General features: G+C 72.2%; 227 protein-coding genes (2 of these 227 cut by a window edge). 117 read left to right on the plus strand and 110 right to left on the minus strand.

Annotated elements, in window-relative coordinates; genetic code table 11:
• On the minus strand, positions 1–1,102 hold the 5' portion of the coding sequence (locus tag FBY23_RS05705) for an FAD-dependent oxidoreductase (RefSeq protein ID WP_141797261.1). The gene continues 386 nt to the left of window position 1, outside the view; the window shows 1,102 of its 1,488 coding nt (coding positions 1–1,102); its start codon is at positions 1,100–1,102; its stop codon lies beyond the left edge, outside the window.
• The gene (locus tag FBY23_RS05710; RefSeq protein ID WP_141797262.1) at positions 1,102–1,728 is read right to left on the minus strand and encodes a MarR family transcriptional regulator; all 627 of its coding nucleotides are present in this window, start codon (positions 1,726–1,728) and stop codon (positions 1,102–1,104) included. Before FBY23_RS05710 ends, FBY23_RS05705 begins: the two co-directional genes overlap by 1 nt.
• A 152-nt stretch (positions 1,729–1,880) precedes the next feature.
• Here FBY23_RS05710 and FBY23_RS05715 point away from each other — a divergent pair, with 152 nt between their 5' ends.
• Positions 1,881–2,651 (plus strand): tyrosine-protein phosphatase, encoded by a 771-nt coding sequence (locus tag FBY23_RS05715; protein ID WP_160158169.1) that lies wholly within the window; start codon positions 1,881–1,883, stop codon positions 2,649–2,651.
• A gap of 230 nt (positions 2,652–2,881) precedes the next feature.
• On the opposite strand, the gene FBY23_RS05720 is transcribed toward FBY23_RS05715, so the two are convergent.
• Entirely contained in the window at positions 2,882–3,931 is a 1,050-nt protein-coding gene (locus FBY23_RS05720; RefSeq protein ID WP_141797264.1) for a hypothetical protein, read from the minus strand.
• A gap of 49 nt (positions 3,932–3,980) precedes the next feature.
• On the opposite strand from FBY23_RS05720, the gene FBY23_RS05725 reads away from it, so the two are divergent.
• Positions 3,981–5,114: an acyl-CoA dehydrogenase family protein gene (locus FBY23_RS05725; RefSeq protein WP_141797265.1), complete on the plus strand. Its 1,134-nt coding sequence runs from the start codon at positions 3,981–3,983 to the stop codon at positions 5,112–5,114.
• Between the two features lie 201 nt (positions 5,115–5,315).
• On the opposite strand, the gene FBY23_RS05730 is transcribed toward FBY23_RS05725, so the two are convergent.
• Positions 5,316–6,197 (minus strand): IclR family transcriptional regulator, encoded by an 882-nt coding sequence (locus tag FBY23_RS05730; RefSeq protein ID WP_222117738.1) that lies wholly within the window; start codon positions 6,195–6,197, stop codon positions 5,316–5,318.
• A gap of 43 nt (positions 6,198–6,240) precedes the next feature.
• On the minus strand, positions 6,241–6,798 hold the full coding sequence (locus FBY23_RS05735; protein ID WP_141797266.1) for a flavin reductase family protein: 558 nt from the start codon (positions 6,796–6,798) through the stop codon (positions 6,241–6,243).
• A 98-nt stretch (positions 6,799–6,896) separates the two neighbouring features.
• Here FBY23_RS05735 and FBY23_RS05740 point away from each other — a divergent pair, with 98 nt between their 5' ends.
• The 8 genes from FBY23_RS05740 (at position 6,897) to FBY23_RS26150 (ending at position 14,857) form a co-directional block, all read left to right on the plus strand.
• Positions 6,897–7,841: an alpha/beta hydrolase gene (locus FBY23_RS05740; RefSeq protein WP_141797267.1), complete on the plus strand. Its 945-nt coding sequence runs from the start codon at positions 6,897–6,899 to the stop codon at positions 7,839–7,841.
• Entirely contained in the window at positions 7,838–9,463 is a 1,626-nt protein-coding gene (locus FBY23_RS05745) for an NAD(P)/FAD-dependent oxidoreductase (RefSeq protein ID WP_141797268.1), read from the plus strand. Before FBY23_RS05740 ends, FBY23_RS05745 begins: the two co-directional genes overlap by 4 nt.
• Positions 9,460–10,317, plus strand: a complete 858-nt coding sequence (locus tag FBY23_RS05750; RefSeq protein WP_141797269.1) for an alpha/beta fold hydrolase — start codon at positions 9,460–9,462, stop codon at positions 10,315–10,317. The genes FBY23_RS05745 and FBY23_RS05750 overlap by 4 nt, the downstream gene beginning before the upstream one ends.
• Before the next feature lie 194 nt (positions 10,318–10,511).
• The gene (locus tag FBY23_RS05755) at positions 10,512–11,708 is read left to right on the plus strand and encodes a hydroxylase (protein WP_141797270.1); all 1,197 of its coding nucleotides are present in this window, start codon (positions 10,512–10,514) and stop codon (positions 11,706–11,708) included.
• A 10-nt stretch (positions 11,709–11,718) separates the two neighbouring features.
• The gene (locus tag FBY23_RS05760) at positions 11,719–12,618 is read left to right on the plus strand and encodes a VOC family protein (protein WP_141797271.1); all 900 of its coding nucleotides are present in this window, start codon (positions 11,719–11,721) and stop codon (positions 12,616–12,618) included.
• Positions 12,615–14,057 (plus strand): FAD-dependent oxidoreductase, encoded by a 1,443-nt coding sequence (locus tag FBY23_RS05765; protein WP_222117739.1) that lies wholly within the window; start codon positions 12,615–12,617, stop codon positions 14,055–14,057. The genes FBY23_RS05760 and FBY23_RS05765 overlap by 4 nt, the downstream gene beginning before the upstream one ends.
• Positions 14,058–14,361: 304 nt before the next feature.
• Positions 14,362–14,565 (plus strand): cold-shock protein, encoded by a 204-nt coding sequence (locus FBY23_RS05770; RefSeq protein WP_036550836.1) that lies wholly within the window; start codon positions 14,362–14,364, stop codon positions 14,563–14,565.
• A 145-nt stretch (positions 14,566–14,710) separates the two neighbouring features.
• A complete protein-coding gene (locus FBY23_RS26150; RefSeq protein ID WP_174245183.1) occupies positions 14,711–14,857 on the plus strand; it encodes a hypothetical protein in 147 nt (48 codons plus the stop codon).
• 258 nt (positions 14,858–15,115) lie between these two features.
• Here the strand turns inward: FBY23_RS26150 and FBY23_RS05775 are convergent, their stop codons facing one another.
• A complete protein-coding gene (locus FBY23_RS05775; protein WP_141797272.1) occupies positions 15,116–16,165 on the minus strand; it encodes a hypothetical protein in 1,050 nt (349 codons plus the stop codon).
• Positions 16,166–16,182: 17 nt separating this feature from the next.
• On the opposite strand from FBY23_RS05775, the gene FBY23_RS05780 reads away from it, so the two are divergent.
• From FBY23_RS05780 to FBY23_RS05805, 6 genes are all read left to right on the plus strand, one after another.
• The gene (locus tag FBY23_RS05780; protein WP_141797273.1) at positions 16,183–17,043 is read left to right on the plus strand and encodes an NUDIX domain-containing protein; all 861 of its coding nucleotides are present in this window, start codon (positions 16,183–16,185) and stop codon (positions 17,041–17,043) included.
• A gap of 183 nt (positions 17,044–17,226) precedes the next feature.
• Positions 17,227–18,324: a phosphate ABC transporter substrate-binding protein PstS gene (locus tag FBY23_RS05785; protein ID WP_222117740.1), complete on the plus strand. Its 1,098-nt coding sequence runs from the start codon at positions 17,227–17,229 to the stop codon at positions 18,322–18,324.
• A gap of 98 nt (positions 18,325–18,422) precedes the next feature.
• Positions 18,423–19,391 carry a phosphate ABC transporter permease subunit PstC gene (gene pstC / locus FBY23_RS05790; RefSeq protein ID WP_141797274.1) on the plus strand — a complete coding sequence of 323 codons (969 nt, stop codon included), beginning with the start codon at positions 18,423–18,425 and terminating at the stop codon, positions 19,389–19,391.
• Positions 19,388–20,443, plus strand: a complete 1,056-nt coding sequence (gene pstA / locus FBY23_RS05795; protein ID WP_141797275.1) for a phosphate ABC transporter permease PstA — start codon at positions 19,388–19,390, stop codon at positions 20,441–20,443. Before pstC ends, pstA begins: the two co-directional genes overlap by 4 nt.
• 28 nt (positions 20,444–20,471) lie before the next feature.
• Positions 20,472–21,251: a phosphate ABC transporter ATP-binding protein PstB gene (gene pstB / locus FBY23_RS05800; RefSeq protein ID WP_141797276.1), complete on the plus strand. Its 780-nt coding sequence runs from the start codon at positions 20,472–20,474 to the stop codon at positions 21,249–21,251.
• A gap of 20 nt (positions 21,252–21,271) precedes the next feature.
• A complete protein-coding gene (locus FBY23_RS05805) occupies positions 21,272–22,021 on the plus strand; it encodes a response regulator transcription factor (RefSeq protein WP_141797277.1) in 750 nt (249 codons plus the stop codon).
• Here FBY23_RS05805 and FBY23_RS05810 read toward each other — a convergent pair.
• The 3 genes from FBY23_RS05810 to FBY23_RS05820 form a co-directional block, all read right to left on the minus strand.
• A complete protein-coding gene (locus tag FBY23_RS05810; protein ID WP_141797278.1) occupies positions 22,008–23,036 on the minus strand; it encodes an inorganic phosphate transporter in 1,029 nt (342 codons plus the stop codon). The genes FBY23_RS05805 and FBY23_RS05810 overlap by 14 nt on opposite strands.
• A gap of 11 nt (positions 23,037–23,047) precedes the next feature.
• The gene (locus FBY23_RS05815) at positions 23,048–23,668 is read right to left on the minus strand and encodes a DUF47 domain-containing protein (RefSeq protein ID WP_141797279.1); all 621 of its coding nucleotides are present in this window, start codon (positions 23,666–23,668) and stop codon (positions 23,048–23,050) included.
• Positions 23,669–23,809: 141 nt separating this feature from the next.
• Positions 23,810–25,984 (minus strand): RNA degradosome polyphosphate kinase, encoded by a 2,175-nt coding sequence (locus tag FBY23_RS05820; RefSeq protein ID WP_141797280.1) that lies wholly within the window; start codon positions 25,982–25,984, stop codon positions 23,810–23,812.
• An 87-nt stretch (positions 25,985–26,071) separates the two neighbouring features.
• Here FBY23_RS05820 and FBY23_RS05825 point away from each other — a divergent pair, with 87 nt between their 5' ends.
• Positions 26,072–27,091: an alpha/beta hydrolase gene (locus tag FBY23_RS05825; protein WP_260805777.1), complete on the plus strand. Its 1,020-nt coding sequence runs from the start codon at positions 26,072–26,074 to the stop codon at positions 27,089–27,091.
• A 150-nt stretch (positions 27,092–27,241) separates the two neighbouring features.
• Here the strand turns inward: FBY23_RS05825 and FBY23_RS05830 are convergent, their stop codons facing one another.
• The 3 genes from FBY23_RS05830 to mshD are packed head-to-tail and all read right to left on the minus strand — an operon-like array spanning position 27,242 to position 32,345.
• Positions 27,242–27,850 carry a hypothetical protein gene (locus tag FBY23_RS05830; protein ID WP_141797282.1) on the minus strand — a complete coding sequence of 203 codons (609 nt, stop codon included), beginning with the start codon at positions 27,848–27,850 and terminating at the stop codon, positions 27,242–27,244.
• Positions 27,847–31,452 (minus strand): hypothetical protein, encoded by a 3,606-nt coding sequence (locus tag FBY23_RS05835; RefSeq protein ID WP_141797283.1) that lies wholly within the window; start codon positions 31,450–31,452, stop codon positions 27,847–27,849. The genes FBY23_RS05830 and FBY23_RS05835 overlap by 4 nt, the downstream gene beginning before the upstream one ends.
• Positions 31,453–31,463: 11 nt before the next feature.
• Positions 31,464–32,345, minus strand: coding sequence for a mycothiol synthase (gene mshD, locus FBY23_RS05840; protein WP_260805778.1), 882 nt, complete (start codon positions 32,343–32,345; stop codon positions 31,464–31,466).
• Between the two features lie 69 nt (positions 32,346–32,414).
• Between mshD and FBY23_RS05845 the strand changes: the two genes are divergently transcribed.
• Positions 32,415–33,962, plus strand: coding sequence for an FMN-binding glutamate synthase family protein (locus FBY23_RS05845; RefSeq protein ID WP_141797284.1), 1,548 nt, complete (start codon positions 32,415–32,417; stop codon positions 33,960–33,962).
• Positions 33,963–34,084: 122 nt separating this feature from the next.
• Here the strand turns inward: FBY23_RS05845 and FBY23_RS05850 are convergent, their stop codons facing one another.
• Complete coding sequence (locus FBY23_RS05850; RefSeq protein ID WP_141797285.1) at positions 34,085–34,825, minus strand: response regulator transcription factor; 741 nt, start codon at positions 34,823–34,825, stop codon at positions 34,085–34,087.
• Between the two features lie 131 nt (positions 34,826–34,956).
• On the opposite strand from FBY23_RS05850, the gene FBY23_RS05855 reads away from it, so the two are divergent.
• The 3 genes from FBY23_RS05855 (at position 34,957) to FBY23_RS05865 (ending at position 37,446) form a co-directional block, all read left to right on the plus strand.
• Entirely contained in the window at positions 34,957–35,232 is a 276-nt protein-coding gene (locus FBY23_RS05855; protein WP_141797286.1) for a MoaD/ThiS family protein, read from the plus strand.
• 94 nt (positions 35,233–35,326) lie between these two features.
• Positions 35,327–36,652 carry an O-antigen ligase gene (locus tag FBY23_RS05860; protein ID WP_141797287.1) on the plus strand — a complete coding sequence of 442 codons (1,326 nt, stop codon included), beginning with the start codon at positions 35,327–35,329 and terminating at the stop codon, positions 36,650–36,652.
• Positions 36,653–36,732: 80 nt separating this feature from the next.
• Complete coding sequence (locus FBY23_RS05865) at positions 36,733–37,446, plus strand: TylF/MycF/NovP-related O-methyltransferase (protein WP_141797288.1); 714 nt, start codon at positions 36,733–36,735, stop codon at positions 37,444–37,446.
• Between the two features lie 26 nt (positions 37,447–37,472).
• Here the strand turns inward: FBY23_RS05865 and FBY23_RS05870 are convergent, their stop codons facing one another.
• From FBY23_RS05870 to FBY23_RS05880, 3 genes are all read right to left on the minus strand, one after another.
• Positions 37,473–38,177, minus strand: a complete 705-nt coding sequence (locus FBY23_RS05870) for a sugar transferase (RefSeq protein WP_160158170.1) — start codon at positions 38,175–38,177, stop codon at positions 37,473–37,475.
• A 95-nt stretch (positions 38,178–38,272) separates the two neighbouring features.
• On the minus strand, positions 38,273–39,499 hold the full coding sequence (locus FBY23_RS05875) for a glycosyltransferase family 4 protein (protein ID WP_141797290.1): 1,227 nt from the start codon (positions 39,497–39,499) through the stop codon (positions 38,273–38,275).
• Positions 39,500–39,514: 15 nt separating this feature from the next.
• Complete coding sequence (locus tag FBY23_RS05880) at positions 39,515–40,498, minus strand: NAD-dependent epimerase/dehydratase family protein (protein WP_141797291.1); 984 nt, start codon at positions 40,496–40,498, stop codon at positions 39,515–39,517.
• A gap of 154 nt (positions 40,499–40,652) precedes the next feature.
• Here FBY23_RS05880 and FBY23_RS05885 point away from each other — a divergent pair, with 154 nt between their 5' ends.
• Complete coding sequence (locus FBY23_RS05885) at positions 40,653–41,624, plus strand: GDP-mannose 4,6-dehydratase (RefSeq protein WP_141797292.1); 972 nt, start codon at positions 40,653–40,655, stop codon at positions 41,622–41,624.
• 6 nt (positions 41,625–41,630) lie between these two features.
• Here the strand turns inward: FBY23_RS05885 and FBY23_RS05890 are convergent, their stop codons facing one another.
• Positions 41,631–42,728 carry an NAD(P)-dependent oxidoreductase gene (locus FBY23_RS05890; protein WP_141797293.1) on the minus strand — a complete coding sequence of 366 codons (1,098 nt, stop codon included), beginning with the start codon at positions 42,726–42,728 and terminating at the stop codon, positions 41,631–41,633.
• 123 nt (positions 42,729–42,851) lie between these two features.
• Here FBY23_RS05890 and FBY23_RS05895 point away from each other — a divergent pair, with 123 nt between their 5' ends.
• Positions 42,852–43,859, plus strand: a complete 1,008-nt coding sequence (locus FBY23_RS05895) for a glycosyltransferase (protein ID WP_160158171.1) — start codon at positions 42,852–42,854, stop codon at positions 43,857–43,859.
• Positions 43,860–43,870: 11 nt separating this feature from the next.
• Here the strand turns inward: FBY23_RS05895 and FBY23_RS05900 are convergent, their stop codons facing one another.
• The gene (locus FBY23_RS05900) at positions 43,871–44,764 is read right to left on the minus strand and encodes a bifunctional 2-polyprenyl-6-hydroxyphenol methylase/3-demethylubiquinol 3-O-methyltransferase UbiG (protein ID WP_141797295.1); all 894 of its coding nucleotides are present in this window, start codon (positions 44,762–44,764) and stop codon (positions 43,871–43,873) included.
• 67 nt (positions 44,765–44,831) lie between these two features.
• Positions 44,832–45,875 (minus strand): glycosyltransferase, encoded by a 1,044-nt coding sequence (locus FBY23_RS05905; RefSeq protein ID WP_141797296.1) that lies wholly within the window; start codon positions 45,873–45,875, stop codon positions 44,832–44,834.
• A gap of 36 nt (positions 45,876–45,911) precedes the next feature.
• Here FBY23_RS05905 and gmd point away from each other — a divergent pair, with 36 nt between their 5' ends.
• Positions 45,912–46,907: a GDP-mannose 4,6-dehydratase gene (gene gmd / locus FBY23_RS05910; RefSeq protein WP_260805779.1), complete on the plus strand. Its 996-nt coding sequence runs from the start codon at positions 45,912–45,914 to the stop codon at positions 46,905–46,907.
• Positions 46,908–46,918: 11 nt separating this feature from the next.
• Complete coding sequence (locus tag FBY23_RS05915) at positions 46,919–47,794, plus strand: FkbM family methyltransferase (protein ID WP_160158172.1); 876 nt, start codon at positions 46,919–46,921, stop codon at positions 47,792–47,794.
• Positions 47,795–47,958: 164 nt separating this feature from the next.
• On the opposite strand, the gene FBY23_RS05920 is transcribed toward FBY23_RS05915, so the two are convergent.
• From FBY23_RS05920 to FBY23_RS05935, 4 genes are all read right to left on the minus strand, one after another.
• A complete protein-coding gene (locus FBY23_RS05920) occupies positions 47,959–48,612 on the minus strand; it encodes a DapH/DapD/GlmU-related protein (protein WP_141797299.1) in 654 nt (217 codons plus the stop codon).
• The gene (locus tag FBY23_RS05925) at positions 48,609–49,343 is read right to left on the minus strand and encodes a hypothetical protein (RefSeq protein WP_141797300.1); all 735 of its coding nucleotides are present in this window, start codon (positions 49,341–49,343) and stop codon (positions 48,609–48,611) included. Before FBY23_RS05925 ends, FBY23_RS05920 begins: the two co-directional genes overlap by 4 nt.
• Positions 49,340–50,299 carry a hypothetical protein gene (locus FBY23_RS05930; protein ID WP_141797301.1) on the minus strand — a complete coding sequence of 320 codons (960 nt, stop codon included), beginning with the start codon at positions 50,297–50,299 and terminating at the stop codon, positions 49,340–49,342. Before FBY23_RS05930 ends, FBY23_RS05925 begins: the two co-directional genes overlap by 4 nt.
• Before the next feature lie 103 nt (positions 50,300–50,402).
• Positions 50,403–51,797, minus strand: coding sequence for a class I adenylate-forming enzyme family protein (locus FBY23_RS05935; protein WP_141797302.1), 1,395 nt, complete (start codon positions 51,795–51,797; stop codon positions 50,403–50,405).
• Between the two features lie 139 nt (positions 51,798–51,936).
• On the opposite strand from FBY23_RS05935, the gene FBY23_RS05940 reads away from it, so the two are divergent.
• Entirely contained in the window at positions 51,937–53,202 is a 1,266-nt protein-coding gene (locus FBY23_RS05940; RefSeq protein ID WP_141797303.1) for a phthiocerol/phthiodiolone dimycocerosyl transferase family protein, read from the plus strand.
• A complete protein-coding gene (locus FBY23_RS05945; RefSeq protein WP_141797304.1) occupies positions 53,199–54,503 on the plus strand; it encodes an oligosaccharide flippase family protein in 1,305 nt (434 codons plus the stop codon). Before FBY23_RS05940 ends, FBY23_RS05945 begins: the two co-directional genes overlap by 4 nt.
• Positions 54,504–54,536: 33 nt before the next feature.
• On the opposite strand, the gene FBY23_RS05950 is transcribed toward FBY23_RS05945, so the two are convergent.
• The 3 genes from FBY23_RS05950 to FBY23_RS05960 are packed head-to-tail and all read right to left on the minus strand — an operon-like array spanning position 54,537 to position 56,238.
• A complete protein-coding gene (locus tag FBY23_RS05950; protein ID WP_141797305.1) occupies positions 54,537–55,274 on the minus strand; it encodes an SDR family NAD(P)-dependent oxidoreductase in 738 nt (245 codons plus the stop codon).
• Entirely contained in the window at positions 55,271–55,528 is a 258-nt protein-coding gene (locus tag FBY23_RS05955; protein ID WP_141797306.1) for a phosphopantetheine-binding protein, read from the minus strand. Before FBY23_RS05955 ends, FBY23_RS05950 begins: the two co-directional genes overlap by 4 nt.
• An 8-nt stretch (positions 55,529–55,536) precedes the next feature.
• Entirely contained in the window at positions 55,537–56,238 is a 702-nt protein-coding gene (locus tag FBY23_RS05960) for a hypothetical protein (protein ID WP_186348221.1), read from the minus strand.
• An 81-nt stretch (positions 56,239–56,319) separates the two neighbouring features.
• Here FBY23_RS05960 and FBY23_RS05965 point away from each other — a divergent pair, with 81 nt between their 5' ends.
• Positions 56,320–57,381 carry a sulfotransferase gene (locus FBY23_RS05965; RefSeq protein WP_141797307.1) on the plus strand — a complete coding sequence of 354 codons (1,062 nt, stop codon included), beginning with the start codon at positions 56,320–56,322 and terminating at the stop codon, positions 57,379–57,381.
• 16 nt (positions 57,382–57,397) lie between these two features.
• Here the strand turns inward: FBY23_RS05965 and FBY23_RS05970 are convergent, their stop codons facing one another.
• The gene (locus FBY23_RS05970; RefSeq protein WP_141797308.1) at positions 57,398–58,447 is read right to left on the minus strand and encodes a hypothetical protein; all 1,050 of its coding nucleotides are present in this window, start codon (positions 58,445–58,447) and stop codon (positions 57,398–57,400) included.
• An 82-nt stretch (positions 58,448–58,529) separates the two neighbouring features.
• Between FBY23_RS05970 and FBY23_RS05975 the strand changes: the two genes are divergently transcribed.
• The 3 genes from FBY23_RS05975 to FBY23_RS05985 are packed head-to-tail and all read left to right on the plus strand — an operon-like array spanning position 58,530 to position 61,578.
• Positions 58,530–59,546, plus strand: coding sequence for a glycosyltransferase family 2 protein (locus FBY23_RS05975; protein ID WP_141797309.1), 1,017 nt, complete (start codon positions 58,530–58,532; stop codon positions 59,544–59,546).
• A complete protein-coding gene (locus FBY23_RS05980; protein WP_141797310.1) occupies positions 59,543–60,787 on the plus strand; it encodes a DUF563 domain-containing protein in 1,245 nt (414 codons plus the stop codon). Before FBY23_RS05975 ends, FBY23_RS05980 begins: the two co-directional genes overlap by 4 nt.
• 23 nt (positions 60,788–60,810) lie before the next feature.
• Positions 60,811–61,578, plus strand: coding sequence for a bifunctional 2-polyprenyl-6-hydroxyphenol methylase/3-demethylubiquinol 3-O-methyltransferase UbiG (locus tag FBY23_RS05985; protein WP_141797311.1), 768 nt, complete (start codon positions 60,811–60,813; stop codon positions 61,576–61,578).
• A 71-nt stretch (positions 61,579–61,649) separates the two neighbouring features.
• Here the strand turns inward: FBY23_RS05985 and FBY23_RS05990 are convergent, their stop codons facing one another.
• Positions 61,650–63,086, minus strand: coding sequence for a polysaccharide biosynthesis tyrosine autokinase (locus FBY23_RS05990; RefSeq protein ID WP_141797312.1), 1,437 nt, complete (start codon positions 63,084–63,086; stop codon positions 61,650–61,652).
• 150 nt (positions 63,087–63,236) lie between these two features.
• Between FBY23_RS05990 and FBY23_RS05995 the strand changes: the two genes are divergently transcribed.
• The 8 genes from FBY23_RS05995 to FBY23_RS06035 all read left to right on the plus strand — a co-directional run bounded on the left by FBY23_RS05995 (position 63,237) and on the right by FBY23_RS06035 (position 73,681).
• Positions 63,237–65,078, plus strand: coding sequence for a DUF4012 domain-containing protein (locus FBY23_RS05995; protein ID WP_141797313.1), 1,842 nt, complete (start codon positions 63,237–63,239; stop codon positions 65,076–65,078).
• 116 nt (positions 65,079–65,194) lie between these two features.
• Entirely contained in the window at positions 65,195–65,971 is a 777-nt protein-coding gene (locus FBY23_RS06000; protein WP_141797314.1) for a cobalt transporter, read from the plus strand.
• Positions 65,968–66,627, plus strand: a complete 660-nt coding sequence (locus FBY23_RS06005) for a hypothetical protein (protein WP_141797315.1) — start codon at positions 65,968–65,970, stop codon at positions 66,625–66,627. Before FBY23_RS06000 ends, FBY23_RS06005 begins: the two co-directional genes overlap by 4 nt.
• An 11-nt stretch (positions 66,628–66,638) precedes the next feature.
• Positions 66,639–71,123, plus strand: a complete 4,485-nt coding sequence (locus FBY23_RS06015) for a LamG-like jellyroll fold domain-containing protein (RefSeq protein WP_160158173.1) — start codon at positions 66,639–66,641, stop codon at positions 71,121–71,123.
• Between the two features lie 382 nt (positions 71,124–71,505).
• Complete coding sequence (locus FBY23_RS06020) at positions 71,506–72,354, plus strand: sulfurtransferase (RefSeq protein ID WP_141797318.1); 849 nt, start codon at positions 71,506–71,508, stop codon at positions 72,352–72,354.
• The gene (locus FBY23_RS06025; RefSeq protein WP_141797319.1) at positions 72,354–72,662 is read left to right on the plus strand and encodes a DUF1416 domain-containing protein; all 309 of its coding nucleotides are present in this window, start codon (positions 72,354–72,356) and stop codon (positions 72,660–72,662) included. Before FBY23_RS06020 ends, FBY23_RS06025 begins: the two co-directional genes overlap by 1 nt.
• A gap of 102 nt (positions 72,663–72,764) precedes the next feature.
• Complete coding sequence (locus tag FBY23_RS06030) at positions 72,765–73,226, plus strand: thioredoxin family protein (protein WP_141797320.1); 462 nt, start codon at positions 72,765–72,767, stop codon at positions 73,224–73,226.
• Positions 73,226–73,681 carry a DUF4395 domain-containing protein gene (locus tag FBY23_RS06035; protein WP_141797321.1) on the plus strand — a complete coding sequence of 152 codons (456 nt, stop codon included), beginning with the start codon at positions 73,226–73,228 and terminating at the stop codon, positions 73,679–73,681. The genes FBY23_RS06030 and FBY23_RS06035 overlap by 1 nt, the downstream gene beginning before the upstream one ends.
• 39 nt (positions 73,682–73,720) lie before the next feature.
• Here FBY23_RS06035 and FBY23_RS06040 read toward each other — a convergent pair whose 3' ends face one another.
• The 4 genes from FBY23_RS06040 to FBY23_RS06055 all read right to left on the minus strand — a co-directional run bounded on the left by FBY23_RS06040 (position 73,721) and on the right by FBY23_RS06055 (position 76,550).
• Positions 73,721–74,830: a hypothetical protein gene (locus tag FBY23_RS06040; RefSeq protein WP_141797322.1), complete on the minus strand. Its 1,110-nt coding sequence runs from the start codon at positions 74,828–74,830 to the stop codon at positions 73,721–73,723.
• A 68-nt stretch (positions 74,831–74,898) separates the two neighbouring features.
• Positions 74,899–75,327: a D-aminoacyl-tRNA deacylase gene (gene dtd / locus FBY23_RS06045; protein WP_141797323.1), complete on the minus strand. Its 429-nt coding sequence runs from the start codon at positions 75,325–75,327 to the stop codon at positions 74,899–74,901.
• Positions 75,327–76,175 (minus strand): SGNH/GDSL hydrolase family protein, encoded by an 849-nt coding sequence (locus tag FBY23_RS06050; RefSeq protein WP_141797324.1) that lies wholly within the window; start codon positions 76,173–76,175, stop codon positions 75,327–75,329. Before FBY23_RS06050 ends, dtd begins: the two co-directional genes overlap by 1 nt.
• 12 nt (positions 76,176–76,187) lie before the next feature.
• A complete protein-coding gene (locus FBY23_RS06055; protein ID WP_141797325.1) occupies positions 76,188–76,550 on the minus strand; it encodes a DsrE family protein in 363 nt (120 codons plus the stop codon).
• Between the two features lie 196 nt (positions 76,551–76,746).
• Here FBY23_RS06055 and FBY23_RS06060 point away from each other — a divergent pair, with 196 nt between their 5' ends.
• Genes FBY23_RS06060 through FBY23_RS06075 form a run of 4 tightly spaced genes read left to right on the plus strand, consistent with a single transcriptional unit; the run spans position 76,747 to position 79,205 of the window.
• The gene (locus FBY23_RS06060; protein WP_141797326.1) at positions 76,747–77,241 is read left to right on the plus strand and encodes an FABP family protein; all 495 of its coding nucleotides are present in this window, start codon (positions 76,747–76,749) and stop codon (positions 77,239–77,241) included.
• Positions 77,234–77,761: a Fur family transcriptional regulator gene (locus tag FBY23_RS06065; protein ID WP_260805780.1), complete on the plus strand. Its 528-nt coding sequence runs from the start codon at positions 77,234–77,236 to the stop codon at positions 77,759–77,761. Before FBY23_RS06060 ends, FBY23_RS06065 begins: the two co-directional genes overlap by 8 nt.
• Entirely contained in the window at positions 77,758–78,225 is a 468-nt protein-coding gene (locus tag FBY23_RS06070; protein WP_141797328.1) for an adenylyltransferase/cytidyltransferase family protein, read from the plus strand. Before FBY23_RS06065 ends, FBY23_RS06070 begins: the two co-directional genes overlap by 4 nt.
• Positions 78,222–79,205, plus strand: a complete 984-nt coding sequence (locus FBY23_RS06075) for a folate-binding protein YgfZ (protein WP_141797329.1) — start codon at positions 78,222–78,224, stop codon at positions 79,203–79,205. Before FBY23_RS06070 ends, FBY23_RS06075 begins: the two co-directional genes overlap by 4 nt.
• Positions 79,206–79,319: 114 nt before the next feature.
• On the opposite strand, the gene FBY23_RS06080 is transcribed toward FBY23_RS06075, so the two are convergent.
• Both FBY23_RS06080 and cysD read right to left on the minus strand, forming a co-directional pair.
• Entirely contained in the window at positions 79,320–80,579 is a 1,260-nt protein-coding gene (locus FBY23_RS06080) for a sulfate adenylyltransferase subunit 1 (RefSeq protein ID WP_141797330.1), read from the minus strand.
• Positions 80,579–81,493, minus strand: coding sequence for a sulfate adenylyltransferase subunit CysD (gene cysD, locus FBY23_RS06085; protein ID WP_141797331.1), 915 nt, complete (start codon positions 81,491–81,493; stop codon positions 80,579–80,581). The genes FBY23_RS06080 and cysD overlap by 1 nt, the downstream gene beginning before the upstream one ends.
• Positions 81,494–81,593: 100 nt before the next feature.
• On the opposite strand from cysD, the gene FBY23_RS06090 reads away from it, so the two are divergent.
• The 3 genes from FBY23_RS06090 (at position 81,594) to FBY23_RS25885 (ending at position 83,863) form a co-directional block, all read left to right on the plus strand.
• The gene (locus tag FBY23_RS06090; RefSeq protein WP_141797332.1) at positions 81,594–82,370 is read left to right on the plus strand and encodes a DUF4143 domain-containing protein; all 777 of its coding nucleotides are present in this window, start codon (positions 81,594–81,596) and stop codon (positions 82,368–82,370) included.
• A gap of 85 nt (positions 82,371–82,455) precedes the next feature.
• Complete coding sequence (locus FBY23_RS06095; RefSeq protein ID WP_141797333.1) at positions 82,456–83,622, plus strand: nucleotide sugar dehydrogenase; 1,167 nt, start codon at positions 82,456–82,458, stop codon at positions 83,620–83,622.
• Between the two features lie 103 nt (positions 83,623–83,725).
• On the plus strand, positions 83,726–83,863 hold the full coding sequence (locus FBY23_RS25885) for a hypothetical protein (RefSeq protein WP_160158174.1): 138 nt from the start codon (positions 83,726–83,728) through the stop codon (positions 83,861–83,863).
• Between the two features lie 54 nt (positions 83,864–83,917).
• Here the strand turns inward: FBY23_RS25885 and FBY23_RS06100 are convergent, their stop codons facing one another.
• The gene (locus FBY23_RS06100; protein ID WP_141797334.1) at positions 83,918–84,922 is read right to left on the minus strand and encodes a sulfite exporter TauE/SafE family protein; all 1,005 of its coding nucleotides are present in this window, start codon (positions 84,920–84,922) and stop codon (positions 83,918–83,920) included.
• Positions 84,923–86,836, minus strand: coding sequence for an adenylyl-sulfate kinase (gene cysC, locus FBY23_RS06105; protein WP_141797335.1), 1,914 nt, complete (start codon positions 86,834–86,836; stop codon positions 84,923–84,925).
• A gap of 149 nt (positions 86,837–86,985) precedes the next feature.
• On the opposite strand from cysC, the gene FBY23_RS06110 reads away from it, so the two are divergent.
• Complete coding sequence (locus FBY23_RS06110) at positions 86,986–87,435, plus strand: helix-turn-helix domain-containing protein (RefSeq protein WP_141797336.1); 450 nt, start codon at positions 86,986–86,988, stop codon at positions 87,433–87,435.
• Positions 87,436–87,443: 8 nt separating this feature from the next.
• On the plus strand, positions 87,444–88,088 hold the full coding sequence (locus tag FBY23_RS26310) for a hypothetical protein (RefSeq protein WP_186348222.1): 645 nt from the start codon (positions 87,444–87,446) through the stop codon (positions 88,086–88,088).
• Between the two features lie 54 nt (positions 88,089–88,142).
• Here FBY23_RS26310 and FBY23_RS06120 read toward each other — a convergent pair whose 3' ends face one another.
• Positions 88,143–88,583 (minus strand): hypothetical protein, encoded by a 441-nt coding sequence (locus FBY23_RS06120; protein WP_141797337.1) that lies wholly within the window; start codon positions 88,581–88,583, stop codon positions 88,143–88,145.
• Positions 88,584–88,789: 206 nt separating this feature from the next.
• Between FBY23_RS06120 and FBY23_RS06125 the strand changes: the two genes are divergently transcribed.
• On the plus strand, positions 88,790–89,110 hold the full coding sequence (locus FBY23_RS06125; RefSeq protein WP_141797338.1) for a DUF2516 family protein: 321 nt from the start codon (positions 88,790–88,792) through the stop codon (positions 89,108–89,110).
• A 4-nt stretch (positions 89,111–89,114) separates the two neighbouring features.
• Here the strand turns inward: FBY23_RS06125 and manA are convergent, their stop codons facing one another.
• Positions 89,115–90,296: a mannose-6-phosphate isomerase, class I gene (manA, locus tag FBY23_RS06130; RefSeq protein WP_160158175.1), complete on the minus strand. Its 1,182-nt coding sequence runs from the start codon at positions 90,294–90,296 to the stop codon at positions 89,115–89,117.
• A 119-nt stretch (positions 90,297–90,415) separates the two neighbouring features.
• Between manA and galE the strand changes: the two genes are divergently transcribed.
• Both galE and FBY23_RS06140 read left to right on the plus strand, forming a co-directional pair.
• Complete coding sequence (galE, locus tag FBY23_RS06135) at positions 90,416–91,420, plus strand: UDP-glucose 4-epimerase GalE (RefSeq protein WP_141797340.1); 1,005 nt, start codon at positions 90,416–90,418, stop codon at positions 91,418–91,420.
• Complete coding sequence (locus FBY23_RS06140; protein ID WP_141797341.1) at positions 91,417–92,262, plus strand: N-acetylmuramoyl-L-alanine amidase; 846 nt, start codon at positions 91,417–91,419, stop codon at positions 92,260–92,262. The genes galE and FBY23_RS06140 overlap by 4 nt, the downstream gene beginning before the upstream one ends.
• Positions 92,263–92,301: 39 nt before the next feature.
• Here the strand turns inward: FBY23_RS06140 and FBY23_RS06145 are convergent, their stop codons facing one another.
• On the minus strand, positions 92,302–92,490 hold the full coding sequence (locus tag FBY23_RS06145; protein ID WP_141797342.1) for a hypothetical protein: 189 nt from the start codon (positions 92,488–92,490) through the stop codon (positions 92,302–92,304).
• Between the two features lie 117 nt (positions 92,491–92,607).
• Here FBY23_RS06145 and FBY23_RS06150 point away from each other — a divergent pair, with 117 nt between their 5' ends.
• The 7 genes from FBY23_RS06150 (at position 92,608) to FBY23_RS06180 (ending at position 97,751) form a co-directional block, all read left to right on the plus strand.
• A complete protein-coding gene (locus FBY23_RS06150) occupies positions 92,608–93,555 on the plus strand; it encodes a glucosyl-3-phosphoglycerate synthase (RefSeq protein WP_141797343.1) in 948 nt (315 codons plus the stop codon).
• Entirely contained in the window at positions 93,555–94,412 is an 858-nt protein-coding gene (folP, locus tag FBY23_RS06155; RefSeq protein WP_222117742.1) for a dihydropteroate synthase, read from the plus strand. Before FBY23_RS06150 ends, folP begins: the two co-directional genes overlap by 1 nt.
• Complete coding sequence (locus FBY23_RS06160; protein ID WP_141797345.1) at positions 94,409–94,870, plus strand: hypothetical protein; 462 nt, start codon at positions 94,409–94,411, stop codon at positions 94,868–94,870. Before folP ends, FBY23_RS06160 begins: the two co-directional genes overlap by 4 nt.
• Positions 94,867–95,436: a rhomboid family intramembrane serine protease gene (locus tag FBY23_RS06165; protein WP_222117743.1), complete on the plus strand. Its 570-nt coding sequence runs from the start codon at positions 94,867–94,869 to the stop codon at positions 95,434–95,436. The genes FBY23_RS06160 and FBY23_RS06165 overlap by 4 nt, the downstream gene beginning before the upstream one ends.
• On the plus strand, positions 95,433–95,813 hold the full coding sequence (locus FBY23_RS06170) for a VanZ family protein (protein ID WP_141797346.1): 381 nt from the start codon (positions 95,433–95,435) through the stop codon (positions 95,811–95,813). The genes FBY23_RS06165 and FBY23_RS06170 overlap by 4 nt, the downstream gene beginning before the upstream one ends.
• Positions 95,810–96,586, plus strand: coding sequence for an enoyl-CoA hydratase-related protein (locus FBY23_RS06175; protein ID WP_141797347.1), 777 nt, complete (start codon positions 95,810–95,812; stop codon positions 96,584–96,586). The genes FBY23_RS06170 and FBY23_RS06175 overlap by 4 nt, the downstream gene beginning before the upstream one ends.
• A 136-nt stretch (positions 96,587–96,722) precedes the next feature.
• Positions 96,723–97,751 carry a hypothetical protein gene (locus FBY23_RS06180; RefSeq protein WP_141797348.1) on the plus strand — a complete coding sequence of 343 codons (1,029 nt, stop codon included), beginning with the start codon at positions 96,723–96,725 and terminating at the stop codon, positions 97,749–97,751.
• A 64-nt stretch (positions 97,752–97,815) separates the two neighbouring features.
• On the opposite strand, the gene FBY23_RS06185 is transcribed toward FBY23_RS06180, so the two are convergent.
• Genes FBY23_RS06185 through FBY23_RS06200 form a run of 4 tightly spaced genes read right to left on the minus strand, consistent with a single transcriptional unit; the run spans position 97,816 to position 102,162 of the window.
• Positions 97,816–98,826 (minus strand): TIGR03617 family F420-dependent LLM class oxidoreductase, encoded by a 1,011-nt coding sequence (locus FBY23_RS06185; protein ID WP_141797349.1) that lies wholly within the window; start codon positions 98,824–98,826, stop codon positions 97,816–97,818.
• Between the two features lie 32 nt (positions 98,827–98,858).
• On the minus strand, positions 98,859–99,281 hold the full coding sequence (locus FBY23_RS06190) for a universal stress protein (protein WP_141797350.1): 423 nt from the start codon (positions 99,279–99,281) through the stop codon (positions 98,859–98,861).
• Complete coding sequence (locus tag FBY23_RS06195) at positions 99,269–100,276, minus strand: 2-oxoacid:ferredoxin oxidoreductase subunit beta (RefSeq protein ID WP_141797351.1); 1,008 nt, start codon at positions 100,274–100,276, stop codon at positions 99,269–99,271. Before FBY23_RS06195 ends, FBY23_RS06190 begins: the two co-directional genes overlap by 13 nt.
• Entirely contained in the window at positions 100,273–102,162 is a 1,890-nt protein-coding gene (locus tag FBY23_RS06200; RefSeq protein WP_260805784.1) for a 2-oxoacid:acceptor oxidoreductase subunit alpha, read from the minus strand. Before FBY23_RS06200 ends, FBY23_RS06195 begins: the two co-directional genes overlap by 4 nt.
• A gap of 73 nt (positions 102,163–102,235) precedes the next feature.
• On the opposite strand from FBY23_RS06200, the gene FBY23_RS06205 reads away from it, so the two are divergent.
• Positions 102,236–103,009: an SDR family oxidoreductase gene (locus FBY23_RS06205; RefSeq protein WP_141797353.1), complete on the plus strand. Its 774-nt coding sequence runs from the start codon at positions 102,236–102,238 to the stop codon at positions 103,007–103,009.
• Positions 103,010–103,020: 11 nt separating this feature from the next.
• On the opposite strand, the gene FBY23_RS06210 is transcribed toward FBY23_RS06205, so the two are convergent.
• Positions 103,021–104,970 (minus strand): FAD-dependent oxidoreductase, encoded by a 1,950-nt coding sequence (locus FBY23_RS06210; protein WP_222117744.1) that lies wholly within the window; start codon positions 104,968–104,970, stop codon positions 103,021–103,023.
• A gap of 94 nt (positions 104,971–105,064) precedes the next feature.
• On the opposite strand from FBY23_RS06210, the gene FBY23_RS06215 reads away from it, so the two are divergent.
• Together FBY23_RS06215 and FBY23_RS06220 are read left to right on the plus strand one after the other, a co-directional pair.
• Positions 105,065–107,131, plus strand: a complete 2,067-nt coding sequence (locus FBY23_RS06215; RefSeq protein ID WP_222117745.1) for an acyl-CoA dehydrogenase family protein — start codon at positions 105,065–105,067, stop codon at positions 107,129–107,131.
• A 23-nt stretch (positions 107,132–107,154) separates the two neighbouring features.
• Entirely contained in the window at positions 107,155–107,976 is an 822-nt protein-coding gene (locus FBY23_RS06220; protein ID WP_141797355.1) for an SDR family NAD(P)-dependent oxidoreductase, read from the plus strand.
• Here FBY23_RS06220 and FBY23_RS06225 read toward each other — a convergent pair whose 3' ends face one another.
• Genes FBY23_RS06225 through FBY23_RS06240 form a run of 4 tightly spaced genes read right to left on the minus strand, consistent with a single transcriptional unit; the run spans position 107,977 to position 111,839 of the window.
• Positions 107,977–108,414 (minus strand): nuclear transport factor 2 family protein, encoded by a 438-nt coding sequence (locus tag FBY23_RS06225; RefSeq protein ID WP_141797356.1) that lies wholly within the window; start codon positions 108,412–108,414, stop codon positions 107,977–107,979.
• Complete coding sequence (locus tag FBY23_RS06230) at positions 108,411–109,175, minus strand: enoyl-CoA hydratase/isomerase family protein (RefSeq protein ID WP_141797357.1); 765 nt, start codon at positions 109,173–109,175, stop codon at positions 108,411–108,413. Before FBY23_RS06230 ends, FBY23_RS06225 begins: the two co-directional genes overlap by 4 nt.
• Complete coding sequence (locus tag FBY23_RS06235) at positions 109,168–110,190, minus strand: NADPH:quinone oxidoreductase family protein (protein WP_141797358.1); 1,023 nt, start codon at positions 110,188–110,190, stop codon at positions 109,168–109,170. Before FBY23_RS06235 ends, FBY23_RS06230 begins: the two co-directional genes overlap by 8 nt.
• Positions 110,187–111,839 carry an AMP-binding protein gene (locus FBY23_RS06240; protein ID WP_141797359.1) on the minus strand — a complete coding sequence of 551 codons (1,653 nt, stop codon included), beginning with the start codon at positions 111,837–111,839 and terminating at the stop codon, positions 110,187–110,189. The genes FBY23_RS06235 and FBY23_RS06240 overlap by 4 nt, the downstream gene beginning before the upstream one ends.
• 113 nt (positions 111,840–111,952) lie before the next feature.
• On the opposite strand from FBY23_RS06240, the gene FBY23_RS06245 reads away from it, so the two are divergent.
• Positions 111,953–112,966: an LLM class flavin-dependent oxidoreductase gene (locus tag FBY23_RS06245; RefSeq protein WP_141797360.1), complete on the plus strand. Its 1,014-nt coding sequence runs from the start codon at positions 111,953–111,955 to the stop codon at positions 112,964–112,966.
• Here FBY23_RS06245 and FBY23_RS06250 read toward each other — a convergent pair.
• Both FBY23_RS06250 and FBY23_RS06255 read right to left on the minus strand, forming a co-directional pair.
• Positions 112,935–113,411, minus strand: coding sequence for a nuclear transport factor 2 family protein (locus tag FBY23_RS06250; RefSeq protein WP_141797361.1), 477 nt, complete (start codon positions 113,409–113,411; stop codon positions 112,935–112,937). The two genes, FBY23_RS06245 and FBY23_RS06250, sit on opposite strands and share 32 nt — an antisense overlap.
• Positions 113,408–114,643 carry an NAD(P)/FAD-dependent oxidoreductase gene (locus FBY23_RS06255; protein ID WP_141797362.1) on the minus strand — a complete coding sequence of 412 codons (1,236 nt, stop codon included), beginning with the start codon at positions 114,641–114,643 and terminating at the stop codon, positions 113,408–113,410. The genes FBY23_RS06250 and FBY23_RS06255 overlap by 4 nt, the downstream gene beginning before the upstream one ends.
• 111 nt (positions 114,644–114,754) lie before the next feature.
• Here FBY23_RS06255 and FBY23_RS06260 point away from each other — a divergent pair, with 111 nt between their 5' ends.
• The 16 genes from FBY23_RS06260 to FBY23_RS06335 all read left to right on the plus strand — a co-directional run bounded on the left by FBY23_RS06260 (position 114,755) and on the right by FBY23_RS06335 (position 132,475).
• On the plus strand, positions 114,755–116,206 hold the full coding sequence (locus FBY23_RS06260) for an aldehyde dehydrogenase (RefSeq protein ID WP_141797363.1): 1,452 nt from the start codon (positions 114,755–114,757) through the stop codon (positions 116,204–116,206).
• Positions 116,203–117,072, plus strand: coding sequence for an SDR family oxidoreductase (locus FBY23_RS06265; protein ID WP_141797364.1), 870 nt, complete (start codon positions 116,203–116,205; stop codon positions 117,070–117,072). The genes FBY23_RS06260 and FBY23_RS06265 overlap by 4 nt, the downstream gene beginning before the upstream one ends.
• Positions 117,073–117,076: 4 nt before the next feature.
• Positions 117,077–119,218, plus strand: coding sequence for an acetate--CoA ligase family protein (locus FBY23_RS06270; protein ID WP_141797365.1), 2,142 nt, complete (start codon positions 117,077–117,079; stop codon positions 119,216–119,218).
• A gap of 24 nt (positions 119,219–119,242) precedes the next feature.
• The gene (locus FBY23_RS06275) at positions 119,243–120,028 is read left to right on the plus strand and encodes an SDR family NAD(P)-dependent oxidoreductase (protein WP_141797366.1); all 786 of its coding nucleotides are present in this window, start codon (positions 119,243–119,245) and stop codon (positions 120,026–120,028) included.
• The gene (locus FBY23_RS06280) at positions 120,025–122,364 is read left to right on the plus strand and encodes an arylsulfatase (RefSeq protein WP_141797367.1); all 2,340 of its coding nucleotides are present in this window, start codon (positions 120,025–120,027) and stop codon (positions 122,362–122,364) included. The genes FBY23_RS06275 and FBY23_RS06280 overlap by 4 nt, the downstream gene beginning before the upstream one ends.
• A 179-nt stretch (positions 122,365–122,543) precedes the next feature.
• Positions 122,544–123,827, plus strand: coding sequence for a TRAP transporter substrate-binding protein DctP (dctP, locus tag FBY23_RS06285; RefSeq protein ID WP_141797368.1), 1,284 nt, complete (start codon positions 122,544–122,546; stop codon positions 123,825–123,827).
• Positions 123,828–123,890: 63 nt separating this feature from the next.
• Positions 123,891–124,463, plus strand: a complete 573-nt coding sequence (locus FBY23_RS06290) for a TRAP transporter small permease (protein WP_141797369.1) — start codon at positions 123,891–123,893, stop codon at positions 124,461–124,463.
• Positions 124,460–125,968 carry a TRAP transporter large permease gene (locus FBY23_RS06295; protein WP_141797370.1) on the plus strand — a complete coding sequence of 503 codons (1,509 nt, stop codon included), beginning with the start codon at positions 124,460–124,462 and terminating at the stop codon, positions 125,966–125,968. Before FBY23_RS06290 ends, FBY23_RS06295 begins: the two co-directional genes overlap by 4 nt.
• A 29-nt stretch (positions 125,969–125,997) precedes the next feature.
• Positions 125,998–127,197 (plus strand): cytochrome P450, encoded by a 1,200-nt coding sequence (locus FBY23_RS06300; protein ID WP_141797371.1) that lies wholly within the window; start codon positions 125,998–126,000, stop codon positions 127,195–127,197.
• Positions 127,197–127,412 carry a ferredoxin gene (locus tag FBY23_RS06305; protein ID WP_141797372.1) on the plus strand — a complete coding sequence of 72 codons (216 nt, stop codon included), beginning with the start codon at positions 127,197–127,199 and terminating at the stop codon, positions 127,410–127,412. Before FBY23_RS06300 ends, FBY23_RS06305 begins: the two co-directional genes overlap by 1 nt.
• Complete coding sequence (locus FBY23_RS06310; protein WP_141797373.1) at positions 127,405–128,631, plus strand: CoA transferase; 1,227 nt, start codon at positions 127,405–127,407, stop codon at positions 128,629–128,631. The genes FBY23_RS06305 and FBY23_RS06310 overlap by 8 nt, the downstream gene beginning before the upstream one ends.
• Entirely contained in the window at positions 128,628–129,860 is a 1,233-nt protein-coding gene (locus FBY23_RS06315; RefSeq protein ID WP_222117746.1) for a CaiB/BaiF CoA-transferase family protein, read from the plus strand. Before FBY23_RS06310 ends, FBY23_RS06315 begins: the two co-directional genes overlap by 4 nt.
• Positions 129,857–130,450 (plus strand): MaoC family dehydratase N-terminal domain-containing protein, encoded by a 594-nt coding sequence (locus FBY23_RS06320; RefSeq protein WP_141797375.1) that lies wholly within the window; start codon positions 129,857–129,859, stop codon positions 130,448–130,450. Before FBY23_RS06315 ends, FBY23_RS06320 begins: the two co-directional genes overlap by 4 nt.
• Complete coding sequence (locus tag FBY23_RS06325; protein WP_141797376.1) at positions 130,447–130,914, plus strand: acyl dehydratase; 468 nt, start codon at positions 130,447–130,449, stop codon at positions 130,912–130,914. The genes FBY23_RS06320 and FBY23_RS06325 overlap by 4 nt, the downstream gene beginning before the upstream one ends.
• On the plus strand, positions 130,911–132,071 hold the full coding sequence (locus tag FBY23_RS06330) for a thiolase family protein (protein ID WP_222117747.1): 1,161 nt from the start codon (positions 130,911–130,913) through the stop codon (positions 132,069–132,071). Before FBY23_RS06325 ends, FBY23_RS06330 begins: the two co-directional genes overlap by 4 nt.
• Before the next feature lie 5 nt (positions 132,072–132,076).
• Complete coding sequence (locus FBY23_RS06335; RefSeq protein ID WP_141797377.1) at positions 132,077–132,475, plus strand: Zn-ribbon domain-containing OB-fold protein; 399 nt, start codon at positions 132,077–132,079, stop codon at positions 132,473–132,475.
• Here the strand turns inward: FBY23_RS06335 and FBY23_RS06340 are convergent.
• Positions 132,465–133,544: a zinc-binding dehydrogenase gene (locus tag FBY23_RS06340; protein WP_222117748.1), complete on the minus strand. Its 1,080-nt coding sequence runs from the start codon at positions 133,542–133,544 to the stop codon at positions 132,465–132,467. The genes FBY23_RS06335 and FBY23_RS06340 overlap by 11 nt on opposite strands.
• 124 nt (positions 133,545–133,668) lie before the next feature.
• On the opposite strand from FBY23_RS06340, the gene FBY23_RS06345 reads away from it, so the two are divergent.
• The 9 genes from FBY23_RS06345 to FBY23_RS06375 all read left to right on the plus strand — a co-directional run bounded on the left by FBY23_RS06345 (position 133,669) and on the right by FBY23_RS06375 (position 143,736).
• Entirely contained in the window at positions 133,669–134,469 is an 801-nt protein-coding gene (locus FBY23_RS06345) for an enoyl-CoA hydratase/isomerase family protein (protein WP_222117749.1), read from the plus strand.
• Positions 134,466–136,133: an AMP-binding protein gene (locus FBY23_RS26380; RefSeq protein WP_222117750.1), complete on the plus strand. Its 1,668-nt coding sequence runs from the start codon at positions 134,466–134,468 to the stop codon at positions 136,131–136,133. Before FBY23_RS06345 ends, FBY23_RS26380 begins: the two co-directional genes overlap by 4 nt.
• Before the next feature lie 3 nt (positions 136,134–136,136).
• Positions 136,137–137,030, plus strand: a complete 894-nt coding sequence (locus FBY23_RS26385) for a CoA ester lyase (protein WP_222117751.1) — start codon at positions 136,137–136,139, stop codon at positions 137,028–137,030.
• On the plus strand, positions 137,027–138,061 hold the full coding sequence (locus FBY23_RS26390) for a zinc-binding dehydrogenase (RefSeq protein WP_222117752.1): 1,035 nt from the start codon (positions 137,027–137,029) through the stop codon (positions 138,059–138,061). The genes FBY23_RS26385 and FBY23_RS26390 overlap by 4 nt, the downstream gene beginning before the upstream one ends.
• Positions 138,062–138,124: 63 nt before the next feature.
• A complete protein-coding gene (locus FBY23_RS06355) occupies positions 138,125–139,369 on the plus strand; it encodes a TRAP transporter substrate-binding protein (RefSeq protein WP_141797379.1) in 1,245 nt (414 codons plus the stop codon).
• Positions 139,366–140,532: an acyl-CoA dehydrogenase family protein gene (locus FBY23_RS06360; protein WP_141797380.1), complete on the plus strand. Its 1,167-nt coding sequence runs from the start codon at positions 139,366–139,368 to the stop codon at positions 140,530–140,532. Before FBY23_RS06355 ends, FBY23_RS06360 begins: the two co-directional genes overlap by 4 nt.
• A complete protein-coding gene (locus FBY23_RS06365; protein WP_141797381.1) occupies positions 140,532–140,999 on the plus strand; it encodes a MaoC family dehydratase in 468 nt (155 codons plus the stop codon). The genes FBY23_RS06360 and FBY23_RS06365 overlap by 1 nt, the downstream gene beginning before the upstream one ends.
• The gene (locus FBY23_RS06370) at positions 140,996–142,978 is read left to right on the plus strand and encodes an NAD(P)-binding protein (protein ID WP_222117753.1); all 1,983 of its coding nucleotides are present in this window, start codon (positions 140,996–140,998) and stop codon (positions 142,976–142,978) included. Before FBY23_RS06365 ends, FBY23_RS06370 begins: the two co-directional genes overlap by 4 nt.
• A complete protein-coding gene (locus FBY23_RS06375) occupies positions 142,975–143,736 on the plus strand; it encodes an SDR family NAD(P)-dependent oxidoreductase (protein WP_141797382.1) in 762 nt (253 codons plus the stop codon). The genes FBY23_RS06370 and FBY23_RS06375 overlap by 4 nt, the downstream gene beginning before the upstream one ends.
• Here FBY23_RS06375 and FBY23_RS06380 read toward each other — a convergent pair.
• The 4 genes from FBY23_RS06380 to FBY23_RS06395 are packed head-to-tail and all read right to left on the minus strand — an operon-like array spanning position 143,679 to position 147,438.
• Positions 143,679–144,656 (minus strand): zinc-binding dehydrogenase, encoded by a 978-nt coding sequence (locus FBY23_RS06380; protein ID WP_222117754.1) that lies wholly within the window; start codon positions 144,654–144,656, stop codon positions 143,679–143,681. The two genes, FBY23_RS06375 and FBY23_RS06380, sit on opposite strands and share 58 nt — an antisense overlap.
• 18 nt (positions 144,657–144,674) lie before the next feature.
• A complete protein-coding gene (locus FBY23_RS06385) occupies positions 144,675–145,463 on the minus strand; it encodes a crotonase/enoyl-CoA hydratase family protein (protein WP_260805785.1) in 789 nt (262 codons plus the stop codon).
• A complete protein-coding gene (locus tag FBY23_RS06390) occupies positions 145,460–146,218 on the minus strand; it encodes an SDR family NAD(P)-dependent oxidoreductase (RefSeq protein ID WP_141797384.1) in 759 nt (252 codons plus the stop codon). The genes FBY23_RS06385 and FBY23_RS06390 overlap by 4 nt, the downstream gene beginning before the upstream one ends.
• Before the next feature lie 23 nt (positions 146,219–146,241).
• A complete protein-coding gene (locus tag FBY23_RS06395) occupies positions 146,242–147,438 on the minus strand; it encodes a thiolase family protein (protein ID WP_222117755.1) in 1,197 nt (398 codons plus the stop codon).
• A gap of 99 nt (positions 147,439–147,537) precedes the next feature.
• On the opposite strand from FBY23_RS06395, the gene FBY23_RS06400 reads away from it, so the two are divergent.
• From FBY23_RS06400 to FBY23_RS06415, 4 genes are read left to right on the plus strand one after another with little or no spacing between them, the layout of a single operon-like run.
• A complete protein-coding gene (locus FBY23_RS06400; RefSeq protein WP_222117756.1) occupies positions 147,538–148,692 on the plus strand; it encodes an acyl-CoA dehydrogenase family protein in 1,155 nt (384 codons plus the stop codon).
• Positions 148,693–148,730: 38 nt separating this feature from the next.
• Positions 148,731–149,858 carry an acyl-CoA dehydrogenase family protein gene (locus tag FBY23_RS06405; RefSeq protein WP_141797385.1) on the plus strand — a complete coding sequence of 376 codons (1,128 nt, stop codon included), beginning with the start codon at positions 148,731–148,733 and terminating at the stop codon, positions 149,856–149,858.
• On the plus strand, positions 149,858–150,607 hold the full coding sequence (locus FBY23_RS06410; protein ID WP_141797386.1) for an SDR family NAD(P)-dependent oxidoreductase: 750 nt from the start codon (positions 149,858–149,860) through the stop codon (positions 150,605–150,607). The genes FBY23_RS06405 and FBY23_RS06410 overlap by 1 nt, the downstream gene beginning before the upstream one ends.
• Positions 150,608–150,632: 25 nt before the next feature.
• Positions 150,633–151,433 carry an amidohydrolase family protein gene (locus FBY23_RS06415; RefSeq protein ID WP_141797387.1) on the plus strand — a complete coding sequence of 267 codons (801 nt, stop codon included), beginning with the start codon at positions 150,633–150,635 and terminating at the stop codon, positions 151,431–151,433.
• 21 nt (positions 151,434–151,454) lie between these two features.
• On the opposite strand, the gene FBY23_RS06420 is transcribed toward FBY23_RS06415, so the two are convergent.
• The 4 genes from FBY23_RS06420 to FBY23_RS06435 are packed head-to-tail and all read right to left on the minus strand — an operon-like array spanning position 151,455 to position 155,937.
• Complete coding sequence (locus tag FBY23_RS06420; RefSeq protein ID WP_222117757.1) at positions 151,455–152,195, minus strand: FadR/GntR family transcriptional regulator; 741 nt, start codon at positions 152,193–152,195, stop codon at positions 151,455–151,457.
• Positions 152,192–153,106, minus strand: a complete 915-nt coding sequence (locus tag FBY23_RS06425) for an alpha/beta hydrolase (protein ID WP_141797388.1) — start codon at positions 153,104–153,106, stop codon at positions 152,192–152,194. Before FBY23_RS06425 ends, FBY23_RS06420 begins: the two co-directional genes overlap by 4 nt.
• Entirely contained in the window at positions 153,099–154,310 is a 1,212-nt protein-coding gene (locus FBY23_RS06430) for a CaiB/BaiF CoA-transferase family protein (protein WP_141797389.1), read from the minus strand. Before FBY23_RS06430 ends, FBY23_RS06425 begins: the two co-directional genes overlap by 8 nt.
• Positions 154,311–154,329: 19 nt before the next feature.
• Positions 154,330–155,937: an NAD(P)/FAD-dependent oxidoreductase gene (locus tag FBY23_RS06435; protein ID WP_141797390.1), complete on the minus strand. Its 1,608-nt coding sequence runs from the start codon at positions 155,935–155,937 to the stop codon at positions 154,330–154,332.
• Between the two features lie 137 nt (positions 155,938–156,074).
• Here FBY23_RS06435 and FBY23_RS06440 point away from each other — a divergent pair, with 137 nt between their 5' ends.
• The gene (locus FBY23_RS06440; RefSeq protein WP_141797391.1) at positions 156,075–157,664 is read left to right on the plus strand and encodes a tannase/feruloyl esterase family alpha/beta hydrolase; all 1,590 of its coding nucleotides are present in this window, start codon (positions 156,075–156,077) and stop codon (positions 157,662–157,664) included.
• Between the two features lie 8 nt (positions 157,665–157,672).
• On the opposite strand, the gene FBY23_RS06445 is transcribed toward FBY23_RS06440, so the two are convergent.
• The 3 genes from FBY23_RS06445 to FBY23_RS06455 form a co-directional block, all read right to left on the minus strand.
• Positions 157,673–158,434, minus strand: coding sequence for a FadR/GntR family transcriptional regulator (locus FBY23_RS06445; protein WP_160158176.1), 762 nt, complete (start codon positions 158,432–158,434; stop codon positions 157,673–157,675).
• A 105-nt stretch (positions 158,435–158,539) separates the two neighbouring features.
• Entirely contained in the window at positions 158,540–160,120 is a 1,581-nt protein-coding gene (locus FBY23_RS06450; protein ID WP_141797393.1) for a fatty acyl-CoA synthetase, read from the minus strand.
• 110 nt (positions 160,121–160,230) lie between these two features.
• Positions 160,231–162,198 carry an MFS transporter gene (locus FBY23_RS06455; protein ID WP_141797394.1) on the minus strand — a complete coding sequence of 656 codons (1,968 nt, stop codon included), beginning with the start codon at positions 162,196–162,198 and terminating at the stop codon, positions 160,231–160,233.
• 36 nt (positions 162,199–162,234) lie between these two features.
• On the opposite strand from FBY23_RS06455, the gene FBY23_RS06460 reads away from it, so the two are divergent.
• Positions 162,235–162,576 carry a DUF2200 domain-containing protein gene (locus FBY23_RS06460; RefSeq protein WP_141797395.1) on the plus strand — a complete coding sequence of 114 codons (342 nt, stop codon included), beginning with the start codon at positions 162,235–162,237 and terminating at the stop codon, positions 162,574–162,576.
• A 146-nt stretch (positions 162,577–162,722) separates the two neighbouring features.
• Complete coding sequence (locus FBY23_RS06465; protein WP_141797396.1) at positions 162,723–163,535, plus strand: alpha/beta fold hydrolase; 813 nt, start codon at positions 162,723–162,725, stop codon at positions 163,533–163,535.
• 15 nt (positions 163,536–163,550) lie between these two features.
• On the opposite strand, the gene FBY23_RS06470 is transcribed toward FBY23_RS06465, so the two are convergent.
• Together FBY23_RS06470 and FBY23_RS06475 are read right to left on the minus strand one after the other, a co-directional pair.
• On the minus strand, positions 163,551–165,011 hold the full coding sequence (locus tag FBY23_RS06470) for a DUF1254 domain-containing protein (RefSeq protein ID WP_141797397.1): 1,461 nt from the start codon (positions 165,009–165,011) through the stop codon (positions 163,551–163,553).
• Positions 165,012–165,067: 56 nt separating this feature from the next.
• Positions 165,068–166,111, minus strand: a complete 1,044-nt coding sequence (locus tag FBY23_RS06475) for an AraC family transcriptional regulator (protein WP_174245185.1) — start codon at positions 166,109–166,111, stop codon at positions 165,068–165,070.
• 70 nt (positions 166,112–166,181) lie between these two features.
• Here FBY23_RS06475 and FBY23_RS06480 point away from each other — a divergent pair, with 70 nt between their 5' ends.
• Together FBY23_RS06480 and FBY23_RS06485 are read left to right on the plus strand one after the other, a co-directional pair.
• Entirely contained in the window at positions 166,182–166,772 is a 591-nt protein-coding gene (locus FBY23_RS06480; RefSeq protein ID WP_141797398.1) for a hypothetical protein, read from the plus strand.
• A gap of 17 nt (positions 166,773–166,789) precedes the next feature.
• Entirely contained in the window at positions 166,790–167,230 is a 441-nt protein-coding gene (locus FBY23_RS06485) for a YiiD C-terminal domain-containing protein (RefSeq protein WP_222117758.1), read from the plus strand.
• Between the two features lie 17 nt (positions 167,231–167,247).
• Here the strand turns inward: FBY23_RS06485 and FBY23_RS06490 are convergent, their stop codons facing one another.
• Positions 167,248–169,272 carry a FlgD immunoglobulin-like domain containing protein gene (locus FBY23_RS06490; protein ID WP_141797399.1) on the minus strand — a complete coding sequence of 675 codons (2,025 nt, stop codon included), beginning with the start codon at positions 169,270–169,272 and terminating at the stop codon, positions 167,248–167,250.
• 114 nt (positions 169,273–169,386) lie between these two features.
• Positions 169,387–171,384: a FlgD immunoglobulin-like domain containing protein gene (locus FBY23_RS06495; RefSeq protein ID WP_160158177.1), complete on the minus strand. Its 1,998-nt coding sequence runs from the start codon at positions 171,382–171,384 to the stop codon at positions 169,387–169,389.
• A 205-nt stretch (positions 171,385–171,589) separates the two neighbouring features.
• Here FBY23_RS06495 and FBY23_RS06500 point away from each other — a divergent pair, with 205 nt between their 5' ends.
• Entirely contained in the window at positions 171,590–173,170 is a 1,581-nt protein-coding gene (locus tag FBY23_RS06500) for a GAF domain-containing sensor histidine kinase (RefSeq protein WP_141797401.1), read from the plus strand.
• On the opposite strand, the gene FBY23_RS25890 is transcribed toward FBY23_RS06500, so the two are convergent.
• From FBY23_RS25890 to FBY23_RS06655, 32 genes are all read right to left on the minus strand, one after another.
• The gene (locus tag FBY23_RS25890; protein ID WP_160158178.1) at positions 173,151–173,483 is read right to left on the minus strand and encodes a hypothetical protein; all 333 of its coding nucleotides are present in this window, start codon (positions 173,481–173,483) and stop codon (positions 173,151–173,153) included. The two genes, FBY23_RS06500 and FBY23_RS25890, sit on opposite strands and share 20 nt — an antisense overlap.
• A gap of 14 nt (positions 173,484–173,497) precedes the next feature.
• A complete protein-coding gene (gene flhA / locus FBY23_RS06505) occupies positions 173,498–175,567 on the minus strand; it encodes a flagellar biosynthesis protein FlhA (RefSeq protein ID WP_141797402.1) in 2,070 nt (689 codons plus the stop codon).
• Positions 175,568–175,709: 142 nt separating this feature from the next.
• Positions 175,710–176,846, minus strand: coding sequence for a flagellar biosynthesis protein FlhB (locus FBY23_RS06510; RefSeq protein WP_141797403.1), 1,137 nt, complete (start codon positions 176,844–176,846; stop codon positions 175,710–175,712).
• A 6-nt stretch (positions 176,847–176,852) separates the two neighbouring features.
• Positions 176,853–177,620, minus strand: a complete 768-nt coding sequence (locus FBY23_RS06515; protein WP_141797404.1) for a flagellar biosynthetic protein FliR — start codon at positions 177,618–177,620, stop codon at positions 176,853–176,855.
• A 7-nt stretch (positions 177,621–177,627) separates the two neighbouring features.
• Entirely contained in the window at positions 177,628–177,897 is a 270-nt protein-coding gene (gene fliQ, locus FBY23_RS06520; RefSeq protein ID WP_141797405.1) for a flagellar biosynthesis protein FliQ, read from the minus strand.
• 5 nt (positions 177,898–177,902) lie between these two features.
• Complete coding sequence (gene fliP / locus FBY23_RS06525) at positions 177,903–178,664, minus strand: flagellar type III secretion system pore protein FliP (protein WP_260805786.1); 762 nt, start codon at positions 178,662–178,664, stop codon at positions 177,903–177,905.
• Complete coding sequence (locus FBY23_RS06530; RefSeq protein WP_141797406.1) at positions 178,661–179,077, minus strand: flagellar biosynthetic protein FliO; 417 nt, start codon at positions 179,075–179,077, stop codon at positions 178,661–178,663. The genes fliP and FBY23_RS06530 overlap by 4 nt, the downstream gene beginning before the upstream one ends.
• Before the next feature lie 5 nt (positions 179,078–179,082).
• Positions 179,083–179,886, minus strand: coding sequence for a flagellar motor switch protein FliN (gene fliN, locus FBY23_RS06535; protein WP_141797407.1), 804 nt, complete (start codon positions 179,884–179,886; stop codon positions 179,083–179,085).
• 5 nt (positions 179,887–179,891) lie between these two features.
• On the minus strand, positions 179,892–180,809 hold the full coding sequence (locus tag FBY23_RS06540; RefSeq protein ID WP_260805787.1) for a flagellar motor switch protein FliM: 918 nt from the start codon (positions 180,807–180,809) through the stop codon (positions 179,892–179,894).
• A gap of 219 nt (positions 180,810–181,028) precedes the next feature.
• Complete coding sequence (gene fliL / locus FBY23_RS06545) at positions 181,029–181,466, minus strand: flagellar basal body-associated protein FliL (protein WP_260805788.1); 438 nt, start codon at positions 181,464–181,466, stop codon at positions 181,029–181,031.
• Positions 181,463–182,512 (minus strand): flagellar motor protein MotB, encoded by a 1,050-nt coding sequence (locus FBY23_RS06550; protein ID WP_141797409.1) that lies wholly within the window; start codon positions 182,510–182,512, stop codon positions 181,463–181,465. Before FBY23_RS06550 ends, fliL begins: the two co-directional genes overlap by 4 nt.
• Positions 182,512–183,282: a motility protein A gene (locus tag FBY23_RS06555; protein WP_260805789.1), complete on the minus strand. Its 771-nt coding sequence runs from the start codon at positions 183,280–183,282 to the stop codon at positions 182,512–182,514. The genes FBY23_RS06550 and FBY23_RS06555 overlap by 1 nt, the downstream gene beginning before the upstream one ends.
• Positions 183,279–183,551 (minus strand): flagellar FlbD family protein, encoded by a 273-nt coding sequence (locus FBY23_RS06560; protein WP_141797410.1) that lies wholly within the window; start codon positions 183,549–183,551, stop codon positions 183,279–183,281. The genes FBY23_RS06555 and FBY23_RS06560 overlap by 4 nt, the downstream gene beginning before the upstream one ends.
• A 161-nt stretch (positions 183,552–183,712) precedes the next feature.
• Positions 183,713–184,561 carry a flagellar hook protein FlgE gene (locus FBY23_RS06565; protein WP_141797411.1) on the minus strand — a complete coding sequence of 283 codons (849 nt, stop codon included), beginning with the start codon at positions 184,559–184,561 and terminating at the stop codon, positions 183,713–183,715.
• A gap of 20 nt (positions 184,562–184,581) precedes the next feature.
• Complete coding sequence (locus tag FBY23_RS06570) at positions 184,582–185,097, minus strand: flagellar hook capping FlgD N-terminal domain-containing protein (RefSeq protein ID WP_141797412.1); 516 nt, start codon at positions 185,095–185,097, stop codon at positions 184,582–184,584.
• 10 nt (positions 185,098–185,107) lie between these two features.
• The gene (locus tag FBY23_RS06575; protein WP_141797413.1) at positions 185,108–186,187 is read right to left on the minus strand and encodes a flagellar hook-length control protein FliK; all 1,080 of its coding nucleotides are present in this window, start codon (positions 186,185–186,187) and stop codon (positions 185,108–185,110) included.
• Complete coding sequence (locus tag FBY23_RS26815; RefSeq protein WP_141797414.1) at positions 186,187–187,128, minus strand: transglycosylase SLT domain-containing protein; 942 nt, start codon at positions 187,126–187,128, stop codon at positions 186,187–186,189. Before FBY23_RS26815 ends, FBY23_RS06575 begins: the two co-directional genes overlap by 1 nt.
• Positions 187,125–187,565, minus strand: a complete 441-nt coding sequence (locus FBY23_RS06585; protein WP_141797415.1) for a flagellar FliJ family protein — start codon at positions 187,563–187,565, stop codon at positions 187,125–187,127. The genes FBY23_RS26815 and FBY23_RS06585 overlap by 4 nt, the downstream gene beginning before the upstream one ends.
• On the minus strand, positions 187,562–188,866 hold the full coding sequence (locus FBY23_RS06590) for a FliI/YscN family ATPase (protein WP_141797416.1): 1,305 nt from the start codon (positions 188,864–188,866) through the stop codon (positions 187,562–187,564). The genes FBY23_RS06585 and FBY23_RS06590 overlap by 4 nt, the downstream gene beginning before the upstream one ends.
• Positions 188,863–189,627, minus strand: a complete 765-nt coding sequence (locus FBY23_RS06595; RefSeq protein ID WP_141797417.1) for a hypothetical protein — start codon at positions 189,625–189,627, stop codon at positions 188,863–188,865. Before FBY23_RS06595 ends, FBY23_RS06590 begins: the two co-directional genes overlap by 4 nt.
• Complete coding sequence (gene fliG, locus FBY23_RS06600) at positions 189,611–190,642, minus strand: flagellar motor switch protein FliG (protein ID WP_260805791.1); 1,032 nt, start codon at positions 190,640–190,642, stop codon at positions 189,611–189,613. Before fliG ends, FBY23_RS06595 begins: the two co-directional genes overlap by 17 nt.
• Positions 190,639–192,231 carry a flagellar basal-body MS-ring/collar protein FliF gene (gene fliF, locus FBY23_RS06605; protein ID WP_141797418.1) on the minus strand — a complete coding sequence of 531 codons (1,593 nt, stop codon included), beginning with the start codon at positions 192,229–192,231 and terminating at the stop codon, positions 190,639–190,641. Before fliF ends, fliG begins: the two co-directional genes overlap by 4 nt.
• Positions 192,232–192,238: 7 nt before the next feature.
• Positions 192,239–192,565 (minus strand): flagellar hook-basal body complex protein FliE, encoded by a 327-nt coding sequence (locus FBY23_RS06610; RefSeq protein WP_141797419.1) that lies wholly within the window; start codon positions 192,563–192,565, stop codon positions 192,239–192,241.
• Complete coding sequence (locus tag FBY23_RS06615) at positions 192,565–192,957, minus strand: flagellar basal body rod protein FlgC (RefSeq protein ID WP_141797420.1); 393 nt, start codon at positions 192,955–192,957, stop codon at positions 192,565–192,567. Before FBY23_RS06615 ends, FBY23_RS06610 begins: the two co-directional genes overlap by 1 nt.
• On the minus strand, positions 192,957–193,319 hold the full coding sequence (gene flgB / locus FBY23_RS06620) for a flagellar basal body rod protein FlgB (protein ID WP_141797421.1): 363 nt from the start codon (positions 193,317–193,319) through the stop codon (positions 192,957–192,959). The genes FBY23_RS06615 and flgB overlap by 1 nt, the downstream gene beginning before the upstream one ends.
• Before the next feature lie 153 nt (positions 193,320–193,472).
• A complete protein-coding gene (locus FBY23_RS06625; RefSeq protein ID WP_222117759.1) occupies positions 193,473–194,399 on the minus strand; it encodes an oxygenase MpaB family protein in 927 nt (308 codons plus the stop codon).
• Between the two features lie 115 nt (positions 194,400–194,514).
• Positions 194,515–195,537: an Ig-like domain-containing protein gene (locus FBY23_RS06630; RefSeq protein WP_141797422.1), complete on the minus strand. Its 1,023-nt coding sequence runs from the start codon at positions 195,535–195,537 to the stop codon at positions 194,515–194,517.
• An 86-nt stretch (positions 195,538–195,623) separates the two neighbouring features.
• Positions 195,624–196,103, minus strand: a complete 480-nt coding sequence (locus FBY23_RS06635) for a hypothetical protein (protein WP_141797423.1) — start codon at positions 196,101–196,103, stop codon at positions 195,624–195,626.
• A gap of 11 nt (positions 196,104–196,114) precedes the next feature.
• Positions 196,115–196,474: a response regulator gene (locus FBY23_RS06640; RefSeq protein WP_141797424.1), complete on the minus strand. Its 360-nt coding sequence runs from the start codon at positions 196,472–196,474 to the stop codon at positions 196,115–196,117.
• On the minus strand, positions 196,471–196,959 hold the full coding sequence (locus FBY23_RS06645; RefSeq protein ID WP_141797425.1) for a chemotaxis protein CheX: 489 nt from the start codon (positions 196,957–196,959) through the stop codon (positions 196,471–196,473). The genes FBY23_RS06640 and FBY23_RS06645 overlap by 4 nt, the downstream gene beginning before the upstream one ends.
• Complete coding sequence (locus FBY23_RS06650) at positions 196,956–197,318, minus strand: response regulator (protein WP_203043953.1); 363 nt, start codon at positions 197,316–197,318, stop codon at positions 196,956–196,958. The genes FBY23_RS06645 and FBY23_RS06650 overlap by 4 nt, the downstream gene beginning before the upstream one ends.
• Before the next feature lie 11 nt (positions 197,319–197,329).
• Complete coding sequence (locus FBY23_RS06655) at positions 197,330–198,187, minus strand: protein-glutamate O-methyltransferase CheR (protein WP_141797427.1); 858 nt, start codon at positions 198,185–198,187, stop codon at positions 197,330–197,332.
• A 72-nt stretch (positions 198,188–198,259) separates the two neighbouring features.
• Here FBY23_RS06655 and FBY23_RS06660 point away from each other — a divergent pair, with 72 nt between their 5' ends.
• Together FBY23_RS06660 and FBY23_RS06665 are read left to right on the plus strand one after the other, a co-directional pair.
• Positions 198,260–199,318 carry a chemotaxis response regulator protein-glutamate methylesterase gene (locus FBY23_RS06660; protein ID WP_141797428.1) on the plus strand — a complete coding sequence of 353 codons (1,059 nt, stop codon included), beginning with the start codon at positions 198,260–198,262 and terminating at the stop codon, positions 199,316–199,318.
• Positions 199,319–199,488: 170 nt separating this feature from the next.
• Positions 199,489–200,856, plus strand: a complete 1,368-nt coding sequence (locus FBY23_RS06665) for an HNH endonuclease signature motif containing protein (RefSeq protein ID WP_141797429.1) — start codon at positions 199,489–199,491, stop codon at positions 200,854–200,856.
• A gap of 23 nt (positions 200,857–200,879) precedes the next feature.
• Here FBY23_RS06665 and FBY23_RS06670 read toward each other — a convergent pair whose 3' ends face one another.
• The 5 genes from FBY23_RS06670 to FBY23_RS06690 form a co-directional block, all read right to left on the minus strand.
• Entirely contained in the window at positions 200,880–201,215 is a 336-nt protein-coding gene (locus tag FBY23_RS06670; protein WP_141797430.1) for a hypothetical protein, read from the minus strand.
• On the minus strand, positions 201,212–202,285 hold the full coding sequence (locus FBY23_RS06675; RefSeq protein WP_141797431.1) for a glycosyltransferase: 1,074 nt from the start codon (positions 202,283–202,285) through the stop codon (positions 201,212–201,214). The genes FBY23_RS06670 and FBY23_RS06675 overlap by 4 nt, the downstream gene beginning before the upstream one ends.
• A 2-nt stretch (positions 202,286–202,287) precedes the next feature.
• Positions 202,288–202,680: a flagellar export chaperone FliS gene (fliS, locus tag FBY23_RS06680; protein ID WP_141797432.1), complete on the minus strand. Its 393-nt coding sequence runs from the start codon at positions 202,678–202,680 to the stop codon at positions 202,288–202,290.
• 232 nt (positions 202,681–202,912) lie between these two features.
• Positions 202,913–204,223, minus strand: a complete 1,311-nt coding sequence (gene fliD / locus FBY23_RS06685; protein WP_141797433.1) for a flagellar filament capping protein FliD — start codon at positions 204,221–204,223, stop codon at positions 202,913–202,915.
• A gap of 87 nt (positions 204,224–204,310) precedes the next feature.
• Entirely contained in the window at positions 204,311–205,144 is an 834-nt protein-coding gene (locus tag FBY23_RS06690) for a flagellin (protein ID WP_141797434.1), read from the minus strand.
• Positions 205,145–205,277: 133 nt separating this feature from the next.
• On the opposite strand from FBY23_RS06690, the gene FBY23_RS06695 reads away from it, so the two are divergent.
• Positions 205,278–205,805, plus strand: coding sequence for a DinB family protein (locus FBY23_RS06695; RefSeq protein WP_141797435.1), 528 nt, complete (start codon positions 205,278–205,280; stop codon positions 205,803–205,805).
• 6 nt (positions 205,806–205,811) lie between these two features.
• On the opposite strand, the gene FBY23_RS06700 is transcribed toward FBY23_RS06695, so the two are convergent.
• Together FBY23_RS06700 and FBY23_RS06705 are read right to left on the minus strand one after the other, a co-directional pair.
• A complete protein-coding gene (locus FBY23_RS06700; RefSeq protein ID WP_141797436.1) occupies positions 205,812–206,822 on the minus strand; it encodes a hypothetical protein in 1,011 nt (336 codons plus the stop codon).
• A gap of 5 nt (positions 206,823–206,827) precedes the next feature.
• Positions 206,828–207,673, minus strand: a complete 846-nt coding sequence (locus FBY23_RS06705; RefSeq protein ID WP_260805793.1) for a sigma-70 family RNA polymerase sigma factor — start codon at positions 207,671–207,673, stop codon at positions 206,828–206,830.
• A gap of 215 nt (positions 207,674–207,888) precedes the next feature.
• On the opposite strand from FBY23_RS06705, the gene FBY23_RS06710 reads away from it, so the two are divergent.
• From FBY23_RS06710 to FBY23_RS06745, 8 genes are all read left to right on the plus strand, one after another.
• On the plus strand, positions 207,889–208,386 hold the full coding sequence (locus tag FBY23_RS06710) for a flagellar protein FlgN (RefSeq protein WP_260805794.1): 498 nt from the start codon (positions 207,889–207,891) through the stop codon (positions 208,384–208,386).
• Positions 208,386–209,789 (plus strand): flagellar hook-associated protein FlgK, encoded by a 1,404-nt coding sequence (gene flgK, locus FBY23_RS06715; RefSeq protein ID WP_141797438.1) that lies wholly within the window; start codon positions 208,386–208,388, stop codon positions 209,787–209,789. The genes FBY23_RS06710 and flgK overlap by 1 nt, the downstream gene beginning before the upstream one ends.
• 11 nt (positions 209,790–209,800) lie before the next feature.
• Complete coding sequence (locus FBY23_RS06720; RefSeq protein ID WP_222117760.1) at positions 209,801–210,691, plus strand: flagellin; 891 nt, start codon at positions 209,801–209,803, stop codon at positions 210,689–210,691.
• Positions 210,692–210,699: 8 nt separating this feature from the next.
• A complete protein-coding gene (gene fliW / locus FBY23_RS06725) occupies positions 210,700–211,089 on the plus strand; it encodes a flagellar assembly protein FliW (RefSeq protein ID WP_260805795.1) in 390 nt (129 codons plus the stop codon).
• A gap of 29 nt (positions 211,090–211,118) precedes the next feature.
• Positions 211,119–211,364, plus strand: a complete 246-nt coding sequence (locus FBY23_RS26900) for a carbon storage regulator (RefSeq protein ID WP_141797440.1) — start codon at positions 211,119–211,121, stop codon at positions 211,362–211,364.
• A gap of 109 nt (positions 211,365–211,473) precedes the next feature.
• Positions 211,474–213,654, plus strand: a complete 2,181-nt coding sequence (locus tag FBY23_RS06735) for a chemotaxis protein CheA (RefSeq protein ID WP_141797441.1) — start codon at positions 211,474–211,476, stop codon at positions 213,652–213,654.
• Entirely contained in the window at positions 213,651–214,127 is a 477-nt protein-coding gene (locus FBY23_RS06740; RefSeq protein WP_141797442.1) for a chemotaxis protein CheW, read from the plus strand. Before FBY23_RS06735 ends, FBY23_RS06740 begins: the two co-directional genes overlap by 4 nt.
• Positions 214,124–216,376, plus strand: coding sequence for a methyl-accepting chemotaxis protein (locus tag FBY23_RS06745; RefSeq protein WP_222117761.1), 2,253 nt, complete (start codon positions 214,124–214,126; stop codon positions 216,374–216,376). Before FBY23_RS06740 ends, FBY23_RS06745 begins: the two co-directional genes overlap by 4 nt.
• A 76-nt stretch (positions 216,377–216,452) precedes the next feature.
• Here FBY23_RS06745 and FBY23_RS06750 read toward each other — a convergent pair whose 3' ends face one another.
• Positions 216,453–217,169 (minus strand): response regulator transcription factor, encoded by a 717-nt coding sequence (locus FBY23_RS06750; protein WP_174245186.1) that lies wholly within the window; start codon positions 217,167–217,169, stop codon positions 216,453–216,455.
• 124 nt (positions 217,170–217,293) lie between these two features.
• The gene (locus tag FBY23_RS25895) at positions 217,294–217,653 is read right to left on the minus strand and encodes a hypothetical protein (protein ID WP_160158179.1); all 360 of its coding nucleotides are present in this window, start codon (positions 217,651–217,653) and stop codon (positions 217,294–217,296) included.
• A 229-nt stretch (positions 217,654–217,882) separates the two neighbouring features.
• On the opposite strand from FBY23_RS25895, the gene FBY23_RS25900 reads away from it, so the two are divergent.
• Positions 217,883–218,713 (plus strand): sigma-70 family RNA polymerase sigma factor, encoded by an 831-nt coding sequence (locus tag FBY23_RS25900; RefSeq protein WP_260805796.1) that lies wholly within the window; start codon positions 217,883–217,885, stop codon positions 218,711–218,713.
• A gap of 89 nt (positions 218,714–218,802) precedes the next feature.
• On the opposite strand, the gene FBY23_RS06760 is transcribed toward FBY23_RS25900, so the two are convergent.
• Genes FBY23_RS06760 through FBY23_RS06770 form a run of 3 tightly spaced genes read right to left on the minus strand, consistent with a single transcriptional unit; the run spans position 218,803 to position 221,217 of the window.
• Positions 218,803–219,984: an alcohol dehydrogenase catalytic domain-containing protein gene (locus FBY23_RS06760; RefSeq protein ID WP_141797444.1), complete on the minus strand. Its 1,182-nt coding sequence runs from the start codon at positions 219,982–219,984 to the stop codon at positions 218,803–218,805.
• Positions 219,981–220,181: a CDGSH iron-sulfur domain-containing protein gene (locus FBY23_RS06765; RefSeq protein WP_141797445.1), complete on the minus strand. Its 201-nt coding sequence runs from the start codon at positions 220,179–220,181 to the stop codon at positions 219,981–219,983. The genes FBY23_RS06760 and FBY23_RS06765 overlap by 4 nt, the downstream gene beginning before the upstream one ends.
• 7 nt (positions 220,182–220,188) lie before the next feature.
• Positions 220,189–221,217, minus strand: a complete 1,029-nt coding sequence (locus FBY23_RS06770) for an iron-containing redox enzyme family protein (RefSeq protein WP_141797446.1) — start codon at positions 221,215–221,217, stop codon at positions 220,189–220,191.
• A gap of 233 nt (positions 221,218–221,450) precedes the next feature.
• On the opposite strand from FBY23_RS06770, the gene FBY23_RS06775 reads away from it, so the two are divergent.
• The 8 genes from FBY23_RS06775 to FBY23_RS06800 all read left to right on the plus strand — a co-directional run.
• A complete protein-coding gene (locus FBY23_RS06775) occupies positions 221,451–222,149 on the plus strand; it encodes a PAS and ANTAR domain-containing protein (protein WP_141797447.1) in 699 nt (232 codons plus the stop codon).
• 81 nt (positions 222,150–222,230) lie between these two features.
• Entirely contained in the window at positions 222,231–223,091 is an 861-nt protein-coding gene (locus FBY23_RS06780) for an SDR family oxidoreductase (RefSeq protein ID WP_141797448.1), read from the plus strand.
• An 88-nt stretch (positions 223,092–223,179) separates the two neighbouring features.
• Positions 223,180–223,320 carry a hypothetical protein gene (locus FBY23_RS25905; protein WP_160158181.1) on the plus strand — a complete coding sequence of 47 codons (141 nt, stop codon included), beginning with the start codon at positions 223,180–223,182 and terminating at the stop codon, positions 223,318–223,320.
• Positions 223,317–223,484, plus strand: a complete 168-nt coding sequence (locus FBY23_RS25910; RefSeq protein WP_160158182.1) for a hypothetical protein — start codon at positions 223,317–223,319, stop codon at positions 223,482–223,484. The genes FBY23_RS25905 and FBY23_RS25910 overlap by 4 nt, the downstream gene beginning before the upstream one ends.
• Positions 223,481–223,954, plus strand: a complete 474-nt coding sequence (locus FBY23_RS06785) for a DUF6328 family protein (RefSeq protein ID WP_141797449.1) — start codon at positions 223,481–223,483, stop codon at positions 223,952–223,954. Before FBY23_RS25910 ends, FBY23_RS06785 begins: the two co-directional genes overlap by 4 nt.
• 5 nt (positions 223,955–223,959) lie before the next feature.
• Entirely contained in the window at positions 223,960–224,385 is a 426-nt protein-coding gene (locus tag FBY23_RS06790) for a hypothetical protein (protein WP_141797450.1), read from the plus strand.
• Positions 224,382–225,614, plus strand: coding sequence for an NRAMP family divalent metal transporter (locus FBY23_RS06795; protein WP_141797451.1), 1,233 nt, complete (start codon positions 224,382–224,384; stop codon positions 225,612–225,614). Before FBY23_RS06790 ends, FBY23_RS06795 begins: the two co-directional genes overlap by 4 nt.
• A gap of 13 nt (positions 225,615–225,627) precedes the next feature.
• Positions 225,628–226,230, plus strand: partial view of a hypothetical protein gene (locus tag FBY23_RS06800; RefSeq protein WP_141797452.1) — the 5' portion only. Its footprint extends 96 nt past the window's final position; the window shows 603 of its 699 coding nt (coding positions 1–603); it begins with the start codon at positions 225,628–225,630; the stop codon falls past the right edge of the window.

Below are 226,230 nucleotides of genomic sequence, written 5' to 3' on the forward strand. Positions count from 1 at the left end.
CCTTGTGCAGCCATCCCTTCTCGACCTCGACGCTGTTGTCCCAGCTCCACTCGTAGCCCTCGACCAGCACGTTCCAGCCGACCGGCAGCATCGCCGCGGTGGGCGAGACGGGCCCGGCCAGGCGGGTCTCCTCGTCGAAGACGGCGTGCAGGCTGCGGACGGGGACGTGCTCGTAGGCCCCGTGCACCAGGCCCTGGCCGTGCCCGGTCCGGGGCAGCTCGTCGACGCAGCGCCGACCGTCGCCATCGACGTACAGGAAGCCCTTGCGGAAGGAGAACCGCGTGTAGAAGCCGCTCTCGAAGCCCGGGACGCGGAAGCCCTCGATGCTGGTCATGTTGTCCATGTGCCACAGGTCGGCGCCCGCCTTCTGGGCCATCCGGTGCCCGTCGCCGGTGTTGTACGGCGAGCCCCAGGTCAGCGTGTCCGGGAAGCGGAGGTAGTCGCGGACCATGCCGGCGTCGCCCTCGAAGCCACCGGTCGCGAGCACGACGCCGCCCGCCGCAGGGAGGGTGCGGCGGGTGCCGTCGGCGTCGGTGACCTGGACCCCGACGACCGTGCCGTCGGCGTCCTGGACGAGGCGCTCGGCACGGGTTCCGAGGAGCACCGTGATGTCGCGGCGGGCGAGTGCCTCGGTGAGTGCGGTCAGCAGCCGGGAGCGGCCGAGCGCGCCGCCGACGGCACGCCAGCCGGTGACCGCGTCGCTGCCCTCGAGCTCGGGGAACTCCGGCGGGATCTCGACGACCGTGCCGGCGATGCCGCGGTCCAGGGTGCCCGGGACGGCGCCGACCTCGGCGCCGACGGTGTCCCGCATCCACGCGGTGGTGCGGGTGCACTCCTCGGCCCATGCCGCGATGACCGGCTCGGGGACGCGGCGCTCGCCGCACAGGCTGCGCAGGTAGACCGCGGCCCGCTCGGCGCTCGACGGCTCCCACCACGCGCCACCGGACACGCGGGTGCTGCCACCCTCGAGGCCGGCGGCCATCTTGTCGACGAGCACCACGCGGGCGCCCGCGTCGTGGGCCTCGATCGCCGCGGCGCAGCCGGCCGCGCCGTGGCCGAGGACGACGACATCGGCCACGAGGTCGGCCGCGAGGTCGCCCATCAGTGCGCCCGGCCCGCGACCGCCTCTTCGAGCCGGGTACGGCCGCTGAGCTGGATCAGGTCCTCGTGGAGCTCGAACCACACCGTGTGGTAGCTGTCGAGGATCGGGCGCGCCACCCAGGTGGTGTCGCCCTCGGCCAGTCGGTCCTGCGCGTGCTGCAGGCGCTGGGGATAGCGGGCCAGGCGCGGCGCGACCTGCGCGAGCCGCTCGACGAGCGGGAGAACCCGGGCGTGCAGGTCGGCGAGGCGCGCGAGCACCTCGGCGTCGTACGCCGCGTCGGTGTGGTCGTTCGGCGTGCCGTCGGCCCTGAGCTGCCACGCGGTCACGATGGTCTTGAGGTCGGAGTTGACGACGCAGAAGTCGTCGTACGCCGAGGCGAGGGAGGGCTGGTCGACACTCGCCGCGTCGGCGGCGAGCAGCTCGGCCAGGCGGTCGCGGCCGGGGTCGGCGAGCCGGAAGCCGGCGCCGGCCTTGACCAGCTCGCCCGCGGCCGCGAGATCCGTCAGCAGGGCGCCAGCCGCCTCGGGGGTGATCCCCAGGGGCGTGGCCACGTCGGCCTCGCGGACCCGGCCCTTCAGCTCGACGACGCGCAGCACGCTGAGCAGGGTGGGCTCGGCAACGGACATCTCGATCTCCTCGTCTCGTTCGGTTCACCCGAGGTTCACCTGATCGCGCGGTGTGAGGGCCGTCGCTCCCGATCAGCGGGACGAGTACGCGCCGAGCCGGTCGCTGCCGGGATCGTGACAACGTCGTCATCCCGATCAAGACGGAGGCAGTTGTGGGCACGGTGAGCGAGGCCACCCGGTGGCTCGACCTGGCAGAGGTCGACAACATCCGCGACCTCGGCGGCCTCCCCGTCGCGGGCGGCGGCTGCACGCGCTCGGGCGTGGCGTTCCGGGCCAGCACCCTGCAGGAGATCTGTGCCGCCGACGTGACCGAGCTGGTCGACGTACGCCGGCTGCGGACGATCATCGACCTGCGCCTGCCCGACGAGGCCGCCCGCGAGGGCCACGGGCTCCTCGGCAACGCGGGCGTGCGCGTGGTGAACCTCCCGGTGAAGAAGGCCGACGCGACCCTGCTCGACGTGGTCGTCCCGTCCGGCACCAGCGCCGATCTCGGCGCGCTCTACTGGCAGCTGCTCGCCGGCAGCACCGAGTCCTTCGTCGAGGCCGCCCGGATCATCGGCGACCCCGAGCAGCACGCCGTGGTCTTCCACTGCGCCGCCGGCAAGGACCGCACCGGCGTCATCGCCGCCGTGCTGCTCGACGCCGTGGGCGTCTCCTCCCACGACATCGCCGCCGACTACGCGCTCACCTCCGAGCGCGCGGGCCAGGTGCGTGCGCGGTTGATCCGCATCCCCGCCTACAAGAACCTCCCCAACGTCGGCCAGGGCGTCTTCGCCGTCGACGGCACCGCCATCGGGTCCTTCGTGGACGCGCTGCGCGCGACGTACGGCGGCGGCGCGGAGTTCCTGCTCCGCCACGGCCTCACCGAGACCGAGCTGGCGGCGCTGCGGCTCGCGCTGGTGGGCGGCACCGGTTCTCGTTGAGTTGCCCCATCCTCACCGTTGAGTTGCCCCGTCCACACCGTTGAGTTGCCCCGTCCACACCGTTGAGTTGCCCCGTCCACACCGTTGAGTTGCCGCGTTCACACCGTTGAGTTGCCGCGTCCTGACCGTTGAGTTGCCGCCTTCTCACCGTTGAGATCGGCAACTCAACGGTGAGAAGGCGGCAACTCGACCACGAGGATGGGGCAACTCAACGGTGTGAACGCGGCAACTCAACCCCCGAGCGCGCGCAGCCGGCCGATCAGCGCGCGCGCGTGGTAGCCGCCGACCCTCACGTCGCGCCACAACCGCGCGACCGGGTCGCCGTTGTCGAGCGCGTGGGCGCGCAGGCTGGCGAAGACCAGGGCGGTCGCCTCGACGGCCCGGTCGACGGCGTACAGCTGGTCCTCGAAGGGATCGCGCGGCTGGTCGTCGGGGTCGTGGTGGCCGGTGGCCTGCTCGCGCAGCACGAGCGCGGCGCCGTCGACGAGCGAGGCGGCGCGGGCGATCCGGGCGGGGGAGAGGTCGAGCGCCGTGACGTCCTCGCCGCCGTGGGACAGCGCGAGCCTCCGCCGGGACTGGTCGAGGTGGGTGACGAGCGCACCCGCGGCCGAGCCGACCAGCGCCATCGCGGCGATGGTGCCGATCGCCCGCAGGTCGGCACCGCGGTGCTCGGCGTCGGCCCACGAGCCGACCGGGATCACCGCCCCGCGGACCCGCACGTCCTGGGCGCCCGACGCCGTCAGGCCGACGGTGTCGACCGGGTCGGAGAGCTCGCAGTCCTCGATGGGGACCAGGGCAAGGCCGGCGCGCCCGGGCTCGCCGGGCACCTCGTGGCGTCGTACGCCGAGCAGCAGCCAGGAGGCATTGGCCGCACCGGTCACCGCGGTCCACCGGCCGTTGAGGACCAGCTCGTCCTCGGGCCCCACCAGGCGGCCCGCGGGCTCGGGACTGAACGCGACCAGTGGGTCGCCGGCCTCGTCCCGCAGCCGGTCCCACGCGGCCTGCGGGAAGAGGTCGAGCAGCCACGGCACCGCGCCCCCGGCGGCGGTCACCCAGCCCGTCGAGCCGCACGCCGCGGACACCGTCCGGACCAGCTCGACCAGCTCCGCCTCGCGGTCGCCGCGCTCGCCGGCCGGCACCAGCGCGAACGCCCCCGCGTCGAGCAGCGCGGCCAGCACCTCGGTCGGGATCCGGCGCTCCGCCTCGGTGCGGGCGGCCTCCTCGCGGATGCGGGGGACCAGGTCCTCGACACGGTCGCGGAGCGCGGTGTGGGTGTGCAAGGGTCCTCCTAGTGTTCAGGTCGACACTAGTCGTGACGGAAGGGGAACGGTGAGCGAGGCGACCGACGCGGTCATCGCCGGGGTGCGGGCCATGCTTCCCGACCTGGCCCGCGACGCAGCGGCCGTCGAGATCAACGGCGCGGTCGACAGTGCGGTCGTCGAGAGGCTCACCGGGATCGGCCTGTTCCGGATGCTCCGGCCCGCGGCCTATGGCGGCCTCGAGGCCGACCCGGTCAGCTTCTTCCGCGCTGTCCGCCTGCTCTCGCGCTCCTGCCCCTCGACCGGCTTCGTCGCCTCCATCCTGGGCGCCCACGAGTGGCACCTCGCGCTCTTCGACGACCGCGCCCAGGCCGAGGTCTGGGGTGCCGACCCGCGCGCCCGGCTCGCGTCGTCGTACACCCCCGACGGGCAGCTCACCCCCACCGACGGCGGGTTCCGGCTCACCGGACGATGGCGTACGTCGACCGGCATCCACCACGCGTCATGGGCGGTGCTCGGTGCGCTGCTGCTCGACGAGAAGGGCGAGCCGGTCGACTTCGTCGGCACCCTGGTCCCGGCTACCGACTTCCGCATCGAGGAGCGCTGGGACCCGACCGGCCTGCGCGCCGTCGGCGCTGATGGGGTGGTCGTCGAGAACGCGTTCGTGCCGTCCTACCGCACCTTCGGGTCGCGCGAGCGGATCCTCCAGGAGGACCCGGCCTGGGCGGGCAACCTGGCGCCGCTGTTCCGGATGCCCTACAGCGTCATCCACACCCACGCCGTCGCCGTCCCCGTGATCGGTGCCGCAGAAGGTGCCTACGAGGCCCTGCTCGCCGACCGCCCCGAGGCCGCCGCCTCCCCGAGCGTCGCCCGCGCCGCCACCGACCTCCACGTCGCCTGGCGCCAGCTCACCGGCCACCTCGAGCGCCTGCTCCAACGCGCCGAACGCAACGAGCCGCCCGACACCGAGAGCGCCGTCCGCGCCCGCCGCGACCAGTCCCTCGCCGCCGAGCGCGCCGTCCGCGCCATCGGCGCCTTCCTCGACGCCGCCGGCCCCGAGGCCTGGGAGCGCCGCCACCCGCTCCAGCGCGCCTGGCGCGACGCCCAGGTCGCCGCCACCAACGCCGCCAACTCCGTCGACCAGACGCTGTCGATCTTCGGTCGCTGGGCCTACGGGCTCGACGTCGGCGACCGGTGGTGGTGAGGGCGGGGCGTCGGTCCCCGGCATGCGCAGCCGCCGCGGGCCGGGTGCATTGTCTGCGCCCGGTCGGGTTGTAACACGTTGTCCACCTCACTGGTCGCCGCTTGTCAGCACGACACGCCGCCGACACGCGGCGGTACCTGCTGACAACTGCCAGGTAGTCGGGTGGACGGCGTGTTACAGCGAAGGACCCGCCGCGCTCGGCTACACCCAGCCGTCGGCCGGCAGCGTCCGCAGCAACCGTCCGAGCACCCCGTCCGACTGTGGCCGCACCGGCTCGGCGTCCTCGTCCTGTCCGGAGAGCCGCTGGGTGACGTGGGCGGCGGCGCGGAGCATGAGCGGACCGAGACGCTCCAGCTTCTCCAGGGGTACGGCGCCGCCGACCGAGATCGCGGCGAGCAGGCCGTCGGCGCGGATGGCGGCGCCGAGGGCGGAGGTGCCGAGGACCAGCTCCTGGTTCTCGTAGGCGAGGCCGCGGCGGGCGCGGATCCGGCCGAGCTCCTGGTGGAGGGTGGGCAGGTCGTCGATGGTGCGGGGGCTGCGCTTGGGCAGGCCGGGCCGGAACAGCGTGTCGATCTCCTCGCCGGGGAGCTGGGCGAGGATCGCCTTGCCGAGGGCGGTGGCGTGGGCGGGGACCCGGCCGCCGACGCGGGACGCCGTACCGACGTTGCCGGAGGCGGCCGTCGCGGCGCGACCGGCGATCCGGTCGAGCACCAGCACGTCGGTGCCGATCAGGACGCCGAGGTGCACGACCAGGCCGGTGTCGAGGTGCAGCCGGTTGAGGACCGGCGCGGCGACGGAGCGCAGCTCGGGATGCTCGGACGGCGAGTGCCGGGCGGTCGAGGCGCCGGCGGACAGCGAGTAGCCGTCGGGGCGGCGCTGGATCCAGCCGGTGACGAGCAGCTGGTCGAGGATCCGGTGGACCGTCGAGCGCGGTAGGCCGGTGCGGGTGGCGATGTCGTCGAGCCGGAACCGCGCGCCGGGCTCGTCGAAGACCCGCATGATCAGGGCGATCCGCGCGACCATCGACACCGGCGGGTCGGAGCTCTCCCCGTCCGCCTTCTTCTTCGCCGCGGCACTCGCCATGCGGCTCATGATAGGCCCGCCGTACGACGGCCCGAGGCCACGATCAGCTCCAGAAGTCCTGCTCGCCCCAGTGCGCGAAGCCCGCCTTGGGTGCGTCCAGACCGAACCGGCCGCGATGGAAGACCAGCGGCGGAGCGGCGTCGAGCTCGAGGCCCTGGACCCGCCCGATCGCGATGTCGTGGTCCCCGGCGACGTGCACGGTCTCGAGCGTCGCGTGCACCCGGAGCACGGCACCGGGCAGCGCCGGGGCGCCGTGCGGCGCGGTCCAGTCGAGCCCCTCGAAGCGCAGCCCGGTGCGCGAGCCGAAGCGCTGGCACAGGTCGACCTGCTCCTCGGCGAGCACGTTGACGCAGAAGGCCTCGGCCGACCGGATCCGGGCCCATGCGCGCCCCTCGCGGGTCGCGCAGAACAGCACCAGCGGCGGCTCCAGCGAGAGGGACGCGAACGACTGGCAGGTGAAGCCGACCGGCTCGTCGTCGTGGACGGCGGTGACCACGGTGACCCCGCTCGGGAAGGCGCCCATCGCGCGCCGCATCACGTCAGGAGTCGGCTCCAGCACCTCGGCGGGCCGCGGGGTCGGGGAGAAGGCGAGGGCGCTCATGACATCGGACGGTAAGGAATGTTCCGATTCGTAACACTCCGGTCCCGTCCAACGGGACCTGAGCCACTCCGGGGGAGAGCGCTGCCTACGTTCGCCGCATGCTCGACACCGAGGCCGCCGGGTTCCTGGCGCTGCTCAACGAGAACTTCCCGCTGGTCGCCACGATGAGCGGCGCCGAGGCGCGCGCCGCGACCAAGGCCCGCCAGGTCCCGCCCACCAACCTGGACGACGTGCGCTCGGCCGAGGACGTCACCATCGAGGTCGTCGGCGGCACCATCGGTGCCCGCGTCTACCGACCCCACGGCCCCGACGACGTACGACGCCCGCTGGTCGTCTTCATGCACGGCGGCGGCTTCGTGTTCTGCGACCTCGAGAGCCACGACAGCTTCTGCCGTCAGCTGGCCCGCGAGGTCGACGCGGTCGTCGTGTCCGTCGACTACCGCCTCGCCCCCGAGCACCGCGCGCCGACCGCCGCCGAGGACGCGTACGCCGCGCTGCTCTGGGCCTGCGCGCGCCACGACGAGCTGGGCACCGACCCGGACCGCGTGGTCGTCGCCGGCGACAGCGCCGGCGGGGCGCTCGCCGCCGTCGTCGCGCTGATGGCCCGCGACCGCGGCGGCCCGGCGCTGGCCGGCCAGGCGCTGCTCGGCCCGGTCATCGACCCCGCCTGCGACACCCCCAGCTACGACACGTACGCCGACGGCTGGTTCAACACCCGCGCCAACATGGAGTGGTACTGGGACCAGTACCTCGGCGCCGACCGCGCCCTCCCCGAGCCGCCCGAGCTGGCCGCCCCCGCCCGCGCGGCGAGCCACGCCGGCCTGCCGCCGGCCGTCGTGGTCGTCACCGGCGCTGACCCGCTCGCCGACGAGGGGGAGCGGTATGCCGCCCAGCTCGCCGCGGCCGGCGTACCCGTCCTCACCCGGATTCACCCGATGCTCTTCCACGGCCTGCTCACCTTCATGACCCTGCGCGCCGGGGCCTCGGCCCGCGAGCTGCTGTACGCCGACCTGCGCGCCCTACTGAACCAGGAGAACCGATGACCACCGACACCCGCGACCTCGTCATCGTCGGCGCCGGCCTCGCCGGCATCTACGCGATGTACCGAGCCCTCGAGAACGGCCTCGACGTCGTCGGCGTCGAGGCCGGCGACAGCGTGGGCGGCACCTGGTACTGGAACCGCTACCCGGGCGCCCGCTGCGACGTCGAGAGCGTCGACTACTCCTACTCCTTCGACCGCCAGCTGGAGAAGGACTGGAAGTGGACCGAGCGGTTCGCCACCCAGCCCGAGATCCGCTCGTACCTCGACCACGTCGCCGACCGCTACGACCTGCGCCGGCACTTCACCTTCGGCCGCCGGGTCACCGCCGCGCACTTCGACGAGCGGGCCTCGACCTGGACCGTCACCCTCGACGACGGCACCCAGCACCGCAGCCGCTTCGTGATGATGGCGACCGGCTGCCTGTCCCAGCCGAACCGCCCCGACCTGCCGGGCATCGACGAGTACGCCGGCACCCAGCTGTTCACCGCGCAGTGGCCCGACGAGCCGGTCGACCTGACCGGCAAGCGGGTCGGCCTGATCGGTACCGGCTCCTCCGGCATCCAGGCCGCGCCGCTGCTGGCCGAGCAGGCCCAGTCGCTGACCGTCTTCCAGCGCAGCGCCAACTACACGGTCCCCGCCCGCAACCGGCCGCTCACCGAGGAGGAGTGGGAGAAGGTCCAGGAGACCTACCCCGAGCGCCGCAAGGCCTCGCTCTACGCCCCGGCCGGCTCGCTCAGCACCACCCACGCGCAGAAGGCGACCGAGGTCGACGCCGCCGAGCGCGAGCGCGCGTTCGAGGCTCGCTGGCAGGAGGGTGGCGTGCTGTTCGCCAAGACCTTCCCCGACCAGGGCATCGACATCGTGGCCAACGACTACGCCCGCGAGTTCGCCGAGGCCAAGATCCGCGAGATCGTGAAGGACCCGCGGGTCGCCGAGGACCTGATCCCCACCGACCACCCGATCGGCACCAAGCGGATCGTCACCGACACCGGCTACTACGAGATGTACAACCGCGACAACGTCGAGCTGGTCAACCTGCGCAAGCACCCGATCGAGCAGGTCACCTCGTGGGGCATCAAGACCGACGACGCGTCGTACGAGCTCGACGTGATCGTGTTCGCGACGGGCTTCGACGCGCTCACCGGCGCGCTCACCTCGATCGACCTGCGCGGCGCGCGCGGCGCGGTGCTCGCCGACGAGTGGGCGCACGGTCCCGAGACCTACCTGGGCCTCGGCGTCGCCGGCTTCCCGAACCTGATCACCCTCAACGGCCCCGGCAGCCCGTCGGTCCTCGCCAACATGTCCACGCACACCGAGCAGCAGGTCGACTGGGGCATGGAGCTCATCGAGTTCTGCCGGGCCAACGACATCGACCAGGCCGAGCCGCGCAAGGACGCCGCCGAGAAGTGGACCGCCCACCTCGGCGAGGTCGCCGAGGGCACGCTCTTCACCCGCGCCGCATCCTGGTACATGGGCGCCAACATCGAGGGCAAGACCCGCACCTTCATGCCCTACATCGGCGGCTTCGGCAACTACCGCCGAGCGTGCGACGAGGCCCGCGACAACGGGTTCGAGGGCTACGTCCTCACCCGCGTCTCGGCCCCGGCGGAGGCGACCGCGTGAGCCTCCCGTCGTACGACGACACGCGCCGCGAGCTCGCCACCGACGCGGGCACCCTCGTCTACCACGAGTACGGCGACGGCCCGCCGCTGCTGCTGCTCCACGGCTCCGGTCCCGGCGTGACCGGATGGCGCAACTTCCACCAGAACCTGCCCGCCCTCGGCGCGCACTTCCGGTGCCTGGTGCTCGAGCTGCCCGGCTTCGGCGTCAGCCACGACATCGACGAGTCGCCGTTCGTGGCGGCCGGTCCCGCGGTCATCCGGTTCGTCGAGGGCCTCGGCCTCGGCCCGGTGCCGGTGATCGGCAACTCGATGGGCGGCGTCGTCGCGGCCCAGCTCGCGATCGCCCGCACCGACCTGTTCACCCGGATCGTCACGGTCGGCGGCGTCGGGACCAACATCCTCGGCGCCGGCCCCGGCGAGGGCATCGTCCGGCTCACCGACTTCGTCGAGAACCCGACCCGCGAGGGCCTGGTCCAGTGGCTGCGGTCGATGGTCTTCGACCAGGGCATGGTCACCGAGGAGCTGATCCAGCAGCGCTGGGACCTGGCCACCGAGCCCGAGACGCTCGCCTCCGCGCGACGCATGTACGGCCGGGAGGCGAACGCCGCGCGGGCCGCGATGGCCGCGGCGAGCGACCGGCCGCCGTACTGGGCGATGCTCCACAAGATCACCGCACCCGTGCTCCTGACCTGGGGCCGCGACGACCGGGTCAGCCCGGTCGACATGGCGCTGCTGCCGATGCGGGCGATCCCGAACGCCGAGCTGCACGTCCTGCCGCGCTGCGGCCACTGGGCGATGATCGAGCAGCAGGCGGCGTGGGAGGCGGCCGTGCTCGCCTTCCTCACCCGCGCCTGACGACCGCACCCCCTACGTTCTGGTCGCGAATCGCCGCATTCGACCGCCAGAACGTAGGGGGTGCGGTCCACATCTCGCACGCAGAGCCGGTCCCGATCAGCGGGAGACGACGTCCACTGACCCCGGACCGCTGCGAGCGTGAGGTCGTCCCCGACACCCCCGTCTCCACACCGTCCGCTCCGGAAGGAACCCCCATGACCGACCAGACCCGCGGCACCGTGCTCGCCGCCATCGAGGAGCACTCCGACGAGCTGGCGGCGCTCGGCCCGGCCAACGAGCAGCTCGGCCAGCTCGACGACCAGGCCGCCAAGGTGCTGAAGGACTCCGGCGTGATCCGGCTGCTGCAGCCCAAGGAGTTCGGCGGCTACGAGGCCCACCCGGCCGAGTTCGCCGAGACGGTCATGCGCATCGCCCAGCTCGACGGCGCGACGGGCTGGGTCGCGGGCATCGTCGGCGTCCACCCGTGGGAGATGGCGATGGCCGACAAGCGGGTCCAGGAGGAGGTCTGGGGTGCCGACCCCGACACCTGGATCGCGTCGCCGTACGCCCCGATGGGTGTGCTCACCCCGGTCGACGGCGGCTGGACCCTGCGTGGGCGCTGGCAGTTCTCGTCGGGCACCGACCACTGCGACTGGATCTTCCTGGGCGCGATGATGGGCGACGCGAACGGCGCCCCGGTCATGCCGCCGCAGATGATGCACGTCATCCTGCCGCGCGCCGACTACACGATCGTCCCCGACAGCTGGGACGTCGTCGGCCTGCGCGGCACCGGGTCCAAGGACATCCTCGTGGAGGACGCGTTCATCCCGTCCTACCGCGCGCTCGTCTACACCGACGTCGCCGAGGGCGAGGCGGCCAAGAACGCCGGCCTCACCGAGACCGGCTACCACGTGCCGTTCTCCTGCGTCTTCCCGCTCGGCATCACCTCCGCGGTCATCGGCATCTGCGAGGGTGCGGTCGCGCACCACGCCGCCTGGCAGGCCTCGCGTACGACGGTCTCCGGCGCCGCGAGCAAGGACGACCCCTACGCCCTCTACGCCCTGAGCGAGGCCGCCGCCGACATCGCCGCGTCCCGCGCGGTGCTGATCGACAACGTCACCCGGATGTACGACGCGGTCGCCCGCGGCCACGTGCCGACCTTCGCCGAGCGGGCCGCCGGCCGTCGTACCCAGGTCCAGGCGGCCTGGCGCGCGGTCCGGGCCCTCGACGAGGTCGTCGCCCGCTCCGGCGGCAACGCGATGCGGATGGACAACCCGATCCAGCGCTTCTGGCGCGACGCGCACACCGGCCTGGCGCACGCGATCCACGTGCCCGGCCCGACCTTCCACGCAGCTGGCCTCGGCGACCTCGGCCTCGAGCCGCCGGCCGGCCCGCTCCGCTCGATGATCTGAGGAGACCCCCATGACCCACCTGCGCGGACTCGGCTACCTGCGGGTCCAGGCCACGGACCTGCCCCGCTGGCGCGAGCTGGCCATCGACTCGCTCGGCTTCGCCGAGGGCACCGGCCCCGACCCCGACGGGCTCTACCTGCGGATGGACGAGCGCCAGGCGCGCCTCATCGTCCTGCCGGGCGACACCGACCGGGTCCAGGCGGTGGGCTGGGAGGTCCGCGACACCGCGGACCTCGCCAAGGTCGCCGCCGACGTCGAGGCCTCGGGCCGCGGCGTGAAGGAGCTGGCCGTCGAGGAGTGCGCCGAGCGCGGCGTCGAGAGGGCGATCTCGTTCGAGGACCCGGCCGGCACCGTGGTCGAGGTCTTCTGCGGACCCGTCCTCGACCACAGCCCGGTCGTCACCAAGTGGGCGCAGAAGTTCCACACCGGCGCCGAGGGCATGGGCCACGTCGTCCTCCCGACGACCTCCCCTGCGGAGACCACCGCGTTCTACACCGAGGTGCTCGGGTTCCTCACCCGCGGCTCGATGAAGGTCCCCGGCGACCGGCGGATCCAGTTCCTCGGCATCAACCGCCGCCACCACAGCCTCGCCGTCTGCCCCGCCCCGCACGACGAGGCGCCCGGCATGGTGCACCTGATGGTCGAGGTCGACGAGCTCGACGCCGTCGGCCGCGCGCTCGACGAGGTCAACAAGCGGGAGTTCTCGATCTCCTCGACCCTGGGCCGGCACACCAACGACAAGATGATCTCGTTCTACGTCCGGGCGCCCGGCGGCTGGGACATCGAGTACGGCTGGGACGGCATGCTCGTCGACGAGTCGTCGTACACCGCCGAGGAGATCACCGCCGACAGCTACTGGGGCCACGACTGGTCCGGCTCCGAGCCGCTGGCCGCCTTCGTCCCCCGGTGACCTCGGTGGATGTCGAGGTCGACGTCCTCGCTGATGTCGTCGTCGTCGGCATGGGCTGTGCCGGCGCGGCGGCCGCCCTCGAGGCGGCCCGCGCGGGCGCGTCCGTCGTCGCCCTCGACCGGGCCGCTCCCGGGGGCTCGTCGGCGGTGTCCGGCGGCGAGCTCTACCTCGGCGGCGGTACGGCGCTCCAGCGGGCCTGCGGCGTCGACGACGACCCGGACCTGATGTACGCCTACCTCCACGAGGCGCTCGGCCCCCACCCCGACGAGGAGAAGCTGCGGCTCTACTGCGACGGCAGCGTCGAGCACTTCGACTGGTTCCTCGGGCTCGGGATCACCTTCAACCCGAGCCTGTACGACGGCGTCTCCTGGCTCCCGCCGACCGCCGACGGCCTGATGTGGCTCGGCGAGAACGCCTGGCCGTTCACCGAGCTGGCCCGTCCGGTCCCGCGCGGACACCGCCCCGCGACCGACGGGTACGGCGGCTGGCTGCTCATGGACAAGCTGGCCACCGCCGCCCGCGAGGCCGGCGTCGACGTCCACCCGGACACCCGGGTCACCGGACTGGTGCAGGACGAGGCCGGCCGCGTCGTCGGCGTACGCGCCCGCCGCTTCGGCGAGGACCTCACCTACGGCGCCCGCCGCGGCGTCGTGATCGCCACGGGCGGCTTCGCCGACAACGCCGAGATGGTCGCCGACCACGCTCCCGTGCTCGTCGGGCACTCCGCGGTGAGCGACGGCCTCGACGACGGCAGCGGGATCCGCCTCGGCGTCGCCGCCGGCGGCAGCCTGCGCCGGATGGCCAACACCCAGATCGCGCTGTCCGTCGTACCCGCCCTCGCCGTGCGCGGCATGCTCGTCGACGGTCTCGGGCAGCGCTTCGTCAACGAGGACGTCTACCCGGGACGGTTCAGCCAGGCCGCCGTCCGGCACCGCCCCGGCCCCTGGTTCACGCTCGTTGACGAGAAGGGCTGGGAGGACGTCCCCGAACGCGAGCGCTGGGGCGTGCAGCCCGCCGTCGTCGCCGAGACCCTCGCCGAGGTCGAGGCCGAGCTCGGCCTGCCGCCCGGCTCGTTGGAGGACACCGTCGCCCGCTACAACCGCGACGCGGCCGCCGGCGAGGACACCCGCTTCCACAAGGACCCGCGCTGGCTGCGGCCCCTCGAGCCGCCGTACGCCGTCGTCGACGCCGGCCGCGGCTTCGACCCCGAGGGCACCGGCCCGCGTGGCGGCACCGGCGTCTCCGGGTTCACCCTCGGCGGCCTGCGTACCTGCGTGGACGGCGAGGTCCTCGACGACTCCGGCACCCCCGTGCCCGGCCTGTACGCCGCCGGGCGGGCCACCTCCGGCATCCACGGAGAGGGCTACGTCAGCGGCACCTCGCTCGGCGACGGCACCTTCTTCGGCCGCCGCGCCGGTCGCGCCGCCGCCCGCGCCTGACCCGTCCCGGACAGGCCCGGAACCCCCACCGGGACTGGTTTTCCGCCCTGTCACATGTGTGTTGCAGAACCTTCATGGCCGCACCGAAGTTCGTGGCGGCAGGGAGGTTCCGCTGTCGCCGCTGGTTGGTAGTGTCGACTTCGCAGCGACTGCAGTTCTCGAAGGTGAACGCCTGCGGAGTCTGTGGCCGACGGCGTTCTGGTTTGTGGTGTCGTCATCACGCATCGGAGCGACGTGTCATCGCAGTCGCTGCCGGGCCGTCGAGGTGGCGGCTCTCGCCCCGATACGAGGAGTAACGAGCAACATGGCTCAGGGCACCGTGAAGTGGTTCAGCGCCGAGAAGGGCTTCGGCTTCATCGAGCAGGAGGGTGGCGGCGACGACGTCTTCGTCCACTACTCGGCGATCCAGACCAACGGCTACAAGTCGCTGGAGGACAACCAGAAGGTCGAGTTCGACGTCACTCAGGGCCCCAAGGGCCCGCAGGCGGAGAACGTCCGTCCCCTCTGATTCACCTCCGAGGAGACCTCGTCTTCCGTGGAGCCTCGCCGGCCGGCGGGGCTCCACGAATTTTTCCGGAACTTTTGGGTTTGGCGGGGACCGCGCGGGGGATCATGGAGTCGGAAGTGCGTTGGTCCGGCTCTAGGAGGGAAGCATGGCCGATCAGTTCGACGTGACCCTCGAGGACGGCGACCTCCTCACCGAGGTCGAGCTGACCACCAACCTGATCATCGCGGCCAGCAACTCCGACGAGCGCCTCTCGGTCGAGGAGATCGACCGCATCCTCGGCGTCCTGCACTGAGCTGGATGGCGCGAGCGCGTCGTCGCTTCGCTCCGCCGCGCTGCCGCGCGCGCCGTTGGCTTGCGTAGGAAGTCGGTTGGTCTGGTGGCCACACCGTCGGCTCGCGGAAAGGCTCGCCTCCTCCGCTCCGGTCGCTCCTTCGTCGCTCTCTACGCTCCGTCGCTGTCGCTGTCGCTTCCCGCGACGACCGACCGCGATGGGGAGGGTGGCGCGAGCGCGTCCTTGAGCTCGTCGACTAGCCGCGTAGCGAGACGTCGCTCAGCAGGTCGCGAACAGCACCGGCCCGCTGCTGAGGTCGGAGAGCACGAACGTTCCCTCCACCGGCTTCATCGCCATGGTCAGCACCCGCCCGGTCGCGACCACCTTGCCGAGCTCGAACCGCTCGGGGAAGCTGCCGCCCTGCCCGGGTGCGGGCCCGGCGGCGAGCTTCGAGCGGCTGTCGGCGTCCTCGCGGGCCTGGTCGTCGGTCTCGAACGCCATCGCCACCCGTACGTCGCCGCCCGGCTGCGCCGCGATCGCGAACCCGGTCAGTGGGTGGACGCCGCCGGCCTGGGCCACCAGCTCGCTGGCCCGCGTCCGGTCGGCCGGGTCCGCGTCGGTCATCGCCAGCGCCGAGCAGGCCTGGTCGCCGGTGGCCACCGACGCGCTCAGCGCCGGACCCTCGGCGTCGACGACGTCGCTCACACCGTCCTCGTGATCGCCGCGGGCCAGGTCGGCACGCTGCTCCAGGAAGGCGGGGTCGTCGCTCCCGACGAGCAGGCCGTCCTCCTCGTCGATCTGGAGCGCGGCGAGCTCGGGGGTGACCGGGCCGTCGAGCCCCTCGAGCAGGTCGACGCCACCACTCCACACGCCGTCGGCCTCGTCGGGCTCCTCGAACCCGACCGTGCGCAGCCGCTCGCGCAGCCCGGCCACGTCGAAGTCGTCGGGCAGCCCCATGATCACCAGCGCGCCGTCCTTGCCCTGGGTGAACAGCTCCCAGTCGATCGTCGCGGGGGAGAAGCCGAGCTGCTCCTGGATGGTCGGGGCGGACGCGTCGAGCGCGGTCGTCGAGGCCAGGTCCCGGTCGAACGCGTCCTGGAGGAAGTCGTCGACCTCGGACCCCGAGGAGGACGCCGACAGGTCGGCGCCCAGCTCGGAGCGCACCCCCGCCCAGTCGGTCCAGCTGAACCGGGCCGCGGACGTCGGGGCCCAGGCGAGCGCGGCGGAGAACCGGCTGCGGTCCTCGGACCGCAGCCGCCAGCCCACCACGACGGCTGCCGACACGACGAGTGCCGCGAGGACGAGGAGCAGGATCCAGCGGCGACGCATGCCCGTACCCTAGGCCCGTGCCCGACATCCTCGCTGCTGGCGTGGTCGTGTTCCGTCCCGGACGGGAGGTGCTTCTCGTACACCGCCCGAAGTACGACGACTGGTCCTTCCCCAAGGGCAAGCTCGACCGCGGGGAGCACCCGACGGCCGCCGCCGTACGCGAGGTGGCCGAGGAGACCGGCGTCCACGTCCGCCTCGGGCCCCCGCTGCCCTCGCAGCGCTACCCGGTCGCGCGGCGGATGAAGACCGTCCACTACTGGACCGGTCGGGTCGTGGGTGACGACGACGTGGCGGCGTACCGGCCCAACGACGAGATCGACGCCGTGGCCTGGGTGCCGGTGGACGACGCGCCCGCGCGACTGAGCTACGACCACGACCGCGAGACGCTGACCGCGGCGCTGGGCGTACGTCGCAAGACGCACGCCGTCGTCGTGCTCCGCCATGCCCAGGCCCGCTCGCGCAGCGCGTGGCACGGCGCGGACGCCGGCCGCACCCTGCTGAAGGTGGGCGAGCTGGAGGCCGACCGGCTGGTACCCCTCCTGGCGGCGTACGACGTCACCCGGATCGCCACCTCGACCAGCACCCGCTGCGTGCAGACGGTGCGGCCGTACGCCGAGACGGCCGGCTACGCCCTCGACCTGCGCCCGCGGCTGAGCGAGGAGAACGCCACGGCGAAGGCCGTCGAGAAGATCGTCGAGGAGCTGCTCGCCGGCGACGCGGGGGCGGTGCTGTGCACCCACCGGCCGGTCCTGTGCCACGTGTACGACGCCCTCGGGATCGAGCTCGCCCCCGACGAGGGACTGGCTCCCGCCGAGCTCCTCGTCCTGCACGTGCGCAAGGGCCGGGTCGTCGCCGTGGAGCGGCACCGACCCCGGTGAGGATGCGGCGACTCAACCCGCCGGGTGACGCCTGCCACGCCACCTCCCCACCCCGACCGCCACTGTTCACCGTTCGTTCAGATCGGCCGGGCAGTTGCGTTACCGACGCTGCCTAACTTCGGGGTCGTCCAGTACGCAACGAGGGGCAGGAACGAGAGCCCCTCACCTCCGAGAGGCAGTTCCTTGAACCTCAAGTCCATCCGCAACGCTGCGGTGCCCGGTATCGCTGCTCTGGCCCTGCTGATGAGCGCCTGCGGCGCGTCCAACGAGGACGGCGGCAGCGACGGCGGCGACTCCGGCAGCAGCCTCAGCGGCAACCTGAAGGGTGGCGGCGCGACGTCGCAGGAGAAGGCCCAGGAGGCGTGGAAGACCGCGTTCCAGGGCCAGAACAGCGGCCTCACGATCGACTACGCCCTGCTCGGCTCGACCGACGGCCGCGGCCAGTTCACCAGCGGCGCCCTGTCCTTCGCCGGTTCCGACTCCTACATCTCCGACGAGGAGCTCGCGGCCGCCAAGGAGCGCTGCGGCGGCAACGTCGTCGAGGTCCCGGCGTACATCTCCTCGATCGCCGTGGCGTTCAACATCCCGGACGTCGACACCCTCAACCTCGACGCCGCGACCATCGCGAAGATCTTCGACAACAAGATCACCAACTGGAACGACAAGGCGATCGCGGACCAGAACCCCGACGTCAAGCTCCCCGACCTGAAGATCGCGCCGGTCCACCGCGCGGACGACTCGGGCACGACCAAGAACTTCACCGACTACCTCAGCAAGGTCGCCCCGGACGCGTGGGGCTACGAGCCCGCCGACCCGTTCCCGGTCTCCGGTGGCCTCTCCGCCGAGGGCACCTCGGGTGTCGTCAAGCAGATCGGTGACACCGAGGGCGCCATCGGGTACGCCGACGCCAGCCAGACCGGCGACCTCAGCCACGTCTCGGTGAAGGTCGGCGAGGACTACGTCGCCCCGTCGCCCGAGGGTGCCGCCAAGACCGTCGAGGTCTCGCCGGTCGTCGAGGGCCGCGACGCCACCGACATCGCCGTCGACGTGGACCGCAAGACCACCGAGGCCGGTGCCTACCCGGTCATCCTGCTGTCCTACCTCATCGCCTGCGAGACCTACGAGGACCAGGCCGAGGCCGACAACGTCAAGGGCTACCTGAGCTACATCGTCTCCGACGAGGGCCAGGCCGAGGCGGCCGACTTCGCCGGCTCCGCGAAGCTCGCGCCCGAGACCGCCAGCAAGGCGCAGGAGATCGTGGCGGGCATCTCCGCCAAGTGACCTCAGGAGGGGGTGAGGACGGCGAACCCGTCCTCACCCCCTCCGGCCCGTACCACCCGAGCAGCACCCGAGCAGCACCCGAGCATGAGGTGACAGCAGTGACAGCACCCACCGCCGAGGTCGAGGACGCCTCCGCGAACTGGGCGAAGGCCCGCGCCGGTGTCGGCGACAAGATCTTCGCCGGTACCGCTCTCGCGGCCGGCCTCACGATCCTGGCCGCCCTGGCCGGCGTCTTCATCTTCCTCGCCATCAAGGGCGCGTCCGGCTTCACCAAGCCGGCCGAGGTCTACGGCCCGCACGCCGAGAGCTTCCTCGGGTACGTCGTCCCGCTGCTCGTCGGCACGTTCACCGCCTCGATCATCGCGCTGATCATCGCGGTGCCGCTGGCCTTCGGGATCGCGCTGGTGATCAGCCACTACGCGCCCAGGTGGGTCGCGGCACCGGTGGCCTACGTGATCGACCTGCTGGCCGCCGTACCGTCGGTCGTCTACGGCCTGTGGGGCGCGTTCTTCCTCGCGAAGAAGCTGGTCCCGATGCACGTGTGGCTGCACGAGAACCTCGGCCCGATCCCGGTCATCGGCAACCTGTTCGGCGAGCCGAACCCGGCCGGTCGCTCCGTGCTGACCGCCGGCATCGTGCTCGCGATCATGATCCTGCCGATCATCACCGCCATCAGCCGCGAGGTCTTCTCGCGCACGCCGCGCCTGCACGAGGAGGCCGCCCTGGCCCTCGGTGCCACGCGGTGGGAGATGGTGCGGATGACGGTCTTCCCGTACTCCCGCTCCGGCATGGTCTCGGCCGTGATGCTCGGCCTGGGCCGCGCGCTCGGCGAGACGATGGCCGTGACGATGGTGCTCTCGGTCGGCTTCGACCTGTCCTGGAACATCATCGCCACCTCGAGCCCGACGTCGATCGCGGCCAACATCGCGCTCAAGTACAAGGAGCGCAGCGCCGACCTGCTCAACGTCCTCGTCGCGACCGGTCTGGTGCTCTTCCTGATGACCTTCCTGGTCAACTTCCTCGCCCGCTGGATCGTGGGCCGCAGCGAGAGGCGGATGGCGCGATGACCACCCTCGAAGAGGTCCAGACCCGGGTCCACGTCCCGCTCGTCCAGCCGCGGCTGCCGCGCCAGGCCGGTCCCATCGTCGGCGTCATCGCCGCGGCCTTCGGCAGCCTGCTGCTCGTGCTCGGCATGGGCCTGGTCAGCGCCGTCCTGCTCGGCGCGCTCGCCTTCCTCGTCGCGCTGCCGGTCTGGTCGCTGGTGATCGAAGGCCGCCGGGGCGCCACCGACCGCCTGATGACCGGGCTGATCTGGACGTCCTTCGCGGTCGCCGTGGTCCCGCTGGTGTCGCTGATCTGGCGGGTCATCAGCAAGGGCGTGGGCCGGATCGACGGCACCTTCCTCAGCTACTCGTTCTTCAAGACCCAGATCGACCAGCCGGTCGGCGTCTACCACGCGATCATCGGCACGCTGCTGATCACACTCGGCGCCGCGATCATCTCGGTCCCCGTCGGCGTGATGGCGGCCGTCTACCTGGTCGAGTACGGCAAGGGCAACAAGCTGGCCAAGGCGATCACCTTCCTGGTCGACGTCATGACCGGCATCCCCTCGATCGTCGCCGGCCTGTTCGCCTTCGCGCTGTTCACGCTGCTCTTCGGCCCGGCCTACGTGTCCGGCCTCGGCGGATCGGTCGCGCTGTCGCTGCTGATGATCCCCATCGTGGTCCGGGCCACGGAGGAGATGTTGATGCTGGTGCCCGACGACCTGCGCGAGGCGTCCTACGCGCTCGGCACGCCCAAGTGGAAGACGATCGTGCGGATCGTGCTCCCCACCGCGATCGGCGGCATCCTCACCGGCGTCACGCTCGCGATCTCCCGCGTCATCGGCGAGACCGCGCCGCTGCTGCTCATCGCCGGCGCCACCGACCGGACCAACATGAACCTGTTCGACGGTGCGATGACGACCCTCCCGGTCCTCATCTACGGGCAGAACCTGCGGGGCGACGCCCCGGCCGAGGCGATCGCCTGGGGCGCCGCCTTCATCCTCATCGTCATCGTGATGGTGCTCAACCTCGCAGCACGCATCGTCGGCAAGATCTTCGCGCCCCGAAACAAGTGACCCGCAGGGTTTGAGAGGCAAAACAGCCATGGCCAAGAGCATCGACGTCTCCGACGTCAACATCTACTACGGCGACTTCCTCGCCGTGCAGGGCGTCAACATGACGATCCGTGCCGGCGCGGTGACCGCGTTCATCGGTCCCTCGGGCTGCGGCAAGTCGACCTTCCTGCGCTCGCTCAACCGGATGCACGAGGTGATCCCGGGTGCGCGGGTCGAGGGCAAGATCGTCGTCGACGGGCAGGACCTGTATGAGCCCGGCGTCGACCCGGTCGCCGTACGCCGCCAGGTCGGGATGGTCTTCCAGCGGCCCAACCCGTTCCCGACGATGTCGATCTACGACAACGTCCTCGCGGGCCTCAAGCTCAACGCGGGCAAGATGAAGAAGTCCGCGGCCGACGACATCGTCGAGAAGTCGCTGCGCGGCGCCAACTTGTGGAACGAGGTCAAGGACCGGCTCAACAAGCCCGGCATGGGCCTGTCCGGCGGTCAGCAGCAGCGCCTGTGCATCGCCCGCGCGATCGCGGTCGAGCCGCAGGTCCTGCTCATGGACGAGCCGTGCTCCGCGCTCGACCCGATCTCGACCTCGGCGATCGAGGACCTGATCCACGAGCTCAAGAACGAGTTCACGATCGTCATCGTCACCCACAACATGCAGCAGGCGGCGCGCGTCTCCGACGACACCGGCTTCTTCAACCTCAAGGCCACCGGTGAGCCGGGCCACCTGGTCGAGTTCAACCCGACCAAGAAGATGTTCGCCAACCCGGACGACCCGGCGACCGAGGCCTACATCTCCGGCCGCTTCGGCTGAGCCGGACGGTCTCGGACGAGATGGGAACACGGGACGACGGGCACCGCGATGCCCGTCGCCGGTCCGTGCGCGCCTACCTCCACCGGTGGGTCGAGTCCGCGGGAGCGCAGCTCCTGGTGGTCGACCCCAGCGACGACGGGGGTGTGCTCGCGGAGGCGATGGCGGGCCGCGGCGTGCACGTGACCTGGGTCGGGTCGACCCTCGACGGGCTGGTGGAGTTCGGGCGCACCGACCCGCATGCGGTCGTGGTGACGCCCGGAGCGCCGGGCATCCCCGCGGCGGAGTTCGTCGGGGTGATCCGCCAGCACGGCTCGCCGTACGTCATCGCGGGGACGTGCGACGTCGAGGACACCGGCTCCGACGGCGTCGGGCCGCTCATGCTGGCGGGGGCGTCCGCGGTCGCGGTGCGGCCCTACGCGCCCCAGCACCTGTGGGACCTGCTCACCCATGCACCCCGCTCGCTGGCCGAGCACGCGCGCCTCGAGTTCGGGCGGATCACGCTGGACGCGACGGCCTACAGCGTCCGGGTCGACGGCGAGCGGATCGGCGACCTGCCGCTCAAGGAGTTCGAGCTGCTGCGCGCGCTGCTGCTGGCCGCGCCGGGCGTGGTGACCGACGACGAGCTCAGGGACGCCCTGTGGGGCACCGACGGCAAGCGACCCGGTGGCAACACGATCGCCATGCATGTCACCCGGCTCCGGGCCCGCCTCGGCGGTGCGGCCGACGTACGCCGGATCCGCGGACGGGGCTACAGCCTCACAGCAGAATGAGCCGCAGCAGCTCGTAGCAGCCCCACGAGGCGAGTGCGGCCGCGGGGAAGGTCGAGACCCAGGCGACCAGGATGGTGCGGGCCATGCCCCAGCGCACCGCGGAGAACCGCTTGGTCGCGCCGGCGCCCATCACCGCGGAGGTGATGGTGTGGGTCGTCGAGATCGGGGCGTGGAAGACGAACGCCGTCGTGTAGAGCACGCCCGCGCCCACCGACTCGGCGGCGAAGCCGCGCGGCGGGTCGAGGTGGATGATCTTGCGGCCCAGGGTGCGCATGATCCGCCAGCCGCCGGCGTACGTGCCGGCCGAGATGGCACCGGCCGCGGCGAGGACGACCCAGATCGGCAGCGTCTCGATGTCGTACGTCGACGGGTAGGCCACGACGAGGGCGAGCAGGATGACGCCCATCGTCTTCTGCGCGTCCTGCAGGCCGTGGCCGAGCGCCAGGGCGGCGGCCGAGATCGTCTGCATGCCGCGGAAGCCCCGGTTGATCCGGTGCGGGTTGCCCTTGCGGAAGATCCACAGGATCGCGGTCATCACCACGAACGCCGCGCAGAAGCCGAACAGCGGCGAGATCACCATCGGGATGAGCACCTTCTGCACGATGGTGTCCCACTTGACGCTGACCCCGCCCGCGACCGCCGCACCCACCAGGCCGCCGATGAGGGCGTGCGAGGAGGACGACGGCAGGCCGAAGTACCAGGTGATCAGGTTCCAGATGATCGCGCCGAGCAGGCCCGCCATCACGATGACCAGGCCGTGGTGCACCCCGACCTGGAGGTTGCCATTGGCGTCCTCGATGGTGATCACGTCCGCGACCGTCTTCGCGACCTCCTGCCCGAGCAGGGCGCCGATGAAGTTCATCAACGCGGCCAGGGTGAGCGCGATCCGCGGCGTGAGCGCGCGGGTCGAGACCGACGTCGCGATCGCGTTGGCCGCGTCGTGGAAGCCGTTGGTGTAGTCGAACGCCAGGGCGATGACGACCACGGCGATGACGATCGCCAGGGTGAGGGTCATGGGAGGACCGGTCAGCCTTCCTTGACGGCGATCTGCTCCACCGTGTTCGCGACCCGCTCGAACGCGTCGATGGCGCCCTCGAGGGACTCGACGATGTCCTTGAGCTTGAGCACCTCGAGGGTCGGGTACTCGCCGGAGAACAGCTTGGCGAGCGTGCGCCGGTGGTTGCGGTCACCGGCGTTCTCGAGCCGGTTGATCTCGATCCAGTAGTCGTCGAGGGACTGCATCGACTGCAGGCGCGGCATCGCGGCAGCGGTCAGCTCGGCGCAGCGCTGGAGGACCTCGACCTGCTCGGACAGCTCAGCGGGCAGCGCGACCTGGACCTCGTAGAGCAGGATCAGGTCGACCGCCTCGTCCATCATGTCCATGACGTCATCGAGGCCCGAGCCGAGGGCGTAGATGTCCTCGCGGTCGAACGGCGTCACGAAGGTGCTGTTGACCTTCTTGACGATCGCGTGGGTGGTCTCGTCGGCGGCGTGCTCGGCGGCACGCATCCGCTCGGCGACACCGGCCTTGTCCGACGACTCGGACAGCATCTCGGCGAGAAGCTCGGCGCCGCCCACGAGGTGCTGGGCGGACTGGGTGAAGAGGTCGTAGAAGGAGGTATCGACCGGACGCAGACGCAGACCCACATGGACTCCCGTTGAGGCGGAGGCGAACGCGCTCATGCTAGGGGACCACTTCCCCGTGAACGCAACTGCGGGCCCTCCGGCGCGCTGTGGTGCGGCGCACGGGAACGTGTTGTCGCAGGTCAGAGGCGGGTCGGGCCCCGATCAGTCGTCGGTACGACGCCTCCGCTGCTGCTCGATCAGCGTCTCCTGCAGGTGGACCGTGCCGGCGTTGCGCTTCCACTCGCCGTCGGCGCCGAGCTCCCACGCCTGGGTGGTCGGGGCGAACGCGAGGTCCAGCAGGCGTCGTACGTCGTCGCGGCTGGCCTCCGGGAGGCGCACCAACACCTCGACCCGGCGGTCCAGGTTGCGGTGCATCAGGTCGGCCGAGCCGATCCAGGTCGCCGGCTCGCCGCCGCCCTCGAAGGAGAAGACCCGGCTGTGCTCGAGGAAGCGGCCCAGGATCGAGCGGACCTTGACGTTCTCGCTGAGCCCGGCGACGCCGGGGCGCAGCGCGCAGATGCCGCGCACGAGGAGCTCGACGGGGACGCCCTCGCAGGAGGCGAGATAGAGCGCGTCGATCGTCTCCTCGTCGACGACGGAGTTGGCCTTGAGCCGGATGCCGGCAGGTCGGCCGGCCTTGACGTGCTCGATCTCGCGGTAGATCTGGTCGACCAGGCCGGTGCGCACCGAGTCGGGCGCGACCAGGAGCTCCTCGTAGGTCGCCTTGCGCGACCAGCCGGACAGGTTGTTGAACAGGTGGGCGACGTCCTCGCCGATCGTCTCGTTGGTGGTGAGGAGGCCGAGGTCCTCGTACATCCGCGACGTCTTCGGGTTGTAGTTGCCCGTGCCGATGTGGGTGTAGCGGCGGATGCCCTCCGGCTCGTCGCGGACCACCATCGCCAGCTTGCAGTGGGTCTTGAGGCCGACCAGGCCGTAGACGACGTGACAGCCGGCCTGCTCCAGCTTGCGCGCCCAGCGGATGTTGGCCTGCTCGTCGAAGCGAGCCTTGATCTCGACCAGCACCAGGACCTGCTTGCCGGCCTCGGCCGCGTCGATGAGGGCGTCGATGATGGGGGAGTCGCCGGAGGTGCGGTAGAGCGTCTGCTTGATCGCCAGCACGTGCGGGTCGGCCGCGGCCTGCTCGATGAAGCGCTGCACCGAGGTCGCGAACGAGTCGTAGGGGTGGTGCAGCAGCACGTCGCGGCGGCGCAGCGCCTTGAAGACGTCGACCGGCGCGGCCGACTCGAACTCCGCCAGCCGGGTGTGGGTGCTCGGCACGAAGGAGGGGTACTTGAGGTCCTCGCGCGGCAGGTCGGCGATCGAGTGCAGGCCGCGCAGGTCGAGCGGCCCGGGCAGCCGGAACACCTCGTTCTCGCTGATCCCGAGCTCGGAGACGAGCAGCTCGAGCACCGAGGGAGCGATCGACTCCTCGACCTCGAGCCGGACCGGCGGGCCGAACTTGCGGCGCAGCAGCTCCTTCTCGAGCGCGGCGAGCAGGTTCTCGGCGTCGTCCTCCTCGACCTCGAGGTCCTCGTTGCGGGTCACGCGGAAGGTGTGCGCCTCGAGGACCTCCATGCCGGGGAACAGGCGGCGCAGATGGGCGCCGATGACGTCCTCGAGAGGTACGAACCGGGCGTTGCCGAGCGAGACGAAGCGGTCGAAGTTCGACGGCACCTTCACCCGGGCGAACAGCTCCTTGCCCGACTTCGGGTTGCGCAGCACCACCGCGAGGTTGAGCGAGAGCCCCGAGATGTAGGGGAACGGGTGCGCCGGGTCGACGGCCAGCGGGGTCAGGACCGGGAAGATCCGGTCCTTGAACAGCCGCTTGCACTCCTTCTGCTCGTCGCGGTCCAGGTCGCCCCAGCGCACGATCTCGATGCCCTGTGCGCCGAGCGCCGGGATCACCTCGTCGTGGAAGACCCGGGCGTGGCGCTGGCTCAGCTCGGCCGATCGGCGCCAGATCGCCTCCAGCACCTCCAGCGGCATCAGGCCGCTCGCGGCCCGCACCGCCAGCCCGGTGGCGATCCGGCGCTTGAGGCCGGCCACGCGCACCATGAAGAACTCGTCGAGGTTGCTGGTGAAGATCGCCAGGAATCGGGCCCGCTCGAGCAGCGGCAGCGCCTCGTCCTCGGCCAGCTCCAGCACCCGCTCGTTGAACCGCAGCCAGGACAGCTCGCGGTCGACGAACCGGTTGTCGACCGACTCGATCGCCTCGACCAGCGCGGGATCGGGGACGTAGCCGGACTCCTCGGCCGCCGTCGGGTCGCCGGACACCGCGACCAGGGTGCCGGTCTCGGCGTCGGGGAGGAGGGACGTCGGCTGCTGCTCGGTCGACATGTTCGCGAGTGTCGCACCTCCGGGTGAACGCGAGGTGACGTCGGACGGGACGTCACGCGTCGCCGTACTCGCAGTATGTTGTGCCGCGTGAGCCTCAGGAACGCGGTCGAGTCCCGTGCCCTCTCGACGTTGATGGGACTGCCCGTGAGGGCGCAGCGTCTGGTGACCGGGCGGGCCCTCGTGCTCGACGGGCAGACCCTCGCCCCGGACATCCAGGTGATGCTGACCCTTCAGCGGATCGCCCGCAAGGGGGACCTCGCCGGCGAGTCCATCGCCCAGGGCCGCGCCGCGATGCGGGCCAATGCCGCCCTCGTGGGCGGGCGCCAGCCGATCGGGAGCGTGCGCGACCTCGCGGTCGCCGATCTCCCGGGCCGGCTCTACGAGCCCACGCGCCGGGTCGGGAACGGGCTGCTGGTCTTCTTCCACGGCGGTGGCTTCCTGTACGGCGACCTCGCCTCGCACGACGTGCCCTGCCGCCTGCTCGCGGAGGAGTCCGGCGTGCGGGTGCTGGCCGTCGAGTACCGGGTCGGGCCCGAGGCCGCCTTCCCCGCCGCCTTCGACGACGCCGAGGCCACGCTGCGCTGGGTGCACGAGAACGCCGGCTCGCTCGACGTCGACCCCGAGCGGATCGGCGTCGCCGGCGACTCGGCCGGCGGCAACCTGGCCGCCTGGACCGCGATCGCCGCCGCCCGCGCGGGCATCCCACTGGCCTTCCAGCTGCTCGTCTACCCGTGCACCGACGCCGACCGGTCGACCGAGAGCCTGCGGCTGTTCGGCGAGGGGCTGTACCTCACCGCCGAGTCGATCGCGTCCTTCAACGACACCTACCTGCCCCGCCCGCAGGACCGGGTCGACGAGCGGGTGAACCTGCTCGACATCGACCTCCCGGCCGGCCTCGCGCCGGCGTACGTCGTCACCGCGGGCTTCGACCCGCTGCGCGACGAGGGTGAGGACTACGCGCGGCGGATGGTGGACGCCGGTGTCGAGGTCGAGCTCAAGCGGTATGTCGACCAGATCCACGGGTTCTTGAACATCCTCGGCGTCGGACGCACGAGCCGCGCCGCCGTACGCGAGATCGCTGGGCGGGTGGCCGCCGCTCTCGGCTGACCCGGCCCGAACTGCCGTCTGATCTGCGTCGACCCGGCAGAAAGTGGCCTCAGAATCACGTCGACCCGGCAGAAAGTGGCTCGAGCTCGAGACACTTTCTGCCGGGTCGACGCCTGATGAGGGACCCGTTTGTGCCGGGTCGGCGAGAAGTCAGAGCTCGGGGCGGTGCTCGCGCAGCTGGCGGAGGAACTCGTCGGCGTCGACCATCGAGCCGTCGATCACGAACGGCTCCATCGCCTTGCGCGGGAAGCGGACCTGCCAGCCCGGCTCGCCCGGACGACCGACCACCTCGACCTGTGTCTCGGGCTTGCGGATGTCGAAGCGATGCGTGGACTCGCCCTGCTCGACGTACACGACACCGCGGCTGACGCTCACCTCGACCGGCACCACCCGGGTGCGGGCCGCGGCCCAGCCGAGGCCGATCGCGACGAGGACGATGGCCACGCCGAAGGGGGTGACCAGCTTGCCGTTGAGGAGGGTCAGCAGCGCCACCATCCCGGCCACGATCGCGGTGGCGCCGAGCACCATCGAGAGCACCCGCGGGTCGCTGCCGTCGCCGGTCAGCCGGTCGCCGGGCTGAGGTCCGCCGTCGAACAGTGACAGCGACTCGCCTGCCTCCAGCGAGGCGATCTCGGCACGAGAGCTCTCCAGCGCGGCCCTCAGGCGCGCCACCTCGTCCTGGCTGGCCGCCAGGCGACGGGCCAGGTCGTCGCGCTCGAGCCGGAGCGCGACCATCGGGTCGACGTCGTGCTCGCTCACAGGTCCGGTTGCCACTGCCGCAGCGCTTCCAGGAAGGTGTGGGCGTCGACCATGCGGGAGTCGATGACCACCGGCGCCATGCTGCGCCGCAGGATGAGGACCCGCCAGGCCCGGGAGCCCGGCGTACCCGTCTGCTCGATCTTGGTGTTCGGGCTGGTCAGGTCGAAGGTGCTGTTGGTGTCGCCCTGGGTGACCTTGAGGACGCCGGTCTCGTCGATGCTGACGCTGCGCGAGGAGTTGCTCGCCTTGAGCGCGTAGCCGAGCAGGATCGCCGCCACCACCGTGAGGGTCGCGCTGAACGCGATGTCGTCGGACAGCGTGCCCTTGATCGCCCGCATGCCGACCACCGCGGCCAGGCCGAGCGCGACCAGGATGGCGAGCGGGGCCAGGCTGTCCGAGCCGCGCTTGGCGTGGAACGGGACGCGCTTGACGGCCGGCTGGGGGGCCTCGACCGCCGCGGCGACCGGGACGGGCTCGGGCTCCACGACGGGCTCAGGCTCGGGCTCAGCCTCGACGACGGGCTCCGGCTCGGGCTCGGGCTCCGGCTCGGGCTCCGGCTCGACGAGGAGCTCGGGCTCGGGCTCGGGGTCGACGAGGAGCTCGGGCTCGGGGTCGACGAGGAGCTCGGGCTCGGGCTCGGGGTCGACGAGGAGCTCGGGCTCGGCGTCCTCGGCGGCCACGTCGAGAGTCTCGACGTCGTCGAGGAACTCCTCGGTCTCGTCGGTCTCGTCCGGCGTGCTCGCGGTCGCACGCCACTGGTCCATCAGGGACGGACCGCGGTCGGCGTGCCGACCCAGCCCCCCGGTGACAGCGGGAGTCTCGGGCTCGGCCTCGTCCTCGAGGTCCTCGGTGAGCACCGGCTCGTCGGACGAGCCGTCCTCCTCGGCCAGGCGGGCGCGTATCTGCGCCATCTGGGCGGCGAGGTCGCTGACGGCGGGTACGTCGGTCGCGGGCTCGGCCTCCACCAGTGCCGCGACGTCGGGTTCGGGCTCTGGCTCGGGCTCGATGAGCAGCTCGGGTTCCGGCTCGGGCTCCGGCTCGACAAGCAGCTCGGGCTCGGGTTCCGGCTCGGGCTCGATGAGCAGCTCGGGTTCCGGCTCGGGCTCCGGCTCCAAGATCAGTGCCGGCTCGGGCTCCGGCTCGGGCTCGGGCTCGATGATCAGCTCGGGCTCGGGCTCGACCACCGGCTCGGCCAGCGGTACGACGACCGCCTCACTCCGGGGAGCCTCCGGCACCTCCGGCACCTCCGGCACCTCCGGCACCTCCGGCACCTCCGCGCCGAGACCGGCGCGGATCCGGGCGACCTGCTGGGCGAGGGCGGCGGCGTCGGCGAGGGCGCGCTCGCGTTCCCGGGCGAGCTCGGCGGCGCGGGCCTCGGCCTCGGCGCGGGCGCGGGCGTGCTCGAGGGCGCGTTCCTCGGCCTCGACCAGCTCGGAGCGCAGGGTCTCGACGGCGGTGGTGTGGGCGGCGGCGGACTGCTCGAGCTCGGCGAGAGCGGCGGCGGCGCGCTCCTCGGCCTCGGCGCGGGCGCGGGTCGCCTCGGTAGCGACCTCGGAGGCGAGGGCGAGGGCCTCGGTCGCGGCCTTCTTCTCCTCGGCGAGGGCGGCGGCCGAGGTATGAGCGGCCGCGGCGGCGGCCTGGGCCTCGGTCGCGAGCTCCAGCTGCTGGCGGGCGGCCTGCTCGGCGAGCAGGCGGGCCTGGTGGGCCTCCTCGGCGCGGCGGGCCTGCTGGGTGGCGGACTCGTCGGCGGCGACGCGGGCGGCGGACTGCGCCTCGGCCCGGGCGGCGGCGTCGCCGGCGCGCCGTTCGGCGGCCTCGGCGGTCTCGAGCGCGAGGCGGGCCAGCTCGGCCTGCTCCAGCGCGGCCTCCTCGGCGAGGCGCCGGGAGGCCTGGGCCTCCTGGGCGAGGCGGGCGTGCTCGGCGGCGGCGTGCTCGGCGACCGCGCGCTCCTCGACCGCCTGGCGGGCGAGCGCACCGTGCTCCTCGGCGCTGGCCGCGGCCTGGTCGGCCAGGATCCGGGCCCGCTCCTCGGCGGCCTCAGCGGCGCGGTGGGCGTCCTGGGCGAGGGCGGCCTGCTGGCGGGCGGCCTCCTCGGCCAGCGAGCGGGCCTGGGCGATCTCTGCGGAGGTCCGCTCGGCGGCCTCGCGCTCCTCGAGCATCCGGCGCGCGAACTCGGCGTGCTCGGCGGCACTCACCGCGGCCGCCTCGGCCATCACTCGGGCGCGGGCCTCGGCGGCTTCGCGGGCCTCGTGCGCCTCGGCGGCGAGCCGGGCCTGCTCGACCGCCCGCAGCTCGGCCTCCTCGCGCTGCGCGGACGCGGCGTTGGCCAGGCGGTCGGCCTCGGCCCGGGCCTCGTTGGCCAGCCGGGCGGCCTCCTCGGCGGCGAGCCGCTCGGCGGCCTGCTCGGCTGCGGCCAGCTCGGCGTCGCGCCGCAGCCGGGCGGCGAGGGCGGCGACCACCTCGGCGTTGTCCGGTACGGCGCTCTCGGCGGCCTGGACCCCGTCCGTCGTCTCGACCGGTGCGACCAGCTCGGCCTCGATCTCGGCCCGCGCGTGGGCGAGGACCTCCTCCGGGCGCCGGGGTACGTCGTCGATCCGGTCGATGTTGGGGATGGGCTCGTCGAGCAGCGGCGGCTCGACGACGTCCTGCAGGGGACGGGCCTGGGGCCGCGGCGCGGCTCCGGGGCCCTGCCGGCGGCGCAGGCGTGCCAGGCCCTTGGGCTGGGGCGCGGGCGTCGGCTCGGCGAAGCCACCGTCGACGGCGGCCGCGATCACGCGCTGGCCGGCCTCCTCGTCGCTCAGCCGGCGATCGGGGATCGCCTGCTCGGCCACGGGCGCGCTCTCGGCCTCGACCTCCGGCTCCTCGACCTCCGGCTCCTCGACCTCGACCACCGGCTCGTCGGTCTCCGCCTCGGCGTCCTCGTCGAACCACACCTCCGCGGTCAACGGGTCCACCGGCTCGGCCTCGGCGGCCGGCTCCGGAGCGCTGACGCCGTGCGCGTCGCCGAACGGACGCTCGGTGGCACGGGCGATGATCGCCGACCAGTCGCCCGCCGTGGTCTCTTCCTCCCCGACGTTCTCCGCCGCGTCCTCGGGAGTGAGCTCCTCCGGAGCAGCGTCCTCGTCGGCAGCCTCGTCGCCCGCCCCCGAGCGCATCCGCTCCAGCCGGTCGGTGAGCGTGCCGCGGAGGGTCGGGTCCTCGGAGGCGGCGGTGGAGCCTGCCTCGAACTCGTGCGGCTCGATCTCGGTCAGCGGCCGGCCCAGGGAGCGGTCGATGACGCTGCCCCAGTCGAGGTCCTCGGCGTCACCGGGGTCGGGGAGCGCGCCGGAGCGGTTCCCGACGCGCGTCGCAATGTCGTCGCCCGGCCGCGCGGTCGCGGTGTCCTCGGAGGTCGGCTCCGCGGCGTCGGCCTCGGGCGGCACCGAGGTGTTGCTGCGGCGCAGCAGCTCCTGGACGTCGTCCGCGTCGAGCTCGCCGACGGCAGGGACGTCCTCGTCGTGACGCCGCCACAGCATGCCTCTCCGCCCCCGGCCGCGCCCAGGGCGCGACTCAGCGAGCCGGGAGTCCTCGGGACCCGGCTCGCCGTCGGTGACAGAGCTCATGGTGGGTAAATCTACTCAGGGGCGGGGGAGTTACGGGCGACTTCCGCCCGCTGGTACTGGACATGGGTGTCAGCAGCCGTGTGGTGGAAGCCCAGATCCTCGTACAACCGCCGCGCGGGGGTGTTGTCGGATTCGACATAGAGGAGCACCTCGGCCACGCCGCGGGCCGCGAGGTGCTGCAGGCCGGCCACGGTGAGAACCCGCCCGAGGCCGCGGCCCTGGGCGGCGGGGGAGACGCCGACGACGTACACCTCGCCGAGCCCGGCGTCGTGCTGCTTGGTCCAGTGGAAGCCCAGCAGCGCACCGTCGTCGTCGACCGCCAGTAGCAGGCCGGCCGGGTCGAACCACGGCTCGGCCATCCGCTCGGCCAGGCCCGCGGCGTCCAGCGCGCCCTGCTCGGGATGGTGGGCGAACGCGGCTGCGTTGACCGCGAGCACCGCGTCGGCGTCGGAGGCGCCGAAGTCGCGGATGCGTACGCCGGCGGGCGGCTCCACCGCCGGCAGCGGTACGGCGGCCGGCCGGCGCATCACCCACAGCTCGCGCGTCCGGGCGAACCCCCACCGGCGGGCGAGCGCGGCGGCCGCTGGGTGGTCACCGTGGGACCAGGCGGTCAGCGGGCCGGGCTCGGCGACAGCCAGCGCGCCCAGGGCGCCGCCCACCCCCTTCCCCCGGGACGACGGATCCACCGCGAGGTCGAGGGCGCCCTCGTGCCGCAGCGCGAAGCCCTCGCCGCTCACCCAGGCACCCGCGCCTGCCAGCCCGTGGTGCTTGAGACGGAGGGCCACCGCCTCGTCGACGGGGTCGGTCCCGTCGTGCTCACGGCTGGCGTCGCGCACCCGCCCGATCGCATCGAGAGCGGCAGTGTCGGTCAGCAGGGAGGGCTCCGAGGTCACCCCTCCCACGCTATCGGCCGGGCCCGAGACCGTTTACATGTGACACCGCGACGCGGTAGGACTGCCTCCATGAAGCTGAGCCACGCCGTGGGTGGGGCGGCCGCGGCGCTCGGGGCCCTCGCCGCACGCGACCTCGTCCAGAAGAGGCACGCGCTGCAGCGCAACTTCCCGGTGATCGGCCACTTCCGGTACTGGCTCGAGACGATCGGGCCCGAGCTGCGGCAGTACATCGTGACCAGCAACGAGGAGGAGCGGCCGTTCAGCCGTGACCAGCGGACCTGGATCTATGCCTCCAGCAAGGAGGAGAACAGCTACTTCGGGTTCGGCACCGACGTCGACGTCGAGCACGTCCAGGGCCACGCCTACATCAAGCAGCGCACCTTCGCCGACCGGCTGCCGAGCGACCAGGACAGCAACTGGACCCTGCCGGCGGCCAAGGTCCTCGGCGGGCCGCGTGGGCGGGCGAAGGCGTTCCGGCCGGGCTCGGTCGTCAACGTCTCCGCGATGAGCTTCGGGTCGCTGTCCTCCAACGCGATCACCGCGATCAACAAGGGCGCCGCCGCGGCCGGCTGCCTGCACAACACGGGCGAGGGCGCGATCTCGCCGTACCACCGCAACGGTGCCGAGCTCGTCCTCCAGATCGGTACGGCGTACTTCGGCTGCCGTGACGAGAAGGGCGACTTCTCGCTGCCGCGGCTCCTGGAGCTGGTCGACTCCGCGCCGGTCAGGGCGCTGGAGATCAAGCTGAGCCAGGGCGCGAAGCCGGGCCTGGGAGGCCTGCTGCCGGCGGCGAAGGTGACCGCCGAGATCGCGAAGATCCGCGGCATCCCCGAGGGCAAGGACTGCGCGTCCCCGTCGCGGCACAGCGCGTTCCACGACGTCGACTCGATGCTCGACTTCGTCGAGATGCTCGCGGCCGAGACGGGCCTGCCGGTCGGCATCAAGTCGGCCGTCGGGGCGATGGGCTTCTGGGAGGAGCTGGCCCGGCTGATGTCGCCGCGTGATCGCGGCGTCGACTTCATCACCGTCGACGGCGGTGAGGGCGGGACCGGCGCGGCCCCGCTGATCTTCGCCGACTCGGTCGCGCTGCCGTACCGGATGGGCTTCTCCCGGGTCTACGGCAGCTTCGCCGAGATGGGCCTGACCGACGACGTCGCGTTCATCGGCTCCGCCAAGCTCGGCCTGCCCGACAACGCGATCGTCGCGTTCGCGCTCGGCGCCGACATGATCAACGTCGCCCGCGAGGCGATGCTCTCGATCGGCTGCATCCAGGCGCAGAAGTGCCATACCGACCACTGCCCGACCGGCATCGCCACCCAGAACCCGTGGCTGGTCCACGGCCTGGACCCGGTCTCGAAGGCGGAGCGGTGCGCGGTCTACCTGCGCACCCTGCGCAAGGAGCTCACCCGGGTCTCGGCCGCCGTCGGCGTCGCACACCCGTCGCTGATCACCTGCGCCGACGTCGACATCTTCAACGGCGACTACGACGCGCGCTCACTGGCGTCGGTCTACGGCTACAAGGACGGCTGGGGCGAGCTCGGGCCCGAGCTGCGTGAGCAGGTGCTGCGCCTGATGCACACCGCCGACCACTTCGACGAGCAGGGACGCACGTCCTGATTGACGTTCGGAACCGACTGGGTTTCGAGACGCCTCGCTCGGTCCTCGCAGGCTCGGCCCGAGCCGACGCTCCTCAACCTTCGGCCGTCACCCGCGGGTTCGCAGGCTCACCCGCGGTGGCCTCAGGCGTCCTGCTGGTCCCGCTCCGCCACGGCGGCGGCGTCGGCCTCCGCCGCCGACTCCTTCGACGGCAGCACGAACCGGTAGCCGACGTTGCGCACGGTCCCGATCAGGGTCTCGTTCTCGGGGCCGAGCTTGGCGCGCAGGCGGCGGACGTGGACGTCGACAGTGCGGGTGCCGCCGAAGTAGTCGTAGCCCCAGACCTCCTGCAGCAGCTGCTGGCGGCTGAACACCCGTCCGGGGTGCTGGGCGAGGAACTTGAGGAGCTCGAACTCCTTGAAGGTCAGGTCGAGCGCGCGGCCACCGACCTTGGCGGTGTAGGTCGCCTCGTCGACCACGACCTCGCCGGAGCGGATCAGGTGGGCGTCGGGGTCGGCGGCGTCGCGGGCCGCGGTGAGCCGGCCGATCGCCATCCGGATCCGCGCCTCGAGCTCGGCGGGCCCGCAGGTGTGCAGGACGACGTCGTCCATGCCCCAGTCGTGGTTGACGACGGCCAGGCCGCCCTCGGTGACGATCAGCAGGACAGGTACGTCGGTCCCGGTCGTGCGGATCAGCCGGCACAGGTCGCGGGCACCCGCGAGGTCCTGGCGGCCGTCGACGAGGAGCAGGTCCGCGTCGGGGGCGTCGAGCAGGGCACTGCCCTCGGCGGGCAGGATCTTCACCTGGTGACCGAGCAGCGCAAGACCGGGCAACACCTCGGCGGAGGGTTGCAGGGCGCTGGTCAGCAGAAGGAGAGTGCTCACTCTGGCCTCCTCACCGGCACCGGCCGTCGCGGCGGCACCGAGTCGAGACCGAAACGCAACGTTGGGCAACGGCCAGTTTTCTGGTGAGGCACGATACCGAAATACGCAGGCAACGGGGAAGGGTCGAGCACGTGAGTGAGACGCAGGTCATCCGGGTGCGCTACTGGGCAGCCGCCCGCGCGGCCGCCGGCATCGCCGAGGAGGAGGTGGCCGTCGCCGGCCCCGTGAGCCTCGCCGAGCTGCGCGCCGAGGTGGTCGGCCGGCACCCCGGCACCCGGCTCCCCGAGGTGGTCGGCGTCTGCTCGGTGCTCGTCGGCGAGCGCCCGGTGTCGTCCACGGACCCGGCCGCGGTCGTCGTACGGCCGGGGGAGACGGTCGAGTTCCTCCCGCCCTTCGCGGGCGGCTGAGCGCCCGCGGATCGGCCGCGGGCGAGAAAGGCCGTCGCCTAGACTCCCTTCCGCCGTTGTCGGTACGACGACAGCGGAGCCGACGAGGAGACCAGTGCCGAACCAGACCACCGTGCGACCGCCGACGGCGATCCGGAGCGACGGCAGCAACGGCGTGGTCCAGCGCCGTGTGGTCACCGTCTTCCTGGTGCTGCTGGCGGCACTGCTTGCGGCGGCCTCGGCGCGGGGGCCGATCGCGGCGATCCTCGCGATCTTCCTGGCCGTCCTGATCAGCATGTTGGCCGTGCTCGGCCGGGAGCGGGTCGCGTTCTTGGCCATGATGGCCGCGTTCGCCACGGCGCCGATGAACCGCGGCCTGTCGCCCGGGGGACCGTCCAACCCGATCACGCCGACGGACCTGCTCTTCGGGCTCGCGGTGATGCTGCTGCTCCCGACGCTGCTGCGCCGTCAGCTGCGGCTGCCGCTCACCTACGTCATCGGCATCACGCTGATCCTGGTGACCGGCACGATCGCGACGGCCGCAGCGGCCGCCCCGCTGCTGAGCGCCCTCCAGTTCGCCCAGTGGCTGGTCGTCATCCTCGGGCTGCTCGTCCTGTTCGCGGTGTGGGCCCCCAGCTGGCGGATGGTCGACATCCTGCTGTGGAGCTATGTCGCCGGACAGATGCTGAGCATCCTCTACGCACCGCTCGGGGGAGCGGTGGGCAACCGCTACCAGGGCCTCTCGCACCACCCCAACGAGTTCGGCGGCGCCGGCGTGATGGCGTTCGCGGCGCTGATGTACCTGTGGCGGCGCAACGACGCCGTCTGGTACCGCGTCGCGGTCGCGCTGGCCGCGAGCGCGTGCGGCGTCTCGGTCGTGATCAGCGGCAGCCGGGCCGCGACCGCGGTCATGGCCGGCCTGATCCTGCTGATCCCGATCGTCGAGCGCTCGGCGGTCAAGGGCTTCGTGCTGGCGATCCTCGGCGCGCTCTTCGTCTTCGCGCTGCCCCTCGTCGTCGGTGAGTCGGGCGAGGGCTCGGCGATCTCCCGCCTCGCCGGGTCCGCCGACGCCCTGGGCGCCGACAAGGCCCGCAGCGAGGCCCAGGACTTCGGCATCGACATGTTCTTCCAGCATCCGCTGTTGGGCAACGGATTCGCCGACGCGCTCTACGTCCACAACGTGGTCCTGGGCGTCGCCACCAGCATCGGCATCTTCGGCCTGATCGGCTACCTGCTGGTGCTGTTCACGCTCGCCCGTCCTGTCCTCGGGAACCATCCCAACCGCCGCCTCTGCTACGTCGTGGCGGCCTTCGTGGCGATCACCCCGACCTTCCCCGGACTCGAGGACCGCACCCTGTGGGCCCCCATGGCGCCGGCGATCCTGCTGGCCATCCAGTCCCGGCTGCCCGCCTCCGACGCGGAGCGGGACGCACGTCGATAGGGTTCACCAAATCGCGGTGAGCAAGCGTATGCTTGCCCCGCGGCGCCCCCACCCCCACCGCCGCGTGGAGTGACTTCCCGATGCCCACTGCAGTTCAGCGCGCCATGGCGCACGCCCGGATCAAGTCGAAGGTCGCGATCGCCCGGGTCGGCCGGGACAGCCGTCGGCTCGACACGATCGTCAACCTGCCGAAGATCGAGACCTGGCGCCGCGAGCACGTCCCGGCGGGCACCCCGGCGTTCCCCGACCGCGAGGACATGTACGACCACGTCCACGCCGAGCTGATCGGCGACCAGCCGATCGACTACCTCGAGTTCGGCGTCTTCGAGGGCAGCTCGCTGCGTCACTGGGCGCGGCTGAACACCCACCCCGACTCGCGCTTCTACGGCTTCGACTCGTTCGAGGGACTCCCCGAAGAGTGGAAGCGGTTCGACCGCAAGATCGACAAGGCCCACTTCGACGTCCAGGGCGCGCTGCCCGACATCGACGACGACCGCGTCACCTTCGTCCCCGGCTGGTTCCAGGACAGTGTCGACCCCTTCCTGGAGACCTTCACTCCCGAGCGCCAGCTGGTCGTGCACATCGACGCCGACCTCTACTCATCGACGCTCTACGTGCTGACCCGGCTCAACGCGCTCCTGGTCCCCGGGACGATCGTCGTCTTCGACGAGTTCTCCTCGGTGCTCAACGAGTTCGCGGCCCTGGAGCACTACTGCTCGGCCTACGTGCGTGAGTACGACGTGCTCGCCTCGGCCTGGCACTACTTCTGCCAGATCGCGATCCGGATGCGCTGAGCCCCGCTCGCGCGCCTCGGCCAGGCTCAGGCGACGTCGGCCTCGGCCGGGCCGACGTACCGCTGGTGCGCCAGCTCGGGGGCGTGCAGCCGGTGGTGGCGCGGCTGGGCCATCCGCAGCGCCTTCTCGTAGCTCATCGGCTTGCGCAGGCCGAAGGTGATCAGCACCGTGTGGAGCAGGATCATGAAGTCCAGCCGGAGGCTGGGGGCGGTCGCCGAGCGCAGTGAGTACGCCGACTCGAGGGCCAGCCGCTGCTGGTCGTCGACGCCGTGGCGGCCGATCAGCTGGGGGAGACCCGTGAGACCGGCCGGGGTCACCCAGCGCGAGTCGATGTCGCCGTGGAGCTCGCTGAGCGCGTCGCGGACGACGTCGGTGAGCGGCCGGGCGCCGACGATGCTCATGTCGCCGCGCAGCACGTGGATGAACTGCGGGATCTCGTTGAGCCCGAGCCGGTCGAGCAGCCGCCCGATCGGCGTGTAGAGCGGCGAGTCAGGCGGCGTGTTCAGGAAGCGGCCGGCCTCGACGGGCGCCGTCACCTTGTTGGCGTTGGGCACCATGACCCGCAGCTTCACCATCTCGATGGCGGTGCCGGGTCCGACCCAGCGCCGCGACCTGTAGAAGATCGGTCGACCAGACAGCACCAGCACGGCGACCGCGGAGAGTGCCACGACAGGCACCCACACCACGGCAGCCAGGCAGATGACGACGATGTCGAACGCCCGCTTCTTCACCAGTGACCTCCACCAGAAATGTGTCCCCGAATTGGCGGGTGAGGCGGTCCCGCGAACCTCTCAACGACCAAGTGCCCGATGAGATACGTGTCTCGTCACAACTTTGCGAGGGATCGCCGATCACCCGTCGTCGCGCCCACCTGCGCGGCGAGCAGGTGCTCGAACCTCGTGGCGCAGCCCTGGAGCGCGAACTCCAGCTCGGCCAGGTCCCGGGAGGCCTCGCCGAGCTCGCTGCGAAGCTCGGAGTCGGCCAGCACCCCACTGACCCAGCTCGCGGCCTCGGCCAGCGAGTCGTCGGCCGGGGGCAGGACCAGGCCGCCGGCCCTCGTGACCAGCGACGAGGCGAGGTTCTCGCCCGGCATCAGGCCCAGCACCGGCCGGCCGGCGCACAGGTAGGACAGCGTCTTGGACGGCACCGAGAAGGCACCGGCCTCCTGCTCGAGCAGCACCACGAGCACGTCACCGCTGCCGAGCACCTCGGGCAGTCGCTCGTAGGGCTGGAAGGGCAGCAGCGTGACGGGTACGTCGAGCCGGCGCGCCTCGTCCTGCAGCACGTCGACCGCGGGGCCCTCGTTGACCACCACCAGCCGCACCGGCTTCCCGGCGTCGTGCACGGCTCGCGCGAGCCGGACCAGCAGGGCGGGGTTGTGCTTGAGGCCGAGGGTGCCCGAGTAGAGGAGGGTCGCGACGTCGTCGAGCTGGTGCTCGGTCGCCCAGTCGTTCTTGCGCTCGGTCGGGACGATCTCGTCGAGCGGGGCCCAGTTCGGGATGACGGTGACCTTGTCGGCCGTCCCCCACGCCTCGTGGACCGGTACGAAGGACGGGGCGATGACGACGATCGCCGCGGCGCGCCGCGAGCACCACCGCTCGGCCACCTCGAAGGCCCACGCGACGAGCGCGAACCGCTTCGGCAGCTTGCTGCCGGTGAACGACTTCACCGCCACGGCGTAGACGTCCTGGTGCCACAGCACCCACGGACGCCGGAGCACCGCCATCACGAACGAGAAGATCACCAGGGTAGGGATCTGCACGTTGGACAGCATCACGATGTCCGGGTCGACCTTGCGGACGTGCTGCACCAGCTCGACGCCGCGGCGGACCTCGCGCAGCAGCCGCTGCGCCATCCGCTGGTTGTCGACCTTCTTGGCGCCGCCGATCGCCTCGAAGGTGATCGACTCGCCGGGGATCGCCTCGAGGCGACCCTTCCCGGAGACGTAGCCCTCGACGTACGAGTGCGTGACGTCGTGGCCGCGCCGGGCCAGCTCACGGCTGAGCTCGGCCTGGAAGGGGTGCCCGCTGTGGTCGTGGACGAGGATGCGCACCGTGCCGCTGTCCGCTCAGCCCTGGGCGCGCTTGACCTGGTCGTAGACCCAGGCGTAGGTCTGCGCGAGGCCGTCGGCGAGACTGATCGACGGCTCCCAGCCGAAGACCTCGTTGATCATCGTGTTGTCGGAGTTGCGGCCGCGCACGCCCTGCGGGGCGGACAGGTCGTACTTCCGCTCGCACTTGATGCCGGCGATCTCCTCGACGATCGTGTAGAGCTGGTTGATCGAAACCAGCTCGGCCGAGCCCAGGTTGATCGGGTCCTCGAGGTCGCTGGCCAGGATCATCTGCGAGCCCTTGACGCAGTCGTCGATGTACATGAACGACCTCGTCTGCTCGCCGTCGCCCCAGATCTCGAGCTCGTGCCGGCCAGAGATGACCGCCTCGGCGATCTTGCGGCACACGGCGGCGGGAGCCTTCTCGCGGCCACCGGTCCACGTGCCCTCGGGGCCGTAGACGTTGTGGTAGCGCGCCATCCGGGTGGTGAGGCCGAAGTCCTCGCGGAAGTGGCGGGCCATCCGCTCGGTGAAGAGCTTCTCCCAGCCGTAGCCGTCCTCGGGCATGGCGGGGTAGGCGTCGGACTCCTTGAGCGCGGTGACGCCCGGGTCGGTCTGCTTGTCGGCGGCGTAGACGCAGGCCGACGAGGAGTAGAAGTAGCGCTCTACGTCGTACTTCTTGGCAGCCTGGAGCATGTGGGTGCTGGTCAGCACCGTCAGCATGCACAGGGCCTTGTTGTTCTCGATGAAGCCCATGCCGCCCATGTCGGCGGCGAGCATGTAGACCTCGCGCGCGCCCTTCGTGGCGGCCTCGGCCTGGTCGAGCAGCGACAGGTCGCCGACGGCGTTCTGCGCGTCCGGGTGCACCTGGTACCACTCGTCGATCGGCTTCACGTCGACCGAACGAACCGTCTTGCCCTGGGCGAGGAGGTCAGCGACCAGGTGACCTCCGATGAAGCCGCCGCCACCGGCGACGAGCACATCTACTGGGCCCGAGTTCATGCGCACTCCTCAATGTCGATTGGATCCGCCCCCCCAGCGTCGTGTGACCAACGAGAGGCCGCCGGGTGCGTCACGGCCTCCGTCCGCGAATCCGGGGACTGGTGTGAAGTCGGGACCAAGTACCCGCTTGGTCCCGGCCTACTAGGGTGAGGCCGTGCGTACCGCCCTCGTCACCGGCGTCGCGGGGCAGGACGGTGTCTACCTCGCGCGCTCCCTCCGTGCCGCCGGCACCGCCGTCGTCGGGACCGTCGCGCCCGGGTTCGCCGCGACCGATCCGCGGCGGGTCCACCTCGACGGGGTCGACCTGCGCGAGCTCGACGTCCGCGACGGTGCGGCGCTCGAGGCGCTGGTCGCCGAGGTCGTGCCCGACGAGGTCTACAACCTGGCCGCGCTGAGCTCGGTCGGCCGCAGCTGGGAGGAGCCGGAGCTCACGGCGGCGACCAACGCCGCGCCGGTCGAGCACCTCGTCGCCGCGCTGCTGCGGCTGCGTGCCGCCCGCGGCCACGACGCCCGGCTCTTCCAGGCCTCCTCCGCGGAGGTGCACGGCAGCGCTGCCGACAGCCCGTACGCCAAGGCCAAGGCCGCGGCCGACGAGGTGGTCCGGCGGGCGCGTGCCGACCACGACCTGTTCGCGGTCTGCGGCGTGCTCCACAACCACGAGAGCCCCCTGCGACCGCCCCGCTTCGTGACCCGCAAGATCACCCTGGGTGCGGCCGGCATCGCGCTCGGCCGCTGCGCCACGATCAGCCTCGGCAACCTCGACGTGCACCGCGACTGGGGGTTCGCCGGGGAGTACGTCGAGGCGATGCGGCTCCAGCTCGCCCACGACGAGCCGCTCGACCTCCCGATCGGCACCGGGACCGCGCACTCCCTGCAGGACCTGCTCGAGGTGGCGTTCGCGGCTGCCGGACTCGGCGAGCCGGGGGACCGTGTGGTGCAGGACCCGGCGCTGCTGCGGCCCGCGGACACCTCGGTGTTCGTCGCCGACCCCGAGCCGGCCGCGGCCGCGATCGGCTGGCGGGCTCGGGTCGGCTTCGACGCGCTGGTCGAGCACATGGTCGCCGTCGACCTGGAGCGGCTGCGCTCCGGTGTCGAGGAGTCGCCGGGCTACCTGGCGCTCCCCTAGCGTCGCTCAGTCCGCGAGGACGTTGCGGGCGCCGGCCCGGGTGAACGCCTCCTGGTTCTTGGCGTACCACTCGACGGTCCGGTTCAGGCCCTCCTCGAAGCTGACCCGCGGCGTGAAGCCGAACTCGTGGAGCTTGCTCGAGTCGAGGAACTGGTCGGGGATCTCGATGAAGTTCGCGGGCTTCGGGATCGTGACGGGCTCGAGCGCGCCGCCGAGGATGCCGCCGATCTGCTCGATCACCTGGCGCACGCTGCGGATGTTGCTGTAGTCGCCCGGCGCCTTGCCCGACGCGCTGGAGAAGCTCCCGACGTTGAACGCCGGCCAGCCGTACGTCGCGCGGCCGGTGCGGGGCATCGCGGTGCTGAAGTGGCGCTCGACGTTCTCGGCGAGGTAGAGGTAGGAGTCGACGAGGTCGTCGATGTAGACGTACTCGCGCAGCACGTCGGCGTTGCCGAGGTTGATCACCGGCGCCTTGTTGTTGAGCATCCGCAGGCTGGTGCGGGGGATCAGCCGGGTGAAGTTGAGGTCGCCCGCGCCGTAGATGTTGCAGCTGCGCACGATCAGGGCCGGCACGTTGAACTGGAAGCCGTAGGTCTGCGCGATCAGGTCGGCGCACGCCTTCGAGGCGCTGTAGACGTCCATGCCGCGCAGCGCGTGACCCTCGCGGTACGGCAGCGGCTCCGGGTCGTCGGCGTCGGCGTGGTCGCCGTACGACTTGTCGGTCGAGGCGATCAACACCCGCGGGATGTCGTTGATCCGCGCGGCCTCGAGCAGGTTGAGGGTCGGCAGGATGTTGTTGTGCAGCGTGCTCATCGGCGCGTTGGCCGCGTCGGCGACGATCGCCGACGCCGCGAGGTGGAAGATCGTGTCGATCTGGTGGCGGTTGCACAGGCGCTGAACCTGGGTGAAGTCGTCCATCTCGCAGACCTCGACGTCCGGCCGGGCGTCGAAGCCGAGCAGCGCCGCGGTGGGGACCGGCCGGTTGTGCCGCACCGTGATCGTGACCATGGCGCCGCGGCGCAGCAGTGCCTCGGTCAGGTTGCTGGCGACGAAGCCGTCGCCGCCCGTGATCAGCACGCGCTTGCCGTACCAGAAGTCGTTCATGGTGGGGGTCCCCTCTAGCGGAACTCGATGACGGTGGTCGAGCGGGTGCGACCGTATCAACCGCAACAACGGCCTGGGCTCGATATGGTCACCCCCGAATCGCCGATCACAGAGGAGTACTCGGTGCAGACACCAGTCGTCATGTTCGTGTTCAACCGCCCGGACCTGACCCGACGCACCCTCGCCTCGATCAGGGCAGCCAAGCCGGAGCGGCTGTTCGTGATCGCGGACGGACCCCGGTCGGGCAACGAGAACGACGCGCGGCTGTGCGCCGAGGTGCGGGACCTCTTCAGCGAGCTCGACTGGGACTGCGAGGTGCTGCCACGCTTCGCCGAGACCAACCGCGGCCTCGACCCCAACATCGAGGCCGGGATCGACTGGGTCTTCTCCCAGGTCGACGAGGCGATCTTCCTCGAGGACGACTGCATCGCTGACCCGACCTTCTTCGTCTACTGCGAGGAGCTCCTCGAGCGCTACCGCGACGACAAGCGGGTCTGGCTGATCTCGGGCGACACCCACGAGGTGCCCGAGTCCTACTTCGGCGACCTGAGCTACGACTTCGCGACCTGGGCCAGCATCTGGGGCTGGGCGAGCTGGGCCGACCGGTGGCAGGCCCACCGCAAGCTGTTCGACCGCGTGCACGTCCCGGTCGACCAGCCCGGCCAGCTCGTCCCGCCGAAGCGCGCGGTGCCGGCGCCGCCCCACCCCGATGCGCTGGTCTCCGAGGCCGGCAAGCGGCACTTCACCAAGGTGTCCACCGATGTCGACCCCTCGTCGTACTTCTGGGACCACCACTGGTGGGTCACGATCATCAACCAGAACGGCCTGTCCGCCGTCCCGCGACACAACCTGATCGAGAACGACGGGTACGGCGAGGGCGCGACCAACGTGCGCGCACAGAAGGAGTCGATCCCCGCGCGGGCGCTGGACCTCCCGCTGCGTCACCCGGCCGTCGTCGAGCGCAACCGGAAGGTCGAGGAGGAGCTCGAGCTGATCATGGTGCGCACGGACAGCTGGATCTCGCGGGTCGCCCGCGCGATCATCCGTCCGCTGTGGCTGCGTGCGATCGTGCGGAAGATCATCACGCAGCCGGTCATCTGGCGCGTGGTGCGCAAGCTCCTGAACCGCTAGGCGCCGGCCGGTCAGCCCTTGCGCGCCCGTACGTCGAGCACGATCCGCGGCGCGATCGGGCTGGAGACCAGCCGGTCCAGCAGCTTCGCGGCGGGTCGGACCGACCAGGACGGCGGGTTCATCGAGGCGATGTAGGCCTCGGACGTGAGCGTGTAGCGCAGCCGCGGCTCGGCGACCACGTCGACGAAGCCGAGCCGGGTCAGCTGGGCGGTGATGCTGCGCCGGGTGTGCAGGATCCAGTGGTGCTGGGCGATCCGGCGGTCCGGGACCTGGCTGGTCCGCCCGCGGGTGGCCCGCTTGACGAGGTGGGCGGCCTGGTCGGCCGCCGTCCAGTGCGGGGTCTGCAGGAACAGCACCCCGTCGGGGCGCAGCATCGTGTGGATGTCGGCCAGCAGGCCGTCGCCCTCCGTCACGTGGGCCAGCACGCACCACAGCGTCACCGCGTCGGCGGTCTCGACGTGACCGAGGGTCTCGAGGTCGCCGAGGTCGAGCGTGACGCCGTGCCGCTCCCGGGCGAGCTCGACCGCGCCGGCGACGATCTCGTTGCCGGTGACGTCGTAGCCGAACTCGTCGCGAGCCACGCTGAGGAACTCGCCGTCGCCGGCGCCGATGTCGTAGATCAGCGGCCGCCGCTCGCCGCGCTCGCCCAGCGCCTCGCCGATCCAGCCGAGCGCCTCGCGCCAGGCGTCGGGCCCGGCGCCCTCCCGCTTGATGTCGACCCAGTCGCCGTAGTCGTCGGCCGACCACTCCTTCTGGACCACGATCGCGTCCATCCGCTCCTCCGCCAGGTGGTCGGACCAGTAGCGCGCACCGCAGTCACGGCAGGTGCTGATCCTGCGGCCGGTGGCGCGCGAGGCGACGGCGGTGTGGATGCGGGCGCCTGCGCAGGCAGGGCAGTGGGTCATGCACGACTCCGGTGGGGGCGAGGGGCGAGCTGGGTGATGGACGGACGGTAGTACAGCAGGTCGACGCTCACCGCAGGCCGGAACGGACCACTTCCGCCGTACGACGCCACGTGAACGCCTCGGCGAAGGCCCGGCCCTCCGCGAGCCGGTCGGCGGAGAGCTCACTGGCGCGGCCCATGGCGACCGCGAGGTCGGCCGGCCTCGTCGAGGCGGTCACGACGGCGTACCCGCCGGTGACCTCGGCCAGCGCGGGGTCGTCGGACACGACGGTGGGGATGCCGAGCCGCAGCGCCTCGGCCGCGGGCAGGCCGAAGCCCTCGAAGTCGGACGGGAACACGACCATGCCGGCGCCGGCGAAGCACGCGCCGAAGGCGTCGTCGTCCAGCCATGGCATCAGCTCGACGCTGTCGGTGCTGCCGAGCCGGTCGACCTGCGCCTGCGCCGCCTCGCGGTCGGCGCGACCCATGCCGACCAGGCGCAGGACCCACCCGGGGTGGGCGGCGACGAACTCGGCCCAGCCGGCGATGACGGCGTCGGCGTTCTTGTTGCCGAAGTGGCCGAAGGCCAGTGCATAGGGCCGCTCGCCCGGCTCGGGCCGGGGCCAGGCGAGGGCGTGGTCCGAGCCGAGGGCGGCCGTGACGGCCGCACGGCCCAGGCGCGGGTGGCGGCGGCGCAGGTCGTCGCGGCTGCGGTCGGAGATGCAGAAGATGCCGTCGGCCAGGTGCATGCTCCACGCCCACGAGAGGCGGCGCGCGACCCGGGTCCGGAGGGAGAACTGCTCGGGTCGCAGCTCGTGGCGCAGGTCGTAGAAGATCAGGCCGCGGGGCTGCCGGGTGCCCAGCAGGCTGCTCGCCGGGGCCGAGCTGAGCACCGCGTCGACATCCAGCGCCCGGGCCGCACGTCGTACGGCGCCCGAGCGGGACCAGAGCTTGCCGAGCGGGCCCGACGCGGGCAGCTCGGTGACCCGGACCCCCGCAGGAGTGGCGAATCGCTCGCTGTCGGGACCGAGCAGGACAGTGAGCTCGTCGTCGGGGAAGGCCTCGGTCCACCCGCGAACCAGGTGCTGAACGACGATCGAGACACTTCCGGGGCGGGCAAGGATCGCATCCACCAGCACATGCACGGTCAGCGACGATACTGTGCCCCCGTGACCAAGCGTGCTCTCATCACCGGAATCACCGGTCAGGACGGTTCTTATCTCGCGGAGCTGCTGCTCTCGAAGGGATACGAGGTGCACGGACTGGTCCGTCGGTCGTCGACCCTGAACCGCAGCCGGATCGATCACCTGCACGGAACCGCGGACCTCCACCTGCACTACGGCGACCTGACCGACGGTGTCAGCCTCAGCAACCAGCTGCGCGAGATCGAGCCCCACGAGGTCTACAACCTGGGGGCGCAGAGCCACGTCAAGGTGTCCTTCGAGCTCCCGGAGTACACCGCCTCGACCGACGCCGTCGGCACGCTGCGGCTGCTCGAGGCGATCCGCGCCGCCGGGCTGGACTGCCGGTTCTACCAGGCCTCCACCTCCGAGATGTTCGGCGCGACCCCGCCGCCGCAGAACGAGTCGACGGTCTTCTACCCGCGTTCGCCGTACGGCGCCGCGAAGCTCTACTCGCACTGGGTGACTGTCAACTACCGCGAGGCCTACGACCTGTTCGCGGTGTCCGGGATCCTGTTCAACCACGAGTCGCCGCGCCGCGGCGAGAGCTTCGTGACCCGCAAGATCACGCTCGGCGTCGCCTCGGTCAAGCTCGGCATCGCCGACCACCTCGACCTCGGCAACCTCGAGGCGATCCGCGACTGGGGCTACGCACCCGAGTACGTCGAGGGCATGTGGCGGATGCTGCAGCAGGACGAGCCGCAGGACTACGTCCTCGCCACCGGCACCGGCACGACGGTGCGCGAGTTCTGCCAGTACGCCTTCGCGCACGCGGGCCTGAACTGGGAGGACCACGTCCGCTACGACAAGAGCTTCGAGCGCCCCACCGAGGTCGACGCCCTCATCGGCGACGCGTCGAAGGCCGAGGAGGTCCTCGGCTGGCGCGCGCAGACGCACGCCAAGGGCCTGGCCGAGCTGATGGTGGACGCCGACATCGAGCACCTCGGCCGCCTGGTCCAGCACCGCAAGGAGATCGACGGATGATGGGCCCCGGCATGGCGGTCTCGACCGCGAAGCGTCGCCTGGGCTGGTTGATCCGCGACCGGTTCCCGTTCCGCCCGGTCGTGCGTGACGTCCAGGGCGTCACGCTGGTCCTGCCCTGGTCGCACCGGCTGCCCGACTACGCGCGGTGGGGCCCGACGTACGGCCAGAACCTGGTGGAGCTGGCGCGCCTGGTCGCCGAGTCCTCGCCGCTGACCGTCCTCGACGTCGGTGCCAACGTCGGCGACTCGACCGTGCAGATCCTCAACGCCGCCGACGGCCGGGTGCTCTGCATCGAGGCGGACCCGGCGTACCTGGAGTTCCTGCACCGCAACGTCGACGGCGACAAGCGGGTCTCGGTCGTCGAGGCGCTGCTGTCGGTCGACGACGAGCAGACCGCCCGCACCGCTGTCCGCACCGGCGGCACGACCCGGTTCGCCGAGGGCGGCGACGCCGACGCGATGCCGATGGTCTCGCCGAGCCGGCTGCGCGCCGAGCACCCGGACTTCGACCGGCTGCGGCTGGTCAAGTCCGACACCGACGGGTACGACGTCGTGCTGGTGCCCGCAGTCGCCGAGGCCTGGGCCGACGCGCACCCGATCCTGTTCTTCGAGTACGACCCCTACCTGACCCGGATCGCCGGCCACGACCCGGCCGCGGTCTGGGCGCGGCTGGCGGAGCTGGGCTACCGCGACGTCGCGGTCTGGGACAACGGCGCGACGCCGGTCGGCCGCACCACGACCGCCGAGGCGGGCCGCCACGGTGCGGTCCTCGACGTGGCGAGCAACCAGCGCAACCGGGGCCGCACGTACTGGGACGTCGCCGTCGTGCACGCCGACGACCTCGCCGGACAGGCCGCGATCGAGCAGCTGGTGCCGGGCCTGATCTGAGCGCCTCGGCGGTCGGGCCCGGGTCGGCTCATCCCGATGCCCCGTTGAGTTGCCCCATCCTCGTCGTTGAGTTGCCCCATCCTCGTCGTTGAGTTGCCGGGAACTCACCGTTGAGATCGGCAACTCAACGGTGCGAAAGCGGCAACTCAACGGCCGGGGGGCGCTCAGCGCCAGGTCACGTCGCGGCGGATGATCTTGGCGGGCACCCCGCCGACCAGGCAGCCCGGCTCGGTGATCGACGAGGTGACCACGGACCCGCCGGCGACGATGCAGCCGTCGGCGATCCGCACGCCCTTGTAGATCTGGGCGTGGCTGCCGATCCAGACCCGGTCGCCGATCGTGATGTCGGGGGCGGTGCCGCGCTCCTCGGACTCGCCGGCGGCGAGGTGGCGGTGGAAGTCGTCGTCGAGCAGCTGCACCCGCCAGCCGATCGCGCAGCCCGCGCCGATCGTGATGCCGCTGTTGCTGACCAGCAGGCCGTCGGGCGAGAAGTAGGTGCGCGCGCCCACCGAGACGGTGGAGTCCGGCCCGATGTCCCAGCGGTTGCCGGTCGCCACGGTCACGTTGCCGCCGAGCCGGAGGCGGCCCCGGACCCGGATGATCGACCACTCGTGGCCGGTGAGGAAGCCGTAGTAGTTGACGCCGAGGCGCAGCCGGGCGCCCTCGGCGACCTCGATCCGGCGGCGGCCGACGATCCGGAACCGGCGGCCGACCAGCACCGTGCCGTGCATGCTCAGCCTCGCGAGGAGGGTGCGGACGTACGAGACGCGGAACGGGCCGACGGCCAGCCCGCGCACGGCGTCGACGCGCTCGCTCATGGCGTGTGCTCGAGGAGCCGGCGCAGGGCTGCCTGGGCGACCTCGCGACCGGCGTCGTTGGGATGGACGCCGTCGGTGTGGAGCTCGGCGCGGAACCAGCCGTCGTCGTCCGACAGGTCGTCGGTGGCGTCGAGCAGGACGAGCCGCGGCGTCGCCGACGAGGAGGCGGCGAGCTCCTCGACCAGCTGCTTGCGCAGGACCCCGTGAGTGGCGAGCCGCTCCTCGTTGGTGCCGCGCACGGGGAACGACTCGTGGACGAACTGCTGGGTGGCCGGCGGGACCGGGACCATCACCACGCCGAGCGGCGAGCCGAGGTCGCGCAGCAGGCCACGGAGCCGGTCGACGTACGCCGCCACGAAGTCCACGTCGCCACCGGCCATCACGCGAGGGGCCAGGTGGCAGCGGATGTCGATCTCGCCAAGGCTGAAGATCCACACGACGTCGCGGTTGCCCGGCAGCCGGCCGAGCAGCCGGGCGGCGCGGTGCAGGGCAGGGGTGAAGTCGTCGCGCGCGACGGAGTACATCAGCCGCGGCCCGAGGTGCCAGACCCAGCACCGCTCGACGGTGCTCCCCACGCCGAGCGCGGGGAACCGGTCGCCGCCGAAGAAGGCGGCGTTGGACTCGCCCAGCCACACCTGGTCGACCTGGCCCCGGGAGATCGCCCGGGCCATCCGCGCGAGCCCGATCCAGGCCAGCAGGTGGGCCCGGACGACCCGGAGCCGGTGCTTCACGCCCTGCCTCTGGCGCCGACGGCGGTCGCGACCGTGGTCTCGGTGCCGGTGGTCACGTCGATGACCGGGAGGTCGCCAATGAGTGCGAGGCGCTCGGCGACGCTCCGGTTGCGCGACAGGGTGCCGTCGGGGTTGCGACCGGTGAGGAACCGGCTCTCGCGGTAGCCGCTCGCGGCGGTCTGCGCGGGCAGGTCGCCGGCGACGTCCTCACGAACGAAGAAGGCGTTGGCGCCGTTGCTGGCGCACCCGACGAAACGGTAGCCGCGCTGGCTCCCGAGGTGGACCAGGGCGCCCAGCGAGGCACCGAAGTAGAGCTGGGAGAAGTGGGCATCGGAGTTCACGAACGCCGGGTCGTAGGGCACGGTGATCGCGGCCTCGGGCCCGAGGAGGGCGTTGTACTCCGCCACGACGATGGCGGGATCGACCACGTCGATCGCGTTCCACAGCCAGTAGTCGATGCCGTCGACGTCGACGGACAGCAGCCCGATCCGCCCGTTCAGGCCGGCGTCGCCGATCAGCTGGTTGACGTTCTCGCGGGTCACGAAGGCCGACACCGGCTCGACGTCGTAGCGCCAGCTGAGCCCGGAGCCCAGGACGAAGCGGACGTGGTCCTCGCCGCCGTCGATCACGACGCCGCGCCAGTTGTCGTTCTGCAGCAGGAACCGGGTGTTGGACTCGCGGTAGTCGCCGGTCCCGATCTCCACGAAGGTCGTCTCCGCGGGATCGACGGCACGCACCAGGTGCTGGATGATCCCGTCCTCGCCGAACTGGGAGAACACCTTGAACTCGGCGTCCTGCAGCCGCTGCGGGCGGCGCAGGTCGAGCAGGTGGCTCTCCAGCCGGCCGATGGCCAGCCGGATCTCGTCCTGCTCGCCGCGCACCCGCTGGATGAGGTGCCGGGCGCCGGGTGCGGAGGCCAGACGTCGCAGGGAGCTGTAGGCGAAGTCAGACGGCAACGGACCTCCAGGCCTTGGGTGCCGGCCTCGGTCGGCCAGCGATCGTGCGGAGAATAACGGACGGCGGTGGGCGCCGGTGGACGAACGGACCGGTCGGCCGTGGTCAGGACTCGGGTCCGGCCATGCCGCGCAGGGTCTTGGTGCCCTTGGTCGCCAGCTCCTCCACCAGGGCGATGCTGCGCGGTCGCCAGGCCGGCGGCAGGTCGGCCACGGCGGCGCGCACCTCCCGCTTGAGCGCCTCGGCGTCGGCTGCCGCGAGCTCGCCGACGGGCACCACCTCGGTCGCGACGATCGCGCCGGTCAGCCGGTTGGGCCGGCCGAAGACGCGGGCCATCGAGACCCCCGGCAGGGCGGCGATCCGCTCCTCGACAGGCAACGGGTGGACCTTGACCCCGCCGACGTTGATCACGTCGGAGTTGCGGCCGCGGAAGAGCACCCGGTCCTCGACCACCTCGGCCAGGTCGCCGGTGGCGACCCAGCCGTCCTCCTCCGCGGGCGTGTCGGAGCGGTCGCCGGCGTACCCGCTCATCCCGGTGCCCGCGCGCACCCACAGCTGTCCCTCGACCACCCGCAGCAGGCCGTCGGGGTTCTCCGGACTCCACAGGCTCGCGACCGAGAGCCCCGGGCGTCCGTCGCCGACGGAGGCGATCGAGCCGAACTCGGTGGACGCGTAGACCTGCGAGATCCGGGTGTCCGGGAACGCGGCCCGGAGCTCGGCCAGCAGGTCCGGCGAGCTCGCCTCGCCGCCGAGCGTGATCTGCGTCAACGGGGGGAGCGCGACGCCCCGGCCGCGGGCCTCGGCGAGCAGGAAGCGCCAGTACGTCGGCGTCGCGCTCACGCAGTCGAGCCGCTGGCCGAGCAGGGCGTCGAGGCCGTCGCGCGGCTGGCGCGGGAAGGGGGCGACCAGGGTGCCCTGGATCGCCATGACGTGCTGGAGCACCTGGATCCCCGCGAACTGCTGGGGGCCGTAGGCCAGCAGCCAGTGCTGCCCGGGACGAGGCGTGGCGTCGCGCGTGGTGCGGGCGAGCACCGACCAGTCGTGACGGGCGGCCTTCGGCAGGCCGGTGGTGCCGGTGGTGCGGATCAGGATCGGCTGATCAGCGGCCTCGGCGGCCTCGGCGGCCTCGGTGACCGGGCCCTCCGCGACCAGCTCGTCGGGCCCGACCACCCGGAGGCCGTCGCCGGCCAGCTCCTCGCGTCGCGACACGACGACCGTGTGACCCAACGCCTCGGCCTGCTCCCGGAACTGCGCGGCGTCGATGTCGGGCTGGTACTGGCACGGCTCGGCGCCGACGAGCGCGGCCCCGGCCAGCAGCGTGAGCACCCGGCCGGCGTCCGGCTCGACGACCGCGAACCGGTCGATGCCGCGGGACCGGAGGGCGGCGCCCACGGACCGGGCGGCGGCCAGCAGGTCGGCGTACGACGTGGTGGCCTCGGTGGTGATCACCGCCGGCTGGTCCGGCACTGCGGCGGCGGCTCGTTCGAGCAGGCGGATCATGGCGCCAGTATGGCCGAGCACCGGCGGACGGGTGCGCCGGATGGGAGGATCGTGACGCTTGTCCCGTGCGAGCGTTGGGCAGGAAGCCGGTGCTGACCGCACCGGGCGACGAACCGGGCGACGAAGAGGAGTGGCAGGCGTGGGCGTGCACCGTCCGATGACGACCGCGGAGAAGTACTACACCTTCCTCGACCACCAGTGGCCGAGCAACGTGATGATCTCCGCGGACCTCGCGCGCTGCTTCGAGCCCGCCGCCGTCGCTGCCGTGTGGGACACGTTCCGCGAGCGCCGGATCCTCGGTCGCGCGGTCGCCACCGAGGACCTCACGCTCGCCGATCCCGGCGTCCGGCCCGGCCACTTCACCGCCCGTGACCTCCCCGTCGCCGCGTGGGACGCGGTCTTCGACGAGGAGGCCACGGTGCGCCACGAGCTCGGCCTGGCCCCGCGTCTGCTCTACCTGCGCAGCCCCGCCGAGGGCCGCTCCCGGCTGATCCTGCTCGGCCACCACGCCCTGCTCGACGGACGGATCGGGCTGGGCGAGGTGCAGTGGCTGGTCCGCCTCCTCGACGGCCAGGACGTGCCCGAGCAGCAGGAGCTGTCGAGCCCGCCGCCGGTGGCCGGGCCGACGTACCCCTGGCAGCAGGACCGTACGGCGATGCTCGACCTGCTCCGCTCCATCCGGGCCCGCAACGTCGAGCTCGGCGCGCCCGGCCCGGAGTGGTGGCCGGAGACGTCGGTGCCGTGCCGGCCGCGGCTCCGGCAGCTCGTCCTCGACGCCGAGCCGGCCGCCGAGCTCCTGGCCACCGGACGCCGGCACGGCTCCAGCGTCTTCGCCACGGTCGCCGCCGCGTGGATGGGAATCGTGGCCCGCGAGCTGTGCGGGGCCGATCGCGCGACCGTCCAGCTCGCGGTGCCGGCCGACCTGTCGACGCCGAGCCCGACCCCGAACGCACCGACCGCCATGTCGGTCGCCGTCGTCTCGCGCCCCTTCCGCGTCGACGCCGCCGAGCCGTGGGGACTCGCGGGGGAGATGGTCGCGACCGTCCGCGAGGCGCTGGCCCGTGGCGAGGGTGAGCTCTTCTTCCAGCTCACCCGGACCGAGAAGGTCTCCGACCTCGACACCGGCCGTGACCTGGTGGCCGCCGCGCTGAGCGCGGGCCCGCCCTGCCTGGTCGTCAGCAACATGGGCGTGATCGACCCGGGCACCGACCCGGAATGGCTCACCTTCGTGCAGGGGCAGCTCGCGCCGGCGCCCAACCAGGTGGTGTTCGTGGCGACGCTCAGCTATCGCGGCCGGCTGATCCACACCATCGCGACCGACGACAACCGCATCGGTGAGGAGCGCACCGCTCGCCTCGTCGACTCCTACCTCGCCTTCCTCGGCGACGTCGCGGCGGGCCGGTGAGCGAGCCGGCAACCGACTCGGGTGACGCGGCCGCGCCTGCGGGGACGGCGCGCGGGGCCGGAAGCCGGCTCAGCCTGATCACCGTCGACCAGGCGCTGTCGAGCCTGTCGAACATCGCTGCGCTGATCTGGGTCGCGCACGCCTTCGACCCGGTCGACTTCGGGCGGTTCAGCCTGATCGTGATGGTCTACACGGTGGCGCAGGTGGCCGTGCGCAGCCTGATCTCGACCACGGTGGTCGTGCACCCCGAGGAGGCCGACCAGCGGCCGCGGACGATCCTGGCCTCCGCGAGCGTGACCGGCCTGGTCGCCGGCGTCCTCACCGGCCTGGCCGGTGCCGTGCTGCTGGCGTTCGGCAGTGCCCTGGCGTGGCCGGTGCTGGCGCTCGCCGTACCCATGCCGTTGCTGGTCGTCCAGGACGTCGGCCGCTACCTCGGCATCGCGCGCCGCCAGCCCGGGCGCGCCGTGGCGATCGACGCGCTCTGGCTGGTGCTCATGATCGCCGGCTTCGGTACGGCGCTCGCCGCCGACCTCGACGGACTCGTCTGGCCGATCCTGATGTGGAGCTGGTCGGGCGGCGTCTCGGGGCTGTGGGTCTTCGCCCAGTACGGCCTGCCCGGCCGCGACGGCGTCGCCTGGGTCCGCGAGCACTGGTCGTTCTCGTGGCGCTCGCTGGTCAGCGGGGTCGCCAGCAGCGGCATCACCCTGCTCTTCGCCTCGCTGATGACGCTGTTCAGCTCGGCGCTCGCCGTGGCGGCCTACCGCGCGGCGACCCTGTTGGCCGCGCCCAGCACCGCGGTCCAGCTGGCCGTCTCCACGGCGGCGGCCACCGACATCGCCCGTGACCGGGCCGACGAGGGCGCCTGGTGGGGCCACGTCCGCAAGGCGATCGCGATCTGCCTGGCCGTCGGCGTCGTCAACCTCGTGGTCCTGGTGTTCCTCCCGGACCCGATCGGGTGGGCGGTCCTCGGCGAGTCGTGGGACATCGTCCAGCCGCTGATGCTGGCCATCAGCTGCAAGGTGCTCCTCATGGCCGGACAGAGCGGCCTGCGGGCGGCCCTGATCGGCCGGCACCGGATCCAGACCGCCATGGTCACCGACATCGTGGCGCTGGTGCTGATCGGCGTGTGCATGGTCGCCGGCGCCGTGCTCGGCGACGCGGAGGGCGCACTGTGGGCGATGGCGGTCGGCACCGCCGTGTCCACCGCCTGCTGGTGGATCGCGATCGCCTGGGACGGGCGGGCGCCCCGCGGGCGCCACGTCGCCCGCCGGGGTGACGTGGTCGCCGCGCGGCAGGGCTGACGACCCGGCGGCCGTCGCGTCCGCCGCCCCGGATCAGGCGGTCAGGCCACCGTCGACCACCAGCACCTGGCCGGTGATCCAGTCGTTGCGCTCGTCGACGAGGAACTCCACCGCGCGAGCGATGTCCTCGGGCTCGCCGAGGCGACCGGCCGGCGTACGGCGGACGATCTGGTTGAGCTGGCCGTCGTCGAGGCCGTGGCTCATCTCGGTCTTCAGGTAGCCCGAGGCGATGCTGTTGACGGTGATCCTGCGTGAGCCGACCTCGCGGGCCAGGCCGCGGGTGAAGCCGTCGAGCGCGGCCTTGGTGGCGCCGTAGACGCTCAGGCCGCGGTAGCCGGTCAGGCCCGTGATCGAGGAGATGTTGACGATCCGGCCGCCGCCGTGGGCGAGCATGTTGCGCACCACCTGCTTGGTGAGGTGGATGGTCGCCTTCAGGTTGAGGTCGATCACCGTGTCGGAGTCGTCGTCGCTGAACAGCGCCAGGATGCCGTCGCGTGCGACGCCGGCGTTGTTGACGAGCACGTCGACCGAGGCCCACTCGGCCACGACGTCCTTGAAGAAGCGCGTGCAGTCCTCGCGGTCGGCGAGGTCGGCCTTGCGGAACAGGAACCGGCCGTCGTACGCCGGATCGGCCTGCCACGCGCGGACCGCGTCGGTCTCGCTGCGGGCACAGGTCGCGACCCGGTCACCGGCGTCGAGGAAGTGCTGGACGATGCCCTCGCCCAGGCCTCGACTGCCGCCGGTGATGACGACCGTGCGGGGTGCGGTCATGCGGACGCGGCGGTCGCGTCGGCGTAGAACGCCACGATGTCCGCGACGGTCTCCGGCAGCAGGCCGGCGCCGAACGGGTCGGTGCCGAACTCGTCCTCGAGGATCGCGGACAGCTCCGCGGTCTCGAGCGAGTCCAGGCCGAGCCCGTCGTCGCCGTGCAGCGCGGCGTCCAGCGCCACGGTCTGCTGCTCGCGGTCCGAGCGCTCCAGCAGCTCGGTGACGATGGTGACGATCCTGGGCTCAATGTCGTTCATGGTGACCTCTACTCAGATGGGGGGTTCGCAGGGCCAACGACGTCACGGGGTCCTTGGTAACGGGCGCGGTTGTAGACGTGCCTCGGAATGTCGATCGGAGCGAGCCGTCGAGCCGGTACGCCGCCGTGCAGGTGGGCGCCCTTGGCCTCCTGCCCGGTCCACGTCGTGGAGCCGGCCGCGATCAGCGCGCCCTCGCCGATGACGGTGCCCGGCAGCATGGTGCAGGAGGTCGCCACCACCGCCCGGTCGCCGATGGTGACCGGGTCGAGGATGACGCCGCCGTTGGTCGGGTCGAACGCGTGGGAGAGCAGGGTCGAGCGGATGCCGGTGACCCAGGTGTTGTCGCCCAGCACGATCCCGCCGCCGCAGTCGAGGTAGTGCTGGCTGATGATGTGCGAGTCGTCGCCCATCCGCAGGGTGCGCAGGTTCTCGGTCTGGGTGGCGCCGGGCTCGTAGCCGGAGTCGCCCACGACCTGGTTGAACAGCATGATCCGGCAGCCGACACCCAGCTTCACCAGCCGCAGGTCGCGGAACAGGTTGAAGTGGTGGATGAGCGAGCCCGCGCCGAGCTCGAAGCGGTCGACCCGCCGCACCAGGCAGATGCCGACGACCGCCGTCGGGTGCACCTGGTGGCCGAGCCGGTTGAGCAGGCGGATCTTGAGGCCACTCGGCGGGAGGAGGAACACCAATGTCGTGAGAGCCTGACGCACGCGGGCGACCCTATCCCGGATCCGCCGACGGAATGGGGCATCCCGCGGCGCGCACTCGGCGGGCGCCGTATCCTCACGCCCGTGGTCGTTCTTGCCAAGGCGTCCGGAGACCAGGTCTCCCTCCAGTGCGACGTCTGTGTCCCCCCGGTCCTCACCGTCGGACCGCCCGATCGGCTCAAGCGCCTGGGCTGGACGCTGCGCTCGGCCGGGCAGCCGGTCGACGCCTGCCTCAACTGCACCGCGCACCTCGCGCCGCGCCAGCGGGTGGCGCGCGCCGACGCCGTACCGACGACCCCGGACCCCGCGCGGATGCCGAACGTCATCGTGATCGGTGCGATGAAGGGCGGGACGACGAGCATGCACAACTACCTCGACGTCCACCCCGACATCGCGGTGTCCACGGAGAAGGAGATGCGCTTCTTCTCCGACCCCGGCGCTGCGGACTGGGTGGGCCGCTACCAGCAGCACTTCCCCGAGGGCACCCGGTTCCGGGTGGAGTCCTCGCCGCACTACACGAAGTTCCCCGTCGTACCGGGCGTGGTCGACCGGATGGCCGACCTGGTGCCCGACGCGCGGCTGATCTACCTGGTGCGGGACCCGGTGGAGCGCCTCGTCGCCGAGTACGTCGAGCAGGTGCAGTGGCATGCCGCCCACCGCAGCCTCGACGAGGAGGTGGCCGACGCCGACGACCCGGCCCACGCGCTGATGGCCTCGAGCCGCTACGCCACACAGCTGGCGGAGTTCCTGCGCCGCTTCCCCGCCGAGCAGGTCCTGGTGCTCGACCTCGCCGACCTCGGGGCGGACGTGGTCGGCACGATGGCCCGCGTCTTCGCCTTCCTCGGCCTCGATGCACCCGCCGCGAGCGCCGAGGACTACGGCCGGCACAACACCCGCGACGAGAAGTACCAGGTGCCCGGCTGGCTGCTGCGGCTGCGGAAGGGGCCGCTGCTGCGGGCCTTCCGCAAGCTGCCCGCCGGGCCGCGCCGGATGATCAGCATGGCGGCGTGGCGCCGCTCCGGGAACCTGGTCGAGCGGCCCACGCTGACGCCGGCGACCGAGGCCCGGCTCCGCGAGCTGCTGGCGCCCGAGGCGCAGCGGCTGCGGGAGCTGACGGGGGAGCCGTTCGCGAGCTGGAGCGTGTGAGCGGAACCGCGGGTGTTCAGGCGTCCCTGCGCTTGAACAGGTAGAACCGGTCGTGCAGGTCGATCAGCTCGCGCAGCTCGTCGGACTGGTGGATCGGCCGGTCGTCGACCAGCTCGTAGCCACGGTCGAGGACGTCCTGGCGGAAGGGCTCCATCGACCCGTCGGCCTCGGTGCTGCGCAGCTCGTCGGGGGTGTTCGGGACGATGAGCAGCCACGGGATGTCCCGCTCGGCGATCCGGTCCAGCCACCAGCGGATCGCGTCGTGCGAGCACTCCGAGAAGCTGTGGATGTTGACCGCGACGTCGTAGCGCTCGCCGAGCTTCTCGTGCTCGTCGAGCCGGACCACCCGCACCGCGTCGGGCAGCTCGCGGAAGCGGGTGTAGTAGGAGCACAGGAAGGTCGAGGTGGCCACCCCGTCGATGCAGTCGTACGCCGCCAGGTTGGGCAGCGCGGTCGACATCCGGTGGGCCAGGCGGCCGTAGCCGGCGCCGATGTCGAGGACCCGCAACCCCTCGATGGACGCGAGCCCCATCTGGTCGTCGAGGTAGTTGATCTCGTTGATGCTGTCGAGCAGGTCGCGGCTGATCGGCGGGCGCTGGCCGAAGGTGAACGTGAACGCGCCGAACAGGCCGTCCTCGTCCAGCTTGGCGAACAGGCCGAGGCGGTCGCGCTCGAGGACGTCGAGCATCGCCAGGTACATCCGGATCCGTGCCGAGCTGCCGAGCTGGCGGAACTGCCACACGTAGGCGTTGTCGCCGCGGAACCAGGCGAGCGAGAGGTTCTTCTTGAGGAAGCTCTGGCGCCACTGCGTGTGGGCGGCCGCAGCGACTCCCAGGGCGTCGTACGCCGCCTCGAGCTCGTCGAGCGCCGGGTTGTCCGGCCGCAGCTCGTGCTCGGCGCCCGCGGGGAGCGGGACGTCGTCGTTGTGGGTGATCTCGACGTAGCGCCGGCTCTCGTCGTTCATCCGGGTGATGAGGAACCCGGCGCGCGCCGCGGCGACCTTGGTGCGCTGGGTGGCCCAGCGGCGGACCATGGACGGGTAGGACGAGGGGGAGTTCGGGGGCACGGTCGGCAACTGTAATGGCGGTCGAGCCGATCTGGTCGAATGTCTGCGGAACTCGGAGGAGGCACCTGCGTTGTCCACATCGATGAGTCAATCCACCCCCGTGGCCCTGGTGGTCTTCAACCGACCCCACCTCACCGAGCAGACGCTCGCCGCGATCCGTGCCGCCGCGCCCCAGCAGCTCTTCGTGATCGCCGACGGGCCGCGCGAGGGCCGGCCCGACGACGAGGAGCTGTGCGCGCGGACGCGGGCGCTGATCGACACCGTCGACTGGCCGTGCGAGGTGCACCGCCGCTTCGCGCCGCGCAACCTGGGGCTCGAGGCCAATGTCGAGCTCGGGCTGGACTGGGTCTTCGCGCAGACCGACGCCGCCATCGTGCTGGAGGACGACTGCCACCCCGACCCGTCGTTCTTCCCGTACGTCGAGGAGCTGCTCGAGCGCTACCGCGACGACCCGCGGATCTGGCAGGTGTCGGGCAGCGGCATGGGCGTGCCGGAGCGGCTCTTCGCCGGTGACAGCTATGCGTTCACGGCGTGGGCGAGCGTGTGGGGCTGGGCGACCTGGGCGGACCGCTGGCAGCGGCACCGCGCGATCTTCACCCGCGACCACGCGCCGAGCGACGCCCCGGTGCGCACCCTCGCCGCGACCCAGCAGCCGGGACACCTGGTCACCCGGTCCGGCCAGCAGCACTTCGCCGACGCGGCGCAGTCCGGCGACACGGTGATCCATGGCTGGGACAAGCACTGGTGGCTCACCATGCTCACCCTCGGTGGGCTGGCGCTCTCCCCGTCGCGCAACCTCGTCGAGAACGTCGGCTGGGGCGAGGACGCGACCCATGGCGCCGCGGCCGGCAAGCGTGACCACGGCGCCGGCGCGATGGACTTCCCACTGCGGCACCCGGCCGAGGTCGCCGTCAACGTCGAGGTGGAGCGCGAGCTCGAGCTGGTCCTGAGCCGGGTCGGCGGTCGCGCGGCGATGTTCGCCCGGCGGTTCGTGAAGTCGCCGCAGGTACGACGCGTGGCGCGGGTCGCGGTCAACAGCCGCCCGGCGCAGGCGGTGCAGCGCTTCGTCAGCCGCTCGCGGGACCGGGTGGCGTCGTGAGCCTGCCCGCCTGGCTCAGGCCGTGGTGGCCGCTGTTCAAGCGGCTGCACCGCGCGGCGACCTTCGTCCTCGGCTGCCTGTTCCGGGTGCTCTCGCGGCTGCTCGGCAGCCGCGGCGTGCCGGTTCGGGCCACGGAGCGCTCGAGCGACACCGCAGACCGGGAGCCGGGAGTCGTCGTCCTGCACCCGGGCCGCGCGGAGCAGCCGCTGCCCCGCCCGGCCACCGCGGGCGTGCCCGCCGGGCACTGGCTCTTCGCGGCCGTGCACACGACCACCGAGCCCACGGCCGTGGTGCCCGCGGTCGACCTCCCGGCGACCTTCGTGCTCGAGGTCGCCGGCGGCCGGCTGAGCGGTGACTACGCCGCGACGACCACGCCGGGCAAGGTCCTCGACCACGAGACGAGCACGTACTTCGGCGTCGAGGACTGGCGCGAGCACCCGATCTTCCTGCGGCCCACCCTGGGGCCGACCGAGCACGTCCCGGGCACGGTGCTGAGCCTGACCACCCGCGGCACGTCGGTGAACTACTACCACTTCCTGTACGACGCGATCGGCCGGCTCGCGGTCCTCGAGGACGCCCTGCCGCACGCCCTCGCGCAGGCGGACGCGGTCGTCGTACCGCACCGGACGAGGTACCAGAAGCAGCTGCTCGAGCTGGCCGGCGTGACGGCCCGCCTGATCGAGCCCGAGCGCGGCCGGACCGTGTCGGCCGACCGGCTGCTCGTGCCCAGCAACCCGAACTGGGCGCTCCAGGCGCCGCCCGCGACCGTGCGCTGGCTGCGCGAGCACCTGCCGCCCACGCCCGGCGCCGACGGACCGCGCCGGCTCTACGTCACCCGCGGCGACACGCCCCGGACCCGGCGCTACGTGCAGGAGGCCGAGCTGTGGCCCGAGCTCGAGCGCCGCGGCTTCGTCCGGATCGACCCGGGCAGCCACACCGTTCAGGAGCAGATCGACCTGTTCCACGGCGCGGAGGTGGTCGTCTCGCCGCACGGCGCCGGGCTGTCCAACCTCACCTTCTCCCGGCCCGGAGTGCGGGTGCTCGAGATGTTCGCGTCGACGTACGTCCACCTCGGGCTGTGGTCGATCTGCCAGGCCGTCGACGCCGACTACCGCTACCTTGTTGGGGACGGCCCGAGCGGGGGACCGGGGCGCAACTCCGGGGTGCTCGACGACGTCTCCGTGCCACCGCGGACGGTGCTCGACCTCGTCGACGACATGCTGAGGGGGCTCCACCAGTGACCATCCGACATGAGGGCGACCAGATGAGTGATGCGGGACAGGGATTCCAGCCGGGCGAGACGCTGTCGCGGCTCTATCCGGAGGTCCGCGCCGGTGGCTACACCCGCTACGACGGGTTCATCGAGTTCTACACCCGGGTCAACGCGCTCCTGGGCCCGGACAGCCGCGTGCTCGACTTCGGCGCCGGTCGCGGCCTGTGGGCGATCGAGCCGTTCCCCGAGCTGCACCGCCGGCTGCGCTCCTTCCACGAGCGGGTCGCCGAGGTCCACGGCGTCGACGTCGACCCGGTCGTCCTCGACAACGCCACCCTCACCTCGGCCCAGGTGATCGAGCCCGGCGCCCGGCTGCCCTTCGCCGACGCCTCCTTCGACCTGGTCCTCGCCGACCACGTGCTCGAGCACGTCGGCGAGGAGGACGCGCCGACCGTCTCCGCCGAGATCCTGCGGGTCCTCAAGCCAGGTGGCTGGCTCGCGGCCCGCACCCCCAACAAGTGGGGGATGATCGGCATCGGCGCGCGCGCCGTGCCCAACGACCTGCACACCCGGGTGCTCCGTCGCCTCCAGCCGCACCGCAAGGCCGAGGACGTGTTCCCGGTCCGCTACAGCATGAACACCCGCCGCTCCCTGACGGCACTGTTCCCCCCGCCCCACGAGCTGGTGGTCTACGGGCACTCCTCGGAGCCGACGTACTTCGGCTCGAACGCGCCCGCCTGGCGGGTCGCCCAGCTCGTCGACCGGCTCACGCCGCCCGCGCTGGCGCCGACGCTGATGGTGTTCGTCCGCAAGGGCTGAGCGCCACGACGACGAACGAGCCGCCGGGGACCAAGTCCCCGGCGGCTCGTGCTGTTGATGCGTGGTGGAGGTCAGGCCTTGCGGCGCCCGGAGGACTCGGCCTTGGCGTCGCCCTTGCCCGAGCGACCGGCGGCGCTGGTCTCCTCGTAGTAGTAGTAGTAATACGAGCCGATGGCGCGCTTGGCGACCATGTTGACCACGACGCCGTAGAGCCGGGCGCCGACCTGGTTGAGGCGGTTGATCGCCTCGTTGACCTGTTCGCGGGTCGTCTTGGCGTGCCGCACGACGATGATGACGCCGTCGGCGAGCTTGGCCAGCACCGATGCGTCCGCGACGGGGAGCAGCGGCGGGGCGTCGATGATCACCATGTCGTACGACGACCGCAGCCGCCGGATCAGGTCGTGGGTGATCTTCGACTGCAGGATCTCGGTCGGGTTCGGCGGCTTGGCGCCGGACGCGAGCACGTGCAGGCCGCTGGCCTCGTGGACCTGGATCGCGTCGTGGATCTCGGTCTTGCCGACCAGGGCGGTGGTGAGCCCGATCGCCGGGTCCAGGCCGAGGGTGCTGGCGACGCGCGGGCGGCGCAGGTCGGCGTCGATGATCAGCGTGTTGCGGCCGGTCTGGGCGAGCGCGACCGCGAGGTTCGTCGAGGTCATCGTCTTGCCCTCGCCGGGCACGGCGCTGCTGATCACCAGGCAGCGCGGCTGGTGATCGAGGTCGATGAACTGCAGGTTCGTGCGCAGCAGGCGGAACGCCTCGGTGCGCGCCGCGAAGCCGCCGAGGTCGGTGAGCAACGGGGCGGACCGGATGTCGCCGTCGAAGCCGATGCTCGCGAGCACGGGCGACTCGGTGAGCTCGGCGACGTGGTCGGCCGTGCGGATGGTGCGGTCCAGGAGCTCACGGGCCACGGCCAGGCCGATGCCGAGCAGGGTGCCGATCAGGATGGCCGCGACCAGGTTGAGCACCACGTTGGGGCTGACCTGGGTGGCGGCCGAGGCCTTGTCGGTGACCTGGGCCCGGATCTGCGAGTCCTCGGGATTGCCCGTGGTCGTGCCGCCGTCGGTGGTCGCACCGGGCGTCTCGAGGCCGGCGACGTACTCGGTGAACTTGTCGGTCGCGTAGTCGGCGATCTTCGTCGCGTCGTAGGGGTTCTCGTCCTTGTAGCTGATCTGGATGAGCGAGGTGCTCTCCACGACCTCGGCGTCGAACCGGGAGGCGAGCTCCTCGGCCGACATCTTCAGCTTGAGGTCCTTCTTGACGACCTCGGCGAGCCCGGTGCTCTTCACGACGGTGGCGTACGACGCCGCGCGGTTCGACGCGAACAGCAGCGCCGCATAGGCGTCGGTCGTGTCGCGGACGTCGACGGTGAGGAAGATCTGCGTCTTCGACTCGTACATCGGCGTACGCGTGAACGTGATCGCGGCGCTGACCCCGAGTGCGAGCAGGATGATCGACACGATGCTCATCCAACGGCGACCCAGCACCGTCAGGAATTGCTTGAACTCCAAGTCCCGTCCCTTGCTTGTGACATGCGTCCCGACCCGACCGACTGCCGATCCTAGGCCCCCGCCCCCGTACCCAACGCGGCAGACGGTCGATGGTCACTGTCCCATGGCCACCAATTGTCCGCTGCTAGGACATGGCCTAGTCTCCCGGGCATGTCGCCCGAGATTCGGCGTCGGCGCCGGTCTCGCGGCTTCCGGCGGCTGCTGCGGCAGGTACGCCGGTTCCGCCGGGAGCACCCTCGCTGGACCGTGGCGATCGGTCTCGGTGCGGTGCTGGTGTTGCTCGGGGGCTGGGCCCTGTGGGTGGCGCTCGGGGCTAGCCGCGACCTGGGGGAGGTCGACGAGCAGGCCCGCGCGATGCGCGACGCCCTGGTGCAGGGCGACGCCGCGGGTGCCCGCTCCGCCCTCGCCGCCTACCAGGAGGCCGCCGACTCCGCGGACGACACCACCCACGGCGCGACCTGGTCGGTGTTCGGGGCGCTCCCGCTCGTCGGTGACGACGCGAAGGGCGTGGCGACCGTGGCCGAGGTGCTCGCCGACGTCGGCCGGGACGGGCTGACGCCGGTGGTCGACGCGGCCGACCTGGTGACCGCGGAGAGCTTCCAGCCGGTCGAGCACCGCTTCCCGCTCGACCGGATCGCGGCCCTCGAGGAGCCCGCGGCCCGCAGCGAGAAGGCGTTCGACACGGCCAGCCGCAGGTTGGCCGCGGTGGACCCGACCGGGTTCGCCGGCCCGATCCGCACCGCGTTCGACGGGCTGCGGGGCCTGGTCGACGACGCGCGCGGAACCCTGCAGTCGACGTACCGCGCCTCCCGGCTGATCCCCCGGATGCTCGGCGAGGGCGGTGACCGCAACTACCTGCTGGTCTTCCAGAACAACGCCGAGTCGCGCAGCAGCGGCGGGCTGCCGGGCTCGCTGTCGCTCATCCAGGCCCGCGACGGCAAGGTCGACATCGTCCGGCAGGTCGACATGGCCGAGCTCGGCGCGACACCCGGCCACCCGGTCCTGCCGCTGAGCACCGAGGAGCGCGACCTGTTCGGCGAGATCCTCGGCACCATCGGCGTCGACGCCACCCTCACGCCCGACATCCCGCGCTCCTCCGACCTGATCCGGGCGCGCTGGCAGCAGGTCGAGGGGCAGCGCCTCGACGGTGTCCTGTACGTCGACCCGGTGGTCGTGTCGTACCTCCTCACCGCGATCGGCGAGGTCCCCGTGCCCGGCTACGCACCGATCACGGCCGGCAACGTGGTGCGCCGCGTCGAGAACGAGATCTATGCGCTCACCCCGGGCACGCAGGCGCAGAGCGACTACCAGGAGGCGGTCGCCAAGGCGGTCTTCGACGTCTTCTCCGACGGCTACGGCAACTCGGCCGACCTGATCCGCGGGCTGGTGACCGGTGTCGAGGAGGGCCGGGTACGCATGCACTTCTTCGCCGACGAGGCCCAGCGCGAGATCGCCGGCACCCGGATCGCGGGCGAGTTCGTCGACCGCACCGACGGCCCTCCGGTCGTCGGCGTCTACGTCAACGACGCCGGCCCGACCAAGATGCAGTACTACCTGCGGCAGAAGGCCGAGCTGTACTCCCGCTCCTGCTCCGGCGGCCGCCAGGAGCTCGGTGCCACCCTCACCTTCACCAACGCGACCCCGGGCCTGGCCGACCAGCTGCCCGACGCGATCACCGGCGAGTTCTTCCCCGGCAACCGCACCGACCCGGGCCAGCAGTTGCTCGTCGTCTACGTCAGCGCACCCGTCGGCGGCAGTGTGGACGAGGTGCGGATCGACGGCCAGTCCACGGGAGACCCCACCGTGTCGACGTACGCCGGCCGACAGGTCGCCACGATCGGCGTGCTCCTCGACCCGGGCCAGACCCAGACGGTCGACGTCGTGCTGCACACCGCCAAGGGCCAGCCGGACGACGCCCGCCTCGAGATGTCGCCGGGTGCGGCGCCCGGCAGCTCCAACGCCACGGCACCCTCGGCCTGCCGGGTGCGCTGACCCCGCGCTGCCCCGACCTCTTGGTGAGGGGTTTCGGCTTCTCTTCACCCCCGGGTCACCCGCGGGCCACCGGGCACCGGCGCCGACGTCACCGGGCCCGTCGACCATGACTGCCCGTGCCCTCCCTCGACGACCGCCTGGTCGACCTCGTCGGCTCGCCCGGATTCGTGCCCGTGGCGTTCCTGCTCGCCTTCACCGCCGGTGCCGCGCACGCCGTCGGTCCCGGTCACGGCAAGAGCCTGGCGGCGGCGTACCTCGTCGGGGCGGACGGCAAGGTCCGTGACGCCGCGTGGCTGGGGGCCTCCGTCGCGGTCATGCACACCGTCTCGGTGCTCGTGATCGCGCTCGCCTGGACCTTCCTGTCGCTCTCGGACGTGGTCTCGATGCAGCGGCTGACCAGCGGGCTGCAGCTGGCAGCGGGGCTGATGGTGGTCGGCGTCGGGATCTGGCTGTTCCGGCGCCACCTCCGCGCGGGCCACGGTCATGGGCACGGGCACGGCCACGGGCACGGTCATGGGCACGGGCACGGCCACGGTCACGGTCAGCGGCACGGTCATGAGCCGAGCCGTCCCGGTCTGGTCCTGCTCGGCATGTCGGGTGGCCTGACGCCGTCCCCGGCGGCCTTCCTGGTGCTGGTGACCGGCATCTTCACCGGTCGCTCCGGGTTCGCGCTGCTGCTCGTCATCACCTTCGGGCTGGGCCTGGCCACGGTCCTGTTCGGCGTCGGCCTGCTCGCCCTGGCCGGGCGCAGCATCGTGGTCCGCGCCGCGGAGTCCCGGGCCCTGGTCACGGCCGCGTCCCGGGTCGCGCCGGTGCTCGCCGCCGCGAGCATCACCGTCATCGGCGGCGTGGTCACCACGGCTGCCGTCGGGCAGCTGGTGTCGGCGACATGAGCCTGGCCGCGCACCCGTTCGGCGACCCGCAGACCGTCTCGGTCGCCGGCGACGCGCACGATCCCGCCGTCGTCCACGTGACCTGGAAGGTCGGTGCCGCCGACGACCTCACCCTGCTCGGCATCCACCTCGGCGTGCTGCCCGAGGACCGGGTGATGCTCGACGGCGCCATCGACTACGACGACGGCGACGCCAAGCTCGTGCAGCAGGCGCCCGAGGTGCACACCTACCTGCTCGAGCACGTCACGGTGGCCAGCGGCGGCCGGGCCTGTCCCGGTCGCGTGGAGGCGTCGGGCGACCTGATCGCCGACGGCGCCGACCTGGTGTTCACCTGTCCGCGGCCGGCGGCGAGCGCCACCGTCACGGTGAGCACGCTGACCGACCTGCACCCGGCGTACCGCACCCTCGCGACGGGTCCGGACGGGCAGCACCAGGTGTACGGCGCCGACGCGCCCACCCACGACTGGTCCCTCGGCGAGCGCACCTCCATGACGACCAGCACGACCATCGCGACCAGCAGCACCGGCAGCACCGGCAGCAGCGCTGCCCTCCAGATCGGCGGTGTTCTCGGCGCCGTGCTCCTCGTCGCCGTCGCCGGGACCCTCGTGGCCCGGCAGCGGCGACGGGCAACTCCCACCCCCACCCCCAACCCCTGAGGAGACCCGTCGTGCCCGCACGACCGATGCGCAGGCTCCGGCTGCTCGCGACCTCCGTGGTCGCCGTGGCCCTCGCCTCGAGTGGCCTGCTGGCCACCTCGAGCCAGGCCGCGCCGCCCACCGCCGCGCCGCCCACCGCCGCGACGCTGCTGCCGGACGCCCCGGCGGCGGCGACCGCCGTACCGGCGCCGACCCCCGACGTCCTCGACGTCGCCTTCCCCGGCGGCGTCCCGACGGACGCTGCCCAGTCACTGGCGCCGATCACGTACGGCACCCCGACCTACGGGACCGACGCCAAGCAGGGCCCCGTCATGACGGTGGACGGCGTCGACGACGCCGTCGGGTTCCCGTTCGAGGACCAGTGGAGCAAGCTCACGACGGGCGTCAGCGTCGAGTGCGTGTTCCGCGTCGACACCACGATGCCGGTGTCCAACGAGAAGGACATGTGCTCCGACAAGGAGGCCGGCGGCATCTCGATGTACGTCACCGGCGGCAACCTCGGCTTCATGGCCCACATCGGCGGCGGCTACAAGAGCGCCCTGACGCCCATCGACGGCAACCGCTGGTACCACGCCGTCGCGACCTGGGACGGCAGCCAGATCCGGCTCTACGTCAACGGCCAGCTCGCCCAGACCACCGCCGCCTCGGGGGCGCTGACCTTCCCGGCAGCCACCGCCCGGCGCTTCGTCGTCGGCGCGGACGCCAGCCCCACCGGCGTCGGCCAGCCCGCCCCGCCCAGCACCTTCGCCGCCTCCGGCGTCTTCTCCCGCGCGGTCAGCGACGACGAGGTGAAGGCCCTCGCGGCGCAGTGGGACACCGCCGTCGAGACGCCGCAGGCCGACGTCCTCGACGTCGACTTCGCCGACGGCACCGCCAAGGACCGGGTCCGCGACCTCGCGGTCAAGACCTTCGGCAGCCCGACGATCGGCCACGACAACGCGCTCGACCGCGACGTGGTGACCCTCACCGGTGACGACGCCTACGGCTACGCGCTCACGCCGCACTGGGACCAGATCACCTCGGCGGTCAGCATCGAGTGCACCTTCCGGTACGACGGCCCGCTGCCCGCCGGCACCGAGGCGTCGGTCTGCTCCGGCAAGGAGGCCGGCGGCTACTCGATCTACGTCAACGAGGACAAGGTCGGCCTGATGGCCCACATCGGCGGCGGCTACAAGACCGCGCGCGCCGTGATCAGCGCCGGCCGCTGGTACCACGTCGTCGGCGTGTGGACCGGCACCGAGATCAAGCTGTACGTCGACGGCGTGCTCGCCGCGACCACGCCGGCCACCGGCGCGCTGACCCTGCCCAACGCCACGGCCCGTGCGTGGACCGTCGGCGCGGACTCCTCGCCCAACGCAGGCGCGCAGTTCTACACCAGGGGCAAGCTGGCCAACGCCCGCATCTACGGCCGCGCGCTCAACGACACCGAGGTCAGGGCGCTCGACATCGCCGCCTTCGGCGAGCACCCGGACGCCGGCGTCCGCCTCGACGCCTCCGTGCCGGCGGCGGGCGACCACCTCTCCTCGCCCGTCGAGCTCGACCTCGACATCGCGCACGAGGACAACGCCACGGGCTGGGTCTTCCTGCTCGACGGCGAGCCGGTCGCCGAGGGCGACCCCGTCGGCGCGGGCCTGCAGGCCGGCTCGCACAGGATCACCGCGACCGCCGTCGACGTGTTCGGCAAGCCGGTCTCCTTCGAGGTTCCGTTCGAGACCGACACCATCCCCTCGGGCGGCGGCACCGGGTCCGGCGAGGGCAAGGGCGTCGTCCAGCTCTCCGCGATCGCGACCAGCCCCGACGGCGGGGACGTCACGACGACCTTCCGCGAGGCCACCGCGACCGTCGCCGACGGCGGCGTCCAGGGTGTGGTGAAGAAGGTCCCGACCACGCTCGAGTTCGACCACGAGCAGGAGCAGCCGATCACCGGGCGCCTCGCGCCCGACGACGGCGACGCGACGGCCAGCGCCACCAGCGGCGACCTGCCGTTCCAGCGCTTCGACGTCGAGGTCGGCCCGGCCGTCACCGGCCAGCAGGTCGTGTGGAAGGGCGTCGTCGACCCGGAGCGGTCGGTGACCCTGCGGGCCTGGAACGCCCAGACCTCCGCGTGGGTCGAGCTCGCCACCGCGCGCGGTGTACGCGACGGCGACACCGTCCTCAACGCCGTGCTCCGCCCGGCGCTCGTCGACGGCGGCACCGTGCACCTGCTGGTGCTCGGCACCGACCCGTTCGCCGACGACCTCGCCCCGCGCGACGAGAAGGCCGCCGAGGACAAGGACGACTTCGAGAACCCCGACGACTACGACTTCTCGCTGGCCCACTTCACCGACACGCAGTACCTCGCCGAGGGCGCGGCCGGTGGCACCTACGACGACTGGGACGGCGTCGCCGAGCCGGCCGACCAGATGAAGGCCGAGGAGCAGGCGATCTGGGCGAAGGCCTACCGCGCCACCACCGACTGGATCGCCCAGCAGGCCGGGCCGCGCAAGATCGCCTGGGCCGGGCACACCGGTGACGTCATCGAGAACGACTACAACGACCCGCTCGCGACCAACGGCTCCGGCCAGCTCCTCTACCCGGGGCTGGACGACCAGGTCACCCGCGAATTCGAGTTCACCTCCGGCGCCCAGGCCACGCTCGACGGCTCGGGCATCCCCAACCAGGTGATCGCCGGCAACCACGACAACCAGCTCGGCAACGAGACCGGTCCGACCTCGCGGTTCAACCGGTACTACGGTCCGGACCGCTACTACGCGGCCGCGCAGAGCTGGCCGAGCGGTGCGTCGTACCACGCCTGGGACGAGGCGACCGACAGCCAGGGCGCGGTCAGCACCCCCGGCCAGGACAACCAGAACAACTACGTCCTGTTCTCCGCAGGTGGCCTCGACTTCGTCGCGGTCGGCCTGTCGTACGGCGTCACGCAGGCCGAGGCGGACTGGGCCAGCTCGGTGTTCCAGCGCTACCCCGACCGCAACGGCATCCTGCTCACGCACGCCTACCTCGCGCCGTCGACGGCCAAGGACGGCCGCGGGGCGAGCTTCTCCGGCGACGGCTCGAAGCTGTACGACGAGGTGGTCAGCGCCAACCCGAACGTCTTCTTGATCCTGGCCGGCCACGAGCACGGCGTCGGGACCAACCTCAAGACGGGCGTCGGCGCGACGGTGCAGCACAACGTGGTCGAGCTGCTGGCGGACTACCAGTTCTACAAGGTGTCCGCGCGCGAGCTGTGGCCCGACAAGGTCGACGGGTCCGGCAACATCGACCTCGACGGCGACGGCGACACCGACCACAAGGCGAGCGACCTGCTCCAGTTCGGCGCCAGCTGGCTGCGGCTGCTGCAGTTCGACGTCGACCGTTCCGAGGTCAGCATCGACACCTACTCGCCGCACTTCGACAACTTCGGGGCGACCGAGTACGACGACCGCAAGCGCTACAACAGCGCCGAGGACAACCTGACCCTGCCGGTCGACCTCTCCAGCCGGAGCACGACCTTCTCGACCGACGGGCTGACCGTGGTGACCCCGACCGAGCGGGTCATCGGCGTACAGACGGCGAGGTCGGGCTGGCCGGCGACGGTCTCGTGGACCGGGCTCGCCGAGGGGGAGGTCTACGCGTGGACGGCCGAGAGCCGGACCGAGGACGGTGAGCGGGTCGGCGCGATCCGCCAGTTCGGCACGGTGTTCCGGGCGAGCGCCGCCGGCACCGACACGAAGGCACCGACGCTCCAGGTGCCGGCCACGACGACGGTCCCGGTCGGTGGCGAGTTCGCCCCACTCGACGGGGTGAGCGCGACCGACGACACCGACAGCGACGTCCTGATCCGGGTCGTCGGGGACGTCGACACGGGCACGGCGGGCACCTACGTGCTCACCTACGTGGCGGAGGACGACAACGGCAACCAGGTGATCGCGTCCCGCGTGGTCACGGTCGTCGAGCCGGTCGACTCCCGTGCGGTCACGACGGTCACGGTGGCCAACACGTCGGCCACCTTCGGCACCGACCTCGCGCTGACCGCGAAGGTCGGCCCGGCCGGCGCCACCGGCCAGGTCCGCTTCCTCAACGGAGAGGACGTGCTGTGCGAGGCGAGTGTCTCGGGCGGCGTCGCGACCTGCGTCGTACGGATGCTGCCGCCTCCGGGCGACCACGCGATCCTGGCGGTCTACGACGGCGACGACACCCACCGCGAGTCGCAGCGGTCCTTCGTGCTCGAGGTGGTCGACCCGGCCGCCAAGGCGGACCCGGGCCTGAGGGCCAAGGCGAAGAAGGCCTCGCTGGCGAAGGGGAAGCGGGTCGTGCTGAGGGCGAAGGTCGCTGTCGGCGTCAGCGGCCGGGTCGCGTTCAGGAGCGGTGGGCGCACCCTGTGCGTCGCGACGATCGACGACGGGGTCGCCACGTGCCGGGTGCGGCTCAAGCCCGGCCGTTGGAAGATCAGGGCGACGTACGCCGGAAGCGCGGCGTACGCGGCCGACAAGGCGGTGTTCACGGTGCGCAAGCGCTGAGTCCGCCCTGCTCCGATGACCGCCGCCCGGCGGGACCGACAGGTCCCGCCGGGCGGCGGTCTCATTATCTGGATGTCTGTCTCATATTTCGAGAAGCGGAGTTCGTGGATCCGGGAAAGCCGCCTAGGCTCTTCTCCATGTCGACGACCCTGCTGCTGACCAAGCGGCGCGCGGTGGACAACTGCCGCGTCAGCTCGGCGCTGTGTCGACCCTGCTGACGGGTCTCTGAGCCTCCGGCACTCTGCCGCCTCTCCCGTCGTCTCCGTGGCGCTGTCGCGCGCCCAGGCGCCGTCCTGTGCGTTCGTCGTGCTGCTCTTCAGGGAGCAGGCGCCGCAGCACTGTCCGTCGTACCGCACCATCGCAACCACCAGAAGGAATCACCATGAGCCGCGAGAATTCGCTCGTCTCCACCCAGTGGGTCGAGGACAACCTCGGCACCGACAAGGTCGTCGTCATCGAGGTCGACGAGGACACCACGGCCTACGACAAGGGTCACATCAAGGGCGCCATCAAGCTCGACTGGACCACCGACCTCCAGGACCAGGTCCGTCGCGACTTCGTCAACAAGGAGCAGTTCGAGGCGCTCCTGTCCTCGCGTGGCGTCGCCAACGACGACACCGTGATCCTCTACGGCGGCAACAACAACTGGTTCGCCGCCTACGCCTACTGGTACTTCAAGCTCTACGGCCACCAGGACGTCAAGCTCATGGACGGCGGCCGCAAGAAGTGGGAGCTCGACAGCCGCGAGCTGACCGACGAGCTGCCCCAGCGCGCCGCGACCTCCTACACCGCCCAGGAGCAGGACCGCTCCATCCGCGCCTTCCGTGACGACGTCGTCGCCGCGATCGGTGCCCAGAACCTGGTCGACGTGCGCAGCCCCGACGAGTACGCCGGTCGCCTCCTCGCGCCGGCCCACCTCCCGCAGGAGCAGTCGCAGCGCGCCGGCCACATCCCGACCTCGGTCAACGTCCCGTGGAGCAAGAACGCCAACGACGACGGCACCTTCAAGTCCGACGCGGACCTGCAGGCGCTGTACGCCGAGGTCGGCTTCGACGAGGACAAGGACACCATCGCGCTGTGCCGCATCGGTGAGCGCTCCTCGCTGACCTGGTTCGTGCTGCAGGAGCTGCTCGGCAAGAAGAACGTCAAGAACTACGACGGCTCGTGGACCGAGTACGGCTCCCTCGTCGGCGTCCCGATCGCGCTCGGCGACGAGCCCGGTGACGCCTGATGTGCGGCGCGAAGGTCGGCGGCCTGTCGCTTGACGGCGTCAACGTCGCCAAGGAGGCCGTGATCCAGGGCCAGGTCGTGCGCGGCACCGGCGACGACGCCACCCCCGTGGCGAGCGCCTACGTCCGCCTGCTCGACAAGTCCGGCGAGTTCACCGCGGAGGTCCCGACCTCCGCCACGGGCCACTTCCGGTTCTTCGCCGGCGACGGCCAGTGGACGCTGCGGACCCTGGCCCCCAAGGCCGACCCGGTCGACCGCGTCGTCCAGGCGCAGACCGGCTCGGTCGCCGAGGTCCTCATCTCGCTCTGAGGACCTGAACGGAGGTCGAGGAGGTCGCGCAGCGACCGTCTCGAGACCAGTCGGCGGCGGTTCCCGGAATCCGGGGGCCGCCGCCGCGGTTGAAGGAGGATTGTGAACCCCGGACTCGTGTTGCTCCTGGCCGCCGTCGTCGTGGCGGTCGGCTTCGGGCTGTACCGCCGTCGTACCGACGGGACCTTCGCGACCCCGGCGGTCGAGGAGGCCGCGCAGCGACCGTCTCGAGACCCCGAGCCGACCGCGTGGTCGGCCGTCGCCGCCTCGGTGCCCGCGGCCGAGCTGGGGGAGCGGGCCACCCTGCTCCAGTTCTCCAGCGCGTTCTGCGCGCCCTGCCGCACCACCCGCGTGGTGCTGTCCGACGTCGCCGGCAAGCTCGACGGCGTCGCGCACGTCGAGATCGACGCCGAGGAGCATCTCGACCTGGTCCGCGCCCTCGACGTCCGTCGTACGCCCACGACGCTGGTCCTCGACCGCTTCGGGCACGAGATCACCCGTGCCGCCGGCGCCCCACGCCGCGAGCAGGTCCTCGCCGCCCTCCCGACGCTCCAGGGGGCCTGATGTCCGCGACTGCTCCCACCGTCGCCGGCATCGACCCCCGCGGCCCCCGCTTCACCGCCGCGATCACCCTCGTCGTCTTCGCCGTCGCGTTGGTGCTGTCGGACGCGGCGCCCGGGGTGGCCGCCGTGATCACCGGCGTCCAGGCCGTCCTCTTCGCGATCGGTGCCGGACTCGGCGTCCAGAGGACCCCGACGGGAGTGCTCTTCCGCCGGCTGGTCCGGCCGAGGCTCGCCGCTCCCGACCACCTCGAGGACCCCGCCCCGCCCCGCTTCGCCCAGGCCGTCGGACTGGTCTTCGCCGTCGTCGCCACCCTCGGCTTCGCCACCGGCGCCGTCCTCCTCGGCCAGGTCTTCGCCGCGCTCGCCTTCGTCGCGGCCTTCCTCAACGCTGTGTTCGCGTTCTGCCTCGGGTGCGAGCTCTACCTGCTGGGGTTGCGTTCTTTGCGTCGCATCTGACGAATGGGCTGTGTCTGAGGCTATTTCACAGCCCATTCGTCAGATGCGACGGCGGTGACGCAACCACTGTTCGCGCTGGTACGGCGTCAGGGCGAGTCGCGCGGCGACCGTGGAGGTGTCGACCCACCAGCCGGGCAGCTCGAGCGTCCATGAGCGGCTATCGGTGTTCGGGGCTGCCCGCTCGTAGGCGCCACGCAGCCGCTGCACGAAGAGCTCCCGCTCGCCGGCGCCGGCAAGGGTGCTGACCACCTCGATCCCGTGACGGCGCGCCAGGTCGTCGCGGGTGAGGTCGCGACTGCGCGTCCTGCGGCTGGCGTGGTCGTCGCCGTTGTACTCCCCGGCGATTGCAGCCTCCACGTCGAGCAGGTCGGGTGTGAAGAGATGGTTGCCTGCCCGGTCGAAGATCGGTGCATTGCACACCAGGTGACGTCGTGGGAACGCACCCTTCCACAGGAGGCGCGTGGTGACCTCTGTCGGCGACCAAGCGTTCTCGTCGCCGTGCTCGATGGCACGCTTGAGCCGCCGGGTTCCTGGGCGTGGGCCGAGGCGTGCCGCGTATCTCGTCAGTCCTGCCAGCGTGACCAGATCGTCGTACGCCGCCATGTCGACGTACCTCGTGGCCTCGAGGTCGTTCCGCGCGGTGCGCGCGAGGTGGGTCACCGAGCGGTTGGGCACGGTCACCGGTATGCCGTCGACCCAGGTCACGTCGTCGTCGAAGAGCCACTCCTCCATCAGGTGCGCTCCGCTCCGCGGCCGCGCAGTCTGTTGGTGACCGAGCGCTACCTGGACGTCCAGCGGGCGTCCGTCGGCGCCGTAGCCGTCGAACCAGTGCGCTCCCATCAGGTGAAGGCCGGCCCAACCGGTGACGGCAGAACCCTCCGGAAAGGGCACGAGAGCCTCGACGATGCGCTGGTCGGTCCGGTTCCGGTCGGTGCAGGACGGCACGTAGTACCACGGCGCGACCCTGGTCCATCGAGGCCCGCGGGCTTGCCCGCGCGTCGGTCCGCGCAGCCCGGTCGGGTCCACCCGCACGGGGGCCACGATCCCGTCCCGGGAGAGATGAGGCAGATCCATGCAACCGAGCATGATCAGGTTCGTGAGTCCGTGGGTTCGTCCTCCACAAGGGAGGGGTGCCGTGGAAGCGCGCATCTGACGAATGGGCTGTGAATCCTGCCGAATCGCAGCCCATTCGTCAGATGCGAGCCGAAAACGGAACCTCAGGGGGTCTCGAGGAGCACCGTGAACGGGCCGTCGTTGACCGAGCTCACCTTCATGTCCGCGCCGAACACTCCACGCTGGACGGGGGTTCCGGCCGCCTCCAACGCCGCGCACACCGCGTCGTAGACCGGCTCGCTGACGGCCGCCGGCGCGGCGGCGATCCAGGTGGGGCGGCGGCCCTTGCGGGCCTCGCCGTACAGCGTGAACTGGGAGACCACCAGCGCGGGTCCGCCCGTGTCACCGAGCGACTGCTCGTCCGCGAGGATGCGCAGGTCGCGGATCTTGCGGGCCATCCAGGCGACCTCGGCGGCGCCGTCGGTGTGGGTGACGCCCAGGTAGACCAGCAGGCCGGGCGCGTCGATGGCGCCGACGACCTCGCCGTCGACGACGACGGAGGCGGAGCTGACCCGCTGGAGCACGGCGCGCACTAGTCGACGACCTCGGCCACCAGCTCGGCCACGAGCTTCTGCTCCTCGGCGTAGGGGTGCCAGATCAGCGCCTTCTTGCCGGGGGTGGGCTTGATGCCCGCGATCCACGGGTCGTCGGAGCAGATGTCGTGGCCGCGGGTCGGCGTCGCCGTGTCGACGTACGTCGCACCGCCCGCCTCGGCCGCGGCCTCGGCAGACGCGTTGAGGCTCTCCACGACGCCGCGCACCAAGGGCAGGTCGCCCTTGGCGATGCCGAGGTTCGCGCAGGTGTCCTGCTCGGGGAAGATCGTGGGGTAGCCGACCAGCACGACCTGGGCCTTCGGAGCCCGTTCGGTGACCGCCTCGATGACCGCGGTGAGGCGCGCGGTGATCTGCGCCAGTGCTGCCTCGGTGCTGTTGGCGCCGGCCGCGGCGTCGGCGTCGGTGCAGGGCGTGCCGGTGGGATCGGCCATGCCGAGCTGCACGCACTTCACGAAGACCCGGATGGAGAGGGCGAAGTCGTTGAACCCGAGCCCGATCGTGACCAGGTCGGTGCTCGCGTCGACGGCCTCGACCTGCGGCGGCAGCCTCTTCCCGAGCGCGTCGTACTCGCCCAGTACCGCCTCGGTCGGGGCCCCGGAGCAGCTGACATCGGTCAGCTCGAGGTCCAGGTCCTCGGCGAGCAGGTGGGGATAGTTGTCCTTCGAGCGCCGGCACGCGGCGGGCGGGTCGGCGCGACCGACGCCGGGGGCGGCGGCGTAGGAGTCGCCGAGGGCGACGTACTCGCGCTTCGGACCGGACGACTTCTCGCAGGCGCTGAGCGTGACCGCCATGGCGGCCGCCAGGAGCAGGGCGGAGGCGCGACGCATGGGAGAACCTTCTCAGTAGACGAGCGCCTGCACGTCCTCACCCAGGACTTCCTCGACGAACACCGGCGCCCCCGCGATGCGTACGCCGGCCAGCAGGTCCGGCTCCGACAGCGAGCGCCGCGCCGCGCACTGCGCGCACACGGTCACCGAGCCGGTCGCCAGGACGGCGTCGATCAGGTCGGGCAGCGGCGTCGCGAGCGGCAGGTCGAGCTCGGCGGCCCGGCCGGGGACGGCCAGCCAGGCGGCCTCCCCGGTCAGCCAGAGCGAGACCGGGACGCCCGAGACGGCGGCCGCGGCGGCCACGGTGAAGGCCTGGTTGCAGCGCTCCGGGTCGTCGGCTCCGCAGGTGACCTTCACGACGAGGCTGCGCGACATGGGTCAGAGCCTACGCAGTCCCTAGGGAAGCGCTGATCGATGGCGCCTGCTGCGCGCCGCGATGCGCGCACGCTGGCGGCGTTGCAGACGCTCGACGTGCGCCCAGCATGTCTTCGCGCCTGCGCCTTGCCATCGCACGCGCCTCGCGACGCTCGCGACGTCGCCATCGATCAGCGATTCCCTAGACTGGTCGATCGTGGCCTTCGAACTTCCCGACAACCTGCACCCCAACTGCGGACCGATCGCGTGGATGCTCGGCACGTGGCGTGGCAACGGCCACGGCGACTACCCGACGATCGACTCGTTCCAGTTCGGCCAGGAGCTGATCTTCACCCACGACGGGCGCCCGTTCTTCCACTACATGGCGCGCTCCTGGATCATCGACGAGAACAACGAGAAGGTCCGCGACGCCGCCATCGAGACCGGGTTCATCCGGGGCGTCGGCGAGGGCCGCTTCGAGATCCTGCTGACCCACAACACGGGCATCGCGGAGATCTGGGAGGGCGAGGCCGCCGACGGCAAGTTCGAGTGGACCACCGACGCGGTGGCGCGCACCGAGACCGCCAAGGAGTACGTCGCCGGCAAGCGCCTCTACGGCAACGTCGAGGGCGACCTGCTCTATGCGTTCGACATGGCCGCGATGGGCCAGCCGCTCCAGCCGCACCTGTGGGCGAGGCTCAAGCGTGCCTGATCACCGCCCCGGGGACTCCCGAGGCACGAGGGAGGACCCGGGCTCGGCGGGGAGGTCGAGGAGCGCCGCGGGCGAGGAACGAGGCCGCGACGCGCGTCTCGAGACCAACGACTGGCGCGCAGCCCTCCGTGAGAAGGGCTACCGCCTCACGCCCCAGCGCGAGCTGATCCTCGGTGCGGTCGACGCGCTCGGCCACGCCACCCCCGACGAGGTGCTGGCCCACGTCCAGCAGACGGTAAGCACGATCAACGCCTCCACCGTCTACCGCACGCTCGAGGTGCTCGAGGAGCTGGGCCTGATCCGGCATGCGCACCTGTCCGACCGCGCCCCGACGTACCACTCGACGCGGGGCCACGTGCACTTCCACCTCGTGTGCCGCGGCTGTGGCGACGTGATCTCCGTCGACGAGGCCGAGGCGGCGCCGTTCGTCGCCGCTCTCGCCACCCGGGGGTTCGTCCCGGACCTCGGCCACCTGACCGTCTTCGGGCGCTGCGCCCGCTGCGAAGGAGCGACCCCGTGACCACCGTGCTGACCTACGGCACCTTCGACCTGTTCCACATCGGCCACCTGCGGCTGATCGAGCGCCTCGCCGGGCTCGGTGACCGCCTGGTCGTGGGCGTCTCGACCGACGAGTTCAACGCCGGCAAGGGCAAGAGGTCCGTCGTGTCCTACGACGACCGGGCCGCCATCGTGGGCGCCATCAAGGGCGTCGACCTGGTGCTGCCGGAGCGGTCCTGGGACCAGAAGCGCGCCGACATCGTCGAGCACGGCGTCGACCTGTTCGTGATGGGCGACGACTGGGCCGGGAAGTTCGACGACCTCTCCGACGTTTGCGAGGTGAGGTACCTGCCGCGCACCTCGGGTGTGTCGAGCACCGAGATCAAGGAGATGCTCCGCACGCTCGACCCGGCACACATCGAGGAGATGCAGGCAGCCCTCGGCACCCTCACCCGCCTCCTCGAGCACTACCGGGACCTCACATGACCACCCAGCAGACCCGCACCAGCCCCCTTCTCGACCTCCCCGGCGCCGTCGCCGGCGAGGGCATCGACGCCGGAGTCGCGGCCCACTACGGCAGCCTGTACGGCGAGCAGCGCGCCCTCGCGGCCGGCGAGGGCTTCGTCGACCTCTCGCACCGCGACGTGCTCCGCGTCACCGGTCCCGACCGGCTGACCTGGCTGCACTCGCTCACCACGCAGTACTTCGAGGGCCTGCCCGCCGGCCAGTGGGTCTCCGCGCTGGTGCTCTCGCCACAGGGTCACGTCGAGCACGCCTTCACCGGCGTCGACGACGGCGAGGCCTTCACCGCCCACACCGAGCCCGGTCGCGCGGGCGCGCTGGTGGAGTTCCTCGAGCGGATGAAGTTCATGATGCGCGTCGAGATCACCGACGCGACCGGCGACCTCGCCGTCGCCTGGCGCCCGGTCGGCGAGGGCCGCTACGACCTGGTGCCGCGCGACCAGCTGGCGTCGTACGCCGAGGCGGCGGGGCCGGCCGCGGGTCTGTGGGCCTTCGAGGCGCTGCGCATCGAGCGCGGCGAGCCGCGCTTCGGCATCGACACCGACGAGCGCACCATCCCCAACGAGGTCGGCTGGCTGGGGGTCGACCAGGCTCCGTCATGGGCGGCCGCCGTGCACATGGACAAGGGCTGCTACCGCGGCCAGGAGACGGTCGCCCGGGTGCACAACCTGGGCAAGCCGCCCCGTCGGCTGACCCTGCTCCACCTCGACGGCTCCGAGAACCGGCTCCCGACGCCCGGCACCGAGGTGCTGCCCGAGGGCGGTGGCCGCGCGGCCGGCGTCGTCGGCTCCTCGGCCCGCCACCACGAGCTCGGCCCGATCGCGCTCGCCCTGGTCAAGCGCAACACCGACGTCGCCGCGCAGCTCGTCGTCGACGGGCTGCCCGCCGCTCAGGAGGTCGTGGTCGACCCCGAGGTCGGGCTGCACTTCCGTCCCCAGCGCTGACCCGGACCCGCTCAAACCGTTCGATCGAACGGCTTGAGCGGGTTCAGACGCCGAAAACCCGCTCAATCCGTTCGATCGAACGGTTTGAGCGGGTTCCGGCGTACGACGCGTGCGTCAGCCGTTGATCATGCCGGCGCCGACGGTCACGCCGGTCGCCTCGTCGATCAGGATGAACGAGCCGGTGGTGCGGTTCTTGGAGTACGGGTCGCACAGCAGCGGCACGGTGGTGCGCAGCGTGACGCGGCCGATCTCGTTGACGCCGAGCTCGTTGGTCGCCTGGTCGCGGTGCAGCGTGTTGACGTCGAGGCGGTACTGAATGTCCTTGACCAGCGCGCGGCCCGTGCGGGTCGTGTGCTTGATCGCCAGCTTCTGCCGCGGCTGCAGCGGGGCGGTGGTCATCCAGCAGACCATCGCGTCGATGTCCTGGCTGGGGACGGGGGCGTTCTTGACCCGGGCGATCATGTCGCCGCGCGACACGTCGACGTCGTCCTCGAGGTGGACCGTCACGCTCATCGGCGGGAAGGCCTCGGAGATCTCCTTGTCGAACAGGTCGATCCTGGCGATCTTGGAGGTCATCCCGGAGGGCAGTACGACGACCTCGTCGCCCGGCTTGAGGACACCGCCGGCGACCTGGCCGGCGTACCCGCGGTAGTCGTGGAACTCGTCCGACTTGGGCCGGATGACGTACTGCACCGGGAAGCGGGCGTCGATCAGGTCGCGGTCGGAGGCGACGTGCACGTGCTCGAGGTGGTGCATGAGCGTGGGACCGGAGTACCACGGCATGTTCTCGGAGCGGGTCACCACGTTGTCGCCCTGGAGCGCCGAGATCGGGATGACCTCGAGGTCGGGCACGTTGAGCTTCGTGGCGAACTGGGTGAACTCGCGGTAGATGTTCTCGTAGATCGACTGGTCGAAGTCGACGAGGTCCATCTTGTTGACCGCGAGCACGAGGTGCGGGACGCGGAGCAGCGAGAGGATCACCGCGTGCCGGCGGGACTGCTCGGTGAGGCCCTGGCGGGCGTCGACGAGCACCAGGCCGAGGTCGGCGGTGGAGGCGCCGGTGACCATGTTGCGCGTGTACTGCACGTGGCCCGGGGTGTCGGCGATGATGAACTTGCGGTTGGGCGTCGCGAAGTAGCGGTAGGCCACGTCGATGGTGATGCCCTGCTCGCGCTCGGAGCGCAGGCCGTCGGTCAGCAGCGCGAGGTCGGTGTAGTCGTAGCCCTTCGCCTCGCTGGTGGCCTCGACCGCCTCGAGCTGGTCCTCGAAGATCGACTTCGAGTCGAGCAGCAGGCGCCCGATCAGGGTGGACTTGCCGTCGTCGACCGAGCCGGCGGTCGCGAAGCGCAGGAGATCCATGTTCGTGCCGGCCATCAGAAGTAGCCCTCCTTCTTGCGGTCCTCCATGGCAGCCTCGGAGAACCGGTCGTCGCCGCGGGTCGCGCCGCGCTCGGTCTTGCGGGCCACGGCGACCTCGTCGATGATCTCGGCGATCGTCGACGCGGTGCTCTCGACGCAGCCGGTCAGGGTGATGTCGCCGCAGGTGCGGAACCGGACGGTCCGCTCCTCGACGACCTCGCCCTCGCGCAGCGGGTTCAGCGGGGTCTCGCTCATCAGCATGCCGTCGCGCACGAACACGCGGCGCTGGTGGGAGTAGTAGATGCTCGGGATCTCGATGCCCTCGCGGCCGATGTAGTCCCAGACGTCCAGCTCGGTCCAGTTGGAGATCGGGAAGATCCGCATGTGCTCGCCCTCGTGCAGGCGGCCGTTGTAGAGGCTCCACAGCTCGGGACGCTGGTTCTTCGGGTCCCACTGGCCGAACTCGTCGCGGTGGGAGTAGACGCGCTCCTTGGCGCGGGCCTTCTCCTCGTCGCGACGCCCGCCACCGAACGCGGCGGTGAAGCCGTTCTCCTCGATCGCGTTGAGCAGCGTGGGGATCTGGAGGCGGTTGCGGCTGATCTTCGCGGCGTCCGGGATGATCCCGTTCTTGATCGCGTCGTCGATGCTCGCCACCACGAGGTTCACGCCGAGCCGGCTGACCCAGCGGTCGCGGGTCTCCATGACCTCGGGGAAGTCCAGGCCGGTGTCGACCTGGAGGATCGAGAACGGGATCTTCGCCGGGTAGAAGGCCTTCTCGGCCAGCCGCAGCATGACGATGGAGTCCTTGCCGCCCGAGAACATCAGCACGGGCTTCTCGAACTCGGCGGCCACCTCCCGGAAGATGTGGATCGACTCGGCTTCCAGCTGGTCCAGCTGGCTGAGCCGGTAGTCGCTGTGGGTCTGGGACATGGTCCGCATCGTGCCATGCACGACCTGTCACCGGGACATCCGAGCGGTCTTGCTAGACAAATCGACGAGTTTTGCGCGAGAAGTGTCTAGGGTCAGGTCCGTGGCCGCCGACTTCGTCGCCCGTCTGGGCTCCCGGGGAACCGTCCCCGGCGAGGTGCGGACCGCCTGGGACGTCGAGCGGTACGTCGCCGCGACCGCCCGCACCGTGACCGACGACGAGCTGCGGCGCATCACGCGGCGGGCGCGCGCGGTGCGTCGTACCGATCCCGGACGGCTGGACGCGCTGCTGGTCGCGCTGGCGGACCCCCCGATGGGCGAGCTCAACAAGGCCCGGCTGGGCGCCACGGCCGGGATACCGCCCACCACGCTGCAGCCGTACGTCGACGTGCTCGTCGAGATCGGGGTCCTCCGACTGCTGCCCGGAAGCCGGTCGGCGGCGGCCAAGCGGGCCATCGGCCGCCCCCAGGTGGTCTTCGACGACCCGGCCCTGGCCCGGCACCTCGCCGGCCGCACGCCCGCCGAGCTCGTCGCCTTCTCGGGCCGCAGCGACCTGGCGCCGCTGCTGCGCACGCTGGTCGCGGCCGAGCTGCTCCGGCAGCAGGAGACCAGCGCGGTCGAGCACCGGGTGGCCTACCTGCGCGAGCGCAACGGCCTCGAGGTCGATCTGGTCCTCGAGCTGCCCGACGACAGCCTCTACGGCATCGAGGTGCGCACCGCCGCGAGCCTGCGTCCCCACCAGTTCAGCTCGCTGCACGCGCTCGCCCGGCGCGCGGGTGGGCGGTTCCGGGGCGGCGTCGTGCTCAACACCGCGCATCGAGGACACGTGTACGGACCGCGGCTGTGGAGCCTGCCGATCGCCACCCTGTGGGACCAGTGAACGCCCCGACATTGGTCTCCTGACCGTCACCGGACCGTCACCCGCACACCCGCGTCCGTTCAGGGACCGCGCCCAGCCTCGAAGCATGAAGATCACCGTGGTGGGGGCCGGCTACGTCGGCCTGTCCAACGCCGTGCTGCTCGCGCAGCACAACGACGTGTGGGTCCTCGACGTCGACGCCGCCAGGGTCGAGGCCGTCAACGAGCGTCGCTCGCCGATCGTCGACCGCGAGCTCGAGGAGCACCTGCGCCGCCCCGAGCTCTCGCTGCGGGCGACCCGCGACGCGGGGGCGGCGTACGCCGACGCGTCGTACGTCATCGTCGCGACGCCGACGAACTACGACCCCGAGACCGACCGCTTCGACACCTCGACCGTCGAGCGCGTGACGAAGGCGGCGCTGGCGGCGAACCCGGCGGCGAGCGTGGTCGTCAAGTCGACCGTGCCGGTCGGCTACACCAACACCCTGCGCGAGAGCCACCCCGGCGCCTCGATCCTGTTCAGCCCGGAGTTCCTGCGCGAGGGCCGCGCGCTGCACGACAACCTGCACCCGTCGCGGATCGTGGTGGGCTCCGACACCGAGCCGGGCCGGCTGTTCGCCAAGCTGCTGCTCCAGGGCGCGGTCGAGGACGACGTCCCTGTGCTGTTCACCGGCTCCACGGAGGCCGAGGCGATCAAGCTGTTCGCCAACACCTACCTCGCGCTCCGGGTGGCGTACTTCAACGAGCTCGACACCTACGCCGCCACGCACGGCCTCGCGACCCGCCAGATCATCGAGGGCGTCGGCCTCGACCCGCGCATCGGCGGGCACTACAACAACCCGTCCTTCGGGTACGGCGGCTACTGCCTCCCGAAGGACACCCGCCAGCTGCAGGCCAACTACCGCGACGTCCCGCAGAACCTCATCAGCGCGATCGTCGATGCGAACACCACCCGCAAGGACTTCATCGCCGACGACGTCCTGCGCCGCGGCCCGAAGGTCGTCGGCATCCACCGGCTCACCATGAAGGCGGGCTCGGACAACTTCCGCGAGTCGGCCGTCCAGGGCGTGATGAAGCGGATCAAGGCCAAGGGCGTGAAGGTCGTCGTCTTCGAGCCCGAGCTCGACCAGAAGCGGTTCTTCGGATCCAAGGTGATCAAGGACCTCGAGACCTTCAAGGAGAAGGCCGACGTGATCATCGCGAACCGTCGTACCGACGCCCTCGACGACGTCGCGGACAAGGTCTACACGCGCGACGTCTACGGCCGCGACTAGGTCCAGCCCGGCCACCCGATGTGACTACGGGGTGTCCGCCGATCAGAGGACGGATCGGGCGGGGGCGCGGGGGTACCGTGGAGGCAGTTCTAGGGGGACTGCCATGGAGATGCTGATCGGAGTCGCGGGCGCGACGTGGGTCGCTGCCGCCGCCGTGTTCACGTTCGGGCTGGCGCGTGCCGCTGCCCACGAGCGGTCGTTCTTCGCCGAGGAGCACCGCCCGCTCGGCCTGGTCGGCTGATCCCGGAGGTTCGAGGCTCGTCGCTGGCGCTCCTCGCACCTCAACCGCCGCGGCTCAGGCGCGCGAGCGCCTCTTGTCGCGGCTGCTGCCGAAGGACTCGATCTCGGCGACGGTCGGCGCGCCGAACATCGGCATCCCGAGCCGCTTGCGCAGCAGGCCCCACACGAACGGCACCAGGACCAGCATCGCGACGCCGATCGCGGCGACCAGTACGGCCTCCAGGGTCTCGTGGCCCTCGCCGAACGGGTGCAGGCCGGCCTTGAACAGCAGGGCCACGCCCGACATGGTCAGCACGATCACGATGCCGCGCCGGATGAACGACTGAGGCACCCGCGGCGCGAGCCGGGACCCGAGCAGGGTGCCGGGGACCGAGCCGACGACCAGCGGGATGACGAGGTCCCACTCGAGGCCGTGGATGGCGATGTTGGCCAGCGCGGCGCTGAGCACCAGCGGCACGGCCTGGACCAGGTCGGTCCCGACCAGGCGCACCGCCGACAGACCCGGGTAGAGCATGAGCAGCGCGATCATGATGACCGAGCCCGAGCCGACGCTGGTGACACCGACGAGCAGGCCGCCCAGCATGCCGACGAGCAGCGTCGCGACCGGCCGGATCCGCGGGTTGTCCTCGGGCAGCGCGCCGCCCCGGCGTACCCGCTTGAGGTTGATGTAGAGGCGCAGGGCGTACGTCGACGCGGCGAACAGCAGCGCGATGCCGATGCAGAGCTTGAGCGTGTTCTCCAGATCGCTCGGGTCCTCGGTGACCGCCTTGACCAGCCACGGCCCGACGAAGGCCATCGGGACCGAGCCGAGGATCAGCCAGCCCGCCAGGCGCAGGTTCGGCGATCCCTCCTTGGCGTGGGTGAGCGCGCCGCCCGTCTTGTAGACCGCCGCCGCGGTCAGGTCGGCGGTCACGATCGACGCCGTGTGGCCGACCCCCAGGAAGATCAGCGCGGGCGTCATCAGCGCGCCGCCGCCCATCCCGGTCAGCCCGACGACGATGCCGACGAGGAAGCCGGCGGCCGCGATGGAGAGCGCGGTCAGGGTGAGGAGATCGTCCACTTACAGCTCGCCTGTCTGTGCGGTGGTCGGGTCCGCCGGCGGGAGCGCCAGGCGGCGCAGCACGGCCAGGAGGAGGGCGTCGATCTGGTCGGCCGAGACCTCCGCCGCCGCCTTGCCCCGCCGGTAGGGGTCGCGGATGTCGTGGTGCTCGGCGGTCCCCGCCCGGCGGTGGCCGACGGCGGTCACCAGCTCGGCTCCGTGGAGGTCGGCGTCGACCCGCTCGACCGACTCGGCGAACTGGGCGAGCGTGAACGCCTTGCGGAACGCGCCCGGCACCTCCTCGAGCACGAACTGCCGGTGCGAGGCCTCGGCGGTCAGCACCAGGTCGGCGGCCTCGATCAGGTCGTCGCTCAGCGGCCGGCTGGCGAAGCCGTTGAGCAGCTCGGCGCTCACCCCGCGCTCGGCGAGCACCTCGGCCATGGTGCGGTCGACGCGGTGCGCGTTGAAGCCGTGGGTGCCGGCGCTGGCGAACTCGATGCCGCTGTCGCTGCCGGCCAGGGTCCGCGAGCGGAGCTCCATGTACGGCGAGCGGCAGATGTTCGCCGTACAGACGAAGAGCACCCGCAGCGGGCGGGTCCCGCCGGCCGCGGTCCGGGCGCCGGTCGGCTCGTCGTCGGCGGCCTCGGTGACGGCGTCGGGGCCGGCGGCCACGATCTCCGCGATCTCGGGCTCCGGCGCGGCGGGCGGCTCCGGCGCGGCGGGCGGCTCGGCAGCGGTGAGGTCGACGTACCCGGCCGCGCGCAGCGCCAGCACGACATCCTCGAGGGCCTCCTCGATCGTGCGGCCGGTGGTGTCGACGCGTACGTCGGCGTCGTCCGGCTCCTCGTAGGGCGAGGAGATGCCGGTGAACTCGGGGATCTCGCCGCGGCGCGCCTTGGCGTACAGGCCCTTGCGGTCGCGGCGCTCGCACTCCTCGAGCGGCGTCGCGACGTGGACGAGGAAGAACGCGCCGCCGGCCTGGTCGACCATCGCGCGCACCTGCCGGCGGGTCTCGTCGAAGGGGGCGATCGGGCTGCAGACCGCGATCCCGCCGTGGCGGGAGATCTCGGCGGCCACCCAGCCGATCCGGCGGATGTTGGTCTCGCGGTCCTCCTTGGAGAAGGTGAGACCCGCGGACAGGTTGCGGCGCACGACATCGCCGTCGAGGCTGGTCAGGGTCCGGCCGCCGTGCTCGAGCAGGCGGTCCATCAGCGCCTGGGCGAGGGTCGACTTGCCGCTGCCCGACAGGCCCGTGAAGAACAGCACCAGGCCCTGCCGGTCGAGGCGTGGGCGCTCCGCCTCGGCGATGTCGGCGAGGCCGGGGAGGAGGTGGCCGCCGTACGCGAGCTCGACGACCGGGTCGGTGTCGGCGTACGACGTCAGCACGGAGATGCGCAGCGCCGGGTCGGCGAGCGAGGCATGGTCGGCCAGCGGTACGGCGACCACCGCGGCGTCGATCGCCTCCGCGACCCGCAGTGTCGCGCGGAGCAGCCCGACCGGGCTGACCGCCGGGGTGCCGGCGCCGACGAGCGCGAGCAGCACGACCGGGCCGAGCCCGCGCAGCTGCTCGACCTGGACGTCGGTCATCAGGTCGGTGACGGGGACGAAGGTGCGCCCGGCGTACTGCTCCCGCACGGCGGCGGGCGAGAGGTGCAGGCGGCGGAACGGGCCGAACTGGGCGTGCGTCAGGGGCGTCACGGCGAGGCCGCGCAGCACGCTGGAGACCCGGGCGAGGGGCAGTCCCTCGGGGTCGACCAGCTCGACCTCGTTGCCCTCGTCGAGATGCGTGAGGAGCTCGTCGGGCAGCGAGAGCGTGAGCGGGCTGCCCGGCTCGTTGTACCCGCGGATCGGGTCGGCCGCTCCGGACGTCAGCAGCTCGAGGTCGTCGAGCTCGCGCTGCGTCGGGCAGTGCTGGGGCAGGGGCGGGCGTGACACACGGGTGATCGTACAGAGTCGAGTGAGTTGATCCGATTTGAACAGTGAAAGGTGGGACCGGCCTGCTCGCGAGTGGGCAAAGAGCTTGTGAACGAGTTCACGCCCCAGGTGCTTGCACTCTGCTAACTATTGCTAGCACCATGGTGACCATGGCCAAGGGCAAGGTGGGGAAGACCGTCGGGTCGCTCGGTGACTACCTCAAGGAGCAGCGGGTGTCCGCCCGTCTCTCCTTGCGGCAGCTCGCCGACCAGGCGGGCGTCTCCAACCCGTACCTGAGCCAGATCGAGCGAGGGCTCCGCAAGCCGTCGGCCGAGGTGCTGCAGCAGATCGCCAAGGCCCTGCGGATCTCCGCCGAGCAGCTCTACATCAGGGCCGGGATCCTCAGCCCTGATGACGGCGTGGGGGGATCGGTCGAGCTCGCGATCGTGAGCGACACCGGTCTCACCGAGCGACAGAAGCAGTCGCTCCTCGATGTCTACGCATCGTTCCTCGCGCTCAACGCGGCCGACACGGATGGCTCCGCCGCGGCCGCAGTGGCGCAGGAGGACGCGCCGACCAACACCGAGACGGACTCTGACGCCGTCGCCAACGAAGGGTGAAACCAGCAATGCCGAAGCTCGAGCTCCCGAAGATCGAGATCCCGACCATCGACCTCAAGAAGGTCGACCTCCCCGAGATCCCCGCGGCTGCCGCGAAGCCGATCTACGCCGGCGTCGGTGTGATCGACCTCGCCGTCGAGGAGGTCAAGACCTACGTCGCCGACGTGCAGGCCAAGGCCATCGCCTACGTCGCCGACGTGCAGAAGGACGTCACCGCCCGCGTCAGCGAGGTGCAGAGCACGGTCAAGGGCTTCGAGCTCCCCGAGCCCAAGAGCCTGCAGGGCAAGGCCGTCGCCACCTTCGCCGAGCGCCGCACCCAGGCCGAGGCCCGCATCGCCGGCATCCAGGCCGACGCCAAGGCCCTCCCGGCCAAGGTCCAGAGCAGCGTCAAGGGTGCGTACGACGAGAACGTCGCCACCGCCACCGCGCTCTACGCCGACCTCGCCAAGCGCGGCGAGGGCGTCGTCGTGAAGCTGCGCACCGGCGAGGCCCCCAAGGCCGCTGCCCCGGCCACGAAGGCTCCCGCCGCGAAGAAGGCCCCCGCCAAGAAGGCGCCGGCTGCGAAGAAGGCCGCTCCGGCCAAGAAGGCCCCGGCCAAGAAGGCTCCCGCCGCCAAGAAGGCCCCGGCCAAGAAGGCCACCCCGGCCAGCTGAACCGGTCGAGCACGAACGGCCCCGAGGCGACTGCCTCGGGGCCGTTCTGCACGTTCAGGCCGAGCGTTGCCCGATCAGGTGCCCCTTGACCAGGGTCATGTCGGACTCCAGGGCTCCGAGCCGGTGGCCGACGTCGCTGAACCTCGCCTCCATCAGCTCGACGGAGCGGTCGAAGCGGTCGTCGATCTTGGTGTCGAGGGCGGCGAACCGGGCGTCCATCTTCGACTCGAGATCCCCGAACCGGGCGTCCACGGCGGCGAACCGGGCGTCCATCTTCGACTCGATATCCCCGAACCGCGCGTCCACGGCGGCGAACCGGGCGTCCACGGCGGCGAACCGGGTGCTCATCGTGGACTCGAGCGCGTCGGTACGGAGGTCCTGGCGGTCGAACCTGGCCAGCATCTCGCGTCGGAGCGAGCCGATCGACCACTGCTGAACGCCCAGCATGATGCTGGCGAACACTGCGATCAGCGTCCACACCTGCGGTTCGTTCACGGGGCTCACCTCGTCATTGTGCGTCGGTGGCGCCAGCCTGTCATCCAGGCGCGTCCCGGGCGCTCGGTGGGCGAGTCGCCTGTGGAGGAGCGGCGGTGGCAGCGGGGCTGGGGACGACCGTCGGCGCGGCGGGGTGCTGTGGAGGCCGGTGGGACTGGCGGGAATCGCGATGTCGCCGTGGTGGAGGCGCCAACTACGCTGGGGCCATGAGCGATGCCTTCGTCCCCCCGCTGCCGTCCTGGCTCGGCGCGGGAGCCGACATCGAGGCGTGGATCTTCGTCGGCGTCTCGTTCGCGCTGCTCGCCATCAAGATCTTCGCCTTCGTCAGCGCCATCCTGTACTCCGCGGAGTCGTACTCCGCCGCCGACAAGATGTCCAAGGCCGCCTGGTGCGCGATCCTCGGCGTGGGCCTGCTGATCCAGGTCGTGCCGGTGCCGCTGAGCCTGGTCAACCTGGCGCTGCTGGTCGCGGCGCTGGTCTACCTCGCCGACGTCCGCCCGGCGCTCGCCGGCCTGCGGCGCCGCTGACCGATCAGAGCAGGTCGAACAGCAGGCCCCGGGTGTCGGTGGCCGGTACGAACGCCTGGGCGATCTCGCCCGTGCCGGCGACCCGCAGCTCGCCGTCGCCGTCGTCGGCGTACGCCACGTCGCCGCGGCGCAGGCGGAGCACCTCGTCGCGCCGGTTGGCCAGGGCCACCTCGCCGCCGGTGCAGACCAGCAGCCGCGGGCCCGAGGCCGGGAGTACGACGCCCGCCGGGTCGGCCGGCGAGCTCTGGGTGACCGACAGCGCGAAGTCGTCGCTCGGGCTGAACACGTCGGTGGAGTAGTTGAAGACGATCGGCTCGACGCGGGCCGCCCGCGAGGTGCCCTCCTCGAGGCAGCGGACGAGGCCGTGCGGGTCGACGTGCTTGGTGGTGAGCCCGGCGCGCAGCACGTTGTCGGAGGACACCATCACCTCCAGGCACATCCCGCGCAGGTGGGCGTGGATGATCCCCGTCGCGAGGTACGCCGCCTCGCCGGCCTGCAGCGTGAGCCGGTTCATCAGCAGGGAGATGAGGACGCCCACGTCGCCGGGGTAGGACTCGGAGAGCTCGACCGCGGTCTCGAAGGCGCGCTTGACGTCGCGGCCGGCGTCGAGCGCCTTCTGGCAGGCCTGGGCGACCTCGGACACGACCGCCGCGTCCGGCGGCGCCGCGAGCAGACCCTCGATCAGCCGCACGATGCCCGGGAAGCCGCTGTTCTCGACCAGGCCGGCCATCAGGTCATCGGCGAGCGGGTGGTCCAGCGCGTCGAGCAGCCGCATGATCTCGGACGTACGGCGCAGCCCGACCAGGGTGTCGAAGGTCGACAGCGCGTAGACCATCTCCGGCTTGGGGTGCGGGTCCTTGAAGACCCGCTCGGGCGCGTCGATCGCGATCCCGGCCTGCTCCTCGGCCGCGAACCCGGCGGCGGCGCGGAGGGCGTCGGGGTGCACCTGGATCGACAGCGGCCGGTCCGCGGCGAGCACCTTGAGCATGAACCCCAGCTCGCCGGAGACCTCGGTCAGCGGCCGCGTGGCGCCGGATGTGTCGACCACCCGGGCGGCGCCGAGCGGGTGCGTGCCGACCCACACCTCGGCGATGCGCCGTCCGTCGGCATCGCGGCGCAGGAACCCCGGGATGGCGTCGGCGGAGCCCCAGTCGTAGGACCGGGTGGCGCAGTCGAGCGCGAGCAAGGAGACCTCCTGGGGGAGCGGCGGACACGAGGACTTTACTGGCGGGTCACGAACGGCGCCGTGCATCGCCCGATCCCGGGCGTCCCGGTCCTCAGTAGGGTCCTCAGTAGGGTCGGGGCATGAAGGTTCTCGTGACCGGCGGCGCCGGCTACCTCGGATCGATCACGGCGAAGGCGCTCGAGCAGGCCGGGCACACGCCGGTGGTCCTCGACTCGCTGCTGAGCGGCCCGCGGGCCTACGTCGGGGACCGGATCTTCTACGAGGGCGACGTCGCCGACCGGGCGCTGCTGCGCCGGATCGTCGCCGAGCACCCCGACCTCGACGCCACCGTGCACATGGCGGCGCGGATCGTCGTACCGGAGTCGGTCGAGCTGCCTTATGAGTACTACCGCGACAACGTCGCCAAGTCGCTGGAGATGTTCGACGAGCTCACCGCGCTGGGCAAGCCGCGGATCCTCTTCTCCTCGACGGCCTCGCTGTACGCGCTCACGCCGCGGTTCGAGGTGACCGAGGAGGACGCGGTCGCACCGACCTCGCCGTACGCCCGCACCAAGCGGATGATGGAGCAGGTCCTCGAGGACCTCGCGAAGGCCACCGACCTGCGGGCGATCATCCTGCGCTACTTCAACCCGATCGGCGCCGACCCCGACCTGACGACCGGCTACCACCTGCGCGACGCGACGCACGTGGTGCCGCTGATGGCGCAGACCGCGCTCGGCTACCGCGAGAGCTTCACGCTGACCGGCACCGAGCACCCGACCCGCGACGGCACCGGCATCCGCGACTACATCCACGTGTGGGACCTGGCTCGCGCGCACGTGCGGGCGATCGAGGAGTTCGACGCCGTGCTGGAGAAGGTGGGGGCGCCGTCCACCTACATCAACCTCGGCTCCGGCGACGGCGTGACGGTGCGCGAGCTGCTCGCGGCCGTCGAGCGGGTGGTCGGGAAGCCGGTGCCCGTGGTCGAGGCGCCGGCCCGGCCGGGCGACGCCGCCGGCGCGTACGCCAACGCGGACAAGGCCCTCGAGCTTCTGGGCTGGAGGACCGAGTTGTCGCTCGACGAGGCGATCGCCTCCGCGCTGGCGTGGGGGGAGAAGCGGAAGGACGTGCTGGGGTACGCGTGAGCCCCCGCGCCGCCGTCCTGCTCGCCGTCGCCGTCCTGGCGGCGGGATGCACGGCGGACGACCCGGGAGGTACGTCGGCCGCGTCGTCGCCGGTGCCCAGCGCGCCGGCCGCTTCGTCGACCGCGTCGGCCCCGCCCCCGACGGCTCCGGCCGCACCGGTCCAGCCGCTCGCGGGGCACGTCGTCGTCCTCGACCCGGGTCACCAGCTGGGCAACGCCCGCTTCCCGTCGCAGGTCAACCGCCGCGTCGACGCGGGCGGGTTCGACAAGGCGTGCAACACGACGGGGACCTCGACCGACGACGGGTACCCGGAGGCGACCTTCACCTGGCAGGTGGCGGTGGAGGTACGCCGCCGGCTGCGCGCCCTCGGCGCGCGGGTGGTGCTGACCCGCGACGACAACTCCGCCGACGACTGGGGACCGTGCATCGACGAGCGGGGCCGGATCGGCAACCCGGGGGAGCCGGGGCCGACCGCGGACGTGCGGATCAGCCTGCATGCCGACGGCAACCGGTCCTCGACCGCGCACGGGTTCCACGTCATCCGGCCCGGCGAGCGGGCCGGATGGACCGACGACGTCGTCGCCCCCTCCGAGCGGCTGGCGGTGGCGCTGCGCGACGCGCTCGTCGGTGCCGGGTTCACCCCGTCGACGTACCTCGGCGAGGACGGCATCGACGTCCGCACCGATCTCGGCACCCTCAACCACTCCGACGTCCCGGTGGTGATGGCCGAGCTCGGCAACATGCGCGACGACCGCGACGCGTCGGTCATGGAGAGCGACGCGGGACGGCGGCGCTACGCGCGGGCCGTGGTCACGGCGGTCCGCGGGTTCCTCGGGGTCTGAGGGGTCTGAGGGGTCTGAGAGGATCCGGCGGGGTCGGGATCAGTCGCGGGCGTGCCTCCCGAGCTGGGGCGCGGCGAGGGGTGGCGCGGGCATCCGGGCCGGGCCCTCGGTCGACGGCGTGGGGACGCGGCGCCTCGGGCGGCGGGTGTGCCGCTCGATGTGCGGGCAGCCGCGCGGCCCGTGCTTGAGCACGCAGCGCACCTTGCGTCGGAAACGGCGAAACGACATGACCAACTCCAGGGGGGAGGGAGCACCCACATTTCCCGAGACCCCTCGACAGTAACACCGGGCTCAGGGCTTGGGGAGGCGATCGGGCCCTCGAAAGAGCGGGGTAGGTTGGCCGGCATGGGCATCCGGGCGGGCCACTGGGACGACTGGGCCCTCGAGGGGCTGCTGGGGCAGAAGGCGACGACAGGTCAGCGGGTCAGCCTCGTCGTGCCCGCCCGCAACGAGGCCGCCACGGTGGGCGCCGTCGTGTCCCGGGTCCGGGCGGCCCTGATGGACACCGTCTCCCTCGTCGACGAGGTGGTCGTGATCGACAGCGACTCCGTCGACGACACCTACGCCGTCGCCGAGTCCGCCGGTGCGCGGGTGCACCGCTCCGCCGAGATCCGCCCCGACCTCGGCACCCACCCCGGCAAGGGCGAGGCGATGTGGAAGTCGCTGTTCGTGACGTCGGGCGACCTCGTGGTCTTCATGGACGCCGACCTGCACGACTGGGACACCCACTTCGTGCCCGGCCTCCTCGGCCCGCTGCTGCACGACCCCGAGGTGCAGCTGGTCAAGGGCTTCTACGACCGGCCCGGCGCCGACGGCCCGCTCGAGGGCGGGCGGGTCACCGAGCTGGTCGCGCGGCCGCTGATCGCGCTGCTGTTCCCCGCGCTCGGTGGGCTCGTGCAGCCGCTGGCGGGCGAGTGGGCCGTACGACGTTCCTGGTTCGCCGGGCTCTCGGTCCCGACGGGCTACGCGGTCGAGCTGGCCGCGCTCGTCGACACCGTGCGGGCCGCCGGTCCCTCGGCGATCGCGCAGGTCGACCTCGGCGTACGCGCACACCGGCACCAGGCGCTGCGCGACCTCGGCGGCATGGCCACCCAAATCCTCGCCGCTGCCCTGTCTCGTGCGGGTGTGACGGCACCCCATGCGAATTGGTCGGCAAATGCCGCAGTTGACGACCAGAACGTAGGGGGTGCGGCGCATCAGGAGGCGGTGCTGCGACAGTACCTGCGCGGGCTCGAGCCGGTGGAGCGCGTCGTACCGACCCTCGAGCGACCGGCGGCGGAGGCGTACCTGTGATGAAGCTCGGACGGCACGGGTTCGGAGACGACGAGGCGCTGATGATGGCGATCGTCAACCGGACGCCGGACTCGTTCTTCGACAAGGGCGCGACCTGGGCCGAGGACGCCGCGTTCGCGCGGGTCGCCGAGGTGGTCGCCCAGGGCGCGGAGATCGTCGACATCGGCGGCATCAAGGCCGCGCCCGGCGTCGAGATCTCCGCGGCCGAGGAGAAGGACCGGGTCGTCGACTTCGTCGCCCGGGTGCGCTCGGCCTACCCGGACCTGGTCATCTCGGTCGACACCTGGCGCGCGGAGGTCGGCGCGGCGGTGTGCGCGGCCGGCGCCGACGTCCTCAACGACGCGTGGGGCGGCGCGGACCCCGAGCTGGTCGACGTCGCGGCGGAGTACGACGCCGCGATCGTCTGCACCCACACCGGCGGTGTGACGCCGCGGACCCGCCCCTACCGGATCGAGTACGACGACGTGGTCGCCGCCGCGATCGCCGACACCGTCGCGTATGCCTCGCGGGCGCTGGAGGCCGGCGTGGCCCGCGAGTCGATCGTGATCGACCCGGCCCACGACTTCGGCAAGAACACCTTCCACTCCCTCGAGGTCACCCGCCGGCTGGGGGAGATGGTCGCGACCGGCTGGCCGGTGCTGGTGTCGCTGTCCAACAAGGACTTCGTCGGCGAGACCCTCGGCCTCGAGGTGGGCGAGCGGCTGCTCGGCACGCTGGCCGCCACCTCGGTCTGCGCGCTCGCCGGCGCCCGGATCTATCGGGTCCACCAGGTCGTCGAGACCCGGCAGACCGTCGACATGGTGTGGTCGATCGCCGGGCGACGACCGCCGCTGCGCGCGATCAGGGGCCTGCAGTGATCGCGCTCGTACCGGGCGTCCCGGCCCTGCTGCCGTCGTACGCGTCGCTGGAGGATCCCGTCGCCGGGTTGCGCGCGGCCTGCCTGGGTGCGGTGGCTGCGCTGGGGCCTCGGGTCCGGGTGGTCGCGTCGGGGCCCACCGGTGCGCGAGTCGCGCAGGCACTGGCGGCCGCCGTCGGTTCCGAGGTGGTCGCCGAGGAGGAGACCGGTGTCCTGGTGGTCGGCAACGGCTCGGCCAAGCGCACCGAGAGGGCGCCCGGGCACTTCGACGAACGGGCAGAGGCCTTCGACGCCTCGCTGCGGGAGTCCTTCGACGGCATCGACGCCGCCCTGGCCGACGACCTGTGGGCCGACACCGCCTGCCTGGCCGGGTTGCCGCCGTTGGCCGAGGCCGAGGTGACCTACGACGACGCGCCGTTCGGGGTGCAGTACTGGGTCGCGACCTGGGACGGCGCGTGAGCGACCTCCGGGCCCGGCCCGGTTGGCAGCTCGCCGCGATAGGGGCGGTCGGCTTCGTCGTACTCCTGTGGGGGATCGAGGCCGTCGACGTCGCGGCCTCGCACCGCCTCGACGGCTGGGGGATCCGCCCGCGGTCGGGCGAGGGCCTGCTCGGGATCCTCGCGGCGCCGCTGCTGCACGGCGGATGGGGGCACCTCAGTGCGAACACCGTGCCTGCGCTGGTGCTCGGCTTCCTCACGCTCGCCACCGGCATCGGCCGCGGGCTCGCCGCCACCGCGATCATCTGGCTGCTCGGCGGCCTCGCGGTGTGGCTGGTCGCGGGCAGCAGCTCGGTGCACCTCGGTGCGTCGGGACTGATCTTCGGGTGGCTGACGTACCTGGTCGTGCAGGGCTTCGTGGACCGCGAGCCGCTCGAGATCGTGGTCGGGCTCGGCGTGCTGGTCGTGTACGGCGGCGTGCTGTGGGGCGTGCTGCCCGGCACACCCGGCGTGTCCTGGCAGGGGCACCTGTTCGGTGCGGTGGCGGGCGTGGTGGCGGCCTTCGTCGTACGTGAGCGGTCGGCGTGAAGGCGCTGCGCCTGCCCTGGCTGTGGCTGGGGATCTGGCTGCTGCTGGTGCTCGCGGTGATCGTCCTCTCGCTGGGCTCGCCGCCGCCGGCGCCGGACGTGCCGGCCAGCGACAAGTGGCAGCACCTCGTGGTCTACGGGCTGCTGTCCCTGACCGCGGTGCAGCTGTTCCGCCCCGGCCGGCCGCTGCTCGCCGCGGCAGCGGCGTTGGTGCTGCTCGGCATCGGGCTCGAGGTCGCGCAGGGCACGCTCACCACCGACCGGATGATGGACTGGCGCGACGCCGTCGCCAACACGATCGGCGTCGGGCTCGGGCTCCTCACCAGCCGGACGCGGCTGCGGGACGCGCTGCTGGTCGCCGTACCCTCCCGATCGTGACTGCACACGACATCCTGATCGAGCGTGACCGTCCTGGCGTGGTCGAGGTGACCTTCGACCGCCCCGAGCGGCGCAACGCCTTCACCAAGGCGATGTACGGCGCGATGCGCGAGCTGTGGCTCGAGCTGGCCGAGGACCGGTCGGTGCGGGTCGTCGTACTGCGGGGCGCGGGCGGCAAGGCGTTCGCCGCCGGCAACGAGATCTCCGACTTCCTCGAGGCCGACGCGGTCGAGTACGAGACCTGGATCCGCGAGATGCTCGAGGGCCTGTTCGCGCTCCCGCAGGTCACCATCGCCGCCATCGACGGCGTCTGCGTCGGCGGCGGGCTCGCCGTTGCCACGAACTGCGACCTGCGGGTCGCCACCTCGGCCTCCCGCTTCGGCTACCCGATCGCGCGGACCCTCGGCAATGCCCTGTCCTCGCCGGTCCTCTACCGCTGTGCCGAGGTCTTCGGCGAGTCCCTGACCCGCGAGATGCTGCTCGCCTCGCGTCTGGTCACCGCCGACCGCGCGTACGCCGCCGGCGCGATCCTCGCGGAGGTCGCCGACCGCGATGAGCTGGATGCCGAGGTGGCTGCGCTGGTCGACGGGATCCTCCAGGCCTCGCCCGTGACCCTGCGGGTCACCAAGCAGCAGCTGCGCCGCCGTGCCTCGATCACCGAGACCGCGCCGGCGGACGAGGAGCCGCTGCTGCGCGAGGTCTACGGCGGGCCGGACTTCGCCGAGGGGGTCCGGGCGTTCCTGGCGAAGGAGAAGCCGGCGTTCCGCGGTTGAGGTCTGGACCGCGCCCCCTACGAATTGGTCGTGATTCTGGGTAGATCGCAACCAATTCGTAGGGGGCGCGGCGACGGTGTGAGGAGCCTGTGGAGAGAGCCCGGCGCCTGCACGCACGACGGTGCATCCTCGCCCGATGGATCTCCTCCTCACCCGGCCGGGACTGGTGGCGCCGGTGCCGGTCGACCCGTCGGGCCTGGCCGGCCCGACCCGCGGTCAGGCGCGCGGGCCCCGATGGCGTGCGGCGTCGACGAACCGATTCGTACCGATCGAGGTCGACCCGACACTGGTCGACCAGCGAATCGTCGAAGCGATCGCGGGGGCGCCGGACCGGGCAGCCGTGACCGGATGGGCCGGCCTGCGGTGGCGCGGAGCCGAGTACTTCGACGGGTACGACTCCCGGATGCAACCCCGTCCGGTCCCGATCGCCGTGGGCGACCGCAAGCCGCTGCGCTCGCGGGAGGGAGTCGAGCTGCGCTTCGGCTGGCTCCTCGAGAACGACGTCGTCGCGGTCGACGGGCTGCCCGTCACCCGGCCGGAACGCTCGGTGTTCGACGACGTGTGCCGAGCCGGCAGCCTGGAACAGGCCGTGCAGATCGTCTCGATGGCCTGCCGCTCCGACATGGTGAGTCTCGATGAGCTGCTCTCCTACCGATGCCTGCTCGGCAGTCGGCAGTTCACAGCACGCTTCACCGACGCGATCGCCTTGTCCGACGAGAATCTGTGGTCGCCCCTCGAGGCGACCATGTTGCTGCTCTGGGTGGGGCGCGGATTCCGGCGGCCGTTGTGCAACCGGCCGATCTTCGACCTCGCTGGCAACCACGTGGTGACGCCCGACCTGTTCGACCCGATCGCGGGTGTTGCCGGGGAGTACGACGGAGTGGTCCACAGCCGGTTGAGGGTCCAGCGTCGCGACGTCGACCGAGACGCCTGCTACCGCGACCTCGACCTCGAGGTGGTGACCATGGTGTCGGACGACCTGCGGGACACGAGCTCCTTCGAGCGGCGACTCGCGTCGGCGTACCGACGGGTGGCGGAGCGGCCGCGGCGCCGGGACTGGACCATCGACCTCCCTGACGGCTGGATCGACACCTCGACGGTGTCAGCACGCCGAGCGTTGACGGAGGCGGATCGGCGGCGCTTGTCTGCTCGGCGCCTCGGCTGAACTGCGCCCCCTACGTTCTGGTCGCGAAATCGCCCTGATGGCGACCAATTCGTAGGGGGTGCCGTCAACCCAGCGACCCGGCCAGCGCGGCGACCTGGTCGGCCGGCGGGTCGTAGCCCGGGAAGTAGCAGCACACGCGCTCGACGCCGGGGACGTCGCCGAAGCGGCGGTGGAGCTCGGCGGCGCACTCCTCCGGTGTGCCGGCGACGGCGAGGGTGGCGAGCATGGTGTCGTCGACGAGCGCGGTCATGGTGGCCACGTCGCCGGTCTTGGAGAGGCGGTTGAGCTCGGGTTGGAGGTCGCCCCATCCTTCGACCTCGAGGACGGGGCGGTACGCCGGCGTGGAGCCGTAGAACGCGAGCAGGGATCGGACGCCCGCTCGTGCGGCCATCACCTCGGCCTCCGTGCGGCCCATCGCCACGATGGCCTGGGGGTGCACGGCGAGGTCCGTGGCGGACCGGCCGGCGAGCGAGAGGCCGGCGGCGACGGCGGGCAGGGTGCGCTCGCGGAAGTGGCGGTGGCTGTGGAAGGGCATGACCAGCAGGCCGTCGGCGACCTCGGCGGCGGTGCGGGTCATCAGCGGGCCGAGGGCGCCGAGGAGGACCGGTGGGGGACCGTAGGGGTTCGGGCCGGGGACGAAGGTCGGCGGCATCAGCGTGTGGGTGGTGTGCTCGCCGCGGAAGTCGAGCCGCTCTCCGCTCTGCCAGGAATGCAGGATCGCCTTGACCGCACCGACGATCTCGCGCATCCGCGCGGCGGGCGGCGACCAGCGGGCGCCGTACCTCTTCTCGATGTGGGGCTGGATCTGTGAGCCCAGGCCGAGCCGGAAGCGGCCTCCCGACATCAGCTGCAGGTCCCACGCGGTGTGCGCCAGGTGCATCGGGGAGCGCGGCATCGCGATCGCGACGTTGGTCATCAGGTCGGCGTCGACCTGCCCGGCCACCGCGGCGAGGGGGAGGAAGACGTCGTGCGGCCCCTCGAACGTGAACAGGCCGGCGGCGCCGGCGTCCACCAGCTCGCGGGCGCGGGACCGCACCCGGTCGGGAGGGGCGTCGAGCTGCAGGTCGAGGAGCACGCGGCCATTCAAGCGTGCGGCGGTGATCCGCGTCAGCCGGTGTTGACGATGTAGACGTCGCAGCTCGCGTGGTGCGCGACGGCGGCGGCCACGCTGCCCAGCACCCGGGCGATGCCCTGCACCCGACGGTTGCCGACCACGATGAGGGACGCGTCGAGGCGCTCCGCCTCCGCCAGGAGCACGTCGGCCGGTCGGCCGTGCACGCCCGCGCTGGTGACCTGGGGGACGACCTCGGCGAGCCGGGAGGCCGTCCGGGCGGCGATGTCGGCGCTCTCGGCGGAGATCGAGACCGCGTGGGTGCCCTCGCCGTCGGTGATCTCGGCCGACTGCTCGCGAACGAAGCCGCACACGACGTGCAGGCCGGCGCCGGTCGCGGCGGCGAGCCGGGCCGCGGTGTCGGCCGCGCGCTCGGCGCGCTCGTTGCCGTCGACTCCGACGACGATCAGCTCGGGCATGGTTCCTCCTGGGAATCGGTGGGGTCGGTCGGGTCGGGTGTGGCGGACGGGCCGGGAACGGTCCAGGTGTCGCCGCTGTCGAGCAGGTCCTGCAGCCTGCCCCGGCCGTGGGCGGTGACGGCGTCGGCGAGCTGGGACCGGGTCAGGTCGTCGTACGTCGGGCGCTCGACCTGGCGGAAGACGCCGATCGGCACCGCCTCGGCCTCGTCCATGCGGGACAGCGCGAACTGGCGAGTGGGGCTGACCTCCGTGGGGTCGTGCTGCCAGGTCCGGCCCTCGACGGTGACCTCGAGTCCCGGCTCGAGGCGGACCAGCCGCTGCGCGGCCTGGGGGCCCTTGAGGCCCTCGAACGCGCCGTCGTTGAAGATCGGGCAGTTCTGGTAGATCTCGACGAGGCTGGTGCCGCGGTGGGCGGCTGCGGCGGCGAGGACGGTGGTGAGGTGCTTGCGGTCGGAGTCGATGGTGCGGGCCACGAAGGTGGCTTCGGCGCCGAGGGCGAGCGAGACCGGGTTGAAGGGGTGGTCGAGGGAGCCGACGGGGGTGGACTTGGTGACCTTGCCGACTTCGCTGGTGGGGGAGTACTGGCCCTTGGTGAGGCCGTAGATGCGGTTGTTGAACAGCAGGATCGTCATGTTGACGTTGCGGCGCAGGGCGTGGATGAGGTGGTTGCCGCCGATGGAGAGTGCGTCGCCGTCGCCGGTGACGACCCAGACCGAGAGGTCTTCGCGGGCGGTGGCGATGCCGGTCGCGATGGAGGGTGCGCGGCCGTGGATCGAGTGCATGCCGTAGGTGTCGAGGTAGTAGGGGAAGCGCGAGCTGCAGCCGATGCCGGAGACGAAGACGATGTTCTCGCGGCGTAGTCCGAGGTCGGGCAGGAAGGACTGGACGGCCTTGAGGACGGCGTAGTCGCCGCAGCCGGGGCACCAGCGGACCTCCTGGTCGCTGGAGAAGTCCTTCGCGGTCAGGGTCGGGGCGGGCAGGTCGACGGTCGTCATGCGGTCGGCTCCGGGGTGTCGGTGACGTGGGCGAGCAGCTCCACGGACAGCGCCTCGGCGCCGAACGGGAGGCCGCGCACCGTCGTGATCGGGCGGACGTCGACGAGGTACTCGGCGCGCAGCAACCGGCTCAGCTGGCCGAGGTTCATCTCCGGGCAGACCACGCGGTCGTAGCGGCGCAGGATCTCGCCGAGGTCGTTGGGGAACGGGTTGAGGTGGCGAAGGTGCACCTGCGCGACCCGGTGGCCGGCAGCGCGGACCCGGCGGCAGGCCGCACCGATCGGACCGTACGTCGACCCCCAGCCGATCACCAGGACCTCGGCCGCGCCGGACGGGTCGTCGACCTCGAGCGGCGGCAGGGAGTCGGCGATCCGCTGCACCTTCGCCTGCCGCAGTCGCACCATCCGGTCGTGGTTGTCCGGGTCGTAGGAGATGTTCCCGTGGCCGGTCTCGACGGTGCCCGCCTTCTCCAGCCCGCCGATGCGGTGCTCGAGCCCGGGAGTGCCTGGGACCGCCCACGGTCGGGCGAGGGTCTCCTCGTCGCGCAGGTAGGGCCAGAAGTCGGCCGTACCGTCGCCCCTGTCGTGGTTCGGCTCGGTCGCGAAGCCCGGCTCGATCGGTGGCAGGCTCGCGACGTCGGGGATCGCCCAGGGCTCCGACCCGTTCGCGAGGTAGCCGTCGGACAGCAGCATCACCGGGGTGCGGTAGGTGATCGCGATCCGGGCGGCCTCGATCGCGGCGGCGAAGCAGTCGGTCGGCGACTGGGCCGCGATCACCGGCATCGGCGACTCGCCGTTGCGCCCGTGCAGCGCCTGGAGCAGGTCGGACTGCTCGGTCTTGGTCGGCAGGCCGGTCGACGGGCCGCCGCGCTGCACGTCCACCACGACGAGGGGCAGCTCGGTCATCACCGCCAGGCCCATCGCCTCCGACTTCAGCGCCACTCCCGGCCCCGAGGTCGCGGTCACGCCGAGGGTCCCGGCGAAGGAGGCGCCGACGGCGGCGCCGATCGCGGCGATCTCGTCCTCGGCCTGGAAGGTGGCGATGCCGAAGCTCTTGTGCTTCGACAGCTCGTGGAGGATGTCGGAGGCCGGGGTGATCGGGTACGCGCCGAGCAGGACCGGGAGTCCGCTCAGCTCGCCGGCAGCCACGAGGCCGTACGACAGTGCCGTGTTGCCCGTGATGTTGCGGTAGCGACCGGCCGCGACAGGAGCCGGCTTCACGACGTACGACACGGCGAAGGCCTCGGTCGTCTCGCCGAAGTTCCACCCCGCCCGCAGGGCCGCGACGTTCGCGTCACGGATGGTCGGCCTGCCCGCGAACTTCGCCGCGAGGTGCTCCTCGCTGCCGGCGACGTCGCGCCCGTAGAGCCAGGAGACCAGGCCCAGGGCGAACATGTTCTTCGACCGGGCGGCGTCCTTGCGCGAGAGGCCGAACTCCTTGACGGCCTCGACCGACATGCCGGTGAGGTCGAGCGCGTGCACCGCGAACTCGGCCAGGGAGCCGTCGTCGAGCGGGCTGGCGTCGTAGCCGACCTTGTCGAGGTTGCGCCTGGTGAAGTCGTGGGTGTCGACGATGATCGTCGCTCCCCGCGGCAGGTCGCCCAGGTTGGCCCTGAGGGCCGCCGGGTTCATCGCCACCAGGACGTCCGGCCGGTCTCCGGGCGTGAGGATGTCGTAGTTGGCGAAGTGCAGCTGGAAGCTGCTGACGCCCGGGATCGTGCCCTGCGGCGCACGGATCTCCGCTGGGAAGTTCGGCAGTGTCGAGAGGTCGTTGCCGAAGACCGCGGCCTCCTGGGTGAAGCGGTCGCCGGTCAGCTGCATGCCGTCGCCGGAGTCGCCCGCGAAGCGGATGACGACGCGATCGAGCTCGGTCACGGTGGAGGCCACGGTGCTCCTATCTCTGATAATGATTCCAATGTAATGTGGCGGTTTGGAGAGTGTCAATCGAGGAGGAGCCCCCATGCAGCACAGCCCGTCGGTCGCCCTGGTCACCGGAGGTGCGCGCGGCATCGGAGCCGCCCTCGCCGAGCAGGTCGTCGCCCGCGGTGGCCAGGTCGTGGTGGCCGACCTGGACGAGCGCGCGGGACTCGCGCTGGTCGAGCGGCTGCGCGGCGGGGCCCGGTTCGTCCGGTGCGACGTGACCGACGAGGGCCAGGTCGCGGCGGCGGTCGACACCGCCGCCGCGCTCGGTCCGGTGGACGCGGTCTTCGCCAATGCGGGCGTCGTCGGCGTGACCGGCAGGATCGAGGACACGACCCTCGCCGACTTCCGCCGTACGACGGACCTGCTGCTCGCCAGCGTCTTCCTCACCGTGAAGCACGCCGTCCGGGTGATGCGGCCTCGTGGGCGCGGCGCGATCGTGTGCACCGCGAGCGTGGCAAGCGTCCGCGGAGGCCTCGGGCCGCACGCCTACACCGCCGCGAAGCACGCCGTGAAGGGCCTGGTCGAGTCGGTCGCGGTCGAGGTCGCGCCGTACGGCCTGCGGATCAACGCGGTCGCACCCGGCGGGACCGTCAGCTCGCTGTCCGCCGGCCTGATGGGCGACGTCGACGACCTCGCCACGCCCTACCGGCGGCTGGCGGCGGCCTCCTCCAGCGGCGTGCCGACCACGGCGGCCGACGTCGCCGACGCGGCGCTCTTCCTCGCCGACGCGGCCCGGGTCAACGGTGCCTGCCTGGTCGTCGACGGTGGCGACGACGTGCTGGCGAGCAAGGGGCGGTCGTACTACGGCTGACGGTCAGGCGGTCAGAGGGTCAGCGCCAGCTCCCGCGCCTGCTTGGTGGCGAACACCAGCCGGCGCGGCGCGTAGGCGTCGCCGAGGAGGTCGGCCGCGATGCCGCGTTCGCGCAGCTCGTCGTGCAGCGTCGTCGCGGGGACCGCGCCGCACGAGAGCACCACACTGTCGACGCCGTCGAGCACGTGGGTGCGACCGGAGTGGACGTGACGCAGGGTGACCCGGCCGGGCTCGATCAGGCTCGGCTGCTCGGACGCGCGCAGTGTGACGCTGCCCGCGTCGAGGCGGCCGAGGATCGAGCCGAGCAGGTAGCGGCTGACCAGCGGGGCCGGTCCCGTGGTCCCGTGGACGACGGTGACCCGGTGGCCGCGCTCGGCGAGGAAGTCGGCGAGCGAGAGGGGCGGCAGGTGGTCGTCCTGGGCGACGACCAGCACGTGCTCGCCGAGCTCCGGCGGATCGGCGAGCACGTCGGCGCCGGTGTGGACGTGCGGCAGGTCGGCGCCCGGGATCGCGGGCCGGCGGGGGACCGCGCCGGTGGCGACGACCACCCGGTCGGCGCCGTACGACGCCACGTCGTCGGCCGTGGCCGTGCGGCCGGTCACGACCTCCACCCCGGCGGCGGCGAGGCGCCGCTCCTGCCAGGCGAGGTAGGCGAGGTGGTCGTCGTGGAGCGGGGCGCGAGCGGCGATGCGGAGCTGGCCACCGAGGGCGTCCCGCTGTTCCCACAGCGTGACCCGGTGGCCGCGCTCGGCGGCGAGGCCCGCGAGCTCCATGCCGGCCGGTCCGCCGCCGACGACCAGGACGCGGTACGTCGACCCGGCCTGCTGCGACGCGTCGTCGGCCTCCTTGCCCGCCTCGGGGTTGACCGCGCAGGAGAACGGCGTGCCCTCGACGATGCGCCGGCTGATGCACTCGTTGCCGCCCACGCACGGCCGGATGTCGTCGGTGCGCCCGGTCCGCGCCTTCACCAGCAGCTGCCCGTCGGCGATGATCGCGCGCGCCATGCCCACGAGGTCCGCGTGGCCGGCCGCCAGCAGGTCCTCGGCCACCTGCGGGCCGGTGACCCGGCCGGTGTAGACGACCGGGAGGCCGACGGCCGCCTTGACCCGTCCGGCCAGGTCCGACCACGCGGCCGGGCGGTGGTGGTGGGACTGGATGTAGCTCGGGTTGCCCCACGGGCTGCCGATCGCGCAGCTGAGGTAGTCGACGAGCCCACTCGCCTCCAGCGCCTGCGCGATGGCGACCGCGCCGTCCGGGCCGTCGATGCCGTAGCCGCCGGGCTCCTCCTCGCGCAGGTTCAGGCGGACGCCGACCACCCGGTCCGGGCCCAGGGCGGCGCGCACCGCGGCCAGGATGCGCAGCGGGAACCGGAGCCGCCCGGCCAGGTCGCCGCCGTACTCGTCGTCGCGGTGGTTGGTCAGCGGCGAGAGGAAGTACTCGAGCATGTCGTCGTGGTTGAGGTGCAGCTCGACGCCGTCGGCGCCGGCGGCCGCGACCTGGTGCGCGCCGTGTGCGTACTCCTCGACGAACCAGTCGATCTCGTCCCGGGTCAGGGCGTGCGGCACCTGGTTGACGACCGGGCCGCTCGGCACCGGGGAGGCGCCGTGCGGCATGCCGCCCTGGAGGATCATCTGGACGGTGAGGACCGTGTCGTCCGCGTGCAGGATCCCGGCCAGCCGGCCGACGCGGTCCAGGAAGTAGGGCTGTCGGAAGTGACCGTCGTACTGGGCTCCGACGCCGGTCGGCTCGAACCCGGGGGCCAGGTGGTTGCGCACGTGCGCGGAGACGCCGTCGACCCAGCCGGCCGAGGTGCGCGCGGCCCAGTAGCCGAGATGCCGCTCTGCCTCCGCGTCGGTGCCCCAGAGGCTGGACACGACGTGAGCGTGTGGCGGCAGCACCACCCGGTTCTTCACGGTGAGACCGCCGATCCCGATCGGCGAGAACAGGTGCGGGAAGGTCATGCTCGGCTCCCTCTGACGTGGACGCGGTCCTGTGACGACGTTCATGACTATGGTATTCATAGATAGGATCGACGAGACAAGGGACGGTGCAGCAGTGACCGACGTGCAGGACTTCCAGGAAGCCGTCGCCGGAGCGCTCGACGGGGTCTGGCCGGCCGCCGTCGACGCCGCGCTCGCCGACGGTCCCGGCGGCGCGCAGGTCGCGGAGGTCGCCGCCCAGCAGGGTTGGTACCAGCTCGGGCCGGAGGGCGCCGTCGACTACCTCCTCGCCGCGATCCGCACCCTCGGCCGCCGGGCCTGTCCGCTGCCGTTGGCCGACGCGTACGTCGCCGCCCTGCTGCTGCCCGAGCTCGCCGACGCCGTCGGCGCGGGCGAGATCCGCCCCGTGGTCGCCCTCGGCGGCGACGCGGGCCCCCTGATCGTCGACGACGCCGGCACGGCCTCCCACGTGCTCGTCGTCGACACCTCCTCCGGCGCCGTACGCCTGCAGGCCGTCGAGCGGGCCGAGCCCGCCGACGGCCTGGCGCGGCCCGCCTGGCGCCGGGTCATGCCCGGGGGCGTGGTCGCCGAGCGGACCGCGGACGCAGCGGAGCTCGCGGAGGCCGTCGCCGTGCTGCGGATCGCCACCGCCGCCCGGGCCGTCGCCGCCGCCGGCCGCGCGCACGACCTGGCCGTCGAGCACGCGAAGGCACGCCGGCAGTTCGGCCGGCTGATCGGCGGCTTCGGGGCCGTGCAGCAGCGGGTGGCAGCCTGCCAGATCGACCTGTCGGCCAGCGACGCCCTGCTCGACGAGGCCGTCGAGGCCCTGCTGGCGGGCCGCGCCGACGCGCCCCTCGCCGCGGCGCTGGCCGCCCGGCACGCGGCCACCGCCGCCCCGCGGATCCTCGCCGGCGCCCAGCACACGCTCGGCGCGGTCGGCTTCTTCGAGGAGCACGACGCGTCGTGGCTGTTCCGCCGGGTCCACACCGACCGGACCCACCTCGGGCACGGCCTGCTCGACGAGCGTCGTACCGACGGCGTCGCCGCGCGGCTGCTCGCAGGGGAGGGACTGCCCCACTTCCACCTGGGCGACCGGGCCGAGGCGTTCCGGGCCGAGGTGCGCGACCTGCTCGACCGGCACCGCGCCGGCGAGGGGTACGACGTCGAGGCGCTGCGCCGCGAGATGGACGAGGAGGCGCTGTTCGCCCTCAACTGGCCCGACGAGCACGGCGGACGCGCGGTCTCCGTCGAGGAGCAGGTCGTCCTCCACGAGGAGATGAAGTACGCCGGCGGTCCGGTGGACCGTGCGATGAGCGCGACCATGCTGATCGGGCACTCCCTCCTGCGGCACGGGACGCCGGAGCAGAAGGCGCAGTTCCTGCCGCTGCTCCACGCCGGCGAGATGGCCTTCTGCCTCGGCTACTCCGAGCCGGAGGCCGGCTCGGACCTCGCGTCGCTGCGCACCCGGGCCGTCCGCGACGGCGACGGCTGGGTGATCGACGGCCAGAAGCTGTGGACCACCCGGGGCCACACCGCCACCCACGTCTGGCTTGCCGTGCGCACCGACCCCGACGCGACTCCCCGCCATGCCGGCATCACGATCTTCCTGGTGCCGATGGACACCCCCGGCATCACCGTGCAGCAGCACGTCGCGCTGTCCGGGGAGATCTCGTGCACCGTCTTCTACGACGCGGTGCGGGTGCCGGACACCGCCCGGGTCGGCGAGGTCGACGGCGGGTGGAAGGTGATCACCGACGCCCTCGCCGCCGAACGCGTCGTGATGGGCGGCGTCGCCGCCACGCTGCGCCGCCACTTCGACGAGACGGTGGCCGAGCTGCGGGCCCGGGTCGCGGCCGGCGGCGACGTCGACGCGCTCGACCGCGACCGCCTGGGCTGGGTCGCCGCGCGGCTGCAGGCCGCACGGGCTCTCGTGCTGCGGGCGACCCGGTCGATGGACGGCACCGGCGACGCCCGGATCGCCGGGCCGATGGCCGCCGTGCTCAGCGGCGACCTCGCCGAGGAGCTCGGGCGCACCTGCCTCGACGTCCTCGGCCCGCAGGCCGCCCTCGCGGGACGGTACGACGCCGCGCTGCGCGTCGCGCCGATGTACGTCATCGGCGGCGGAACCAACGACATCCAACGCGGCATCATCGCGCGCGGCCTCGGCCTGCCGCGCGAGTGACCACTCGACCGAAGGAGAACACCATGACCCTGGGACCGAAGCGGGTGCTGATCACCGGAGCCGCCCGCGGGATGGGCCGCGAGATCGCCCTCGAGGCCGCGCGGCAGGGCGCCACGCACGTCGGGCTCACCGACGTCGAGCCCGACGGCCTCGCCGAGACCGAGGCGCTGGTGCGGGCCGAGGGCGCGGACGCGCGGGGCGTGGTCGCGAACCTGCGCTCGTCCGTCGAGATCCGCTCGATGATCGACGACGTCGCCGGCTGGGCCGGTGGACTCGACGTGCTGGTCAACAACGCCGGCGTGCTCGACCACCTGTTCACCGACGCGGACGAGGTCGGCGTCGACACCCTCGACGAGGACGCGTGGGACGCGGTCAACGACATCAACCTCAAGGCGGTGTGGCTGACGACGAAGTACGCCGCGCCTCACCTGCGCGCCTCCGACCGGGGCCCGAGCATCGTCAACGCCGCGTCCGTGTCCGGGATGACGGGCGCCGGCATGGCGGCCTACGCCGCGACCAAGGCCGCCGTCATCCAGCTCACCCGCACCACGGCGATCAACCTCGCGCCGCACGTGCGTGCCAACTGCTACTCGCCGGGCGCGATCAAGACGCCGATGGGCGACTCGCACCTCGCCGCGGCGTCGGACCGCCTGGCCACGGCGCGCGCGATGTACGGCACCCACCTCATCCCGCGCCGCGGCACCGTCAACGAGATCGCCCAGGTGGCCTGCTTCCTGGCCAGCGACGCGGCGTCCTTCCTCACCGGCATCAACGTGCCGGTCGACGGCGGGACCATGGCGTGGCGTGGGATGCAGGACGTCGAGCTGGACGTCGAGCTCGACTGACTACCCGGCGGGCCACCCGGTCGCGAGGTCGGTGGCCACGTCGAGGTCCATCCGCAGCCGCGCGAAGCGCGCCTCGCCGTCCTCGACGCGGACGTCCGCGTCGTACCGGCCCCAGCCGAGGGTGGAGGCACCGGGCGTGCGCGCGACGAAGAGGAAGTAGGCCTCCGCCCGTACCTCGCCCGGCCCGCGCCAGGCCACCGTGACGTTGGTGACGAAGTGCCGCTTGTCCGCGGGGCTCTCGCCCCAGGCGCCGGCGAAGTAGCCGCCGATCGCCGTGGGGCCGGCGAACTCCCCGCGCCGGTTGGCGACGACGCCGTCCGGTGCGAAGAGCGCGAGCATCGCGTCGAGGGACGCGGCGTCGGCCGCCCGGGCGTACGACGCCAGCAGCCCCCGCGTCGCCTCGATCTCCTCCAGCCGGAGCAGCCGGTCGCGACTCATCGCGGCGGCGGGAAGGTCGGGCGGCGCTTCTCGAGGAAGGACGTCGCGCCCTCGATCATGTCGTCGCTGCCGACGGCCTGCACCAGCATGCCGAGGCCGGACAGGAAGTTGTCGCGGGCGGCGTTCCACCACACATTGGAGCTGACCTTCGCGATCTCGAGGTAGCGCGGGCTCAGGGTCGCGATCTCCTCGACCAGCGCGTCGACGGTCGCGACCAGCTCGTCGTCGGGGACCACCTGGTTGACGAGGCCGAGGTCCAGGGCCTGCTGCGCGGAGTAGCGCCGGCACAGGAAGGCCATCTCCTTGGCCCGCTTCTCGCCGATCTGTACGCCGAGCACGTTGGTCGCGCCCGTCACCGGGGCGCTTCCCACGCGTGGCCCGGTCTGGCCGAAGGTGGCCGACTCGGCCGCGATCGCCAGGTCGCAGGCGACGACGAGCTCGTTGCCGCCGCCGGCCGCGGCGCCGTTGACGGCCGCGATCACCGGGCGTGGGTGGTTGCGCACGGCGTCGAAGAGCCGCAGCGACATCCGGTACAGGCCGCGCATCTCGGGCAGGTCCGGCGTGCCGAGCAGGTCGAGGGCGCCCCCGGCACAGAAGCCGCCCGGGGCGCCGGTGATCACCACCGCCCGGGCGCTCGTGCTGTCCTCCAGCGCCGCGACGGCCCTCGCGGCCATGTCCGGGTCGAAGGCGTTGCGGCGCTGTGGCGCGTCGAACGTGATCCACACGGCCTCGCCGCGCGCGGCGACGTGCACCTCACCCATCCTGCTCTCCTGTCTCGTCGGCCGTCTCGTCGGCTGTCTCGTCGGCTGCGGGCATCCGCAGCGTCACCTTGCCGGTCGCTCCGCGGTCCGCGAGCAGGCGCAGCGCGTCGCCGGCCCGCTCCATCGGCAGCTCGGGCCCGACGACCGGGCGGACGTGCCCTGCGGCCACCCAGCCGAGGACGTCCTTCCACTGCCGGGGCGGGTACCACGGCTCGTCCTCGATGAGACTGCCCCAGGCGATCCCGCGCACGTCGACGTTCTTGAGCAGCAGCCGGTTCGCCGGCACCGACGGGATCTCGCCCGCGGCGAAGCCGAGCACGAGCAGGCGCCCCTCCTTGCGCAGGATCCGCACCGAGTCGAGGAACCGGTCCCCGCCGACGGTGTCGGCGACGACGGCCACGCCCTCGGGGGCCAGGGCCCGGACGGCGTCGGTCCAGCCCTCGGCGAGCACCGCGTGGTCCGCGCCGGCGTCCGTCGCGAGCCGTGCCTTCGCCCGGGTCGAGACGACCGCGACGACCAGGGCGCCCAGTGCCCGGCCGGCCTGCACCAGAGCGGTGCCGAGGCCACCGGCCGCGCCGTGCACGACGAGGGTCTCGCCGGCGTGCAGGTCCCCGCGCCGGGTCAGCGCGAGGTGCGCGGTGAGGTAGTTCATCGGCAGGCCCGCGCCCGCCCGCAGGCCGATCTCGTCGGGCAGCGCGAAGGTCAGCTCCGGCCGCGCCGCGACCCGGGTCGCCCACCCGCCGGCCCGCACGAAGCTCGCCACCCGGTCGCCGGGCGCGAAGCCCGAGCCGGCGGGCGCCGACACGACGAGACCGGAGACCTCGACGCCCGGGGTGAAGGGCACGGGAGGCCTGCGCTGGTAGCGGCCCTGACTCATCAGCAGGTCGGGGAAGCTGACGCCCGCGTGGTGCACGTCCACGACGACGTCGTCCGGGCCGCCGGGGTCCGGTACGTCGGCGAGCCGCAACCCGTCCGGGCCGACCAGGTCGACGACCTGGACCGCCCGGACGCTCACGCGTCCGCCCTGACGGCCTCGCGGTCGACGACGTCGTCGGCGGTGGCCGCCTCGTCGCGCAGCACGTTGCGCTGGATCTTCTCCGACGGGGTGAGGGGCAGGTCCTTGCGGAAGCGCAGGAAGCGCGGGATCGCGAACGCCGGGATCCGGCCCTCGCACCAGGCCCACACCTCGGCGGGCGTGATGGCGCCGTCGGCGACGATGACCGCCATCACCTCGTCCTCGCCCGCCTCGCTGTCGGCGGGGATGCCGATGACGGCGCACTCCGCGATCGCGGGATGGCCGAGCAGCGCCTGCTCCACCTCGTAGGAGCTGATGTTCTCGCCCCGGCGCCGGATCGCGTCCTTGATCCGGTCGACGAAGTAGTACCAGCCGTCCTCGTCGCGGCGGACCGCGTCGCCGGTGTGGAACCACAGGTTGCGCCACACCTCGGCCGTCTTCTCCGGCATGTTGTAGTAGCCGCGGCTGCTGATCCACGGGTGCCTCGGTCGCACGCAGAACTCGCCCACCTCGCCGACCGGCACCTCCATGTCGGTGTCGGGGTCGACGATCGTCACGTCGTACCACTTCGCGGCGTTGAGGCCGGCCGCGCCGGCGGGGCGGTCCTCGCCGTAGGGGCTGAGGATCGGGGTCGTGGTCTCGGTGGTGCCGTAGACCTCGACGAAGGCCTCGATGCCGAAGCGCTCCTTGAACTCCGCGAGGATCGAGGACGCCGTCGGCGCGGCGAACACGCAGCGCAGCGGGTTGTCGGCGTCGTCGGGGCGCTCTGGCTGCTTCCAGACGAAGTCCATCATGACGCCGAGGAAGTTGGTGACGGTCACGTCGTGCTCGCGCAGCTGGTCGACCCAGCGGCTCGCGCTGAAGCGGGACCGGATCACCGCGCGGCCGCCCGCGATGAGCGCGGGGTAGACCGCCATGTACTGCGCGTTGCCGTGGAACAGCGGGGTCACCGAGAGCCAGGTGTCGTCCTCGGTGAACCGGGTCAGGCAGCGGGTCAGCTCGGAGAAGAAGCTCATCTGGGCGTTCGGCATCGAGACGCCCTTCGACAGGCCCGTCGTGCCGGAGGTGAAGAAGACGGCGGTGAGGTCGCGCGCGTCGGGCTCGGGGCCGTCGTACCGCTCGGCGGTGCGCAGGGCCTCCCACTCCTCGGCCCGCCAGCCCGCGGCGCGCAGCCGCTGGACGGCGGCCGCCGCTCCGCCCGCGCTGTCGATCACCCAGAACGCCTCGATCGTGCCGAGCTGGTCGCGCAGCGCGATGAAGCGGTCGGCGAGGTCGTCGTCGACGATCGCCCAGCGGGCGTCGACGAGCTGGGCCTGGTGGCGCAGGAACTCGCCCTCGTAGGCCGTGTTGATCGGGGCCTCGACGAGGTCGCCGATCGCCGTACCGAACCAGCTGAGCACGAACCGCGAGGAGTTCTTCGCCATGATGACGACCCGGTCGCCGCCCGCGGCACCGGCCGCGTGCAGACCGCCGGCCACCCGCTCGGCACCCTCGAGGAGCTCGCCGAAGGTGATCTCGACGTCCTCCTCGGGGGCGATCAGGAAGGTCTTCTCGCCCCGTTCCGCGGCCTGGCGGCGCAGCACCCGCGCCCCGGTCCAGCGGGTCCAGTCCGCGTCGGTCGGCTCGAGGTCCTCGTAGGTCCGGGTCATGGGCGGCTGCCTCCTGGATGCTGGGGTTGTCGTCCCGTCCACCCTAGGCAAGATCCATGAATATGAATAGTATGTATTTGGTCTGAGTTGTCCCCGACTGTCTGGAGGAACCCATGGCGCTGACGTTCGGCCTCGCGCTGCAGAACGACTTCCCGCCCCACATCTCGCCCTCGGCCCGGATCGGCGAGCTGCGCGAGCAGACCCGCGCCGCGCGCGACAGCGGCATCACGTCGGCCTGGATGCTCAACCACTTCCTCGGCAACATGCAGACCCTGCAGCCGCTCGTCGCACTGGCCGCGCTGGCCGAGCACGCCGGCGACATGCGCCTGGGCACCAACATGTTCATCCTGCCGCTGCGTCACCCCGTCGCCGTGGCCGAGGAGTTCGCCACCCTCGACCAGGTCACCGGCGGTCACGCGGTCGCCGGCCTCGGTATGGGCTACCGCAGCAACGAGTACGACGCCTTCGGCATCTCGATGGACGACCGTGTGCAGCGCTACACCGAGAGCGTCGAGCTGCTGCGCCGGCTGTGGAGCAACGAGGTCGTCGACTTCGAGGGCGAGCACTTCACACTCAAGGGCGAGTCGATCGGGATCCCGGCCGTGCAGGACGGCGGCCCGCCGATCTGGGTCGGCGCGGGCGTCCACAAGGCCGGTGCCCGCCGTGCCGCCGCGCTCGGCGACGCGTGGATCGTGCCGCCGCACGCGGAGCCCGAGAAGCTGCGCACCATCCTCGCCTTCTATGCCGACGAGCGCGAGCGGCTCGGTCGCGGACCGGCCCAGGAGGTCGTCGTACGACGCGAGCTCGTCCTCGACCCCGACGCGGAGAAGGCGCGCGAGATCGGCCTGCACTACCGCGGCGAGAACACCCGGAAGTACTCCGAGTTCGAGGCGCCCGACCAGACCAGCAGCTACCGGCACCTCAAGGGCCAGGACGGCCTGGCCGACGTCGCCGACAAGTCCTACCTGTTCTGCGACCCGACCACGGCGATCGAGCAGCTCAAGGAGCTCGAGGCCATCGGCATCACCCACGTGATCTTGCGGATGCAGTGGTACGACCTGCCGCAGGACCGGATGCTGCAGACGCTGGAGACGTTCAGGAACGAGGTCCTGCCGGCGTTCCGGTGACCGCCCAGCCCTGGTCGAGGTCGGTGGCGAGGTGCGGGGTGATCGTCTTGCGACGGATCCGCGCCACGCCGCCCTCGACCTCGACCAGGTCGAGGTAGGTGCCCCACCCGAGGCCGCTCGCGTGGTCGTCGCGGGAGGTGAAGAGGAAGTACGACGCGACCTCCACCAGCCCCGGGCCCTGCGGGCGGGTGCGCACGTTCATGATGAAGTGCCGCTTCTCCGACGCCCCCGCCAGCCGGTCGCGGTAGAACCCGGCGACGGCGGCGCGACCGGTGAAGTCGCCCGCCGGGACGCTCAACACGCCCTCCTCGGCGAAGAGCGCGGCGACCTCCTCGGGCACGGGGTCGTCCAGCGCCTCCGCGTAGGCGTGCAGCAGGTTGCGGGCCAGCTCGGCCTCCTCGAGCCGGGCGACCCGGTCGATCAGCGACTGCAGGTCGAGGCTCATGCCGACACCTTCCTCCTCTCCCAGGGCGCGAGCGCACGCAGCTCGTCCAGTGGTACGGCGGCCGCCACCGCCGCACGGCAGCGCATCAGCGCGGCGGGCAGCCCCGCCCCGGACACCGCCCGCACCCGGCCGCCCTCGACGTGGGCGGCCAGGAAGCAGCCCTCGTCGAGCGACCCGGTGAGCACCACGACCTCGTCGGTGGCGCGGGGCAGGCCCAGGCACTGCACCTTCGTGTCGTACTGGTCGCTCCACATGTAGGGAAGCTCGGCGTGGGGGCTCGGCTCCTCGCCGCGCAGGACGGCGAGCAGGTTGCGGGCGACGGTGGCGGCCAGGTCGCCGGCCGCGGTCCAGTGCTCGATGCGCACTCGGCCCTCGCCGCGCGGGTCGGCCGCCGCGGCGACGTCGCCGACGGCCCACACCCCGGGGGCCGACGCGGCGCCGTACGCGTCGACGGCGACGCCGTCGGCGAGCTCGATGCCGGAGTCCTCGAGCCAGGTCGTGTCGGGTGCGCCGCCGACCGCGACGACGACGAGGTCGGTGTCCCACGTGGTGCCGTCGGCGAGCCGGACGGAGCGGACCCGTCCGTCGGTGACGCCGAGGTCGGCGACCGAGGCGCCGAGGTGGAGACCGACGCCGTGCGCGCGGTGCAGGCCGGCGACGAACCCGCCGACCTGCTCGCCCACGACGCGGCACAGCGGCTGGGGCAGCGGGTCGACCAGGTCGACGTGCAGGCCGCGCCGCCGCAGGCTGCTCGCGATCTCGCTGCCGAGGACACCGGCGCCGACCACGGTCGCGTGCCGGGCGCCGGTCGCGGCCGAGCGGATCGCGGCGCAGTCGTCGACGGTGCGCAGGGTGTGCACGCCGGCGATGCCGGACCAGGCCGGCACGGCGCGGGCGGTCAGGCCGGTCGCCAGGACGAGATGGTCCCAGGTGAGGGTGGTGCCGTCGGCGAGGTCGAGGGTGCGGTTGACCGCGTCCAGAGCGTTGGCCCGGACACCGAGGCGCAGGTCGAGGTCGAGCTCGTCGAACCGGTCCGCGGCCCGCAGCAGCGGGGGCAAGACCTCGTCGTCACCTGCCAGCAGGGCCTTGGACAGGGGCGGGCGGTCGTAGGGGAGGTGCGGCTCCGCGCCCACCAGGGCCAGGCGGCCGTCGTACCCGCCACGGCGAAGGCGCTCAGCCGTGCGGAGTCCGGCCAGGCCGGCTCCGACGATCACGACACGTGGTGCTTCCATGGGCTCACTCCTGCGGGTTGTGGCTGGCGTCACGTGGAACAATACGGTATGTTTCATTATCAGCAATAGACACCCGTGAGGCGCGCTGCCGCCAGAGGGAGGCCCACCCCCATGTCGTTGACCGACCGGCCCGAGCTGTTCATCGGAGGCACCTGGCAGCCGCCGCGGAGTGGTGAGGTGATCGAGGTCCGCAACCCGGCGACGCGGGCCCTGGTCGGCCGGGCCGCACTCGCGTCGAACGCCGATGTCGACGCCGCCGTGGCGGCCGCACGCACCTCGTTCGACGCGGGCGTCTGGTCGCGCACGCCGCCCGAGGAGCGGGCCGAGGTCCTGCACCGCGCCGCCGACCACCTCGAGAAGCGGGCGGACGACCTCGCGGTCAGCATCACCTCCGAGCTCGGCTGCCCGCTGTGGTTCAGCGAGATGGCCCACGTCCCCAACCCGATCCGGCACACCCGCTACTACGCCGACCACGCCAAGGCGTTCGCGTACGACGAGATCCGCTCCGACGGGCGCAACGCCAGCCTGGTCACCCAGGAGCCGGTCGGCGTCGTCGCCGCGATCACGCCCTGGAACGGCCCGCTCAGCACCCCGTCGCTCAAGATCACCCCGGCGCTCGCCGCCGGCTGCTCGGTCGTGCTCAAGCCGCCGCCGGAGACCCCGCTGACGGCGTACGCCTTCGCGGACGCGCTGCTGGAGGCCGGCCTGCCCGAGGGCGTGCTCAGCATCATTCCCGGCGACCGCGAGGCCGGTGAGCACCTCGTCGAGCACCCCGACGTCGACAAGATCGCCTTCACCGGCAGCAGCCTGGCGGGCAAGCGGATCATGGCCGCCGCGGCACAGCGCGTCGCCCGGGTGACCCTCGAGCTCGGCGGCAAGTCCGCGGCGATCATCCTCGACGACGCCGACGTCTCCACCGTGGTGCCCGCCCTGCTGCCGATGGCGATGATGGTCAACGGCCAGGCCTGCATCGCGCAGACCCGGGTGCTGGTGCCCCGCTCGCGCGAGGCCGAGGTGGTCGACGCCCTCGCCGACGCGATGCGCGCCCAGACGGTCGGCGACCCGATGCTCGCCGAGACGAGGATCGGCCCGATGGTCAGCGAGCGACAGCGTGACCGGGTCGCCGGCTACATCACGATCGGCCGCCAGGAGGGCGCGCGCGTGGTGACCGGTGGCGAGACCCTGACCCTGCCGCCCGAGCTCGAGGCCGGCTGGTTCGTCCCGCCGACGCTGCTGGCCGGCGTCGACAACGGCATGCGGGTCGCCCAGGAGGAGATCTTCGGGCCGGTCGTGGCGGTCATCGCGTACGACGACGAGGACGACGCCGTGCGCATCGCCAACGACTCCGTGTACGGCCTGTCCGGCTCCGTGTGGAGCGGCGACGACGGCCGCGCGGTGGCGCTCGCACGCCGGGTGCGTACCGGCATGGTCAGCATCAACGGGCGCCCGCAGGCCTACGGCTCGCCCTTCGGCGGCTTCAAGCAGTCCGGCATCGGCCGCGAGATGGGTCCCGAGGGCTTCGCCGCCTTCCTGGAGACCAAGTCCATCGCGGTGGGCCTGTGAGCGGTGCGACCGGCCGGCTCGCGGGCAAGGTCGCGGTCGTCACCGGAGGCGCCTGCGGGATCGGCGCGGGCACGGTCCGCGCGTTCCACGCCGAGGGCGCCAGCATCGTCATCGCCGACCTGCAGGCCGAGGCGGGGGAGGCGCTCGCGGCGGAGCTGGGCGAGCGGGCCCTGTTCCGTCGTACCGACGTCACCGACGAGGCCTCGGTCAGCGACCTGGTCGACACCGCGGTCGCGCACTTCGGGCGCCTCGACGTCATGTTCAACAACGCCGGGATCATCGGCGCCGTCGGCCCTATCGACCGGACCCGCACGGAGGACGCCGACCTCACGATCGCGGTCAACCTGCGCGGCGTGCTGCTCGGGATGAAGCACGCCGCCCGGGTGATGAAGCCGCAGGGCTCGGGCGTGATCATCTCGACGTCGAGCCCGGCCGCGGTGCTCGGCGGCGTCGGAGCCCACGTCTACAGCGCGGTCAAGGCCGGCGTCATCGGCCTCTCCAACTCCGTGGCCGCCGAGCTGCGGCCGTTCGGCGTCCGGGCCAACGTCGTGATCCCCGGCGCGGTGGTGACCTCGATGACGGCCGACCTCGTCGCCGGCGGCGCCGACGACCTGGCCGGCGCCGAGGCGGCACTGGATCGCTCCCGCTACATGAGCCGGCCGCTGCGGCCCGCCGACGTGGCCGCGGGCGTCGTCTACCTCGCCAGCGACGACGCGGCCTTCGTCACCGGCGTCGTGCTGCCGGTCGACGCGGGCATGACCGGCGCCGGAGGCTCCTCGCCGATGGCCGACGAGAAGTACGCCGACCAGGCGGGACGCCGTGAGGCGGGCCGCCGCGTCGGCGACCCCGACCCCGAGGAGGTGTGACCCGGTGGTCACCCGAGAGTCCGTCGACGCCCTGCTGAACCCGCGCACCTTCGCGCTGATCGGCGCCAGCGACAAGTCGACCTTCTCGACCCTGCTGCACGCCAACCTGGTCGCCGCCGGGCACGAGGACCGCACGTTCCTGGTCAACCCGCGCCGGGCCGAGGTGCACGGGCGGGCGACGTACCCGACCTGCGCGGAGGCGCGTCGGCGGACCGGGACGGTCATCGACCTGGTGCACGTGATGGTGCCGGCGGCGGCCGCCGCCGACGCCCTGCGTGACGCCGCCGCGGCGGGTGCGCGCGCCGCGGTCGTGCTCAGCTCCGGGTGGTCCGAGACCGGCCCGGAGGGCCGCGCCCGCCAGGACGAGCTGGTGGCCCTCGCCGCCGAGCTCGGCATCGCGCTGCTCGGCCCCAACGTGCTCGGCCTGGTCAACGTCGGCGCGGGCATCCCGGCGATGGCCCTCTCCGACCCGCCGACCGAGCCGGGCCCGGTGGCCCTGGTCTCCCAGAGCGGCGCGAGCTGCGGGGCGATGAAGGAGTTCGCGGCGATGGCCGGCGTCGGCCTGTCCCACGTGCTCACCGTCGGCAACGAGGCGATGGTGACCGTCGGCCACCTCGTCGACGCCCTGGTCGACGACGACGCGGTGCGTGCGGTCGCGATCTTCATGGAGAGCATCAAGGAGCCGGCCGTGTTCGCCGCCGCGGCCCGACGCGCGGCCGCCGCCGGCAAGGCCGTCGTGGTGCTCAAGGCCGGCCGCAGCGAGCTCGCCGCTCGCTCCGCCGCCTCCCACACCGGAGCGCTGGTCGGCGACGACCGAGTCGTCGACGCCATGCTCGCCGACCTCGCCGTGATCCGGGTCGACACCATCGAGGAGATGCTGGTGACCGCCGGCATCGCCGCCCACACCGGACCGCTCGAGCGTCCCGGCATCGGCGTGGTCTCCATCTCCGGCGGCGCCTGTGACATCGTCGCCGACCTCGCCGACGCCGTCGGCGCGGACCTGCCCGAGCTGTCGGCCGCCACCACGGCGGCGCTGCAGGAGCGGATGCCCGACTTCGGCCACGCCCACAACCCGCTCGACATCACCGGCGCCGCGATCATCGACCCGACCCTGTGGACCGCGTCGGTGACCGCGGTCGGCACCGACCCCTCCGTCGGTGCCGTGCTCGCGATCAACAGCCTGCCGTGGAGAGAGGACGGGCGGCCCTTCTACGGGCAGAGGTTCGTCGACGCCATCGGCGCCGGAGCCGCTGACGCCGCCGTCCCCGTCCTCTACGTCACCCAGACCAGCCAACCGGTCGGCCCGCAGGTGCGCGCGATCCTGTCCAGCGGCGGCATCGGCCACGTGGTCCCGGGCCTGCGGCTGGCGGTCGACGGCGTCGCCCGGGTGGCGCAGTGGTCCGCGCGCCGGCTGCTCCCGCGTGCCGAGCCCGGTGCGCCGGCCCTGGCCGAGGTCACCTCGCTGGTGCCGGGGGAGCCGCTGTCCGAGGCGGCCGCGCGCGACCTCCTGCTCGCGGCCGGCGTCCCCGCCGTCCCGTCGTGGCACGTCCGCTCGGCCGAGGACGCCGCCAAGGCGGCGGCCGAGTCCGGCACGGCACTGGCCATGAAGATCGTCTCGGCCGACATCGGCCACAAGAGCGACATCGGCGGTGTCCGGCTCGGCGTGGAGCCGGCGGCCGCCGCGACGACGTACGACGACCTGGTCGCCACCTGCGCCGCGGCCCGCCCCGACGCGCGCCTCGACGGCGTGCTGATGTCGCCGATGCGGCCGCCCGCGACCGAGCTGCTGGTCGGGGTGACCCGCGACGAGGACTGGGGCCTGCTGCTGGCCGTCGGGCTCGGCGGCGTGCTGGTCGAGGTGCTCGACGACGTGGCGCTCGCGCCGCTGCCCGTGGACGACGCCGCCGTGCTGCGGATGCTGGCCGGCCTGCGCGGCGGTGCGCTCCTCGACGGCGTGCGCGGCCGCCCGGCTGCCGACAGGGCCGCGATCGCCGCGGCCGTCGCACGGATCGGCCGTCTCGCCGAGGCGATGGACGCGGCCCACGGGACTGCCTTCGACGGGCTCGAGGTCAACCCGCTGCGGGTGGACGGGACGACGGTCGAGGCGCTCGACGCGCTCGTCACCTGGCGCAGCGACGGCCACTGAGCAACCACCGACCCAGGAGGACGGATGCAGGACAAGCGAGTGCTCGTCACGGGCGCGGCGCAGGGCATGGGCCGCGAGATCGCGGTCGAGATGGCCCGCCAGGGCGCGGCGTACGTCACCGTCGCCGACATCGCCGTGGAGGGCGCGGAGGAGACCCTGGCGCTGGTCGAGCAGGCCGGTGGCAAGGGCCAGGTGGTCCGGGTCGACCTGACCGACATGGCCGACGTACGGGCGATGGTCGGCGCGGCGACCACGGCCGCCGGCGGGCTGGACACCCTGGTCAACAACGCCGGCGTCATCGACTCCGCGTTCGCCCCCGACCGGGCGAGCGTCGACCTGCTCCCCGAGGAGGTCTGGGACCGGGTGATGGACGTCAACGTCAAGGCCGTCTACGTCGCCACCCAAGCCGCCGCACCCGCCCTGCGGGCCTCGGACCGCGGCCCCTCGATCGTGAACGCCGCCTCGGTCGCCGGCCTGACCGGCTACGCCTCGCCGGCGTACACCGCGAGCAAGGGCGCCGTCGTCCAGCTCACCCGCTCGACCGCGATCTCGCTGTCGCCCGAGGTGCGCTGCAACGCCTTCGCGCCCGGATCGATCGAGACGCCGATGGCCCGGGAGAAGATCGCCTCGGCGGCCGACCCGGTGGCCCAGGAGCGGTTCATGACCGGTGCCCACCTCATCCCGCGCTTCGGCCGGCCCGACGAGGTCGCGCAGGTGGTCTGCTTCCTCGCCTCCGACGCGGCCTCCTTCCTGACCGGCGTGATCGTCCCCGTCGACGGCGGCACGCTGGCCTGGCGGGGCGTGCGGTGAGCGGCCCCGCGCCGTTCGAGCCCTACCGGGGCTGGCAGGGGAGCGCCCGTACGACGATGGCCGAGTCCACGCCGTCGTGGCCGGAGCGGCCGGCCGCGCGACCAGGCAGCCCCAACGTGATCGTCGTCCTCGCCGACGACCTCGGCTTCTCCGACGTCGGGTGCTTCGGCTCGGAGATCCCGACGCCCCACCTGGACCGCACGGCCGCCGACGGCCTGCGCTACACCAACTTCCGGGTCACCCCGCTGTGCTCCCCGACCCGCGCGGCGCTGATGACCGGGCTCAACGCCCACGCCGCCGGGATCGGCTTCCCCACCCAGATCGACCCCGGCTTCCCCGGCTACGTCTCCGAGCTCCCGCTCGACCAGCCGGTGCTGCCCGAGGTCTTCCGCGCCAACGGCTACGCCACCTTGATGGTCGGCAAGTGGCACCTGTGCCGCGAGGACGACTTCAGCGAGGCCGGCAGCCGGCACAACTGGCCGCTGCAGCGCGGCTTCGACCAGTTCTACGGCTTCCTCGAGGCACTCACCGACTTCCACCACCCGCACCGGCTCTACGAGGGCAACTCGGTGGTCCACGTCGACGAGTACCCCGACGGCTACTACCTCACCGACGACCTCACCGACCGCGCCGAACGGATGATCCGGGAGGTGCGAGCGGCCGACGCCGACAAGCCGTTCTTCCTGTACTTCTCCCACGGAGCGGTGCATGCCCCCATGCACGCCCGGGCCGAGGACATCGCCCGGCACCGCGGCCGGTACGACGACGGCTGGGACGTCGTCCGCGAGCGACGCCTGGCCCGGCAGGTCGAGCTCGGGGTGATGCCGCCCGGGACCGAGCTGCCGCCGCGCAACTGCGAGGCGGGCCACGACGTACGGCCGTGGGACGAGCTCAACGCGACCGAGCGCGCCGTGCACGCGCGGCACATGGAGGTCTACGCGGCCATGGTCGAGTCGCTCGACCGCAGCGTCGGCCGGCTCCGGGCGCTGCTCGCCGACCTCGGCGAGCTCGACAACACCGTCATCGTCTTCAGCAGCGACAACGGGGCGGCCCGGCTCACCGACCAGGCCCGTCCCCTCCCGTCGTGGGCGAGCAGTGCCGACACCGGCACCGCCACCTACTTCGGCTACATGCAGACCCCGGGCGTGGTCCCCGCGGTGGACGAGGAGCTGCCCCAGCACCTCGACCGGCTGGGCGGTCCGACCACCTGGCCGCACTACCCGCGGGGCTGGGCGATGGCCTGCAACACGCCCTTCCGGCTCTACAAGTTCAGCACCCTGCGCGGTGGCCAGCAGTCGCCGTTCATCCTGTCGTGGCCCGCGGGGATCGAGCAGCGAGGCGCGGTGCTGCGGCGCCAGTACGCCCACATCACCGACGTCCTGCCGACGCTCGTCGAGCTGATCGGGCTCGACCTGCCGACCGCCCGCGAGGGCCGCGCGGCGGCCGCGCTCGCGGGCACCAGCCTGGTCGCCACGATCGCCGACCCGGACGCGCCGAGCGGTCACCGCGAGCAGTACACCGAGTGCGTCGGCAACCGGGGCTTCTACCGCGACGGCTGGGAGGCGGCCACGCACCGGCAGCCGGGCGTCGCGTTCAGCGAGGAGCACTGGCAGCTGTTCGCGCCGGACGACCCCACCCAGCGCCGCGACGTGGCCGACGAGCACCCTGCCAAGGTGGCCGAGCTGCGCGAGGCGTTCGACGCGGCGGCCTGGGCCAACCAGGTCTTCCCGCTCGACGAGGGCTCCGGCCTCAAGCACATCCAGCACCCACCCCGGCCCGCTCCCCGGCCGCTGCGGATCCTCGCCGGCACGCCGACCCTCGAGCGGCACCACGCCAGCCTGCTCATCCAGGGCACTCGCTGGTCGGTCGACGTCGACTGGGACTTCGTGCCGGGCGACGAGGGCGTCGTCCTGGCCCACGGCGGCCAGGCGGGCGGCTACCAGCTGTGGGTGGAGGACGGAGCGCTGTGGTTCGAGCAGAACCAGTACGGCGATCCGCACCGCTTCGGCCCGGTGCCCCTCGACCGGCCGTCCTCGGCCCTCGAGCTGCAGGTCGAGGTGACCGGCGGTCGCTGGACCGTGACGCTGCTGGTCGACGGGACCGAGCGGCTGGTCGCCCGGGACCTGGTCCGGTTCCTGAGCTTCCTTCCCTTCGAGGGCATCGACGTCGGCATCTGCCGCCGCTCACCTGTGTCCTGGGAGCTCCATCAGCGTCGGCGGACCTTCCCGTTCACCGGCACGCTCCGCTCGGTGACCTACCGGCCCGACCCCGACAGCTGGGAGCAGCTCGCCGCCCGCGCGGAGCAGGCCCGCGAGCTGGGGCTCGGGCTCCAGTGAGACCTGGGGAGACCGGCAGTGCCCCGGCGACGGGCGCCGTTCCGAGGTCGTGGTGAATTCATGAGCATGATCTCTTGACGCGAGACGAATCTAGGCTAATGATTATGCAGATCGTGACGCGCGTCACGACGACGCAGGGCCCCTCCGGGGGCGGGACAGCAGGACGGAGATTCAGGCTGATGACTGGAGTGCTGAGGTCACGACGGGCAGCGATGCTCGTGGCGACGATGGTGGTCGGGGCGAGCGCCCTGGCCGGATGTGCCGAATCGGGCGGCTCCGGAAGTACAGGCGGCGAGGGGGTCGACGCGGGCGCGTCGAAGGCGGACTACCAGAAGGCCTTCGAGGACATCGACCCGATCACCCTGCTCACCCAGACCCCGGCGCCCAAGGGCTCCGTGACCGGACTCCCGCAGGAGGAGTACTACAAGGCGGTCGAGGACTGGTCCGGCGGCAAGATCAAGTTCGACATCTCGTACTCCAACGCGGTCGCCGAGCCCGCCGAGGCGGACGACGCGCTCAACGACGGCCGGCTCGACATCGGGTCCGTGCTGCCGATCTACGACCCGAGCGAGTACCCGGCCAACGCGACGCTGATCGAGGGAGGCTTCATCTCCGACCAGAGCGCCATCAACGGCGTGCTCAGCTCCAACGCCTGGCCGAACCAGGTCGCCTTCGAGTCCGACGAGATCATGAAGGAGTTCGACGAGCACGGCCTGGTGCCGCTGGTTCCGGTCTACAACTCCGGTGCGAACGCCCTGTTCTGCTCCAAGCCGCGCACGGACCTCGCCTCCCTCAAGGGCACGTCCGTCGGCTCGGGCGGCCAGGCCCAGTCGGCGCAGGTCAAGGCGCTCGGCGGCTCGCCGTCCTCGATCCCCTACACCGAGCTCTACGAGAGCCTGCAGCGCGGCGTCGTCGACTGCACGGTCTCCAGCCCGACCGTCGCGGTCCTGGGCGGCTTCGTGGACTCCGCGCCGAACGTGACCGTCGACCCCGCAGCGGGCTTCGCGCTCGCCCCGGGCGCGCTCGTGTTCAGCAAGACGACGTGGGAGGGCCTGCCGCTGGTCGCCCAGCAGCTCCTGTGGGACCGCCTCGACATCTTCGTGAAGGCCAACATCGAGTCGAAGATCTTCGTCAACAACGCCGCCATGGCCGAAGCGGTCGCCAAGGCCGGAGGCCAGATCGCGCCCTTCGACGAGGATGCCCGCACGGTGCTCCAGGACGAGAACGACAAGCTGCTCGCCGGCCTCGCCAAGAGCGACGCCTTCAGCGACGGCGAGGCCTTCGTGACCTCGATGCAGGACGCCAACACCGCCTGGCAGGAGAAGGTGGCCGGCTTCGGCCTCGACGACGTCAGCTACGCCGACTTCGGCACCTGGTGGGCCGAGAACAAGGACTCGGTCGACATGTCCGCCTACACGACGGCCGTCACCGAGGACATCCTCGCGGCGCACCGCCCCTCCTGATCGACCCCGGTGCCCCGGGCCGTCCGGCCCGGGGCACCACCCCTCCTCCCGACGGAGACACAGATGACCAACGCAGCGAAGCGGCGTCCCTGGCTGAAGCCGGAGCTGCTGATCGAGATCCCGGCCGTGGTGGTGACGTTCGTGATGATGATCCACATCACCGCCAACGCGCTGCTGCGGACCTTCAAGGACGCGCCGATCGACAACACGCTCGAGATCACCCAGTACTGGTACCTCCCGATCATCGCGTTCCTCGGCTTCATCGCGGCCCAGGCCCGCGGGCAGCACATCGCCGCGGACCTGATCTACGAGCGGTTCCCCGAGGTCACCAAGCGCTACGTGCTGGCCGTGCTCTCGGTGCTCGCCGCCGTCGTGTGCCTGGGCTTCGCGTGGTTCGGCTGGGGCGAGGCCGTGCACGCCAAGGACATCGGCAAGACCGCCGGCGTCAGCGACCTGGCCGCCTGGCCGCCGTACTTCCTGGTGCCACTGGCCTTCGGCGTGCTGGTCGTGCAGTTCCTGTACGCCGCCGTGCGGGCGATCGTGAAGGGCGACACCCAGCACGTCGTCACCGATCCCGACGACGTGCTCCTGTTCGAGGAGCTCGACGAGATGGAGAAGAAGGAGGACGCGCGATGAGCGCCGACACCGCAGTCCCCGCGACGGCCGCCTCGTCGCCGACCGGCCCGACCGAGCCGCAGGGTGCGAGCCACCCGGCCTCGGGGCGTTCGTGGGCCGTCTTCGTGCTCACCATGCTGCTCGTGGTGGGATCCACGGTCGCGATGTTCCTGCCGCTGGTTCCCGAGGCCATCGGCATCGCCGCGATCGTGCTGATGCTCTGCCTGACCTTCCTGCGCCTTCCGGTGGCGCTGGCGATGATCGTCCCTGCGCTGCTGGGCAGCTACGCGCTGCGCGGCGAGCTGTTGGTCGAGAGCACGTTCAAGACGCTGCCCTACGGCCAGGTGGCCGAGTGGACGCTGAGCGTGGTCCCCATGTTCATCCTGATGGGCCTGCTGCTGTGGCGCGCGGGCCTCACCGAGAGCCTCTACGTGGCCGGCCGCAAGTGGCTGGGCTGGATGCCGGGCGGCCTCGCCGTCGGGACCAACCTCGCCGGCGCGGGACTGGCCTCGGTGAGCGGCTCGTCGGTCGGCACGGCGTACGCCCTCGCCCGGATCGGCATCCCCGAGATGCTCAAGGCCGGCTACGACAAGCGGCTCGCGATCGGCGCGGTCATCGTGGCCGGGCTCCCGGGCCAGCTGATCCCGCCGAGCATCATGCTGGTGATCTACGCCGGCATCGCCGAGGTGCCGATCGGCCCGCAGCTGCTCGCCGGCATCGGACCGGGCGTCCTGGTCGCGGTGCTGTTCACCGTCATGATCGTCATCTTCGCCAAGCGGTGGGCACCGACGGTCGCCGAGGAGGCGGCCGCCCAGGGCCGGGTGACGTGGGCCGACCGGTTCGGCAGCCTGGTCAAGATCTGGCCGGTTCCCCTCCTCATCGTGGTGATCGTGTGGGGCATGTTCTCCGGCACCTTCACCGCCACCGAGGCCGGCGCCGTGGCCGCGGTGGTCTCCCTGGCGATCACCGTCGTGTGGAAGTGGGGCAACGGCCCGATGCGGGCCATCGCCGACGCGTCGGTCGCGACCGTCAGCAGCGTCGGCGGCATCTTCTTCATGCTCGTCGGTGTCGAGGCGCTGTCGCGGATGTTCACGCTGACCGGCATCAGCACCGGGTTCGCCGAGCTGGTCGAGTCCATGGACCTGAACCGGGTCACCTTCCTGCTGATGATGATGGTCGTCTACATCGTGCTCGGCACCTTCATGGAGCCGCTGCCGATGATGGTGCTGACCATCCCGATCCTCATGCCCACGTTGACGGCGCTCGACGTGTCACTGCTCTGGTACGGCGCGTTCGCGGTGCTGATGGGAGAGCTCGCGGTGGTCACACCACCGGTCGGCATCCTCGCGTTCATCATCCACCAGATCACGAAGGAGCCCGAGGTCAACCAGGGCCAGGACATCCGCCTCAACGACGTCTTCAACGCGTGCTGGTGGTTCATGCCGATGGCCGTCATCGTGACGGTAGTGCTCATCTTCTTCCCGGAGATCAGCACCTGGCTGCCCACCATGGCCTCCGGCAACTGACGCGATCCACGAAAGGAACCCCCATCCCCATGACCGAGACCCGCCGCGGCTGCCCGGTGAGCCACACCGACTACACCGGTCACGCCCCGATCCTCAGTCACTACGGCCTGCTCGACGCCGATCGCGAGGAGGCGCGCTTCCTCTTCAACGACACGACCGAGCGCGGCTTCTTCATGCTGCAGCGGTACGACGACGTGCAGGAGGGCTTCCAGCAGCACGAGAACTGGACCACCGCGGTCCGCAGCGCGCTCCGCCCCGGCCTCGGCGAGCCGCTGCTGCCGCAGGACCTCAACGGCCAGCAGCACGTCAAGCTGCGCCGGATCCTCAACCAGTTCTTCGCGCCCGCCGCCGTCCGCCGGATGGAGCCGATGGCCAAGCAGCGCTGCATCGAGCTGATCGAGGAGCTGAAGGACGCGGGGGAGTGCGACTTCGTCAAGGAGTTCGCGATCCGCTACCCGACCGACATGTTCCTCGCGCTGCTCGGGCTCCCGGTCAGCGACGGCGAGCAGTTCCTCGAGTGGTCCGACGCGTACTTCGGCGCGCTCCTCGCCGGTGACCCCGGCCGGGCCGAGACCGCCAAGACCAGCATCATGAAGTACTTCGACGAGGCGGTGAACGAGCGTCGCGCCAACCCGCGCGACCCCAAGGAGGACATGGTCTCGCGGCTGGTCCAGGCCCGCATCGACGACGAGGCGCTGACCCACGACGAGATCCTGACGATCTGCCTGACCCTGATGCTGGCGGGCCTCGACACCACCCGCAGCGCCCTCGGCTACATCTACGCCCACCTCGCGCAGAACCCGGCCGACCGGCAGGCCCTCATCGACGACCCGACCTTGATCCCCAAGGCGGTCGAGGAGTTCCTCCGCCTCTACCCCCTGGTCTTCCAGGCCGGGCGAGAGGTGCAGGAGCCGCAGGACTTCAACGGCCTCGAGGTCGAGGCGGGCGACGTCGTCTGGCTCGGCATCGCCCAGGCCAACCGCGACCCGCGCAAGTTCGAGAACCCCGACCGGTTCGACGTCGCGCGCCACAACGCCAACCAGCACCTCGCCTTCGGCGGCGGGCCGCACCGCTGCCTCGGCATGCACCTGGCCCGCCTCGAGCTGAAGGTCGTGCTCGAGGAGTGGCACCAGCGCATCCCGGAGTACCGGATCAAGCCCGGCACCGAGCTGACCGAGCGGGGCGTGCAGCTCAGCATGTCCTCCCTGCCGCTGGAGTGGAGCGCGTGATGTTCATCGCGATCGACGAGACCAAGTGCATGGGCCACGGCCGCTGCTACGCCGTTGCCGAGGACCTGCTCTCCGACGACGACGAGGGCTTCGTCGCCGAGCGCGGCCGCTGCTGGGAGCTGCCGGCCGACCTCGTGGCCCAGGCCCAGGATGCCGCCGACGCGTGCCCCGAGGGTGCGATCGCGGTCACGGAGACCGCCGCCGCCGATGCTTGAGCACCTGCGCGTCCTGGACCTCACCGACGAGCGTGGGCTGCTCTGCGGCCGACTCCTCGCCGACCTCGGCGCCGACGTCGTCCAGGTCGAGCCCGCCGGCGGATCGACCGCTCGGCAGGCACCCCCGCTTCCCGGGACGTCGCCGACGACGTCGATGTTCTGGGAGACCTACGCCGCCGGCAAGCGCGGTGTGGCCGTCGACCTCGACCGGGCCGAGGAGGTCGCGCGGCTGCGCCGCCTGGCCGGCGCCGCGGACGTCGTGGTCACCTCCTGGCCGCGCGCCCTCCTCGAGCGGCACGGCCTCGACCCAGCGACGCTGCGCGCCGAGCGTCCCGAGCTGGTCTGCACCGTGATCAGCGCCTTCGGCTGGGACGGCCCGAAGGCGGCCTACGCCGACACCGACCTCGTCGTATGGGCCGCCGGCGGGCCGCTCGCCCCGCACCGCGACGGCGACCTGCCGCCGCTGCGGATCAGCGTGCCGCAGGCCTACCTGCACGCCGCCGCCGACGCGGCCGCCGGCACCATGCTCGCCGTCCTCGCCCGCGGCACCAGCGGTCGCGGCCAGGTCGTCGACGTCAGCGCCCAGGAGGCCGTCGGTGTCGCCACCCTCGCCCGGGTGCTCGCGACCGCGGTCGGCGACGACCACCCCGAGTGGCAGACCACGCCGGGCCAGCGCACCGGTCGCACCGACCAGAGCGGCAGTGGCGCGGCCACGCCCAACAGCCTCAAGAAGTGGCACTGCGCCGACGGCATGGTCGAGCTGCACCTCTCGATGGGGCCGGCCGCCGGCGGCTTCACCAACAACCTGTTCGCCTGGCTGGCCGAGGAGGGCGCGGTCCCGGAGCCGATCGCGGCCTGGGACTGGAAGGTGCTCCCCGAGCGACTGGTCTCCGGCGAGCTGACCCACGACGACCTCGACGAGGCCCGCGCCGCGGTACGCGCCTTCCTGCTGCGCAAGACCAAGGCCGAGGTGCTCGACGCCGCGATCAGGCGCAGGCTGTTGTGCATGGCGATCTTCGACATGGCCGACATCGCGGGCAGCCCGCACCTCGAGGAGCGCGGCTTCTGGGGCCAGGTCGACATCGGCGACCAGGACGTCCGGATCCCTGGTCGGATCGCCCGGGTGCGAGGTCCCGAGGGCCCGCGGGTCCGAGGTCGCGCACCGCTGCACGGCGAGCACACGGACGTCGTACTCAAGGAATGGCTGGGACAACCGTGAACGACCACCAGGGCGACGCGCTCGCCGGACTCAAGGTCCTCGACCTCTCCTGGGTCGTGGCCGGGCCGCTGATCGGCCGCACTCTCGCCGACTTCGGCGCCCGGGTCGTGCGGGTCGAGTCCAGCGTCCGGGTCGAGACCGCCCGGCTGATGCAGCCCTTCCACGGCGGCGTCCAGGACAAGGAGGGCTCGGCGCTCTTCGGCAACTGCAACGCCGGCAAGCTCGGCCTCACCCTCGACCTGAAGTCCGCCGAGGGACAGCAGGTCGTGCGCGACCTGGTGGCCTGGGCCGACGTCGTCGTCGAGTCCTTCTCGCCCGGCCAGCTCGCCCGGTGGGGTCTCGACTACGACACGCTGCGGGCCGACAAGCCCGACCTGGTCATGCTCAGCACCTCGATCGCCGGCCAGGACGGGCCGTGGTCGACGCTCGCCGGCTTCGGCAACGTCGGCTCGTCGCTGAGCGGCTTCCAGCACCTGACCGGCTACGCCGACCGGCTGCCGATGGGCACCTTCGGTCCCTACACCGACTACGTGGGCCCGAGGCTCGCCCTCGTCACGCTGCTCGCGGCGCTGGAGCACCGGCGTCGCACGGGCGAGGGCGCCTACATCGACGTCAGCCAGGTCGAGGCCGGGATCTTCTTCCTCTCGCCCCAGGTCGCCCACTTCGGGTACGACGGCACCGTCGCCGAGCGCCACGGGAACCGCGACGAGCAGCTCGCCCCGCACGGCGTCTTCCCCTGCCGGGACGAGGGTGGAGCCGACCGCTTCGTGGCCGTGGCCGTCCGCGACCACGCCGACTGGCGGGTCCTGGCCCGGGCGATGAGCCGCCCGGACCTGGCCGACCGCGCCGACCTCGAGACCGCCGAGGGGCGCCGTGCCGCCGCCGACGAGCTCGAGGCCGCCGTTGCCGACTGGACCGCTGGCCGGCGGGCCGAGGAGGTCGAGCGGGTCCTCCAGGACGCCGGCGTCCCCGCGCATCTCGCGGTGACCAGCGACGACTACCCGGGCGACGCCCAGCTCGCGCACCGCGGGCACCTGGTCGAGCTGCCGCACCCCCGGCACGGCACGACCGTCGTGGAGGGCCCGCGCTACGCGCTCTCCGAGACACCGGGCCGTCCGCGCGCGGCTGCACCGACCCTGGGCCAGCACAACGAGCAGGTCCTCACCGAGATCCTCGGCTACGACGCCGACCGGATCGCCGTTCTCACCGAAGGAGGGATCCTGCGATGACCGCCGCCGTGGACACCGCGGACTGGAAGGCCGACTGGCAGGAGGTGGTCGACGCGATCGGCCGCGACTTCGCCGAAGGCTCGATCACGTGGGGCGGCGACGCCGTCGAGCGCGGCGGCATCCGCCGCTACCTCGAGCCGCTCGAGCTCGACTGCGCGCTGCACACCGACCCGGAGGTCGCCCGCGCCGCCGGGTACGCCGACGTCACCATGCCCGCCACCGGCGTCATCTCCTGGACCATCCCGGCCGCGTGGACACCCGGCCAGGTGCTCTTCGACAGCGCCGAGCGCGACGCGCAGCCCGTGCACAGCGCGATCAACAACGCCGACATGACGCTCGGCCCGCGCACCACCGGCTTCTTCGGCACCGACATCGAGGTCGACTTCCTGCGCGACGTGGTCGCCGGCGAGCGGATCGGCCGCCGCGGGAAGCGGCTCGTGGCCTGCACCCCGAAGGAGACCGGTGTCGGCCGCGGCGCCTTCATGACCTGGGAGAGCGAGATCGTCACCGGCGAGCTCGAGGTGGTCGGCCGGATCCGGATCGGCACCTACGCCTACGTCCCGCACGCGGTGAAGGAGGACGTGTCGTGACCGCCCCGACCCTCGAGGGCCGCTGGTTCGAGGACGTCGTCGTCGGGGAGCAGCTCCCCGAGGTGGCGCTCCCGTTGACCGTCTACCGGCTCGTCATGGCCGCCGGCAGCAACCGCGACTTCAACTCGATCCACCACAACTCGGAGTACGCCCGCGCCACCGGCGCCGAGGAGATGTACGCCAACACCTCCTTCCTGATGAGCTCGTGGGAGCGCAGCGTCCGCGACTGGGCCGGCCTGACCGGGCGGATCCGGGCGATCCGCGGTTTCCGGATGCGCTCCTTCAACCACGTCGGCGACACCCTGCGGGTCCTCGCCGAGGTGAGCGCCACCCGCGTCGACGGACCGGTCGGCGTGGTCGAGATCGCCATCCGCTGCGAGAACCGTTCGGGCGTCAGCGTCGGTCCCGGCATCGTCGAGGTCGAGCTGCCTCGGCGCACCACCACACAGGAGGAGAGCGCGTGAGCGCCGCCATCGTCGGACTCGGCATGACCGAGATGGGCAAGGTCTTCGGACGCACCGCCACCGACTTCGCCGTCGAGGCGATCAGCCGCGCCGCCGCGGACGCCGGGCTCGGCCTGGGCGACATCGACGGCCTCTACGTCAACCCGGGCGTCAAGAACGACACCGACCTGCGGCTGCAGTCGACCCTGCAGATGCGCAACACCCGCCTGCTGGCGACGATCCAGGGCTTCGGTTCCTCGGCCGGCCAGATGGTGCAGTACGCCGCTCTCGCGATCGAGGCCGGCATGGCCGACGTCGTCGCCTGCGTCTACGCCGACGCCCCGCTCAAGGAGGGCAAGCGCGCGGGTGCGTCGTATCCAGGACAGGCGCGGGCGATGGAGGGCGTCGGCTCGCTGCCGTTCGCGGCCGGGTTGAAGGCCGCCCCGGAGCGGTACGCCGTCGCGGCCCGGCGGCACATGGAGGCCTACGGCACCACGAGTGAGCAGCTCGGTGCCGTCGCCGTGGCCGCTCGGCAGTGGGCGGCGATGAACCCCGCCGCCCAGATGCGCGAGCCGATCACGCTCGAGGACCACCAGTCCTCGCGGATGATCGCCGACCCGCTGCGCCTGCTCGACTGCTGCCTGGTGAGCAACGGGGCGGTCGCGATCATCGTCACCAGCGCCGAGCGCGCAGCGAGCCTGAAGCAGCCGCCCGTGCACGTGTGGGGCTGGGGCCAGGGGCACCCGGGCTACGTCAACCGCCGCGGCAGCGAGTTCGGCCTGGTCACCGGCGCCGCCCAGTCCGGTGCCGACGCGCTGAAGATGGCCGGGGTCGGCGTCGACGAGATCGGCGTTCGCGAGCTCTACGACTGCTTCACCTACACGACCCTGGTCACGCTCGAGGACTACGGTTTCTGCGGGAAGGGCGAGGGCGGCGAGTTCGTCGCCAGCGGCGCGATCGCGCCCGGTGGCTCGCACCCCACCAACACCGGCGGCGGCGAGCTGTCGTCGTACTACATGTGGGGCATGACCCCGCTCTCCGAGGCCGTCATCCAGGCGCGCGGCCAGGCCGGCGAGCGTCAGGTGCCCGACCACGACCTCGTCATGGTCAGCGGCAACGGCGGCGTCCTCGACTTCCACTCCACCCTCATCCTCAGCCCCCACCGGAAGACGAGGTGACCGCGATGTCCCTGGCTCCCGTCGTCCGCGACGACTTCTCCGCCCCCTTCTTCGAGGCGTCCGCTGAGGGCCGGCTGATGCTCCGCTACTCACCCTCCAGCGGCGAGTGGTCCGAGCCCGCTGCTCGGTTCTGCTCGCTCACCCAGGCCGACGACCTCGAGTGGCGCGAGGCCACGGGCCGCGGTTCCCTCGTGTCCTGGACGGTCAAGCCCGGCCGACCGGTCGACGGCCGGCCCGCGATCGACACCGTCATCGGGATCGTGGAGACCGAGGAGGGCCCCTGGCTGTCCCTGCAGCTCCCCGACGCCGACCTCACGCTGCTGCGGGTCGGGGCGCCGGTCGAGGTGGCGTTCGTGCAGCCGGAGGGCAGTGAGCACCTGCCCGTGGGCCTTCTCAGAAGCTGACGATCGTCCGGGCCGCGGTGGCGCCGTCGATCCCGTCCAGCGCGTCGGCCAGACCGTCGAGGGAGACGGTGGCGCCCTGCAGGGCGTCGAGGTCGAGGCGGCCGGAGAGGTACATCTCGGCGTAGAGAGGGACGTCCACGCGCAGCTGGGTCCCGCCGAGGCGCGAGCCCTGGAGCCGCTTCTCGGCGAGCAGGTCGGTGGCGGGGATGGTGATCGTGTCGCCGGGGCGGGCCAGGCCGACGACCGTCGCCGTACCCCTGGTCCCGAGCATGGCGAAGGCCTGGGTGATGGTGGCCGGCAGGCCGACCATCTCCAGGGCGTGGTCGACGCCGCCGGTCAGGTCGAGGACGGCGGCGACCGGGTCGACCGCGCTCGCGTCGACCACGTCGGTGGCGCCGAGGCGGCGGGCCAGGTCGAGCTTCTCGGGCATCCGGTCGATCGCGACGATCCGCGAGGCGCCCGCGAGGACGGCGCCCTGGACGGCGCTCAGGCCGACGCCGCCGCAGCCGACGACGGCGACCGTGTCGCCCACCCGGACGGCGGCGCTGTGTCGCACGGCGCCCAGGCCGGTGATCACCGCGCAGCCGAGCAGCGCGGCCTTGTCGAGCGGCATGGCGGGGGGAACCCTGGCCACGCTCGAGGCCTGGACGAGCATCTCCTCGGCGAAGCTGCCGATCCCGACGAACTGCGCGACGGGCCGGCCGTCGAGGGTGAGCCGGGGGGTGCCGTCGGCACGGGTGCGGGCCAGGTCGGTGCAGTGCTGGGGGAGGCCGCGGCTGCACCACGAGCAGCTGCCGCAGGAGCCGGCGGGGGCGACGACGACGTGGTCGCCCACCGCCAGCCCGCGCACGTTGCTGCCGACCTCGACGACGACACCCGCGGCCTCGTGGCCGAGCACGGCGGGCAGGCCGAGGGCCGGGTTGCCGCCGGTCTGGCCGTGGCGGTCCGAGTGGCAGATGCCGGTCGCGGCCGTGCGGATGCGCACCTCGGCGGGCGCGGGCGCGTCGACGTGGACGTCCTCCAGCACCACGGGCTGGTCGAACTGGTGGAGCACGGCGGCCTTCACCACGGGGGTTCTCCTCTTCACGACGGGGCTTGCCTGGGTGACCGACGCTACCGTAGATTGCTGATCATCAAAACCATGGATTCGGGCTCAGGTGAGACCCGCCATGGCTGAGCCGAGAGGAAGCCGCGTGTCCGCGATCGACGTCGAGACCAGGGGATCGGTGCGGTGGGTGACCATCAACCGGCCCGAGCGACTCAACGCCTACGACCTCGAGATGGCGCGCACGATGATCGCGGCGTTCGAGGACGCCGCGTCGTACGACGCCGTCGTGCTCACCGGCGCGGGCGGCGCCTTCTGCGCCGGCGGTGCGCTCGACCAGCTCGGTGAGCCGGACCCCGAGCAGCTGCGCGCGCTGTTCACCGGCTCGCTGCGCCTCGTCGACGCGATCCGCGCCTGTCCCCGCCCGGTGATCGCCGCGGTCGACGGCCCGGCCGCCGGCGGCGGCAACGAGCTCGTGGTCGCCTGTGACTTCGCGATCGCGACCGAGCGCTCGACGTTCGGCCAGACCGGCCCCCGGGTCGGGTCCGCGCCGGTGCTCGGCGCGACCAACCTGATGGCGATCCAGATCGGCGAGAAGCGCGCCAAGGAGATGGCGATGCTGTGCCGCCGCTACTCCGCGCAGCAGGCGCTCGCCATGGGCCTGGTCAACGAGGTGGTGCCCGACGGTGATCTGGTCGAGGCCGTCGAGCGCTGGCTCGCCGAGATCGACCGGCTCAGCCCGCGCTACCTGGAGATCGCCAAGATCAGCTCCAACCAGTGGTGGAACCAGTCGAAGGACAACATGAGCTCCGGTCTCGGCATGCTCATCCAGGCCATCGGCAGCGAGGACATGCTCGAGGGCGCCAACGCCTTCCTCGACAAGCGCAAGCCCGACTTCCGCGCCGCCCGGCGCGCCCAGCAGAAGCCGACCGAGAAGGACGACCAGTGAGCCTCCGTCACTACCGCGACCTGCGGCCCACCTTCGCCGACCGTGCGCAGTGGGCCCTGCCCACCGTGCTGCGGCACCACGCCGCCGAGCGTCCCGACGCCGTGTGGCTGGACTGCCCCGAGGAGGGACGCACCTGGACCTTCGCCGAGACGCTCACCGCCGCCGAGCGGGTTGGGCGCAGCTTCCTCGCCGCCGGCGCCGAGCCGGGCGACCGGGTCGTCCTGGTGGCCCAGAACTCGTCGGCCTTCGTCCGCACCTGGATCGGCACGGCGGTCGCCGGCCTGGTCGAGGTGCCGATCAACACCGCCTACGAGCGGGACTTCCTCGCCCACCAGGTGAGCACCGTCGAGGCGACGCTCGCCGTCATCGACGACGTGTACGCCGCGCGCTTCGTCGCCGTCGCGGAGGCGGCCAAGTCGATCCGGAAATTCTGGGTCGTCGACACGGGCTCCCGCGACGAGGCGCTCGACACGCTGCGCCGGGCCGGGTGGGAGGCGGCGCCGTTCGAGGAGCTCGACGAGGCCGCCACCGCGCCGGAGGTCGTCGAAGGCTCCATCGCGCTGCCCGTCGTGCGCCCGCAGGACCTGGCCTCGGTGCTCTTCACGTCGGGCACCACGGGCCCGAGCAAGGGCGTCGCGATGCCGCACGCCCAGATGTACTTCTTCGCCGACGAGTGCGTCTCGCTGGTGCGTCTCACGCCCGAGGACGCATGGATGTCGGTGACGCCGCTGTTCCACGGCAATGCGCAGTTCATGGCGGCGTACCCGACGCTGGTCGCCGGCGCCCGCTTCGTCACCCGCAGCCGGTTCTCCGCGAGCCGCTGGGTCGACCAGCTGCGCGAGAGCCGGGTGACGGTCACCAACTTCATCGGCGTGATGATGGACTTCATCTGGAAGCAGGAGCGGCGCGACGACGACGCGGACAACCCGCTGCGGGTCGTCTTCGCCGCCCCGACCGCCGCCACGTTGGTGGCGCCGATGAGGGAGCGGTACGGCATCGAGGCCTTCGTCGAGGTCTTCGGGCTGACCGAGACCTCCGCGCCGATCATCTCGCCCTACGGCGAGGACCGGCCCGCCGGCGCCGCCGGCCTGGCCGCCGACGAGTGGTTCGACGTCCGGCTGGTCGACCCCGAGACCGACGAGGACGTCGCCGTCGGCGAGATCGGCGAGCTCGTGGTCCGGCCGAAGGTGCCGTTCATCTGCTCGATGGGCTACTTCAACATGCCCGACAAGACCGTCGAGGCCTGGCGGAACCTGTGGTTCCACACGGGCGATGCGCTGCGCCGCGACGAGGACGGGTGGTTCTACTTCGTCGACCGCTTCAAGGACGCGCTGCGCCGCCGCGGCGAGAACATCAGCTCCTACGAGATCGAGACCTCGATCCTCGCCCACCCGGCGGTCGTCGAGTGCGCCGTGATCGCGGTGCCCGCGTCGAGCGAGGCAGGCGAGGACGAGGTGATGGCCTACGTCATCACGGGCGGCGACGCCCCGGTCCCCTCCGCCGAGGAGCTGTGGGCCCACTGCGAGGGCCGGATCCCGTCCTTCGCCGTCCCGCGCTACCTCCGCTTCGTCGAGGACCTCCCGAAGACGCCGTCGCAGCGGGTGCAGAAGGCCCGGCTGCGTGCGATCGGCGTCACCGCCGACACCCACGACCGCGAGGGCTGAGCCGTGCATCCGTACCGGACGGTCCTGTTCGTCCCGGCCCACAAGCCCGACTGGGCGCACAAGGCGCTGGCCTCGGGCGCCGACTGCGTGGTGCTCGACCTCGAGGACTCGGTGCCCCACGACCTCAAGCCCGCGGCCCGTACGACGGTCCGCGCGGCGCTGCCCGAGCTTCGGGCCGCGCGGCCCGAGGTCGGCCTCTTCGTGCGCCCCAACGCCCTGGCCACCGGCCTGGCGGGCGCAGACCTCGAGGCGGTCGTGTGCCCCGAGCTCGACGGCGTCTTCGCCCCGAAGATCAAGGACGCCACGGACGTGCTCCGGTGGGAGACCCTGATCGACTGGTTCGAGGTGCGCAACGGCGCCGCCGACCTGGAGATGATCGTGCCGGTCGAGATGGTCGACGCGATCACCAACTGCTTCGAGATCGCCGCCGCTTCGCCGCGGGTCGGCGCGATGATCGGGCCGACGTCCGAGCACGCCGACATCGCCCGCGCGGTCGGCTTCCGGCAGTCCCGCGAGGGCTCGGAGACCCTCTACCTACGCAGCCGGATCCTGCTCGCCTGCCGCCAGTTCGGGCTGCATCCGCTCACCGCGCTGTGGGAGGACCTGGCCGACCTCGACGGGCTGCGCCAGTTCGCCGACTACGGCTTCCAGCTGGGCTTCCGCGGCATGATCGCGATCCACCCGAGCCACGTCCCGGTCGTCAACGACGTGTTCACGCCGTCCGACGACGAGGTCGCCTACTACGAGGACCTCGTCGCCACCGTCGACGCGGCGGTCGTGCGCGGCGAGGGCGCCGTCCGGTTCCGTGGGCAGCACGTGGACCTCGCCCATGCCGACAAGGCCCGGGACTGGCTCGGCCACGCCCGCCTGGTGCGGGGGGACGCGCCGCGCCGGTGAGGGCGTTCGTCCTCGACCGTGACGGATGGGGCCTGCGCGAGGTCCCCGACCCCCGGCCGGGGGCCGGCCAGGTGGTCGTCCGCACGACGGCCGCGGGGCTGTGCCACTCCGACCTGACCCTGGCGGCACGGCCGCCCGACGCGCACCCCTTCGCACTGCCCCTGGTGCTCGGACACGAGCTCGCCGGCATCGTCGTCGAGCGAGGAGCCGGTGTTTCGGGTGACCTGGTGCCCGGCACGCCCGTGGTGGGCTACGGACCGCGCGGCTGCGGGCAGTGCGCGGCGTGCGCGACCGGCGCCGAGAACTACTGCCGGACGCCGGGACCGCGCTTCCCGCCCGGCCTCGGCGCCTCCGGTGCGCTGGCCGAGCTCGTCGCGGTCGACGCGCGCCACCTGCTCGCGGCGCCGCACGTCGCACCCGCTCAGGGTGCCGCGCTCAGCGACGCCGGGCTGACCGCGCTCCACGCTCTCGACCGTGCCCTCGCCGCGATCGGGCTTGCACCCGCTGAGCTCACCGTCGTCGTGCTCGGCATCGGGGGACTGGGCCACGTCGCCGTCCAGCTCGCCCGGCTGGCGGGGGCGGCCGTCGTCGCCGTCGACCGTCTCCCCGCCAAGCTCGACCTCGCGCGCCGGCTCGGCGCCGAGCACGTGCTCCCTGCCGGGCCGGGGCTCGCGGACGCCGTCAGGGAGCTGACCGGCGGCCGCGGCGCGGACGTCGTGATCGACCTCGTAGGGGCGGCCGCGAGCCTTGCCCAGGCGGGCGCGATGGTCGCCGTCAACGGTGTCGTCTCGGTCGTCGGCGTCGGCAGCGGCCGGCTCGCGGTCGGCATGCACGCGCTGCCGCTCGGAGTGCGCACCGACCTGCCGTTCTGGGGGACCCGCCCCGAGCTGGCCCGGCTGCTGGAGCTCGCCGCGTCGGGGCAGGTGCGGGTCGAGGTCGAGGAGGTCGCTCTCGACGACGTCGCGGCTGCGTACGACCGGTTGGCCGGCGGGGCCGTCCCGGGACGTGCGGTCGCGACATTCGGTCCTTGACCCGGGTTTTCAATTCCTGATAAGGATTATATCCATCAGCATCACGACGAAGGGTGGTCCCCCATGATCCGACGACCGTGGAAGGGGCGGCGCCGTGGCGCCGTGCTCACCGGCGTGACCGTCGCCTCGCTCGCACTCGCCGGATGCGCCGGCTCGGGCGCGACTGAGGAGACCAACGCGGGCGGTGCGAGCATCGAGTACGGCGCCGACAAGGCGGCGTACACCGAGGCGCTCGCGGACATGGACCCGGTCACCCTGGCCATCCAGTCCACCGGTCCCAAGGGCTCGGCGACCGGCCGGCGCTTCGAGGACTACGCCGCCGCCGTCGAGGACTGGTCGGGCGGCAAGATCGGCTTCGAGTTCACCTACTCGAACGCGATGGCTCCGCCCGACGAGGTCCACCTCGCGCTCGCCGACGGGCGGCTCGACATCGGCTCGGTGATGCCGGCGCTCGTCCCGGACGACCTGCCGGCGGCCAACGCGCTCGGCGACCTCAGCCACCTCGGTCGGCAGACGCCCGTGGACTGGATGCTCCAGTGGCACGGGATCATGCTGGACCTGGCCGCGGCCGCTCCCGACATCGACGAGGAGTACGAGCAGCACGGCATGAAGCTGCTGCTGCCGGCCTTCGGGTCCGGCGCCTACATGCCCTACTGCGCCGACCCGGGCACCTCGGCCTCGGCGCTCGACGGGCGCGGTGTCGCGAGCCAGAGCAAGGTCCAGAACAGGGAGGCCAAGGCCCTCGGCATGTCGCCGAGCTCGATCAGCTACGCCGAGATGTTCGAGGGGCTCGAGCGCGGGGTCATCGACTGCGCGTTCAGCACGGTCACCGGAGCCGCGCTGGGCGGCTTCATCCCCGCGGCCGCGCACGTCGCCTACGCCGAGGACGAGGGCTTCAACTCCCCGGCCGGGTCGATCGCGATCAGCCTGGCGCGCTGGAACGAGCTCCCGCTCGCGGCGCAGCAGCTGATGTACGACCGGCTCGACGTCCTCCTGCAGGCCAACTTCGAGGGAGCCTGGGACAACACGGCGGCCGCGGTCACCGCGATCCGCGACGCCGGGGGCGAGATGGCGCCCTTCGACGCGGACGCGGTCGCCCGGCTCCGGGACGTGCACGAGGCGGTCGAGACCGACGTCGCCCGGACCGCGGAGCAGGAGTGGGCCGAGCGCATCGACACGCTCGGCATCGACGGCGTCGGCACGACGTACGAGGACTTCCCGGCGTGGTACGCCCAGGGCGTCCCCGACCTGCAGCCCTACTTCAACGCCCTGTGGGACGGCTCGATGGGCGAGCGGCGGCCGTCGTGAGCTTCGATCCCGACCCGGTCCACGAGGACATCCGGCAGGGGATGCGCGACCTGTGCGCGAAGTTCCCCGACGAGTACTGGGCCGAGCGGGACGACCGGCACGAGTTCCCGTGGGAGTTCTACCGCGCCGTCACCGACGCCGGCTGGCTCGGCCTGACCATCCCCGAGGAGTACGGCGGCGGCGGCCTCGGCGTCACGGAGGCCGCCATCGTGGAGCGCGAGATCGCGGCGTCCGGCGCCGGGATGGGCGGATGCAGCTCGGTCCACATCGGGATCTTCGGCTTCGAGCCGATCCTCCACCACGGCAGCGAGGACCTGAAGCAGCGCTTCCTGCCGCGGGTGCCCGAGGGCGACCTGCAGATCTCGTTCGCGGTCACCGAGCCCGACGCCGGCACCGACACGACCAACCTGTCGACCTTCGCCCGCAAGGTCGACGGCGGCTGGCTGGTCACGGGCAAGAAGGTCTGGATCTCCAACGCCCAGCAGGCCGAGCGGATGCTGCTGCTGGCCCGGACCACGCCCAAGGACCAGTGCGCCCGTCGTACCGAGGGGCTCACGGTGTTCTTCGCGCCGGTCGACCGGGACCGGGTGACGATCCGGCCGATCCCCAAGATGGGCCGCAACTCGGTCGACAGCAACGAGCTGTTCATCGACGACCTCTTCGTCGCCGACGAGGACGTCGTCGGCGAGGTCGGCCGGGGCTTCGAGGTGATCCTCACCGGGCTCAACGCCGAGCGGGTCGTCGCGGCCAACGCGATGCTCGGCATCGGCGAGGCGGCACTGCGCCGCGGCGTCAGGTACGCCCGGGAGCGGGTCGTCTTCGGTCGGCCGATCGGCCAGAACCAGGGACTCTCCTTCCAGCTCGCCGAGGCCAAGATCCGGCTCGAGGCCGCCGACGCCGTGCTGCAGAAGGCGACCTGGCTGGTCGACCAGCAGCGGCCCTGCGGCGCCGAGGCCAACTACGCCAAGTGGCTGTGCGCCGAGGCCGGCTTCTACGCCGCCGACGTGGCGCTCCAGGTGCACGGCGGGATGGGCTACAGCAAGGAGTTCCACGTCGAGCGGTACTTCCGCGAGGCCCGGTTGATGCGCATTGCGCCGATCAGCCAGGAGATGGTGCTCAACTACGTCGCCGAGCACGTGCTCGGCCTGCCGAGGAGCTATTGATGCGCGGGCTGTACTTCGAGGAGTTCGAGATCGGCAAGGTCTACCGGCACGCCTTCCGGCGCACGGTGACCGAGATGGACAACGTCCTCTTCACGTCGCTGACCATGAACGTGGCGCCGATCCACCTCGACGCCGAGTACGCCAGGACGACGATCCACGGGCGGCCCCTGGTCAACAGTCTCTTCACCGTGGCGCTGATCGGCGCCTTCCACGTGCCCGAGCTGACCATGGGCACGACGCTGGGCAACCTGGGCTACGAGGAGGTGCGCTTCCCGGCGCCCGTCTTCCACGGCGACACGCTGCGCGGTGAGACCACGATCGTCGACAAGCGCGTGTCGCAGAGCCGCGAGGACTCGGGGATCGTGTGGTTCGAGCACCGCGGCTACAACCAGGACGACGTGCTCGTCATGTCCTGCAGGCGGGCCGGGCTGATGCTTCGCACACCGGCTGCGGAGGTGGCCCGGTGAGCGAGGAGTCCTACCCGCACGTCTTCTCACCGATCACGATCGGCACGATGCGGTTGCGCAACCGGGTGATGGTGCCGCCCCACGGCTCGGGCATCGGCAACCTGTGGGGCACCGAGGCCGAGGCCGAGGTGCACATGGCCTACTGGGAGTCGCGGGCCCTCGACGGCGCCTCGTGGATCGACGGCGTCCGCGGCCGGGTGCGCAACCCCGTGATCCCCGGCTTCGAGACGGGTGGCTACGGCGCCGAGACGCTCGGCAACTACCGCCAGCCCAACTACGTGGAGCGCGTCCAGGAGCTCGCACACCGGCTGCACCGGGCCGGCGCGGTCGTGACCAGCCAGCTCACGGTGATCGGCGGCGTCCCGCAGTCGCCCGGGCGGGTGCTCAGCTCGCCGCTGACCAGTGCGCGCCCGCACGTCATGTCGGTGGCCGACATCGCCGAGTACGTCGAGGAGTACCGCTACAGCGCCGAGCGTGCCCGCGCGGCCGGCCTCGACGGCATCGAGCTGCACCTCAACCACGACGACATGCTCGAGTGGTTCCTCTCGCCGCTCACCAACGACCGCGACGACGACTACGGCGGCCCGCTCGAGAACCGGGCCCGGTTCGCGGTCGAGGCGCTGCGCGCGGTGCGCGACGCGGTGGGCACCGATCTCACCGTCGGAGTCCGGTTCAACCTGCGCGAGGAGATGCCCGAGGGGTACGACGAGAAGGGCGGCATCGAGGTCGCCCAGCTGCTCGAGGCGACCGGGCTGGTCGACTACCTGCACGCCGTCGTCGGCTCGCCGTGGGGCGACCCGAGCTACATCCAACCGCAGTACTACGACGCCGCCCAGTGGTCCGTACTCGCGGGCCGGGTGCGCGAGGCCGTCACGCTGCCCGTGGTCTACGCCGGCCGGGTGACCACCGTCGAGGTGGCCGAGCAGGTGCTCGCCGCCGGCCACGCCGACGTCGTCGGCATGGCGCGGGCCTACCTGGCCGAGCGGGACCTGCTCGCCAAGGCCCGGTCCGGTCGTTCGTCGGAGGTGCGCCCCTGCGTGGGCGGCAACGACTGCATCAGCCGCCAGTACGCCGAAGGCCTGCCCTTCGGCTGCGCGGTCAACCCACACGTGAAGACCGAGGCGTCGGGCCGGTGGGGCGAGGGTGCGCTCGGGGTCGCGGCCACCCCGCGCGACCTGCTCGTGGTCGGCGCCGGCCCGGCCGGGCTCGAGCTCGCAGCGCTGGCCGCGGAGAGCGGCCACCGGGTGCGGGTGTGGGAGGCGGCCGAGCGGATCGGTGGCCAGCTCGCGACGGCCGCCCAGGCGCCGACCTTCGAGCGGTACGCCGACTACCTCACCTGGCAGTCGGCGCGACTGGAGCGGCTCGGCGTCGACGTACGGCTGGGGATGCGGGCGAGCGCCGACGACGTGGTCGCGGCCGGCGCCGACGTCGTCGCGATCGCCACGGGCGCCCGTCCGCACCGGCCCGCGCTGCCGGGGGTCGACCTGCCGCACGTGGCCGACGCGGCCGACGTCCTCGCGGGCACGGCGGAGCTCGGGCACCGGGTGCTCGTCGTCGCCCGGGACGACCACCTGCCGCCGCTCACCGTGGCCGACCTGCTCTCGGAGCGGGGCCACGACGTCACGCTCGTCTACGGCGCGGCCCAGCCCGGCCAGCTCCTCGGGCGCTACATCCTCGGTGGCATCCTCGCCCGCCTGCACCGGCGGGGCGTGCGCTTCCGCCAGCTCGAGGAGGTCCGCGCCATCCGCCCCGGCGGGGTCGACGTCCGTCACGTCTACACGTTCGCGACCACGGCGCTCGACGGCGTCGACTCGGTCGTCCTCGCCTGCGGCGCCGACAGCGACGCCGCCCTGCACGCCGAGCTGGTCGGCCGGGTGCCGGCGCTGCACCTGCTCGGCGACGCCTACGCGCCGCGCCGGCTGTCGTTCGCCACTCGCCAGGCCTACGCGCTGGCCGAGCTGCTGGCGGCCGCCCCGTGACCCGGCCGCGCGCCGCCCTGGTCGTGGGTGGTGCCGGTGCGATCGGGGCGGCGTGCGTGACGGCGCTGGTCCGCGACGGCCTGGCCGTGGTGGTCGCCGACCTCGACCCGGCCGCCGCCGAGGCGGTCGCCGCGGAGACGGGAGCCGCGGGCGCCGTGGCACTCGACGTGACCGCGCCCGAGTCGGTGCGCGACGGCATCTCAGCGGCCGTCGCGATCCTCGGCGGACTCGACGTCGCCGTGAACCTGGCGGCGGTCGGCGGGCCTGCCGTCCGGCTGCACGAGCACGACGACGCGAGCTGGGAGCGCGTCGTCGACGTCAACCTCAACGGCACCTTCCGCTGCCTGCGCGAGCAGGTCCGCGCGATGCTCGGCCTCGGCTCGGGCGGCAGCATCGTCGTCGTGTCGTCGGTCGGCGCCGAGGTGGGCTTCGCGGGGGCCGCGGCGTACTCGACCTCGAAGCACGCCCTGACCGGGCTGACCCGCTCCGCGGCCCTGGAGTACGCCGGCGACGGCATCCGGGTCAACGCTGTCGTGCCCGGCTTCGTCGACACCGCACTGCTCCGCTCACGGCGCTCGCCGACGCAGCTGCGCCGGCTCGAGGCGGCCCACGCCCTGGGCCGGCTGGCCGACGTGGCCGAGGTCGCCGAGGTCGTCGGCTTCCTGGCCTCGCCGGCGGCCGGCTTCGTGACCGGATCCTGCTACGGCGTGGACGGCGGCTTCCTGGCCGGCGACGCCGCACTGCTGACCGACGCGTAGCGGGCGACGACCCGCCCGGTCACCTCGCCGGCCCGTAGCCGGTCGAGGGCGGCCGGGATGTCGTCGAACCCGATCAGCTCGAGCGCGGGGGACAGGTCGCCCGACGCGAACATCTCGTAGACCGCGGCGATGTCGTCCACGGTGCCGCCGCGCGAGCCGAGCAGGGTGACCTGCTTGAGGATGAGGGCGTTGGTGGAGATCGTCGACTCCAGCCGGCCCATCCCCACCTGGACGACGCGACCGAACTCGCGCACGACCTCGATCGCCGCGGCCGTCGTGGTGCCGAAGCCCGCGAAGTCGACGACGACGTCGAGACCGACGTCGCGGAAGTCGGCGATGTCGCGGGTGACCGCGTGGACGCCGAGCTCGCGCGCCATCGGCCACAGCGACTCCTTCGGCTCCGCGGCATAGACCTGCGCCCCGCGCAGCACCGCGATCCGGGCGCCGACCTGTCCGAGCCCGCCGAGGCCGATGATGCCGACCTTGTCCCCGGGGCCGACCTCGCCGCGCACCACGACGGCGCGGTACGGCGCCCGCCCGGCGTCGGTGCCGGCGGCTGCCAGCTCGAACGAGAGCCCCTCGGGGACCGCGACCAGGTCGGCGGGGTCGGCCACGACGAACGGCCCGTAGCCACCGTCGCGGCCGAGGCCGGGTCGGGTGGTCCCGGCGGGGTTCACCGCGACCCGGTCGCCGGCCGACCACCCGGTCACGCCGGGACCGAGGTCGGCGACGACGCCCGCGACCTCGTGGCCGAGGGTCAGCGGGAACGGGCCGATCCGGTCGGTCCAGGTGGCGTCGTCGAGGATCCCGACGTCGGTGTGGCACAGGCCGGCGGCACGCACCTCGACCAGCACCTCGCCGGGCCCGGCGGTCGGCTCGGGCACCTCGGTGAGCCGCAGTGGCTCACCGGTGCCGGTCATCTGCCAGGCGTGCACCTCTCAGCTGCCCGTCCAGGCCGGCGTGCGCTTCTCGACGAACGCGAGTGCGCCCTCCTTCGCGTCGGCGGACTCGCGGACCGGGTTCACGAAGGCCTCCTGGCGGTCGAACTTCTCGGCCAGCGGCCAGTCGACCGAGCGCACCAGGACCTGCTTGGAGGCGGCGAGGGCGAGCGGCGCGTTCGCGGCCACCTCCTCGGCCAGCTCGAGGGCGGCGGCCAGCGCCTGGCCCGGCTCGGTGAGCCGGTTGACGAGGTGGACGCCGGCCGCCTCCGGGGCGGGCCACATGCGGCCGGTCAGCACCAGCTCCATCGCCAGGTGGTAGGGGATCCGGTGCTGGAGGCGGAGCAGGCCGCCGGCCGCGGCGGTCAGGCCGCGCTTGACCTCGGGGAGGCCGAACTTCGCGGCCGAGGATGCGACCACGAGGTCGCAGGAGAGCACGATCTCGAAGCCGCCGGCCAGGGCGTAGCCCTCCACCGCCGCGATGAGCGGCTTGGTCGGCGGCTGCTTGACCAGTCCGGCGAATCCCCTGCCCTCGACGACGGGGCGCTCGCCCCGGGCGAAGCCCTTGAGGTCCATGCCGGCACAGAACGTGCCGCCGGCACCGGTGATCACGGCGACGCTGAGGTCGGGCCGGTCGTCGAGCAGCTGCAGCGCCTCGGCGATCTGGTGGGCCATGGCCATCGACATGGCGTTCTTGGCGTCGGGCCGGTTCATGGTGAGCACGAGGACGCGGCCCCGCTCCTCCACCAGCAGGTCGGGCACGGTCATGGAGGTCTCCTGCTCGTTCATCGGGGGCTCATCCGGATGGCGCCGTCCAGGCGGATCGTCTCGCCGTTGAGGTACGGGTTCTCGACGATCTGCTGGGCCAGCATGGCGTACTCGTCGGGCTGGCCGAGGCGGGCCGGGTTCGGGACCTGGGCGCCGAGGCCGTCGCGGATCTCCTGCGAGAACCGGGCCAGGATCGGGGTGTCGAAGACGCCCGGCGCGATGGTGTTGACCCGGATCCCCTTGGTGGCCAGGTCCCGCGCCGCGACCAGCGTCATGCCGACCACGCCGGCCTTGGCCGAGGCGTAGGGGATCTGGCCGACCTGGCCCTCCCACGCGGCGACCGACGCGGTGAGCACGCACACGCCGCGCTCGCCGTCGAGCGGCTCGTTGCGGGCCATCCGGGTCGCGGCCAGGCGCAGCACGTTGAAGGTGCCGACCAGGTTGATGTCGACCAGCCGGCGGTAGAGGTCGAGGTCGCCCGGGTTGCCGTCGCGGTCGACGAGGCGCACCGTGCCGCCGCGGCCGGCGCAGTGGACCAGGGCCCGCAACGGGCCGTGCTCCTCGGCGACGTCCAGGGCCGCGTCGACGGCCGCGGGGTCGGTCACGTCGGCGGTGGCGAACGAGCCGCCGACCTCCTCGGCGAGCTCCTTGCCGAGCTCCTCGTTGAGGTCGAGGACGACGACGTGGGCGCCGGCGGCCGCGAGGCGGCGCACGGTCGCGGCGCCGAGGCCCGAGGCGCCTCCGGTGACGAGGGCGGATGCTCCGGTGAGGTTCACGATTCTCTCCTGGTCGGGGGCGGTCAGAGCCGCTCGATGATCGTTGCGTTCGCCATGCCGCCGGCCTCGCACATCAGCTGGAGGCCGTAGCGCTGGTCGTTGTCCTCGAGCGCGTGCAGCATCGTGGTCATCAGCCGGGCGCCGGAGGCGCCCAGCGCGTGGCCGAGCGCGATCGCACCGCCACGCGGGTTGACCCGGGCGGGGTCGACGGCGAGCTCGGCCAGCCAGGCGAGGGGCACCGACGCGAAGGCCTCGTTGAGCTCGACGTGGTCGATGTCCCCGAGCGCGAGGCCGGAGCGGGCGAGCACCTTGTGGGTCGCGGGGATCGGTCCGGTGAGCATGAGCAGCGGGTCGTCGCCCACCACGGCCATGCTGTGGACGCGGGCACGCGGGGTCAGGCCGAGGTCGGCGGCGCGCGCGGCCGACATGAGCAGCAGCGCGCTCGCACCGTCGGTGATCTGAGAGGAGTTGCCCGCCGTCACCGACCAGTCGATCTCGGGGAAGCGCTCGCCGAGCTCGGGGCTCGCGAAGACGGTGCCGAGGCCGGCCAGCCGCTCGACGGTCGTGCCGCGCCGGATCGTCTCGTCCCGGTCGAGGACGCCGGCCGGGGTGTCGATCGCGATCACCTCGCGGTCGAACGCACCGGCATCCTGGGCCGCCGCGGCCAGCTCGTGAGAACGGACGGCGTACTCGTCGAGCTCGGTGCGGGACAGCTTCCAGCGGGCCGCGACCAGCTCGGCGGCGACGCCCTGGGAGACCAGGCCGGGGGCGAACCGCTCGGCGACCCCGGCGCCGTACGGGTCCGCGCCCATCCGCGCCGAGCCCATCACGACCCGGCTCATCGACTCCACGCCGCCGGCGACGACGACGTCGGCCTCGCCCGAGGCGATCGCCTGTGCCGCGAAGTGCACGGCCTGCTGGCTGCTGCCGCACTTGCGGTCGATCGTCGTCGCGGGCACGTGGGCGGGCAGGCCCGCGCCGAGCCATGCCATCCGGCCCGGGGTCGCCGACTGCTCGCCGACCTGGGACACGCAGCCGACCATCACGTCGTCGACCGTGCCGGGATCCAGGGCGGGGGAGCGCTCCAGCAACGCCTGGAGCGTCTGGGCCAGCAGGTCGACGGGATGGACGTCGGCGAGCCCGCCGCCGGCCTTGCCGCGGCCGCTGGGCGTCCGCACGGCGTCGACGATCACGACATCGGAGAGGGTGCGTCCAGTCACCCCTAATGCTTATCATGATATTCATGAAGTGTCACGAGTCCTTGACACCGCCCGGGGTAGGGAATCTAGGATAATGATTACTACTTGAAGGAGGATGTCGTGCCGAACGACGAGTACGCGGAGATCCGGCAGCTCGCCGCTCAGGTCGCCCGCGACGTGTACGGGCCCGTGGCCGAGCAGATGGACGTGGACCGGACGCCCGTGTCGCGCGAGCAGCGCATGCAGCTGGGCGAGCTCGGCTTCCTCGGCATCACCCACCCCGAGGAGTACGGCGGCTCCGGAGCGCCCCTGGCGCAGGCCCTCGTCGTGGTCGAGGAGTTCGCCAAGGTGTGCCGACCCGCGGCCTTCCAGGTCTTCGAGGCCAACACCGGTCCCGCCCAGGTGATCGCCCACCTCGGCACCGAGGAGCAGAAGCAGCGCTGGCTGCCGTCGATCATCTCGGGGGAGCGGACCATGGCGGTCGGCATCTCCGAGCCGGACGCCGGCTCGGCCGCCACCGACATGCGCACCACCGCCAAGATCACCAACGGCACCGTCGTGGTCAACGGCAACAAGCGCTGGATCTCCAACGGCGGCGAGGCCGACCAGTACGTCGTCTACTGCCGCCTCTCCGATGCTCCCGGCGCGGGCGGCATCGGCGCGGTGGTCGTCGACAAGGGCACGCCCGGCTTCACCTTCGGCGCCGGCGAGCGCCTGATGGGCTTCCGCGGCATCCCGTCCGCAGACCTCTACTTCGACAACGTCGAGGTCCCCGAGGAGAACGTCGTGGTACCGGCCGGCGGATTCGGGAAGCTGTTCGGTGTCTTCTCGATCGAGCGCATGGGCAACACCACGATGAGCCTCGCCATCGGCCAGGCGGCGCTCGACAAGACGCTGCGCTACGTCGAGGAGCGCGAGCAGTTCGGCAAGGCGCTGATCGAGTTCCAGAGCATCCAGGTGATGGTCGCCGACATGGTGCTGCAGGTCGAGGCCGCCCGCCTGCTGCGCGACCAGGCGGCCGCCTCGGTCGACGAGCGCGGCATGCCCGACCCGCTCAAGGTCTCCCTGGCCAAGTGCACCGCCAACGAGATGGCCAAGCGGGTCACCGACCTGGCCATGCAGATCCACGGTGGCAACGGCTACACCGAGGAGTACGGCCTCGAGCGGCTGCACCGCGACGCCCACGGCTGGGCGATCGCGGGCGGCACGCCCACCATGCAGCGCATCCGGATCGTCTCCGAGGTGCTCGGCCGCAAGTTCGACCAGCGCCGCTGACCCGTGAGCGCCGCGGGAGCGGCAGTGAGGATGGATCCATGTTCGACCTGAGTCCGGAGCACCGGGCGGTCCAGGCCGCGGCGCGCGAGCTCGCCGCTGCCGTCGAGCCCTTCGCAGACGAGGCCGACGAGTACGTCGAGGTGCACCCCGGCGTGCGCAAGCTGCTCGCCGAGAGTGGACTGGCCCGCCACGTCGTCACCGCGGCGTACGGCGGAGCCAGCGACGAGCTCGACCCGCTGATGATCGCGGTGGTGCGGGAGGCGCTGATGTACTCCTCCGCCCACCTCGACTCGATGTTCGGGATGCAGGGCGTAGGCAGCTACTCGCTGTCGGTCGGCGGCTCGGAGGAGCTCAAGCAGCAGTGGCTGCCGAAGGTCGCCACGCTCGACGCGATCGCCGGCCTCGCCCTGACCGAGCCCGACGTCGGCTCGGACCTGCGGGCGATCACCACGACCGTGGTCGCCGACGGGGACGAGCTGGTCGTCAACGGCCGCAAGTCGTTCATCACCAACGGCGGCGCCGCCGACTTCTACTGCACCCTGGTGCGCGAGGGCGACGGGTGGTCGATGGTGCTGGTACCCGCCGACAGTCCCGGCCTCACGGTCGAGCGGGGCGCCGACCTGATCGCGCCGCACATCCTCGGCGAGCTGTCCTTCACCGACGTGCGCGTCCCGGCCGCCAACCGGCTGGGCGTCCCGGGCAAGGCGTTCTCGCTGATGCTGCAGACCCTGGCCGTGTTCCGGGTGACCGTCGCCGCCTCCGGCGTCGGCCTCGCCCAGGCCGCGCTCGACGAGGCCCGCGCCCACGCGCTGGCCCGCGAGCAGTTCGGCAAGCCGCTCATCGAGCTCGGCGCCGTCGCGCAGAAGCTGGCCCAGTCCTGGACCGACGTCGAGGCCGCCCGCGCCTTCGTCTACCGGGCCGCGGCCCTGGCCAAGGCCGACCCGCTCGGCCATCTCGACTACTCCTCGATGGCCAAGGTGCACGCGACCGAGGCCGCCGCCCAGGTGGTCGACCGCTCGGTGCAGACCATGGGCCGCTTCGGCCTGGTCCGGGGCTCGAAGATCGAGCGGCTCTACCGCAACGCACGGCCGCTGCGGGTCTACGAGGGCGCCACCGAGGTGCTGCTCGACTCGCTGGCCCGGCGGCTCGCCAAGGGCGCGCGCTGATGGACCTGCGCCTCACCGACACCGTCGTCCTGGTCACCGGGGCGAGCCGCGGCCTCGGCGCCGCGATGGCGGTCGCACTGGCCCGGGAGGGGGCGTACGTCGTCGCGGCGGCCCGCTCCACCGACAGCCTCGCCGAGGTGGCAGCGCAGGGTGGTGGGCGGATCTCGACGGTGGCGACCGACATGCGCGACGAGGACTCCGTCGCCGCGCTGGTGCCGGAGGTCCTGGCCCGCCACGGCCGGATCGACGGCCTGGTCAACAACGCGGGCATCGCCCCGGCCGGCAAGTTCGCGACCCAGGACCCGGCGATCTGGAAGGACGCGCTCGCGGTCAACGTGGTCGCGCCGATGCTGCTGGCCCAGGCCGCCGGCGTACGGATGATCGAGCAGGGTGGTGGGCGGATCGTCAACGTCGCCTCGACCACCGGGCTGCGGGGCAAGCCCTACCTGGTGCCGTACTCCACGTCGAAGGGCGCGGTGGTCCGGTTCACCGAGGCCCTGGCCGCCGAGTGGGCGGCCAAGAACGTCCAGGTCAACTGCATCGCGCCGGGCGCCTTCGTCACCGAGGCGCAGAAGGCGGTGACCGAGTCACCCGAGCTGCACGCCAAGCGGATCGCGAAGATCCCCGCCGGCCGGATGGCCGATCCGGCCGAGATCGTCCCGCTGACCTGCCTGCTCGTCTCGCCCGTGTCGGCCTTCACCACCGGAGCGACCTTCGTCGTCGACGGTGGCGAGTCCGGCAAGCTCTGACCTCCGACCCGCGAAGGGAATCCGCGTGATCATCGACGCCCACGCCCACGTCTGGCCCGACCGGATCGCCGAGATCGCGCTGTCGGCCAACCGGCTGCCCGACCTGCACGCGCGCGGCGACGGCACCGTCGCCGGCCTCACCGCCGACATGGCGGCCAGCGGGGTGTCGGTCAGCTGCTGCCTCGGCATCGCCAACGAGGCCCGCCACGTCGACTCGGTCAACCGGTTCGTCGCCGGGCTCACCTCCGAGACCCGGTTCGGCTTCGGCACCGTGCACGTCGACCTCTCGGCCGAGGAGAACCTCGCCAGCCTGCGGCGGCACGGCGTGCGCGCGGTCAAGATCCACCCGCTGTTCCAGGGCTTCGCGCTCGACGACCCGCGGTTGTGGGAGATCTTCGAGGCGTTCGGCGACGAGTTCGCGGTGATCACCCACGTCGGGGAGGGCGGCTCGCCCGAGGCCAACCGCCTGTCCAGCCCCGCGATGATCCGCGACATCGCCCGCCAGTTCCCCCGGCTCAAGCTGATGGCCTGCCACTTCGGCGGCTACAAGATCCTCGACGACGCCGAGGAGATGCTCGCCGGCGCCGACGTGGTCCTGGAGACCAGCTGGCCGCCGAGCCTCGCGACGCTGCGCCCCGAGCGGGTGCGCGAGCTGATCCGCAAGCACGGCGCCGAGCGCATCGTCTTCGGCTCGGACTGGCCGATGACCAGCCCGGCCGAGGAGATCCGCGCCATCGACGCGCTCGGGCTGGGCGACGACGAGACCAAGTCGGTCCTCGGCGGCACGCTCGCCCGGCTGCTCGGGATCGACTCGCCCTGGGCGTGAGCCGGGGCGGTCGGTGGTCGGTCAGGCGCCGTTGCCCCACACGATGGGTGCGGCCAGCACGTCGGGGAACTTCTTCTCGGCGTACTTGAGGTACTGCTGGACGTGGTCGGCCATCGCCTCGGCGGAGGCCGCCGGGTCGCGCTCGGCGATCGCCTCGTAGATGCTCAGGTGGGCCTTGTGCACCGCCGCGCGGCGTACCTCGGGGTAGTCGATGCCGATCGCCGAGCCGTCGAGGATCCCGAGCAGCGCGTCGACGAGGTAGCCGAACATCGCGTTGCCCGAGCCGTGCGCGATCACGTCGTGGAAGCGCTTGTTCTCCTCGAGGAACACCGACTGGTCGTCGAGGTGGTCCTGCATGGTGTCCACGCTCGCCTTGAGGTCGGCCAGCTGGGCGTCGGACATCCGCTGCGCGGCCAGCTGGGCCATCATCGGCTCGAGGCCGCCGCGGGCCTCGGCGATGGTGCGGAACGGCGCGTTGGCGAACTGCAGCAGCAGGGTCAGCGATGTCGCCAGGCTGGTCGCGTCGGGCTGCTGGACGACGGGGCCGCCGCCGGGCCCCGGCTTGAGCGAGATGACGCCCTGCAGCTCGAGGAAGCGGAGCGACTCGCGCAGCGTGCCGCGACCGACCTCGTAGTCCTCGAGCATCAGCCGTTCCGGGGGGAGCCGGTCGCCGACGGTGTTGCCGCGCCGGTTGATGTCGCCGACGATGCGCTGGGCCAGCAGCATCGCGGTCTTCTGGGGTCGCATCGGGACGGAGCTCATCGGTTCACCTCGGTGGTGGTCGGGGCGGCGAGCCGCCGGACGGCGTCGACGACGCCGGCCCGCGCCGCACGGGCGCCGGCCGAGGCCGCCGTGAAGCGCAGGAAGCCGTGACACAGGTCGGGGTGCTGCTCGACGGTGACCGGTACGCCGGCCGCACGGGCCGTGGCGGCGAAGGCCGCGCCCTCGTCGTGCAACGGGTCGTGCCCGGCCAGGACCACGTGCGTCGGTGGCAGCACCGAGAGGTCCGGCGCGTGCAGCGGGACCAGGTCGGGCGTGGGCGCGGGCGGCCGGGCGCCGGCGAGGTAGTGCTCGAAGAACCAGGCCATGTCGGCCGCCCCGATCGGGAACGCCTCGGCCCGGGACCGGTACGACGGGGTGCTGCCCGGCAGGCCGAGCACGGGATAGAGCAGCAGCAGGAACGCCGGCGCCGGGTCCGGGGAGCGCAGCGTGAGCGCGGCGGCCAGGTTGCCGCCGGCGCTGTCGCCGCCGAGGCCGAGCGGGCCGTCGTAGGTCGCCCGGGTCCAGGCCCAGGCTGCGGCGAGGTCGTCCAGCCCGGCCGGGAACGGGTGCTCGGGGGCGAGCCGGTAGTCGACGCTCACGACCCGCACGCCCGCATCCGCGAGGAAGCGGCACAGCTCGTCGGAGTAGTCGAGGTCGCCGGTCACCCAGCCGCCGCCGTGGGCGTGGACGAGGGTGGCCGGGGGAGCGGCTGCGGGCTCGTAGACCCGCACCGGGACGGGCGCCCCGTCCGCGGGACCGAGGTCGGCGACGGCCACCGACGGGCCCTCGCTGCACAGCCGGTTGCCGGCGACGACGCGCTCGCGGGCCTGGGACGGGGTGAGGTCGACCATCGCGACATTGCCCGTCGCGGCGTCCCGGAGCGCCGCGAGGCCCGCCTCGAGGTCAGCCACTGACCACCCCGGCGGCGACCAGGCCGGCCAGCTCGTCGGCGCCCAGGCCCAGGCCGGTCAGCACCTCGGTGGTGTGCTCGCCGACGGCCGGGACGCCGTCGTAAGACGGACCCTCGTAGGACCGCAGGTGCAGGATCGGGCCCGGCACCAGCGCCCGCGCGCCCAGCGCGCTGCCGGTGAGGGCGGTCAGCGTGCGCTCGGCGAAGTGCGGGTCGGCGACGATGTCGCTGGAGTCGTTGACCGCGGCGGCGACCACCTCGAACTTGTCGAGGATCGCGAGCACCTCGTCGCGCGGGCGCTGCGCGACCCAGCCGATGACGATCTCCTGCAGGGAGTCGTTGTTGGCCATCCGCGCGACGTTGGTGGCGTAGCGCTCGTCGGTCTGCAGGTCGATGCGGTCCATCGCCTCGAACAGCCGCATCGCGATCGCCTGGTTGGAGCCGGCGATCGAGAGCCAGCCGCCGTCGCCGGCCTGGTAGATCCCGCGCGGCGACGCGGCGCCGGACGCGTTGCCGTGGCGCTGCATGATCGTCCCCGACGCGGTGTAGTTGAGGATCGCGTCGCCGAGGATGAACATCAGCGGCTCGTAGAGCGCGACGTCGACCTCGCCGCCGACACCGGTGCGGCCGCGGTCGAACAGCGCCATCGCCGTGCCGTAGGCCGCGGAGATGCCGGCGATGGAGTCCGCGAACCCGAACGGCGGCGCCGTCGGCGGGGTGTGCGGCCAGCCGTTGAGGAACGCGTAGCCGCTGGCGGTCTCGGCGACCGTGCCGAACCCGGGCCGCTCGCGGTACGGGCCGGTCTGCCCGAAGCCGCTCACCCGGGTCATCACGAGTCCGGGGTTGCTCGCCCGGAGCTCGTCGTACGACATGCCCCAGGCCTCCATCCGGCCCGGACGGAAGTTCTCGATGAGGACGTCGGCGCCGGCGACCAGCCGGCCGAGCAGCCCGCGGCCCTCGGCGGTGCGCAGGTCGAGCCCGACCGACCGCTTGCCGGAGTTGAGGCGGGCGAACCCGATGGCGGTGCCCTCGTGGGCCGGCTGCCACTGGCGGGCGAAGTCGCCGTGCGTCGGGTCCTCGATCTTGATCACGTCGGCGCCGAAGTCGCGCAGCATCCGGCCGGCCGTGGGCGCGGCGTACATGGAGCCGGCCTCGATCACGCGCAGGCCGGCGAGGGGCCCCTGGGTGGAGCTCGGGGAGGTCATGGGGTCGTCGATCCTTCGCTCAGTTGAGGGTGAAGCCGGCGTAGTCGTCGGCGGCGACCTGGTCGCACACGTCGCGGTAGTGGCCCACGCCCCCGAGGTAGAGCATGAACACGCGCGGCTTCCCGGGGACGTTCGCGCCGACGTACCAGGAGCTGCCCTTCATGAACAGGGTGGGCGCCGCGACGTCGTAGACCTCCTGGGTCCAGCGGTCCTGGGCCTCGGGCTGCACCTCGGCGCGAGTGATGCCGTTCTTGTACTGGTACTGCACGAAGTCGGTGATCCACTCGACGTGCTGCTCGATGGAGATCAGCATGTTGCTGAGCACCGAGGGGCTGCCGGCGCCGGCGACGACGTACAGGTTCGGGAAGCCGTGGGTGCCGATCCCGAGGAAGGTGCGCGGGCCGTCGGCCCACGCGTCCGGCAGCGTCCGGCCGTCCACGCCGCGGATGTCGATGGCGAACAGCGGACCGGTGAGCGCGTCGAAGCCGGTGGCGAGCACGAGGACGTCGAGCTCGTGGCGGGCCCCGCTCTCCAGCACGACCGCGTTGCCCTCGACCCGGGCGATCGGGTCGGCGGCGACGTCGACGAGCGAGACGTTCTCGCGGTTGAACGTCGTGTAGTAGTCGATCTCCAGGACCAGCCGCTTCGCGCCGAACGGGTAGCCCTTCGGGCACAGCGCCTCGGCCGTGGCGGGGTCCGTGACGATCTCACGGATCCGGTCGCGGACGAAGGCGCCGGCGGTCTCGGCGGCGGTCTCGTCGGTCCGGAAGTCGCGGTAGGCGGCCAGGATGTCGGGGCCGCCGCGCTCCCAGTGACCGTGGAAGGTCTCCTCCAGGGCCGCCGGGTCGACGTCGAGCGCCGACTCGGTGCCGATGTGGCGGTGGGTGCCGCCCGGGTGGTGCCGGGCGATGTCGCGGTACTCCTGGAAGCGTGCCTTGAGGTCGGCGACGTACGCGGGGTCGAGGTCGTGGTTGCGGGCGGGGATCGCGTAGTGGGCGGTCCGCTGGAAGACCGAGAGGTGGCCGGCCTGCTTGGCGACCTGCGGGATGGTCTGCACGCCCGAGGAGCCGGTGCCGATCACCCCGACCCGCTTGCCGGAGAGCTCCACGCCCTCGCGGGGCCAGTCGCCGGTGTGGGCGAGCACGCCGGCGAAGTCCGCGATGCCGGGGATCGCCGGGAGCTGCGGGGTGGAGAGCTGTCCGCCCGCCATGATCACGTGGCGGGCGACGAGGTGGTCGCCGCGGTCGGTGGCGACCCGCCAGACCGTCGCCTCGTCGTCCCAGTGCAGCTCGCTCACCCGGGTGGAGAAGGTGATGCCGGAGCGCAGGTCGAGCCGGTCGGCGACGAAGTTGATGTAGCGCAGGATCTCCGGCTGGGCCGGGTAGCGCTCGGTCCAGGTCCAGTCCTGGACGATCGTGTCGTCGAACGAGTAGCAGTAGTCGACGCTCTCGATGTCGCAGCGGGCGCCGGGGTACCGGTTGCGGTACCAGACGCCGCCGAGGTCGTCGTCGCCCTCGATGACGTGGACGGTGCGGCCCAGGCCACGCAGCCGGTGCAGGCTGTAGAGGCCGGAGAAGCCGGCGCCGACGACCAGGACGTCGAGCTCGGTCGGGGGAGTCGCACGCAATGTTCCAGTCCTCTCGCTTAAACAATGCTCATGAATATTAGCATTGCGGTGAGAGGTGTCACAAGGGATGCCGAGCGGCTCGGGTGAGGGTGGGTTATCTCGTATTCACAATTATGGTAGTAAACATCGTCATGAATATGACATCGAGGTTCGCGAGCGGCGGTCGGCGCGCCGCCTCCGTCCTGCTGGTGGCCGGTTGCCTGGCCGCCGCCCCGGTGTGGGCGGGCGCCGGCCCGGTGTCCGCCGATCCGGCGACGGGAGCCTGCGCGCCCGGCGCCTCGTGGTCGGACCTGGCGGTGGTCGGCGCCGAGGTGACCGCGGTCGACGCGGTGGCCAACCCGGGAGGGAGCACGAGGCTCACGCCGCCCCTCGCCTCCGCGACGCCGGACATCGCCTTCTGCGAGGTCGAGATCACGCTCACCCACGGTGTCGAGGGCGGGCTGGGTCCGGACGAGGCGCGCGTGTGGCTGTGGCTTCCGGACGACTGGAACGGCCGCCTCCAGGAGGTCGGCGGTGGGGGGACGCACGCCACCAACGGCCCGCGCGCGATGGCTCCGGCCCTGGCCGACGGGTACGCCGTCGTCGCCAGCGACTCGGGTGTCCCCGATGCCCGTCAGCCGAACATCTTCCTGACGTCCGAGGGTGCCTTCGACTGGCAGACCTACGAGAACTGGACCTATCGCGGCGTGCGCGACGCGACGGTCCTCGCCCAGGCGGCCGTGAGGGCGTACTACGGCGAGCCCGCCGCGTACTCCTACTGGAACGGCTGCTCCAACGGCGGCCGGCAGGGGATGGCGATGGCCCAGCGCTTCCCCGACCTGTTCGACGGCATCCTCGCCGGTGCGCCGGCGATGTACGGCGCGGACCGGCTCAACATGACGATGTCGTGGCCCGCGGTCGTGCAGAACGAGCGGCTGGGCGACTTCCTCCCGACCTGCAAGCTCGCGGCGCTGCGCGACGCGGTGCTCGCCGCGTGTGACGGTGACGACGGCGTCCGGGACGGGCTGGTCAGCCGCCCGGAGCTGTGCGACTACCGGGCGGCACTCGACGGCGCCGTCGGCACGAAGACGCCGTGCGGCAAGGTGAGGAAGGCGGACGCCGCCGTGGTGGCCGAGATCTACCGGGGTCCGCACGAGGCCGACGGGCGCGCCGTCTGGTACGGCCACACCCCGGGCATGGACCTGACCGGGGGCGTCGTCCGGGTGCCGCCCACCTTCGCGCTGCAGAACTTCGCGTTCGCCGACCTGTCCTACGACTGGCGCCAGGTCTCGACCACCGACCTCGTGGGCGAGGTCCGGTCCCGGCTGCAGGGCCGCCTGGAACTGCTGGCCACCGCCGACCCGGCGCTCGACACCTTCGCCGAGCAGGGCGGCAAGGTGCTGATGTGGCACGGCCTGGCCGACGGGCTCTTCCCGGCCGACCAGTCCGTCCACTACTACGACGAGGTGCGGACCCTGTCGGGTGCCGCCACCGACGACTACTTCCGGCTCTTCCTGGCTCCCGGCGTGGACCACTGCGGCGGCGGAGCCGGGCCGCAGCCCGTCGCCCCCTTCCGGGCGCTGGTGCGCTGGGTCGAGGACGGCCAGGCGCCGGACGTGCTGCCGGCGAGCGGGCCGGCACCGGACGGCGGCACCCGCGAGCGTCGCCTGTGCGCCTACCCCGAGGTGCAGCACTACCGGGGCGGCGACCCGGACAGCGCGGCCTCCTTCACCTGCGGCGCAGCCTGAGCGACGGGTCAGCCGCGGTTGTGCCAGACGACGACCTCGTCGAGCAGCGCCGGGTGCTGCTTGGCCACGAAGGCGACGTAGTCCTTCATGTGGCCGGTCATCAGGCTCTCGGCCTGCGCCCCGTCGCCGGCGAGGATCGCGGCCGCGATCTCGATGTGGGCGGTGTGGACCTCGCGCTGCCGGTTGGTCGGGAACAGGACGGTCTGCACGCGGTCCCGGAAGATCTCCGCCAGGGACTGGCACACCAGGGTCACCAGGGTGTTCTCGCCCAGGGCGATGAGCGAGGCGTGGAAGTCGCCGGTGATGTGCAGGTAGGTCTCGTTGTCGTCGGCGTCGGGCCCGGCGGACGCGAGGGCCACGAGCTCCTCGGCCGCGGCCGAGCCCTTCTGCCGCTCGGCGGCGAGCCGGGCGGCCATCGGCTCGAGGACCAGCCGCGCCTCGTTGACCTCGCGGTAGGTGACCTCGGCGAACTGGAAGAACAGCGAGGCCACCCGGCCGAAGTCCTCGGGGTGGACGCTCTGCACGACCGGCCCGCCGCCCGGGCCGGGCTTGAGCGCGATCAGGCCGCAGGTCTCCAGCACGCGCAGCGCCTCGCGGAGCGTGCCGCGGCCGACGCCGTACTCGGCGAGCATGTCGACCTCCTTGGGCAGCTGGTCGCCCTGGGTCAGGCCGCGCCGCTTGATGTCCTTGAGGACCGACTGCGCCACGTTGTTGGCGAGCTTGTCCTTGCGGGCGGTCCGTCGGGGGGTCGCTCCGGCCGTCGTGCTCATCACTGCTCCTCCATGCGAATCATGATGATGACATCTTGACCACTCCGCAGCCCGATGGCGGGGAGGCATGGCGGGGAGCGGCCGACAGACCGGTCCCGAGTGTCCTCAGCCGGCCTCGCCGGCGGCCAGGTCGGCGTGCGCGTCGCGGAGCTGGCGCTTGAGGATCTTGCCGCTCGGGTTCTTGGGGAGGGCGTCGGCGAGCACGACGTACTTGGGCGCCTTGTAGCCCGCGAGCACCGAGCGGGCGTGGGCGAGCACGGCATCGGCGGACAGGTCCGCCCCCGCCCGAGGTACGACGACCGCGGCCACCGCCTCGACCCAGCGCGGGTGGCTGACGCCGAAGACCGCGACCTCGGCGACGTCGGGGTGGGTGTAGATCGCCTCCTCGACCTCGCGGCTGGCGACGTTCTCGCCGCCGGTCTTGATCATGTCCTTCTTGCGGTCGACCACGTAGAGGTGGCCGGTGTCGTCGAGGTAGCCGAGGTCGCCGGAGTGGAACCAGCCGCCCCGGAAGGCCTCGGCGGTCTTCGCATCGTCGCGGTAGTAGCCGAGCGTGGCGTGCGGGCTGCGGTGCACGATCTCGCCGACCGTGCCCGCGGGGACGGGGGCATCGTCGTCGTCGACGATCCGGGTCTCGACGTTGATCGAGGGCCGACCGGCCGAGCCGGCGTACGGAAGCTGCTCGTCGGGGCCCAGGATCGTGGCCAGCGGGGCCATCTCGGTCTGGCCGTAGAAGTTCCACAGCGCGACCCCGGGCAGCCGCTGCTGGAGCTCGCGCAGCACCTCGACCGGCATCGGCGAGGCGCCGTAGTAGCCCTTGCGCAGGCTGGACAGGTCGGTGGTGTCGAAGTCGGGATGGCGCAGGAGGCCGATCCACACGGTGGGCGGCGCGAAGAACTTGGTCACCCGGTGCTCGGCGATGGTGCGCAGCACGCTCGCCGGGTCCGGGCCGGGCAGGATGATGCTCGTCGCGCCGAGGTAGACATCGGTGCCGAGGAAGCAGTCCAGCTGCGCGCAGTGGTAGAGCGGGAGCGTGTGCAGCTCGACGTCGTCGGCGCTCATCGACCCGTCCAGCGCGCACGAGACGTACTGCCACAGCAACGACCGGCTGCTCAGCAGCGCACCCTTGGGCCGTGACTCGGTGCCGGAGGTGAACATCATCCGGACCGGGTCGTCGTCGCCCATCGGTACGACGACCGCCGGTCCCTCGTGGTCGAGCCAGCCCGCCAGGTCCCCCCACCCGTCGGGAGCCGCCTGCCCGGCGAGCCGGATCACCCGCCGCTCCCGCACTTGCGGGTCGGCCGCCGCGGCGATCGCGGCGTCGGCCACCGCAACCAGTGCGTCCTCGGCGACGAACCCGGTCGCGCCGCTGTGGTCGAGGATGAACGCGATCTCGTCGGCACCGAGCATGAAGTTGATCGGCACCAGCACCACGCCGGCGCGGGCCGCGGCGAAGTCGAGCACCGCGAACTGCCAGCAGTTGTGGCTGAGCAGCGCCAGCCGGTCGCCCTTGCCGAGCCCGGCGTCCGCCATCGCGGCGGCCGCCCGATCGACGTACGCGTCCAGCTCGGCGAACGTCAGCCGCGTGTCCCCGTCGACGATCGCGACCTTGTCGGGGACGCGCTGCGCCGTGCGCCGGGGCAGGTCGCCGAGGGTGTGCTGACGGGCCGAGGAGACGTCGCTCATGCCCCGAGGCTAGACCTCACGCCGTCCTCACCGATCTCCCGCACCCCATGCGATTTGGCTCCGAGAAGGCCGTTCCTGCGACCAAGACGTATGGGGTGCGCCCAGCGGCGTCACGTCGCGTCCGCGGCGTCGGCCAGGGGCGTCCCCAGTTGCAGGTCGAAGTCCCGGGCCTCCTCCCACACGCTCAGCGTGCGGGCGCCGAGCGCCTCGGTGGGCCCGGCGACGGTGAGCACGTAGCGCCCGTTGGCGGGACGCGGCACCTCGTAGCGACCCTCGTGGTCGGTGCGGACGGTCGCGACCAGCTCGCCACTCGTGCGGGTGAGGACGACCAGAGCATCGACCACCGGACGGTCCCCGGCGTCGCGGATGGTGCCGCGCAGGGTGAGCCGCTCGCGCAGCACGATCGGCGGGACCGGCGCCGCGCTGTCGAGCGTCATCATCCGCGAGCGTGGCCGCCAGCCGTCGGCGGAGGTGACGACGAGATAGTCCGCGGGCTCCGGTACGGCGGCCGTGAACCGCCCCTCCGCGTCGGCCTGCCCCCAGTCGACCGCGCGGCCGTCGGGGGTCAGCACGGTCACCACGGCGTGCCGGATCGGGTTGCCCTTGAGGCTGAGCACCCGGCCCTGGACGATCTGCGCGCGCGTGGTGTTCTCCGCGCCCGAGCGGTCCGCCTCCTCGGCGTACTCCCGCATCCGCAGCATGGGTACGCCGATCAGGGCCGTCGCGAGCGCGGCCCCGGCGGCGAGCCAGAAGATCAGCATCAGCGAGTGCAGGCTCGGCAGCTCGCGCCCGGCCAGCGACATCGTCGAGGCCGTGGTGATCGCCGCGGTGGCGGCGCTGGCGGTGGACGTGCCGAAGGAGCGCAGCAGCACGTTGAGGCCGTTGGCGGAGGCGGTCTCGGTGACGGGGACCGCGCGCATCACGAGCGTCGGCAGGGCGCCGTACACCATGGCAGTGCCGGTGCCGACGACCACCGAGCCGATGACGACCTGCGGGAGGTCGGCGCTGTAGAAGGTCCGCCACACGTAGGTGGCGCTCATCAGCAGCGCACCCGAGACGAGGGTGGCCTGCGGGCCGATCCGCCGGATCAGCCAGGCCGAGACCGGCGCCATCAGGCCGAACGCGGCGGCGTTCGGGACCATCCAGAGCCCGGTGTGGAGGACGTCGAGGCCGCGGCCGTAGCCGGTGCCCGTCGGCATCTGGAGCAGCTGGGTGGTGACCAGCATGTTGGCGAACATGGAGAAGCCCGCGAACACCGAGGCGAGGTTGACCAGGACGACCGAGCGGCGGGCCGCCACGCGTACGTCGACCAGCGGGCGCGGGGTGCGCAGCTCGAGCGGGATCCAGAGCGCGAGCACCGCCGCGCCTCCGGCGAGACAGCCCACGGTCGACGCCGCGGTCCAGCCCCACTGGCCGCCCTTGGAGAGGGCGAGCAGGACGGCGGTCAGCGCCACCGACAGCAGGGCGGCGCCGCGCAGGTCGAAGGAGCCGCTGGTGCGCACCGGCGACTCGGGCAGCAGGCTCAGCGTCCCGGCGATGAGCACGATCCCGACGACGCCGGTGAGCCAGAAGGACGCGTGCCAGTCCATGTGCTGCACGATCAGCCCCGACAGCGGGAGCCCGACGCCCGCGCCGATGGCGAGGGTCGCGCTCATCAGGGCCACGCCGAGCGGCACCCGGTCGCGGGGCAGCTCGTCGCGCATGATCGCGATGGCGACCGGGATGAGGGCGACGCCGACGCCCTGCAGTGCGCGGGCCCCGATCAGGAGCGGCAGCTGCTGGCTGAGCGCGCCGAGCAACGAGCCGCCGACGGCGACCCCGAGCGAGACGACCATCATCCGGCGCTTGCCGTACATGTCGGCCAGCCGCGAGATCGTCGGCGTCGCGACCGCTCCGCTGAGCAGGGTCGCGGTCACCAGCCAGGAGGCGCTGTCGGCCGACGTACCGAGCAGGCGGGGGAGGTCCGGCAGGAGGGGCAGCAGCAGGGTCTGCTGGAGCGAGACCACGATGCCGCAGCACGACAGCATCGCCACGACGACCGCAGGGCTCGTGCGTGGTCGGACCGGCTCGACGACCACGCTGGAGGCACCTCTTCCTCAACTACGCTGCACTGCGTGCACCGTATCTTCTCGACGACCGTCGCGTCGGTCCACTCCCACTACGTGACCAAGGTGGAGCGCAAGGGGCGCACCCGGGCCGAGGTCGACGAGGCCATCTGCTGGCTGACCGGGTTCTCGCCGGCCGAGCTGCAGGCCCACCTCGACGCCGGTACGACGTTCGAGGACTTCTTCGCCGCAGCCGAGCTCAACCCCGCCGCCGCCCTCATCACCGGCGTCGTCTGCGGGATCCGGGTCGAGGACGTCGAGGACCCGTTGATGCAGAAGATCCGCTACCTCGACAAGCTCGTCGACGAGATCGCCCGCGGCAAGGCGATGGACAAGGTGCTCCGGAGCTGACCCTGCCGCCTCGCCGTCGCCGAGGCGGAACCCGATGCGAACAGGTGCTTGCGCCCAGCTAGCACGTCCCATACCCTCGGTATCCGCAACTCTCAGTTGCACCTATCTGCCGCACCAGCGCCGGTGCGGGGAAGAGCGAGGTCGCCATGCTTGCCCATGAACGGATCGGCTCCGGAGAGCCCCTCGTGCTCGTGCACGGGATCGGCCACCGCCGGCAGGCGTGGTACCCGCTGGTCGACCGGCTCGCCGAAGAGCGCGAGCTCGTGCTGATCGACCTGCCGGGACACGGGGAGTCCCCGGCGCTGGTGCCCGACGGACGACCGGTGCGCGACATCCTGCGCGACATCCTCGAGGACTTCTTCGTCGAGCAGGGGCTCGACCGCCCGCACATCGCGGGCAACTCGCTCGGCGGCCGGATCGCGCTCGAGGCCGCGGCCGACGACCTGGTGAGCAGCGCGACCACGCTCGCGCCCGCCGGGTTCTGGCGCAACCAGCTCGACTTCGCCTACATCCGCGCCGTGTTCACGCTGCTCACCGGCGCCGCCACCCTGGCGCAGCCGGTCGCGCCCGCCATCCTGGCGACCGCGCCCGGGCGAGCCGCCGCCTTCGGCCTCTTGATGACCAAGGGCCACAAGCTCGGCCCGGACGCCGCGCTGGGCGATCTGCGCGGCCTGGTGCACGCCCGCCCGGCGCTGGAGACCATCATCGACGGCGGCTTCCCCTTCGACCGCCCGATCGACCCGGCCATCCCGGTCACGGTCGCATGGGGCACTCGCGACCTGGTGCTGCTGCCCTACCAGGCCGGCCGCGCGCGGCGGGCCCTCCCGGACGCGGAGCACGTGACGCTGCCGAAGTGCGGCCACGTGCCGATGATCGACGACGTCGACCTGGTGGCCGACGTGCTGCTCAAGGGGTCGGCGCACCCGCGACTCGGCCGGGCGACGTACGACGTCGCCTGACCGAGCGCGCGTCCCTCAGCCCGCGGGCAGCACCGCCGGGACCCGCCAGCCGGTCCCGTCGAGGATCCCGGGGATCGCGGTGGTCTGGGTTCCGTACATCCGCCACAGCAGCCGGAAGCCGCCGGCCGGTGTGGGCAGCCAGTTCTGCGCCTGCTCCGGGTCGCTGGGCCGGGTGGCCTGGACGTAGAGGTCGAACGAGCCGTCGGCGTTGCGGTGCAGGTCGGTGCGGTCGTTGATCGCATAGCGGTCGATCTCGTTGGCCACCACGAAGCCGTCGTTGTCGTACAGCGTCAGCGACCAGAATCCGGTGTCGGTGAGCGGGGGCAGCTGGTCGGCCGGGAGGTGCACGACGTAGCGCTTCGCGCCGGTGAGCGGCTGGCCGGTGCGGTCGAGCAGGGCGAGCGGGTACATCGCCTGCTCGGGACGAAGCGCGCCGAGGCCGACCTGGGTGACGACGGAGCGCAGCCGGTAGTCGGTTCCGTAGCTGCCGGTCGGAGTGACCAGGTAGCCGTTGTGCTGGGCGAAGCCCTGTCCGTACAGGCCCATCGCGTCCTGCAGGACCGTCGCCTGCCCGGCCGCGATCGCCGACTCCATGCCCGCGCGGGTGTCGGCGTCGAGCGTCGCGTCGGTGGACGGGTGCCGTCCCGCGCCGATGCCGATCCGGGCGAGCTCGGCCAGCTCCGGTGCGTCGGCGGCCGGCGGCGGGAAGGCCGCGAGCAGGTCGCCGAGGCGGTCGTAGAAGTCCATCCCGGTGGGGAGCCGGACGGGCGCGGCGGTGGTGTCGGGGTCGCTCGGCGTGGCGGCCTTCGCAGGGCGCGGGTACCGGCTCAGCGGCGTCACCGTCGTGGCGTCCTGGATCCGGTGCACCTTCGCCTGGTCCTTGAGGTCGTCGTTGTCGGCGTAGATCCGCTCGATGATCCAGACCCGGTCGTACGGCGACTCGACCCGCGTCACGTGCTTCGGCAGGCGGGCGTCGGCGTGCGACGGGCCGACGATCGCGTAGTCGCCCGGCGGTGTCTGCTCGACCGAGCCGAGGTTGGCGAAGTTCTCCGTGTACGGGCTCATCAGCGGGATCACGAAGTAGCGGTCCCTCACCTTCGGCACGTGGACCACCTGCGGCTCCTCGCGGAGGTCGAGCCACGCGATCGAGTAGAGGGTGTCGAGGTTCGGCGCGACCACCGAGCGGTCCTCGGGGGTGATGAACGACCGGACCGGGTTGAGCCGGTTGACCGGCCCGAACCCGCGGTCGTCCGGCACGTCCACGCTCGTCTGGGCCTGGAAGGTGGCGTCGGTCGTGACCAGGGGCAGGCCGTAGCGGTAGGCCTCGAGGCCGAGCCGGTAGCCGGCGTCGTACGCCGCGCGGTCGGTCGTCCCGTCGGCGGACGCCGGTGCGGCAGTGGTGGCCAGTGCCGACGTCACGACGCCGGCGAGCAGCCCGGCGAGCGCGAGGGCGTGAGAGGTCTTTCTGTGACCCATGGGGATTCCTCTCGGAGAGGTTGGCGGACCCCCTGAATGTCGCAACCGGGCCCCGATCAGGTCTTGACCTCGTGCGCCTCGTTCTTGACCTGCTGCGACAGCCTCCGTGCCTCCTGCCGGACCTGCCTCGGCGGCATGCCGAACCACCGCCGGCTGGCGCGGGAGAGCGCGCTCTGCTCGCTCAACCCGAGTACGCCGGCCAGCTGGCCCAGTGGCATGTCGGTCTCGCGCAGGTAGCGCTCGGCCTCGTCGCGGCGCACCTGGTCGACGAGGGCGGCGAACGAGGTGCCGTGCTCGGAGAGCTGGCGCTGCAGGGTGCGCCGGTGCAGGGCCAGCTGGCCGGCCACCAGGTCCAGGTCGAGGGTGCCGGTCGGAAGCATGTGCCGGACCAGCTCGGCGACCGTGTCGGCCGTCGCCGACGCGGTGGGGACCGCGATCGTGCTGAGGTACTGCTGCGCGAGGGCGTGCACGTCGCCGTCGTCGGCGAGCGGCCGGTTCAGCATCGCGGCCGGGAACCGGAAGCCGTACCGGTCGGCGGCGAACTCGACCCGACAGCCGAAGTAGCCGCGGTACGCCGCCGGATCGCCCATCGGCTGGTGCCGCAGCTGGACCGAGTGCGGCGTGAAGTCCGGTCCGGCGAGCAGGCGGAAGACGCGCAGGGCCACGCCGAGCGCGAGCTCGGCCGCTTGGCGATGCGGTGGCGCGCGACGTACGACGATCCGCCACTCCAGCTGCGCGATCCGCGAGCCCGCCGGCGCGGTCACGGTGATCGCGATCGCGGGGGAGTAGACGGTCATGTACTGCTCGATGGCCTGCAGGGCCGCCCCGGCGGTGCCGGCCGTGCGGGCGGCGACGCCCAGGGGACCGAGGATCTCGATGCCCTGGCGGGTGGCGAGGCGACGGCCGAAGTCGTCGACACCGGTCGCGGCGGCGGCCGCCTCGAGCGCGGTCACGACGCTGCGGTAGCTGATGAAGCTGTCGTGGTCGCCGACCGCGGCGGCCGGCAGGTGGGCCAGGTCGAGCAGCGGTTGCAGCTCGCCGCCCAGCTCCCCGACCAGCTCCGGGTAGCCCTGGAGGGCGGTGCCGCGGATCAGGGACATGTCGCACAGGGTCAAGAACAGGTCGCAGGATGTCAAGACCTGTGGGACGGTCGGCCGCGATCGTGGATCCATGAGCCGCTTCGACATCACCCAGACCAATGCCGCCGTCCATCGCCTGATGGAGACGACCACCAACCCGCGCCACCGCTGGCTGCTGGAGGCCTACGACCGCCACCGCAACCTGGAGATGGCCGGGCGCTGGAAGGAGATCTTCGCCCCGGACATGACCGTCGAGCACCCCGTCTACCACTTCAACGTCTTCGGCATCCAGACCGTGCTCGACGGCGCCGAGGCCGTCCAGGCGGTCTACGAGGACTGGTCGAGCACGGCCCAGTGCGTCTTCTACACCGACGACGAGCAGATCGCCGTCGGCGACAACATGATCGTGTCCACCGCGACCATCTACCAGCAGACTCCGGGCGCCCTGCTCGTGGCCGCGGGTGCGCCCGTCGACCCCGACGCGCACTACCTGGTCGCCAACGTCGAGCACATGATCTGGCCCTACGACGACGAGGGCCGCCTGGTCGGCGAGGACGTGTGGGAGATCGACGAGTCGAAGCGCCAGGTCATCGCGCTCGACCCGTCCGAGGTGCTCACGGTGGAGCAGTCCGCTGCGCTGCTGGCGCCGTACATCCGGGACCTGCCGCCGCGCCCCTGGTGAGCCAGTAGCGTGGCGCCGTGACCACGCCTGCCGACCTCACGACCTACGTCCGCTCGATGATCCCGATCATTGACGCCATGGGCGTCGAGGTGGTCGAGGCCGGAGCCAACGCGGTGGCCGCGCGGCTGCCTGCCGGGCCCAACGTCAACCACTTCGGCACGGCGTACGCCGGCTCCCTGTTCACCGTCGCCGAGGTCCTCGGTGGTCTCTACGCGAGCACCTCGCTGAGTGCCGAGGGCGGCGTACCGCTGCTCAAGTCGATGACCATCGACTTCCTGCGCCCGGCCGCCACCGACGTCGTCTCGCGTGCCCGGCTCGAGGACGACGAGATCCAGCGGATCCTGGCGGAGTACGCCGAGCGCGGGAAGTCCGACTTCGAGCTGGTCGCCGAGGTCACCGACGAGGAGGGCACGGTCGTGGCTCGCACGCGCGGGCTGTACCAGCTGCGCCGGTTCTGAGCGGGGTCCCGTGACGGTCAGTGGCTGACCGTCACCGGGATCGGCGCGCTCCAGACGTAGCCGTACGGCTCAGCGGCGCCGGGGGTGTCCCGGACGACCAGGCTGGTGAGGTAGTAGGTGCCGGTCGGGCGCCCGTCGAGGTCGACGGTGGCCCGGAAGCGGCCGGTGGCCGGGTCGAGCTCCAGGGCCTTGTTGCAGCAGCTGCTCCCGATGACGGCGACGCCGGCGGCGTGCACCTTCACCCCCGGCGTGGGCGTGACCTCGACCGTGAGCAGGTTGCCCGTCCGTCCGACGACCGCGAGCGTCGCCGGCACGGTGTCGTCGAGGTGCACCGGCGCGGAGGCAGGGGCCTCGTTGCCGTGCTCGTCGGTGAAGGTGGTGCTGACGACGTAGTCGCCGCCAGGCAGCGGCTCGCCGTCGGGGCCGGTGCCGTCCCAGGTGAAGGAGGTGCGGCCCTCGCCGCCCTCGGCGACGACGTGGTCGACCACGTTCCCCGCGGTGTCGTTGACGACGAAGTCGGAGGACCGGACTCCGGACTGGTCGCTCACGGAGAAGGTGAACGTGCCCGCGGTGTACTGGCCGGGCAGGCCGAGGTAGAGCCGGCTGTTGGTCGGCAGGGTGACCGCGGGAGCCGTCTCGTCGGGGAGCACGACGAGCTCCTGGTCGGCGGTGGTGAAGGTCGTGGCCGCGGCACCGGTGCCCCGGGTGATCAGCGCGCGGAGCGGGTAGCTGCCGTCCGGTCGGCCGGCCAGGCTGAGCACCGTGCGGTACGTGCCGGTGCCGGCGTCGTACGTCAGGGGCAGCAGGTTCCCGGTGGCCGGGTCGGCGTCAGCGGGGGAGGTCGACACGGTGACGCCGGTGACCCCGGCGCCGGTCTTCGGGGTGACCACGACCTGCCACTGGTAGCCGTCGATCCGGGTCGTCGCCAGGGTGCCGGGGATGGTCGGGTCGAGGACCAGCGTCACGGCGGGGCCGGCGGCGGACAGCCCGGCCGCGTCGGTGAACTTGGTGGCGACCCGGTAGCGGCCGGCGGGCAGGCGGGTGCCGTCGTTGCGGGTGCCCGCCCAACGCAGCGCGTACTGCCAGGTGTGGCTGTCGTCGGTCGGCGCGGCGCCCTCCGCGACCAGGGTGCCGGTCGCGACCCGCGCGCCGATGGCGTTGAGGACCTCGTAGGTGGCCGTGGCGATGCTGCCCGCCTCGCGCACGTAGTAGGTCGTCCCGCTGGTCTCGTACCGGTCGGGGTCGCGCAGGGACAGGGTGTCCGACGACGTCGACGACGGCGCGAGCGCCGGTGCCGGAGCGACCCGGTCGGCGACCCGGATCGGGATCGGGGCGGTGTAGCCCGTCTGCTGGGCGCCGATCCGGTCGGTGAACTCGAACACCGCCCCGGCGTCACGGGAGGAGGCCCCGCAGTCGGACACCTTGAAGGTCGCCTGGATGCGCCCGCCGAAGCCGGGGGTCCGCGAGCCGCTCGTGGCGCACGGGTCGGTGCCGTAGCCGTCGCCCACCACGAACTCCGCGCTGCGCAGCGTGACCCCGGGCTTCGGCCCGACGGACATGGTGATGTTGGTGGCGTAGGTCGTGCCGCTGAAGACCCCTTGGGCCGGTACGACGGTGTGCCGGTCGAGCGGCAGCGGGTAGCTCTCGACGTCCTGGCCGCCGTCGCTGTCGGTGGCCTCGACGCGAAGCGTGTAGTCGCCCTCGGGAAGGGCGGCGTCGTCCGCGTCGGTGAACTGCCAGTCGACCTCGTGGTCGAGTCCGGCCGCCTCGTCGGTCGCGAACGTGTGGACCACCGCGCCGCTGGCGTCCAGGGCGCGGGCGGTGACCGTCGCGGGACGGCTCACCCGGAACGCGACGGAGACCGCCGCGCCCTTCGTGCCGTCGTCCCGGGTCAGTCCCGTCGCGAAGGTGACCTTCGGCTGGGTGGTGAAGGTGATCTGCACGGCGGGGTCGGCGGCCTGGGCCGCGGGCAGGGTGCCCGCCGCGGTCGCCGCGGTCGTCACCGCCAGAGCCGTCGTCGCGATCCTCAGCCAGCGCCCCATGTCCCCACTCCTTGGTCGGCCGTCCCCATCGGCGGCGTCGCCCTCCCAACGCGCGAGGACCCGGATTGGTGACGGTTCCCGGTGGACTTGGGCCCTGCCGTGCTGCGCCACCCGTCAGTCGGTGACCGTGACGGTGACGGGATCGAGATAGAACCAGCCCTGGCCATCGCCCGGACCCTCGCCCGCACCCGGGGTGTCACGACTCACCTCGCCGTCGAGCTGATAGGTGCCCGGGGGCTGGCCGGTGAGATCGATGGTGCCGCGATACGTGCCTGTCGACGGATCGAGCCTGGGGACCTCCATGCAGCAGCGCAGCCAGACAGCGACGATGTGCAGTGAGACCCCGGGCGTGGGCGTGACCTCGACCGTGAACGCGTTGCCCGTCCGGCCGACGATGGCCATGGTGGCCGGCACCGTGTCGTCGAGGCGCACCGTCGTGGAGGCAGGCGTCACGTTCCCGGCCGCGTCGGTGAAGGACGTGCGGACCACGTAGTCCCCGGCGGGGAGACGCTCTCCCTGCGGCCCGGTGCCGTTCCACTGGAAGGACGTGCGACCTTCGGCGCCGTCGGTGACGACGTGGTCCACCACGCTCCCCGTGGCGTTGCTGACCAGGAAGTCGGAGGACCGGAGCGTCGACTGGTCGCTCACGGCGAACTCGAAGCTGTTCGGGGCGTACTGGTCGGGCGCACGGAGGTAGAGGTGGGTGGTCGTCGGAGGCGTCACGACAGGTGCCTCGGTGTCGGGGAGGACGACCAGGCCCTGGTCGGCGGTCGTGAAGGTCGTGGCGGTCGGCGCGGTGCCGCGGGTGATCAGGGCACGGACGGGATAGGTTCCCGGACTGCGCTTCGCCAGGCTGACGACGGTGCGGTAGGTGCCCGTGGCGGCGTCGTACGCGGCGACCTGCGGGTGCGGGTCGTTGTCGTTCGCGGGGGCCGTCGAGACGGCGACCCCGGTGACGTCCTCACCGCTCTTGGGGGTCACCACGACCTCCCAGTTGTAGCCGTCGATCCGGGTCGCGGCCAGCCCGCCCGGAATCGTCGCGTCGATGTCGATGGTCGTGGCCGGGCCTGCCGCGGAATGGCCCCCTGCATCCGTGAAGCGGGTGACGACGCGGTAGCGCCCGGCGGGCAGCGGGCTGCCGTCGTTGCGAGTGCCGCTCCAGCGCAGGTCGAACACCCGGGTCAGTGCGTCCGGCCCCACGCCGCCGCCCTCGGTCAGGGTGCCGGAGGCGATGGTGATGCCGAAGCCGTTGCGGATCTGGTAGGTCTGGCTGGCCAGGGCGCTGGCGTCGCGCACCCAGTAGGTGAGCTTGCTGGTCTCGTAGGTCCCGGGATTCCGCAGGTGCAGCGTCTGCGACGCGGGCGCGTACGGGGCCAACGTGACGACCGGCGCGCTGCGGTCGGCCACGCGCACCGGGATCATCGGGGTGTAGCCCTTCTGCTTCGCACCGATCCGGTCGGTGAACTCGAAGAAGGCGCCCGCGTGTCCGACGTGGTCGCCGCAGTCCGACACGTCGACCGTGGCCTGGATGCGACCGCCGGAGCCGGGGGTCTTGGCGTCGCTGATCGCGCAGTACCCCGTGTAGCTGTCCTCGGCGATCAGGAACCTGGCGTTGGCGAGTGTGATGCCGGGCTTCGGCGCGATGGACATGGTGACATTGGTGGAGTACGTGAAGCCGGCGATGACGCCCTGGAGCGGTACGACGGTGTGCCGGTCGAGCGGCATGGCGTAGTCCTCGACGTCGCGGTTGCCGTCGCTGTCGACGGCCTCCACCTGCATCGTGTAGTCGCCCTCCGGCACGTCCTGGCCGGCGGCGTCCTTGAAGTACCACGGCTCGTCGGAGGCGTCGCGGACCGACTGGCCCTCGACGAGGGTGCGGACCACGGTGCCCTCGGCGTCGAGAATGCGGACGGTGACGGTGGACGGCCGCGAGACCCGCCAGGCCGCGAAGGTGACCGCGCCGACCCCCGTCAGCCCCGTCGAGAAGGTCACCTTCGGCTGGGTGGTGAACGTGATCCGCACGGGCGGGTCGGCCGCCTGGGCCGCGGGCAGCACCGCTCCCGGGACGGTCAGCGCGAGCGCCGTCGTCGCGATCCTCAGCCAGCGCCCCATGTCCACTCCTTCGTCGGCGTCGCCCTCCCAACGCGCGAGCACGCGGTTTGGTGACGGTTCCCTGCGTGCGGGCCCGGTCCGGCGTCCCGCAATTCTCAGGACGGGGGTCCCGGTGCCGATCAGCGGGATGCGCGGGTGGTGGCGCCACAAAGTAAAGGGATAGCCTTCGGAGGTCGGCGATCGCTGGGGAGGGGATCGGTACCTGATGGACCTGGACCAGGACCTCGAGCTTCCGGCGGAAGCGCGCGCACTGCTCGACGCGGTGGTGGCGATCGGGTCCGACCTGGACCTGCGCGGCGTGCTGACCCGCATCGTCGAGGCGTCCTGCGAGCTGACCGACGCCGAGTACGGCGTCCTGGGGATCGTCGACGACCAGGGCGAGTTCATCGACCTGGTGCCCAACGCCGCCGTGGGAGAGCAGTTCGACCAGATCGGCCGGATGCCGGAGGGCCACGGGCTGCTGGGGCTGGTGCCGCGGGAGCGACGCTCGATCCGGGTCGACCACGTCGCCGACCACCCGGTGTCGACGGGCTCGTTCCCGCAGAGCCACCCGGTCATCGACCGCTTCCTCGGTGCGCCCGTGCTGGTGCGCGACCAGGCGTTCGGGCACCTCTACCTCGGCAACAAGCGCGGTGGCGCGGAGTTCAGCGCGACCGACCAGGCGCTGGTCGAGGCGCTCGCCCGCGCGGCGGGCACCATGATCGAGAACGCCCGCACCTACGAGCAGGTCGAGTGGCGGCGCCGCTGGCTCGCGGGCACCGGCGAGGTGGGCCGCGACCTGACCGGGACCACCAGCGTCGAGGAGGCCCTCGACGAGCTCGTGGTCTCGCTGCGCGACCTGTGCGGGGCCCGGCTGGTGGCCTATGTCCGCGTCGAGGCCGGCCTGCTCGAGGTCCGCCAGGTCGCCGGCGACACGATGGCGGCGCCGCGCGTCGTCGAGCGGTACGCCGACCAGATCCGTGAGGTGACCACGTCGCGGGTGCCCGAGCGGCTCCCGCACGACCACCACCGCACGACGCTCGTCGTACCCGTGCACACCCGGCTCTCCGGCCCCGGCGCGATCCTCGTCGACCGCGCGGAGGAGACGCCGTCACTGCGCGACATCATGCTCGACCTGGTGTCGGTCACCGCGGCCCAGCTCGGCCTGATCCTCGACCGGCGCCAGGCGCTGAGGGAGCGGGCCCAGCTGCTGGTGGCCCGTGACCGCGACCGGATCGCGCGCGACCTCCACGACCTGGTCATCCAGCGCCTGTTCGCGACCGGCATGCAGCTCCAGGGCGCCCGTGACCTCGACCCCGCCGAGCTGCGCACCCGCGTCGACGGTGCGATCGGCGAGCTCGACGGCGCGATCAAGGAGCTGCGCTCGGTGATCTTCGAGCTCGGCACCGGATCCGGCCGGCCCCTGCTCGACGACGTGCGGGCACTGCTGACGGAGTACGCCCCGGTCCTGGGCTTCCAGCCGCTGCTGCGCATCCAGGGCCCCGTCGACCGGGCGCTGGCCCCCGAGGCCGGCAGCCACGTCCTCGGCACGCTGCGCGAGGCGCTGTCCAATGTCGCCCGGCACGCCGCGGCGAGCAGCGTCACCGTCGAGCTGACCGCGTCCTCGGCGTGGTTCCGGCTGCGCGTGGTCGACGACGGCCGGGGCTTCGACCCGGCGGCGGGGTCGACCGGCAACGGCACCGGCAACCTGCGGGCGCGGGCCGAGGGACTCGGCGGGCACCTGCTGCTCAGCTCGGCGCCCGATCAGGGCACCGTGCTGGAGTGGGTCATTCCGGCAGTGGGCTGAGGTCCGCGCCGAGGTCCTCGAACGACCCCTCGAAGCCGAACAGGTCGTCGAGGAGGTCCGGCTCGACCGACGGTTCCGGGGCCAGCCCCCGCCGCGCCAGGTCCTCGACCGTGGCCTCGAGCGGCTCCGGGCCCGGTCCGGCGAGCAGCGGCCACAGCGCGCGGACGACGACCGCGGCCGCCGTGGCGCCCACCATCACGACGAGCAGCCGGGTGAGCGCCTCGTCGAGGCTCAGCTCACCGTGCGCGGCGAGATAGCCGGCCGGGGAGGCGACGAGGGCGGCGAGCACGAAGACGTGCAGGTCGAGCATCATGGGAGGACCACCTTCTAGACTCCTGCTCCGAGTGCGGGGCGGGCCCCGGTCGCGGACACCACGGCCACCGAGCGGACCTCGTGGGCCGCGCCGAGCTCGGCGTACGAGAAGACGGGGAGGCGTTCGACGGTCGGCGCCACGAGGCGGCGTACGGCGGCCCGCAGCGCCGGTGCGCAGACCAGCACCGGGCGTACGTCGGTGTTCTCGGCCGACTGCGCCGCCTGGGCCAGACCGAGCAGCACCCGCTGGGCCACGTCCGGGTCGAGGACGACGACCGCACCCTGCTCGGTCGGGCGCAGGCCCTCGAGCATGTGCTGCTCGAGCAGCGGGTCGAAGCTGATCGCGTGCAGCACGCCGTCGGTGACGAAGGAGGCCGCGAGGGCCGGTTCGAGCGCGGCCCGGGCGGCCTCGACCAGGCCGTCGAGGTCCTTGCTGAGCGCGGCGCGAACCGACAGCGCCTCGAAGATGCGGACCAGGTCGCGGATCGGGATCCGCTCCTCCAGCAGGGCGCGCAGCACCCGCTGCACCTCGCCGAGCGACAGCTGGACCGGGGTGAGCTCCTCGATGACGACCGGGTGGGTGCGCTTGACGACGTCGGTGAGCAGCCGGACGTCCTCGCGACCGAGCAGCCGGCTCGCGTGCTGGTGCACGACCTCGGCGAGGTGGGTGGTGACCACCGAGGCGCGGTCGACGACGGTCGCGCCGCCGATCTCCGCCTGGTGCCGCAGCTCGGCCGGGATCCACTTCGCGTCCAGGCCGAAGACCGGCTCGCGGGTCGGGGTCCCGGGCAGCGAGCCGAGGAACTCGCCGATCGCCAGTACCGTGCCGCGCGGCGCCTCGCCGCGGGCCACCTCGGCGCCGTACAGCGTGATCGCGTAGGTGTTCGCCGGCAGCTCGAGGTTGTCGCGGGTGCGCACGGGCGGGATCACGATCCCGAGCTCGCCGGCCACCTTGCGGCGCAGTGCCTTGACCCGGTCGAGCAGGTCGCCGCCGGAGCGGCTGTCGACGAGGTCGATCAGGTCCGCGGAGAGCTCGAGCCCGAGCGGGTCGACCCGGATCTCGGCGACCAGCGCCTCCGGGGTGTCGGGGACCTGGGCCAGCTCGCCGGCCGCGGAGTCCGCGTCGGCGCCCGCCGTACGGTCCCCGCCGGACTCGTCGATCCGGCTCGCGCCCAGCAGCATCAGCCCGCCGGCCACCAGGAACGGCAGCTTGGGCAGGCCGGGGATCGCGCACAGCGCGAGTGCGCCGAAGCCCGCGACGCGCAGCGGCATCTTGCGCTGGAAGATCTGGCCGACGATGTCGGAGCCCATGTCGGAGTCGGCCACCGCGCGGGTCACGATCAGGCCGGTCGCGACGCTGAGCAGGAGGGCCGGGATCTGGGAGACCAGGCCGTCGCCGATCGAGAGCAGCGAGTAGGTGTTGATCGCCTCGCCGAACGGCATGCCGTACTGGGCGACGCCGATCGCGAAGCCGCCGAGCAGGTTGACCAGGGTGATCACGATCGCCGCGATGGCGTCGCCCTTCACGAACTTGGACGCACCGTCCATCGCACCGTGGAAGTCCGCCTCGGCGTGCACCTCCGCACGCCGGCGCCGGGCCTCCTCCTCGTCGATCAGGCCGGAGTTGAGGTCGGCGTCGATCGCCATCTGCTTGCCGGGCATCGCGTCGAGCGTGAACCGGGCGCCGACCTCGGCCACACGGCCCGCGCCGTTGGTGATCACGACGAACTGGATGACGAGCAGGATCGCGAACACGATCAGCCCGACGATCAGCGAGCCGCCGACGACGAAGTGGCCGAAGGTGTCGATGACCTTGCCGGCGTACCCGTCCAGCAGCACCAGCCGGGTCGCGCTCACGTTGAGGGCCAGCCGGAACAGCGTCATCACCAAGATGACCGACGGGAACGCCGAGAACTCCAGCGGCTTGTGGATGAACATCGCGACCATCAGCACGAGCAGGGCGCCGGTGATGTTGAGCGCGATCATCAGGTCGAGCACCACCGCGGGCAGCGGCACGACCAGCATGACGACGATCAGCACGATGCCCAGGGGGACACCGAGCCGGGTCAGCGACTTCAGGGACATGCGGCGGGTACAGCCTCTCGACCGGTCGCGCCGTCCGTGGCACTGCGGGGTGGCGCCGTCCTGGCGTCGCTGGCTCCATCGGCAGGTGTGGGCTGGGGATGAGCGGTTGACGTGCTGCATGAATCCCCGGTCGGCCGGGGATTCATGCACCCTCCGCGGCCCGCCGGCGGCGGGAGAGGGCGAGCACCTCCGGCAGGTCGTCGGTACGACGAGGAGTGCGGTGCTCGCCGCCGTACTGGCCCGCGTGCCGGCGGCTGAGCACGAACGCCAGCACCTGCGCGACCGCGGCCCACAGCTCGCGGGGGATCTCCTGGCCGACCTGGCAGTGCCGGTAGAGCGCGCGGGCCAGCGGGACGTCCTGGACGAGCGGAACCCGCTCCTCGGCGGCCACCTCACGGATCCGGGCGGCGATCGCGCCGGCACCGCGGGCGACCACCCGGGGTGCGCCCTGCTCGGGGTCGTAGCGCAGGGCGACCGCGACGTGGGTGGGGTTGACCAGCAGTACGTCGGCGGTGGCCACGTCGGCGATCATCCGGTTGCGGGCCGCGGCCATCTGGCGGGCGCGGATGGCGCTCTTGACCATGGGGTCGCCCTCGGCCTGCTTGTGCTCCTGCTTGATCTCGCTGTGGCTCATTCGCAGCTGCTTGCCGATCCGGCGCCGCATCATGGCGTAGTCGGCGGCCGCCATGACCAGGCCCGCGACGGCCACGGTGAGCAGCAGCCGGGAGACCTCGGCGGTGACCTGGTGCAGCACGACGCCGATCGGCAGCAGCCCGCCGACGAGCGGCATCATCGACTTCACCGCACCCCAGGCGAGGAACGCGACGACCGAGCTCTTGCCGAGGACCTTCACGCCCTCCCACACGGCGTGCGGGCCGAACAGTCGCTTCGCGCCCTTGAACGGGTCGAGCTTCTTGGGGTCGGGCTTGGCGAGCTTGGGGGAGAGGAAGAAGCCGCCCTGCGCCAGGGCCGAGACGACGCCGACGACCAGCATCATCGAGCCCAGCGCGAGCAGGGTGACGAACACGTGACGCCCGGCGTCGCCGAGCAGGGTGAGCGCCAACGAGACGGACGGGTCCGAGGCGGAGCGCAGCGAGGTGGCCATCATGGTGCGCAGCGCGCCGAGCTCGTGGTCGAGCAGCGGGCCCATCGCCAGGGAGGCGACCAGGAGGCCCAGCCAGCCGCCGAGCTCGGGGGTGCGTGGGACCTGGCCGTCCCTGCGGGCCTGCTTCTTCCGCTTGGGAGTCGGTTTCTCGGTCTTCTCCTCGCTACCGGCCACCGACGATCACCCCGCTCCGGCCATGGTCGCCATCGCCTGGTTGGCGTAGGTGACGAGACGGTCGAGCGCGCCGGGCAGCATCGGGAAGGACAGGCCGAGCAGCAGCAGCGTCATGCCGACCTTGGCCGGGAACATCATGCTCAGCGCGTTGAGCTGGGGTGCGACCTTGGTGAGCAGCGCCAGCGCGAGGTCGGCGACGAACAGCACCGCGATCATCGGCAGCGCCATCTGCACCGCGACGGTGAAGAACATCGAGAACGCCGTCAGCAGCACGCCGTCCCAGCTGGACACGTCGGGCATGCCGGTCAGCGGCAGGTACTTGAACGTGCTGAGCAGCCCGCCGACCACGATCAGGTGCCCGCCCGACACGACGAGCAGCGCGGTCGCGAGCAGCTGGTGGAAGCGGCCGAAGACGGTGTTGGAGTTCATCGCCAGCGGGTCCCACGCCGCGGCCAGCGCGAAGCCGCCGAACACGTCGACCAGCGAGCCGGCGGCGCCGATCGCCGAGAACAGCAGCATCGTCACGTATCCCATGCCCAGGCCGATCAGGGCCTGGGCCGCGGTGGCCATGACGAGCCCGGGCGTCGTACCGGGCAGGTCCTGGGTGGCGAGCGTCGGCGCCATCGCCAGGGACAGCCCGAGCGCCAGCACGACCTTGGCCATGGTCGGGATCCCCCGCGTCGCGAAGGGGGGTACGACGACCAGCCACGCCACCACCCGCACCGAGGCGAGCAGCAGGGCGCTGAGCGCGGCACCGTCGACGGAGAGGACCACGGTCGGCCTAGGCGAGCAGGCCCGGGAGCAGGTCGAACAGCTCGCGGGTGAAGGCCATCAGGGTGTGCAGCATCCAGTTGCCGCAGAACAGCAGCGCGAGGCCGACGCCCACCAGCTTGGGCACGAACGACAGCGTGAACTCCTGGATCTGGGTCATCGACTGGAACAGCGAGATGGCGAAGCCGATGACCAGCGAGGTCGCGAGGATCGGCGCCGACAGCTTGAGCGCCACCAGCATGGTCTTGAGGGCGATCTCGATGATCGCGGTGTCGGTCATCGCAGCTAACCCGTCCCGTACGACGCGACGAGCGCCTTGATGATCAGCGCCCACCCGTCGACCATCACGAACAGCAACAGCTTGAACGGCAGGGACACCATCACCGGCGGCATCATCATCATGCCCAGGCTCATCAACGCCCCGCTCACGACGATGTCGATGACCAGGAACGGGATGAAGATGATGAACCCGATGACGAAGGCGTCCTTGAGCTCGGACAGCACGAACGCCGGGATCAGGGTGGCGGTCGAGACGTCGTCGCGGTTCTCGGGCAGCTTGCGGTCGGCGACGCTGGTGAGCAGTTGCAGCTCGCCGTCGTCGGTGTTGTCGAGCATGAACTCCCGCAGCGGCTCCATGCCGTCGTGGAAGGCGGCTGAGGTCGTCTTGTCGCCGTCGAGGTAGGGCTGCACGCCGTCGCTGTTCACCTGCGAGAGGACCGGCGACATGATGAACAGGCTCAGGAACAGCGCCAGGCCGGCGAGGACCTGGTTGTTCGGGGTCTGCTGGAGGCCGAGCGCGTTGCGGGTCAGGCCGAGCACGACGAGCACCTTCGTGAAGCTGGTGCAGGTCAGCACGATGGCCGGCAGCAGGCTGAGCAGGGTCAGGGCGAGGAACACCAGCAGGCTGTTGCTCGGCTTGTCGGTCATCCCCGACAGGTCGATCTGCACGGTGACGCCGCCCTTGCCGGGCCCGTTCGGCCCCTTGGGCCCGCTCGGGTCGGCGACGACCAGCGCGACCCGGGTCAGCGCGAGGGACAGGGTCGTCACGACGCCCGCTTCCCGGTGACGGCGGCCATGGCGTCCTTCCAGGTCTGCGGGGAGAGCACGGAGCCGCTGAGGGCTCCGGTCGGGCTCGCCGCGGTGGACGGTACGTCGATCGGCTCGGACTCCGGGTCGGGCGGGGTCAGGTCCAGGCCGACCTCGTCGGGCTCGACCTCCGCCAGCAGCGTGATCTGCTGCTCGGTGGTGCCGAGCACGAGGATCCGGGTGCCGACCGAGACCACCGCGACGCCCTGGCCGCGACCGAGGGTCTGGCGCTGCACGACCTGGATCGCCGCACCGGCGGGGGCTTTGAACCGGCGGTTGGCGAAGCGGGCGATGAGCAGCAGCAGCCCGACGACGAGCGCCAGCGAGCCGACCAGGCGCACGGCCAGCTCTCCGAGGCTGATGCTGTCGGACATCGGCGTCAGACCGCGGCGTTCGCGTCGAGGATCTCGGTGACCCGCAGGCCGAAGTCCTCGTCGACCACGACGACCTCGCCGCGGGCCACGAGACGGCCGTTGACGAGCAGGTCGGCGGGGCTGCCGGCGGCGCGGTCCAGCTCGAGGACGGCGCCCGGGGTCAGGGCGAGCAGGTCACGCACGGTCATCCGGGTGCGGCCGAGCTCGACGGTGACCTCCATGTCGACGCCCTGGAGCAGCTCCAGGCCGCGCGGCGGTGCGGCGGCCGCCGAGAAGGCGGGCACGAACGGTGCCTCCTCGACGAGGTTGGTTGCGTCGTCTCGTGACGGTTGCTGCGCAACCTCCTCGACGTCCAGAGGCTCGCGGGCACCGGCGAGGGTGGCCTCGGGGACCAGGACGGCGGCCGCGATGCCGGCGCCGATGAGCGGCACCACGCTGAACGGGCCGCCGAGCTCGGCGGTGACGTCGTACCCCTCCACGTCGAGGTCGAGGGTCCGGGCGCCGCGGGCGTGGGCGCCGAGCCGGCGGGCGGCGGCGTCGAGGGCCGGCTGGACGGCGGCGGCCACGTCGAGCGCGCCGATCGGGCTGCTCGCGAGGGCCTCGACCAGCTCGGTGCCGACGAGGACCACGACGCTGCCGGGCACGCCGCCGTCGAGCTCGGCGATCGCGCCGCCCGCGAAGGCCGCGGTGACGTGCGGCGAGCCGGGCTGCGCCGGGCCGGGCGTCAGCGGCGTGACAGCCGGGAGGGACGCGGCCGCGGCGACCGCGACGGCCTCGGCGAGCAGGGTGGGGTCGAGCACATCGGTCATGGGGATCAGGACTCCTCGGGCGTGGTGACGATGAGGGCGGCGAGGCGCTGGCCACGGGCGCCGGGGGTGGCATGGGCGAAGGTGTTGCCGGCGACGGTCACGTCCAGCGGCGCGGACGCCGGGTGGGTGAGCCGGAGCACGGATCCGGGGCGCAGGTCGGCCAGCGTCGCCGGGTCGACCGGGATCGGGCGGAAGCGCACCGACACCGACACCGGGACCCGCTGGAACTGGTCCTGCAGCAGCTGCGCCGAGTGCGCGCGCTGCGCCCGCTCCCGCTCGGAGACCGCACCGTTGCCGGTGGCGTTGGCGAGGTGGGGGAGCAGGCCGCTGAACGGCAGGCACACCGAGACCCGGTGCGCCCGCTCGCCGATCTTGAGCTCGAGGGTGACCACGACCATCACGTCGGCGGCGCTGGCGACCTGGGCGAACTGGGGGCTGTACTCGACACCGGTGACGTTCGGCTCGAGGGTCACGATCCCGTCGAGGGCGTAGCGCATCTCGCCGAGCAGGCGCTCGACCAGGCCGCGGATCACGCCGTCCTCGATCTCGGTCAGCGGCCGGTCCGGCTGCTCGTCCGAGCCGGGCCCGCCGAGCATGTGGTCCAGGCACGACATGGTCGCGAACAGCGGGATCTCCAGCACGCCGGTGCCGGGGATCGGGTCCGCCGTGAACAGCGTCATGTACGTCGAGGGGCCCAGGCTGTCGACGTACTCCGCGTAGGTGCGCTGCTCGATGCCCGCCAGGGTCACCGTGCACACCGTGCGCAGCGAGCTGGTGAACACCGTCGTCGCCTGGCGCGCGAAGCTGTCGAACCCGAGCTGGAGCGTGCGCTGGTGCTCGCGCGAGAGCTGGATGGGTCGCCGGAAGTCGTACGGCGTGGGTTCGGCCGTGCGGGGTCGGCGGCGCGGCCGCTGGAGGGTCACGACGAGCCCATCGTCGCGGCCGGAGCCGACCTGAGGGGTCATCGGGACGCCGGGCGGTCAGGGTCCCGTGGTCCGTTCGGACTACGGAGGGTCCCGGGGAGGGTCCCGGGCCGGGCCGCGTGCGGGGCCGTCTGCCCCTCGAACCGTTCGATCGAACGGTCCGGGGGACTCCGACCGGCTCCGAGTCCCTCTATCCGTTCGATCGAACGGATAGAGGGATCATTGGGTGACGTACTCGGTGAAGTACACCTCCATCACCTCGTGGTCGTAGCGCTCCTTGAGCCGGTCGAGCAGCTGCTTGCGCAGGGCCTCGCGGACGTCGGGCTTGTTGACCTCGCCGACCGGGAGGCCGCTGAACACGGTGATGGCGGCGTCGAGCGCCTTGCTGCCGTCGGCCTCCTTGGTGCCCTCGGTCAGCTGGAGCGCCATGCCGAGGCGCAGGTAGTGGCCGCCGGCGAGGTTCACCTGGATCGCCTCGAGCGAGACGACCTCGCCCGGCTTGGGCGCGGTCTCGCCGCTCGGCTTGAGGACGAAGAACCAGGCGCCGCCGCCGAGCAGGGCCAGGACGAGGACGGCGATGCCGATCATGCGGCCCTTGCCGCCCTTGGCGGCCGCGTTCTCCGCGGCGGCCGCGGGCGGGTTCATGGTCGTGGTCACGGTTGGTCCTCCCTGCTGTCGGTGCTGCTGTCGGTGCTGTCCTTGGTGCGGATCGGTACACCTGCGGCGGCCGGCTCGGAGCCGGTGCCGTCGCCGGCGGGGTCGACGGGCAGTCCGTCGAGGCCGGCCTCGCGGCGCAGCTCGGCGTACGCCTCACCCATCAGGGCCCGGGTCTCGGCCGGCTGCTGGCTGAGCACCAGGATGTCGACGCGCTTGTTGACCCGCTGCGAGCCCCGCCGGGCCGGGTCGACCAGGGGCTTGGTGTGCCCGAAGCCGGTGGCGCGCAGCCGGCGCGCCGGGATGGCGTGGCTGTCCTCGAGCCGGTGCAGCACATTGGCGGCCCGGGCCAGCGACAGCTCCCAGTCGGAGGGGTAGTACCGCGGCTTCACCGGCTCCTGGTTGGTGTGCCCGTCGAGCTCGATCGGCTCGGTCAGCTCGGCCAGCACCGGTGCGATGGTGTCCACGACGCGGCGGCCGCGCTCGGTCAGCTCGGCCATGTCGGGCTCGAAGACGACGTGCTGGGAGACCAGGCTGACGACCAGGCCACGCTCGTCGATGGTGGCGCGGACGTCGTCGCGCAGCCCCTGGTCGCGCAGCGCCTTGTCGATCCTCTTCCAGACCTTCAGCAGCCGGTCGACCTCGGCACGGGCGGCACCCTGGGTGCGCTCGTTCCTGAGCCGGTCCGACTCCTGCAGGAGCTTCGTGACGGTCTCGCGCTGGGCCTCGGGGACCTGCGCCATCAGCATCTCGTACGACGCCTCGCCCGGGTCGTTCGCGCCCTTGGCGTTGCTGACCGGGCTGGCGCCGTTGAGGATCGACTGCTCGCGGCCGAAGCCGATCGCGAGCCCCTCCTTGAGCTGCTCGTACTTCTTCTCGTCGACGGTCGACATCGCGAACATCACGATGAACAGCACCATCAGCAGGGTCACCATGTCGGCGTAGGTCACCAGCCAGCGCTCGTGCCCGCCGCCGTGCTCGTCGTGCTCCTCCTCGTGGTGGCGCCGGCGGGGCGGCCCGGCGCCCTTGCCCGCCTTGCCGGCCGACATCAGGCGGCCTCGCGCTCGACGGTGCCGGTGGGCAGCAGGGAGCGCAGCTTCTCCGCGACCAGGCGCGGGTTGGCGCCGGCCTGGATGGCGGCGACGCCCTCGATGGCGACCTCCATCCGTGCGCACTCCAGCTCGCCGAGCCGCTTGAGCCGGCTCGAGATCGGCAGCCAGATCACGTTGGCGGACATGACGCCCCACAGGGTGGCGACGAAGGCGCCGGCGATCAGGTGTCCGAGCTCGTCGGGCGTGGCCAGGTTCTCCAGCACGTGCACCAGGCCCATGACGGTGCCGATGATGCCGATGGTCGGCGCGTAGGCGCCGGCGTCGCCGAAGAACTTGGCGGACTGCTTGTCGTCGCGCTTCTTGGCGCGCAGCTCGGCCTCGAGGATGTCGCGCACGTCCTCGGGGTCGGTGCCGTCGATCGCCATCGTGACGCCCTTGACCAGGAACGGGTCGTCGATCTCGCGCAGGCTGTCCTCGAGGGCCAGCAGGCCCTCCCGGCGGGCCCGCTCGGCGAGCGAGACGACCTGCGGCACCAGCGCCTCGGCCGGCTCGACCGAGCCGGTGAACGCACGCTTCATGTCCGTGATCGCGGTCTTGGCGTCGCTCATCGTGCCGCCCGCGACGGTGACCATGATCGTCGTGCCCAGCACCAGCAGCATCGGCGGCAGCAGCAGCAGGCTCATCGGGTTGCCGCCCTCGAGCACGTTGGCCGCGACGATGATCACCAGGCCGACGACGATGCCGACCGGGGTTGCGATGTCCTTCACGGGGTCACTCCTCGCGGGGGTACGGCGGCCAGTCGGCCCTGGCGCGTACGTACCGGCGCGACCGAGGACGCGTCGGGCAGCGCCGCGCGCGCCACGATGGCCGCGCGGTAGTCGATGACGGCGTCGCGCACCTCGTCGAGGGACTCGGCCACGATGTACTTGGTGCCGTCGACCAGGGTCACCACGGTGTCCGGGGTGCAGTCGACGCGCTCGATCAGGTCGGCGTTCAGCAGGAACGTCGTCCCCGAGAGTCGGGTCAGCGAGATCACCGCGGCACCTCCGTGTGCGTGGCTGTGGCAATGCTTGGGAAGGAGTGCCGTCCGTGGCGCTCCGCAGGTCTGATCGGCCGGTTGCGATAGTCCCTGACCAAAAGCACCGGTTTCTCGCGGGTCGCGGTGCTTTTGAGCAGGGACTATCCCGGCGGGGCCGGTCAGCGCTTGATGTTGACGAGCTCCTCGAGCACCTGGTCGCTGGTGGTGATCACCCGCGAGCTGGCCTGGAAGCCGCGCTGGGCGAGGATCAGGTTGGTGAACTCGGCCGACAGGTCGACGTTCGACATCTCCAGCGCACCGGCCATGATCTGGCCGCGCTGGCCCTGGCCGGCGACGCCGAGCTGCACGGCGCCGGAGTTGGCGGACTCGCGGAAGGCGGTGTCGCCGATCTTCTCCAGGCCCATCGGGTTGGTGAAGTCCGCGACGGCCAGCTGGCAGATGTCGCGCTGCACGCCGTCGGAGAAGACGCCGCGGACCTTGCCGTCGGCGCCGATCGAGTACGACGTCAGCTCGACGCCGGCCGGCAGCGAGCCGTTGATCATGTTCAGGTCGACGTCGACCGCGCCGCCGGTGGGCGCACCGGTGGCGTCGAGGGCGTAGCCCTGGACCCGCATCCCGCTGGGCGCCACGAGGACACCGCTCTGGTCGAAGGTGAACGCGCCGGCGCGGGTGTAGACGTTCTCGGCGCCGTCGCGCAGCACGAAGAACCCGTCGCCCTGCAGCATCACGTCGGTCGGCCGCCCGGTCAGCTGCGCGGAGCCCTGGCCGAAGTTGGCCATGGTCGCGGCGAGCTGGACGCCGAGGCCGATCTGGATCGGGTTGGTGCCGCCGCGCTCGGTGTTGCCGCCCGAGGCGGCGGTGAGCATCTGGCTGAGGGTGTCGGAGAAGACGGTGGTGCTGGACTTGAACCCGGTGGTGTTGGCGTTGGCGATGTTGTTGCCGGTGACGTCGAGCATGGTCTGGTTGACGCGGAGGCCGGAGATGCCGGCGAAGAGCGAGCGAAGCATGGTGGTTCTCCTTCTGCGGGTCAGGCGGGTCGGGCGGTGGTGGACGGGGTGCCGCTGGGCGGCACGTAGGTGCCACCACCGCTGGTGGTGGGCGCCTGGATCGTGGGTGCGGTGCCGACGCTGATGACGTCGGTGACGGCGACGGACTTGCCGTCGACGCTGAGGACCGGGCCGGTGTTGAGGTACGTCGTGCCCTGCACGACTCCGGACTGCTCGGCGCCGGTGGCGTCGTACCACCGCACGGTCTGGCCGATCAGTGAGCTCGCGCCGAACGCCAGCTGGGTGCTCAGCATCATCGCGGTCTGGTCGGCGACGTCCTGCATCTTCTCCAGGGCGGTGAACTGCGCCGTCTGGGCGAGGAACTGCGAGGAGTCGGTGGGGTTGAGCGGGTCCTGGTACTTCATCTGGGCGACCATCAGCTGCAGGAACATGTCCTTGTCGGCGGTCTTCGAGGTCCCGGTCGTGCCGGTGGCGCCCGTGGCCGCCGTACCGGTCACGCCGTAGCCGCCGATGCCTTCGGTGCTGGAGACGGACATGTCTTGCTCCTCACAGGGTCCGGTCGAGCTGACCGGCGGGGGTGGTGGTCGGGGGTGGCACGAGCAGCGGCTCGGGTGCGTCGCGCCGGTGCCGGCGCTGGTCGGTGTCGTCCGAGGAGCGGTTCCAGGCCCGGGCGCCGTCGCGGCCGGCGTCGGCCGAGACCGTGCTGCCGCTCGTCTGGCTGGTGGCGGCGACAGGGGCACTCGGCGCGGTGGGCTGGGGTGCGGCGGGGCTGAACGGGTCGCGGACCAGCACCCGGGCCTCGGTGGCGCCGGAGCGCTCGAGGAGCCGCTGCAGCTCGGGTACGCCGGAGCTCAGCGCGCGGTGCACCGCGGCGCTGCCTGCGGGGTCGTCGGCGTTGCCGGCCAGGCGGACCTGCACCGCCCCGTCCTTGACCACCAGCGTCACCCGCACCTCGCCGAGCTGCTCGGGCTGGAGGGTCAGGGTGATCCGGTGCGTGCCGGGCCGGTCGGTGGGAGTGGTCGCGACCAGGCGGGTGACCTCGGGGAAGACCTGCTGGACCACGGCCCGATCGACGGTGGGGCGGGCGCCGGTCAGCACCGGCGGGGCCACGACGGTGGGGCCGCTGACGGTCGCGTCGGGGGCCGGGGAGTTTGCCGGGGTTGCCGGTGTTGCCGGGGCGGCGGGCTCGAGGCGCGGCTGGGCCGGGTCCTTCGGCGCAGGTGCGGTGGCGTCGTCGTCGGTGGTCGGCGCGGACAGCGCCGTGACCGGGGCTTTCGCCGCCGCCGCGGGCGCGGTCGGCGTGGCCGGCTGCTCCGGCTGCTCCGGCTGCTCCGGCTGCTCCGACTGCGCCGCGGCCGGCTCGGGAGCCGGGGACGCGTTCGGCACTACCGGCGCGACCACGGGCGTGATCACCGCGCCGACGAGCGGGGCGGCGGCCGATGCGGCGGCGACCGGAGCCGTCGGAACCGGGACCGGCGCGACCGGCAACGGCACCGTCGCGAGCAGTGCCGCGGCGAGCGCGTCGCCGAAGACCACACCCGCGTCGCCGGACTGATCGGTGGCGGCGGGAGCGCCGTCGGTGGGGACCGGGGCCGGGAGGCCCGGCAGGAACGGAGTGATGCTCATCAGCTCACCATCGCCATCACGTTGCGGACGTAGTTCTGCGTCTCCTTGTAGGGCGGGATGCCGCCGTAGCGGGAGACGGCGCCGGCTCCGGCGTTGTACGCCGCCAGCGCGAGGTCGGTGCGCCCGAACTTGTCGAGCAGCGAGCGCAGCAGCCGCGCGCCGCCGTCGATCGCCTGCGCGGGGTCGAACGGGTTGGTGACGCCGAGGCCCTTGGCGGTGCCGGGCATCAGCTGCATCAGGCCCTGCGCGCCAGCGGGGCTGACGGCCTTCGCGTCGAAGCCGGACTCCTGCTTCGCGACGGCGGCGATCAGGTTGCCGGGGACGCCCGTGCGGGCCGCGGCGGCGTTGATCAGGTCGGCGTACGGCGTCCCGGAGGCCGCGCGGGTGGCGACCGGTGCCGCGGCCGAGGCGCCGGTGGCACCGCTGCCGGGCTGGATGATCCGGCGGATGACGTCGGGCGTGGACGGGACGTCGACGACGCGGATGTCGAGGCCGGTGCGCGGGGCCTCGATCATCTTGCCGCCGCCGATGTAGATGGCGATGTGGTCGACGCCGTTGTTGCGGCTGGAGTTGTCCCACGCGATCAGGTCGCCGGGCTGGGCCTCGGCCATGCTGGCGACCGGCGTGCCGGCCTTCGCCTGCTGGTTGGACACCCGCGGCAGGTCGTAGCCGAGGTTCTTGTAGACGACCTGGACCAGGCCGGAGCAGTCCATGCCCTTGGTCGGGTCGGTGCCGCCCCAGACGTAGGGGAGGCCGAGGTACTTGCGCGCCTCGGCGACCACGGCGTCCCCGCTCACGGAGCCGGAGGTGGCCGTGCCGTCGACGCGCGCGGACAGCTCGGTCGCGAAGCCGCCGCCGGTGCTGGTGGTCCGCACGGTCGCGAACTGTGCGAGCCGGGCCTGGATCTCGCTGATCCGGGCGGTGACGTTGTCGATGCTCATCGCTCTCCTCGCGCCCAGCGCTGGGCGGCCAGGTCGTCGGCGTCGCGGGCGGCGCGCCGCTCGGCCTCGGTACGACGGCGCGCGGCCCGGCGCTCGAGGAGGTGCTCGACCGCGGCCAGGCGGGCGCGGTCGCTGCCCCAGCGGGCGCGGGCGTCGGCGGTGACGACCTCGGCGGTCGCGACCCGGTCGCGGGTCTCGCCGACCAGGATGCCGGCGTGCGCCATGTGGGTGCGGGCGGCGACCAGCGCGGACACCGTGGTGGTGGCCGGGACCGGCGCGGAGGCGATGGTCGACTCGAGTGAGGCGAGCCGGCCGACGAGGGCGGCCTCCTCGGCGAGGACCCGCTGCAGGCCGATCCGGCTGTCGGTCTCGCGGACCTCGCGGACCCGGGCGACGGCGGCGAGACCGCGGTCCTCGCGGTGCACGCGGCGGCTCATGGTGCCACCACCGTGGCCAGCCGGTCCCACGCCTCGGCGCGGGGCGTGACGTCGTCCATGGACTGGCGCAGGAACTCCTCGATCAGGGGCAGCCGGGCCAGCGCCGCGTCGGCGTCGGCGTCCGCCCCGGCGACGTACGCCCCGATCTCGACGAGCTCGCGGACCGAGCGGTGCGCGGCGAGCATCCGCCGCAGCCGGCCCGCGTCCTGCTGCTGGTCCGGAGTCGTGACGGCGCGGTGCACGCGGGAGATCGACTCGAGCACGTCGATGGCGGGGAAGTGGCCGGCGGTGGCGAGGTCGCGGGAGAGCACGACGTGGCCGTCGAGGATCGAGCGGGCGGTGTCGCCGATCGGGTCCTGGAGGTCGTCACCCTCGACCAGGACGGTGTAGATGCCGGTGATCGAGCCGGTCGCCGAGGTACCGGCCCGCTCGAGGAGGCGTGGCAGCAGGCCGAAGACGCTGGGCGGGTAGCCGCGGGTGGCGGGGGGCTCGCCGGCGGACAGGCCGATCTCGCGCTGGGCCATGGCGACTCGGGTGAGCGAGTCCATCATGAGGACGACGTCGCGGCCGGCGTCGCGGAACCACTCGGCGATCCGGGTGGCGGTGAACGCAGCGCGCAGCCGCTCGACGGCGGGGGCGTCGGAGGTCGCGACCACGACGACCGAGCGGGCCAGGCCCTCGGGGCCGAGGTCGCCGTCGATGAACTCGCGGACCTCGCGGCCGCGCTCGCCGACCAACGCGATCACGTTGACGGCGGCGTCGGTGCCGCGGGCGATCATCGAGAGCAGCGACGACTTGCCGACGCCGGAGCCGGCCATGATGCCGATCCGCTGGCCGCGCCCGAGCGGGACCAGGGCGTCGAGGGCGCGGACACCGGTGCCGAGCGGTTCGGTGATCCGCGGCCGGCTCAGGGCATCGGGGGTGGCGTGCTCGGTCGACACCGTCTCCAGTTCGAGCAGGGGACCGCCGTCGACCGGGCGGCCGAGGCCGTCGACGACCCGACCGAGCAGGGACTCGCCGACCTGGATCCGCAGCGGGCCGCCGGTCGCGCGGACCAGGTCGCCGGCGCGGACACCGGTCGTCGTACCGAGGGGCAGGCAGATGGCGCTGCCGGGACGCAGGGCGGCGACCTCGGCGAGCAGCGGGCCGGCTGTCGTACGGACCTCGAGCAGGTCGCCGACGGCGGCGTCGGGCAGGCCGCGCACCTCGAGGTGCAGGCCGACCAGCTCGGCCACGGTGCCGAGGTGCAGGGGAGCGGCGGCCGCGAGCAGGCGGGCGCGGACGGCGGTGTCGACGCTCATGCCAACACCTCGCGGACCCGGTCCATCGCCTCGCCGACCCGCAGGTCGACGACGGAGCCGTCGACGCCCTCCACCAGGGCGTCGATCGGGCCGAGCGTGGGGTCGGCGACGACCTCCAGGCCGCGGCCGGTCAGCTCCTGCGCGGCGGGCGACGTAGCGGTCGACGGGTGCAGCCGGACCCGGCCCACCGGGCCCGGCGGCAGCACCTGCAGCACCCGGGCGACGACGTCGACCGGCTCCAGGCGGGCGACCTGGCTGCCGACCAGCGTGCTGGTCAGCGACCACGCGAGGTCGGCCGCTTGGTCCTCGACAGCGCGGGCCAGGTCGTCGAGCAGCCCCCGGACCTGCTCGGCGGCCCGGCCCAGCGCGTCGAGCGCCGCGCGGTGCTCGGCCTCGCGGCGCGCCTCGGCCGCCGCCTGGACGGCGGCACGCTCGGCCTCCTCGACCGCCGCCTGCTCGGCAGCGGTACGACGGCCCTCGGCCCAGCCGACGGCGTACCCCTGGGCGCGGGCGGCGTCCCGGGCCTCCGCGGCGATCCCGTCGAGCAGCGACTCGGTGACCCGGTCGCCGAGGACGCTGTCGCTGCCGAGGCGGGTCCAGGTACCGACCCGCAGCTCGGGCAGCTCCAGCTCGGCGTGGCGCTCAGATTTCGAGACACGCGGTTCCGTCCTCGTCCCTCGGACGGACGCGCCCTCAATCTCTTCGGCCGACGCGCCAAGCTCGCGAGCTCGCTCGCCGCTGGCCTCAGACGACGAACTCATCGTCGTTCCCTCGCCGGACCATGATCTGGCCCTGCTCCTCGAGCTGGCGGATGGTGCGGATGACACCCTGCTGGGCCTCCTCGACCTGGGCCAGCCGGACGGCGCCGAGCAGCTCGACCTCGTCGAGCAGGTTCTCGGCCGCGCGCTCGGACAGGTTCGCGGTGATCTTGCTGCGGACCGCGTCGCTGACGCCCTTGAGAGCCAGCGCGAGCTCGGCGGTGTCGACCTGGCGCAGCACCTGCTGCACCGAGCGGTCGTCGAGGCCGGTGATGTCCTCGAACATGAACATCCGGCTCTTGACCTCGTCGGCCAGCGCCGGGTCGAGACCCTCGAGGCCCTCGACGATCTGCCGCTCGGTCGGCCGGTCGGACCGGTTGATGATGTTGACCAGCGGGTCCACGCCGCCGACTCGCGAGACCTCGGTGGGCTGCAGCATCGAGGAGAGCTTGCGCTCCAGCACGGCCTCCACGGTGCGCACGATCTCCGGCGAGGTGCGGTCCATGACCGCGATCCGGTGCGCGACCACGGCCTGCTGGTGCGCGGGCAGGCCGCTGAGCAGCAGGGACGCCTTGTCGGCGGCCATGTGCGCGAGGACCAGCGCGATCACCTGCGGGTGCTCGTCGGCGATGAAGCTGCGCAGCTGAGCGGGATCTGCGCGGTGCAGGAACTGGAAGGGCATCTGGACGGCGGCCGCGTGCAGCCGCTCCATGATCTCCTTGGCCCGCTCGGGACCCAGCGACTGCTCGAGCAGCTGCTGGGCGAACCCGAAGCCGCCCTGCGTGACGTGGGCGTGCGCGGTCGCCAGGTTGTGGAACTCCTCGAGCACCTGCGAGGTCTCGCTCGCCGACACCGCGTCGAGACGGGCGATCTCGCCGGAGATCGCCTCGACCTCGGCGTCGCTGAGGTGGGACATCACCTGCGCCGCGCGCTCCTTGCCCATCTGGATGAGCAGCACCGCGGCCTTGCGGACGCCCATCGAGACCAGGGTGGGGCCGGACGTGGTCATGAGTGTCATGGCCGCGGCTCCACGAGCCAGCCTCGGAGCAGGGCGGCGACGTCGTCGGGCTGCCGGTCGACGAGGGCGATGAGCTCGTCGCGCATCGACTCCTCCTCGTCCTTCTCGGACGACTCGAGCGCGGCCAGGGCCGGAGCCTCGAGCTGGGCGGTGCGGCTGGCCGCGTCGGTGCGCAGCTGCTCGACGAGGTAGGCCCGGGCGTCGTCGCGGACCTTGGCCCGGCGCCGGGCCTGCAACCAGGCCAGCAGGATCATCAGCAGGATTCCGCCGGCGATCCCGATGTTGCGCAGCAGGCTGTTGCGCCGTGCCGTGGCGTCGGCGGCCTTGGCCGCCTTGAGCTCGGCAGCGGCGGACTTCTCCGCGCTGCGGTCGAAGGCCATCGTGGTGACGTCGATCGTGTCGCCGCGCTGGGCGTTGATGCCGACCGCGTTGCTGATCAGGTCCTTGACCACCTGCGGCTGGACGGCCGCGGCGGCGGTCGCGTCGAGGACCGCCCCGATGTGCAGGGTGTTGATCGAGCCCGGCGCCTTCTCGCGGTGCTCGACGGTCTGGTCGAGCGCGTTGTCGCGGGTCTTCGAGCTGTTCTTGTACGACGAGTCGCCGGTGCCCGTCGTCGTCGGGTCCATCTGCCCGTCGGGGCCGACCACGCCACCGGCCGGGGCGTTGGCGCCGCTGGCCGGGCCGGCGTACGTCTCGTTGGTCGAGGACTCCGACAGCGGCGGGATGTTCTCCTTGGCGCCGTACGTCCGGCTGTCGGTGACCGCCTTGTCGAAGTCGAGGTCGGCAGTGACCGTGACCGTGGAGTTGCCGGGACCGAGCACGCGGTCGAGCACGGCCTGGATGTCGGTCTGCATCGAGTCCTGGAAGGCCTCGACCTGCTTGGTGCGCGCGGAGGCCGCGCTGACGCCGCCGTCGGCGCTGTCGTCGGTGGTGAGCAGCTTGCCGCTCGCGTCGGTCAGGGTGACGTTCTTCGGCTCGAGGCCGTCGATGCTGGACGCGACCAGGTGCACGATCGCCTGGACCTGTCCGTCGTCGAGCGAGGTGCCCGGCTCGGTGTCGATGAGGACCGAGGCGGTCGGCGGGTCCTGCTCGTCGGTGAAGACCTGCTTCTCCGGGATGGCGAGGTGCACGACCGCGGTGTCGACGCCGTGGATGGCCTCGACGGTCTTGGAGAGCTCACCCTCCATGGCGCGCTTGAAGTTGGTCTGCTCCTGCGACTCCGAGGTCGACAGGCTCTGCTTGTCGAGCAGGCTGTAGCCGCCGTCGGTGCTCGCCGGGAGGCCCTTGCCGGACAGGGTGATCCGGGTGCTGTACACGTCGGAGCGCGGCACCATGATCGTGCCGCCGCCACCGGCGATCTTGTACGGCACGCCCTGGGAGTCGAGCTCCTCGATCACGGCGCTCGCGTCGGTGCCGGAGAGGTTGGAGTACAGCGGGGCGTAGCTGGGGGTCGACACCCAGCGGAACACCATGAAGACGGCGATCAGCAGGGCCGCCGTACCGATGACGGCGACGGCCTTCTGCCCGGCCGTGAAGCCACCGAAGGTGTCGCGGGCGCGCGTGAGGTAGCGGGTGAGTCGCTGTTGCATCGTGTCCTCAGACCTGCATCCGCATGATCTCGTTGAAGGCCTCGACCGCGCGGTTGCGCAGCGAGACCGTCAGCTGGCTGGCGACCGACGCCTCGCTGGCCGCGATCGTGTAGTCGTGGATGTTCTCGAGCTTGCCGGTGGCGGCCTGGACCGCCAGGCCGTCGGCCTTGTCGGTCAGGCCCTCGAGCCGGTCGAGGCCGTCGAGGACCAGCGAGCCGAACTCGGTGTCGGGCCCGGTCGAGGGCGCGACCTTGTCGGCCGTCGTGGGCGCCGCGATCGGGCCGAGCGCGCCGGCGCTCGACACCGAGGGGAACTGCAGGGGAGTGATGTCCATCAGCGCGCACCGATCTGGAGGGCCGCGCCGTAGGTGTCCTGGGCGGTCTTCGTGACCTGCACCGACGCCTGGTAGCCGCGCTGCGCCATCACCAGCTGGCTCATCTGCGCCGCCATGTCGATGTCGGGGAGCCGGACGTAGCCGTCCTCGTCCGCGAGCGGGTGCCCCGGCGAGTGGACCATCCGGCCCTCGGGGTCGCCCTCGGCGAAGCCCGCGACGTCGACCCCGCCGTCGGAGCGCGGGTCGAAGACGACGTACGTCGCCTGGAAGGCGTCCTCGCTGGTCCGCTTGACGGTGTTGGCGTTGGCGATGTTGCCGGCCAGGGCGTCGAGCCAGACCTGGTGCGCGCCGAGCGCGGTGTTCGCGATCCGCAGCGTGTCGAAGGCCCCCATCAGGCCGCACCCCCGGCCATCATGTTCAGGCGCGAGTCGCGGTCGCTGATCGCCCGGCCCATGATCTGGTACTGGTACTGCGTCTGGATGGCGGCGATCGACTCCTTGCGGAGGTCGACGTTGTTGTCGTTGGCACCGACCGGGGTGTCTGTGGCCGAGACGGTCGCGGTGAGGTCGCTCGTCGTGGCGCGGCCGTGCTCGATCGCGCTGGTGAGCGCGGACTCGAACTCGACGCTGCGGGCACGGAAGCCAGGGGTGTCGACGTTGGCGATGTTGTCGGCGATCACCTGCTGCCGCTGGGACAGCCCGTTGATCGCGGAGTGCAACACGAAGCCGACGGCGTCGGACGCTGCGAAGGACACGGTCGATCTCCTGGAGATGCACCGGTCCCGTCAGGGGTCGGTGCGAGAAGTCGGTGCCGGTCCGTCGGCGAGGGTGAGCAATCCGTCGCTCACCGTGCCTGATCGGTGCGGCTCGCTCCGACCTGAGTCCCCGGGGCTGGGACTAGGTCCTGACTATCTCGACCGATCGACCTGTCGCACGCGGGCCGGCCACCGCCGGCCGCCGCCGTCGCGGACCATCAGGTCGGACACCCGCAGCCGGCCGAGGACCTTCAAGCCGAGCCTCCGCCTGATCCGGAAGTCGGCGACGTAGAGGCGGTAGACCATCCGCAGCACCACCCGGTTGCCCAGCCGGTCGGCCCAGCGCAGTGCGGTCAGGGCGCGCTCGAACCTCCTCTGGTCCCGGGGCGTCCACGACCAGCCCATGAGCTCGCGGAAGTACGGCGGCAGGTTGCCGCGCGTCATGAAGTGGTACGCCGGCCCGAAGGCCTGCGAGAGGAGCCGTCCCGGCAGCCCCCAGGCCTCGCCCAGGAACCCGAGGTCGGCCAGCGACTCGAAGTCGCGGCGTACCTCGTCGGAGATCGCCATCCGCGGCAGCATGCTCGCCCAGTAGTCCTCGAAGGCCGCCCAGTCCGCCGGCCAGCGCTCCGGGCGGACGTTGACGCCGGTGGCCAGGGGAGCGGCTGCCCGGACGAGGGTGTCCAGCTCGGTGCGGCTGAGGTCGCCGTACAGCAGGACGTGCTGGTCGACGAAGAACCGGAACAGGCAGGCCGCCACCCACAGCTGCAGGTCGGCGGCGTTGGCGTTGTAGGCGACCGGGCTGTGCTCGCCGGAGCGCACGTGCCGGTGCACCTGCGCGACCGCCGCCCGCATGGCGGCGCGGTCCTCGTCGTTGCCCGCCACCGCGAGGGCGAGGTACTGACCCGTCGTCCGTGCCCGCTTGACCGGGTAGCGCCGCGGGCTCCCCGACACCACCCGGCTCTCGCTCACGCCTTCGCCCACCGGCGGCAGCGCCAGCTGCTGGATGATGTTGGCGACCCCGCTCGTCGTACCGAGGCTGGAGACGGTGCCGAGCAGCGTCGTGGGAGCGGTTCGGGGCACGGCGGGTCCTCGAGTATCTGTCAACAGTTGTGTTCAGATGGGTCGGACGCAAGGTAGTCCCATGCAAAGGGCCGGGTCAAGACGTTCTCGACCCGGCCCGACGCTCTCGTGCGGACTACTTCAGGCGGAGCTTCCTCACCGCCGACGTCGAGGGCTGCACGCCCGGCGAGCCGGCGTACTGCGCCACCAGGCGGTGCTTGCCCTTGCCGAGCTTGGCGACCTTCAACGTGAGGACGCCGTGGTGGCCGGCGCTCAGCGTGCCCCGGGCGACGATCCGGCCCTTGCGGGCGAGGTCGCGCACGACGACCTCGCCGGTGGGTGCGGCGCTCGCCTGGACGGTGACCGTCGCCTTCCCCTTCTTGCGGGCCGAGACCTTGAACGTCGCGCTGGTGCTCGACGTGGCCTTCGCGATGGCGCCGCCACCGCCGCCGGCCCCGCCGCCGGTGTCCGTGCCCGCCGCGAACAGCGGGACGTACGGCGTCACGAAGTTCTTGTCGCCGCCGTGGCCGGCCACCTGGAACGCGACCTGCAGGTGGTCGCCCGAGGTGGCGACCGGGCACGCCGCGATGCCGGCGGTCCGCTCGTAGCAGCTCGGCGCGGGCGTGGCCGTGCCCTTCAGGGCGCGCTTGGCCACCACCGGCACCTGGAACTCGAAGATCTGGCCGCGCTTGAGGGTGATCGCCTGGCCGTTCACCGACGCGATCGCGATGCCGTTGTTCGGGCCCCGCGTCAGCTCGACCGGGTCGGTCGAGAAGGTCGGGGTCGGGTCGTCGATGGCGTTGATGCCCCACTTCACGGGCTCGTCGGGGTAGCCGAACGCGGTCTCGTCGAACACCAGCTCCGGTACGACGGTCACGCCGCTGCTGCACGGCAGCCCGACCAGGCCGACGTACCCGTGCAGCAGGAACGGCTCGCCCACCTTCGGCACCTCGCCGGTCGGCGACCACCACCCGGTGTTCGCGGTGACGCCGGTCGACGGCTGGCCGGTCCAGCAGTCGAGGATCGTGTCGGACTGACTGCTGCCGTCCTGCCACTCGCTGCTCGCGTGGGCCGGGGCCGCGAACGCCAGCAGGGAGGCGGTGAGGAGGCCTGCGCCGAGGGTGAACAGGGACTTTCGCTTGCGGTTCTGGGGGTTCATGGCGGGGACGCTAGGAGGCCCGCCGTCCCGGCCCGGAGGGCTACGCGTCCTCGATCTTGTCCCTGTCGGTGTCCCGGAGTTGTCCCTCAAAGAAGGACGACGGACAACAACCCCGCGCCGTACCCGGCGATGTCGACGGCCAGGTCCTCACGACGGCCGAGCGTCATCGTGCTGATCCGCACCTGCGGGTCGAGCGGGGGGCCGGCGGGATGGAGGGCGTGCAGGCGCAGGTGGTCGGCGCCGGCGACGTTGAAGGTCGAGGCGGCGATGTTGAGCACCTCGTAGAGGTTCTCGGAGATCGCGTCGGTGACCTTGCCGTCGCCGACGGCAGCGGTGGCGTCGCCGACGGGGATCAGGCCGAGGGCCGCGCCGGCGTACGCCGAGAAGGCCAGGTCGCAGGCGATGAGGGCGCTGATCCGGAGGCTGTCGTCGACGTACAGGGCGACGGAGGCGGGGGTGTCCGGGCCGGGCGCGAAGGGTGCCGACGGGGTGAGCGTGACGTCGCGGCCGAGGAGGTCGGCGAGCAGGTCGCGCAGCTGCTTGGGCTGGGGGAGGTGGACAGGCATGGCAACGGACCTCAGATCACGCTGCGGAGCGCGTCGTCGAACGCCTCCGGGGTGAACGGCTTGGCGATGAGGAAGGCCGCGCCGGCGGAGGCGGCGCGCTCGCGCATCTCCTCCGAGCCCTCCGAGGTGACGAACCCGAAGGCCACTTGAGAGCCGGAGGCGCGGAGGGCGGAGAGGCAGTCGATGCCGTTCATCTCGGGCATGTTCCAGTCCGACAGGACCAGGTCGGGGGCCTCGGACTGCACCATCTCGAGCGCCTGGCGGCCGTTCTCGGCCTCGACGATGTCGTGCCCGCCGTGCCCGGCCTGGCGCAGGGTGCGGATCACGATCTGTCGCATCACGCGGCTGTCGTCGGCGATCAGGATCTTCATCGGGGACCTTCCTGGGGGACGTGGACGGAGACACGGACAGGGGCGTCCTGCCACACGAGGTCGAGGCGGCAGGCGAGCGCCGAGTCGCTGGCGAACGCCGCACGGCCGGCGGCGACGGCGGGCAGCGAGAGCACGCTCGGGCCGGGCATCAGGCTCTTCACGTTGCCGCCGACCATGTTGACCAGCTCGCCGACGGCGTCGGCGACGTCGCTGTCGCTGGCCTCCTCGTCGGCCGGCAGGGCGAGCATCCGGGTGGTGAGGCGGCGAGCGAGGGCCTCGTCGAGCTCGACGGTCACGACGCCCTGCCAGCCGCCGCTGATGGTGGTCGCCGCCGACCAGGCGGTGGCGTCGAACGGAGTTCCCGGCGGGACGGCGCGCGGCACCAGCATCGCGTCGTCGCCGAGCAGTGCCATCCACACGTCCTCGGTGACGGCCAGGACGTCCCCGGACTCGGGCACCTCGACCTCGGGCAGGACGGCGCTCATGCCGGCACCAGCCCGAGCAGCGACAGCTTGTCGACGATCGCGTCCGGTGTGAACGGCTTGATGACGTACTCGTGAGCACCGGCGGCCAGCGCGCGCACGATCTGTCGCTGCTCGCTCTCGGTGGTCACCATCATCAGCGTGACGTCGCGCCACTCCGGGTTCGCGCGCACCTCGGTGATGAACGTGTAGCCGTCCATCACCGGCATGTTCCAGTCGACCAGGCACACGTCGGGTACGACGCCCGCGCGCATCTGGTCGAGCGCGGCCTGGCCGTGCTCGGCCTCGCTCGTCTCGAAGTCCAGGTCCGTGACGATGCGGCGCAGGATGCTGCGCATCGCCCGGGAGTCGTCGATGATCATCGCTCGCACGGTCAGGCTCCTGTGCTGGTGAGGGACGGGGTCAGGGTGGTGCGGGCCGACGCGCGGCGGTACGCCGGAACCCGCCCGATCTGCTCGCGCTGCCAGGCCGCCGCGAGATCGGCAGGCATGTCGAGGGTGGTCTCGGAGGAGCCGAGGAGCAGGTAGCCGTCCTCGGCCAGCATCGGCAGCATCCGGCGCAGGATGTCCTGCTTGGTGGAGGCGTCGAAGTAGATGAGCACGTTGCGCAGCCAGATCACGTCGAAGCTGCCCAGCCCGAGGTACGGCGCCGCGAGGTTGAGGTGCTTGACCGTGACCCGCTCGCGGAGCCGGTCGGCGATCTCCCATTCCCGTCCCACGCGGGTGAAGTAGCGGACCAGGCTGGTGGCGGGCAGGCCGCGGTTGACCTCGACCTGGCTGTACCTCCCGGCCCGGACCCGCTCCAGCATCGCGGTCGAGATGTCGGTCGCCACGATCTCGTAGCTCCACCCCGCCGGCAGGTGCTGGTCGAGCAGCATCGCGATCGAGTACGCCTCCTGCCCGCTCGAGCAGGCCGCGCTCCAGATCCGCAGCCGCCGGGTGACCTGTCGGCCCTCCAGGAGCGCGGGCAGCATCGCGTCGGTGAACGCCTGGTACGGCGTGTGGTCGCGGAACCAGCTCGTCTCGTTGATGGTCAGCGCGTCGACCACCTTGCGTCGCTCGTCGGCGTCGAACGCCAACCGGGCGACGTACTCCTCGAGTCCCAGGCCGCGGGCGGCGGCGAGCGGGTTGAGCCGGGCCTCGACGAGGTACTCCTTGCCCTCGTCGTACACCATCGATGTCTCCCGTCGGACGAGCGCCGAGACGGACGCGAAGGCGGTGGACGTCGTCATGCCCGCTCCATCGGCGGTACCCGCAGGGACCTGAGCGCTCAGACCCAGCAGCCCCGCGCCGATGGACGGGGCGTGACTCAGATAAGGGTTCTCGTCGTCGACGACTCGGCGCTGGTACGACGGCTGGTGACCACCGCGCTCCGGCAGGCGCCGGACATCGAGGTCGCCGGCGTGGCCCGCGACGGCCTGGAGGCCGTGCGGATGGTCGACGAGCTCGCCCCCGACGTGGTCACCCTCGACATCGAGATGCCCCACCTCGACGGGCTCGGCGCGCTGACGCGGATCCGCGAGAAGCACGCGCGGCTGCCGGTGATCATGTTCTCGACGCTGACCGAGCGCGGCGCGAAGGCGACCCTCGACGCGCTGTCCCGCGGCGCGAGCGACTACGTCACGAAGCCGTCCAACACCGGCCAGATCGCCGACGGGATCGCCGCGATCCGCGACCAGCTGGTGCCCCGGATCCGCGCCCTGGCAGGGATCCGCAAGCTCACCCCGGGCACCGCCGTCCCCGTCGTACGGCGCGAGCGGCCCCGCTCCGCCGTCGCGCCCGTCGCGGCGCTGCTCATCGGCTGCTCCACCGGCGGACCCGACGCGCTCGCCCGGCTGCTGCCGCGGCTGCCCGCCGACCTCGGCGTCCCGGTCCTCGTCGTCCAGCACATGCCGCCCGTCTTCACCACGATGCTCGCCCAGCGCCTCGACAAGGTCAGCGCGCTGGCCGTCCGCGAGGCGGTCGACGGTGAGCCGGCGCACGCGGGCGAGGTGCTCATCGCGCCGGGCGACTTCCACCTGCGGGTACGGCGCTCCGCCGCCGGTGTACGTGTGGCCCTCGACCAGGGACCGCAGGAGAACTTCTGCCGCCCGGCCGTCGACGTGCTGTTCCGCTCCGCCGTGGAGGCGTACGGCGCCGGCGCGCTCGCCACCGTGCTCACCGGCATGGGCCAGGACGGGCTCGCCGGCGCGAAGGAGCTGGCCGCGTCCGGTGCCCGGATCCTCGTCCAGGACGAGGAGAGCTCGGTGGTGTGGGGGATGCCCGGCGCGGTCGCCGGCGCCGGCCTCGCCGACGACGTGCTCCCGCTCGACCAGCTCGCCGACCGGGTCATCGCCACGGTACGGCGCTCCCGCGCGGCCTGACCCGGTGGTCGAGGAGGTCGCGCAGCGACCGTCTCGAGACCTCTGGCTGTGCTGCCGGGACTGTGCAGCTGGAGACGTCGGTTCTCCATACCCCACGGATCGAGTTTCCCCTGTCCACAGGCGGGTTTCCGGCGCGTGGATGTGTCGGACCTGGGTGGGAGGATCCAGCCATGGATCTCGGGACCCGGCCCCGCACGACAGCACCCCTGCTGTCACGGGTCGGTGACCGGATCCGTTCCCGCAACGCCCTCATCATCGAGGAGTGGGAGGACATCACCGCCTGGGCCAGCGGCCACATCGTCACCGGCCCTGTGGGTGCGGCGACGATCACCGAGGGCTACCTCGACACCGGCGTCCCGATCGCGGGTGCGGGTGCCCCGTTGGTGTCGGAATTCGCGTTGATGGAGCTCGTCGCCGTGCTCGGCCGCTCACCCGATGGCGGGAAGGCGTACGTCGGCCGCGTGATCGAGTGCGCGTGGCGGCTGCCGAACGTGTACGACGCCGTCGCGGCTGGGCGGTTGGCACCGTGGCGGGCCGAGCGGATCGCCGACCTCACCCACGGCTTGTGTGCGGAAGCGGCTTCGTTCGTGGACCGGCAGCTGTTCAACGCCTCCGGAGTCGGCTGGGCGCAGCTCGAACGCCTCGTCGCCGAAGCCATCCTGCGGTTCGACCCCGAACGCGTCGAGGCCGAACGACAGAACGCCGCCGACCATCGGCACTTCGACATCAGCGACGTCGACGAGCGCGGGCTGGTCCACCTCGACGGGCTCCTGGACGCCGCCGACGGTCACGACCTCGACCAGGCCGTCGCCCGACGAGCCGAGGTCCTGGGTCGGCTCGGTGACGACTCGACGCTCGACGTGCGCCGGTCCAAGGCCGCCGCGGAGCTCGCCCGCCACGACCTGGCCCTGGACCTGTTGCTCCCCGACCCGGACACCGGCGAGGTCGTCGCGACTGTCCCGGGCCGCAGGGTGGTGCTCAACGTGCACATCACCGACACCACCCTGACCGGGCACAACCCGGTCGGCCGCTGGGACGAAGGCCGCTGCCCCATCACCACCGCCCAGATCCAGGAATGGCTCCGCGCTCGGCACACCACCGTGATCGTGCGGCCGGTGATCGACCTCACCGACCACGTGCCTGTGACGGCCGGCGAGATCCCCGAGCGCCACAAGACCCGCGTCGCACTGCGGGACCACACCTGCCGGTTCCCCCACTGCACCCGCCCCGCGACCCGGTGCGACCTCGACCACGCCAAGCCCTACAGCCAGGGTGGTCCGACCTGTCCGTGCAACGAAGTCCCGCTGTGTCGGCGCCATCACCGCGCGAAGACCCACTCACTGTGGCGCTACGAGACCCCGATGCCGGCGACGTATGTGTGGACCAGCCCCAACGGGTTCCGGTTCCGCGTCGACCACCGCGGCACCCACCCCCTCCGCGACACCAGCGACACCAGCCCGACCGATGAGTGGCGACCCCGCCCCGCACCCCGCAGGACCTCACGTCTGCGGGGGCATCGGCATGCCCGAGAACGCTGACGCAGGCTCGGGCTCCGGGTGTCTCAGGCCGTGACGTCGAGGTAGACCGGCGTCGGCGGCGTGGTCGTCGCCCGGCCGACCCGGTCGGCGACCTGCTGCTGGCGACGGTTGTCGGCGAGCACGCCGGGGATCGCGGCCATCAGCCGCTGTTGGCGGGCGAGCAGCATCCGCGCGCGGGGGACCAGGTCGCTGGGCAGCGGGCCCAGGTCGGTCGGCGGCAGCCACGGCTCCGGCGTCGTGCCGGTCGCGCCGGCGGGCACGCCCCGCAGCATCTGCTCGGCGTGGTCGGCGTGCGCCTCGAGCCGGTCGAGGGCCTCGGTCCACGACGCCGGACGGTCCGCGGGCAGGGCTGCGGTCACGGGACGCTCACCAGTGCCAGGTCGTCGGCCGGTACGCCGCGCTTGCGGGCCAGGGCCTGCCGGTAGGTGTCGATCCAGCGCGGTGCCCACAGCTGGGTCGTGAAGTTCGCGGCGTGCGCGCGGGCCGCGGCGCCCATCGCCTGGCGCAGGTCCTCGTCGGCGTCGAGGGCGCGCAGCGCGCGCATCCAGTCGTCGTCGGTGCGGCACAGGAATCCGGTCTCGCCGTGGATCACGAAGTCGCGGTAGGGACCGGCGTCCGAGGCGACCACGGGGATGCCGAGCGCGGATGCCTCGAGTGCCTTGAGCGGGCTCTTCGAGCGGTTGAACAGGTCGTCGGCCAGCGGCGCGAGCGCGACGTGGAAGGTCGACACGACCAGGTAGTACTCGTCGATCTGGGTCTTCCAGGCGTGGTACTCCGCGTCCGCCTGCCTCATCAGCGGCCGGTAGTCGGCGCCCATCAGCACCAGCTGGGCACCGGTCTTGCGCAGCCCGTAGCGGATCCCCTCGACGTTCTGCCGCATGTCCTTGTCGTGGGTGGCGCTGCCGCTCCAGCCCACCCGCAGCCGCTCGCCCTTCGCCCGCACCCGCTGGGGCACGTCGAGCAGGACGCCGTCGACGGTGTTGGGCAGGACGACGATCGGGGCGTCGGTGTGCTCGGCGTACTGCTCGGCGAGGTGGGGCACCGACACCGTCACGAGGTCGGAGGCGGCGAGGGCGCGGCGTGCGGCGACCACGTTGGTGGCCATGAACTCGTCGTAGCTGACGCCGTGGTGCCCGAAGTACGGGTTGTCGGGGCGCACGTTGACGATGTCGTCGTCGTGCTCGGCGACGAGCAGCGGACCGTCGTCGACCCTGGCCAGGGTCTCCCAGACCTCAGCACCGCTGGGCTGGATGAGCAGCTGTCCGATGAGCACGTCGTGCACCATCGCGACCTCGGGGTACATGTCCGCGCCGAAGCGCCACTGCGCCAGCCCCTGGTGCTCGGCCTCGCTCAGCGGCGTGGTGATCCGGTAGCGCAGGGTGCCGACGCCCTCGTGGTACTGGGTGCCCGTCCAGGCGTAGATCCGCATCGTCAGGCCCCCGCGGCGAGACCGGCCGCCCGCATCGCGGCCTCGCGCCACGTGTCGCGGATCGCGCGGCACAGGCCGAGCGCCTCGGCGGTCGCGCGCCGGTCGTTGTGGGTGTTGGCCTCCACGAGACGGCGGTCGAGGTAGGCGTAGAGCGACGCCAGCTCGGCGCCCCCGCGCCAGCCCTCGGGGCGCAGGGAGCTGCGCAGCTCGGTGACGATCGCCTGGGCGTGCACCAGCTGGTTGTGGGTCTCGACCCGGTCGCCGTCGATCTGCGCGCGGGCGGCGCGCTCGACGTCGAGCACCAGGCGGTCGCACAGCATCACCAGGAGCCGGGCCGGGCTGGCCGTCGCGATCGCGTTCCCGACGTACGCCGTGCGCGCTGCGCTGCCCTGCATGATCACTCCTGTTCCGTTGCCTGGACCCGTGTGGTGGTCGCGGACGACCTCCCCATCGGCCGATTTGTCAGCTGCATTAGCCCGAATCCACCGATGGGTGGCTACTACGCGCCACCCCAGCGGCGCGCTCGCTGCGTTGCGGACGCTCGAAGGGCGAGAGAGCACGTCGTCGCGCCCGCGCCTTGCGATCGCACCCCTGGGATGACGCTCGCTACGCCACCCACCGGCGGATTCAGGCTGAGCCAGGCAGCGACGCGAGCTGTCCGGCGAGCCAGTTCGACTGGCTCTGCATCTGGCTCATCGCGACCTCGAGGGCGGTGAACTGCCGCTCGAGTGTCGTACGGCGCAGCGCCAGCCGGTCGTCCCAGTCCTTGATGCTCTGGTTGAGCTGGGTGATCGTCGCGTTGCGGCTGTTGACCGCGGCCGTGACGGTGCCGGTGGAGGCGTCGGAGGCCGCCGTGGCGGCGGTCTTCACCCGGTCGGCGAACGCGGCGAAGGCGCCCTGCGTGCCGGCCGGGTCGGCGGCGAACGCGGCCGCGAACTTGTCCTGGTCGAACGTGATCTTGCCGTAGCGATCGGTCTCGATGCCGATCGAGGCGAGGCTCGTCCCGTCGGGCGGGTAGATCGTCTCGACCAGGGACGACGAGACGCTGCGCAGCGTGCTGTTGGCCCGCACCGAGCCGGTCTTCGGGTCACCCACCGAGGCGATCAGGCCGAGGGTGGCGTTGATCGCGGTGACGAAGTCGTTGGTCGCGCTCGCCCGGGTCTTGGCGTCGCGGGTGATGGTGACCTCGGCCGTCGTGCCGGGCGCGGCGGTGCTGGCCAGGGTGATGTCGACGCCGTCGAGGACGTCGGTGAAGGTGTTGGTCGTGGAGGTCACCGAGATGCCCCCGACGGTGGCGATCGCGTCGCGGGCGGTCTGGGTGAGGGCGGCCTCGGGTCCACCGAGGACGGCCGCGCCGGTGCCGGTCTCGGTGAGCGTGAAGGCCTGCGCGGCGCCGGTCGTGCTCGACTCGACGAGGAGGCGGTACGAGCCGTCGGCGACCTTGACGGCCGAGGCACGCACCCCGGAGTCGGCGGCGTTGATGGCGTTGACCAGACCGCCGAGGGTGCCGTCGGAGGTGATCTCGACGGTGTCGGCGCCGCGGGCCAGCGTCACCGAGGTCGGTACGGCGCCCGCCGTGGTCAGCCCGGTCGCCTGGCCGAACGCCAGCCGGTGGGTCAGGGCGGTCTGGGTGACGCCGACCGAGATGGTCGACGGGGCGGCGTTGCTGCGGGCGGTGACGGCGACCGAGGTCGACGAGGACGTCGCCTGCAAGGTCGCCCAGACACCGCTGGTGGTGCCGGTCGCGAGGGCGGTGGCGCTGGTGACCAGGGCCGCCAGCTTGGAGTTCACGCCCTGCAGCGCCGTGGACTCGGCCTGCTGTGAGGTGACCTTGCTCTTCAGCTTGGTCTGGGTCGCGGCCTCGAGCTGGATCAGCTGGTCGATGATCGTCGCGGTGTCCAGGCCACTGGCCAGGCCGCCGATGCTTGCGGTTGCCACTGCTGCTCCTCAGGTCGGGGCGGAAAACCGGCGAGGGCGCCGGCAGGACCGAGGGTCCCGCCGGCGCCTCGTCGTACGACAGGACGATCAGCCGCGCAGCAGGCTCAGCACGCCCTGCGGGGCGGAGTTGGCCTGCGCCAGCATCGCGGTACCTGCCTGACTGAGGATCTGCGAGCGGGTGAAGCTCATCATCTCCGAGGCCATGTCGGTGTCACGGATCCGCGACTCCGAGGCGGACAGGTTCTCGATCGCGACGTTGACGTTGGCGATCGTGTGCTCGAGCCGGTTCTGGTAGGCACCGAGGTTCGCTCGGGCGGTGGAGACCGACTTGATCTGCGCGTCGATGGCGGTGATGGCGCTCTGCGACGAGGAGAAGCTGCTGAACGACACGGCGGACAGCGAGCTGGACACCGCGGTGACGTTGGCCGAGGACAGGTTGACGGTGATCGCGCTGTTGGCGTCGCCGTCGGCGCCGACCTGGAAGTTCAGGGCGGTGGCCGAGCCGTCGAGGAGCTTGGTGCCGTTGAAGTTGGTGGAGTTGCCGATGCGGGTCAGCTCGCTGGTGAGCTGGTCCGCCTCCGCCTTGATGTTGGCACGCGCGTCGGCGTTGTTGCTGTCGTTCGAGCCCTGGACGGCGAGGTCACGCATGCGCTGCAGGATCGAGTGGACCTCGGTGAGCGCACCTTCCGTCGTCTGGACGACCGAGATGCCGTCCTGCGCGTTGCGGACGGCGACCTTGAGGCCACCGGTCTGCGCCCGCAGGCCCTCGGAGATCGCCAGGCCGGCCGCGTCGTCGGCGGCGCGGTTGATCCGGAAGCCGGACGAGAGCTTCTCCATCGACTTCGAGAGCTGACCCTGCGTCACCGACAGGTTGCGGTAGGCGTTGGTGGCCTCGATGTTCTGGTTGATGCGAAGACCCATGATGTTTCCCTCCTGGAATCAGGTCAGTTGGCCGGGGACCGTCCGTGGTCTCCCGTCGGGTGCTCGTTCGGCGCCGCCGGAGACGAGCTGAGAGGTCTTCCGGAAAAAGTTCAGCGGCCCTAGGTTGCCGGGCATGACGACTCGGGACGACCGGCGCCAGCCACCCCTCGACGGGACCGAGGCCGAGACCCTGCGGGGCTTCCTCGACTTCCACCGCGACACGCTGCGGTGGAAGTGCGCCGGCCTCACCGACGAGCAGCTCCGCCGGCCGCTGGCGCCGACGACGATGACGCTCGCCGGTCTGGTCCTGCACCTGACGATGGTCGAGTCGGGCTGGTTCAACCTGTCCTTCGCCGGCGGGGTGGCGATGCCGGCCTGGCTGGGGGTCGCCGACGTCGACGACCCTGACTGGGCATGGGCGCACGCCCGCGACTTCGGCGCCGACCAGCTCTGGGAGTGGTACGACGACGCGGTCGCCGTCTCGGACCGGGTGATCGACGAGACGCTCGCCGGCGAGCTGGGCCTGGCCACGCCGGCCGCCGACCCGGCGGAGGCGGTCACGATGCGCTGGCTGCTCGGCCACATGGTCGAGGAGTACGCCCGGCACAACGGTCACGCCGATCTCCTGCGCCAGTCGATCGACGGCGCCGTCGGGGAGTAGGGGCGGCTAGGACCCGCTGCCGTCCTCGCCGAGGCGACCCTCGACGAAGATCCGGCGGACCTGTTCGTCGAAGCGGACCCGCTCGCCCCGGACCTGCTCGCGGTAGTCCTTCTGCTGCGCGTGGTGCGTCTCCGGGTCGGCCAGGATCGCGCGCACCGTGTCCGCGGCCCGCTCGACCATGTCCTCGGTCGGCAGCAGCCGGTGCTCGGCGGGCAGCGGGGTGTCCGCGTGGTAGGCGCCGGCGCCGCGGCGGGCCACCACGACGGTCGCGCCGGCGAGCGCGGCCTCGCGGGGGAGGCGGTCCTTGCCGGGGTGGAAGCCGAGGTCGAGGTACACCGCCGAGCTCGCCAGGGTCGCGGCGAGCTCGGGCCGGGTCAGGCCGGCCAACGGCACGAAGGTGACCTCGGGCAGCAGGCCCGCGAGCACCTCGGTGACCAGGTCCGCCTTCGCCGGGTTGTAGGCGACCGTCGGGCCGCGGTCCCCGGGTGCGACGAGGTCGAGGGCGTCGTACGGCGCCGGGTCGGTGTGGTCGGAGAGCATCGACCCGCAGGCGCCGAGGCGGGTGAACAGGTAGGCCCAGGCGTAGTGGGACTGCGTGAGGTTGTGCACGCGGCGGCCGAGCGCGATGTCGAGCCCGGGACCTTCGGTCGGCGGTGTGTGCCGGGTGACCGGGCGCCACGGGTCGCGGTACTGCCAGTCGGTGGAGAAGACGGGGGCGTTGTCGATGCTCAACCACCAGCAGTACGGCGTCGCGTGCTCGAACACCGACAGCGAGGTGAACCAGACCTCGGGCAGGACCACCGCGGCCCCGGCGACGTCGCGGACCTCGGCCTCGGGGGCGTCGTAGTGGGCGTACTCGGCCACCCGCTCGGCGTCCTCCGAGCCGGGGACGGCGACCAGGAACGCGTCCTCGCCCTGGCGGCGCAGGCTGTCGACCAGCTGGTGCAGCGCCTCGGGACCGCCGGTGCGCAGGCCGCGCGGGTAGTAGACGTAGACGCGGTCGTGCCGGGAGCCCATGCCGGTCAGCCGACCGCGTCGAGCGGGCTGAGGCCGCGGCGCATGCCGGCCGCGTGGCGGGCGGCGACGGCGGCGAAGTACGACTCGCGGCGGCGCTGGGCGACCCCGCCGGCCTTGCCCGTGGGACGGACCAGGGCGGGCTCGAGCTCGTGGTTGAGCGCGTCGCGCAGCAGCGAGAGCGCCTCGGCGCGCATCTGGGAGATCCGGGAGTCGGTGACGCCCAGGTCCTCGGCGATGTCGGCCATCGGTCGCTCGGAGAAGAAGTAGTCCTCGACCACGACCCGCAGCCGGTCGGGCAGCTCGGCGATCGCCTCGCGCAGGTAGGTGAGCCGCTCGCCGTGCTCCAGCAGGTCCTCGGGGGAGGGAGCGCGGGTGGGGACCAGCTCCTCGATCGGGGTGGTGCTCGAGCCCTGCAGGGACAGCACCTGCGCGCGGGAGACGTCGTCGTCGTTGGCGACGACCTCGTCCTCGCTGAGACCGGTCGCCCGGGCGACCTCGGCCAGCGTGGGGGTCCGGCCGAGGACGACGGCGAGCTGGTTGCGGGTCTCGGCGAGGTCGCGGGCGCGGCGTCGCACCGAACGGGAGGCCCAGTCGACCGAGCGCAGCTCGTCGAGCAGGGCGCCGCGGATCCGGGTGGCGGCGTACCGGTCGAAGGGGACCCCCCGGGTCGCGTCGAACGCGCGGGCCGCCAGGACCAGTGCGGTCAGGCCGGCCGAGGTCAGGTCGTCGCGGTTGACGTGGGACGGCACCCGTCCCATGGTCTCCCGCACGATGTGTCCCACCAGGGGCATGTGGCTGGTGATCAGCTCGTCGGTACCCGAGGTGGCGGCGGTGGCGTCGTTCGCGTTCACATGCATGAGGTTCCGGCCTCGCGGCGGCGACGCGCAGGGCAATGCACTCCAAGTGTCCGGTCGGTCGGACGAATGGGGACCCAGGTCCCGGGTCCGGGTGGTCACCACGGACATCCGTACGTCGCCCGTTCGGCGAAAACGCTCAGGTCCGGCACCGGACGGGCGATGGGACGGCACGAATGTCCCCGGCTCGGGGCGGACGAAGGAGGAGTGTCGTGATCGACACCGCAGACATGGACAAGCTGTCACAGGTCCTGTGGCGGGAGCGCGAGATGCTCGAGGCACTGTCCTACCGGCTCGAGGTCGAACGCCTGGTGCTCGCCAGCGGCCGGACCCGGTGGCTGGTCAACGCCACCCGGGACATCGAGGACCTGCTCGACGACCTTCGCGCCACCGAGGTGCTGCGCGCCGCCGCCGCCGACGAGGCCGCCGCCGTCCTCGGGCTCACGCCCAACCCGTCGCTGGCCGCGCTCGCCGAGGCCGCGCCCGACCCGTGGGCGGGGATCCTTCGCGACCACCGCGACGCCCTCGTCGCGACCGCGCGCGACATCGCCGAGACCTCCGAGGAGGCCAAGGGCCTGCTCACCGCCGGCTACCGGTCCGCGCGCGAGACCCTGCTCGCCATCGGGGGTACGACGACCGCGAGCTACACCCACGCCGGCACCGTCGTCGCCGACGCCCCCCGCCACCACCTGCTCGACCGGAGCCTGTGATGGCCGGGTCGTTCGGGTCGATCAACACCGCTCTCTCCGGACTGCGCTACAACCAGGTCGCCCTCGACGTGGCCGGCAACAACATCGCCAACGCCGGCACCGACGGCTACGTCCGCCGCCGCGTGGTGGGTGCATCGGTCAGCAGTGCACAGGCCGCGCTCTGGTCGCGCTACGACGGCCACGGCGAGGGCGTCGCCGTCGGTGAGGTACGCCGGATGACCGACCCGCTCCTGGACTCCCGGGTACGCCGCGAGCACGGCCTGCTCTCCTACCTCTCCACCAGCCGCACGATCCTGGCCCGGGTCGAGGACGGCGTCGGCGAGCCCGGCCCCAACGGCGTGCACGCCGCGATGCTCGACCTCCGCAACGCCTGGCAGGACCTCTCGCTGAACCCCGGCGGCACCGCCGCTCGGCAGCAGGTGCTCGGCCGCGCCGAGACCCTCGCCCAGGCCCTGCGCGGCCAGGTCGCCAACGTCGCGGGCGAGGAGGCCGACCAACGGGTGCACGCCACCAACCTGGTCAGCGAGGTCAACAGCGCCGCCTCGGGCCTGGCGGCGCTCAACCACGACATCCTCGTCACCGAGCAGAACGGCACCGACGCGGGCGTGCTGCGCGACCGTCGCGACGTGCTGGCGACCCGCCTCGCCGAGCTCACCGGCGGCGTCACGACCGTCCAGCCCGACGGCCAGTTCACTGTCACCGTCGCGGGCACCGCGCTGGTCCAGGGCAAGGAGGCCGGCACCTTCGTGCTCGCCTCCGGCATCACCCCGACCGGCGACGCCGACGGCTCGCCGATCAGCTACCGGATCGACGCGACCTGGGGGAGCACCGTGCTCCCGTCCGGCTCGGCCGGTCCCGGCGGTGAGCTGGGCGCGGTCACCGAGGTGCTCACGACCACGCTGCCGGCGTACCGCGCCGGTCTGGACGCCGTCGCCGCCGACCTCGCCGCTTCCGTCAACGCCCAGCAGGCAGCGGGCTTCGACGCCAGCGGCGCCGCGGGTGCGCCGCTGTTCAGCTACGACCCGCTGGTCGGCGCCGCCAGCCTGCAGGTCGCGATCACCGACCCCTCGAAGCTCGCCGCGTCCAGCGTCGGCGGCGGGGCGCTGGACGGCGCCAACGCCGACCTGCTCAGCCGGGTCGGCACCTATCCGGACGCCTACCAGCGCCTCGTCAACGGCCTCGGGACGGACGTGGCGGCGCTGGATCGCCGTACGGCCAACCAGACGTCGCTGTCCGGCGCCCTCGACGACGCTCGCGAGCAGCAGGCGGGCGTCAACCTCGACGAGGAGACGGTCAACATGGTCTCCGCGCAGCGGGCCTACGAGGCCGCGGCGCGGCTGATGACCACGATCGACGAGGTCCTCGACACGCTCATCAACCGCACGGGCCTGGTCGGCCGCTAGGGGACAGCCACATGACGATCGGACGCGTGACCCAGCGGATGCTCACCGAGGGCTCGCTGGCGAACCTGCAGCGCAACCTCGGCCACATGGCGTCGCTGCAGGAGCAGCTCTCGACCGGGCGGGTCATCAACCGGCCCTCCGACAACCCGACCGGCACCACCGCCGCGATGCGGATCCGGACCTCGGTCTCCGACCAGGGCCAGTACGCCCGCAACGCCCAGGACGGCCTCGGCTGGCTGACCCAGGTCGACAGCACGCTCGACGCGGTCACGACCTCGGTACGCCGGGCGCGGGACCTCGCGCTGCAGGGCGCCAACACCGGTGCGATGGGGCAGCAGGCCCGCGACGCATTGGCGATCGAGATCGACGGGGTCCGCGAGCAGCTGCTCGGCCAGGCCAACGCGTCGTACCTCGAGCGGCCGGTCTTCGGCGGCGTCACCGCCGGCGGCCAGGCCTACGACAGCACGGGCAGCTGGGTCGGCGTCGCCGGCGCGGTCAACCGACGCGTCGCCGACGACGTGGTCGTCCAGGTCGACGTCGACGGCCGCACCGTCTTCGGCGACGGCGCCGCTTCGGTCTTCGCCGAGCTCGACGCCCTCGCCACCGCGCTGCGCTCGGGCGACACGGCGGGCATCACCGCCTCGATCGACGTGCTCCGCACGCGGGAGAACACCGTCACCGGCGTCCGCGCCGCGGCCGGCACCCGGTACCAGCGCATCGAGCAGTCGGCGCAGGCCGCCGACGACGCCAAGATGTCGCTGGCGAACAACCTCAGCTCGATCGAGAACGCCGACCTCGCCGACACGACCGTGCACCTGAAGATGCAGGAGGTCGCCTACCAGGCGGCCCTCGCCGCGACCTCGCGCGTCATGCAGCCCAGCCTGCTGGACTTCCTGCGATGATCGAGCGCATGGACCTTCCCGTCATCGAGCTCGCCCACCCGATGCCCGGGTTCCCCGACGACGCCCGGTTCGCCCTGGTCCGCCTCGACGACGACGGCGTGCTCCACGGCTTCCGCTCCCTCGACAGCCAGGACCTGCAGTTCGTGGTCGTCCCGCCGGCGCCGTTCTACCCGGACTACGCGCTCGACCTCGACGACGACACCGCGACCGAGCTCGGCATCGACGAGTCGTCGGCCGCCGACGTGCTCGTGCTGCTCGTCGTCCGCGCCGGCGCGACCCTCGCCGACACCACGGTCAACCTGCGCGCCCCGCTCGTGGTCAACCCGGCCACCCGCCGCGCCAGCCAGGTGATCCTCGACGACGCCGACCTGCCCCTCGCCGCACCGTTGGTCGCATGACGCGCCGCCGGACGCGATAGCCTCACCACGTGCTGGTTCTCTCGCGTCGCATCGGCGAAAGCGTCGTCATCGGCGGCGGCTCGCCCGAGGCCGTCACGGTCACCGTCCTCGAGGTCCGCGGCGACGTCGTACGCATCGGCATCGACGCGCCCCGCTCGGTCGCCGTCCACCGCGCCGAGCTCCTCGCCGAGCTCGCCGACGCCAACGCCGACGCCGCCTCGCCGCCAGAGGACGCCGTCGCCTCCCTCAGCCAGGCCCTCCGCTCGCGCAGCTGATCGCGGAGTCCCTCCCCCCGCGCTCCGGGACTAGGTCCCAACTCTCTTGACTCGCCTCACCCGGCCCTGCCGAGGGCCGATGGGTGGACGAGCCTGAAGGGAGGCGCGGATGGACGACGACGCCGAGATCATCGCCGAGTTCCTCGTGGAGTCCCACGAGAACCTGGACCAGCTCGACCGGGACCTGGTCGAGCTCGAGCAGCAGCCCGACTCGCGGGAGCGGCTGTCGAGCATCTTCCGCACGATCCACACCATCAAGGGGACCAGCGGCTTCCTCGCCTTCAACCGGCTGGAGCAGCTGACCCACGTCGGGGAGACCCTGCTGTCGCGGCTGCGCGACGGGGAGGTCGTGATGACGCCTCCGATCGCCGAGGGACTGCTCTCGATGGTCGACACCGTCCGCGCGCTGCTCGAGGGGATCGAGCGCACGGGGCGCGACACCGACCCGGCGGTCGACGTCGACCCCGTCGTGGCGGTCATCGAGGGACTGCTGGCGGCCGAGCCGGACACCGAGCCGGCTGTCGACCCGGTCGTCGAGCCGGTCACCGGGCCGGCTGTCGAGGCGGTCGTCGTCGAGCCGGTCGCCGTCGAGCCGGTCGTCGAGCCGGTGGTCGAGCCGGTCGCCGAAGAGCCCTGGGACGGCGTGGAGCGCCGGGTGGCGGTGGACGCGACGGTCCGCGTCGACGTCGACCTCCTCGACGACCTGGTCGACCTGGTGGGCGAGCTGGTGCTCACCCGCAACCAGCTGCTGCAGCGCAGCCTCGGCTCCGCCGACGCCGAGCTGGTCCGCGCCAGCCAGCGGCTGGACCTGGTGGCCAGCGAGCTGCAGGAGTCGATCATGAAGACCCGCATGCAGCCGATCGGCCAGGTCTGGTCGAAGATGCCGCGGGTCGTGCGCGACCTGTCCCACCAGCTCGGCCGCGAGGTCGAGCTCGTCATGGAGGGGCACGAGACCGAGCTGGACCGCAGCCTCCTCGAGGCGGTCAAGGACCCGCTGACCCACCTGGTCCGCAACTCTCTCGACCACGGCATCGAGCCGCCCGACGTACGACGTGCCGCCGGCAAGGACGCGAAGGGCACGCTGACGCTGCGGGCCTACCACGAGTCCGGCCAGGTCGTCGTCGAGATCGCCGACGACGGCAAGGGCATCGACCCCGCGACCATCGGCGCGGTCGCCGTCGAGCGCGGCGTCGTGACCCGCGACCAGCTGGCCCGGATGGATGCCCGCGACGTGCTCGGCCTGATCTTCCGGCCGGGCTTCTCCACCGCCGCCGCGGTCTCCAACATCTCCGGCCGCGGTGTCGGCATGGACGTCGTGCGCACCAACATCGAGCGGATCGGCGGCAGTGTCGACGTCTCCTCCGAGCCCGGGCGCGGTACGACGACCCGGGTCCGGATCCCGCTCACCCTGGCCATCATCCCGGCGCTCGTGGTGGGGGAGGGCGGCGAGCGGTACGCCATCCCGCAGGCCAACCTGGTCGAGCTCGTGCGCATCGAGGGCGACGACCTGCGCCGCCAGGTCGAGGACCTCGCCGGCGCTCCCGTGCTGCGGCTGCGCGGCAAGCTGCTGCCCCTGGTGTCCCTCGCCGAGACCCTCGGCGGCACGGCACCCGGGGACGACGCGCTCACGGTGGTCGTCCTCCAGTCCGACGAGGTCCGCTTCGGCCTGTGCGTCTCCGAGGTGCACGACACCCAGGAGATCGTGGTCAAGCCGATCGGGCGCCAGCTCAAGGCGCTGACCATGTACGCCGGCGCGACGATCATGGGCGACGGCCGGGTGGCCCTCATCCTCGACGTCGCCGGGATCGCCGGCACCGTGGGCGTCGGCGCCACCCAGCACGACGCGACGGACGGCCGCGCGCTCGGCGCCGACGACCGGACCGCGCTGCTGGTGCTCGAGGTCGCCGACGGCCGTCGCGCCGCGCTGCCGCTGGCCGCGGTCGCCCGGCTCGAGGAGTTCGGCCGCGACCGGGTGGAGCGCAGCGGTGCGGCCGAGGTGGTCCAGTACCGCGACGGGATCCTGCCGCTCGTGCGGCTGGCCTCCGCGATCGGGCTGCCCGACACCAGCGACCAGGGCGACCAGATCAGTGTGGTCGTCCACGAGACCGGGGACGCCGCGGGCGCCGTCGGCATCGTCATCGACAAGGTCCTCGACGTCGTCGAGGTGGCGGTCAGCGCGAGCGAGGTCGGTCGTCGTACCGGCGTCACGGGCAGCGCCGTCGTGCAGGACCGGGTCACCGACCTGGTCGACCTCGAGGCCGTCGTCGCCCGAACGGGGGTACCGGCATGACCACGACCACCACCCTGCGCACCGCCGAGCAGTACTGCACCTTCTGGGTCGCCGGCCTGTTCTTCGGCGTCGCCGTCGACGAGGTGCAGGAGGTGCTCCGGCGCCAGCCGATGACGCCGGTCCCGCGGGCCGATCGCGCCGTCACCGGCCTGATCAACCTGCGCGGCCAGATCGTCACTGCCGTCGACCTGCGGGTGCGGCTCGGGCTGCCCGACCGGGAGGGCGACGAGCTGCCCATGAACGTCATCGTCCGCAGCCGCGGCGAGGTGGTCAGCCTCCTCGTCGACGACATCGGCGACGTGATCGACACCGCCGGCGTCGACCCGCACCCTGTGCCGTCGACCATGCCGCGCACCGTCCAGGACGTCGTCCGCGGCGTCCGTCCCCTGCCCGAATCGATCCTGCTCGTCCTCGACGCCGACCGTGCGGTCGACGTCGCCGCCACGCCCGACACCACCGGAGGAACCCCATGACCGAGACCCTGGACCCGCCGGTGAACGGCACCCGCCCCGCCGCGACCCCCGTCGACTTCGCGCTGTACGACGCGCTCGAGACCGGCGCGTTCGTCGTGGACCCCGACTACAAGGTCCGCTACGTCAACCGCCAGGCCCGCGCCGAGCTGGCCGCCGGTGGCCCGGACATCCCCGAGGTCGACCCCGACACCCTGGTCGGCGTCTCCTTCGAGGTGATCTACGTGCACCCCGAGCTCGGCACCCGGCTCACCGCGACCGCCGAGCACCTGCCGCTGACCGACCGGGTCACCAGCGAGTTCTCCACGCACGACGCGTCCTTCACCGCGATCCACGACGCCGGCGGCGCGTACGTCGGCGCGCTGGTCACGTTCGAGAACGTCACCGACCGGCTGCGGGTCGAGCAGCAGATGGCGATCGCCAGCTCGATGATGGAGAACAGCCCGACGAACATGATGTTCGCGGACCGCGACTTCGTCATCCAGTACATGAACCCGGCCTCGCTGACCACCCTGCGCAGCCTCGAGGGCGTGCTGCCCGTCAAGGCCGACGAGGTCGTCGGCTCCAGCCTCGACATCTTCCACAAGAACCCCGCCTACCAGCGCGGCCTGCTGGCGAGCGTCGATCACCTGCCGCGCCGTGCCGACATCCAGGTCGGCGACCAGACGCTGGACCTGCTGGTCAGCGCGATCACCGACGCGAGCGGTGAGTACGTCGGCGCGATGGCCACCTGGGAGGTGATCACCGACCGCCTGCGGGTCGAGCGCGAGAGCGCCGAGGCGGCCGCCGACACCTCGGCCGTCAACAAGATCCTCTCCGGACTCGGCTCGGCGGCCGACGTCAACGCGGCCGTCCAGGTCGCGCTCGACACGGTGCGCAACGAGTTCGGCTGGGCCTACGGCTCCTACTGGAGGGTGGACCCGGCGGACCGGCTGCTGAAGTTCGACCGCGAGTCCGGCGACGCCGGCCCGGAGTTCCGCCAGGTGACCCTGCAGGCGTCGTTCGCGGAGGGCGTCGGCCTGTCCGGCCGGGCCTGGGCGCAGCGCGACCTCTACTTCACCCAGGACATCGGGGAGATGACCGACTGCGTGCGGGCGCCCGTCGCGCAGCGGGTCGGCGTGAAGTCCGGCGTCTGCTTCCCGATCGTCGTCGACGGCGAGGTCGTCGGCACCATGGACTTCTTCGCGACCGAGACCCTCCATCCGAGCGCCCAGCGTCTCGACGCCCTGCGCAACGTGGGCCGGCTGGTCTCGCAGACCATCGCCCGGCTCGATCGCGAGGTCGCGGAGCGCGAGGCGGCCGCCGTACTGGCCGGCAAGGTCGCCCAGATCCTCGACGTCGTCTCCGCGGCGGCCACCGGCGACCTGACCCGCGAGCTCGACATCGAGGGCGACGACGCCGTCGGCCAGGTCGCCGACGGCCTGCGTGCGCTGATGAGCACCCTGCGGTCCAGCATGGGCAACATCAGTGGCGCCGCCGAGACCCTCGGTGCGGCCGCGACCCAGCTGACCTCGCTCGCCGAGGGCATGGGCGAGGGCGCCTCGATGACCTCCGACCGGGCGGCCTCCGCGTCGAGCGCGTCGGTCCAGGTGTCCGCGTCGATCCAGACCGTCGCCACCGCGGCCGAGGAGATGACCGCGTCCATCCGTGAGATCGCCAAGAACGCCACCGAGGCCGCGACCGTCGCCACCGACGCCGTCACCGTCGCCTCCGAGGCCCAGGGCACCGTCGCCTCGCTGGGGGAGTCGTCCGCCGAGATCGGCCAGGTCATCAAGGTGATCACCTCGATCGCCCAGCAGACCAACCTGCTCGCCCTCAACGCGACCATCGAGGCGGCCCGCGCCGGCGACGCCGGCAAGGGCTTCGCGGTGGTCGCCAACGAGGTCAAGGAGCTGGCCAAGGAGACCGCCAAGGCCACCGAGGAGATCGGCCAGAAGATCGAGGCCATCCAGAGCGACACCCAGGGAGCCGTCTCCGCGATCAGCCGGATCGCCGACGTCATCGCCCGGATCAACGACATCCAGTCGACGATCGCCTCCGCGGTGGAGGAGCAGACCGCCACCACCAACGAGATCGCCCGCTCGGTCACCGAGGCCGCCGCCGGTGCCAACGGCATCGCCGAGGACGTCACCCAGGTCGCCACCGCGGCCGCCGACACCCGCGAGGGCGCGCAGAACACGCTCACCTCGGCCACCGAGCTCACCGGCGTCGCCTCCGAGCTGCGGGACATGGTGGGTCGCTTCCAGCTCTGAGCCCAGGCCTCCGCGCGCAGAAGACCCCCGCCCCGGTGACACATGGGGCGGGGGTCTCGTACGTCGAGCAGGCGGCTCAGCCGACGCGGCGGTCCGCGGCCGGCGGCACCGAGCCCAGGGAAGGAGCGGCGGCGGGCGCCGAGCCCTCGGCCCCGCGCAGGCGTACGGCGAGCAGCGCGGCCTGGGTGCGGTGCTGGAGCCCGAGGCGGGCGAGCAGGCCGGTGACGTGGTTCTTGACCGTCTTCTCGGCCAGGTACAGCTTCTCCGCGATCTGCCGGTTGGTCATGCCCTCGGCGATGAGGAAGAAGATCTTGCGCTGCTGCGGGGTGAGCTCGCAGATGACGTCGAGCGACTTGCGCTGCATCTCCATCTGCTCGACGACGCGGTTGGCGACGGCCGGGTCGATCAGCGAGTGGCCGCCGGCGACGAGCTTGATGCCGTTGAGGAGCGAGTTGCCCTCGATCTTCTTCAGCACGTAGCCGGACGCGCCGGCCAGGATCGCCGCGGAGATGGCGTCGGGGTCGTCGTAGGTCGTCAGGATCAGCGCCTTGATGTTCGGGTCGACCGAGCGCATCTCACGGCAGATGTCGACCCCGGTGCCGTCCGACAGGTTGGCGTCGAGGACGGCGATGTCGGGGCGCAGCTGGAGGATCTCGCGCAGCGCGACCGTGGCACTGCCGGACTGGCCGACCACCTCGAGCTCGGGGTCGGTCTCGAGCAGGCTCGCCACACCACGGCGTACGACCTCGTGGTCGTCGACGATGTAGACGCGGATCGGATTCTCGGCAGGCACGGTAAAGATTCTCCGACGTGACGCGCCGAAGGGCGATCCCTTCGGGACAGGTCCGACCGGAGGATCTGTCGGCGTGGCCCAGAAGGACTAGTCCGTCTCGGGCGAACGTGGGATCAGCGGACCCTCACCGGGCGCGCAGGCCGGCCAGCGCGGCCGTCACGTCGCGCTCGCTGCGCCGCAGCTCGGCGAGCAGCGCGACGATGTCCTGGGTGGTGAGCCGGTCGTCCGCGACCGGCGGCTCGAGGCACTCGGCCGCCTCGGCGGCGGTGATCCGGGTGCCGATCTCGAGGCGGTACGACGTGTCGGCGAGCTCGAACGCGATGTCGGCGACGACCGCGGTGAAGTGCTCGTCGGCCACGGGGTCGTGGACGACCAGGTGCTCGCCGGGCTCGAGGCCACGCGCCAGACCGGCGTCCACGTGGCTGACCGCGAACGAGCGGCTACGACGGGTGAAGGGGCTGAGCGCCACCACGATCTGCTCCACCGCGACCTCCGACGGGACGGGGCGCCGGCTGCGCCCTCACACCTGTCCAACACCGCACGGGCCGCACCGTTACGGCGGGGCAGGTCCTCTCGTGGATGATCCGTTCGGGCTATGCCGGGTAGCCCGGCGGGGTGGTGACCCGTATGGGAACGCGCTAGGTTGGGTAGCGACGCATCAGACATGTGGCCAAGCCCACCGCCACACCGCTCTCGAAGTTCGGGAGTACCAAGTGTCCATCGCATCGATTCCCACCATCCCCCACCGTTCCACCGCTTCATCCATCGGCCAGGTCAGCTCCGCCGAGCGCAAGGCGCGAACCGCAGAGCTGCTGGCGAAGGCCCGGGAGTGTCCGCCAGGGGAGCGGGACGATCTCTTGCAAGAGGTCATCGTCCTCAACATCCCCGTGGCACGCACGCTCGCCGCTCGCTACCGCAACCGGGGCCAGTCGTCCGACGAGCTCGAGCAGGTCGCGTGCCTCGCACTGACCCGCGCGGTGCAGTCCTTCGACCCGGCGCGCGGCGACGACCTGCTGGTCTTCGCCGTGCCCAGCATCCTGGGCGAGCTCAAGCGGCACTTCCGCTCCGCCGCCTGGGTGGTCCGGCCCCCGCGCCGGCTCCAGGAGATCCGCCCTCGGGTGGTCGCCGCGCAGGAGGACCTGGCCCAGCACCTCGGCCGGCCGCCGACGCCGCTCGAGCTGGCCACCGAGCTCGACTGCCCGGTCGCCGAGGTCGAGGAAGCGCTGTCGTGCGGCGACCTGGCCCACGCCACCTCGCTCGACGAGCCGGTCGCGGCGACCGGCAGCCCGCTCGGCGAGCTGCTCCCGACCGTCGACCCCGGCTTCGAGCACAGCGAAGCCGTGGCCGTGCTCGGCCCGGCCTGTCGCCAGCTCAAGGCCCGTGACCGCCGGATCCTGCAGATGCGGTTCTACGAGCAGCGCACCCAGCAGGAGATCGCCGACGAGCTCGGCGTCACCCAGGTGCAGGTCTCGAGGCTGCTGCAGCGGATCTTCACCGACCTGCGCCGCTCGGTCGGCGTGGACCCGAGGCCGCACGCCGCCTGAGCCGAGCCCACCGCGCCCCATGCGAACTGGTCCAGGAATCACGCATTCCACGACCGGATCGCATGGGGTGCGGTCGCGTTCGGGGCGGGTCAGGGCCGGAAGAGCACCTTCACCATGCCGTCGTTCTTCTCGCGGAAGTCGCGGTACGCCGACGGCGCCTCCTCGAGCGGCAGGTGGTGGGTCGCGAACGACTCCACGCCGAGGTGGTCGGTCCCGTCCAGCAGCAGGCTCAGGATCTCGTCGCTCCAGCGTCGTACGTTCGCTTGGCCCATCCGCAGCTGCACCTGCTTGTCGAACATCTCCATGAGGGGCATCGGGTCCATCGGTCCGCCGTAGACCCCCACCACCGACACGGTGCCGCCGCGCCGGACCGCCTCGATCGCCAGGTGCAGCGCGGCCAGTCGGTCCACGCCGGCGGTGCGCATCAGCGGCTGCGCCATCCGGTCCGGCAGCAGACCGACCAGCTTCGACACCGACTCGGCCATCGGCGAGCCGTGCGCCTCCATGCCGACGGCGTCGATCACCGCGTCCGCCCCACGGCCCCGGGTCAGCTCGAGGACGGTGGTGATGGCGTCGACGTGGTTCTCGGTGACCAGCGCCTCCGCGCCGTACGCCGAGACCCGCTGCAGCCGCTCCGGCACGGGGTCGAGGACGAGGACCCGGATGCCGCGCATCAGCGCGATCCGCGTGCACATGTCACCGATCGGCCCGGCGCCGAGCACGAGCAGGGTGTCACCGGGGTGCAGCGCGGCGTACTCCACCGCCTGCCACGCGGTCGGCAGCACGTCGGAGAGGAACACGAAGCGGTCGTCGGGCGGGCCGTCGGGAACCTTGATCGGCAGCCGGTCGGCGAACGGGACCCGCAGGTACTCCGCCTGCGCCCCGGGCACCTGCCCGTACAGCTTGCTGTAGCCGAACAGGCTCGCTCCGGTGCCCTGCTCGACGTTCTGGGTCGTCTCGCACTGGCTGTGCAGCCCGCGGGCGCACATCCAGCACCGGCCGCAGCTGACGTTGAACGGTACGACGACCCGGTCGCCCGGCCGCAGCGACGACACCTCGCGGCCCACCTCCTCGACCACGCCGATCGGCTCGTGGCCCACGACGTCGCCGACCTCCATGAACGGCGCGAGCGGCTCATACAGGTGCAGGTCCGAGCCGCACAGCCCGCTCGACGTGACCCGGATGACGATGTCGTCGGCGTCCTGGATGTGCGGATCCGGGACGTCCTCGACGCTCATCCGGCCCTTGCCCTGCCAGGTCACGGCCCTCATGACTTCTTGTTCCTCCGTCGGTCGCGGTGGCTGTCGTCGCACCACGGCATCCGGTCGGACCGGCCGCAGCGGCACACCGCCACGACCGCCCGCTCGGCCGGGGCCGCCGTACCGTCCATCCCGACCACCTCGTCGGCGCCGCGCACCAGGAGCGGGCCGCCCGGGCAGTCGGTGACGACGACTCGTCGGCTGCTCATCGCCGCATCACCCCGCGGCCCGGTCCTCGCGGCTGGTTCGCCAGGCGTCGAGCAGCACCTCGCCGGCCAGGCCGTCGACGGCCAGGCAGGCGGTCGCGCCGAACACCACGTCGGGCGCCAGCGCGGGTTCGTCGTCGACGAGAGCCGCGCAGATCCCGCGGATCGCGAGCTGCTCGTGCACAGCGTCCGCCTCGACGTGCTCGTCGTAGTAGTCGGCCACGGCCTCGGGCAGCCGCAGTCGCCGGGCCCCGCGCAGGATCCGCTCGCACGGCAGCGAGCTGGTCGCCTCGAACGCCGCGAGGTGGCCCATCGCCGCGCCGCGCAGGCGGCGGTTGAGGGCGAACAGCGACATCAGGTTGACCGAGGCGAGGGTCGCGCCCGAGGCCTGCTCGACGTACGGCGCCAGGTCGGTCGGCAGGTCCAGCGAGGCCAGGGCGCGGGCGAACAGCGCCTGGTGCAGCCGGTCGGGGCGGCCGCCGCCGTACTCGTCGTACTGCAGTTCGGCGAGGGCCACCTTGGCGGCGCCGCCGATCCGCGGCAGCACGAAGCTCTGCGGGTCGGACTCGCGCAGGTGGTAGACGGCCCGCTCGGAGAGGTAGGAGCAGAACTCCTCACGGGTCGCCCGGCGGTGCAGGAACTGGGCCACGTCCGAGGGACCCGAGCGCGCGGTCATCCGGACCAGGGCGGCGGTGACCTGCTCGGCAGGGGTGTCGCCGAGGTCCTCGAGCGCCGGCGCGTCGTCGGGGGTCTGGTCCACCAGCTGCCTGACGGCGTGCTCGAAGGTGCGCTCGAGCGCGGCCCGGCTGACCATGAGCAGCGGGTCCCACTCGGCGTGCGGGTCGTCGACGTCGTCGAACCCGCGGTAGTGGAGCTCGTAGAGCACCCACAGCGCGAGCTGGAGGTCGCGGTCGGTCAGCGGGTAGGTGACGTCTCCCATCGCCCGCGGCTCCGGCACGGCGTGCGGGCCGTGTGGTCGGGCCCGCAAGGTCTCGACCACGCCCTCGCTGAGGGGGCCACAGGGCTCGGGCAGCCTCATCCGGTCCTCGTCCTTCCCTCCCACAGCTCGCCCAGGATCAGGCGTAGCGCGACCCGTCGGACCGCGAGCAGCGCCAGGAGGTGACCCCCTGTTGTGCGCGACGCACGACGTTCGGGATAGTTCTCATCGCAGACGGTCTGTCGTCCCATGCCGACCTCCTCCGGGTGGTTGCGGGGTACCCCGGCCGTCGGACCGCATACGCGGTCACCGAGTCGCACGCCACGGAGGGTGAGATGGGTCGAGGAGTCGCGGGAGGTGAACCGGCGCCGCTGGACGGGCTGGTGCCCACGGACGGCGCGCGACAGACCGGCCGCTTCGTGTTCCACGTGGTCGACGGGACGTGGGAGTGGGACGAGGACGTCTTCGCGATCCATGGCTACCGGCCGGGTGAGGTCGAGCCGACCACCGAGCTGGTCATGCGACACAAGCACGAGCAGGACCGCCAACTCGTGGAGCGGACGCTCGAGGAGGCCATCGGCGACGGAGCGCCCTTCAACGTCTACTACCGGATCGTGGTCGCCGGCGAGATCCGCAACGTCGTCCTGTGCGGCGAGGGCCAGTACGACGGCGGGCGGACCAGCGGCAAGGCCGATCGCCTCGTCGGCTACTACGTCGACCTGACTCCCGAGCTCGAGGCCGAGACCGCGGCCGCGGCCGACGCCGCGGTGGCCGCGTCGGCCGCCTCGCGCGACACCATCGAGCAGGCCAAGGGCATCCTCATGCTGGGCTACGGCCTCGACGCGGAGGCGGCATTCGCGATGCTCAAGTGGTGGTCGCGCAATCGCAACGTGAAGGTGCGGGAGGTCGCCGAGCGCCTGATCCAGGTGGCTCGGGAGGGGCATGTCAGCCACCCGGGGCTGCGCCGGTTGCTGGACGCACTGCTCGACGACCTCACCGCCAGCCGGGCGGCTCGGGGAAACCAGCCCGACTGAGTCCGGTCACTGCTTCGGTCCTCGTCGATGCAGACCTCGCCGTACCCGACTCTGCGCGGTCAACCCGGGTAACGGCCGAAGATGACCGAGAAGGCCTTTCCCGCCCAGCAGCAGACGCCCCCGGGACTCACGGGGGAGATGACCCCGGAGCCCGATCACGGCGAGCGGTCGTACGTCGGCCACGGCCGACTCGAGGGCCAGGTCGCCCTGATCACCGGAGGCGACTCCGGGATCGGCCGCGCCGTGGCGATCGCCTACGCCCGTGAGGGTGCCGACGTCGCGTTCACCTACCTGCCCGAGGAGCAGCCCGACGCTGACGCGACCTCCGCGCTGGTGACCGAGGCGGGGCGCCGGGTGCTGCCGATGGCGCTCGACCTGCGCACCAGCGACGCCTGTGACGAGGCGGTACGACGCACCGCTGACGAGCTCGGCGGCCTCGACGTGCTGGTCAACAACGCCGGCTACCAGATGGCGCGCGACCACGCCGTCGACGACCTGAGCGACGAGCGGATCGACCGCACCTTCAAGACCAACCTGTACGCGCTGATGTGGCTGGTCCGGGCCGCCGCTCCGCACCTGCGCAAGCGCCCCGGCTGCATCGTCAACAACGCCTCGATCCAGGCCTTCGAGCCCTCCGAGACGCTGCTCGACTATGCCGCCACCAAGGCCGCGATCAACAACCTCACCGTCAACCTCGCCGCCTCGCTCGGCGGCGACGGCGTGCGGGTCAACGCGGTCGCGCCCGGACCGATCTGGACCCCGCTGCAGCCGGCCACCCAGGAGCCGGAGAAGGTCGAGCACTTCGGCACCGACACCCCGCTCGGACGGGCCGGCCAGCCGGCCGAGGTGGCACCCGCGTTCGTCTTCCTCGCCTCGCCCGCCGACGCGTCGTACGTCTCCGGCACGGTGCTCGGGGTCACCGGCGGAAAACCCGTGTTCTGACCCAGCTCCCGGGTACCTCCCGGCCATGGAGAACCGACCGCGGGACCCACGACATCGCGCGCACGTCTCGAAGGGCCAGGTGTCCGAGGTGGGCAACCTCGACGACGCCGGCGAGGTCGAGGCCCCGTCGGACTCGGTGGCGGGCCACCCGACCGACCGTGCCGTGCAGGAGGGCAGGACCGGGCCGAACGCCCGCACCGGCAGCCAGGACGAGGAGGACCGACGATGACCATTCCCGACCCCGAGCGACCGGTGGCGCCGGACGAGCCACCCGTCCCCGACGACCCCGACGTGCCGACCGACCCCGAGGCCCCGCTCGACGAGCCGGTGGTCGAGGTCGACCCGGAGGAGGACTACCCGCACGCCGAGGAGATGGACGAGGACCGGGCGTGAGCACCGCGCCGGCCGGGACGCGGGAGAACCGTCGCCCGCCCCAGCAGATCACCCGCAACCTCAACGAGCTGCTCCAAGAGCTGCGGGTGATGCAGACCGGCGTGCAGATCCTCACCGGCTTCCTTCTCACCGTCCCGTTCACCGAGCGGTTCGCCGACCTGACCGGGGCCCAGCAGCGGCTCTACCTCGCCATCCTGGTGACCGCGGTGCTGACCACCCTCGTCATCGTCGCGCCGGTCTGCTACCACCGGCTGCTGTTCCGGCAGGGCCGCCGCGAGTGGATCGTGGCCGCCGCGCAACGCTGCGCCCTCGCCGGACTGGTCGGCCTCGCCACGGTCTCTGCAGCGGTCGTGCTCCTGGTGTTCGACGTGGTGCTCGGGACCCGCGCCGCACTGGTCGCCGCGGCGGCGGTCGCGCTCGCCTTCACCCTGATGTGGGCTGCGGTCCCCTGGCGGGGCCGCACGAGGTGAAGCGTTTGCAGCGACCGGCCGTCGTCGCGGTCCTCGTCCTCCTGCTCGCCGGCTGCGGCGTCGTGAGCCGGCCCGACGCGACCGCCTGGGACGACCAGGCCGCGCAGGCCCTCACTGACGCCGCCAGCGAGGTGGCCACCGCCCGCCTCGCGCTCGAGTCGGCGCGCAAGGAGCGCACCTGGTCGTCGTACACCACCGTGCTGGTGGCCGAGGCCGAGGAGGCCGCGGGCAAGGTCGAGGAGGACCTGTCGCGCCTGCAGGTGCCGGACGGACGCACCGACGAGGCGACGAAGGTGCTCGACCTGCTCGATCGGGCCGTCGACCTCGTCGGCGAGGCCCGCGCGCACGCGGTCGACGGGAAGTACGACGACAAGGCGCTCGTCGACCACCTCGACGACCTGTCCGACGAGCTGCGGAAGGCGACGCCGTGAAGCGCTACTTCGCCGTCCTGCTGGGGATCCTGACCGCCATCGGCGGCTTCGTCGACATCGGCGACCTGGTCACGAACGCCCAGGTCGGTGCCCGGCTCGGGATGTCCCTGGCGTGGATCGTGCCGGTGGGCGTCATCGGCATCTGCGTGTTCGCCGAGATGTCCGGGCGGATCGCCGCGGTCAGCCGCCGGGCCACCTTCGACCTGGTGCGCGAGCGGCTCGGGCCGCGGATGGGCTTCCTCAACCTGGTCGGCTCGATGCTCGTGACCCTGCTGACCTTCATCGCCGAGATCGGTGGCGTCGCGCTCGCCCTGCAGCTGGTGAGCTCGCTGCACCACCTCCTGATCGTCCCGTTCGTCGCCGTCGCGGTCTGGATCGTGCTGTGGCGCGCGAAGTTCTCCGCGATCGAGAACGTGCTCGGCCTGATGGGGCTCGCGCTGATCGCCTTCGCCGTCGCGTTGTGGCAGCTCGGGCCGGACTGGGGCGAGCTCGCAGCGGGGCTCTCGCCCGCGGAGAAGCCGGAAGCGGAGAGCTGGGCGACGTACGCCTTCTTCGCGGTGGCGCTCTTCGGAGCCGCGATGACGCCGTACGAGGTCTTCTTCTTCTCCAGCGGCGGTGTCGAGGAGCGGTGGACGGATAAGGACATCGGGGTGATGCGGGCCAACGTGTTCATCGGCTTCCCGCTCGGAGGCGTGCTGTCGGTGGCGATCGCCGCGTGCGCCGCGACCGTGTTCCTGCCGGCCGGGATCTCCGTCGAGACCCTCGGCCAGGTCGGCCTCCCCGTGGCGATCGGCCTCGGCAAGATCGGTCTCGCGATCGTGGTGCTCGGCTTCTTCGCGGCCACCTTCGGCGCCGCGTGCGAGACCGGGCTGTCGACCGGCTACAGCCTCGCGCAGTACTTCGGCTTCCCCTGGGGCAAGTTCGTGCGCCCGAAGGAGGCGGCGGGCTTCCACCTCATCCTGCTGATCGCGACCGTGGTCGCCGCCGGCGTCCTGCTCACCGGCGTCGACCCGATCATGGTCACCGAGATCTCGGTGGTGTTCTCCGCGATCGCACTCCCGCTGACGTACTTCCCGATCCTCGTGGTCGCCAACGACCCCGACTACCTCGGCGAGCACGTCAACGGACCGCTCGCCAACGCGCTCGGGGTGTTCTACCTCGTCGTCATCACGGTCGCGGCGCTCGCCGCGATCCCGCTGATGGTCGTCACGTCCATGGGGCAGGGCTGAGAGGGATGGCCTGATGGGAACGCTGGCCGAGCGCAACGGGTACGACGTCGGGCTGCACCTGCTGGACCGGCAGGTGATCGGCGCCGATGACCGCCTCGTCGGCAAGGTCGACGACATCGAGCTGTTCATCGAGGACGACGGCGCGCTGGTGCCGACCGCCCTGCTGATGGGCCTCCCGGCGCTGCTGCCGCGCTTCGGGCGGCACCTCGGCGGCAGCCTCGCGCGCGCGCACCGGCTGGTCCGCGAGGCGGCGGCCGACCAGGAGCTGCCCCTGGTCGTCGACTTCGACCTCGTCGAGGACGTCTCCAGCGACGTACGGCTCTCCGAGCCGGCCCACGGCCTGCTGCACCGGATGGCGCACGACCGAGCCGCCGATCCCCGTCGCTGTCGGGTCGGCGACCTCCTCGGCATCCCCGTCCGGTGCCCCGACCTGCCCCGGCGCTCGAAGATCCTCGACCTGCGCATGGTCGGCTCGCCGGACGGGCCGGGGGAGCACCGCGTGGTCGCGCTCCTCGTCGGGCCAGGCCGTCCCGGCGCGCTCTTCGGCTACGACCGCCGCAGCGAGCCCGGCCCGGCCGCGGTCGCCGCCGTCGTGCGCTGGCTGCACCGCCACGCC

The organism is Nocardioides sp. SLBN-35 (genome assembly GCF_006715725.1).
Taxonomy (GTDB): domain Bacteria; phylum Actinomycetota; class Actinomycetes; order Propionibacteriales; family Nocardioidaceae; genus Nocardioides.

Coding starts and splice junctions, on each gene's coding strand:
- FBY23_RS06190 (WP_141797350.1), bottom strand. CDS start 99,281: ATGCCCGAGCTGATCGTCGTCGGAGTCGACGGCAACGAGCGCGCCGAG.
- FBY23_RS05745 (WP_141797268.1), top strand. CDS start 7,838: ATGACCACCGACACCCGCGACCTCGTCATCGTCGGCGCCGGCCTCGCC.
- fliS (WP_141797432.1), bottom strand. CDS start 202,680: ATGCAGGGCAGCGCAGCGCGCACGGCGTACGTCGGGAACGCGATCGCG.
- pstA (WP_141797275.1), top strand. CDS start 19,388: ATGACCACCCTCGAAGAGGTCCAGACCCGGGTCCACGTCCCGCTCGTC.
- FBY23_RS06245 (WP_141797360.1), top strand. CDS start 111,953: ATGGCGCTGACGTTCGGCCTCGCGCTGCAGAACGACTTCCCGCCCCAC.
- FBY23_RS06385 (WP_260805785.1), bottom strand. CDS start 145,463: ATGAACGAGCAGGAGACCTCCATGACCGTGCCCGACCTGCTGGTGGAG.
- FBY23_RS06380 (WP_222117754.1), bottom strand. CDS start 144,656: ATGACCGGCACCGGTGAGCCACTGCGGCTCACCGAGGTGCCCGAGCCG.
- cysD (WP_141797331.1), bottom strand. CDS start 81,493: ATGTCCCAGACCCACAGCGACTACCGGCTCAGCCAGCTGGACCAGCTG.
- FBY23_RS06205 (WP_141797353.1), top strand. CDS start 102,236: ATGCAGCACAGCCCGTCGGTCGCCCTGGTCACCGGAGGTGCGCGCGGC.
- FBY23_RS05995 (WP_141797313.1), top strand. CDS start 63,237: ATGTCGCCCGAGATTCGGCGTCGGCGCCGGTCTCGCGGCTTCCGGCGG.
- FBY23_RS06700 (WP_141797436.1), bottom strand. CDS start 206,822: ATGGGCTCCCGGCACGACCGCGTCTACGTCTACTACCCGCGCGGCCTG.
- FBY23_RS06500 (WP_141797401.1), top strand. CDS start 171,590: ATGGACCTGGACCAGGACCTCGAGCTTCCGGCGGAAGCGCGCGCACTG.
- FBY23_RS06775 (WP_141797447.1), top strand. CDS start 221,451: ATGGGTCGAGGAGTCGCGGGAGGTGAACCGGCGCCGCTGGACGGGCTG.
- FBY23_RS06645 (WP_141797425.1), bottom strand. CDS start 196,959: ATGAGCGCCGTCCTGCCCGAGGTCGAGGTGCCCGAGTCCGGGGACGTC.
- FBY23_RS06075 (WP_141797329.1), top strand. CDS start 78,222: ATGACCACCCAGCAGACCCGCACCAGCCCCCTTCTCGACCTCCCCGGC.
- FBY23_RS05810 (WP_141797278.1), bottom strand. CDS start 23,036: ATGACCCTCACCCTGGCGATCGTCATCGCCGTGGTCGTCATCGCCCTG.
- FBY23_RS06290 (WP_141797369.1), top strand. CDS start 123,891: ATGACCAACGCAGCGAAGCGGCGTCCCTGGCTGAAGCCGGAGCTGCTG.
- FBY23_RS06335 (WP_141797377.1), top strand. CDS start 132,077: ATGTCCCTGGCTCCCGTCGTCCGCGACGACTTCTCCGCCCCCTTCTTC.
- FBY23_RS05730 (WP_222117738.1), bottom strand. CDS start 6,197: ATGGCGAGTGCCGCGGCGAAGAAGAAGGCGGACGGGGAGAGCTCCGAC.
- FBY23_RS06450 (WP_141797393.1), bottom strand. CDS start 160,120: ATGAGCGACGTCTCCTCGGCCCGTCAGCACACCCTCGGCGACCTGCCC.
- FBY23_RS06310 (WP_141797373.1), top strand. CDS start 127,405: ATGCTTGAGCACCTGCGCGTCCTGGACCTCACCGACGAGCGTGGGCTG.
- FBY23_RS06615 (WP_141797420.1), bottom strand. CDS start 192,957: ATGGGGGCCTTCGACACGCTGCGGATCGCGAACACCGCGCTCGGCGCG.
- FBY23_RS05770 (WP_036550836.1), top strand. CDS start 14,362: ATGGCTCAGGGCACCGTGAAGTGGTTCAGCGCCGAGAAGGGCTTCGGC.
- FBY23_RS26310 (WP_186348222.1), top strand. CDS start 87,444: ATGCCGAAGCTCGAGCTCCCGAAGATCGAGATCCCGACCATCGACCTC.
- FBY23_RS25890 (WP_160158178.1), bottom strand. CDS start 173,483: ATGATGCTCGACCTGCACGTCTTCGTGCTCGCCGCCCTCGTCGCCTCC.
- folP (WP_222117742.1), top strand. CDS start 93,555: ATGAAGCTCGGACGGCACGGGTTCGGAGACGACGAGGCGCTGATGATG.
- FBY23_RS06495 (WP_160158177.1), bottom strand. CDS start 171,384: ATGGGGCGCTGGCTGAGGATCGCGACGACGGCGCTCGCGCTGACCGTC.
- FBY23_RS06420 (WP_222117757.1), bottom strand. CDS start 152,195: ATGAGCTCCGTCCCGATGCGACCCCAGAAGACCGCGATGCTGCTGGCC.
- FBY23_RS06465 (WP_141797396.1), top strand. CDS start 162,723: ATGCTTGCCCATGAACGGATCGGCTCCGGAGAGCCCCTCGTGCTCGTG.
- FBY23_RS06770 (WP_141797446.1), bottom strand. CDS start 221,217: ATGAGGCTGCCCGAGCCCTGTGGCCCCCTCAGCGAGGGCGTGGTCGAG.
- FBY23_RS06125 (WP_141797338.1), top strand. CDS start 88,790: ATGAGCGATGCCTTCGTCCCCCCGCTGCCGTCCTGGCTCGGCGCGGGA.
- FBY23_RS06150 (WP_141797343.1), top strand. CDS start 92,608: ATGGGCATCCGGGCGGGCCACTGGGACGACTGGGCCCTCGAGGGGCTG.
- FBY23_RS05915 (WP_160158172.1), top strand. CDS start 46,919: ATGGCGGTCTCGACCGCGAAGCGTCGCCTGGGCTGGTTGATCCGCGAC.
- FBY23_RS06355 (WP_141797379.1), top strand. CDS start 138,125: ATGATCCGACGACCGTGGAAGGGGCGGCGCCGTGGCGCCGTGCTCACC.
- FBY23_RS06665 (WP_141797429.1), top strand. CDS start 199,489: ATGGATCTCGGGACCCGGCCCCGCACGACAGCACCCCTGCTGTCACGG.
- FBY23_RS06230 (WP_141797357.1), bottom strand. CDS start 109,175: ATGGGTGAGGTGCACGTCGCCGCGCGCGGCGAGGCCGTGTGGATCACG.
- FBY23_RS06570 (WP_141797412.1), bottom strand. CDS start 185,097: ATGTCCGTCTCCAGCACCGAAGGCATCGGCGGCTACGGCGTGACCGGT.
- FBY23_RS25910 (WP_160158182.1), top strand. CDS start 223,317: ATGACCATTCCCGACCCCGAGCGACCGGTGGCGCCGGACGAGCCACCC.
- FBY23_RS06595 (WP_141797417.1), bottom strand. CDS start 189,627: ATGAGTTCGTCGTCTGAGGCCAGCGGCGAGCGAGCTCGCGAGCTTGGC.
- FBY23_RS05985 (WP_141797311.1), top strand. CDS start 60,811: ATGAGTGATGCGGGACAGGGATTCCAGCCGGGCGAGACGCTGTCGCGG.
- FBY23_RS05775 (WP_141797272.1), bottom strand. CDS start 16,165: ATGCGTCGCCGCTGGATCCTGCTCCTCGTCCTCGCGGCACTCGTCGTG.
- FBY23_RS05880 (WP_141797291.1), bottom strand. CDS start 40,498: ATGAACTCGGGCCCAGTAGATGTGCTCGTCGCCGGTGGCGGCGGCTTC.
- FBY23_RS06780 (WP_141797448.1), top strand. CDS start 222,231: ATGACCGAGAAGGCCTTTCCCGCCCAGCAGCAGACGCCCCCGGGACTC.
- flhA (WP_141797402.1), bottom strand. CDS start 175,567: ATGTCCCTGAAGTCGCTGACCCGGCTCGGTGTCCCCCTGGGCATCGTG.
- FBY23_RS06080 (WP_141797330.1), bottom strand. CDS start 80,579: ATGGCCGGCACGAACATGGATCTCCTGCGCTTCGCGACCGCCGGCTCG.
- FBY23_RS06320 (WP_141797375.1), top strand. CDS start 129,857: ATGACCGCCGCCGTGGACACCGCGGACTGGAAGGCCGACTGGCAGGAG.
- FBY23_RS06410 (WP_141797386.1), top strand. CDS start 149,858: ATGGACCTGCGCCTCACCGACACCGTCGTCCTGGTCACCGGGGCGAGC.
- FBY23_RS06025 (WP_141797319.1), top strand. CDS start 72,354: ATGTGCGGCGCGAAGGTCGGCGGCCTGTCGCTTGACGGCGTCAACGTC.
- FBY23_RS06220 (WP_141797355.1), top strand. CDS start 107,155: ATGACCCTGGGACCGAAGCGGGTGCTGATCACCGGAGCCGCCCGCGGG.
- FBY23_RS06110 (WP_141797336.1), top strand. CDS start 86,986: ATGGCCAAGGGCAAGGTGGGGAAGACCGTCGGGTCGCTCGGTGACTAC.
- FBY23_RS05710 (WP_141797262.1), bottom strand. CDS start 1,728: ATGTCCGTTGCCGAGCCCACCCTGCTCAGCGTGCTGCGCGTCGTCGAG.
- FBY23_RS06005 (WP_141797315.1), top strand. CDS start 65,968: ATGAGCCTGGCCGCGCACCCGTTCGGCGACCCGCAGACCGTCTCGGTC.
- FBY23_RS06690 (WP_141797434.1), bottom strand. CDS start 205,144: ATGGGTCTTCGCATCAACCAGAACATCGAGGCCACCAACGCCTACCGC.
- FBY23_RS05950 (WP_141797305.1), bottom strand. CDS start 55,274: ATGACCGCACCCCGCACGGTCGTCATCACCGGCGGCAGTCGAGGCCTG.
- FBY23_RS06610 (WP_141797419.1), bottom strand. CDS start 192,565: ATGGACATCACTCCCCTGCAGTTCCCCTCGGTGTCGAGCGCCGGCGCG.
- FBY23_RS06305 (WP_141797372.1), top strand. CDS start 127,197: ATGTTCATCGCGATCGACGAGACCAAGTGCATGGGCCACGGCCGCTGC.
- FBY23_RS06695 (WP_141797435.1), top strand. CDS start 205,278: ATGACGACTCGGGACGACCGGCGCCAGCCACCCCTCGACGGGACCGAG.
- FBY23_RS06260 (WP_141797363.1), top strand. CDS start 114,755: ATGTCGTTGACCGACCGGCCCGAGCTGTTCATCGGAGGCACCTGGCAG.
- FBY23_RS06650 (WP_203043953.1), bottom strand. CDS start 197,318: ATGATCATCGACGACTCCCGGGCGATGCGCAGCATCCTGCGCCGCATC.
- FBY23_RS06640 (WP_141797424.1), bottom strand. CDS start 196,474: ATGAAGATCCTGATCGCCGACGACAGCCGCGTGATGCGACAGATCGTG.
- FBY23_RS06210 (WP_222117744.1), bottom strand. CDS start 104,970: ATGACCTTCCCGCACCTGTTCTCGCCGATCGGGATCGGCGGTCTCACC.
- FBY23_RS05955 (WP_141797306.1), bottom strand. CDS start 55,528: ATGAACGACATTGAGCCCAGGATCGTCACCATCGTCACCGAGCTGCTG.
- FBY23_RS06470 (WP_141797397.1), bottom strand. CDS start 165,011: ATGGGTCACAGAAAGACCTCTCACGCCCTCGCGCTCGCCGGGCTGCTC.
- fliF (WP_141797418.1), bottom strand. CDS start 192,231: ATGCAACAGCGACTCACCCGCTACCTCACGCGCGCCCGCGACACCTTC.
- FBY23_RS06225 (WP_141797356.1), bottom strand. CDS start 108,414: ATGAGTCGCGACCGGCTGCTCCGGCTGGAGGAGATCGAGGCGACGCGG.
- FBY23_RS06430 (WP_141797389.1), bottom strand. CDS start 154,310: ATGACCTCCCCGAGCTCCACCCAGGGGCCCCTCGCCGGCCTGCGCGTG.
- FBY23_RS06490 (WP_141797399.1), bottom strand. CDS start 169,272: ATGGGGCGCTGGCTGAGGATCGCGACGACGGCTCTGGCGGTGACGACC.
- FBY23_RS06740 (WP_141797442.1), top strand. CDS start 213,651: ATGACCACGACCACCACCCTGCGCACCGCCGAGCAGTACTGCACCTTC.
- galE (WP_141797340.1), top strand. CDS start 90,416: ATGAAGGTTCTCGTGACCGGCGGCGCCGGCTACCTCGGATCGATCACG.
- FBY23_RS05935 (WP_141797302.1), bottom strand. CDS start 51,797: ATGATCCGCCTGCTCGAACGAGCCGCCGCCGCAGTGCCGGACCAGCCG.
- FBY23_RS06095 (WP_141797333.1), top strand. CDS start 82,456: ATGAAGATCACCGTGGTGGGGGCCGGCTACGTCGGCCTGTCCAACGCC.
- FBY23_RS06195 (WP_141797351.1), bottom strand. CDS start 100,276: ATGACGACCGTCGACCTGCCCGCCCCGACCCTGACCGCGAAGGACTTC.
- FBY23_RS05900 (WP_141797295.1), bottom strand. CDS start 44,764: ATGACCCACTGCCCTGCCTGCGCAGGCGCCCGCATCCACACCGCCGTC.
- FBY23_RS26150 (WP_174245183.1), top strand. CDS start 14,711: ATGGCCGATCAGTTCGACGTGACCCTCGAGGACGGCGACCTCCTCACC.
- FBY23_RS06550 (WP_141797409.1), bottom strand. CDS start 182,512: ATGTCGGCCGGCAAGGCGGGCAAGGGCGCCGGGCCGCCCCGCCGGCGC.
- FBY23_RS05740 (WP_141797267.1), top strand. CDS start 6,897: ATGCTCGACACCGAGGCCGCCGGGTTCCTGGCGCTGCTCAACGAGAAC.
- FBY23_RS05735 (WP_141797266.1), bottom strand. CDS start 6,798: ATGAGCGCCCTCGCCTTCTCCCCGACCCCGCGGCCCGCCGAGGTGCTG.
- FBY23_RS06405 (WP_141797385.1), top strand. CDS start 148,731: ATGTTCGACCTGAGTCCGGAGCACCGGGCGGTCCAGGCCGCGGCGCGC.
- FBY23_RS06035 (WP_141797321.1), top strand. CDS start 73,226: ATGTCCGCGACTGCTCCCACCGTCGCCGGCATCGACCCCCGCGGCCCC.
- FBY23_RS06295 (WP_141797370.1), top strand. CDS start 124,460: ATGAGCGCCGACACCGCAGTCCCCGCGACGGCCGCCTCGTCGCCGACC.
- FBY23_RS06720 (WP_222117760.1), top strand. CDS start 209,801: ATGACGATCGGACGCGTGACCCAGCGGATGCTCACCGAGGGCTCGCTG.
- FBY23_RS25885 (WP_160158174.1), top strand. CDS start 83,726: ATGGAGATGCTGATCGGAGTCGCGGGCGCGACGTGGGTCGCTGCCGCC.
- dctP (WP_141797368.1), top strand. CDS start 122,544: ATGACTGGAGTGCTGAGGTCACGACGGGCAGCGATGCTCGTGGCGACG.
- FBY23_RS06145 (WP_141797342.1), bottom strand. CDS start 92,490: ATGTCGTTTCGCCGTTTCCGACGCAAGGTGCGCTGCGTGCTCAAGCAC.
- flgK (WP_141797438.1), top strand. CDS start 208,386: ATGGCCGGGTCGTTCGGGTCGATCAACACCGCTCTCTCCGGACTGCGC.
- FBY23_RS06585 (WP_141797415.1), bottom strand. CDS start 187,565: ATGAGCCGCCGCGTGCACCGCGAGGACCGCGGTCTCGCCGCCGTCGCC.
- FBY23_RS05805 (WP_141797277.1), top strand. CDS start 21,272: ATGGGAACACGGGACGACGGGCACCGCGATGCCCGTCGCCGGTCCGTG.
- FBY23_RS06480 (WP_141797398.1), top strand. CDS start 166,182: ATGAGCCGCTTCGACATCACCCAGACCAATGCCGCCGTCCATCGCCTG.
- fliW (WP_260805795.1), top strand. CDS start 210,700: ATGGACCTTCCCGTCATCGAGCTCGCCCACCCGATGCCCGGGTTCCCC.
- FBY23_RS06675 (WP_141797431.1), bottom strand. CDS start 202,285: ATGCGGATCTACGCCTGGACGGGCACCCAGTACCACGAGGGCGTCGGC.
- FBY23_RS06575 (WP_141797413.1), bottom strand. CDS start 186,187: ATGAGCATCACTCCGTTCCTGCCGGGCCTCCCGGCCCCGGTCCCCACC.
- FBY23_RS06250 (WP_141797361.1), bottom strand. CDS start 113,411: ATGAGCCTCGACCTGCAGTCGCTGATCGACCGGGTCGCCCGGCTCGAG.
- FBY23_RS06055 (WP_141797325.1), bottom strand. CDS start 76,550: ATGTCGCGCAGCCTCGTCGTGAAGGTCACCTGCGGAGCCGACGACCCG.
- fliG (WP_260805791.1), bottom strand. CDS start 190,642: ATGACACTCATGACCACGTCCGGCCCCACCCTGGTCTCGATGGGCGTC.
- FBY23_RS06745 (WP_222117761.1), top strand. CDS start 214,124: ATGACCGAGACCCTGGACCCGCCGGTGAACGGCACCCGCCCCGCCGCG.
- FBY23_RS06635 (WP_141797423.1), bottom strand. CDS start 196,103: ATGCCTGTCCACCTCCCCCAGCCCAAGCAGCTGCGCGACCTGCTCGCC.
- FBY23_RS06590 (WP_141797416.1), bottom strand. CDS start 188,866: ATGAGCGTCGACACCGCCGTCCGCGCCCGCCTGCTCGCGGCCGCCGCT.
- pstB (WP_141797276.1), top strand. CDS start 20,472: ATGGCCAAGAGCATCGACGTCTCCGACGTCAACATCTACTACGGCGAC.
- FBY23_RS06020 (WP_141797318.1), top strand. CDS start 71,506: ATGAGCCGCGAGAATTCGCTCGTCTCCACCCAGTGGGTCGAGGACAAC.
- FBY23_RS06040 (WP_141797322.1), bottom strand. CDS start 74,830: ATGCGCGCTTCCACGGCACCCCTCCCTTGTGGAGGACGAACCCACGGA.
- FBY23_RS06475 (WP_174245185.1), bottom strand. CDS start 166,111: ATGTCCCTGATCCGCGGCACCGCCCTCCAGGGCTACCCGGAGCTGGTC.
- FBY23_RS06735 (WP_141797441.1), top strand. CDS start 211,474: ATGGACGACGACGCCGAGATCATCGCCGAGTTCCTCGTGGAGTCCCAC.
- FBY23_RS06765 (WP_141797445.1), bottom strand. CDS start 220,181: ATGAGCAGCCGACGAGTCGTCGTCACCGACTGCCCGGGCGGCCCGCTC.
- FBY23_RS05890 (WP_141797293.1), bottom strand. CDS start 42,728: ATGAACGACTTCTGGTACGGCAAGCGCGTGCTGATCACGGGCGGCGAC.
- FBY23_RS26815 (WP_141797414.1), bottom strand. CDS start 187,128: ATGAGCATCGACAACGTCACCGCCCGGATCAGCGAGATCCAGGCCCGG.
- FBY23_RS06275 (WP_141797366.1), top strand. CDS start 119,243: ATGCAGGACAAGCGAGTGCTCGTCACGGGCGCGGCGCAGGGCATGGGC.
- FBY23_RS06180 (WP_141797348.1), top strand. CDS start 96,723: ATGGATCTCCTCCTCACCCGGCCGGGACTGGTGGCGCCGGTGCCGGTC.
- FBY23_RS06240 (WP_141797359.1), bottom strand. CDS start 111,839: ATGACCCGGACCTACGAGGACCTCGAGCCGACCGACGCGGACTGGACC.
- FBY23_RS05835 (WP_141797283.1), bottom strand. CDS start 31,452: ATGAGCTCTGTCACCGACGGCGAGCCGGGTCCCGAGGACTCCCGGCTC.
- FBY23_RS06655 (WP_141797427.1), bottom strand. CDS start 198,187: ATGACGACGTCCACCGCCTTCGCGTCCGTCTCGGCGCTCGTCCGACGG.
- FBY23_RS06630 (WP_141797422.1), bottom strand. CDS start 195,537: ATGAACCCCCAGAACCGCAAGCGAAAGTCCCTGTTCACCCTCGGCGCA.
- FBY23_RS06300 (WP_141797371.1), top strand. CDS start 125,998: ATGACCGAGACCCGCCGCGGCTGCCCGGTGAGCCACACCGACTACACC.
- FBY23_RS06760 (WP_141797444.1), bottom strand. CDS start 219,984: ATGAGGGCCGTGACCTGGCAGGGCAAGGGCCGGATGAGCGTCGAGGAC.
- FBY23_RS06255 (WP_141797362.1), bottom strand. CDS start 114,643: ATGGAAGCACCACGTGTCGTGATCGTCGGAGCCGGCCTGGCCGGACTC.
- fliN (WP_141797407.1), bottom strand. CDS start 179,886: ATGACCGATGTGCTCGACCCCACCCTGCTCGCCGAGGCCGTCGCGGTC.
- FBY23_RS06440 (WP_141797391.1), top strand. CDS start 156,075: ATGACATCGAGGTTCGCGAGCGGCGGTCGGCGCGCCGCCTCCGTCCTG.
- fliQ (WP_141797405.1), bottom strand. CDS start 177,897: ATGACCGACACCGCGATCATCGAGATCGCCCTCAAGACCATGCTGGTG.
- FBY23_RS05760 (WP_141797271.1), top strand. CDS start 11,719: ATGACCCACCTGCGCGGACTCGGCTACCTGCGGGTCCAGGCCACGGAC.
- FBY23_RS06365 (WP_141797381.1), top strand. CDS start 140,532: ATGCGCGGGCTGTACTTCGAGGAGTTCGAGATCGGCAAGGTCTACCGG.
- FBY23_RS06565 (WP_141797411.1), bottom strand. CDS start 184,561: ATGCTTCGCTCGCTCTTCGCCGGCATCTCCGGCCTCCGCGTCAACCAG.
- FBY23_RS05820 (WP_141797280.1), bottom strand. CDS start 25,984: ATGTCGACCGAGCAGCAGCCGACGTCCCTCCTCCCCGACGCCGAGACC.
- FBY23_RS05865 (WP_141797288.1), top strand. CDS start 36,733: ATGCCCACTGCAGTTCAGCGCGCCATGGCGCACGCCCGGATCAAGTCG.
- FBY23_RS05975 (WP_141797309.1), top strand. CDS start 58,530: ATGAGTCAATCCACCCCCGTGGCCCTGGTGGTCTTCAACCGACCCCAC.
- FBY23_RS05755 (WP_141797270.1), top strand. CDS start 10,512: ATGACCGACCAGACCCGCGGCACCGTGCTCGCCGCCATCGAGGAGCAC.
- FBY23_RS06530 (WP_141797406.1), bottom strand. CDS start 179,077: ATGTCCGACAGCATCAGCCTCGGAGAGCTGGCCGTGCGCCTGGTCGGC.
- FBY23_RS06050 (WP_141797324.1), bottom strand. CDS start 76,175: ATGCGTCGCGCCTCCGCCCTGCTCCTGGCGGCCGCCATGGCGGTCACG.
- FBY23_RS06445 (WP_160158176.1), bottom strand. CDS start 158,434: ATGAGCACGACGGCCGGAGCGACCCCCCGACGGACCGCCCGCAAGGAC.
- FBY23_RS05845 (WP_141797284.1), top strand. CDS start 32,415: ATGAAGCTGAGCCACGCCGTGGGTGGGGCGGCCGCGGCGCTCGGGGCC.
- FBY23_RS05920 (WP_141797299.1), bottom strand. CDS start 48,612: ATGAGCGAGCGCGTCGACGCCGTGCGCGGGCTGGCCGTCGGCCCGTTC.